At 69.6% G+C, this 223926-nt stretch carries 214 protein-coding genes, 2 tRNA genes, 3 pseudogenes and 1 riboswitch (1 of these 220 only partly in view); of the genes and pseudogenes, 113 read left to right on the forward strand and 106 right to left on the reverse strand.

Translation table 11 applies throughout. The features are described from left to right. Positions 1–208: 208 nt before the first annotated feature. On the reverse strand, positions 209–1165 hold the full coding sequence (locus tag QO010_RS13220; RefSeq protein WP_307349838.1) for an XdhC family protein: 957 nt from the start codon (positions 1163–1165) through the stop codon (positions 209–211). A gap of 100 nt (positions 1166–1265) precedes the next feature. Between QO010_RS13220 and QO010_RS13225 the strand changes: the two genes are divergently transcribed. Genes QO010_RS13225 through QO010_RS13235 form a run of 3 tightly spaced genes read left to right on the forward strand, consistent with a single transcriptional unit; the run spans position 1266 to position 3952 of the window. Next, positions 1266–2324, forward strand: a complete 1059-nt coding sequence (locus QO010_RS13225) for a PLP-dependent aminotransferase family protein (RefSeq protein ID WP_307349840.1) — start codon at positions 1266–1268, stop codon at positions 2322–2324. Further along, positions 2321–3196, forward strand: a complete 876-nt coding sequence (locus QO010_RS13230; RefSeq protein WP_307349841.1) for a bifunctional regulator KidO — start codon at positions 2321–2323, stop codon at positions 3194–3196. Before QO010_RS13225 ends, QO010_RS13230 begins: the two co-directional genes overlap by 4 nt. A gap of 36 nt (positions 3197–3232) precedes the next feature. Further along, positions 3233–3952 (forward strand): cytidylyltransferase domain-containing protein, encoded by a 720-nt coding sequence (locus QO010_RS13235; protein ID WP_307349843.1) that lies wholly within the window; start codon positions 3233–3235, stop codon positions 3950–3952. Positions 3953–4277: 325 nt separating this feature from the next. Here the strand turns inward: QO010_RS13235 and QO010_RS13240 are convergent, their stop codons facing one another. After that, complete coding sequence (locus tag QO010_RS13240; protein ID WP_307349845.1) at positions 4278–4655, reverse strand: DUF6768 family protein; 378 nt, start codon at positions 4653–4655, stop codon at positions 4278–4280. Between the two features lie 2 nt (positions 4656–4657). After that, complete coding sequence (locus QO010_RS13245; RefSeq protein WP_307349847.1) at positions 4658–5194, reverse strand: RNA polymerase sigma factor; 537 nt, start codon at positions 5192–5194, stop codon at positions 4658–4660. 134 nt (positions 5195–5328) lie between these two features. Here QO010_RS13245 and QO010_RS13250 point away from each other — a divergent pair, with 134 nt between their 5' ends. Together QO010_RS13250 and QO010_RS13255 are read left to right on the forward strand one after the other, a co-directional pair. Continuing rightward, positions 5329–6288: a calcium/sodium antiporter gene (locus tag QO010_RS13250; RefSeq protein ID WP_307349848.1), complete on the forward strand. Its 960-nt coding sequence runs from the start codon at positions 5329–5331 to the stop codon at positions 6286–6288. A 105-nt stretch (positions 6289–6393) separates the two neighbouring features. Next, positions 6394–7338, forward strand: coding sequence for a TraB/GumN family protein (locus QO010_RS13255; protein ID WP_307349849.1), 945 nt, complete (start codon positions 6394–6396; stop codon positions 7336–7338). A gap of 13 nt (positions 7339–7351) precedes the next feature. On the opposite strand, the gene QO010_RS13260 is transcribed toward QO010_RS13255, so the two are convergent. After that, positions 7352–9163 carry a TonB-dependent receptor plug domain-containing protein gene (locus QO010_RS13260; protein WP_307349850.1) on the reverse strand — a complete coding sequence of 604 codons (1812 nt, stop codon included), beginning with the start codon at positions 9161–9163 and terminating at the stop codon, positions 7352–7354. A gap of 144 nt (positions 9164–9307) precedes the next feature. Further along, a riboswitch (cobalamin riboswitch) is annotated at positions 9308–9510 on the reverse strand. 100 nt (positions 9511–9610) lie between these two features. Here QO010_RS13260 and QO010_RS13265 point away from each other — a divergent pair. After that, on the forward strand, positions 9611–10429 hold the full coding sequence (locus QO010_RS13265) for a hypothetical protein (protein ID WP_307349851.1): 819 nt from the start codon (positions 9611–9613) through the stop codon (positions 10427–10429). Between the two features lie 3 nt (positions 10430–10432). On the opposite strand, the gene ald is transcribed toward QO010_RS13265, so the two are convergent. Next, on the reverse strand, positions 10433–11545 hold the full coding sequence (gene ald, locus QO010_RS13270) for an alanine dehydrogenase (RefSeq protein ID WP_307349853.1): 1113 nt from the start codon (positions 11543–11545) through the stop codon (positions 10433–10435). A 185-nt stretch (positions 11546–11730) separates the two neighbouring features. Here ald and QO010_RS13275 point away from each other — a divergent pair, with 185 nt between their 5' ends. Next, positions 11731–16851 (forward strand): alpha-2-macroglobulin family protein, encoded by a 5121-nt coding sequence (locus tag QO010_RS13275; protein ID WP_307349855.1) that lies wholly within the window; start codon positions 11731–11733, stop codon positions 16849–16851. Positions 16852–17085: 234 nt separating this feature from the next. Beyond that, complete coding sequence (pbpC, locus tag QO010_RS13285) at positions 17086–19128, forward strand: penicillin-binding protein 1C (RefSeq protein ID WP_307349857.1); 2043 nt, start codon at positions 17086–17088, stop codon at positions 19126–19128. 235 nt (positions 19129–19363) lie between these two features. On the opposite strand, the gene QO010_RS13290 is transcribed toward pbpC, so the two are convergent. The 3 genes from QO010_RS13290 to QO010_RS13300 are packed head-to-tail and all read right to left on the reverse strand — an operon-like array spanning position 19364 to position 21260. Continuing rightward, positions 19364–19981 (reverse strand): carbonic anhydrase, encoded by a 618-nt coding sequence (locus QO010_RS13290; RefSeq protein WP_307349858.1) that lies wholly within the window; start codon positions 19979–19981, stop codon positions 19364–19366. After that, positions 19981–20613 (reverse strand): maleylacetoacetate isomerase, encoded by a 633-nt coding sequence (gene maiA / locus QO010_RS13295; RefSeq protein ID WP_307349859.1) that lies wholly within the window; start codon positions 20611–20613, stop codon positions 19981–19983. Before maiA ends, QO010_RS13290 begins: the two co-directional genes overlap by 1 nt. After that, positions 20613–21260 (reverse strand): fumarylacetoacetate hydrolase family protein, encoded by a 648-nt coding sequence (locus QO010_RS13300; protein WP_307349861.1) that lies wholly within the window; start codon positions 21258–21260, stop codon positions 20613–20615. The genes maiA and QO010_RS13300 overlap by 1 nt, the downstream gene beginning before the upstream one ends. Before the next feature lie 145 nt (positions 21261–21405). Between QO010_RS13300 and QO010_RS13305 the strand changes: the two genes are divergently transcribed. Next, positions 21406–22284, forward strand: a complete 879-nt coding sequence (locus QO010_RS13305) for an ABC transporter ATP-binding protein (RefSeq protein WP_307349863.1) — start codon at positions 21406–21408, stop codon at positions 22282–22284. Between the two features lie 11 nt (positions 22285–22295). Continuing rightward, on the forward strand, positions 22296–25943 hold the full coding sequence (locus QO010_RS13310) for a M1 family aminopeptidase (RefSeq protein ID WP_307349865.1): 3648 nt from the start codon (positions 22296–22298) through the stop codon (positions 25941–25943). Between the two features lie 45 nt (positions 25944–25988). Here the strand turns inward: QO010_RS13310 and QO010_RS13315 are convergent, their stop codons facing one another. Continuing rightward, a complete protein-coding gene (locus tag QO010_RS13315; protein ID WP_307349867.1) occupies positions 25989–26552 on the reverse strand; it encodes a DUF4142 domain-containing protein in 564 nt (187 codons plus the stop codon). 78 nt (positions 26553–26630) lie between these two features. On the opposite strand from QO010_RS13315, the gene QO010_RS13320 reads away from it, so the two are divergent. After that, a complete protein-coding gene (locus QO010_RS13320) occupies positions 26631–27848 on the forward strand; it encodes a CaiB/BaiF CoA transferase family protein (RefSeq protein ID WP_307349869.1) in 1218 nt (405 codons plus the stop codon). A 240-nt stretch (positions 27849–28088) separates the two neighbouring features. Here QO010_RS13320 and QO010_RS13325 read toward each other — a convergent pair whose 3' ends face one another. Then, entirely contained in the window at positions 28089–30011 is a 1923-nt protein-coding gene (locus QO010_RS13325; protein ID WP_307349870.1) for an HWE histidine kinase domain-containing protein, read from the reverse strand. A 186-nt stretch (positions 30012–30197) separates the two neighbouring features. On the opposite strand from QO010_RS13325, the gene QO010_RS13330 reads away from it, so the two are divergent. The 4 genes from QO010_RS13330 (at position 30198) to QO010_RS13345 (ending at position 32066) form a co-directional block, all read left to right on the forward strand. Further along, the gene (locus tag QO010_RS13330) at positions 30198–30536 is read left to right on the forward strand and encodes a hypothetical protein (RefSeq protein ID WP_307349871.1); all 339 of its coding nucleotides are present in this window, start codon (positions 30198–30200) and stop codon (positions 30534–30536) included. A 24-nt stretch (positions 30537–30560) separates the two neighbouring features. Continuing rightward, on the forward strand, positions 30561–30956 hold the full coding sequence (locus QO010_RS13335) for a hypothetical protein (RefSeq protein WP_307349874.1): 396 nt from the start codon (positions 30561–30563) through the stop codon (positions 30954–30956). Between the two features lie 243 nt (positions 30957–31199). Beyond that, complete coding sequence (locus tag QO010_RS13340) at positions 31200–31859, forward strand: superoxide dismutase (protein WP_307349876.1); 660 nt, start codon at positions 31200–31202, stop codon at positions 31857–31859. A gap of 36 nt (positions 31860–31895) precedes the next feature. Then, positions 31896–32066: a DUF1328 domain-containing protein gene (locus QO010_RS13345; protein WP_307349877.1), complete on the forward strand. Its 171-nt coding sequence runs from the start codon at positions 31896–31898 to the stop codon at positions 32064–32066. Between the two features lie 64 nt (positions 32067–32130). Here the strand turns inward: QO010_RS13345 and QO010_RS13350 are convergent, their stop codons facing one another. The 3 genes from QO010_RS13350 to QO010_RS13360 are packed head-to-tail and all read right to left on the reverse strand — an operon-like array spanning position 32131 to position 34239. Further along, positions 32131–32934: a metallophosphoesterase family protein gene (locus QO010_RS13350; RefSeq protein WP_307349879.1), complete on the reverse strand. Its 804-nt coding sequence runs from the start codon at positions 32932–32934 to the stop codon at positions 32131–32133. Next, positions 32931–33902 (reverse strand): diacylglycerol/lipid kinase family protein, encoded by a 972-nt coding sequence (locus QO010_RS13355; RefSeq protein WP_307349881.1) that lies wholly within the window; start codon positions 33900–33902, stop codon positions 32931–32933. Before QO010_RS13355 ends, QO010_RS13350 begins: the two co-directional genes overlap by 4 nt. Positions 33903–33909: 7 nt before the next feature. After that, positions 33910–34239 (reverse strand): hypothetical protein, encoded by a 330-nt coding sequence (locus QO010_RS13360; RefSeq protein ID WP_307349883.1) that lies wholly within the window; start codon positions 34237–34239, stop codon positions 33910–33912. A gap of 177 nt (positions 34240–34416) precedes the next feature. Between QO010_RS13360 and QO010_RS13365 the strand changes: the two genes are divergently transcribed. Further along, positions 34417–34884: an OmpA family protein gene (locus QO010_RS13365; RefSeq protein ID WP_307349885.1), complete on the forward strand. Its 468-nt coding sequence runs from the start codon at positions 34417–34419 to the stop codon at positions 34882–34884. 356 nt (positions 34885–35240) lie between these two features. On the opposite strand, the gene phyR is transcribed toward QO010_RS13365, so the two are convergent. Beyond that, positions 35241–36038 (reverse strand): anti-anti sigma factor/receiver protein PhyR, encoded by a 798-nt coding sequence (gene phyR, locus QO010_RS13370; RefSeq protein ID WP_307349886.1) that lies wholly within the window; start codon positions 36036–36038, stop codon positions 35241–35243. A gap of 235 nt (positions 36039–36273) precedes the next feature. Here phyR and nepR point away from each other — a divergent pair, with 235 nt between their 5' ends. Genes nepR through QO010_RS13390 form a run of 4 tightly spaced genes read left to right on the forward strand, consistent with a single transcriptional unit; the run spans position 36274 to position 39003 of the window. Further along, complete coding sequence (gene nepR, locus QO010_RS13375; protein ID WP_307350388.1) at positions 36274–36459, forward strand: anti-sigma T factor NepR; 186 nt, start codon at positions 36274–36276, stop codon at positions 36457–36459. Between the two features lie 3 nt (positions 36460–36462). After that, the gene (locus tag QO010_RS13380) at positions 36463–37095 is read left to right on the forward strand and encodes a sigma-70 family RNA polymerase sigma factor (protein WP_307349888.1); all 633 of its coding nucleotides are present in this window, start codon (positions 36463–36465) and stop codon (positions 37093–37095) included. After that, a complete protein-coding gene (gene phyK / locus QO010_RS13385; RefSeq protein WP_307349889.1) occupies positions 37092–38810 on the forward strand; it encodes a sensor histidine kinase PhyK in 1719 nt (572 codons plus the stop codon). Before QO010_RS13380 ends, phyK begins: the two co-directional genes overlap by 4 nt. 52 nt (positions 38811–38862) lie before the next feature. Then, a complete protein-coding gene (locus QO010_RS13390; protein WP_307349890.1) occupies positions 38863–39003 on the forward strand; it encodes an entericidin A/B family lipoprotein in 141 nt (46 codons plus the stop codon). A 290-nt stretch (positions 39004–39293) separates the two neighbouring features. Here the strand turns inward: QO010_RS13390 and QO010_RS13395 are convergent, their stop codons facing one another. From QO010_RS13395 to chpT, 5 genes are all read right to left on the reverse strand, one after another. After that, complete coding sequence (locus tag QO010_RS13395) at positions 39294–40589, reverse strand: cytochrome P450 (protein ID WP_307349892.1); 1296 nt, start codon at positions 40587–40589, stop codon at positions 39294–39296. Positions 40590–40644: 55 nt separating this feature from the next. Further along, complete coding sequence (locus QO010_RS13400) at positions 40645–41421, reverse strand: hypothetical protein (protein ID WP_307349894.1); 777 nt, start codon at positions 41419–41421, stop codon at positions 40645–40647. 1 nt (position 41422) lies between these two features. Continuing rightward, complete coding sequence (locus tag QO010_RS13405; protein WP_307349896.1) at positions 41423–42283, reverse strand: CheR family methyltransferase; 861 nt, start codon at positions 42281–42283, stop codon at positions 41423–41425. Then, complete coding sequence (locus QO010_RS13410) at positions 42280–42645, reverse strand: response regulator (RefSeq protein ID WP_307349897.1); 366 nt, start codon at positions 42643–42645, stop codon at positions 42280–42282. The genes QO010_RS13405 and QO010_RS13410 overlap by 4 nt, the downstream gene beginning before the upstream one ends. Before the next feature lie 324 nt (positions 42646–42969). Beyond that, positions 42970–43662: a histidine phosphotransferase ChpT gene (gene chpT, locus QO010_RS13415; RefSeq protein WP_307349899.1), complete on the reverse strand. Its 693-nt coding sequence runs from the start codon at positions 43660–43662 to the stop codon at positions 42970–42972. Positions 43663–43728: 66 nt separating this feature from the next. Here chpT and QO010_RS13420 point away from each other — a divergent pair, with 66 nt between their 5' ends. Together QO010_RS13420 and cysQ are read left to right on the forward strand one after the other, a co-directional pair. Beyond that, positions 43729–43911, forward strand: coding sequence for a DUF3553 domain-containing protein (locus tag QO010_RS13420; RefSeq protein ID WP_307349901.1), 183 nt, complete (start codon positions 43729–43731; stop codon positions 43909–43911). Positions 43912–43914: 3 nt separating this feature from the next. Continuing rightward, positions 43915–44682, forward strand: a complete 768-nt coding sequence (gene cysQ / locus QO010_RS13425; protein ID WP_307349903.1) for a 3'(2'),5'-bisphosphate nucleotidase CysQ — start codon at positions 43915–43917, stop codon at positions 44680–44682. Between the two features lie 170 nt (positions 44683–44852). Here cysQ and QO010_RS13430 read toward each other — a convergent pair whose 3' ends face one another. Together QO010_RS13430 and dapB are read right to left on the reverse strand one after the other, a co-directional pair. Further along, entirely contained in the window at positions 44853–46301 is a 1449-nt protein-coding gene (locus tag QO010_RS13430) for an amidase family protein (RefSeq protein WP_307349905.1), read from the reverse strand. Then, complete coding sequence (dapB, locus tag QO010_RS13435) at positions 46301–47077, reverse strand: 4-hydroxy-tetrahydrodipicolinate reductase (protein ID WP_307349906.1); 777 nt, start codon at positions 47075–47077, stop codon at positions 46301–46303. Before dapB ends, QO010_RS13430 begins: the two co-directional genes overlap by 1 nt. Positions 47078–47228: 151 nt before the next feature. On the opposite strand from dapB, the gene QO010_RS13440 reads away from it, so the two are divergent. Next, entirely contained in the window at positions 47229–49517 is a 2289-nt protein-coding gene (locus QO010_RS13440) for an NADP-dependent malic enzyme (protein ID WP_307349907.1), read from the forward strand. Between the two features lie 126 nt (positions 49518–49643). Further along, positions 49644–50954 carry an Hsp70 family protein gene (locus QO010_RS13445; protein ID WP_307349909.1) on the forward strand — a complete coding sequence of 437 codons (1311 nt, stop codon included), beginning with the start codon at positions 49644–49646 and terminating at the stop codon, positions 50952–50954. Between the two features lie 182 nt (positions 50955–51136). On the opposite strand, the gene QO010_RS13450 is transcribed toward QO010_RS13445, so the two are convergent. Further along, positions 51137–53302, reverse strand: a complete 2166-nt coding sequence (locus QO010_RS13450; RefSeq protein ID WP_307349910.1) for a xanthine dehydrogenase family protein molybdopterin-binding subunit — start codon at positions 53300–53302, stop codon at positions 51137–51139. Between the two features lie 11 nt (positions 53303–53313). Next, entirely contained in the window at positions 53314–53781 is a 468-nt protein-coding gene (locus QO010_RS13455) for a (2Fe-2S)-binding protein (RefSeq protein ID WP_307349911.1), read from the reverse strand. A 153-nt stretch (positions 53782–53934) separates the two neighbouring features. Here QO010_RS13455 and QO010_RS13460 point away from each other — a divergent pair, with 153 nt between their 5' ends. Genes QO010_RS13460 through modB form a run of 3 tightly spaced genes read left to right on the forward strand, consistent with a single transcriptional unit; the run spans position 53935 to position 55855 of the window. After that, entirely contained in the window at positions 53935–54282 is a 348-nt protein-coding gene (locus QO010_RS13460; protein ID WP_307349912.1) for a c-type cytochrome, read from the forward strand. Between the two features lie 5 nt (positions 54283–54287). After that, positions 54288–55181, forward strand: a complete 894-nt coding sequence (locus QO010_RS13465; RefSeq protein WP_307349914.1) for an NAD(P)-dependent oxidoreductase — start codon at positions 54288–54290, stop codon at positions 55179–55181. After that, positions 55178–55855 (forward strand): molybdate ABC transporter permease subunit, encoded by a 678-nt coding sequence (gene modB / locus QO010_RS13470; RefSeq protein WP_307349915.1) that lies wholly within the window; start codon positions 55178–55180, stop codon positions 55853–55855. The genes QO010_RS13465 and modB overlap by 4 nt, the downstream gene beginning before the upstream one ends. Positions 55856–56024: 169 nt before the next feature. On the opposite strand, the gene QO010_RS13475 is transcribed toward modB, so the two are convergent. The 8 genes from QO010_RS13475 to ccmA form a co-directional block, all read right to left on the reverse strand. Next, on the reverse strand, positions 56025–57656 hold the full coding sequence (locus QO010_RS13475) for an MFS transporter (RefSeq protein WP_307349916.1): 1632 nt from the start codon (positions 57654–57656) through the stop codon (positions 56025–56027). A 252-nt stretch (positions 57657–57908) separates the two neighbouring features. Continuing rightward, a complete protein-coding gene (locus tag QO010_RS13480) occupies positions 57909–58181 on the reverse strand; it encodes a hypothetical protein (protein ID WP_307349918.1) in 273 nt (90 codons plus the stop codon). A 35-nt stretch (positions 58182–58216) separates the two neighbouring features. Further along, positions 58217–58738, reverse strand: a complete 522-nt coding sequence (locus tag QO010_RS13485) for a DsbE family thiol:disulfide interchange protein (protein WP_307349919.1) — start codon at positions 58736–58738, stop codon at positions 58217–58219. Next, entirely contained in the window at positions 58735–58899 is a 165-nt protein-coding gene (gene ccmD, locus QO010_RS13490; RefSeq protein ID WP_307349922.1) for a heme exporter protein CcmD, read from the reverse strand. The genes QO010_RS13485 and ccmD overlap by 4 nt, the downstream gene beginning before the upstream one ends. Before the next feature lies 1 nt (position 58900). Beyond that, positions 58901–59614: a heme ABC transporter permease CcmC gene (gene ccmC / locus QO010_RS13495; protein ID WP_307349924.1), complete on the reverse strand. Its 714-nt coding sequence runs from the start codon at positions 59612–59614 to the stop codon at positions 58901–58903. Between the two features lie 69 nt (positions 59615–59683). Next, entirely contained in the window at positions 59684–60253 is a 570-nt protein-coding gene (locus tag QO010_RS13500) for a Spy/CpxP family protein refolding chaperone (RefSeq protein ID WP_307349926.1), read from the reverse strand. A gap of 128 nt (positions 60254–60381) precedes the next feature. After that, a complete protein-coding gene (gene ccmB / locus QO010_RS13505) occupies positions 60382–61032 on the reverse strand; it encodes a heme exporter protein CcmB (RefSeq protein ID WP_307349928.1) in 651 nt (216 codons plus the stop codon). After that, positions 61029–61631 (reverse strand): heme ABC exporter ATP-binding protein CcmA, encoded by a 603-nt coding sequence (gene ccmA / locus QO010_RS13510; protein WP_307349930.1) that lies wholly within the window; start codon positions 61629–61631, stop codon positions 61029–61031. Before ccmA ends, ccmB begins: the two co-directional genes overlap by 4 nt. 186 nt (positions 61632–61817) lie before the next feature. Here ccmA and acnA point away from each other — a divergent pair, with 186 nt between their 5' ends. Beyond that, the gene (gene acnA / locus QO010_RS13515; RefSeq protein ID WP_307349931.1) at positions 61818–64517 is read left to right on the forward strand and encodes an aconitate hydratase AcnA; all 2700 of its coding nucleotides are present in this window, start codon (positions 61818–61820) and stop codon (positions 64515–64517) included. 67 nt (positions 64518–64584) lie between these two features. Then, the gene (locus tag QO010_RS13520) at positions 64585–65301 is read left to right on the forward strand and encodes a DUF1223 domain-containing protein (protein WP_307349933.1); all 717 of its coding nucleotides are present in this window, start codon (positions 64585–64587) and stop codon (positions 65299–65301) included. Between the two features lie 3 nt (positions 65302–65304). On the opposite strand, the gene QO010_RS13525 is transcribed toward QO010_RS13520, so the two are convergent. From QO010_RS13525 to QO010_RS13545, 5 genes are all read right to left on the reverse strand, one after another. Further along, a complete protein-coding gene (locus tag QO010_RS13525) occupies positions 65305–65691 on the reverse strand; it encodes an endonuclease domain-containing protein (protein ID WP_307349934.1) in 387 nt (128 codons plus the stop codon). A 218-nt stretch (positions 65692–65909) separates the two neighbouring features. Next, positions 65910–67115, reverse strand: a complete 1206-nt coding sequence (locus tag QO010_RS13530) for a glycosyltransferase family 4 protein (protein ID WP_307349935.1) — start codon at positions 67113–67115, stop codon at positions 65910–65912. Continuing rightward, positions 67112–69085, reverse strand: coding sequence for an asparagine synthase (glutamine-hydrolyzing) (gene asnB, locus QO010_RS13535; RefSeq protein ID WP_307349936.1), 1974 nt, complete (start codon positions 69083–69085; stop codon positions 67112–67114). The genes QO010_RS13530 and asnB overlap by 4 nt, the downstream gene beginning before the upstream one ends. Positions 69086–69100: 15 nt before the next feature. Further along, positions 69101–70129: a glycosyltransferase family 4 protein gene (locus tag QO010_RS13540; RefSeq protein ID WP_307349938.1), complete on the reverse strand. Its 1029-nt coding sequence runs from the start codon at positions 70127–70129 to the stop codon at positions 69101–69103. Positions 70130–70140: 11 nt separating this feature from the next. Continuing rightward, entirely contained in the window at positions 70141–71010 is an 870-nt protein-coding gene (locus QO010_RS13545; protein WP_307349940.1) for a class I SAM-dependent methyltransferase, read from the reverse strand. 107 nt (positions 71011–71117) lie between these two features. Between QO010_RS13545 and QO010_RS13550 the strand changes: the two genes are divergently transcribed. From QO010_RS13550 to QO010_RS13580, 7 genes are all read left to right on the forward strand, one after another. Continuing rightward, a complete protein-coding gene (locus QO010_RS13550; RefSeq protein ID WP_307349942.1) occupies positions 71118–71738 on the forward strand; it encodes a nuclear transport factor 2 family protein in 621 nt (206 codons plus the stop codon). Continuing rightward, on the forward strand, positions 71735–73099 hold the full coding sequence (locus QO010_RS13555) for an oligosaccharide flippase family protein (protein ID WP_307349943.1): 1365 nt from the start codon (positions 71735–71737) through the stop codon (positions 73097–73099). Before QO010_RS13550 ends, QO010_RS13555 begins: the two co-directional genes overlap by 4 nt. 234 nt (positions 73100–73333) lie before the next feature. After that, positions 73334–73777, forward strand: a complete 444-nt coding sequence (locus tag QO010_RS13560; protein ID WP_307349945.1) for a hypothetical protein — start codon at positions 73334–73336, stop codon at positions 73775–73777. A 192-nt stretch (positions 73778–73969) separates the two neighbouring features. Continuing rightward, positions 73970–75214: an O-antigen ligase family protein gene (locus QO010_RS13565; protein ID WP_307349946.1), complete on the forward strand. Its 1245-nt coding sequence runs from the start codon at positions 73970–73972 to the stop codon at positions 75212–75214. A gap of 7 nt (positions 75215–75221) precedes the next feature. After that, positions 75222–76496: a nucleotide sugar dehydrogenase gene (locus QO010_RS13570; protein ID WP_307349947.1), complete on the forward strand. Its 1275-nt coding sequence runs from the start codon at positions 75222–75224 to the stop codon at positions 76494–76496. A gap of 11 nt (positions 76497–76507) precedes the next feature. Beyond that, positions 76508–77518 carry an NAD-dependent epimerase gene (locus QO010_RS13575; protein ID WP_307349950.1) on the forward strand — a complete coding sequence of 337 codons (1011 nt, stop codon included), beginning with the start codon at positions 76508–76510 and terminating at the stop codon, positions 77516–77518. 158 nt (positions 77519–77676) lie between these two features. Further along, a complete protein-coding gene (locus QO010_RS13580) occupies positions 77677–78879 on the forward strand; it encodes a serine hydrolase (RefSeq protein WP_307349952.1) in 1203 nt (400 codons plus the stop codon). Here QO010_RS13580 and QO010_RS13585 read toward each other — a convergent pair. The 5 genes from QO010_RS13585 to QO010_RS13605 form a co-directional block, all read right to left on the reverse strand. Beyond that, the gene (locus QO010_RS13585; protein ID WP_307349954.1) at positions 78876–79616 is read right to left on the reverse strand and encodes an OmpA family protein; all 741 of its coding nucleotides are present in this window, start codon (positions 79614–79616) and stop codon (positions 78876–78878) included. The two genes, QO010_RS13580 and QO010_RS13585, sit on opposite strands and share 4 nt — an antisense overlap. Positions 79617–79680: 64 nt before the next feature. Then, positions 79681–80955: a dicarboxylate/amino acid:cation symporter gene (locus QO010_RS13590; RefSeq protein WP_307349956.1), complete on the reverse strand. Its 1275-nt coding sequence runs from the start codon at positions 80953–80955 to the stop codon at positions 79681–79683. Between the two features lie 290 nt (positions 80956–81245). Beyond that, positions 81246–82220, reverse strand: a complete 975-nt coding sequence (locus QO010_RS13595) for a protein-L-isoaspartate O-methyltransferase family protein (RefSeq protein ID WP_307349957.1) — start codon at positions 82218–82220, stop codon at positions 81246–81248. Then, on the reverse strand, positions 82217–84679 hold the full coding sequence (locus tag QO010_RS13600) for a hypothetical protein (RefSeq protein WP_307349959.1): 2463 nt from the start codon (positions 84677–84679) through the stop codon (positions 82217–82219). Before QO010_RS13600 ends, QO010_RS13595 begins: the two co-directional genes overlap by 4 nt. Continuing rightward, positions 84676–85536, reverse strand: a complete 861-nt coding sequence (locus QO010_RS13605; protein ID WP_307349960.1) for an alpha/beta fold hydrolase — start codon at positions 85534–85536, stop codon at positions 84676–84678. Before QO010_RS13605 ends, QO010_RS13600 begins: the two co-directional genes overlap by 4 nt. A 310-nt stretch (positions 85537–85846) precedes the next feature. On the opposite strand from QO010_RS13605, the gene QO010_RS13610 reads away from it, so the two are divergent. Then, positions 85847–86914, forward strand: coding sequence for a beta-N-acetylglucosaminidase domain-containing protein (locus tag QO010_RS13610; protein WP_307349963.1), 1068 nt, complete (start codon positions 85847–85849; stop codon positions 86912–86914). 230 nt (positions 86915–87144) lie between these two features. On the opposite strand, the gene QO010_RS13615 is transcribed toward QO010_RS13610, so the two are convergent. Then, entirely contained in the window at positions 87145–87618 is a 474-nt protein-coding gene (locus QO010_RS13615) for a VOC family protein (RefSeq protein ID WP_307349965.1), read from the reverse strand. 107 nt (positions 87619–87725) lie between these two features. Between QO010_RS13615 and QO010_RS13620 the strand changes: the two genes are divergently transcribed. Then, complete coding sequence (locus QO010_RS13620) at positions 87726–88211, forward strand: hypothetical protein (RefSeq protein WP_307349967.1); 486 nt, start codon at positions 87726–87728, stop codon at positions 88209–88211. Here QO010_RS13620 and QO010_RS13625 read toward each other — a convergent pair. Beyond that, a complete protein-coding gene (locus QO010_RS13625; protein WP_307349968.1) occupies positions 88208–89812 on the reverse strand; it encodes an acyl-CoA synthetase in 1605 nt (534 codons plus the stop codon). The two genes, QO010_RS13620 and QO010_RS13625, sit on opposite strands and share 4 nt — an antisense overlap. A 191-nt stretch (positions 89813–90003) precedes the next feature. Here QO010_RS13625 and QO010_RS13630 point away from each other — a divergent pair, with 191 nt between their 5' ends. Together QO010_RS13630 and QO010_RS13635 are read left to right on the forward strand one after the other, a co-directional pair. Beyond that, entirely contained in the window at positions 90004–91932 is a 1929-nt protein-coding gene (locus tag QO010_RS13630) for an esterase/lipase family protein (protein ID WP_307349969.1), read from the forward strand. Positions 91933–92001: 69 nt separating this feature from the next. Beyond that, positions 92002–92442 (forward strand): ester cyclase, encoded by a 441-nt coding sequence (locus tag QO010_RS13635; protein WP_307349971.1) that lies wholly within the window; start codon positions 92002–92004, stop codon positions 92440–92442. 38 nt (positions 92443–92480) lie between these two features. On the opposite strand, the gene QO010_RS13640 is transcribed toward QO010_RS13635, so the two are convergent. Both QO010_RS13640 and QO010_RS13645 read right to left on the reverse strand, forming a co-directional pair. Next, positions 92481–92717 carry a hypothetical protein gene (locus QO010_RS13640; protein WP_307349972.1) on the reverse strand — a complete coding sequence of 79 codons (237 nt, stop codon included), beginning with the start codon at positions 92715–92717 and terminating at the stop codon, positions 92481–92483. Positions 92718–92795: 78 nt separating this feature from the next. Further along, positions 92796–93467 carry a glutathione S-transferase family protein gene (locus tag QO010_RS13645; protein WP_307349973.1) on the reverse strand — a complete coding sequence of 224 codons (672 nt, stop codon included), beginning with the start codon at positions 93465–93467 and terminating at the stop codon, positions 92796–92798. 133 nt (positions 93468–93600) lie between these two features. Between QO010_RS13645 and QO010_RS13650 the strand changes: the two genes are divergently transcribed. Then, positions 93601–94491 carry a LysR family transcriptional regulator gene (locus QO010_RS13650; RefSeq protein WP_307349974.1) on the forward strand — a complete coding sequence of 297 codons (891 nt, stop codon included), beginning with the start codon at positions 93601–93603 and terminating at the stop codon, positions 94489–94491. Here the strand turns inward: QO010_RS13650 and QO010_RS13655 are convergent. Both QO010_RS13655 and QO010_RS13660 read right to left on the reverse strand, forming a co-directional pair. Beyond that, positions 94439–95230 carry a hypothetical protein gene (locus tag QO010_RS13655; RefSeq protein ID WP_307349976.1) on the reverse strand — a complete coding sequence of 264 codons (792 nt, stop codon included), beginning with the start codon at positions 95228–95230 and terminating at the stop codon, positions 94439–94441. The two genes, QO010_RS13650 and QO010_RS13655, sit on opposite strands and share 53 nt — an antisense overlap. After that, positions 95227–95547 carry a hypothetical protein gene (locus QO010_RS13660; RefSeq protein ID WP_307349978.1) on the reverse strand — a complete coding sequence of 107 codons (321 nt, stop codon included), beginning with the start codon at positions 95545–95547 and terminating at the stop codon, positions 95227–95229. The genes QO010_RS13655 and QO010_RS13660 overlap by 4 nt, the downstream gene beginning before the upstream one ends. 320 nt (positions 95548–95867) lie before the next feature. On the opposite strand from QO010_RS13660, the gene QO010_RS13665 reads away from it, so the two are divergent. Continuing rightward, the gene (locus QO010_RS13665; protein WP_307349979.1) at positions 95868–96794 is read left to right on the forward strand and encodes a sulfotransferase domain-containing protein; all 927 of its coding nucleotides are present in this window, start codon (positions 95868–95870) and stop codon (positions 96792–96794) included. 41 nt (positions 96795–96835) lie between these two features. Here QO010_RS13665 and xth read toward each other — a convergent pair whose 3' ends face one another. Genes xth through QO010_RS13680 form a run of 3 tightly spaced genes read right to left on the reverse strand, consistent with a single transcriptional unit; the run spans position 96836 to position 100817 of the window. Beyond that, positions 96836–97609, reverse strand: a complete 774-nt coding sequence (xth, locus tag QO010_RS13670) for an exodeoxyribonuclease III (protein ID WP_307349981.1) — start codon at positions 97607–97609, stop codon at positions 96836–96838. A gap of 21 nt (positions 97610–97630) precedes the next feature. Continuing rightward, positions 97631–98551, reverse strand: a complete 921-nt coding sequence (locus QO010_RS13675) for a phosphoribosylaminoimidazolesuccinocarboxamide synthase (protein WP_307349983.1) — start codon at positions 98549–98551, stop codon at positions 97631–97633. Between the two features lie 4 nt (positions 98552–98555). Next, positions 98556–100817, reverse strand: coding sequence for a glycoside hydrolase family 3 N-terminal domain-containing protein (locus tag QO010_RS13680; protein ID WP_307349985.1), 2262 nt, complete (start codon positions 100815–100817; stop codon positions 98556–98558). A gap of 133 nt (positions 100818–100950) precedes the next feature. Between QO010_RS13680 and QO010_RS13685 the strand changes: the two genes are divergently transcribed. Beyond that, a complete protein-coding gene (locus QO010_RS13685; RefSeq protein WP_307349987.1) occupies positions 100951–101841 on the forward strand; it encodes a haloalkane dehalogenase in 891 nt (296 codons plus the stop codon). A 12-nt stretch (positions 101842–101853) separates the two neighbouring features. Next, the gene (locus tag QO010_RS13690) at positions 101854–102261 is read left to right on the forward strand and encodes a DUF1330 domain-containing protein (RefSeq protein WP_307349989.1); all 408 of its coding nucleotides are present in this window, start codon (positions 101854–101856) and stop codon (positions 102259–102261) included. Between the two features lie 53 nt (positions 102262–102314). Here QO010_RS13690 and QO010_RS13695 read toward each other — a convergent pair whose 3' ends face one another. After that, entirely contained in the window at positions 102315–103001 is a 687-nt protein-coding gene (locus tag QO010_RS13695; protein ID WP_307349990.1) for a nitroreductase, read from the reverse strand. Between the two features lie 242 nt (positions 103002–103243). Continuing rightward, positions 103244–104905 (reverse strand): sulfatase-like hydrolase/transferase, encoded by a 1662-nt coding sequence (locus QO010_RS13700; RefSeq protein WP_307349992.1) that lies wholly within the window; start codon positions 104903–104905, stop codon positions 103244–103246. Between the two features lie 70 nt (positions 104906–104975). Between QO010_RS13700 and QO010_RS13705 the strand changes: the two genes are divergently transcribed. From QO010_RS13705 to QO010_RS13730, 6 genes are all read left to right on the forward strand, one after another. Next, positions 104976–105356, forward strand: a complete 381-nt coding sequence (locus QO010_RS13705) for a hypothetical protein (protein ID WP_307349994.1) — start codon at positions 104976–104978, stop codon at positions 105354–105356. A 93-nt stretch (positions 105357–105449) separates the two neighbouring features. Next, on the forward strand, positions 105450–105875 hold the full coding sequence (locus QO010_RS13710) for a hypothetical protein (protein ID WP_307349996.1): 426 nt from the start codon (positions 105450–105452) through the stop codon (positions 105873–105875). Between the two features lies 1 nt (position 105876). Continuing rightward, entirely contained in the window at positions 105877–106596 is a 720-nt protein-coding gene (locus QO010_RS13715) for a hypothetical protein (RefSeq protein ID WP_307349998.1), read from the forward strand. Then, complete coding sequence (locus QO010_RS13720) at positions 106593–107129, forward strand: hypothetical protein (RefSeq protein ID WP_307350000.1); 537 nt, start codon at positions 106593–106595, stop codon at positions 107127–107129. The genes QO010_RS13715 and QO010_RS13720 overlap by 4 nt, the downstream gene beginning before the upstream one ends. Positions 107130–107153: 24 nt before the next feature. Next, the gene (locus QO010_RS13725) at positions 107154–107915 is read left to right on the forward strand and encodes a hypothetical protein (protein WP_307350002.1); all 762 of its coding nucleotides are present in this window, start codon (positions 107154–107156) and stop codon (positions 107913–107915) included. Next, a complete protein-coding gene (locus tag QO010_RS13730) occupies positions 107912–108466 on the forward strand; it encodes a hypothetical protein (RefSeq protein ID WP_307350003.1) in 555 nt (184 codons plus the stop codon). The genes QO010_RS13725 and QO010_RS13730 overlap by 4 nt, the downstream gene beginning before the upstream one ends. Here the strand turns inward: QO010_RS13730 and QO010_RS13735 are convergent. Continuing rightward, a complete protein-coding gene (locus QO010_RS13735; protein ID WP_307350005.1) occupies positions 108435–109853 on the reverse strand; it encodes a sulfatase-like hydrolase/transferase in 1419 nt (472 codons plus the stop codon). The two genes, QO010_RS13730 and QO010_RS13735, sit on opposite strands and share 32 nt — an antisense overlap. A 62-nt stretch (positions 109854–109915) precedes the next feature. Here QO010_RS13735 and QO010_RS13740 point away from each other — a divergent pair, with 62 nt between their 5' ends. The 7 genes from QO010_RS13740 to QO010_RS13770 all read left to right on the forward strand — a co-directional run bounded on the left by QO010_RS13740 (position 109916) and on the right by QO010_RS13770 (position 117904). Continuing rightward, positions 109916–110893, forward strand: coding sequence for an NAD(P)H-dependent flavin oxidoreductase (locus QO010_RS13740; RefSeq protein ID WP_307350006.1), 978 nt, complete (start codon positions 109916–109918; stop codon positions 110891–110893). 3 nt (positions 110894–110896) lie between these two features. Further along, the gene (locus QO010_RS13745) at positions 110897–111142 is read left to right on the forward strand and encodes a hypothetical protein (RefSeq protein ID WP_307350008.1); all 246 of its coding nucleotides are present in this window, start codon (positions 110897–110899) and stop codon (positions 111140–111142) included. Positions 111143–111155: 13 nt separating this feature from the next. Then, entirely contained in the window at positions 111156–112634 is a 1479-nt protein-coding gene (locus QO010_RS13750; RefSeq protein WP_307350010.1) for an FAD-linked oxidase C-terminal domain-containing protein, read from the forward strand. Positions 112635–112636: 2 nt separating this feature from the next. Beyond that, positions 112637–113707 carry an FAD-binding protein gene (locus QO010_RS13755; protein WP_307350012.1) on the forward strand — a complete coding sequence of 357 codons (1071 nt, stop codon included), beginning with the start codon at positions 112637–112639 and terminating at the stop codon, positions 113705–113707. Positions 113708–113709: 2 nt separating this feature from the next. Beyond that, positions 113710–114978: a glycolate oxidase subunit GlcF gene (glcF, locus tag QO010_RS13760; RefSeq protein ID WP_307350014.1), complete on the forward strand. Its 1269-nt coding sequence runs from the start codon at positions 113710–113712 to the stop codon at positions 114976–114978. A gap of 326 nt (positions 114979–115304) precedes the next feature. Continuing rightward, on the forward strand, positions 115305–117395 hold the full coding sequence (locus QO010_RS13765; RefSeq protein WP_307350016.1) for a malate synthase G: 2091 nt from the start codon (positions 115305–115307) through the stop codon (positions 117393–117395). A gap of 8 nt (positions 117396–117403) precedes the next feature. Further along, on the forward strand, positions 117404–117904 hold the full coding sequence (locus QO010_RS13770; RefSeq protein WP_307350019.1) for a hypothetical protein: 501 nt from the start codon (positions 117404–117406) through the stop codon (positions 117902–117904). A gap of 216 nt (positions 117905–118120) precedes the next feature. Here QO010_RS13770 and QO010_RS13775 read toward each other — a convergent pair whose 3' ends face one another. Together QO010_RS13775 and QO010_RS13780 are read right to left on the reverse strand one after the other, a co-directional pair. Next, positions 118121–118612 (reverse strand): glycine zipper 2TM domain-containing protein, encoded by a 492-nt coding sequence (locus QO010_RS13775; protein WP_307350021.1) that lies wholly within the window; start codon positions 118610–118612, stop codon positions 118121–118123. 177 nt (positions 118613–118789) lie between these two features. Further along, entirely contained in the window at positions 118790–119344 is a 555-nt protein-coding gene (locus tag QO010_RS13780) for a glycine zipper 2TM domain-containing protein (protein WP_307350023.1), read from the reverse strand. 176 nt (positions 119345–119520) lie between these two features. Here QO010_RS13780 and QO010_RS13785 point away from each other — a divergent pair, with 176 nt between their 5' ends. After that, a complete protein-coding gene (locus tag QO010_RS13785) occupies positions 119521–120648 on the forward strand; it encodes a zinc-binding dehydrogenase (protein WP_307350025.1) in 1128 nt (375 codons plus the stop codon). Positions 120649–120885: 237 nt separating this feature from the next. On the opposite strand, the gene QO010_RS13790 is transcribed toward QO010_RS13785, so the two are convergent. Then, a complete protein-coding gene (locus QO010_RS13790) occupies positions 120886–121494 on the reverse strand; it encodes a hypothetical protein (RefSeq protein ID WP_307350027.1) in 609 nt (202 codons plus the stop codon). Positions 121495–121564: 70 nt separating this feature from the next. Between QO010_RS13790 and QO010_RS13795 the strand changes: the two genes are divergently transcribed. Continuing rightward, a complete protein-coding gene (locus QO010_RS13795) occupies positions 121565–122389 on the forward strand; it encodes a dienelactone hydrolase family protein (protein ID WP_307350029.1) in 825 nt (274 codons plus the stop codon). Between the two features lie 400 nt (positions 122390–122789). On the opposite strand, the gene QO010_RS13800 is transcribed toward QO010_RS13795, so the two are convergent. From QO010_RS13800 to QO010_RS13815, 4 genes are all read right to left on the reverse strand, one after another. Then, positions 122790–123920 carry a glycoside hydrolase family 172 protein gene (locus QO010_RS13800; RefSeq protein WP_307350031.1) on the reverse strand — a complete coding sequence of 377 codons (1131 nt, stop codon included), beginning with the start codon at positions 123918–123920 and terminating at the stop codon, positions 122790–122792. Between the two features lie 258 nt (positions 123921–124178). Next, complete coding sequence (locus QO010_RS13805; RefSeq protein WP_307350032.1) at positions 124179–124538, reverse strand: MmcQ/YjbR family DNA-binding protein; 360 nt, start codon at positions 124536–124538, stop codon at positions 124179–124181. Further along, positions 124519–124932, reverse strand: coding sequence for a styrene oxide isomerase (locus QO010_RS13810; protein WP_307350034.1), 414 nt, complete (start codon positions 124930–124932; stop codon positions 124519–124521). Before QO010_RS13810 ends, QO010_RS13805 begins: the two co-directional genes overlap by 20 nt. Before the next feature lie 30 nt (positions 124933–124962). Beyond that, on the reverse strand, positions 124963–125829 hold the full coding sequence (locus QO010_RS13815; RefSeq protein ID WP_307350035.1) for a hypothetical protein: 867 nt from the start codon (positions 125827–125829) through the stop codon (positions 124963–124965). A gap of 124 nt (positions 125830–125953) precedes the next feature. Between QO010_RS13815 and QO010_RS23995 the strand changes: the two are divergent. The 4 genes and pseudogenes from QO010_RS23995 to QO010_RS24010 form a co-directional block, all read left to right on the forward strand. Then, positions 125954–126448: pseudogene (locus QO010_RS23995) on the forward strand (calcium-binding protein); the annotation flags it as partial. A 132-nt stretch (positions 126449–126580) separates the two neighbouring features. Continuing rightward, positions 126581–126685: pseudogene (locus QO010_RS24000) on the forward strand (calcium-binding protein); the annotation flags it as partial. A gap of 3 nt (positions 126686–126688) precedes the next feature. Continuing rightward, a pseudogene (locus QO010_RS24005) lies at positions 126689–127555 on the forward strand (calcium-binding protein); the annotation flags it as partial. Next, on the forward strand, positions 127547–127921 hold the full coding sequence (locus QO010_RS24010) for a M10 family metallopeptidase C-terminal domain-containing protein (RefSeq protein WP_370873761.1): 375 nt from the start codon (positions 127547–127549) through the stop codon (positions 127919–127921). The pseudogene QO010_RS24005 and the gene QO010_RS24010, both read left to right, overlap by 9 nt. 31 nt (positions 127922–127952) lie before the next feature. Here QO010_RS24010 and QO010_RS13825 read toward each other — a convergent pair whose 3' ends face one another. The 7 genes from QO010_RS13825 to QO010_RS13855 all read right to left on the reverse strand — a co-directional run bounded on the left by QO010_RS13825 (position 127953) and on the right by QO010_RS13855 (position 135167). Further along, positions 127953–128966 (reverse strand): LLM class flavin-dependent oxidoreductase, encoded by a 1014-nt coding sequence (locus tag QO010_RS13825; RefSeq protein WP_307350039.1) that lies wholly within the window; start codon positions 128964–128966, stop codon positions 127953–127955. Continuing rightward, a complete protein-coding gene (locus QO010_RS13830) occupies positions 128963–129886 on the reverse strand; it encodes an ATP-grasp domain-containing protein (protein WP_307350042.1) in 924 nt (307 codons plus the stop codon). Before QO010_RS13830 ends, QO010_RS13825 begins: the two co-directional genes overlap by 4 nt. 222 nt (positions 129887–130108) lie before the next feature. Next, entirely contained in the window at positions 130109–130525 is a 417-nt protein-coding gene (locus QO010_RS13835; RefSeq protein WP_307350043.1) for an EVE domain-containing protein, read from the reverse strand. A 49-nt stretch (positions 130526–130574) separates the two neighbouring features. Then, on the reverse strand, positions 130575–131639 hold the full coding sequence (locus QO010_RS13840) for a hypothetical protein (RefSeq protein ID WP_307350045.1): 1065 nt from the start codon (positions 131637–131639) through the stop codon (positions 130575–130577). A 12-nt stretch (positions 131640–131651) separates the two neighbouring features. Beyond that, entirely contained in the window at positions 131652–133421 is a 1770-nt protein-coding gene (locus QO010_RS13845; protein ID WP_307350048.1) for a hypothetical protein, read from the reverse strand. Beyond that, positions 133418–134440 (reverse strand): ferritin-like domain-containing protein, encoded by a 1023-nt coding sequence (locus QO010_RS13850; RefSeq protein ID WP_307350049.1) that lies wholly within the window; start codon positions 134438–134440, stop codon positions 133418–133420. The genes QO010_RS13845 and QO010_RS13850 overlap by 4 nt, the downstream gene beginning before the upstream one ends. A gap of 73 nt (positions 134441–134513) precedes the next feature. Then, positions 134514–135167, reverse strand: a complete 654-nt coding sequence (locus tag QO010_RS13855; protein WP_307350050.1) for a hypothetical protein — start codon at positions 135165–135167, stop codon at positions 134514–134516. 107 nt (positions 135168–135274) lie between these two features. On the opposite strand from QO010_RS13855, the gene QO010_RS13860 reads away from it, so the two are divergent. Continuing rightward, on the forward strand, positions 135275–136069 hold the full coding sequence (locus QO010_RS13860) for a methyltransferase domain-containing protein (RefSeq protein ID WP_307350051.1): 795 nt from the start codon (positions 135275–135277) through the stop codon (positions 136067–136069). A 2-nt stretch (positions 136070–136071) separates the two neighbouring features. Here the strand turns inward: QO010_RS13860 and QO010_RS13865 are convergent, their stop codons facing one another. Further along, a complete protein-coding gene (locus QO010_RS13865; protein ID WP_307350052.1) occupies positions 136072–136536 on the reverse strand; it encodes a hypothetical protein in 465 nt (154 codons plus the stop codon). A 276-nt stretch (positions 136537–136812) separates the two neighbouring features. Continuing rightward, positions 136813–137430: a glutathione S-transferase family protein gene (locus tag QO010_RS13870; protein ID WP_307350053.1), complete on the reverse strand. Its 618-nt coding sequence runs from the start codon at positions 137428–137430 to the stop codon at positions 136813–136815. A 147-nt stretch (positions 137431–137577) separates the two neighbouring features. Between QO010_RS13870 and QO010_RS13875 the strand changes: the two genes are divergently transcribed. Further along, positions 137578–139191 (forward strand): flavin-containing monooxygenase, encoded by a 1614-nt coding sequence (locus QO010_RS13875; RefSeq protein ID WP_307350054.1) that lies wholly within the window; start codon positions 137578–137580, stop codon positions 139189–139191. Positions 139192–139202: 11 nt separating this feature from the next. After that, positions 139203–140462, forward strand: a complete 1260-nt coding sequence (locus QO010_RS13880; protein WP_307350055.1) for an acyl-CoA dehydrogenase family protein — start codon at positions 139203–139205, stop codon at positions 140460–140462. Positions 140463–140628: 166 nt separating this feature from the next. Here QO010_RS13880 and QO010_RS13885 read toward each other — a convergent pair whose 3' ends face one another. The 4 genes from QO010_RS13885 to QO010_RS13900 form a co-directional block, all read right to left on the reverse strand. Continuing rightward, positions 140629–141501 (reverse strand): SDR family NAD(P)-dependent oxidoreductase, encoded by an 873-nt coding sequence (locus QO010_RS13885; protein ID WP_307350056.1) that lies wholly within the window; start codon positions 141499–141501, stop codon positions 140629–140631. An 85-nt stretch (positions 141502–141586) separates the two neighbouring features. After that, positions 141587–142678, reverse strand: coding sequence for an NADH:flavin oxidoreductase (locus tag QO010_RS13890; RefSeq protein ID WP_307350057.1), 1092 nt, complete (start codon positions 142676–142678; stop codon positions 141587–141589). Continuing rightward, the gene (locus QO010_RS13895; protein ID WP_307350058.1) at positions 142675–143868 is read right to left on the reverse strand and encodes an acyl-CoA dehydrogenase family protein; all 1194 of its coding nucleotides are present in this window, start codon (positions 143866–143868) and stop codon (positions 142675–142677) included. The genes QO010_RS13890 and QO010_RS13895 overlap by 4 nt, the downstream gene beginning before the upstream one ends. A gap of 12 nt (positions 143869–143880) precedes the next feature. Beyond that, a complete protein-coding gene (locus tag QO010_RS13900; RefSeq protein WP_307350059.1) occupies positions 143881–144972 on the reverse strand; it encodes an acyl-CoA dehydrogenase family protein in 1092 nt (363 codons plus the stop codon). Positions 144973–145104: 132 nt separating this feature from the next. Here QO010_RS13900 and QO010_RS13905 point away from each other — a divergent pair, with 132 nt between their 5' ends. Then, positions 145105–146352: a cytochrome P450 gene (locus QO010_RS13905; RefSeq protein WP_307350060.1), complete on the forward strand. Its 1248-nt coding sequence runs from the start codon at positions 145105–145107 to the stop codon at positions 146350–146352. 153 nt (positions 146353–146505) lie between these two features. Here the strand turns inward: QO010_RS13905 and msrA are convergent, their stop codons facing one another. Continuing rightward, positions 146506–147021: a peptide-methionine (S)-S-oxide reductase MsrA gene (gene msrA, locus QO010_RS13910; protein WP_307350062.1), complete on the reverse strand. Its 516-nt coding sequence runs from the start codon at positions 147019–147021 to the stop codon at positions 146506–146508. A 123-nt stretch (positions 147022–147144) separates the two neighbouring features. Between msrA and QO010_RS13915 the strand changes: the two genes are divergently transcribed. Together QO010_RS13915 and QO010_RS13920 are read left to right on the forward strand one after the other, a co-directional pair. Further along, positions 147145–148371 carry an acyl-CoA dehydrogenase family protein gene (locus QO010_RS13915; RefSeq protein ID WP_307350063.1) on the forward strand — a complete coding sequence of 409 codons (1227 nt, stop codon included), beginning with the start codon at positions 147145–147147 and terminating at the stop codon, positions 148369–148371. Further along, positions 148368–149207 carry an alpha/beta fold hydrolase gene (locus QO010_RS13920; protein WP_307350065.1) on the forward strand — a complete coding sequence of 280 codons (840 nt, stop codon included), beginning with the start codon at positions 148368–148370 and terminating at the stop codon, positions 149205–149207. The genes QO010_RS13915 and QO010_RS13920 overlap by 4 nt, the downstream gene beginning before the upstream one ends. Here the strand turns inward: QO010_RS13920 and QO010_RS13925 are convergent. Next, on the reverse strand, positions 149172–150542 hold the full coding sequence (locus tag QO010_RS13925) for an MFS transporter (RefSeq protein ID WP_307350067.1): 1371 nt from the start codon (positions 150540–150542) through the stop codon (positions 149172–149174). The genes QO010_RS13920 and QO010_RS13925 overlap by 36 nt on opposite strands. A gap of 55 nt (positions 150543–150597) precedes the next feature. Next, positions 150598–152406, reverse strand: coding sequence for a flavin-containing monooxygenase (locus QO010_RS13930; protein ID WP_307350069.1), 1809 nt, complete (start codon positions 152404–152406; stop codon positions 150598–150600). A gap of 179 nt (positions 152407–152585) precedes the next feature. On the opposite strand from QO010_RS13930, the gene QO010_RS13935 reads away from it, so the two are divergent. The 5 genes from QO010_RS13935 to QO010_RS13955 all read left to right on the forward strand — a co-directional run bounded on the left by QO010_RS13935 (position 152586) and on the right by QO010_RS13955 (position 159974). Continuing rightward, positions 152586–153818 (forward strand): AAA family ATPase, encoded by a 1233-nt coding sequence (locus tag QO010_RS13935; RefSeq protein ID WP_307350070.1) that lies wholly within the window; start codon positions 152586–152588, stop codon positions 153816–153818. After that, on the forward strand, positions 153818–154237 hold the full coding sequence (locus tag QO010_RS13940) for a hypothetical protein (RefSeq protein WP_307350071.1): 420 nt from the start codon (positions 153818–153820) through the stop codon (positions 154235–154237). The genes QO010_RS13935 and QO010_RS13940 overlap by 1 nt, the downstream gene beginning before the upstream one ends. Beyond that, positions 154234–156207 carry a hypothetical protein gene (locus QO010_RS13945; RefSeq protein ID WP_307350072.1) on the forward strand — a complete coding sequence of 658 codons (1974 nt, stop codon included), beginning with the start codon at positions 154234–154236 and terminating at the stop codon, positions 156205–156207. Before QO010_RS13940 ends, QO010_RS13945 begins: the two co-directional genes overlap by 4 nt. Beyond that, the gene (locus QO010_RS13950) at positions 156200–159130 is read left to right on the forward strand and encodes a hypothetical protein (RefSeq protein WP_307350073.1); all 2931 of its coding nucleotides are present in this window, start codon (positions 156200–156202) and stop codon (positions 159128–159130) included. The genes QO010_RS13945 and QO010_RS13950 overlap by 8 nt, the downstream gene beginning before the upstream one ends. A gap of 67 nt (positions 159131–159197) precedes the next feature. Continuing rightward, complete coding sequence (locus tag QO010_RS13955) at positions 159198–159974, forward strand: SDR family NAD(P)-dependent oxidoreductase (protein WP_307350075.1); 777 nt, start codon at positions 159198–159200, stop codon at positions 159972–159974. A gap of 11 nt (positions 159975–159985) precedes the next feature. On the opposite strand, the gene QO010_RS13960 is transcribed toward QO010_RS13955, so the two are convergent. Next, complete coding sequence (locus tag QO010_RS13960) at positions 159986–160711, reverse strand: hypothetical protein (RefSeq protein WP_307350077.1); 726 nt, start codon at positions 160709–160711, stop codon at positions 159986–159988. Between the two features lie 56 nt (positions 160712–160767). Then, positions 160768–161544 carry an SDR family oxidoreductase gene (locus tag QO010_RS13965; protein WP_307350078.1) on the reverse strand — a complete coding sequence of 259 codons (777 nt, stop codon included), beginning with the start codon at positions 161542–161544 and terminating at the stop codon, positions 160768–160770. Positions 161545–161605: 61 nt separating this feature from the next. Here QO010_RS13965 and QO010_RS13970 point away from each other — a divergent pair, with 61 nt between their 5' ends. Both QO010_RS13970 and QO010_RS13975 read left to right on the forward strand, forming a co-directional pair. Next, positions 161606–162823 carry a TIGR03862 family flavoprotein gene (locus QO010_RS13970; RefSeq protein ID WP_307350079.1) on the forward strand — a complete coding sequence of 406 codons (1218 nt, stop codon included), beginning with the start codon at positions 161606–161608 and terminating at the stop codon, positions 162821–162823. Beyond that, a complete protein-coding gene (locus tag QO010_RS13975; RefSeq protein ID WP_307350081.1) occupies positions 162820–163191 on the forward strand; it encodes a DUF1304 domain-containing protein in 372 nt (123 codons plus the stop codon). The genes QO010_RS13970 and QO010_RS13975 overlap by 4 nt, the downstream gene beginning before the upstream one ends. A 4-nt stretch (positions 163192–163195) precedes the next feature. Here QO010_RS13975 and QO010_RS13980 read toward each other — a convergent pair whose 3' ends face one another. Together QO010_RS13980 and QO010_RS13985 are read right to left on the reverse strand one after the other, a co-directional pair. Next, positions 163196–163984 carry a class I SAM-dependent methyltransferase gene (locus tag QO010_RS13980; RefSeq protein WP_307350083.1) on the reverse strand — a complete coding sequence of 263 codons (789 nt, stop codon included), beginning with the start codon at positions 163982–163984 and terminating at the stop codon, positions 163196–163198. After that, on the reverse strand, positions 163981–164784 hold the full coding sequence (locus QO010_RS13985; protein WP_307350085.1) for a hypothetical protein: 804 nt from the start codon (positions 164782–164784) through the stop codon (positions 163981–163983). Before QO010_RS13985 ends, QO010_RS13980 begins: the two co-directional genes overlap by 4 nt. Before the next feature lie 194 nt (positions 164785–164978). Between QO010_RS13985 and QO010_RS13990 the strand changes: the two genes are divergently transcribed. Both QO010_RS13990 and QO010_RS13995 read left to right on the forward strand, forming a co-directional pair. Beyond that, positions 164979–165209 carry a hypothetical protein gene (locus tag QO010_RS13990; protein WP_307350087.1) on the forward strand — a complete coding sequence of 77 codons (231 nt, stop codon included), beginning with the start codon at positions 164979–164981 and terminating at the stop codon, positions 165207–165209. A gap of 23 nt (positions 165210–165232) precedes the next feature. Further along, on the forward strand, positions 165233–165931 hold the full coding sequence (locus QO010_RS13995) for a DUF2306 domain-containing protein (protein ID WP_307350088.1): 699 nt from the start codon (positions 165233–165235) through the stop codon (positions 165929–165931). 43 nt (positions 165932–165974) lie between these two features. Here QO010_RS13995 and QO010_RS14000 read toward each other — a convergent pair whose 3' ends face one another. Together QO010_RS14000 and QO010_RS14005 are read right to left on the reverse strand one after the other, a co-directional pair. Continuing rightward, the gene (locus QO010_RS14000) at positions 165975–168029 is read right to left on the reverse strand and encodes an alkaline phosphatase D family protein (RefSeq protein WP_307350090.1); all 2055 of its coding nucleotides are present in this window, start codon (positions 168027–168029) and stop codon (positions 165975–165977) included. A 200-nt stretch (positions 168030–168229) separates the two neighbouring features. Then, positions 168230–168319, reverse strand: a tRNA-Ser gene (locus QO010_RS14005). A 191-nt stretch (positions 168320–168510) separates the two neighbouring features. Here QO010_RS14005 and QO010_RS14010 point away from each other — a divergent pair. Beyond that, positions 168511–169497 (forward strand): hypothetical protein, encoded by a 987-nt coding sequence (locus tag QO010_RS14010; protein ID WP_307350092.1) that lies wholly within the window; start codon positions 168511–168513, stop codon positions 169495–169497. On the opposite strand, the gene QO010_RS14015 is transcribed toward QO010_RS14010, so the two are convergent. From QO010_RS14015 to QO010_RS14025, 3 genes are all read right to left on the reverse strand, one after another. Continuing rightward, on the reverse strand, positions 169494–169913 hold the full coding sequence (locus QO010_RS14015) for a PaaI family thioesterase (protein WP_307350094.1): 420 nt from the start codon (positions 169911–169913) through the stop codon (positions 169494–169496). The genes QO010_RS14010 and QO010_RS14015 overlap by 4 nt on opposite strands. A gap of 8 nt (positions 169914–169921) precedes the next feature. Continuing rightward, a complete protein-coding gene (locus QO010_RS14020) occupies positions 169922–170707 on the reverse strand; it encodes a crotonase/enoyl-CoA hydratase family protein (RefSeq protein ID WP_307350096.1) in 786 nt (261 codons plus the stop codon). Positions 170708–170788: 81 nt separating this feature from the next. Further along, positions 170789–172102 carry a dicarboxylate/amino acid:cation symporter gene (locus tag QO010_RS14025; protein ID WP_307350098.1) on the reverse strand — a complete coding sequence of 438 codons (1314 nt, stop codon included), beginning with the start codon at positions 172100–172102 and terminating at the stop codon, positions 170789–170791. A gap of 71 nt (positions 172103–172173) precedes the next feature. On the opposite strand from QO010_RS14025, the gene QO010_RS14030 reads away from it, so the two are divergent. Both QO010_RS14030 and QO010_RS14035 read left to right on the forward strand, forming a co-directional pair. Beyond that, a complete protein-coding gene (locus QO010_RS14030) occupies positions 172174–172581 on the forward strand; it encodes a hypothetical protein (RefSeq protein ID WP_307350100.1) in 408 nt (135 codons plus the stop codon). A gap of 63 nt (positions 172582–172644) precedes the next feature. Further along, positions 172645–174102, forward strand: a complete 1458-nt coding sequence (locus tag QO010_RS14035; RefSeq protein WP_307350102.1) for an AMP nucleosidase — start codon at positions 172645–172647, stop codon at positions 174100–174102. 352 nt (positions 174103–174454) lie between these two features. Here the strand turns inward: QO010_RS14035 and QO010_RS14040 are convergent, their stop codons facing one another. Next, a complete protein-coding gene (locus tag QO010_RS14040) occupies positions 174455–175348 on the reverse strand; it encodes an N-formylglutamate amidohydrolase (RefSeq protein ID WP_307350104.1) in 894 nt (297 codons plus the stop codon). 102 nt (positions 175349–175450) lie between these two features. Between QO010_RS14040 and QO010_RS14045 the strand changes: the two genes are divergently transcribed. The 6 genes from QO010_RS14045 (at position 175451) to QO010_RS14070 (ending at position 180594) form a co-directional block, all read left to right on the forward strand. Then, positions 175451–175807, forward strand: coding sequence for a response regulator (locus QO010_RS14045; RefSeq protein ID WP_307350106.1), 357 nt, complete (start codon positions 175451–175453; stop codon positions 175805–175807). A 247-nt stretch (positions 175808–176054) separates the two neighbouring features. Continuing rightward, positions 176055–176129 (forward strand) — tRNA-Val (locus tag QO010_RS14050). A 208-nt stretch (positions 176130–176337) separates the two neighbouring features. Next, positions 176338–177009, forward strand: coding sequence for a TolB family protein (locus QO010_RS14055; RefSeq protein WP_307350108.1), 672 nt, complete (start codon positions 176338–176340; stop codon positions 177007–177009). 90 nt (positions 177010–177099) lie between these two features. After that, positions 177100–177531 carry a hypothetical protein gene (locus QO010_RS14060; RefSeq protein ID WP_307350110.1) on the forward strand — a complete coding sequence of 144 codons (432 nt, stop codon included), beginning with the start codon at positions 177100–177102 and terminating at the stop codon, positions 177529–177531. A 193-nt stretch (positions 177532–177724) separates the two neighbouring features. Next, positions 177725–178954 carry a spinster family MFS transporter gene (locus QO010_RS14065; protein ID WP_307350390.1) on the forward strand — a complete coding sequence of 410 codons (1230 nt, stop codon included), beginning with the start codon at positions 177725–177727 and terminating at the stop codon, positions 178952–178954. Next, positions 178951–180594, forward strand: coding sequence for a carboxylesterase/lipase family protein (locus QO010_RS14070; protein WP_307350112.1), 1644 nt, complete (start codon positions 178951–178953; stop codon positions 180592–180594). The genes QO010_RS14065 and QO010_RS14070 overlap by 4 nt, the downstream gene beginning before the upstream one ends. Positions 180595–180736: 142 nt before the next feature. Here QO010_RS14070 and QO010_RS14075 read toward each other — a convergent pair whose 3' ends face one another. The 4 genes from QO010_RS14075 to QO010_RS14090 all read right to left on the reverse strand — a co-directional run bounded on the left by QO010_RS14075 (position 180737) and on the right by QO010_RS14090 (position 186452). Next, positions 180737–181405: a TetR/AcrR family transcriptional regulator gene (locus QO010_RS14075; RefSeq protein WP_307350114.1), complete on the reverse strand. Its 669-nt coding sequence runs from the start codon at positions 181403–181405 to the stop codon at positions 180737–180739. A gap of 2 nt (positions 181406–181407) precedes the next feature. Continuing rightward, positions 181408–182988, reverse strand: coding sequence for an AMP-binding protein (locus QO010_RS14080; protein WP_307350116.1), 1581 nt, complete (start codon positions 182986–182988; stop codon positions 181408–181410). An 86-nt stretch (positions 182989–183074) separates the two neighbouring features. Then, a complete protein-coding gene (locus QO010_RS14085; RefSeq protein ID WP_307350117.1) occupies positions 183075–185225 on the reverse strand; it encodes a TonB-dependent receptor in 2151 nt (716 codons plus the stop codon). Between the two features lie 123 nt (positions 185226–185348). After that, on the reverse strand, positions 185349–186452 hold the full coding sequence (locus QO010_RS14090; RefSeq protein WP_307350118.1) for a DJ-1/PfpI family protein: 1104 nt from the start codon (positions 186450–186452) through the stop codon (positions 185349–185351). A 277-nt stretch (positions 186453–186729) separates the two neighbouring features. On the opposite strand from QO010_RS14090, the gene QO010_RS14095 reads away from it, so the two are divergent. After that, positions 186730–187725, forward strand: a complete 996-nt coding sequence (locus tag QO010_RS14095; protein ID WP_307350119.1) for a GlxA family transcriptional regulator — start codon at positions 186730–186732, stop codon at positions 187723–187725. On the opposite strand, the gene QO010_RS14100 is transcribed toward QO010_RS14095, so the two are convergent. The 7 genes from QO010_RS14100 to motA form a co-directional block, all read right to left on the reverse strand. After that, positions 187680–188213, reverse strand: coding sequence for a winged helix-turn-helix transcriptional regulator (locus QO010_RS14100; RefSeq protein WP_307350121.1), 534 nt, complete (start codon positions 188211–188213; stop codon positions 187680–187682). The two genes, QO010_RS14095 and QO010_RS14100, sit on opposite strands and share 46 nt — an antisense overlap. Positions 188214–188505: 292 nt before the next feature. Beyond that, the gene (locus QO010_RS14105; protein WP_307350123.1) at positions 188506–188925 is read right to left on the reverse strand and encodes a hypothetical protein; all 420 of its coding nucleotides are present in this window, start codon (positions 188923–188925) and stop codon (positions 188506–188508) included. A 163-nt stretch (positions 188926–189088) separates the two neighbouring features. Next, positions 189089–189487 (reverse strand): DUF6491 family protein, encoded by a 399-nt coding sequence (locus QO010_RS14110; RefSeq protein ID WP_307350125.1) that lies wholly within the window; start codon positions 189485–189487, stop codon positions 189089–189091. Positions 189488–189529: 42 nt separating this feature from the next. Then, positions 189530–191320: a bifunctional tRNA (5-methylaminomethyl-2-thiouridine)(34)-methyltransferase MnmC2/FAD-dependent 5-carboxymethylaminomethyl-2-thiouridine(34) oxidoreductase MnmC1 gene (gene mnmC / locus QO010_RS14115; RefSeq protein ID WP_307350392.1), complete on the reverse strand. Its 1791-nt coding sequence runs from the start codon at positions 191318–191320 to the stop codon at positions 189530–189532. Positions 191321–191388: 68 nt separating this feature from the next. After that, positions 191389–191688 carry a hypothetical protein gene (locus QO010_RS14120; RefSeq protein ID WP_307350127.1) on the reverse strand — a complete coding sequence of 100 codons (300 nt, stop codon included), beginning with the start codon at positions 191686–191688 and terminating at the stop codon, positions 191389–191391. 121 nt (positions 191689–191809) lie between these two features. Then, positions 191810–192064, reverse strand: coding sequence for a hypothetical protein (locus tag QO010_RS14125; protein WP_307350128.1), 255 nt, complete (start codon positions 192062–192064; stop codon positions 191810–191812). Between the two features lie 153 nt (positions 192065–192217). Continuing rightward, positions 192218–193087 (reverse strand): flagellar motor stator protein MotA, encoded by an 870-nt coding sequence (motA, locus tag QO010_RS14130; protein WP_307350130.1) that lies wholly within the window; start codon positions 193085–193087, stop codon positions 192218–192220. Positions 193088–193181: 94 nt separating this feature from the next. On the opposite strand from motA, the gene QO010_RS14135 reads away from it, so the two are divergent. After that, positions 193182–194522: an MFS transporter gene (locus QO010_RS14135; RefSeq protein WP_307350132.1), complete on the forward strand. Its 1341-nt coding sequence runs from the start codon at positions 193182–193184 to the stop codon at positions 194520–194522. 254 nt (positions 194523–194776) lie between these two features. Here QO010_RS14135 and QO010_RS14140 read toward each other — a convergent pair whose 3' ends face one another. Beyond that, positions 194777–196087, reverse strand: a complete 1311-nt coding sequence (locus tag QO010_RS14140; protein WP_307350134.1) for a lytic murein transglycosylase — start codon at positions 196085–196087, stop codon at positions 194777–194779. A 161-nt stretch (positions 196088–196248) separates the two neighbouring features. Between QO010_RS14140 and QO010_RS14145 the strand changes: the two genes are divergently transcribed. Further along, on the forward strand, positions 196249–196626 hold the full coding sequence (locus tag QO010_RS14145) for a hypothetical protein (protein WP_307350136.1): 378 nt from the start codon (positions 196249–196251) through the stop codon (positions 196624–196626). A gap of 27 nt (positions 196627–196653) precedes the next feature. Here the strand turns inward: QO010_RS14145 and QO010_RS14150 are convergent, their stop codons facing one another. Both QO010_RS14150 and QO010_RS14155 read right to left on the reverse strand, forming a co-directional pair. Next, a complete protein-coding gene (locus QO010_RS14150) occupies positions 196654–196839 on the reverse strand; it encodes a hypothetical protein (RefSeq protein WP_307350137.1) in 186 nt (61 codons plus the stop codon). Between the two features lie 103 nt (positions 196840–196942). Continuing rightward, the gene (locus tag QO010_RS14155; protein ID WP_307350138.1) at positions 196943–197698 is read right to left on the reverse strand and encodes a Crp/Fnr family transcriptional regulator; all 756 of its coding nucleotides are present in this window, start codon (positions 197696–197698) and stop codon (positions 196943–196945) included. Positions 197699–197896: 198 nt separating this feature from the next. On the opposite strand from QO010_RS14155, the gene ykgO reads away from it, so the two are divergent. The 4 genes from ykgO (at position 197897) to QO010_RS14175 (ending at position 199270) form a co-directional block, all read left to right on the forward strand. After that, complete coding sequence (ykgO, locus tag QO010_RS14160) at positions 197897–198022, forward strand: type B 50S ribosomal protein L36 (protein WP_166572887.1); 126 nt, start codon at positions 197897–197899, stop codon at positions 198020–198022. Positions 198023–198068: 46 nt separating this feature from the next. Then, complete coding sequence (locus tag QO010_RS14165; protein ID WP_307350395.1) at positions 198069–198635, forward strand: HAD-IA family hydrolase; 567 nt, start codon at positions 198069–198071, stop codon at positions 198633–198635. 66 nt (positions 198636–198701) lie between these two features. Continuing rightward, complete coding sequence (gene gapR / locus QO010_RS14170) at positions 198702–198968, forward strand: nucleoid-associated protein GapR (RefSeq protein WP_307350142.1); 267 nt, start codon at positions 198702–198704, stop codon at positions 198966–198968. Beyond that, positions 198965–199270, forward strand: a complete 306-nt coding sequence (locus QO010_RS14175) for a hypothetical protein (protein ID WP_307350144.1) — start codon at positions 198965–198967, stop codon at positions 199268–199270. Before gapR ends, QO010_RS14175 begins: the two co-directional genes overlap by 4 nt. A 285-nt stretch (positions 199271–199555) precedes the next feature. On the opposite strand, the gene QO010_RS14180 is transcribed toward QO010_RS14175, so the two are convergent. Both QO010_RS14180 and QO010_RS14185 read right to left on the reverse strand, forming a co-directional pair. Continuing rightward, a complete protein-coding gene (locus QO010_RS14180) occupies positions 199556–201025 on the reverse strand; it encodes a sigma-54-dependent transcriptional regulator (RefSeq protein WP_307350146.1) in 1470 nt (489 codons plus the stop codon). A gap of 104 nt (positions 201026–201129) precedes the next feature. Further along, on the reverse strand, positions 201130–202971 hold the full coding sequence (locus QO010_RS14185) for an ATP-binding protein (protein WP_307350147.1): 1842 nt from the start codon (positions 202969–202971) through the stop codon (positions 201130–201132). A 138-nt stretch (positions 202972–203109) separates the two neighbouring features. On the opposite strand from QO010_RS14185, the gene QO010_RS14190 reads away from it, so the two are divergent. From QO010_RS14190 to QO010_RS14200, 3 genes are all read left to right on the forward strand, one after another. Beyond that, positions 203110–204066, forward strand: coding sequence for an alpha/beta hydrolase (locus QO010_RS14190; RefSeq protein ID WP_307350149.1), 957 nt, complete (start codon positions 203110–203112; stop codon positions 204064–204066). A 37-nt stretch (positions 204067–204103) separates the two neighbouring features. Next, complete coding sequence (locus QO010_RS14195) at positions 204104–205903, forward strand: M3 family oligoendopeptidase (protein ID WP_307350151.1); 1800 nt, start codon at positions 204104–204106, stop codon at positions 205901–205903. Between the two features lie 157 nt (positions 205904–206060). Beyond that, the gene (locus tag QO010_RS14200; protein WP_307350154.1) at positions 206061–207044 is read left to right on the forward strand and encodes an alpha/beta fold hydrolase; all 984 of its coding nucleotides are present in this window, start codon (positions 206061–206063) and stop codon (positions 207042–207044) included. Between the two features lie 206 nt (positions 207045–207250). Here the strand turns inward: QO010_RS14200 and QO010_RS14205 are convergent, their stop codons facing one another. After that, positions 207251–207874, reverse strand: a complete 624-nt coding sequence (locus QO010_RS14205; RefSeq protein WP_307350156.1) for a LuxR C-terminal-related transcriptional regulator — start codon at positions 207872–207874, stop codon at positions 207251–207253. A 108-nt stretch (positions 207875–207982) separates the two neighbouring features. Between QO010_RS14205 and QO010_RS14210 the strand changes: the two genes are divergently transcribed. From QO010_RS14210 to QO010_RS14265, 12 genes are all read left to right on the forward strand, one after another. After that, entirely contained in the window at positions 207983–208213 is a 231-nt protein-coding gene (locus tag QO010_RS14210; protein ID WP_307350158.1) for an aa3-type cytochrome c oxidase subunit IV, read from the forward strand. Positions 208214–208343: 130 nt separating this feature from the next. Continuing rightward, positions 208344–209477 carry a Re/Si-specific NAD(P)(+) transhydrogenase subunit alpha gene (locus QO010_RS14215; RefSeq protein ID WP_307350159.1) on the forward strand — a complete coding sequence of 378 codons (1134 nt, stop codon included), beginning with the start codon at positions 208344–208346 and terminating at the stop codon, positions 209475–209477. A 21-nt stretch (positions 209478–209498) separates the two neighbouring features. Then, positions 209499–209831: a proton-translocating transhydrogenase family protein gene (locus QO010_RS14220; RefSeq protein WP_307350160.1), complete on the forward strand. Its 333-nt coding sequence runs from the start codon at positions 209499–209501 to the stop codon at positions 209829–209831. Between the two features lie 12 nt (positions 209832–209843). Further along, positions 209844–210170, forward strand: a complete 327-nt coding sequence (locus tag QO010_RS14225; protein ID WP_307350162.1) for a hypothetical protein — start codon at positions 209844–209846, stop codon at positions 210168–210170. Further along, positions 210167–210682, forward strand: a complete 516-nt coding sequence (locus QO010_RS14230) for a hypothetical protein (RefSeq protein WP_307350164.1) — start codon at positions 210167–210169, stop codon at positions 210680–210682. Before QO010_RS14225 ends, QO010_RS14230 begins: the two co-directional genes overlap by 4 nt. After that, positions 210679–212094 carry an NAD(P)(+) transhydrogenase (Re/Si-specific) subunit beta gene (locus QO010_RS14235; protein WP_307350166.1) on the forward strand — a complete coding sequence of 472 codons (1416 nt, stop codon included), beginning with the start codon at positions 210679–210681 and terminating at the stop codon, positions 212092–212094. Before QO010_RS14230 ends, QO010_RS14235 begins: the two co-directional genes overlap by 4 nt. Continuing rightward, positions 212094–212528, forward strand: a complete 435-nt coding sequence (locus QO010_RS14240) for a hypothetical protein (protein ID WP_307350168.1) — start codon at positions 212094–212096, stop codon at positions 212526–212528. The genes QO010_RS14235 and QO010_RS14240 overlap by 1 nt, the downstream gene beginning before the upstream one ends. Before the next feature lie 86 nt (positions 212529–212614). Further along, on the forward strand, positions 212615–213424 hold the full coding sequence (locus QO010_RS14245; RefSeq protein WP_307350170.1) for an alpha/beta hydrolase: 810 nt from the start codon (positions 212615–212617) through the stop codon (positions 213422–213424). Positions 213425–213628: 204 nt separating this feature from the next. Continuing rightward, on the forward strand, positions 213629–214822 hold the full coding sequence (locus QO010_RS14250) for an acyltransferase family protein (protein WP_307350172.1): 1194 nt from the start codon (positions 213629–213631) through the stop codon (positions 214820–214822). Then, the gene (locus tag QO010_RS14255; protein ID WP_307350174.1) at positions 214819–215454 is read left to right on the forward strand and encodes a DUF998 domain-containing protein; all 636 of its coding nucleotides are present in this window, start codon (positions 214819–214821) and stop codon (positions 215452–215454) included. Before QO010_RS14250 ends, QO010_RS14255 begins: the two co-directional genes overlap by 4 nt. Before the next feature lie 367 nt (positions 215455–215821). Continuing rightward, a complete protein-coding gene (mdoH, locus tag QO010_RS14260) occupies positions 215822–217786 on the forward strand; it encodes a glucans biosynthesis glucosyltransferase MdoH (protein WP_307350177.1) in 1965 nt (654 codons plus the stop codon). Positions 217787–217949: 163 nt separating this feature from the next. After that, complete coding sequence (locus tag QO010_RS14265; protein ID WP_307350179.1) at positions 217950–218882, forward strand: M23 family metallopeptidase; 933 nt, start codon at positions 217950–217952, stop codon at positions 218880–218882. Here QO010_RS14265 and QO010_RS14270 read toward each other — a convergent pair. Continuing rightward, on the reverse strand, positions 218789–219193 hold the full coding sequence (locus QO010_RS14270; RefSeq protein WP_307350181.1) for a hypothetical protein: 405 nt from the start codon (positions 219191–219193) through the stop codon (positions 218789–218791). The two genes, QO010_RS14265 and QO010_RS14270, sit on opposite strands and share 94 nt — an antisense overlap. A gap of 52 nt (positions 219194–219245) precedes the next feature. Between QO010_RS14270 and QO010_RS14275 the strand changes: the two genes are divergently transcribed. Genes QO010_RS14275 through QO010_RS14285 form a run of 3 tightly spaced genes read left to right on the forward strand, consistent with a single transcriptional unit; the run spans position 219246 to position 222410 of the window. Next, complete coding sequence (locus tag QO010_RS14275) at positions 219246–220190, forward strand: alpha/beta hydrolase (protein WP_307350182.1); 945 nt, start codon at positions 219246–219248, stop codon at positions 220188–220190. Between the two features lie 31 nt (positions 220191–220221). Beyond that, positions 220222–221139 carry an ABC transporter ATP-binding protein gene (locus QO010_RS14280; RefSeq protein WP_307350184.1) on the forward strand — a complete coding sequence of 306 codons (918 nt, stop codon included), beginning with the start codon at positions 220222–220224 and terminating at the stop codon, positions 221137–221139. Further along, positions 221136–222410, forward strand: a complete 1275-nt coding sequence (locus tag QO010_RS14285) for an ABC transporter permease (RefSeq protein ID WP_307350186.1) — start codon at positions 221136–221138, stop codon at positions 222408–222410. The genes QO010_RS14280 and QO010_RS14285 overlap by 4 nt, the downstream gene beginning before the upstream one ends. Positions 222411–222656: 246 nt before the next feature. On the opposite strand, the gene rpsU is transcribed toward QO010_RS14285, so the two are convergent. Further along, positions 222657–222899: a 30S ribosomal protein S21 gene (rpsU, locus tag QO010_RS14290; RefSeq protein WP_307350397.1), complete on the reverse strand. Its 243-nt coding sequence runs from the start codon at positions 222897–222899 to the stop codon at positions 222657–222659. A gap of 166 nt (positions 222900–223065) precedes the next feature. Here rpsU and QO010_RS14295 point away from each other — a divergent pair, with 166 nt between their 5' ends. After that, complete coding sequence (locus QO010_RS14295; protein ID WP_307350188.1) at positions 223066–223716, forward strand: COQ9 family protein; 651 nt, start codon at positions 223066–223068, stop codon at positions 223714–223716. Positions 223717–223894: 178 nt separating this feature from the next. Here QO010_RS14295 and QO010_RS14300 read toward each other — a convergent pair whose 3' ends face one another. Continuing rightward, positions 223895–223926: the final stretch of a hypothetical protein gene (locus tag QO010_RS14300; protein WP_307350190.1), read on the reverse strand. Its footprint extends 289 nt past the window's final position; 32 of the gene's 321 nt are visible here — the last part of the coding sequence; the start codon falls outside the window, past its right edge — the gene reads right to left on this strand; it ends in the stop codon at positions 223895–223897.

The raw sequence follows: 223926 nt of genomic DNA on the forward strand, positions 1-223926 counted from the left end.
GACCCAGCCCGCTTGCGGTCTCTTCGACCAGGGACCCAACGGCCTACGCCCGCCAACATCAGGCATCAGCCCAACACCATCTGCAATACACAGGGACCCAGGTGTTTTTCGTAGCGGACCTTCAGCCGCCCAGACCTGCCAGAATCGCCCTCAACAGCAAAAAGCCTGGGTCCCCGCTTTCGCGGGGATGAGCGGATTGAATAGGGACCTAGGCCTTTTCGAACTGGGCATGCCGCATCGCCACCACCTCGCCGATCGTGGCCACCGCCACCTCCCAGGGGGCCTTGCCGCCCAGGTCGAGGCCGATGGGGGCCCGCAGCTTTTCCAGCGCCCGCTCACTGATGCCGGCCGCGCGCAGCCGGGCCAGCCGCTCCGGTAGCCGGCGGCGCGCGCCCAACAGGCCGACATAGGGCGCCGGCGAGGGCAGGGCGGCCAGCAGGGCGGCGTGGTCGTTTTCCAGGTCGTGGCCGGCGATGGCGACGGCGCTCCAGGGATCGAGGGCGGTCAGGGCCTGGCCAGGTTCGGCGCGGCTGTAGGCCAGGCCCGGGATGGGCGGCGGGGTCTCGGGACCCAGCGGGCGGATCAGGGTGGTCTCGAACCCGGCCTGGACGCCCAGCGCGGCGATGGCCAGCGCGGTGGGATCGCCGCCGACCACGGCCAGCCGCCAGACCGGGTCGTGGCGGCGGGTCAGGGCGCCGGGCCAGGGCTTGGGCGCATCGCCGGCCGGGACGCAGAGGCGCTGCAGGCCGTCGGTGATCCAGACGGCGGGGCGGCGCTCTTCCTGCAGGGTGAACAGCATGGCGGCGGCGGGATCGTCGGGGGCGATGCGTTCGACCAGGATCTCGATGCGGGCCCCGCACAGCAGGCGGATGTCCGGCCAGGGGCTGCCCTCGCCATAGACCAGCCGCCGGGGCGCGCCGTCGGCCAGGACGGCCCGGGCGTGCAGGGCCACATCGCCCTCGACACAGCCGCCGGACATGAAGCCGGAAACCGTTCCGTCGGCGGCGAACACCATCTGGGTCCCCACCGGCCGGGGTCCGCCGTCGCCGAGCGCGGCGACGGTGGCCAGGACGGCGGCTCGGCCGCCCGCCAGCGCGGCGCGCAGGGCGGGTCGCTGATCGTCGCTGAGGCCATACATCGGCCAGTCGGGCAGGGGGGCGTCCATGCCGCCAACATTAACCTCAGCGAAACGGCTCTGATACCGCTTCCTTAAGTATCTGCGGCGCATGGTTGCTGGGACTTAACCCTAACGCCAAGGCCTCGTCATGGGGACGCCCGCCTTCATCGTCGAAAAGCCCCCGGCCCGCCGGCCGGTGCGGGTCCGCGCCCAGGGCTGCCGGCTGTGGGACAGCGAAGGGACGATCCGCATCGACTTCGACATGGCCGGCGGCGCGGTGCTGCTGGGCCATGCCCATCCCCGCGTTGAGGCCGCTGTCGCCAAGGCCGAGGTCCGCGAGGATCGCGTCGCCGGCGGGCTGAAAACCCTGATCCCCTGCGCCGAGGCGGTCCGCTTCTGCGCCGAAGAATCCCAGGCCCTGCCGGCCGCGCTGGACGGCGCCCGCAAGGCCACCGGCCGCCGCCGGGTGGCGGTCTGGCGCGCCGATGGCCCGTTCGGCGGCGTCGACGACCTGGCCGCCCTGGTGGTCGATCCGCTGGGGGCCGATCCGGCCGATCTCGCCTGCGCCCGCCGCACCGCCGACGCCGCCGGGGCGGTGCTGGTGTTCGACGAGGGCGCCTCCTCCTTCCGGGTCGATGCGCGCGGGGCCCAGGGCCTCAGCGGCGTGACCCCCGATCTCTGCGTGTTCGGCGCCGCCATCGCCAATGGCCGGCCGCTGGGCGCCATCGCCGGCCGGGCCGACCTGGTCCGGGCCCTGGACGCCGACGACCTGCCGGAGCCCCAGGCCGCCTCGCTGGCCGCCGCCGCCGCCACGCTGGACATCCTGGCCGCCCATCCCGCCGCGCCGCACCTGCGGGTGCTGGGGGCCGAGCTGCAGGCCGAGGTCGCCGCCCTGACCGAGCGGGCCGGGGCCGGGCGGCTGTTCGCCGTCGCCGGCGACCCCAGCCTGCCCACCCCCCTCTTCGCCGCCCCTGAACTCGAAGGCCTGTGGCTGCGCGAGATGGCCCAGCGTGGCCTGGTGGTGGTCGGAGCCCACGCCCTCAGCGCCGCCCATGACGAGCCCGAAATGGCCCGGCTGATCGACGCCTACGCCGCCCTGATCCCGGCCATGGCCGCCAAGGGCCTGCTCGAGGCGCTGCTGCGCCGCCCCGTTCCCAGCTTCCCCCGCGAGTTTTCCGCGGGCCCCCGTCCAGAAGGACAAGCATGACATCCCAGCTTAGCAAACTCGGCCTGGGCTCGGCCCAGTTCGGCCTCGACGGCAGCGCCAGCCCGCGCTCGCGTCCGCCGGAGGTCGAGGCGCGTGATATCCTGAGCCTCGCCGCCCGCGCCAATCTGGGCGTGCTGGACACCTCCGGCGTCTATGGCCGGGCCGAATCCCTGCTGGGCGACCTGCTGCCCCGGCCCGTGCCGTTCCGCGTCACCCTGGCCACCGCCCGCTGCGACCGCGGCCCCGACTTCATCGAGGCCGAGGCCCGGGCCAGCCTTAAGCGCCTGGCCATCGAGCGCGCCGACGCCATCATCGTCCCCTCGGCCGGCGACCTGCTGGGCCCGCACGGCCAGGGCCTGTGGACCCGCCTGCTGCAGATGAAGGACGCCGGCCTCTTCGCCCGCATCGGCGTGGCCGTGCATGCCTCGGATGACCCGGTGGGCGTCGCCAAACGTTTCAAGCCGGACCTGGTCCAGGCCCCCGGCTCGCTGCTCGACCAGCGGCTGCTGGCCGACGGCACCCTGGCGCGGCTGGCCGGCATGGGAGTCGAGGTGCAGCTGCGCTCGATCTTCCTCAATGGCCTGCTGTTCCTGCCGCCCGACCGCATTCCCGCGCCGCTGAAGGGCGCCTCGGGCCGGCTGTCGAAGGTCCGCCGGATGATCGCCGAGGGCCGCAGCGATCCGCTGCAGGCCGCGCTCGGTTTCGCCCTTTCGCGCCCCGAGGCCAGCGCCGTGCTGGTGGGCGTGACCTCCGCCGCCGAGCTGAACGCGGTGATCGCCGCCGCCGCCAGCCCGCCCCCTGACCTGGACTGGGATGACATGGCCATCGACGACCCGGTGGCCCTGGACCCCCATCGCTGGGCCGCCGCCTAAGGCCGAACGACCTGCCGCTCAGAAGGAGCGCCGACCATGACCGAGCAAGTTATCTGCATCATTCAGGCCCGCCTGGCCTCCCGCAAGCTGCCGGGCAAGCCGCTGGCCTCGCTGCGTGGTCAGCCGATGATCTGGCGCCAGCTGGAGCGGCTGCGCGCCGCCCGCTCGCTGGGCCGCATCGTGGTGGCCACCAGCCTGGAAGCCTCGGACGATCCGCTGGCCAGCTGGCTGGTCTCGCGCGGCCAGCCGGTGTTCCGGGGCGCCCCGACCGACCTGCTGGGCCGCTTCGCCCGCTGCGCCGCCGCCGCCGGGCCGGTCAGCCATATCGTGCGGATCAAGGGCAACGCGCCCTTCGTCGATCCGGGCCTGGTCGACCGCGCCGTCTGGCTGGCCCGGGACAGCGGCGCCGACTATGTCGCCAACCGCGAGCCGGCCAGCTTCCCCATCGGCCTGGAGGTCGAGGTGGTCACCGCCGCCGCCCTCAACGCCGCCGCCGAGGCCCCGCGCGACCCCATGGCCCGCACCTCGCCCACCGCCTTCATCCGTAGCCACCCCGACCAGTTCAGCTGGAAGAGCTTCGAGGCGGTGCGCGACCACTCGCGCCTGAACTGGCGGGTGAAGACCCACGCCGACCTGGCCTTCGCCCGCAGCGTCTACAACGCCCTGCACCCGGTCGATCCGCTGTTCGGCATGAACGACGTGCTCGACCTGATCGGCGGCCGCCAGGATCTGGCGCGGTTCAACGCGGCGGCCTGAGCACAACTCCCTCTCCATAAAGGGCAGGGCTATCGCATATGGAAGCGATGCCAGATCGCTCCTTTTTGAATCCTCCCCCGGAGGGGGAGGGGGACCATGCGAAGCATGGTGGAGGGGGTCCGATGCTACATCCAGGCGTCAGGATACGGCGCAGCCGATAAGGCGAGGATTTGCGGGCAGAAGTGGTTGTAGCTTCAACCCCCTCCACCACGCCTTCGGCGCGGTCCCCCTCCCCCTCCGGGTGAGGATTTGAAGAAAGCGGCCCATGCCGCGATTTCATATGCGATAGCCCTGCCATAAAGGGGAGGGAGTTCAAGCGCTAACCTCACCCCGGCAGGCGCGCCGCCAGCCGGGCCACCTGCAGTTCCAGCCGCTTGATCTCGCGGACGGTGACGTTGCGGTGCATCTCCATCCAGAACCACAGCTTGGTCATGCCCAGGCCCGACCAGGCCAGGACCACGACTCCCCCCCAGAGCAGCATCTGGCGGGGGTCGGGCGTCTGGGCGAACCGCCAGGCGGCATAGGCCCCGCCGGCGAACATCGCCACCCCGGCGACGCCGCCGACCAGGTTGAGCCAGCGGAACGGCCCGCCCAGGGCGCCGAACACCTGGGCCAGCAGCGGCTGCTCGCCGGCGAAGCTGTCCAGGGCCCGCTTGTCGTCGGCCGAGAGGGCCTGACGGATGGCGTCATCGATATCGGACATGACTAAGCTCCTTCCAATACTAGCTTGAGAGATTGCCTGGCGTGATGCAGGCGGGACTTGACCGTGCCGAGGGGGACCCCCGCCACGGCCGCGACCTCTTCAAGGCTGAGGTCCTCGCCGTAGAACAGACTGGCCACCAGCCGCTGGTCCGCCGGCAGGCGGGCCAGGGCGGCGGCGAAATCGAGCTTCAGGTCGCTGCCTGACGGCGCGGCCGGTGGCGGCTGGGCCGCGAGGCCGGCGGCCAGCCTGCGGCCGCGCGCGGCCTTGCGGATGTGGTCGACGCACTTGCGGGTGGCGATGGCGTAGAGCCAGGCCGGAAAGCGCGCCGGATCGTCGAGCCGGCCAAGACCCCGCAGGGCGCTGATCCAGGCGTCCTGGACCACGTCGGCCGCGGCGTCGGGGCTGTTCAGCGTGCGGCTGGCATGCCGCAGCAGCCGTGGCGTCCAGCGGCCGACCAGCTGGCCCATCGCCGCGCGAGAGCCGGCGCGGCATTGCAGCACCAGATACTCATCGAGCACATGCTCCAGGTCGCGGTTCATCGCCCCACCCATCGGGTTTCAGACCGATAGTCGCCCCAGCGGCGGAAAAGGTTCGCGGAAATCGACAGGCCGCCGGTTTTGGTTGGCCGGGGGGTCCGGCGGGCGCATGAAGGGGCGGCTGGAGCGCGAAGACGATGGCGTGGTTGGGGGAGCCCTGGCTGCTGGTCGGCCTGGGATTTGGGCTGCTGATCTTCGGGGGCGAGGCCCTGGTGCGCGGGGCGGTGACCACCGCCCGGGGGCTTGGCGTGTCCTCGCTGCTGATCGGCCTGACCATTGTCGGGTTCGGCACCTCCACGCCCGAGCTGCTGACCAGCGTCACCGCCGCCCTGGCCGGATCGCCCGGCCTGGCGGTCGGCAATATCGTCGGCTCCAACATCGCCAACCTGCTGCTGGTGGTCGGGTTGGCGGCGCTGCTGCGGCCGATGGCGGTGGAGCCCCGGGGCTTCCTGCGCGACGGCCTGGTCCTGCTGGCGGTGACCGGCGCGGCCATCGTCTTCCTGCTGCGGGGCCATATCGACGGGCGGATCGGACTCTGGTTCCTGGGCGCCCTGGCCCTCTATGTGCTGGTCAGCTTCCTGCAGGAGCGGGGCCGCGCCGCCCAGTCCGACACCGCCCCCATGCCGGTGCGTCGGGGGTCCATCCCCAGGGCCCTGCTGCTGACCCTGGTCGGCATCGCCATCACCGTGCTGGGCGCCAAGCTGCTGGTCGACGGGGCCCTGGTGCTGGCCCGGCAGGCCGGCGTCTCGGAGACCCTGCTGGGCCTGACCCTGGTGGCGGTCGGCACTTCTCTGCCGGAACTGGTGACCACGGTGCTGGCGGCGGTCCGCCGGCAGTCCGAGGTGGCGCTGGGCAACGCCATGGGGTCCAACATCTATAATGTCCTGGGCATACTGGGCGTCACCGCCCTGGTCCGGCCCATCGACGCCCCGGCCGATCTGGGCTGGGTCGACCTGGGCGTCATGGCCGCTTCGGCGCTGCTGCTGGTGCTGACGGGTCTCAACCGAGGGCGTCTGGGGCGGCTGTTCGGCCTCTTCATGCTGGCCGGCTACGGGGGCTACATCGCCTGGCTGGCCTGGCGAGCCGGAGCCTTCTGAAACGGACGTCCCGCCCGACCTGGCGGGGCGCCAATCGGTCAAGGTTTTGACATTCCGCCGCTCCAGCCTAGCTAGACTAGTCGTCCAGCCGGGGAGCCTTGGCGCATGAAATTCCTGCGATCCGCGGTCGTCGCCGCCTGTCTTTTCCTGACCCTTGGCGCGGCCGCCCCGCCTGTGGAGGACCCGGAGGGGACTCTGGTCGAGGCGCTGGTCGTCGCGCCGCGAACGCCCGGGCCGGCTTGGTGGAAGGTCAGTGACGGCGATACGACCGTCTGGATCCTGGCCATGCCCGAGGGCGGGCTGCCGCCGGGGGTCGCGTGGGATCAGTCGGTGGTCGCGCGGCGGCTCAAGGGCGCCAACAGCCTGATCCAGGGCGCCTCGATGACCGCCGGGGTCCGCGATATCCCCGCCCTGCTCAAGCTGCGGGGCCAACTCCGGTCAAAGACCCCGCTCGAGGCCAGCCTGCCGCCCGCCCTGCGCGACCGCTTCGTCGCCGACCGGACCCGGCTGGGCAAGCCGGCCAAGCGCTACGCTGAATGGAGCCCGCTGGCGGCGGGGCTGATGCTGATGGGCGACAGCCGGGCCAAGGGCCGCTGGGGCCATCCCGACAACGATGTCCGCCGCCTGGCGAAGAAGGCCAAGGTCCCGCTTCGCAGCGGCGCCCGCTATGACGCCGTGCCCTTCCTGCGCAAGGCCCTGGCCGGCCTGACGCCCGCCATCCAGCAGCAATGCCTCGAGAGCGCTCTGGACGACATCGACGACGCAGGCCGGGTGCGTCCGGCCGCCCAGGGCTGGGCCCGGGGCGATGTGCGGTCCGCCCTGAGCGGACCCCGAGCCTTCGAGCGCTGCGTGCTGCTGCTGTCCGGCGGCGGCGACATCTGGCGGCGCGCCTCACGGGACCAGACGCAGGACATCGCCGAGGCCCTGAAGAAGCCCGGCCATTCGGTGGCCCTGGTCGGCCTGCGCCGGCTGCTGGCCCAGGACGGCGTGCTGGCGCAGCTGCGGGCGCGGGGCTTGACCGTCACGGGACCGGGCGACGCGGCCCCGTGACGGCCCGGCGCGACTAGCGCTTCAGGCGGACGCCCACATAGACGGCCCGGCCGGTTTCGCCGTAGCCCAGCGATTCCGAATAGGTCTCGTCGGTCAGGTTCTCGATGCGGCCGGTGATCTCGACCTGGTCATTGAGCTTCCAGCCGGCCGAGAGGTCGGCGACCGTGAAGCCGTCGCGCGTCGCCGGGCTGAAGGTCGAGGGGTCGGAATCGGCCTGCTCGCCCTCGGCCCGCACGGTCAGAGCGCCGCTGAGCCGATCGCCCGTCCACCACAGCGCCACCGAGCCTGACTGGGCCGGAACCCGCAGCAGTTCCGCTCCCGTGGCGCGGTCGACCGCGTCGGTGAACGCATAGGCGACCTTGATGCTCAGCTGGTCGGTGACCTCGGCCTCCGCCTCGGCCTCGACCCCGGTGGTCAGGGTGCGGTCGATGTTCACGTAGCGGCCGACACCATAGCTGATCTGGTCCTTGACCTCGAGCCGGTAGCCGGTGACCCGCACGAAATAGCGATCGTCGGCCGAGCGCCAGTGCAGCGAGGCGTCCCAGCCCTGGGCGGTCTCGGGCTTGAGGCCGGTCGAGGGGCCGGCCGGGAAGCAGAAGTCGCAGACCGTCTGGCTGATGGTCGGGGTCTTGAAGCCCTGGCCGAACGAGGCGGCGGCGGTGAAGCCGGCCGGCAGTCTGGCCGTGGCGCCGATGCGGGCGGTGGCCTTGCCCGAGAATTTGTCGGGGTCGTCATAGCGCAGGCTGGCGGTGACGCTGACCGCGTCGACGGGGCTGAACCGGGCCATGGCGAAGACCGAGGTCGCCCCCAGGTCCGAGGTCGCGCCGGTGCTGATCGAGGCCTCGGTATCGTCGCGCTCGATCCCCAGCAGGAAGGCGAAGGGATCGCTGGCCCCGCCGCGCCCGCCCGTCCAGCGCCAGGTGGCGCGCCGGGCGTCGTAGCTGGAGGGGAAGGCCGAGATGCTGTCGCGGGTCAGGTCGTAGAGCGAGACGCTGAGCGACTGGTCCAGCCCCAGGAACTGGTCGGCGCGGACGCGGGCGAAGCCGGTCCAGGAGCGGTTTTTGGAGCGGTCGGTGGTGTCGCCGAAGGTGAAGAAGGCGTCGTAGCCGTCAACGTCGGCGTCGGCTTCATTGTAGCGCACCTGGCCGTCGAGCCGGACGGTGTCGGTCAGGTCGATGCGGGCCCTGACGCCTGCGGTCCAGCTTTTGAAGCCGTCGTCCTCGGTCCCGTTGGCGGCCTTGGAGACGCCGTCGGTGCGGTAGGCCGAGACCGAGGCGCTGATGGCGCTGGCGGCATTGACCTGGCCAATGGCGGCCGAGCCGTGGACCGTGCTGTAGGAACCGCCTTCCAGGCTGGCGCGCAGGCCGTCCAGGTCGCGGGTGGTGAAGCTGACCACCCCGCCGATGGCGTCCGAGCCCCAGATGGAACCCTGCGGGCCGGACAGGATCTCGACCTGGCTGACATCGTCCAGGTCGAGGCTGGAGAAGTCGTAACCGCCGTTGGGGCTGGAGGCGTCGTTCTGGACGACCCCGTCGATCAGCACCAGGGTCTTGTCCGAGGCGGCGCCCCGCAGCTTGACGCTGGTGAACCCGCCGAACCCGCCGTTGCGGCTGAGCGACAGGCCGGGGACGGTGGTCAGGATGTCGGCGGCGAACACCGCCTGGCGGCGGTCGATCTCGTCCCGGGTGATCACCCGGGCGTCGGGGGTCTGGTCCAGGGTGGACGGCAGGCGTTCGGCGGTGACGATGACTTCGCTGACGTCGGTGTCGGCGAAGGCGGCGGCGGGCGCCAGGACAAGGGCGGTGGTCAATAGCAGGCGCTTCATGGCGCAGGCTCCAGTAAAGGGCCCGCGCGGCGCCGCGAGGCTGGGGTTCAAAGCGACATGACCCTGGCGCGCCGGCCAGGGTGTCGCTTCGACGAAAGGCAACAGATACGCCCCTCTCGCGCCGATGGCCTGAACCCGGACCCCGGTCGAACGACGTCGGCGGCAGGTCTCCTGGCTCACGGGTCAACAGACAGCGCTCTCGCCTTCCCGGATCGCTCCAGTGGCGCCGCCCCAAGGTGGAGCGGAACGAGCGCGGCCCTCGCCGCTGACAGTTGCGGGCACAGCCGGGGTTTCACACCCCGTTCCCTCTTGGCCCCTCAAAGGGGACCGCCTGGGCGGAGTTATGATGCGTCGCAGCATCGACGGCAAGGCCCGACGCCGGTGCGGCAATTTCCCCGATGCATCCGCCGGCGGTTTGCGCCAAGAAGGGCGTCGGGGGGAGTGTCTATGTCGGAAAATCCGGAAAATCAGACCTGGGAGGGCGCGCGGCATCTCCACACGCCCCGGCGCAAACCCAAGCGCAATGGCCCTGTCCTCAGCGGTGTCGTGCTCGCCTTCATAGCGCTGGGCGTCGTGCGCTGTGCGCTGCAGAGCAGTATGGAGATTCGGTCCTCATCCCCGCCCGAACGCATCTCGGAGACGTTCGATAAGGACATGACCACCCAGGCCCTGGCGCCCTGGCGTGACGAGATACTGCGGGATTTCCCGCCCCTCTACGTCGAGATGCGGCGAACCTTCATCATGCGTATCCAGTCCGGCGACGCCAGGCCCGAGGCGATGCGGGCGGCGATCAAGACGGCCAGCGACTTCGGCCGGGCGCATATCGGTGCTGTCCCTCAGGCCTCGGAGAGGGCGCTCGCAGCGCTGGTCGCGCAGAATGCGGCGTCGATGAAGACCTTCGGCTCGGCCGGCGAGGAGGCCTGCGCCCACTTCGTGGTGACCGGCGGCGCCAAGGGCAGCGCGACCGACCTGCTGCTGGCTGTGACCCGGCGCAATGCGGCCATGTTTCACGCTATCCACGATGGTGAAACCGCGCCGGTCAAGCGGGCGGCGCTGACCGCCAGCGAACTGGCGACCTTCCGGTCGGCGCTGGCCAGCCGGGGACTGGCCCCGAACCTGATCCAAACGGTGTTCGAGGGCGGGCTGGAGCAGCTGTCGGCCGCCGACCAGTGCAAGACCGGGACGGTGGCCTACGGTGTGCTGGCCGGCATGCCCGCCGCGACGGCAGCGAAAATCACCGCGGCGCTCACCGCCAGCGGCGGCTAGAGATCAGCCCCACACCCCGTAAGGATCGATGCTCGGCTTGCCCAGCGCCTCGGCCACGGCCGGGTGGGTCAGCTGGCCCTTGAGGACGTTCAGCCCCTTGGCCAGGTGCGGGTCGCGCTTGAGGGCGTCCAGGCCGTGGTCGGCGAGGGCCAGGCCGAAGGGCAGGGTGGCGTTGCCAAGCGCGTCGGAGCTGGTGCGCGGGGCGGCGCCGGGCATGTTGGCCACGCAGTAGTGGACGACCCCATCGACCGTGTAGGTCGGCTCGGCGTGGGTGGTGGGGTGGCTGGTCTCGAAACAGCCGCCCTGGTCGATGGAGACGTCGACCAGCACGCTGCCGGGCTTCATGCGCGACAGGTGCTCGCGCTTGACCAGCTTGGGGGCGGCGGCGCCGGCGGTCAGCACCGCGCCGATGACCACGTCGGCCTTGAGGATCTCGTCCTCGATGGCGTCCAGGGTCGAATAGCGGGTCAGCACCCGGCCCATGAAGATGTCGTCCAGCTCGCGCATGCGGGGCAGCGAGCGTTCGAGGACGACGACCTCGGCGTTGAGGCCCATGGCCATGCGGGCGGCGTTCATGCCGACCACCCCGCCGCCCAGCACGGCCACGCGGGCGGGCATCACGCCCGGCACGCCGCAGAGCAGCAGGCCCATGCCGCCATTGTGCTTGAGCAGGGTCTCGGCGGCCGAGAAGACGGCGATGCGGCCGGCCACTTCGCTCATCGGGGCCAGCAGCGGCAGGCCGCCCTTGGCGTCGGTGACAGTCTCATAGGCGATGGCGGCGCAGCCGCTCTTCAGCAGGCCTTCGGTCTGGGCAGGGTCGGGGGCCAGGTGCAGGTAGGTGAACAGGATGTGGCGCTCGGTGAGGCGCTCCCACTCGACCTTCTGGGGTTCCTTGACCTTCACGATCATCTCGGCGCCGGCGAAAACCGCGTCCGCGTCGGGGGCGATCTGGGCCCCGGCCTTGCGGTAGGCCTCGTCGGCATAGCCCGCGCCCTGGCCGGCGCCCGCCTGTACCAGCACATTATGGCCACGGGCCACATATTCCCGCACGGCGGTGGGGGTCAGGCCGACCCGATGTTCGCCCGGCTTGATCTCGGAAGGAACCCCGACGCGCATGACCGTTCTCCAATTGGCTTGGTTGGCGGCGCAAGTGACCCCGAAATGCCGCTGGGTCAAGCACGATATTGCGCGAACCGCACCACCCGTTCTGGGGATGCTCCGCACATGCGCGCCGATTGACCAGCCCCCAGGGTTAAGATCACATCGTTCCCTGGACGATCACCCCCGGTGGAGACTTTTTCATGGCCCCGAGCGACGAAACCCCGCCGCCTGAGTCTCCCAACGAACCCGAAGCCCCGCTGTCGATGGAGGCCAAGCCGGCCGCCAGCTGGCGCGACCGGATTCCCGCCTGGGTTCCCAGGAACGCCGAGTTCCTCAAGGCGCCGGGCGTGGCCCTGGCCATCGGGGCGCTGGTCGTAGGGTTCGGCGGCGGCTTCGTTACCGCCAAGGGGCTGGGCATGATCGGCTCGGGCTCGGCGGCCTTGAGCAACGGCCAGACGCCGGGCGCCTCGATCTGGTCGATGTTCGGCAAGCCGCGCTCGGCCAGCGCCCCGCGCCGGGGCATCCCGCGGCCGGAAGGCTTCAAGGTCTGGCAGACCCGGCTGGATACGTCCAGGGCCGCGCCGCTCGCCTGTATCCAGATGAGCAAGCCGCTCGATCCGACCAAGTCCTATGCCGACTATGTGCTGGTTTCGCCCGACCTCGGCGGCCAGCCGGCCGTCAGTGTCAGGAACGACGAACTGTGCCTGGGCGGGCTGGGGCTGGTGGACCGCCGGGTGACTCTGCTGAAGGGCCTGCCGGGGGCCGGCGGGCTGACCCTGGCCGAGAACGCCGATGTCGACTTCACCTTTGGCGAAAAGCCCCCGTACGTCGGCTTCGCCGGCGACGGCGTCATCCTGCCCCGCGACGAGGCCGATGGCGTCGGCCTGGAAACCGTCAATGTCAGCCGGCTGAACATCGAGGTCTGGCGCGTCTCGGACCGCAACCTGGTCCGCAAGTCGATCAGCGCCCCGGAAGCCACCGGCGAGGGCGAATGGCCCAGCGACTATGGCGACGACAGCCCCGACAGCGAGGGCGTCATCGTCTGGAAGGGCCAGATCGCGGTCAAGGGCGGCGCGGGCGGCGAGCGGGTCACCACCGTCTTCCCGCTGGGCGCGGTGCTCAAGGAGATGAAGCCGGGCGGCTATGTGATCAAGGCGCGCGACGCCTCCAATTCCAAGGACCCCAACGCCAAGGACGATGACGAGGACGAAAGCGGCGAGGGCACCCAACCGGCTCAGGCCCGCCGCTGGATCATGTTCACCGACATGGCCCTGATCGGCTACAACGGCGCCGACGCCATGGACGTGGTCGTCCGCTCGCTGAAGAGCGCCAAGACCCTGGGCGGCCTGCGCGTCGCCCTGGTCGCCGCCAATGGCGAGGACATCGCCACCGCCACCACCGACGGCTCTGGCCGGGTGCGTTTCCTGCACCCGCTCATGGAGGGCGAGGGGGCGATGAAGCCCAAGATGGTCATGGCCTATGGACCCCAGGGCGACCTGGCGGTGCTGGACCTGGACCGCTCGCCCGTCGACCTCAGCAACCAGGGCGTCGGCGGCCGCAATGGGCCGGAAGGCGACGACGCCACGACCGCCGGCCGCATCCCGGGCAGCGAGATCGACGGCTTCATGTATGCCGACCGCGGCATCTATCGCCCCGGCGAGACGGTCCACCTGGCCGCCCTGGTCCGCGACCTGCAGTCCAAGGCGATCAAGGACCGCAAGGGCGAGATCATCGTGCGCCGGCCCTCCGGCGTGGAGTTCAAGCGCTACGCCTTCACCGGCGCCCCCGACGGGGCCCTGACCTACGACATCGTCCTGCCCAAGAGCGCCCCGCGCGGGCGCTGGACCGCGACCCTGCAGATCGAAGGCCTGGACCAGGCGTCGGGCGACATGTCGTTCTCGGTCGAGGACTTTGCCCCGCAACGGCTGGCGGTCGACACCGACGGCGGCAAGGCGCCGGTGGCGGCGGGCGAGACCCGGCCGGTCAAGGTGACCGCCCGCTTCCTCTATGGCGCGGCGGGCGCGGGCCTGCAGACCCAGGGCGAGGCCCGGCTGTCGGCCGACCCCAACCCCTTCCCGGCCTACAAGGACTATGAGTGGGGCAACCAGAAGGACGGCTTCGACGAGAAGATGCTGGACCTGGGCTCGACCGTCACCGACGGGGCGGGCGTGGCGCTGCTCAATGTCTCCTCCGAGGAGGCGGGCGACACCGCCATCCCGCTGAAGGCGGTCATCACCGCCTCGGTGTTCGAGCCGGGCGGCCGGCCGGTGCGCGAGAGCGTCTTCCTGAAGGTCCGCACCAAGCCGACCTATCTGGGGGTCAAGATCGAGCAGGGCGAGGGCGACACCCCGCCGGTGGCGATCGACGTCATCGCCGTCAACGGTCAGGGCGCGCGCATCGCCGCCGGGGCGACCTACAGCCTGATCGCCGAGAACTGGGACTATGACTGGTTCCAGCAGGACGGCCGCTGGCAGTGGCGGCGGACCAGCCGCGACGTGGTCGTCCAGAAGGGCGCCCTGGCCATCGGGGCCGGCAAGAGCGCCCGCATCACCCGCCGCCTGGGCTGGGGCGACTATCGGCTCGAGGTCGAGACGCCGGACGGGGCCAAGACCCTGATCCGCTTCGCCGCCGGCTGGGGCGCGCCCGCCAAGGACGCCGAGGCCCCCGACATGGTGCGGGTCAGCGCCGGAACCGGGACCCACGCCCAGGGCGACACCATCGATATCGCGGTGAAAGCCCCCTATGGCGGCGAGGCCCAGGTGGCCGTGGCCACCGACCGGCTGGTCGAGTTCAAGACCTTCACCGTTCCCGCCGGCGGCGGCACGGTGAAGCTGAAGACCTCGCCGGCCTGGGGCGGCGGCGCCTATGTGATGGTCTCGGTCATCCAGCCGCGCGACCCGGTAGCGACGCCCAAGCCGCGCCGGGCGCTCGGCCTGATCTATGTGCCGCTGGATCCGAAGGGCCGTAAGCTGACGGTCGATATCGGCACGCCCGCCAAACAGGACGCCAAGGCGCTGGTCGAGGTGCCGATCAAGGTCAATGGCCTCGGCGTGGGCCAGTCGGCGCGGGTCACCGTGGCGGCGGTCGACGAGGGGATTCTGCGGCTGACCAAGCAGGACAGCCCCGATCCGGCCAAATGGTATTTCGGCAAGCGGGCCCTGACCGTCGACTATCGCGACGACTACGGCCGCCTGCTCGACCCCAACCTCGGGGCCCCCGGCGCCGTCAATTTCGGCGGCGACCAGCTGGGCGGCGAGGGGCTGACGGTGGTGCCGATCAAGTCGGTCGCCCTGTGGTCGGGCGTCGTCAAGACCGGCCTCGATGGCCGGGCCAGGGTCAAGCTGCCGGCCGCCGACTTCAATGGCGAGCTGCGGATCATGGCCGTGGCCTGGACCGACGAGGCCGTCGGCTCGGGCTCCAAGGCGATGACCGTCCGCGAGGACGTGGTGGCGGACCTGAACCTGCCGCGCTTCCTCTCGCCCGGCGACAAGCCGGTGGCGACGCTGGAACTGCATAACGTCGACGGCAAGGCCGGCGGCTACACGGTCGAGACCCGCTCGTCGGGCGGGGTGGTGATGGCGCTGAAGAAGCTGTTCACCCTGGCGCTGGGCCAGCGGATCGCCGAGCACATCCCCTTCCTGGCGCCCAACCGCACCGGGATCGGCAGCGTCGGCTTCACGGTCAACGGGCCTGGCTTCACCACGGCCAAGGACTATCCGATCCAGACCCGGCTGGGCTGGGGCGCCCTGGTGCGCACCACCACCGCCTTCCAGCAGCCCGGCGAGGCCTGGACCCCCAGTCCCGACCTGCTGTCGGGCCTGGCGGCGGGCGACGTGTCGCTGCAGGTCAGCTACTCGCCGTTCAAGGGCTTCGACCCGGCGCCCATCGCCCTGGCCCTGTCGCGTTATCCCTATGGCTGCACGGAACAGACGGTCTCGGCCGCCTATCCGCTGCTCTATGCCGACCAGCTGGCGACGCCCGATCCGAAGAAGCGCGCCGCTTCGAAGGGCCTGAACGACGCGGTCGGGCGGCTGCTGGACCGTCAGTCGGCGGACGGGGCCTTCGGGCTCTGGCGGGTCGGCGACGGCGAGGCGGACGGGTGGCTCGGCGCCTACGCCACCGACTTCCTCTGGGAGGCCAAGCAGCAGGGGGCGGCAGTGCCGGACTCGGCCATGAACAAGGCCCTGGACGCCATGCGCCAGATCAGCCGGCCGGAAGGCTGGGCCTCGGTCTCCTACCGCCTGAGCTATCCCGACTGGTGGGGCCGCAACGCCGACGAAAGCAAGGCGGCGACCGAACGGATGCGCTCACGCGCTTCGGCCTACGCCCTCTATGTGCTGGCCAAGTCCGGCCGGGGCGATCTGGCCCGCCTGCGCTGGTGGCATGACGTGCAGATGAAGAAGGACAACTCGCCGATCGCCAGGGCCCAGGTGGCCGCGGGGCTGGCGATGATGGGCGACCGCAGCCGGGCCCGCTCGGCCCTCCAGGCGGCGGTGACGTCGATGGGCCATCGCGACGAGGCTGACTGGTACCAGAGCCCGCTCAGGGACCTGGCGGCGGTCATCGCCTACAGCTACGAGGCCGGCGAAACCGGCATCGGCCGCAGCCTGCAGGGGCGGCTCGAAGGGGTGGTGAAAGACCCCGACGCGCTGAACACGCAGGAACAGGCCCGCCTGCTCCAGGCCGCCTTCCGCATGCTGAAGGCCGCCGGCCCGATCCAGGTCTCGGCGACCGGCGCCTTCCCGCAGCAGGCCGCCGTCGGCGCGCCGCGCTGGCTGGTGGGCAAGCTGGCCGATGCGAGGTTCGTCAACAACGGACGCGGCGGTCTCTGGCGGACGGTGACGGTGCGGGGCACGCCGCTCTATGCGCCGGACGCTTCGGCCAGCGGGGTCTCGGTGTCCAAGCAGCTGTTCACCTTCACTGGTGGATCGGTCGATCCCTCGGCGATCCGGCAGGGCGATCGGGTGATCATCCGCATCTCCGGCCGCTCGGAACAGGGGCGGACCATCCCGATGGTCATCGACGACGCCCTGCCGGCCGGGTTCGAGATCGAGACGGTGCTCAGCTCCGACGACACCGTGAACGGACCGTTCAAGTTCCTGGGCGAGCTGAGCGGCGCCGACGTGGCCGAGGCCAGGGACGACCGCTTCATCGCGGCCATGGACCTGGGCGGCAACCAGTCCTTCGCCATGGCCTATGTGGCGCGGGCGGTGACCCCGGGCGACTTCTTCTTCCCGGCCCCGGAGGTGCGCGACATGTATAAGCCGACGGTGAATGGGCGCGGGACGTCGGGACGACTGGTGATCGCGGCGGGAGGATGACAGCGGCGAAGCGTTCCTTCTCCCCTTGCGGGAGAAGGTGGCCTCCGAAGAAGGTCGGATGAGGGGTCGCACCCACCTGTCGGATTAGCGGTGAAGGATCGCGGCGGTTACCGCCGTGCGACCCCTCATCCGTCGACTTCGTCGACACCTTCTCCCGCAAGGGGAGAAGGAAACGCTTCGCGGCCCCTTCGATGTGCACAGCAGTAGTCCTCGGTCCGAGGATTTGAGAACCTGATGACCTCCTCCCCCGAACGCCGCATCGTCCTGACCCTCATCGCCATCCTGGCGATCGAGACGGCGCTGGTCGCCCTGGACGCCGTCTTTCCGCCGGACCTCGGCCGGGCGCACCGGTCCTCCCCCGTCGCGCTGGATCGGCGGGGGGCGTGGCTGCGGGCCTTGCCGGTGGAGAACGGCCGCTGGCGGATCCGGGCCGACCTGGAGCGCACCGATCCCAGCTTCCTGCGGCGGGTGGTGCGGACCGAGGACTCGAGATTCTACGACCATCCGGGGGTCGATCCGGTCGCCGTGGTCCGGGCCGTGGGGTCGGCCATCGCCCATGGCCGGGTGACGTCCGGCGCCTCGACCCTCAGCATGCAGACGGCCCGCCTCTTGGAGCCGCACCCGCGCTCGCTGTTCGGCAAGCTGGGCGAAATGGTCCGCGCCATTCAGATCGAGGCCCGCTATTCCAAGCACGACATCCTGGCCCTCTATCTGACCCTGGCCCCCTACGGCGGCAATCTGGAGGGGGTGCGGGCCGCCAGCCTCTCCTATTTCGGCCATGAGCCCGAGAGCCTGACCATCGGCGAGCAGGCCCTGCTGATCGCCCTGCCCCAGGCCCCGGAAGGCCGCCGCCCCGACCGCCGCCCCGCCGCCGCCAGGACCGCGCGCGACATCGTCCTGGCGCGGATGGCCCGGGCCGGGCTGATCACCAGCCAGGAGGCGGCGGAGGCTCAGACCGAGCGGCTGCCGCTGCGCCAGCCCTTCCCGTCCATGGCCTGGCATGTCGCCGGCCAGCTGGCCCGGGCGGCGCCCGACCGCCAGGCCAGCGTGGTCTCGACCCTGGACGCAGGCCTGCAGGCGCGGCTGGAGCCGCTGGCGGCGGCCTATGCCAAGGCGCAGGGGGCTGAGGCGACGGCCTCCATCCTGGTGGTGCAGATCAATGGCCGCGCCGTGCGGGCCGCGGTCGGCTCGGGCGGGCTGGACCGGCCGGGGGGCTGGATCGACATGACCACCGCCCTGCGCTCGCCGGGCTCGTCCCTGAAGCCCTTCATCTACGCCTTCGCCTTCGACGACGGGGTGGCGGCGCCCGACACCCGCATCCAGGACGTCGCCACCCGCTTCTCCGACTACCAGCCCGAGAATTTCGACCGGGTCTTCCACGGCCAGGTCACGGCGCGCGAGGCCCTCTCCTATTCGCTCAACGTGCCAGCGGTGGCGATGATGGAGCGGATCGGCCCGGCCAGCTTCCTGGCCCGGCTGGAGAGCGCGGACGTGCGGCTGGTCACCCCGAAGAAGGGCCTGACCGACCCGGGCCTGGCCATCGCCCTGGGCGGCGAGGGCATCACCCTGCGCGACCTCGCCCTGCTCTACGCGGCGCTCGGCGACGGCGGCATCGCCAAGCCCCTGGCCTGGACCGAGGAAGACGCGGCCAGCCGCCGCCGCTGGCCGGGGACCCGGCTGGTGCGGGCGGAGTCGGCCAAGATGGTGCTGGACATCCTGCGCGATGCGCCGGGGCCCAAGGGCCGGGTTCCGGCGGCCCTGACCCGCGGCGGGCCGGGCCTGGCCTTCAAGACCGGCACCTCCTACGGCTTCCGCGACGCGGTGGCGGCGGGGGTGGTGGGCGACTATGTGATCATCTGCTGGACCGGCCGGGCCGACGGCGGGGCGCGGGGCGGGCTGACCGGGCGCGAGGCGGCCCTGCCGATGCTGTTCGACGTCGCCGACATGCTGGCCGCCCCGTCCTCCAACGCCCCCCAGGTCCGGCCCAGGGGCGCCCCCCAGGCCCTGCAGAAGCTGGAACGCCCCGACGCCGGCCCCCGGATGATCTTCCCGCCGGACAAGGCAACCATCCAGGTCGACGGGTTTGGGCCGAAGTCACGGGGCCTGGCCCTGTCGGCCAGGGGCGAGGCGCTGACCTGGTATGTCGAGGGGGCGCCGCTGGACCGCGACCCGGTCAGCGGCCAAGTGATCTGGCGTCCGGCCGCGGCGGGCTTCTATCGGCTCAAGGTCATTGATGGGGCCGGGCGCGAGGCGGTCGCGCGGGTGAGGGTGAAGTGAACTATTCCGCTCCCGGCGGGAGCGGACGATCGCGCCAGAGCGCGATCCGGTGAGGGTTTCAAAGGCCGTGCGGCGACAGGCGGTGGCTGGCTTAGTCAGGTGTGCCAGGCGCCCGAGCGAGGCGGCGGCAGCTCACATCCTGTCGCCGCACGGCCTTTGAAACCCTCACCTGGCCGGCCACGGGCGCGCTGCAGGCGCGCCTCGGGCGGGCCGTCCGCCCCCGCCGGGGGCGGAGTTAGAACGGCAGACCCGCCACTTCTTCCGGCGAACCCACCGTGACGTTCAGGTCGTTCACCAGCCCGTTGGAGATCGAATAGACCCAGCCATGGACATGGATCGTCTGGCCCCGCGCCCAGGCGTCCTGCACGAAGATGTCGGAGGCGACGTTGCGCACCTGGCGCACGACGTTCAGCTCGACCAGCCGGTCCCATTTGGCCCGGTCGCCGTCGATGGCGTCCAGCTCCTCGCGGTGCTGTTCGTGGACCTCGCGGATCGGGTGCAGCCAGTGGTCGACCAGGCCCCGGCGCTGGCCGTCGACCGCCGCCCGCACCCCGCCGCAGCCGTAATGGCCCACGACCATGATGTGCTTGACCTGGATGACGTCGACCGCGAACTGCAGCACGCTCAGATAGTTGGCGTCCTGCGGCGGGGCCAGGTTGGCGACGTTGCGGTGGACGAAGAGCTCGCCCGGGTCGAGATCGACGATCTCGTTGGCCGGAACCCGGCTGTCGGAGCAGCCGATCCACAGATATTCCGGGCTCTGCTGGTTTTCCAGCCGCTTGAAGAAGTCGGGATCGACCTTGGTCTTGCGGGCGGACCAGGCGCGGTTGTTGGCCTTCAGGTCTTCAAGCATCAATCGGCGTCCGGCTGGCGGCTGGGATGGGCGGCGGCGAAGGCGTGGTGTTGGGCGGCGTTTGCCCCGATGGCTCTAATGCGCGGATAGGCCGTCAGGTCCACCGAGAAGCGCTCGGCCGAATAGATCTGGGGGATCAGGCAGCAGTCGGCCAGAGTGGGCGCCGCGCCGAAGCACCAGCCCTGGTCGCCGACCAGGTCCTCCAGCGCCGTGAAGCCCTCGCCGATCCAGCGGGCGATCCAGGCCGAGACGGCGGCCTCGTCGGCCCCCAGGTCTTTGCGCAGGCTGGTGAGGATGCGCAGGTTGTTGAGCGGATGGATGTCGCAGGCGACCAGCGCCGCCATGGCCCTGACCCGCGCGCGGTCCAGCGGATCGACGGGCAGCAGCGGCGGGGTGGGGTGGGCTTCCTCCAGCCATTCCAGGATGGCCGGGCTCTGGGTGATCACCGCGCCGTCGACCTCCAGGGCCGGGACCAGGCCCTGCGGATTGAGGGCCCGATAGGCCTCGGATTTCTGCACGCCGGCCCGCAGGTCGATGGGCGACTGGTCGTAGCCCAGGCCCTTGAGGCCGAGCGCGATGCGGACCCGGTAGGCGGCGCCGGAGCGCCAGTAGCCGTGCAGGTTTATGTGCATCAGACCACCGTGAACGACAGCGCGCCGACGCCCGCCACCGAGCCTTCCACATGGTCGCCGCGCACGATGGCGGCGACACCCTCAGGCGTGCCGGTGAAGATCAGGTCGCCGGGGGCCAGGGTCCAGAGGCGGCGGGCCTGTTCGACGATCTCAGGGACCGACCAGATCATGTCGCCGATGCTGGCCGACTGGCGAACGGCGCCGTTGACGCGAATCTCGATGGCCGCTTCCGGATCGACATCGCCCGGCCGGATCGCCGAGATCGGGGCGCTGTGGTCGAAGGCCTTGCCGGCTTCCCAGGGCTGGCCCTTGTCCTTGGCGGCGTTCTGCAGGTCGCGGCGGGTCAGGTCGACGCCGACGGCGTAGCCGAACACTTTGCCGCCTTCGCCGATGGCTGCGACCAGCTCGATCTCGTGGTGCAAGTTGGCGGTGGCCGAGGGGTAGGGAACATCGACGCCCGGCAGGACCAGGGCGTCGGCCGGCTTGGCGAAGAAGAAGGGCGGATCGCGGTCGTCGCCGCCCATCTCGCGGCGGTGGGCGGCGTAGTTGCGGCCCACGCAGAGAATACGGCGCACCGGGAAGAGCTTGTCCGAGCCCAGTACGGGGACGGCGGCCTGGGGCGCGGGGGGGAAGGCGTATTGGCTCATGGGCCGTCTGCTACTCCCCGCCCGGCAAATGACCAATCCCGGATGCGCCGCCGCCTGAACTTTCTTTCACTTGCCCATCCGGGCGTCGGAGGCCATGAGAGGGGCGGGGTAGGGCATTGTAGCGGACGCGGGGGCGGAACGAGCGATGTTGATCATCGAGAATCTGACGCATGTCTACGGCAACGGCGTACGGGCCCTGGACGACATAAACCTGACCGTGCCCAAGGGCATGTACGGCCTGCTGGGCCCCAACGGGGCCGGCAAGTCGACCCTGATGCGGACGATCGCCACCCTGCAGTCGCCCACCGCCGGCCATGTCCGGTTCGGCGACATCGACGTGCTGAAAGACCCCGAAACGCTGCGCCGCACCCTGGGCTACCTGCCGCAGGACTTCGGCGTCTATCCGCGGGTCTCGGCCTACGACATGCTGGACCACATGGCGGTGCTCAAGGGGCTGTCGAACAGCCGCGAGCGCAAGGAGACCGTCGAGGCCCTGCTCAACCAGACCAATCTCTGGAACGTGCGCAAGAAGGCCCTGGCCGGGTTTTCGGGCGGCATGCGCCAGCGGTTCGGCATCGCCCAGGCCCTGATCGGCGATCCCTCGCTGATCATCGTCGACGAACCCACCGCGGGCCTGGACCCCGAGGAGCGTAACCGCTTCCTCAACCTGCTGGCCGAGATCGGCGAGAACGTGGTGGTGATCCTGTCGACCCACATCGTCGAGGACGTCTCGGACCTCTGCCCGGCCATGGCCATCATCTGCGACGGCCGCATCGTCAAGCAGGGCGCCCCGACCGAACTGGTCGCGGCGCTGAAGGGCCGGGTTTGGATCAAGACCATCGACAAGACCGAGCTCGAGGCGGTCCGCAAGCGCCACCAGGTCATCTCCACCCGCCTGTTCGCCGGCCGCACCGTGGTGCATGTGCTCAGCGACAATGACCCGGGCGAGGGCTTTACGCTCGCCCCCGGCGGCCTGGAGGACGTCTACTTCTCCGCGCTCTCCGACACCCGTCGCGCGGCCTGAGGCGCACGCCCATGTTCGGCAAGGTCGCGGCCTTCGAATTCCGCTATCAGATCAAGAACCCGGTGTTCTGGGTCTCGGCGGGCGTCTTCTTCCTGCTCACCTTCGGATCGGTGGTCATCGACCAGATCCGCATCGGCGGCGGCGGCAATATCCATAAGAACGCGCCGTTCGCCATCGCCCAGACCCATCTGATCTGGACGATCTTCTACATGTTCGTCTCGACGGCCTTCGTCTCCAACGTCATCGTCCGCGATGACGAGACGGGCTTTGGCGGCATCCTGCGCTCCACCCGGGTCAAGCGGTTCGACTATCTCTACGGCCGGTTCGCGGGGGCCTTCGCCGCCGCCATGCTGGCCTATCTGGCGGTGCCGCTGGCCATGGTCATCGGCAGCTTCATGCCCTGGGTCGACAAGGAGGTGCTGGGACCGCTGACCCTGCAGCCCTTCCTGTTCAGCTATTTCGTCCTGGCCCTGCCCAACATCCTGCTGACCTCGGCCCTGTTCTTCGCCCTGGCCACCGTCACCCGCTCGATGATGTGGACCTATGTCGGGGTGATCGGCTTCCTGGTGGTCTGGACCACCGCCAACATCATGCTCGACAAGCCCGAGCTGGAGAAGCTGGTGGCCCTGTGGGAGCCCCTGGGCTTCGGGGCTTTCGGGCTGATCACCAAATACTGGACCGCGACCGAGCGTAACGCCCTGGTCCCAGCCGTCGAGGGGCTGCTCCTCTATAATCGGCTGTTCACCCTGGCCCTGTCGGCGGCGGCGCTGGCCCTGCCCATGCTGTTCTTCCACTTCACCCCGGGACAGCTCAAGGGCAAGCGGGCCCGCCAGGCCCGGATCGCCGCCGCCGCCGCGCCGGTCGGCCCGCCGCCGGAGGGCGCCGGCGTCCATCACAAACCCAGCTTCGGCCTTGCGACCGCCTGGGCCCAGCTGCGCGTCCGCACCCGCCTGGACATGGGCCAGGTGTTCGGCAGCCCGGCCTATCTGGTCCTTTTAGGCCTGGGCCTCTTCAACTCGGTCGGGGCCCTGTGGGGCGTCACCGACGACACCGGCTATGGCGGCCAGATCTATCCGGTCACCCGCGCCCTGATCCCGGCCCTGATGGGCTCGTTCTCCCTGATCCCGATGATCATCGCCATCTACTATGCCGGTGAACTGGTCTGGCGCGAGCGGGACAAGAAGACCCACGAGATCATCGACGCCACGCCGGTCCCGGACTGGGCCTTCGTGGCCCCCAAGACCCTGGCCATCTCGCTGGTGCTGATCTCGACCCTGCTGATCAGCGTCGTGGCCGGCGTCGCCATCCAGGCCCTCAAGGGCTTCGATACTTTCGAGCTCAACAAGTGGCTGGTCTGGTATGTGCTGCCCCAGGCTGTGGACTGGGTCCTGGTGGCCGTGCTGGCCGTGTTCATCCAGGCGATCAGCCCGCACAAGTTCGTCGGCTGGGGGCTGATGGTCCTCTACCTGATCACCAGCATTACCTTCGGCAACCTGGGTTTCGACCACATCCTCTACAACTATGGCGCCACCCCCAATGACGGCGGGCCCGGCGGCATGCCGATGTCCGACATCAATGGCCTGGGCCGGTTCTGGATCGGCGCCTGGGTGGCGCGGGCCTACTGGTCGGCGTTCGCCATCGTGCTGCTGGTGCTGTCCTACGGCCTGTGGCGGCGCGGGACCGAGATGCGGCTGTGGCCGCGCCTGCGGCGCCTGCCGCGCCGGCTGACCGGCAAGGCCGGGGTGCTGTTCGCCATCGCGGTGATCGGCGCGGCCGGCCTGGGCTGCTTCATCTATGTGAACACCAACGTCTGGAACCAGTACCGCACGGCCCTCGACGACGACAAATGGCAGGCGGACTTCGAGAAGGTGCTGCTGGTCCAGCGCCACTACGACAAGGTCCCGCAGCCCAAGATCCTGTCCATGAAGCTCGAGGTCGACCTGCGCCCGCATGAGCCGCGGCTGACCACCTCGGGGACCTATGTGCTGGTCAACACCACCAATGCGCCTCTGCGCGAGGTGCATGTGCTGTTCGACCGCGACCTGAAGGTCAACGGCCTCTCCATCGAGGGGGCGCGGCCCAAGGGGAACGACCCGGAGCTGGCGCGGTTCAACTACCGCATCTTCACCTTCGACCAGCCGATGCAGCCGGGCGAGCAGCGCAAGATGAGCTTCCTCACCGAGCGCTCGCAGCGGGGCTTCAAGAACCGCGGCAACGAGATGCGGGTCGTCGACAACGGCACCTTCGTCGATTCCGGCGAGTTCACCCCGCAGCTGGGCGTCTGGCCGGGCGGCGGCCTGCAGGACCGGGCCAAGCGGCGCAAATACGGTCTCAATCCGGACCTGCCGGTGACGCCTCTGGGCGATGTCCCCTCACGCCAGTTCAACTACCTGCGGCACGACGCCGACTTCATGACCTCGGACATCACCATCAGCACCGAGGCCGACCAGACCCCCATCGCGCCTGGCAAGCGGGTCTCGGACAAGGTGGTCGGCGGCCGGCGCGTCGCGCGGTTCGTGACCCAGGCGCCGGTCCTGCCCTTCTTCGCCATCCAGTCGGCCCGCTACAAGGTCTCGCGCGAGATATGGAAGGGCGTGGAGCTGGAGGTCTATTACGACCCCGCCCACCCGTACAATGTCGAGCGGATGAAGACGGCGATGAAGACCGCCCTCGACTATTACGGGACCCATTTCAGCCCCTACCAGTACGACTACATGCGGTTCATCGAGTTCCCGGGCTATGCCAGCTTCGCCCAGGCCTTCCCCGGCTCGATGCCGTGGTCCGAGAATCTGTTCTTCGTCGCCGACTACCGCGACCCCGAGAAGATCGACATGGTCACCTATGTCGGCTCGCACGAAATCGGCCACCAGTGGTGGGCCTATCAGGTGATCGGCGCCGACCAGCAGGGCATGACCCTGCTCTCCGAAACCATGGCCCAGTACTCGGCCCTGCGGGTGATGAAGAGGCTCTATGGCGAGGACCAGATCCGCAAGTTCCTCAAATACGAGCTGAACAGCTACCTGCGGGCGCGCGGCGGCCAGCCTCTGGAAGAGAAGCCCCTGAACAGGGTCCAGGGCAGCCAGGGCTATATCCACTACCGCAAGGGCTCGCTGGTCATGTACCGGCTGGCCGAGGAGATCGGCGAGGACAGGGTCAACCACGCCCTCAGCCTGTTCCTGCAGCAGCACGCCTTCAAAGGCGCGCCCTATCCGATCTCGTCCGACCTCATCGCCCTGTTCCGGGCCGAGGTTCCGGGCGACAAGGCCAAGCAGGACCTGATCACCGACCTGTTCGAGAAGATCGTGCTCTACGACGTCAAGGTGGTGTCCAGCACGGCCAAGGCGCGCAAGGACGGCCGCTTCGACGTCTCCATCGTCGTCGACGCCAGGAAGCTGGAGGCCGACGGCAAGGGCAAGGAAACCGCCCGGACCATGGACGAGATGGTGGATGTGGGGGTCTTCACCGCCCAGCCCGGCCAGAAGGACTTCAAGAAGACCAGCGTGCTGAAGCTGGAGCGCCGGCCGATCCGCACCGGACGCCAGACCCTCACCTTCACGGTCGACAAGCGGCCTACCTATGTGGGGGTGGATCCCTACAACATCCTCATCGACCGCAACTCGGACGACAACGTCGCCAAGGCGGGGGTGAACGCCGGGTAATGAGAAAAAGCTCCCTCCCCTTTATGGGGAGGGAGTTATCCGCGCCTACTTCAACGCGTCCTTGATGGCCTTGGCCTTGTCCAGGTGGGTCTGGACGACCGGGCCGGTCTTCAGAGCGAAGTCCTTGATCGCCTGGACCGTGCCGTCCTGGCCGTAGCGGCCCATCAGGTCCAGGGCGGCCTGGTGGCCGTCGACCTGGGCGTCCATGAACTTCTTGTCGAAGTCCTTGGCGTCGGCCTTCTGCAGGTCGGCGACGGCGTCCGCCTTGTCCTGCGGCAGGGCCTCGGGCAGGGGGATGGTCAGGCCGGAGGCGGCGATGGCGGCCTTCAGGTCGGCGGTCGAGGCGGTGTGGGCGTCGATCATCATCTGGGCGAAGGCCTTGACCTCCTTGTTGGTGGAGCGTTCGAGGGCGACCTTGCTGGCCGCGATCTCGAACATGTCGCTGATCGCCGCCTTGGTGGCGAAGTCGGGCGCCGCGGCCTCGTTGGCCGGGGTCGGCACGGTGGCGGCGGGATTGGCGTCGGGGGTGGCGGTTTCAGGCTTCTTGCTGCAGGCGGCGGCCGACAGGGCCAGCACCGCGCAGCCCGCGATGAGGAGCTTGCGGGTCATTTGTCTCTCCATGATTGACAGCCGGGCGGGTGGGTCCCAAGCCACGGCGATGTGGACACAAAACCTCACGGGGGCGTGATGAGTTCCGGGAACTCCGAGAAAAACCACGGCCCGCTCAAGGACCTGACGGTCATCGAGATGGGCTCGCTGATCGCCGGGCCGTTCTGCGGCCAGATCCTGGGCGACTTCGGCGCCACGGTGATCAAGATCGAGGACCCCAAGGCGGGCGACCCGATGCGGCAGTGGGGCCGCAGCCTGCCCCAGGGCCTCTCGCCCTGGTGGCCGGTGATCGGGCGCAACAAGCTGTCGGTGACCCTGGACCTGCGCACCCCCGAGGGCCAGGACATCGCCCGTCGGCTGATCGGCGGGGCCGACGTGCTGGTCGAGAACTTCCGGCCGGGCGCCATGGAGAAATGGGGCCTGGGCTACGAGGCGCTGTCGAAACTCAATCCCGGCCTGGTCATGGCCCGGGTCTCCGGCTTCGGCCAGACCGGCCCCTACGCCCAGCGGGCCGGCTACGCCCTGATCGGCGAGGCCATGGGCGGCCTGCGCCACATCACCGGCGAACCTGACCGGCCGCCGGCCCGGGCCGGCATCTCCATCGGCGACAGCCTGGCGGGTCTGCATGCGGCGCTGGGGACGATGATGGCCCTGCATTCCCGTCACAACACCGGCCGGGGCCAGGTGGTCGACGCGGCCATCTATGAGAGCGTGCTGTCGGTGATGGAGAACCTGATCACCGAATACGGCCTGACGGGCTATGTCCGCGAGCGGTCCGGGGCCATCCTGCCCGGCATCGCCCCGTCCAACGCCTATCCGACCCTGAGCGGCGACCGGGTGGTGATCGGGGCCAACCAGGAGACCCTCTGGCGGCGGCTGACCGTGGCCATGGGCCGCCCCGAACTGGCGCAGGACCCGCGCTTTTCCGGCCATGCGGCGCGGGGCGCCAACCAGATCGAGCTGGACGAGATCATCTCGGCCTGGACCGGGACGCTGACGGTGGAGCAGTTGCTGGCGGCCATGGACGAGCACGGCATCGCCGCGGGCCGGGTCTACCGCGCCCCCGACATGCTGGACGACCCGCAGTTCGTGGCCCGCGAGGCCATCGTCGAGCGGCCGCATCCGGTGTTCGGCTCGGTGAAGATGCAGAATGCGTTCCCGAAGCTGTCGGAGACGCCGGGGGCGGTGCGGTGGCCGGGTCCGACGCTGGGGGAGCATACGGATGCGGTGTTGGCGGAGCGGGCCGGCGTGAGTGAGGACCAGTTGAAGGACCTGCGGGCGCGCGGGATCGTCTGACCTACTCCGCTCCCGGCGGGAGCGGACGATCGCGCCAGAGCGCGATCCGGTGAGGGTTTCCCAAGCCGTGCGCTTTAACTGGGGATTGGCTCTCGGCCTGCGGGCTTGGCGCCTAACACGCAGGCCAACGACTTCCGGCACACGCCCGCGCACGGCTTTTGAAACCCTCACCGGGCCGGGCCACGGGCGCGCTCGCAGCGCGCCTCGGGCGGCCGTCCGCTCCCGCCGGGAGCGGAGTGGCTACTTCCGGATCGCTTCCGCCAGCGCCCGCACGATCTGGTGCACGTTGTAGGGTTTGCGGACGATCGGGACGTCGAACCCTTCCGGGGCGCCCTTTTCGCCGTAGCCGGTGGCGAACACGAACGGCACGCCCTTGAGCCGCAGGGCTTCGGCCACCGGCACCACCGACTTGCCGTTGAGGTTGGCGTCCAGGACGGCGGCGTCGAGGGGTTGGTCCAGCATGGCCATGGCTTCCTCGACCTCGGCGGCGCTGCCGACGATGATCGCGCCGGCCTCTTCCAGGCCCGCCTCCAGCTCCAGGGCCAACAGCACCGCGTCCTCGACGATGAGGATCTTCAGGCCGACGACCCCGCCCTGCATCGGCCCCTCGCCGGAGGAAGCGCCGGCGGCGGGCGGGGGCGGGGCTTCGGCGATCATCGGCTGGTCGGCGGGCAGGGTCATGGCCTGGGCGTCTGCGATCAGCCGGGCGCGCACGCCGCTGGTGCGGTACTGCACGCTGGCCTCGCCGCCCAGTTCGCGGCCGGTGACCTGGTCGAGCAGGATCGAGCCGAAGCCCCGGCGGGTGGGCGGATCGACCGGCGGGCCGCCGGTCTCGGTCCAGTCGAGGACGAAGCCCCCCTCGGGCCGCTCGCGCCAGACGACATGCACCCGGCCGGCGTCGACCGACAGGGCCCCGTATTTCACCGCGTTGGTGGCCAGTTCATGCAGGGCCAGACTCAGGGCGTTGGCCGCCCGGGGGGCCAGGAACAGCTCAGGCCCTTCCCAGCTGGCCTGGCCGGGGGCCAGACCGCCCAGCTCGGCGGCGGCGACATGCGCCAGGCCCGCGCCCCGCCAGCGGGTGGCGGTCAGCAGCTCATGGGCCGAGGCCATGGCCTTCAGCCGGCCGGCGAAGGTGGCCAGGAAGGCCTCGGTCGAGGTGGTCTTGCGGGCCGACTGGGCGGCCAGGGACTGCACGGCGGCCAGCACGTTCTTGACCCGGTGGTCCAGCTCGGCCAGCAAGGTCTCGCGCTGCTCCTCGTCGACCTTGCGCTCGGTGATGTCCTGGACGACCCCGATGACCTTGGCCGGCACGCCCTCGGCGGTGCGGACCAGCACCCCGGCCCCCTGCATCCAGCGGGTGCGGCGATCGTCCGGCCGGACCATTCGGTATTCGACCATGTAGCGGCCGTCGCCGCGCAGGCCCCTGTCGACCTCGGTGCGCAGCCGGTCGGCGTCGTCGGGATGCACGTAGCGGAAGCTGACATTGCCGCCTTCGCCGGCCGCGGACCTGCCCTCCACCCCGGTCAGGGCCTTCATCTTTTCGCTGATGAACACATGATCGGCGGCGATGTCCCATTCGAACTCGCCCAGGCCCGCCGCGTCGAGGGCCAGGTCGACCCGCTGCTGGTCCAGCTGGCGCTGGCGGTCGGCGGCCAGCTTCTCGCCGTCGCGGACCAGTTCCTCGACGGCCAGGGCGGCGAGATCGGCCAGGGCATGGCGCTGGGCTTCGCTGCAGGGCGGATGGGCCACCGGGTCGCCGACCACCAGCAGGCCGATCGCCGCGCCGTCCGGCAACACCAGCGGCGCGCAGGCATAGAAGCGCACGTCCACGGCCGGCAGCTGGGCCAGGGGGGCGGCGAACATCGGATCGCGGGTGATGTCCTGGCTGATCGTCACCTCGGCGGCGCCGATCATCAGGTCGGCCAGGCTGCCCGCCCGGGGATACTCCACAGCCGGGATTCCGACCCGGGCCTTGTGCCAGAGTCGGTCCTCCTCGACCAGCACCACGGCGGCGCGCGGGGCGTTGAACAGGGCGGCGGCGGTGCGGGCGATGCGGTCGAAACGGGGATCGGCCGGGCTGTCGACGGCGCCCAGCGCCCGCAGGCTGCGCAGCCGCGCGGCCTCGTCCAGGATTGATGCGCGATTGGCCTGACCGTCATCCATGACGGGAACATAGCGCCTGTCAGGCGAGCACTCCATGCGCCAATCGCGAAACGGTGTTCACGGAGTGGCGCCTTCGACACTTACGCGGTAAAGGCATGGAACCGGCTGCGCTTGCTCGCGTTGACGGGGCGAGCCTAAGCCGCATCGCTCCCGTCGGGGGAGTGACGGAGTCCCCTGGAGATTGCCATGTCCGCCACTGACGCCGCAGGTGAAGCCGCCAAGACCGGCAAATCCCTGAAGAACGCCGCCGATCACGCCGAGCGCAGCTTCGCCGAAGCCGCCGAAAGCGCCAAGGCCAGCCTGGCCGCCGCCGCCGCCCGCACCGAGGCGGCCGTGCGCGAAAGCCTGGAAGCCCTGCGCACCCATTCCCGCACCTATACCGACCAGGCCGGCCAACAGCTGGACGTCGCCCAGAAGTATGTGGTCGAGCGGGTCAAGGAACGGCCGATGACCGCCACCCTGGCCGGGGTGGGCGTGGGCCTGCTGCTGGGCCTGCTGCTGGCCAGCCGCAGCAATCATCGCTGATCATTACCCTTTGATCTTCGCCCCTTGATCTTCGAGCGAACCCTGATGGCCGTGGCGGCCGCGGCCGCCATCGCAGCCGCGGCGGCCGTCAGCGTCGTCGCGGCTTTCTTTGCGCTCTACGCCCTGGTCCTGCCCTATGTCGGGCCGGCCGGGGCGGCGGCCGTGGTCGCGGGGGCAGCCGCCCTGGTGGTGATCCTGGGCGCCCTCTTCCTGGCCCGCAAGGCCGAGGGGCCGCGCCGCAAGGCCGCGCCGCCCCCGGAAGCCAGCCTGGTCGAGAAGATCATCCTGGTCGCCAGAGCCCATCCGATCCTGTCGGTCGGGGCGGCGGTGGCGGCCGGGGTCTACGGCCTGAAGAATCCGGAACTGGTGGCCGCCGTCATGCGCGCCTTCATGGATAAGCCCGAGCCTCCCAAGCACTAGACTGGACCGGCTTTGGTCGTTCGCATCTTCAGATCACCCTTCAATCGTCATGGCCGGGCTTGTCCCGGCCACCCATGAGCACCGGAGCTGACGGTTGGCCGCCGGTCTGTCCGTGCGAGGCTTGACGCGCCGTGTTCATGGGTGGCCGGCACTTCGGCCGGCCATGACGACGTTGGAAGTGGAGGGCCACGGGATCGCCCTCTGCCGCTTCGCGTTCTCCTCCTTTCCAGTGAGGAGTCGCTTATGTTCCGCCTGCCAGACCTGCCCTACGCCTATGACGCCCTCAGTCCGGTGATTTCCGCCCGGACGATGCAGCTGCATCACGATAAGCACCACGCCACGTACGTGAAGACGGTCAACAGCCTGCTGGACGAGGGGGACGAGCATCCCGCCAGTCTCGAGGAGGTGGTGCGGGCCGCCCATGTCGATGCCGACACCGCCAAGCTCTACAACAATGCCGGCCAGGCCTGGAACCACGCCCTGTTCTGGGTGGCGATGAGCCCCGAGCCGACCCGTTGCGACGGCGACCTGGCCAGCGCCATCAACGAGAAGTTCGGCGGCCTGGCCCAGCTGGGCGAGGCCTTCGTCAAGCAGGGAGCCGAGCATTTCGGTTCCGGTTGGGCCTGGCTGCTGGTGCGAGGCGGCGAGCTGGTGGTGACCACGACCCACGACGCCGACGGTCCGCTGACGCTGAGCAACACCACGCCGCTGCTGGTCTGCGACCTCTGGGAACACGCCTACTATCTCGACCACCAGAACGACCGGAAGGCCTTCCTGACCGCCTGGTTCAGGAGCCTGCCGGACTGGGACTTCGCCGCCCGCCAGTGGTCGGCGGCGCATGGCGAGGGCGAGGCCTGGGCCTATCCGGCCCCGGACAAGCAGCAGGGAACCCGGGCCGCCTAGCTGCGTTAAGTGACTGACACGCAAGGAGAAACGGCAATGCTCTACTGGGCTCTTGTCTTCCTGGTCGTCGCGCTCATTGCCGGCGTCCTGGGGTTCACCACCATCGCCGGCGCCTCGATCGCCATCGCCAAGGTGCTGTTCCTGGTCTTCCTGGTCCTGTTCGTGGTCTCGCTGATCATGGGCCTGGGTCGACGCGGCTCGGTCTAGCCGCCTCAAAATCCCCTCAGACTGGCCCCGCCGCGTGCGGGGCCTTTTCTTTGGCTCCGCCCACCTAGGGGTGAGGAGTGGCCCCGCGCCGGGTGAGATGCCAGGTTCGCCAGGCCTCGTAGTGCGAGCCGGTCCAGGCCAGGCCCTTGATGGTAAAGCCGTCCTCGTCGATCTCGATCCGGTTGAAACCGGCCGGGACCTTGCGCTCGCGCATCGACAGGGTCGAGGCCCCCACCGCATAGGTCTTGCCGTCGCCATAGGGATAGGCCAGCGCGAAGGGCGCATGGATATGGCCGGTCAGCACCAGGTCGACCCCGGCCTCGCTGAGCGCCCTGGCCGTCCGGGCCCCGCCCCAGACCCGGCCCGTCATCGGTCCGCCCAGCATCTCGACCAGCGGGTGGTGGCAGGCCAGGATCCTGGCCGCCCCGGCCGGGGCCTTGGCGAGGGCCGCCAGGCTGGAGCGGGTCTGCTCGCGCGAGACCTGGCCCTTGGACCAGTTCAGGCGGGGCTGGAAGCCGCGGGCGCTGTTGAGGGTGCGCACCGCCAGGCCCGGCTGGACCAGCAGGCCGCCGGGCAAGCCTCGGCCGAAATGACGGCGATAGCGGGCCCAGGGGGCGAAGAAGCGTTTGACCGGGTCGAAATAGGGAGTGTCGTGATTGCCCGGCATGACCAGCACCGGGCGATGCAGGCTGTCGACCCAGGCGCGGGCGGCGGCGAATTCGCTCTCGTCGCCCTGGCGGGTGATGTCGCCGGTGATGACCACCAGATCGGGCTTGCAGTCGGCGATCCACTCGCGCGCGCCCGCGACGGCGGCGGTGTTCTCGCCGCCGAAATGGATGTCGGAAAGATGGGCCAGAACCTGGGTCATACGGGCAGGGTCGATTCGGGAACGGTTCGGGGAGTCGGGACGGTAACGCGCAGGTCGCCCGGCGCGCAGACCGGCTCGTCGACGGGGACCAGGGCCCGGAAGGCCAGCGGGATGAACCGCACCTCCGCGACGCTGCCGACATGCACGGTCTCGCCGTCCAGGATGGCCGGAATGGCGCCCTTGGCCCAGACCCGCACCCGCCGGGCCAGATCGGTGCGGACATTGCGGTCGGCCCGCCAGTCGCCCAGGGCGGCGTGCAGGCCCAGCGCGATCAGGTCGGCGGCGTTCTTGGGGTTGAGGGCGGCGATCTCCAGGGCCGGCTCCTGTTCGTCCAGAACCCGCGAGATCAGCGGGCAGATGATGCTGAGCGCCTCGACCTTGCGCGGCATGCCGCCCTCCAGGGCATAGCGCAGCCGGCCCAGAAAGGCCGCGCCGACCGCCACCTTGGCCCGCTTGAGGGCCTGGCGCATCTGGCCGTGCCGGACGGCTTCGCGGGCCCGGCCCAGCAGGGCCGGCGCGCCCAGCATGGCGGCGCAGTAGAAGGGATGGCCGTCGATCTCGCCGCCCGACACCTCGTGGACGGCGCCCTGGCGCAGGGCGTCGATGAGGGCGTCCTGCCAGGTCCGCTGGCCATAGAGGGCCCTGGGCAGCATGTTCATGGTGCCGCCCGGGAGTGCCGCCAGCAGCGGCCCGTCGGGTCCGGCCATCGCCGCGGCCGCCCGGGCGGTGCCGTCGCCGGCCAGGATGACCAGCAGATCGGGCTTACGGCCCAGGGCTTGCGCGATGCAGGTCTCCAGATCGCCCTCGGGCGAATGGATGCGGTGCTCAAGCCCGAACGATTCCAGGATGACCGAGAGTTCCTCCGGCGAGGTCGGCCCGGTGCTGCCCGAGGCGGTGTTGACCACCGCCTCGACGCGCCTGACGAGACAGGACGGCCTTAGAGAAGATGTCTGGACCCCCCCGCTCATGGAGCCCTTAACCGCCCGCGCCGACGGAGGCCTGGCCGGATTGGGCCGAACCGTCGGTGGCGTCACGCAGGGCCTCGCCGGCCTGCTGGGCGGCCTTGGAGACCTGCTGGTCGACCACCGCCCCGCCATTCTGGAACGAGCCTTCCAGGGCGGCCAGGGCCAGGACCGCGCCGCCGACCAGGGCGGCCGAGCCGACGGTCAGGGCCAGCAGGGGTGAACGCCGATGCCGGGCGCGCTCGTCGCGGCGGCCGCGGTCATAGGCGGCGCGAACCTCCGCCGGGGTGGGGGCGGTATGGTGGTGATCCTTGGCGGCGTCCGTCTTGGGCCAGAAGCGCATGACAGTCCCTTTCGTCTCTCTTGGACGATTCAACGGGGCGGCCTCTACGGAGTTCCATTCAACGGAACTTGGCAACGGAACCTGGGCGGTTCATGCTCGTTCACCCCTTGCCGCACGCCTGTGTACGGCGAACACTGGTCTGGCGCTATCGGGGCGCGGCCGGATGAGGGGACGATCATGACGATGGGTGGCGCGTCTAAGGCCTTTGGCCTGCTGGCTTTGGCCTCGCTTGGCCTTACCTCGCTTGGCTTGGGAGCCTGCAACACCGTGCATCTGCCGCTGGGCCCCAAGCCTGCCGGGGTGGCCAATGTCTGCGAGGATTTCACGGTCTCGATCTATTTCGACCAAGGCGCCTATCGCCTGACCCGCGAGGGCAAGGCCGTGCTGGACAGCGCCGCCAGCCGGGCCAGGGGCTGCACCGTGGGAACCGTGCAGGTGATCGGCCTGGCCGACGCCGTCGGCGCTCCGGACGCCAACCAGCAGCTCTCCGAACGCCGCGCCGCCTCGGTGACCCAGGCCCTGAACCGCCAGGGCTTCAAGGACGTCCAGGTCACCGCCGCCGGCGAGTCCGGCGCCCAGACCATGAACGGCGCCGACCGGCCGCTGCGGCGGCGGGCGGATGTCGTGGTGCATTTGAAGAAGTAGCGCTTGAAGCTCCCTTCCTCCTCGATGGAGGAAGGGTTGGGGATGGTGGTGGTGGCAGTGCGTTTCTGGAAGCACGCGGGGAGGCGTGGTCGCCCCCTGAGCCAGTCGCCCAAACACCGAGCGCACACCACCAACCCTGCCCTTCCTCCATCGAGGAGGAAGGGTTCCAGACAACGAAAAAGGCCGGCCCTGACGGGACCGGCCTTTTCCAGAACAACCCCTGGGGAAAGGGTGCGGAGACGGCAGGCTGACTGTGGTCAGCCTCAAGTCGGGGGGGGCGTCGCCGTCTCCGCAATCGATAAACGCGCCTGCGGAGAATTTCGTTCCTGTGACGCGAACTTTTTTTCGAACTTTTTTTAAGCCGCCGCCGCCTTCTGCCGGCGGGGGTGGAAGAACAAGGCCTGGCCGATCGCCGCCTTCACGGTTTCCGGCTGGAAGGGCTTGGTGATCAGGAAGGTCGGCTCGGGCCGCTCGCCGGTCAGCAGGCGCTCGGGGAAGGCGGTGATGAAGATCACCGGGGTGTCGTAGCGGGCCAGGATGTCCTTGACCGCGTCGATGCCCGACGAGCCGTCGGCCAGCTGGATGTCGGCCAGCACCAGGCCCGGGGCCTTGTTGGCGATGGCGTCGAGGGCCTCGGCCCGGGTGGCGGCGATGTCGACCACGTTGTGGCCCAGTTCGCGGACCAGCGCCTCGATGTCGGCGGCGATGACCGGCTCGTCCTCGATGATCAGCACATCGGTGGCCAGTTCGGCGTCGATCTCGGCCTGGGCGAGAGAAATGAGCCGTTCGACCTCGGCGAAGTCACAGCCCAGGATCTGAGCGGCCTCGGTCGGCGTAAAGCCTTCGAGCGCCGTCAGCAGAAAGGCCTGTCGCGAGCGGGGGGCGATCCTCATCAGGCGTTGCGAAGGATCGCTGTTGGTGTCGCCCTCGTCGCGGTTCTCGAGCCGGGCCCCGGTGGAGCCCCAGATGGCGTGGAACACATGATAGAGCGCAACCCGGGGAGAAAGCTGGCTGGGCAGGGTCGCCTCGCCGGCCGCCAGGGCTTCGAGCGCGATGCGCACATATTGGTCGCCGGTATTCTGGGCTCCCGTGAGGGCGCGGGCGTAGCGGCGGATATAGGGCAGATGCGGACCTAACCGCTCGACAAGGCTCATATACCCCTCCCTCTTAATCGGGTCTCGCAAAACACATCGCATCCGGGCAGGCGAGACCGCCCGCTCCGGGCGGCGCCCCCGCAGTCTGGAAACGCCGCTTTCACAATAGGGTTCCCTCCGCACACCCGAGAATGCAAGATAAACCATCTCCCCATGGAACCGGGGAACTTTGCCGGCGTTGAGCATGTCTGGAAAACGACCTGAAGGGGGGCGGCCTTCCGTGCGCGCCGACGACATGATCAATCCCGGACCCAATGACCAACGTCGCCGCGGCAACGATCCGCTGGATGAAGCCCGCCTGCGCCAGCGCGCCATCGGCGTGAAGCTGCGCCAGATGTTCGACGAGGTGGTCAACGAGCCCGTCCCCGACGATTTCCTCTCCATCCTGCGCCGCGCCGATGGCGAGAAGGGTGAGGGCTGACCCATGGCGTCGACCAAGCCAAACGTGTCGGCGGACCAGGCGTCCCCGGCCGAAGAGCTTACGGGCGCCGCCCGGGACAATGTGTTCCAGCGCGAGCTGGTCAAGCTGATCCCGCACCTGCGCGCCTTCGCCCGCACCCTGACCGGCGACGCCACCCAGGCCGACGACCTGGCCCAGGACGCCCTGATCAAGGCCTGGGACGCTCGTCTCAGCTATCAGATCGGCACCAATATGAAGGCCTGGACCTTCATGATCCTGCGCAACCAGTTCTACTCGGACAAGCGCCGGTCCTGGCGCCAGTCACAGCTGGACCAGGAGGCGGCCGAACGCACCCTGGTGGCCGTGGACGATCCCGCCGCCCCCATCGCGCTGGACGAACTGCGCCTGGCGCTGGGCATGCTGCCGCCCGAACAGCGGGAAGCCCTGATCCTGGTCGGGGCCGGCGGCTTCGCCTACGAGGAGGCGGCGGACATCTGCAACTGCGCGGTCGGCACGGTGAAGAGCCGGGTCAGCCGGGCCCGCAAGGCTCTGCAAGGCATCCTGGACGACGGCGCCTACGACCGTGACGGCAGCGCCGCGGGCGAGGCCATGGGCTCGATCCTGGCCGATGCGGAGAGGCTGAGCGCCCCGAGGTGAAGTCGCTCAGACGGCCGCGCTGGGGGCCCGCGACCACCATCCGCGTCCGTCTGGGTCTGGCCCTGGCCCTGGCGCTGCTGCCCGTCCTCGTGCTGGGGGCGGCGCAGTCGGTGCTGTCGTTCAATCACGAGACCCAGGAAGCCAAGAGCGCCCTGCAGGCGGCCGCCCAGCGCAGCGCCGCCACCACCAAGGCCAGGATGGAGTCCGCCGGTGTGCTGCTGGAGACCCTGTCGCCAGGCTCGGTGGGGCTGAACTGCGCCCACCTGCTGCACGATATTTCCCAGCGGCTGCCGGGCTACGCCAACCTGATCCGCTTCGACGCCAACGGCCGGGTGGTCTGCGCGGCCGAGAGCGTGCCGGCCGATCCGCAGCGCCGCAACCGGCCCTGGTTCGCCCGCCTGCCCAGCGAGGCCAGCATGACCCTGGTCAGCCGGCCGGGGATCGCCTACGCCCGCGAGCCGGCCATCCTGGCCGCCGTGCGCTCTACCCGTCCGGACGGCTCGTTCGACGGGGCCCTGGCGGCGGTGATCCCGCTGACCAGCCTGCGGCCCGAACTGGACGATCCCGGCCTGCCGGCCGACGCCGAGGTGGCCATCGCCGACCGCGCCGGCCAGGTGCTGAGCGCCACCCGGCTCAAGGCCTTCCCCAACCTGCCCGCCGCCTGGACCGAGAAGGCGCTGAAGAGCAACGGCGTCATGGCCTACGCCCGCGACCGCGAAGGGCGCATGCGGGTCTTCTCCATCGCCCCGCTGGTGGGCGATGAGCTGTTCGTCGTGTTGTCGGCCCCCAGCCAGGGCCTGATCTCCTGGGCGCAGTTGAACCCGCTGTCGGGGGTGGTGTTCCCGCTGCTGGCCTTCCTGCTGGCCCTGGTGACGGTGATGCTGGTGACCGAGCAGGCGGTGATCCGCTGGATCGCCTATCTGCAGCGGGTGGCGGCCATCTATGCCCGCGGCCGCTTCACCGTCCGCCCGCTGGCCGCCGAGCGCGCCCCGCCGGAAATCCGCGACCTGGCCGAGACCCTCGACGCCATGGCCGCCACCATCGTCGCCCGCGACAGCTCGCTGCATGACAGCCTGGCCCACAAGGACAGCCTGATGCGCGAGATCCATCACCGGGTGAAGAACAACCTGCAGGTCATCTCCTCGCTGCTCAGCATGCAGGAGCGCTCGCTGAGCGACCCGGCCGCCCGCCAGGCGATGAGCGACACCCGCCAGCGGATCACCGCGCTGGCCCTCATCTATCGCGCCCTCTACCAGGGCCCGGACCTCAAGCGCGTCGACCTGGGCCCGTTCCTCGAGGAGCTGACCGCCCAACTGCTGGTCGGCGAGATGGCTCCGCACCCGACCATCGCCACCGAGATGCACGCCGACCCGCTGATCATCGACCCGGACAAGCTGGCGCCCCTGGCCCTGTTCTCGGTCGAGGCCATCACCAACGCCCAGAAGCATGGCCTGTCGGCCCGGGGCGGGCTGCTCAGGGTCGAGTTCTGCGTGATGGGGCCCGAGGCCGAGCTGATCATCAGCGACGATGGCGGGACCAGCCGCGGGGCGCAGGCCACACCGGCCGAGGCGGTCGAGCGCAAGGGGGTGGGCCGCACCCTGATGACCGCCTTTGCCCGCCAGCTACGCGGCCGGGTGGTGGTCGAGGCCAACGACTTCGGCGGCCTGACCGCCCGCCTGACCTTCCCGACCCCGGAAGCCGGAACCGACCTGTGAGGCTGGCGTTGTTATGACGCCGCGGCTCTGCCGCCTCTAGGAGTCATAAACCATGCGCAAGCTGATCCTGCTGGCCATCGTCGCCGCTGGCCTCGCCACCACCGCCTGCAACACCGTCAAGGGTGCGGGCCAAGACGTCCAAGCCGCCGGCGCCGCCGTCAGCGACACCGCCGAAGACGCCAAGCCGAAGTAGGGCTGGCCGTCAGATCCGAACGAAGGGGCCCTGCGCAAGCGGGGCCTTTCTCGTATTCCGCCCCCGGCGGGGGCGGACGACCGCGCCAGAGCGCGGTCCGGTGGGGGTTTCCCAAGCCGTGCGGTGGTCAGACGTGACTGACTGAAGCCTGTAAGCCAGGCGCCAACACAAGGGCGGGTGAGACCCCGCCCTTGTCGCCGCACGGCTTCCGAAACCCTCACCTGGCTGCCCACGGGCGCGCTGCATGCGCGCCTCGGGGCGGCCGTCCGCCCCCGCCGGGGGCGGAGTGCTCAACTCATCTCGTACTTGATCGGCAGCGTCTTGGGCCCGCTGACGAAGTTCGCCTGGCTCATCCTCGGCTCGCCGGCCAGTTCCAGGCTCTTCAGCCGGGGCAGCAGTTCCTCGAACAGGATGCGCATCTCCATCTTGGCCAGGTGCTGGCCCAGGCACACATGCGCCCCATAGCCGAAAGCCAGGTGCTTGCCGCTGGTGCGGTCGGCGCGGAAGGCGTCGGGGTCTTCGAACACCTCTTCGTCGCGGTTGCCCGACGGATAGGCCAGCCACAGCCAGTCGCCCTTGGCGATCTTGCGGCCGCCGATCTCGGTGTCCTCGGTGGCAGAGCGCATGAAGTGCTTGACCGGGGTGGTCCAGCGGATGGCCTCGTCGACCAGCCCGGGGATCAGGCTCGGGTCGGCCTTGACCTTGGCGAACTGGTCGGGGTTCTGGGCCAGGCCCCAGATGGCGCCCGCCGTCGAGGATGAGGTGGTGTCGTGGCCGGCGGTGGCGACGATGACATAGTAGCTCATCGCCTCGAAGTCGTTGATCGGCTCGCCGTCCAGCTTGCCGTTGGCGATGACGCTGGCCAGGTCGCCCTGCGGCTCAGCCTTGCGCGCGTCGGTGATGCCTTTGAAATACATGAAGAAGTCGGCGATCACCCCCTGCATCTGGGCCATGGCGTCCTTGTTGTCCATCATCTCCTGGCGGCCGCGGTTCAGCTCCGGATCCTGGGCCCCGAACAGCTCCTGGGTCAGGCGCAGCATGCGCGGCTCGTCCTCGGGCGGCACCCCCAGGATCTCCATGATCACCCGCAGCGGATAGTAGAGGGCGATCTCGTTGACGAAGTCGCACTGGCCGCCCAGTTCCGCCATGCGGTCGACGTGCTGGCGGGCGATCTCGCGGATGCGGTCCTCCAGCTTGCGGATGTTCTGGGGCAGGAACCAGGCCTGGGTCATCACGCGATATTTCGGGTGATCGGGGGCGTCCATCTGCACCAGGGTGCGCACCAGGTGCGGGCTGCCGCCGGTCATCTGGCGGACCAGCCGGTCGCCTTCCAGGGTGGTGAAGGTGGTGGCCTGGTCGCCGGAGTGGAACAGGTCGTTCTGCCGGCTGATCTCCAGGATGTCGGCGTGCCGGGTGACGATCCAGAACGGCTTGACCCCTTCCAGCTCGGCCCTGCCCAGCGGATTGTTGGCCCGCAGCCATTTGAAGGCGTCATAGACGCTGTTGTCGGCATAGGCCTTGGGATCGACGGCTTTGATGGCGATCTCGTCGGGGATGCGTTCGGGCGCGAGCGTGGCGGTGGTCATGGCTGGGTCTCCCTGACCCGAACCATGCCGCCATGACGTGGGGGAAGAAAAGACCTTAGGCCGGCTTCCGCGCCCGCTCATAAAGCTCCAGGTCGCGGGCGTAGAGCCGGTCGACCAGCCGCCGCTCGGCCGCGCTGATGTCGAGCTGCTCGACCTGGCCGGTGGTGTTGCTGCGGCCGAAGACCAGCGGCTTGCCGACCCGTTCGGAAACCCGTCTGGCGAAAGCCTCGCTCTCTTCCAGCACGCCCCAGTCCCACAGGCTGGCGGCCAGGTGCGCCTCCAGATCGGCGCCGGGGGTCCAGCCGACATAGGCGCTGGCGAGGTCGGCGAAGGCCTGGGGGTGTTGCAGCTGGTAGCTGAGGAAGCCCTCGAAATCGAAGCGGCCGGCGATCTTGGCGGCGATGTGGGAGTCGAACCGCTGCCAGGGCCTGCGCCTGAGATAGCCGGCCCGGGCGTAGTTGTAGTCGCTGCGGGCCCGCTCGCCCGGTTCGCGCAGCAGAGTGACGAACCGCACGGGTCTGGAAAGGCCGTCGCGCATGGTGGCGTAGTCGGCATGGCCGCCGATCAGCAGATCGCCGGGCCGGGCGGCGGCCTCGATCTTCGCCAGGGCGGCCGGCAGGCTGGCGGTCCCATAGCGCTTCATCAGGTTCTGAGTCTGCGAGCGGCGCAGGCGAAAGGCCTGCCAGCGGCTGATCAGCGCCTCGCGCCGCATCGTATCGGGGACATAGTGCTGAGGGCGATCCGCGAAGGCCTCGGCGGCCAGGCGGCTCAGCGACTTGCTGCCGCTCTTGGGCACCCGGACGACGAGGACAAGGGGCTCTTCAGCCCCCATTTCAGGCGGCGACCTTGAAGGCCGGGTTGCGGGCGTAGAGGCCGGGCCGGCCGGGGATGGCCTTGAAGGCCTGGGTGCTGTCGATGGCCGCTTCGTTCACGCCCAGCCACAGGAAGCCGTCCTCGGGCAGCAGGGCCGCCAGGCCCTCCAGCACGGTCTTGCGGGCCGCCTGGTCCAGGCCGCTGATCACGTTGCGGCAGAAGATGATGTCGAACCGGCCCGAACCGCCCAGGTCCGTGAGCAGGTTGACCCGCCGCCAGCGGATCTTCTGGCGGATGCGTGGCGAGATGCGCCAGTTCTGGTCGTCGACCTGCTCGAAATGGCGCAGCAGCTGGCGGATCGGCAGGCCGCGCTGCACCTCGAACTGAGTGTAGAGGCCGCTCTGGGCCTTCTCAAGGCAGCGTTCGGAGAGGTCCGAGCCATAGACCTCGACCGTGCTGCCGGGGGTCAGGCCCTGGATGTCGTCGGCGGCCATGGCCAGGCTGTAGGCCTCCTGGCCGGTCGCGCAGCCGGCGCTCCAGACCCGCAGGGGGCCGGGGCCGCGCAGGCGGGAAAGGGCCGGCAGCACCTCGTCGCGGAACTGCCTGAAGGGGATGCGGTCGCGGTAGAAGGCGGTGTCGTTGAAGGTCAGGGCCTCGACCACCGCCCAGATCAGCCGCTCCTCGCGCATGGCGCGCAGGGCCAGGACCATGTCGGCGATGGCCCCGAAGTTCTCGCGGCGGGCCAGCGGCGCCAGGCGGCTGTCGATCAGATAGGTCTTGGCCGGGTCGATCTTCAGGCCCGCCCGCACCTTGGCCAGGGCGGCCAGCAGCTCATAGTCCTGCGGGGTCATGCCGGCCCCGGTCATGCCAGGCCCGCTCATATCAGCCCGACCTCGGCGAACTTGTCGGCGATGATGTCGCCGTCGAAGGGCTTCATGATGTATTCGCTCGCCCCGGCCTCCAGGGCCTCGCGGATGCGCTCGACATTGTTCTCGACGCTGCAGAACACCACCTTGGGGCCCTCGCCGCCCGGCTCGCGGCGCAGCTGGCGCAGGAACTCTATTCCCGTCATCACCGGCATGTTCCAGTCGAGCAGTATGGCGTCGGGCATGGCCGCGCGGCACCAGGCCAGCGCCTCCATCCCGTCGGAAGCCTCGGCGATGTCGAAGCCGATCTCCTCCAGGATGCGGCGGGCCACCTTGCGGATCACCCGGCTGTCATCGACCACCAGACAGGACTTCAAGGCGCGGGGGTTCCTTGCCGATCATTACCAAGGGGTTCATTTGGCCGTGCGTTGGTTAAGGACCGATGATGAGTCGGATGGTTTTCTACTCCGCCCCCGGCGGGGGCGGACGACCTCGCCAGAGCGAGGTCCGGTGAGGGTTTCCAAGGCCGTGCGGCGACAGACCGTGGCTGGCCTCAGCCTATACGCCAGGCGCCCGAGCGAAGCGGCAGCAATTCACATCTTGCCGCCGCATGGCTTTTGAAACCCTCACCTGGCCGGCCACGGGCGCGCTCGCTGCGCGCCTCGGGCGGGCCGTCCGCCCCCGCCGGGGGCGGAGCGCTTTCACCCCACCGGCGCCCAGGCCGCCAGGGTGACGGTCTCCTCGCCCGATTCCGCCGCCACCTGGCCGCCGGCCGCCTTGGCGATCAGGTGCAGGTAGTAGGCCTGCACCCAGTGGCCGCCCATGGCCTCGCCCCTGGGGCCGCCGGCGATGCCGGAGAGGACTTCCGGCCGCAGCCGGGCCCGGGGACCCTTGGAGTCGATGGAGATGGCGTAGCGGCCCTCGGCCTCGACCACCCGGATGCGGGTCGTCCCGCCGGTGGGCAGGGCCTCGCCGCCGATCTGGGCCAGGTTGAGGAGGATGCGGGCGGCCGGCTTGTTCAGGCCCGCCGGCTCGACCTGCCAGTCCAGTTCGGCCCGCATATGGGCGAAGAGGCCGCGGGTCAGTTTTTCCAGATCGCGGACATCGAAGGTGTCGGCCGCCGCCGAGGCCCCGAAGGCGATGCGGTTGAATTGCAAGAGGTCGGTCAGCTTGGCCGCGCTCTGGGCGATCAGGCGCATGGCGTCTTCGCGCATGTCCTGGGTGGTCGGATCGTCGATCAGGTCCAGGCCCGAGACGATGGCGCTGGCCGGGCTCATGAAGTCATGACAGAGCCGCGCCGACAGCATGGCGCCCAGCTCGACGGCGGTGGGCGGAGCGGGCGGAGCCGGTTGCTGGGGTTCCGATGGATCGAAGGCGGCGGCGGCTTGGGTCATGGCTGCGGAATCTGCCCTGATTTGAAGCGTTGGCAAACGCAAAGCGGGCTCGTAACAAGCTTCTGTATGGACCCCTTCATCGAGCCCGGCGCGCTGGTGCGCCATCCGGATCGCGAGGACTGGGGTCTGGGTCAGGTCCAGTCGGTCATCGGCCGGCGGGTGACCGTGGATTTCGAACATGCCGGCAAGCAGGCGCTCGACACGACGATCGTGCGGCTGGTCTTCGTCGGCGACGAATCGGAGAGCTGAGGCATGGATTTCAAGACCGTCGGCGCAGTCCTGGCCGATATCGTCGAGGAGGCCGGCCGGGTCGTCCTGCCCTTCTGGCGCTCCGACCTGGCGGTGACCCACAAGGCCGACGCCAGCCCGGTGACCGAGGCCGACCGGGCCGGCGAGGTGCTGATCTTCCAGCGGCTGGGCGAGCTGTTCCCCGGCATCCCGATCATCGCCGAGGAGGACGCCAGCGAGTTCGGCACCCCCGAATCCATCGGCCCGGCCTTCTTCCTGGTCGACCCGGTCGACGGCACCAAGGCCTTCGTGCGCGGCGATCCCAGCTTCACGGTCAATATCGGCCTCATCCAGGACCGCCGCCCGGTCGCCGGCGCCGTCTGCGCCCCGGCCAGCGGCGAGACCTGGTACACCGGCCCGGAGGGCTGCATGAAGCGGCGGATGGGCGAGGTCGAGGCGCATCGGGTGCAGGTGCGGGCCTGGCCGCCGGGAGCGGCGGTGGCCCTGATCAGCCACACCATGAAGGAAGAGACCCTCGCCAAGCTGAAGACCGAGTACGGCTTCGACCTGACCAGCGCCATGGACAGTTCGGTCAAGCTCTGCCGCATCGCCGAGGGCGCCGCCGACATCTATCCGCGCCATGGGCCCACCAGCGAATGGGACGTGGCGGCGGCCCAGGCGGTGCTGGAAGCGGCCGGCGGGTCGATGAAGACGCCGGAGGGGGAGCCGTTCCTGTACGGCAAGGCCGATCAGGCGTTCAAGAACGGCTGGTTCGTGGCGCGAGGGGGCTGAGCTTCTTGAACCCTTCCTCCTCGATGGAGGAAGGGCAGGGTTGGTGGTGCGCGCTCGGTGTTAGGGGAAGCGTGAGGGGTGGCGACCACGCCTCCCCGCGTTCTTCCGGAAGCGCACTGCCACCACCACCATCCCCGCCCTTCCTCCATCGAGGAGGAAGGGAGAAGAAATCAAATGGCCAACGCCGGCGGCGCCACAAACCCCCGGATATTCTCGTCGCAGGCCTGGGCCACGGCCAGGGTGCGGGCGTCCCCGCCGCGTGGCCCGATGATCTGCACCCCCACCGGCAACCCATGCCCCGTCAGCCCCGCGGGGACCGCCGTGGCCGGCAGGCCCAGCACCGTGGCCAGGCTGATCCACTGCAGCATGCTGGGATAGGGAATCGTCTTGCCGTTGGCGATCAGGGTGCGGCGGCCGAAGGGGCGGTGGTCGTGGGGGAAGGGGGGCACGGGGGCGATGGGGGCGACGATGACGTCGACGCCGTGGAAGACCTCGGCCATGGCGGCGGCGGACCGCATGCGGATCTCGTCCTTGGCCAGCCATTCGGCGTGGCTGGCGGTCATGCCCAGGGTCGAGGCGGCCCAGGACATCGGCCCCGCGCCCATCGACCGCGCCAGTTTGGCGGGACCGCGCATCAGCGCCATCGAGCGGCGCGCCCCGGGCGGCAGGCCGGCGCCGACCACCGACATCAACAGCAGCAGGTAGGCGTCGAACAGCGCCTCCATGCCGATGAAGCGGCTGATCGGCCTCACCTGGGCGCCCTGTTCGGCCAGCTGCTGGCCATAGGCCTCGACCACGGTGCAGACATCGTTGTCGAGCGAGAAGCCCGGCTCCTCCAGCCAGAGGCCGACGCGCAAACCTTTGAGGTCGGCCGGCGGGGCCTTGGCCGCGAAGGGGCCGTCCTCCAGAACCGAGAACAGCAGCCGCAGGTCGCGGCCCGAGCGGGCCATCGGGCCCATGACGCCCAGGTCGGTGTCCAGGAACGAGCCGGGGGCGGGCGGCACATGGCCCTTCTGCGGGAGGAGGCCCCAGGTCGGCTTGTGGCTGAAGACGCCGCAGAAGCTGGCCGGGGTGCGCAGGGACCCGCCGATGTCCGAGCCGATCTCCAGCGCGGTGATTCCCGCCGCCAGGGCCGCCGCCGCCCCGCCGGACGAGCCGCCGGGCCCCCGGTCGAGGTCCCAGGGATTGTTGGTCGTGCCGTAGAGGTCGTTGTAGGTCTGCCAGTCGCCGGCCATCACCGGCAGGTTGGTCTTGCCCCAGATCACCGCCCCGGCCCTGCGGGCCCGGGCGACGACGGTGGCCTCGGGGGCCATGCGGCCGAGCAGGGCCTTCAGCCCCGAGGAGGCGGGCATGCCGACCACGTCGAAGCTGTCCTTGACGGTCATCGGCAGGCCGGCCAGCAGGCCCACGGGCTCGCCGCGCGTCCGCAGGTCATCGACGGCCCGCGCCGATTCCAGGGCCCGCTCGACATCGGTGGCGACCACGGCGTTGAGGCGGGGATTGAGCTCGTCCTTGGCCGCCAGGGCGATCTTGAGCAGTTCGACGGCGCTGATCCGCCGGCTCTGCAAGGCCTGGAGCTGGGCGGTGGCGTCCAGGGCGGTGAGGTCGGTCAGCGGCATCAGCGATCCTTCATGCCCAACACATCCTGCATGTCGTAGAGGCCTGGCCCCTTGTCCGCGACCCACAGGGCGGCGGCCACGGCGCCCCGGGCGAACAGGCCCCGGTCGAGGGCGGTGTGGGTCAGGGTCAGGGTCTCGGACTCCCCGGCGAACATCACGCTGTGCTCGCCGATGACCCCGCCGCCGCGCAGCACCGCGAACCCGATATCGCCGGGCCGCCGGGCGCCGGTGATGCCGTCCCGGCCGCGCTGCGCCACCTTTTCCAGATCGACGCTGCGGCCGTCGGCGGCGGCCTGGCCCAGCATCAGGGCGGTGCCCGAGGGGGCGTCGACCTTGCGCTGATGGTGGGTCTCCAGGATCTCGATGTCCCAATCCAGGGCCGGCAGGGCGGCGGCGGCCTGGCGGACCAGACCCATCAGCAGGTTCACCCCCAGCGAATAGTTGCCCGACCGCACGATGGCGATCCGCTCGGCCGCCGTGGCGATCCGCCGGATCTGGTCGGGCGACAGGCCCGTCGAGCCGATGACCAGGGCCGGCCCGCCGCGCCCCGCCGCCTTCTCCGCCAGGGCGACGGAGGCCTCCGGCGTGGTGAAGTCCAGGATGACCTGGGCCGCCGCCAGGGCGCCCGCCAGGTCGGTCAGCCCCTCGCCTTCGACGCCGGGGCGGTCGAAGCGAGCGGCCAGATGGGCGCGGGGGTCGTCCTCGACCACCTGGGCCAGCGCCCGGCCCATGCGGCCCAGGGCCCCGGCCACGGCGATGTTCACCTGCTCGCTCACGCTCTGCTCCATTCCACCCGTCGCGGGGACCATCCCACACGGCGCCCGCCAGTCCAAGGTTGTCCCGGCGGGTTCGCCTCGTTAGGGTGCGCGCCTTCCTGATTTCCTGTGGCGCGCCGTCGAGCGGCGCCCGAACGCGTCTGAAAGCCCCATGGACGAGAGCGAAAAACGCACCTTCACCGACGAAGAGGCGCTGGCCTTCCACCAGTTCCCCAAGCCCGGCAAGATCGCCGTGACGGCCACAAAGCCGATGGCGACCCAGCGCGACCTCAGCCTGGCCTATTCGCCGGGCGTCGCCGTGCCGGTGCTCAAGATCGCCGAGGATCCCGACCTCGCCTACGAATACACCTCCAAGGGCAACCTGGTGGCGGTGATCACCAACGGCACGGCCATTCTCGGCCTGGGCAACCTCGGCGCCCTGGCCTCTAAGCCGGTGATGGAAGGCAAGTGCGTGCTGTTCAAGCGCTTCGCCGACGTCGACGCCATCGACATCGAGATCTCCACCCGCGACCCCGATGAGATCATCACCGTGGTCAAGAACATCGGCGTGACCTTCGGCGGCATCAATCTGGAGGACATCAAGTCCCCCGAATGCTTCCGCATCGAGACCGAGCTGCAGGAGCTGCTCGACATCCCGGTCTTCCATGACGACCAGCACGGCACGGCCATCATCTCGGCCGCCGGCCTGATCAACGCCTGCGAGATCACCGGGCGGAAGATCGAGGACATCAAGGTGGTGCTGAACGGCCCCGGAGCGGCCGGCATCGCCACCCTGGAACTGATCAAGGCCATGGGCGTGCATCCGGCCAATGTCCTGGCCGTGGACTCCAAGGGCGTGCTCTACCAGGGCCGCACCAACGACATGAACCAGTGGAAGTCGGCCCACACCGTCGACACCGACAAGCGCACCCTCACCGAGGCCCTGGTCGGGGCGGACGTCTTCATCGGCACCTCGGTCAAGGGCGCGATGACCCAGGCCATGGTGGCCACCATGGCGCCCAAGCCGATCATCTTCGCCATGGCCAATCCCGATCCGGAGATCACTCCGGAAGAGGTGCTGGCGGTGCGGCCCGACGCCATCGTCGCCACCGGCCGCTCGGACTACGACAACCAGGTCAACAACGTCCTGGGCTTTCCCTACATCTTCCGGGGCGCCCTCGATGTGCGGGCCCGGCAGGTGAATATGGAGATGAAGATCGCCTGCGCCCGGGCCCTGGCCCAGCTGGCGCGCGAGGATGTGCCTGACGAGGTGGCCGCCGCCTATCATGGCCGGCAGCTGAAGTTCGGCCCGCAATACATCATCCCCACGCCGTTCGACCCCCGGCTGATCTGGTACATCCCGCCGTTCGTGGCCCAGGCGGCCATGGACACCGGCGTGGCCCGGCGGCCGATCGAGGACATGGACGCCTATCGCCGCAGCCTCGCCCAGCGGCTCGATCCGACCGCGGCCTTCCTGCAGAAGATTTCCGGCTCGGTGCTCAGCGCCCCGCACAAGCGCATCGTCTTCGCCGAGGGCGAGGAGCTGTCGGTGATCCGCGCCGCCTACGCCTTCAAGACCCAGGGGCTGGGCCATCCCATCCTGGTCGGCCGCGAGGAGCTGGTGCACGAGAACATGCGGCTGGCTGGCCTGGACCCGGCCGAGGTCGATCTCGAGATCATCAACGCCCGGCTGTCGGACCGTAATCCCGACTATGTCGACCACCTCTATCAGCGGCTGCAGCGCGAGGGCTTCCTCAAGCGCGACGTCCAGCGGCTGATCAACCAGGACCGCAACAGCTTCGCCGCCTCGATGGTGGCGCTGGGCGACGCCGACGGCATGGTCACCGGCGTCACCCGCAGCTTCGACCAGGTGCTGGAGGAGGTGCTGCACGTCATCGATCCGTCCCCGGACGGCCGGGTGATGGGCATGTCGATCCTGCTGACCAAGGGCCGCACCCTGTTCATCGCCGACACCAACGTCACCGAGATGCCGGAGGCCGAGGAACTGGTCGAGATCGCCTGCGAGGCGGCCCGGGCGGTGGAGCTGCTGGGCTTCAAGCCGCGGGTGGCCTTCATGAGCTATTCGACCTTCGGCAACCCCATGGGCCTGCGCTCGGAAAAGGTCCGCGAGGCGGTGGCCATGCTGGACCAGATGGAAGGGGTGGATTTCGAATATGAGGGCGAAATGCCGCCCGAACTGGCCCTGGAAGCCGATGCGCGGGCCAATTTCCCGTTCATTCGCCTGACGGGCGAGGCCAATATCCTGATCATGCCGGCCATCCATTCGGCCTCGATCTCCACCAAGCTGGTGGCGACCCTGGGCGGGGCGACGGTGATCGGGCCGATCCTGCTGGGGCTCTCCAAGTCGGTGCAGATCTGCCCGCTGGCCGCCTCGACCTCGACCATCCTGAACATGGCGATGATGGCGGCCTACGACCGGCCGCTCGCCGAAGCGGAATAAGGGGAAGGATGCGGGTTATGGCCTCATGATCGTGACGATGTTCGAGATTTCCATCTAGCGACGCGCCCGCCCTTTCGGGGTGAGGCGGCGTCGCCTCTTCCCCGATTTTCTGAAAGGGCCCCCGCCATGCCGCCTTCGCGCGCGCCGGCCATCGGCATAGACTTTGGCACCACCAACACCGTCATCTCCCTGGCCGACGGCCAGGGCGGCAGCCACCTGGCCGTCTTCCCCACCGACGGCGGCGACATTGCCGCCTTCCGCTCGGCGCTGAGCTTCCACGCCCCGATCAACGACCCGTCGGGCCGCATCGTCGAGGCCGGGCCCTGGGCCATCGAGGCCTATCTGGAGGAGCCGCTGGAGACGCGGTTCATCCAGTCGTTCAAGTCCTACGCCGCCAGCCCCCTCTTCACCGACACCGAGATCCTGCGCCGGCGGTTCACCTTCGAGGACCTGCTGTCGGCCTTCCTGATCAAGGTCCGCGACCATGGCGGGCCCGAACTGCAGGACCTGCCGGACCGCGCCATCGTCGGCCGGCCGGTCAACTTCGCCGGCCTGCGCCCCGACCCCGAACTGGCCATCCGGCGCTACGAGACCGCCTTCGGGCGGTTGGGGTTCAAGGACATCCGCTACGCCTACGAACCCGTGGCGGCGGCCTTCTTCTTCGCCCGCCAGCTCAAGGCCGACGCCACCGTGCTGGTCGCCGACTTCGGCGGCGGCACCAGCGACTTTTCGCTCGTGCGATTCGAGCAGCTGGGCGGCGGCAGGGTGAAGTCCACGGGCCTGGCCAACAGCGGCGTGGGGGTGGCGGGCGACGCCTTCGACTACCGGATCATCGACAACCTGGTCTCGCCGCGCCTGGGCAAGGGCGGCCGCTACAAGGCCTTCGACAACCTGCCCCCGATCCCCAACCGCTACTTCACCGCCTTCGCGAGATGGGAGCAGCTGGCCCTGCTGCAGGCCAGCCGCGACATGAAGGACATCCGTGGCCTGATGAAGTCGGCGTTGCAGCCGGAGAAGATCGCCTGGCTGGTCGAGCTGCTGGACGACAACCACGGCTACCGGCTCTACCAGGCGGTCTCGCGGCTGAAGGAGGCCTTGTCGCGGGACGAGGTCGGGCGGTTCAGCTTCGTGGCGGGGACGATCCGCATCGAACAGGACGTGCCGCGGAGCGCGTTCGAGGGGTGGATCGCGCCGGAGCTGACGGCGATGGAAAACGCCGTCAACGAGGCTCTGGAACGGGCGGGCCTGAGCGAAGACCAGGTCGACCGGGTGTTCCTGACCGGCGGCTCGTCCTTCGTCCCGGCGGTGCGCAACATCTTCGCTCGGCGGTTCGGGGCGGAGAAGCTGGAGAGCGGGGATGAGCTGGTGTCGATCGCGTCAGGGCTGGCGCTGATCGGGGACGAGGCGGACCTGGATCCGTGGTGCCGCAAAGCCTGAATCCTCACCCGGAGGGGGAGGGGGACCATGCGGAGCATGGTGGAGGGGGTTTACGCTGCCGCTGCTGTTCAGAATGCAGCGGCATCGATACGGGTAAGCTCTTCAAGCGTGGTCGGCGGCGGCAACCCCCTCCACCACGCCTTCGGCGCGGTCCCCTTCCCCCTCCGGGTGAGGATTCCGCGTCAGCCCTTCACGAACGGCAGGCTCGTCGTCGCCGGCCGGCCCATCGCGAACAACGCGTTGGCCACAGCCGGCGCGATGACCGGCGTCCCAGGTTCCCCGATACCGCTCGGGGGGCCCGTCAACGGCAGGATGTGGGTTTCCACCGTCGGCGCCTCGTTCATCCGCAACACGCGGTAGGTGTCGAAATTGCCTTGGTCGACCACCCCGTCGGTCATGGTGACCTTGCCGTAGAGGGCGGCGGAGAGGCCGTAGCAGATGCCGCCTTCCATCTGGGCGGCGATCTGGTCGGGCGCCACGGCCGTGCCGCAGTCGACGCCGGCGACCACGCGGCCGACCCGGGGCTCGTCGCCCTCCATCTTCACCTCGGCGATCTGGGCGACGACGGTGCCGAAGCTCTCATGCACCGCCACGCCGCGGGTGTAGCCCGGCGTCGTAGTCGGTCCGGCCTTGTCGACCGCCAGCTGCAGGGCGGCGAGGTGACGCGCGCCGTCCTTGCCGGCCTTTTTGTAGAGCGCCTGGCGGTAAGCCACCGGGTCCTGGCCGGCCCGCTTGGCCAGCTGGTCGATGGTGTGCTCCATGACGAAGGCGGTGTGGGTCGCGCCGACCGAGCGCCACCACAGCACCGGCACCCCGGCGTCGGGGAAGGCCACCTTGGCGTCGACGACGGGGGTGGCCTTCAGGTAGGGCGAGCCCATCGCGCCCTCGACGGCGGTCTGGTCCACGCCCTTGGGGGCCATGGGCGAGCCCTTCATGATCGACTGGGTGACCACGCGGTGGGTCCAGCTGGCCGGATAGCCTTCCTTGTCCAGCACGATCTTGACGGTGTGCAGCACCATGGGCCGGTAGAGGCCGGCCCGCATGTCGTCCTCGCGGGTCCAGACCAGCTTCACGGGATTACCCTTGCCGGCCTTCTTGGCGATGTGGACGCATTCGGTGACGAAGTCGGACTGGAAGTTGCCGCGCCGGCCGAACGAGCCGCCGGCGAACAGGGTCTCGATCTGGATCGAGCCGGGCAGGGCGCCGACGATCTTGGCCGTGTTGAGCTGGTCCATGGTCGGGATCTGGGAGGCGACGGTCAGCTTGGTCTTGCCGCCCTTGATCTGGGCCACGCAGTTCATCGGTTCCATGCAGGCATGGGCGAGGTAGGGGAATTCGTAGCTGGTCTCGAAAATCTCGCCCTCGGGGGCCTTGCCGGTCCCGTGGACGTCGAAGGCCTCCCACTTGATCTTGTCGCCGCCCTTGCCGGCCGCGATCTCGCGGTATTCCTTCAGCATGGCCTCGGTGCCGCGCTTCTCGGCCTTGGACTCGTCCCACTCGACCTTCAGGGCGTCGCGGCCCAGCTTGGCGGCCCAGGTGGACTTGGCCACCACCGCCACGCCGGTGGGGATTTCCACCACATCGACCACCCCGGCCACTTTGCGGGCGGCGCTGTCGTCGAAGCTCTTGACCTTGGCCCCAAAGCGCGGGGCGTGGGCGACCATGGCGATCAGCATGCCCGGCGCCTGGACGTCCTGGGTAAAGCGGGCGGCGCCGGTCGACTTGGCGGCGCTGTCCTTGCGGCGGATGCGGTCGGTTCCGATCAGGGTGAAGGTCTTGGGGGCCTTCAGGGTGGGCTTTTCCGGCGGCTCGATCTTGCTGGCCGCCTCAAGCAGTTCGCCAAAGCCGGCGGTCTTGCCGCTCTTGTGGGTCAGGACGCTGTCCTTGACGGCGATCTCGCCGGCCGGGACGCCCCATTTGGCCGCCGCCGCCTGCACGAACATCGCCCGGGTCGCGGCGCCGACATTGCGCAGCTGCATCCAGCTGTTCGCAAGCGCGGAAGAGCCGCCCGTGCCCTGCACGCCCATGCCGAGGTTGGCGTAGACCTTGGCGTTGGCCGCGGCCTGCTCGATGACGACCTTGTTCCAGTCGGCGTCCAGCTCCTCGGCGACCATCGCCGCCAGGCCAGTATGGCTGCCCTGGCCGAACTCGATATGCTTGGAGACGACGGTGACCGCCCCGTCCTTGGCGATCTTGAGGAAGGGCCCGAAGGGGCCGAAGTCTTTCGGGGCGCCGATGCTGAGCATATCGCCCATCGAGCAGCCGCCGACCAGCAGCGAGCCGCCGACCACCGCGGCGCCGATGACGACTTCGCGGCGGGTCGTCTTAGGATTCACATGCGCGTTCATGATGCTTCCCCTCAGGCCTGAGCCGGCGCGGCGGGCATGGTCGCGGCGTCCTTGATGGCGGCGCGGATCCGCTGATAGGTCCCGCAGCGGCAGATGTTGCCGCTCATCGCCGCGTCGATGTCGGCGTCGCTGGGGTGCTTGTTGCCGTTCAGCAGGGCCACGGCGCTCATGATCTGGCCCGACTGGCAGTAGCCGCACTGCGGGACGTCGGCCTTGACCCAGGCCTGCTGCACCGGGTGATTGCCGCCCAGCCCCTCGATGGTGGTGATCTTGTTGGCGGCGACCGCGCTGACCGGGGTGACGCAGGAGCGGGTCGGCTGGCCGTCGACATGCACCGTGCAGGCCCCGCACTGGGCCATGCCGCAGCCGAACTTGGTCCCGGTCATGCCCAGCTCGTCGCGCAGCACCCACAGCAGGGGCGTGTCGTCGGCGGCCTGGACGGTGACGGACTTGCCGTTCACGTTGAGTGTGGTGGGCATTTGCTGCTCTTCCCCAAAAGAGTTCGCTATTTGCGCGCAAAGACGAGCCAAGCCCCGCGCCAGGCCCTATCTTAACGCCGTTAAGGCGTTTCTGCGCCAGTGAAAAAATCTGGGGGCCGGGCTAGCCTGTCCCTCTCAGCTGGAGACACCGCCATGCGCCTGGTCCTCATCGCCGCCCTCGCGGCCGTCGCGTTCCCCGCCTTCGCGCAGGATGGCGCGGCCCTCTACAACGCCCAGTGCAAGGCCTGCCACAGCGTCACCGAAGCCAGCGGCCCGGCCGGCCCCTCGCTGAAGGGCGTGGTCGGCCGCAAGATCGCCGGCGCGCCCGGCTACGCCTATTCCGCCGGCCTGAAGGCCAAGACCGGCGTCTGGGGCGACGCCAATCTCGACAGCTTCCTGACCAACCCGGCCGGCTTCGCCCCGGGCGGCAAGATGTTCGTCAAGGTCGCCAAGCCCGGCGATCGGGCGGCGCTGATCGCCTATCTGAAGACGGTGAAGTAGCTCAGTTGGACGCTTTCCCCGCCTTTTTCCCACTCGCCGGCCGCAAGGTCGTCATCGCCGGAACCGGCGAGGCGGCTGACGCCAAGGCGCGGCTGTTCGACGGCTCGCCGGCGGTGCTGGTGCGGGCCGAGGGGACCGACGCCTTCCTGATCGGGACCTATGCCGGGGCGCTGCTGGCCTTCATCGCCGGAGACGACCTCTTCGTGCAGTCGGCGGCCAGCGCGGCGCGCGGGGCGCGGGCCCTGGTCAATGTCGTCGACCGGCCGGACCTGTCGGACTTCCACACCCCGGCCCTGGTCGACCGGGGCGAGGTGGTGGCGGCCATCGGCACCAATGGTTCGGCCCCCATGCTGGCCAGCCTGCTGCGCAACGATATCGAGGCCCGCATCCCCGAGGGGACCGGCCGGGTGGCGGCCTTGATGCGCATCCACCAGGCGGCGGTGCGCGCGGTCCTGCCCGACCAGGCCGACCGCCGCAATTTCCTGCGCGAGCAGCTCAGCGGCCCCGCCGCCCAGAAGGCCCTGGACGGCGACATGGAGGGGGCCGGCGCCCTGCTGCTGGAGGCGCTGAAGACCCGCGACGGCCCGCGCGGCCGGGTGGTCTATGTGGCCGGGCGCGGTCCCTCGGACCTGCTCACCCTGCGCGCCGCCCGCATCCTTTCCGAGGCCGACCTGGTCATTCCCGACCCCGACGCCGACCCGGCCATCCTGGCGCTCGCCCGCCGCGACGCCGGCCGGCTGGCGCCCAGCGAGGGCGGGGCCGAGCAGATGACCGCGCTCGCCAAGGCCGGCCGGCTGGTGGTGCGGATCATCACCCGCTCGCCGTCCGCCGCCGACCTGGCCGCCCTGACCCGCGCCGGCGTGACGGTCGATGTCATGCTGGCCGCCCCGACAACGTGAGCCTGCTGACACCCGACGACTGGACGGCCGTGGCCCTGTCGCTGCGGGTAGCCTCGGTCGCCACCCTCGCCAGCCTGCCGGTCGCCTTCGGGGTCGCCCTGGCCCTGGCCCGGGGCCGCTTCCCCGGCCGCTCCCTGCTCGACGCCCTGGCCCATATGCCGCTGGTGCTGCCGCCGGTGGCGACGGGGTTCGCCCTGCTGGTGCTGTTCGGCAAGCAGGGGGTGCTGGGCCAGGGGCTGGCCAAGATCGGCATCGTCTTCGCCTTCGACTGGACCGGCGCGGCCCTGGCCGCCGCCATCATGGCCTTCCCTCTGATGGTGCGGCCGATCCGGCTCTCCATCGAGGCCATCGACGCCGATGTGGACGAGGCGGCCCGCACCCTGGGGGCCGGACCTTTGCTGCGGCTGTTGCGGATCACCATCCCGCTGGCCATGCCCGGCCTGATCGCGGCCCTGGTGCTGGGTTTCGCCAAGGCGCTGGGCGAGTTCGGGGCCACCATCACCTTCGTGGCGGCCATCCCCGGCGAGACCCTGACCCTGCCGGCCGACATCTACCAGGCGGTGCAGACCCCAGGCGCCGAGCCCCGGACCTGGGTCCTCTGCGCCCTGTCGGCGGCGATTGCGCTGGGGGCTGTGTGGGCGTCGAACACGCTGACGCCGCGGACGAAGCTGTAATTCCTCGCCCCTTGGGCGAGGGGGACCACGAAGTGGTGGAGTGGGCTCTGGGGAGCACACGGAGCTTCAAGCACGCCCACTCAGACAGTGCTCAATCCTGACGCTCCGTGTGCGCCTCGGCCCACTCCGTCGGCTTCGCCGCCACCTCGCCCAACGGGCGAGAAATGCCCTAATCGATCGGCCGCCCCCGTGTCTCCGGCAGGAAGAACAGGCAGACGATCACGCTGATCCCGGTGAACACCGCCGAGTACCAAAGCCCCGAATAGATGTTCCCCGTCGCCACCACGATGGCGAAGGCAGTCACCGGCACGAAGCCGCCGATCCAGCCCGTGCCGATGTGATAGGGCAGCGACATGGCCGTGTAGCGCACCCGGGTCGGGAAGATCTCCACCAGGGTGGCCGCCATCGGGCCGTAGAGGGCGGTGGCCCCGACCACGAAGATCATCAGCACCCCGAACAGGCCCCAGAAGTTCAGCTGGGCCGGGTCGGCCTTGGCCGGATAGCCGGCGGCGGCCAGGGCGGCCTTGAGGTCCTTCTCGACCCCGGCCTTGACCGCCTTGGCCTCGGGGGCGGAGAGACCCACGGCGCTCTTGGAGGCCACCACGGCCGAACCGATATGCACCTGCGTCGCCGAGCCGGCGGGACCGGCCTGGTTGTCATAGGAGACCCCGGCGTTGGAGAGCACGTTCTTGGCGATGTCGCAGTCGGTGAGGAACTTGGCCTTGCCGATCAGGTCGAACTGGAACGAGCATTGGGCGGGGTCGGCGACCACCACCACCTGGTTGCGCTGCTGGGCGGCGACCAAGGCCGGGTTGGCCAGGCTGGCCATGGCGTGGAAGACCGGGAAGAAGGCGACCAGCGACAGGGTCATGCCGCACCACATCACCCATTTGCGGCCCACCCGGTCGCTCAGCCAGGCGAAAAACACATAGAGCGGGGCGCTGGCGATGGTGATGGCCATGATCAGCAGGTTGGAAGTGGCCGGGTCGACCTTGAGGAACTTCTCCATGAACACCTGGGTGTAGAAGAAGGCGGTGTACCAGGCCGCGCCCTGGGCGCTCATGAAGGCGAACAGCACCAGCAGAACCAGCTTGAGGTTCTTCCACTGGCCGAAGGATTCCCTGTAGGGCGCCTTGGTCTGCTCGCCGGCGTCCTTGAGCTTCTGGAAGGCCGGGCTCTCGGAGAGCTTGAGCCGCATGAAGATCGAGATGCCGACCAGGATGGCCGACAGCAGGAAGGGCAGGCGCCAGCCGAAGTCGGTGAAGTCGGTTTCGCCCATCGCCTTGCGGGTGACGAAGATCACCGCCAGGGCGCCGACCAGGCCGAACGCCGCCGAGGTCTGGATCCAGCCGGTGTATTCCGCCCGCTTCTTCACCGGGGCATGCTCGGCGACATAGATGGCCGCCCCGCCGTATTCGCCGCCCAGCGCCGTGCCCTGGATGATGCGCATCAGGATCAGCAGGATGGGGGCGATGGGCCCGGCCTGGGCGTAGGTGGGCAGAAGGCCGATGGCGAAGGTGGCGCCGCCCATCAGGGTCACGGTCAGCAGGAAGGCCCCCTTGCGCCCGACCCGGTCGCCGATATGGCCGAAGATCAGCGCCCCGATCGGCCGGAAGAAGAAGCCCGCCCCGAACAGGGCCAGCGCGGCCAGCAGGCCGGCGGTCTCGTTCAGCGAGGCGAAGAAGTTCTTGGCGATGACCCCGGCCAGGGTCCCGAAGACGAAGAAGTCATACCACTCGAACGCCGTGCCGGCCGACGAGGCCGTAATCACGGTGCGCATCGACACGCCCTTGTCCGACATTTGCGTTTCGTCCCCCGAAAGCTTTCGCCAAGGTCTAGGGGGGGATGGGCTTGTGGGCAATCCCCGGGTGCAACGGACTCTTTCTGGAACCCTTCCTCCTCGATGGAGGAAGGGCAGGGTTGGTGGTGCGCGCTCGGTGTTTGGGCGACTGGCTCAGGGTGGCGACCACGCCTCCCCGAGTGCTTCCGGAAACGCACTGCCACCACCACCATCCCCGCCCTTCCTCCATCGAGGAGGAAGGGAGAAGAGGAGTTAGACCTTGATATCGAGGATCGAACCGGGCCGACGATAGCGGATTGGTTCGCCAGGATCAGGCGCCGGATTGGCAGCCGGCTGCGGCGCGGGCATAGCGGCGCGGACGGGCGCGATTGGAGCCGCCTGAACAGCCGGAGTCTGCACGGCGGCGGCGGGTGCGGCGGTCGGCGCGGCCCGGCCCATGGCGGCGTCGAAGAAGGCCCGTTGCGCGGCGGTGCGCGCCGGGGCGGCGGTCGGGGGCGTCAGGGAGGGGCGAACGGGCGTGACCACGCCCCGACCGTTCCGCGACTATGGTTAGCGAAAGGTTAACGGTCCGACGCTGAAAGCTTGCGGACGAGCCGGTCGGCGCTCTCGACGGTCAGGGGTTCGGAGATCTTGTCGCGGATGATCCCGTCCCGGCCGATCAGGAAGGTTTCGGGAACGCCGGTGACCCCGAACTCCAGCCCGGCGCGGCCGTCGCGGTCGACCAGGGTCTGGGCATAGGGGTTGCCGACCTCGGCCAGGAAGGCGCGGCTGGCGTCGGGCTCGTCCTTGTAGGCGACGCCGATCACCGTGACCCCCTCGGTCTTGAGGCCCATCAGCACCTGGGCCTCCTGCCGGCAGGGGACGCACCAGGAGGCGTAGAAGTTGACCAGCACCGGCCCCTTCAGCCCGCCCAGGGCGACCGGGGCGCCGCCCTCCAGCGGGACCAGGGTCACGGCCGGGACCGGATGGCCGACCAGGGCCCGGGGCCGCACCTGCGGGTCGCGGTGTAGGCTGTAGACGGCGAAGACCCCGGCCAGCAGGGCCAGGACGATCAGCGGGGTGAAGGCGAAGAAGCGTTTCACGGCCGGTTTCCCAGGGTCTGGGTTTCCAGGGCGTCGACCCGCCGCTTCCATTTGCGGGCTCTGAGCAGGCTGTCGGCGATCATGCCGGCGAAGGCCAGGGCGGTGATTCCGAACGCCCACCAGATGTAGACGCCATACTCGCCGGTGTGGAGGTCGGGCATCTCAGGCCTCCGCCGCGCGCAGGGCCAGCAGGGAGGCGCGCCGCCGGTAGAGCTCGGCCCGGATCCGCACCAGCCAGAGCGAGCCGAAGGCGGCGGTGTAGCCCAGGGCCATCAGGGCCAGCGGGGCCAGGTAGTGGCTCGAGCCGGTGTTCTTCATGAAGCTGGAGGAGCCCTCGTGCAGGGTGTTCCACCACACCACCGAGTAGTGGATGATCGGCAGGTTGATGGCCCCGACCAGGGCCAGGATGGCGGCGGCGCGGCCGGCCTTGGTCTCGTCGTCGATGGCCGAGCGCAGGGCGATATAGGCCAGCCACAGCAGCAGCAGCACCAGCATCGAGGTCAGCCGCGCATCCCACACCCACCAGGTCCCCCACATCGGCTGGCCCCAGAGCGCGCCGGTGATCAGGGCGAGCGCCGTGAAGGTCGCGCCCAGCGGCGCGCAGGCCTTGGCGGCGGCGTCGGCCAGGGCGTGGCGGAAGACCAGGGAAAGGAAGCTGGCGACGGCCAGGCAGACATAGGAGAACAGGGCCAGCCAGGCGGCCGGCACATGGATGAACATCATCCTGACCGTCGCGCCCTGCTGGTAGTCGTCGGGGGCCGAGAAGGTCAGCCACAGGCCGCTGGCCAGCAGCAAAAAGGCCGTCGCCCCGATCAGGGGGGCGGCGACCTTGGAAAAGGCCATGAACCTTTGCGGATTGGCCAGGAAGGCGAACATGCCCGCCGTCTAGTCTGTCGCTGGACGGCGGGCAAGTCAGTGGGACTACGGAGCCCTTACTCGCCCATTCTACTCGCCAGGGGGCGGCGGGGGCGGACCCATGCCGCCGTCGTCGCTGTGCGGGCCGCGGCGCATGATCATCCGCATGCCGCCGCCGCCCATCATGCCGCCCATCATCTCGTCATGCAGGGCGTCGAAGGCCTTCTGCTGGGCGGGGCTGAGCTGGGCGTAGAAGGCCTTCACGGCCGCCACATGCTTTTCCATCATCGCCTGGTGCTTGGCCATCATGGTCAGCATCATGTCCAGCCGCTGGGGCGTGGTCATCGGGCCGTCCATCTTGGGCATGTCGCCCATGTCCTTGGGGTGCTCCATGGACTTCAGGAAGGCCTGCAGGGCGCCTTCCTGATCGGGCCGCAGCTGCAGCACGTCGCGCAGGTGCTGGGCGTGCTTGGCGGGATCCATCTTCTCGCCCATTCCGCCCATCGGGCCGCCCATCATGCCGCCGCCGGGACCGCCCATGATCACCACCTTGCGCTCGACCTTGGGCGGCGGCGTGTCGGCCGCCTGGGCCGCGCCGGCCAGGGTGAGGATGAGGGCGGCGCTGGCCAGCAGGCCAAGGCGGGTTGGGTTGAAGGTCATCTTTGGGTCTCTCCCCGAATTGCTGATACCGGCGACCCTGACCGCGCCATGTAGCCGGCGAATGTCAGGCGAACGCCGTTTTGTTGCAGGCTTGTAGCACCTTGCCGGGGCGGACGGCTTGATCCGGGTCAATCCAGCGCGTTGCGCACCGCCGCCGCCATGGCCAGCGGCGAGAGGGCCACCGCCGCCGCCGTCCAGGCCGCCAGCAGCAGCAGCCCGGCCCCGCCACCGGCGGTCAGGGCCCCGCCGCCGAAGATCACCGGCGGGGCGAAGAGCGGCAGGACGATGACGGCGATCAACAGGCCGCCGCGCCGGCTGCCCAGGGCCAGGGCCGCGCCCATGCCGCCGGCGAAGGCGAAGGCCAGGGCCCCCAGGGCGGCGCAGAGGGCGATCAGCGGGGCCAGGGCGGTCGGGGCGCCGAGGGCCAGGGCGGCGATGGGGGCGGCCAGGGCCAGGGGCAGGCCGATGGCGATCCACTGGGCCAGGCATTTGACGGCGCAGACCAGCTCCAGCGGGACCGGGCCCAGGCTGAGCAGGTCCAGGGCGCCGTCCTCGAAGTCGCGCTCGAACAGCCGCTCCAGCGACAGCAGGGCCGCCAGGGCCAGGGCCAGCCAGGCCATGCCCGGCGCGACCGAGGCCAGCCGCTCCGGCTCGGGCCCCACCGCCAGGGGCAGCATCGTGGTGACGCCGGCATAGAAGGCCAGCGCCGGCAGCGGTCCGCCGCCCCGGCCCCAGGACAGGGAAAGCTCACGGCCGAACAGGGCGGTGAGCGGGCTCATGCGCCGACCTCGGCGCCGCGGGCCGGCAGGGGCAGGGGGTCGTGTACGGCGGCGAGGATCATCCCGCCGCCGGCCAGATGCTGCTCCATCAGGACGCCGAACCGCCGCCTCTGCTCGGCGTCGAGGGGGGCCATGGGCTCGTCCAGCAGCCAGAGCGGCCGGGGCGCGGCGACCAGCCGGGCCAGGGCCAGGCGGCGGCGCTGGCCGGCCGAGAGGCGGCGCACTTCCAGGTCCTTCAGCCGGACGATGTCGAGGGTTTCCAGGGCGGCGGCGGCGGCCGCGTCGGTTCCGCCGGTCCAGCGGGTCTGGAACAGCAGTTCCTCCCAGACCGTGCGGCCGGTCTTCAGCCCGTCCAGGTGGCCGACCAGGTGCAGGCCCCTGGCCCGCGCCTCCTCGGCCTCGACCTCGCCGAATCGAACCTCGCCCGCCGCCGGGCGCAGCAGCCCGGCCACGGCGCGGAGCAGGCTGGTCTTGCCCGAGCCATTGCGGCCCGTCAGCGCCACGGCCTCGCCGGCCTTCATCTCCAGCGAAAACTGCGAAAACAGCGTCCGATCGCCGCGCTGGATCGACAGGTTGTGGATCGCCAGGGCGGTGATCATGCGCCGGCGCTCCGAAACCCACGCCGCGTGCATGGACGTTGGCCCCGACCGGGAGTATGCAGCGCGCGCCGATCCCTCGCATGGCTTGGGAAAGAGCCGCGACGGGGGAAGACGCTGTGAGTCCCCCCTGCGCGCGGTCCCGGAAGTGGTTTTCGGGCGGCTAAGGACAGGAAAGGATCTCCAAACATGGCGTCTATCGACAGCCTTCAGACCCGCCGCACGCTCGTGGTGGGCCGGACGAAATATGTCTACTACAGCCTCAAGCAGGCCGAACAGGCCGGGCTGGCCGGAATCGCCCGCCTGCCGGTGTCGATGAAGGTGCTGCTGGAGAACCTGCTGCGCAACGAAGATGGCGTGGGCACCAGCGAAGTTGACTTGAAGGCCGTCGCCGCCTGGGTCGAGAACCGCGGCTCCGTCCAGCACGAAATCAGCTTCCGCCCCGCCCGCGTGCTGATGCAGGACTTCACCGGCGTGCCGGCCGTCGTCGACCTGGCCGCCATGCGCGACGCCATGACGGCGCTGGGCGGCGACCCCGAAAAGATCAATCCGCTCAACCCCGTCGACCTGGTCATCGACCACTCGGTGATGGTCGACCATTTCGGCACGCCCAAGAGCTTCGGCGACAACGTCGCCCGCGAGTATGAGCGCAACATCGAGCGCTACCGCTTCCTGCGCTGGGGCTCCTCCGCCTTCAACAATTTCCGCGTCGTGCCCCCCGGCACCGGCATCTGCCACCAGGTGAACCTGGAATACCTGGCCCAGACCGTCTGGACCGCGGCCGACGCCGGCCATCCCGAGCATGACGTCGCCTATCCCGACACCGTGGTCGGCACCGACTCGCACACCACCATGGTCAACGGCCTGTCGGTCCTGGGCTGGGGCGTGGGCGGCATCGAGGCCGAGGCCGCCATGCTGGGCCAGGCCATCCCGATGCTCATTCCCGAGGTCATCGGCTTCCGCCTGACCGGCTCGATGCCGGAAGGCGCGACCGCCACCGACCTGGTGCTGACCGTCACCCAGATGCTGCGCAAGAAGGGCGTGGTCGGCAAGTTCGTCGAGTTCTTCGGCGCCGGCCTGGCGAACCTGACCATCGAGGACCAGGCGACCATCGCCAACATGGCCCCGGAATATGGCGCCACCTGCGGCTTCTTCCCGATCAGCCAGTCGACCATCGACTATCTCAAGGCCACCGGCCGCGAGACCGCCCGGGTCAACCTGGTCGAGGCCTACGCCAAGGAACAGGGCCTGTGGCACGATCCGGAAGGCGAAGAGCCGGTCTTCTCCGACGTGCTGGAACTCGATCTGGCCTCGGTGCTGCCCTCGCTGGCCGGCCCCAAGCGTCCCCAGGACCGGGTGCTGCTGACCGACGCCGCCGCCGCCTTCGAGGAAGCCCTGGCTGGTGACTTCGGCAAGAAGGAAAGCGCCGACGTCCGCGTGCCCGTCCAGGGCGAGAAGTTCGATGTCGGCCATGGCGACGTGGTCATCGCCGCCATCACCTCCTGCACCAACACCTCCAACCCCTCGGTGCTGATCGCCGCCGGCCTGCTGGCCAAGAACGCGGTCGCCAAGGGGCTCAAGGTCAAGCCGTGGGTGAAGACCTCGCTGGCCCCCGGCAGCCAGGTGGTCACCGACTATCTGATCAAGGCCGGCCTGCAGAAGTCGCTGGACGCGCTGGGCTTCAACCTGGTCGGCTATGGCTGCACCACCTGCATCGGCAATTCCGGCCCGCTGCCGGACGCCATCAGCGCCGCGGTCAACGAGGGCGACCTGGTCGCCTGCTCGGTTCTCTCCGGGAATCGGAACTTCGAAGGCCGGGTCAACCAGGACGTCCGCGCCAACTACCTGGCCAGCCCGCCGCTGGTGGTGGCCTATGCCCTGGCCGGCTCGATGCGCATCGACCTGGCGACCCAGCCGCTGGGCCAGGACAAGAAGGGCAAGGATGTCTTCCTGAAGGACATCTGGCCGACCAACGCCGACATCGCCGCCCTGCAGAAGAAGTCGGTGACCAGCGCCATGTTCGCCGCCCGCTATGGCGACGTCTTCGCCGGCGACGCCAACTGGCAGGCCATCGAGATCAAGGGCGGCAAGACCTACGCCTGGGACATGGGTTCGACCTATGTGCAGAACCCGCCCTACTTCCAGGGCATGACCATGACCCCCGACCCGGTGACCGACATCATCGAGGCGCGGATCCTGGGCGTGTTCGGCGACTCGATCACCACCGACCACATCAGCCCGGCCGGCTCGATCAAGAAGACCTCACCGGCCGGTGAATACCTGCTGGAACGCCAGGTCCGCTTCGAGGACTTCAACGGCTATGGCAGCCGCCGGGGCAACCACGAAGTGATGATGCGCGGCACCTTCGCCAACATCCGCATCCGCAACCGCATTACCCCCGACATCGAGGGCGGGGTGACCAAGCACTTCCCCTCGGGCGAGGTCATGTCGATCTACGACGCGGCCATGCGCTACCAGGCCGAGGGCCGTCCGGCCGTCGTCTTCGCGGGCAAGGAATACGGCACCGGTTCGTCGCGCGACTGGGCGGCCAAGGGCGCCAAGCTGCTGGGCGTCCGCGCGGTGATCGCCGAGACCTTCGAGCGTATCCACCGCTCCAACCTGGTGGGCATGGGGGTCCTCCCCCTGCAGTTCACCTCGGAAGGCTGGCAGCGCCTGGGCCTGACCGGGGAGGAGATCGTCTCGATCCGCGGTCTGCAGGACCTCTCGCCCCGCAAGCAGCTGATCGTCGAGCTCTACCGCCCGACCGACGGCCGCATCGCCCGCTTCCCGGTCCGCTGCCGGATCGATACCCCTACCGAGCTGGAGTATTTCAAGAACGGCGGCGTCCTGAACTACGTCCTGCGCAACCTCGCCAAGACGGAAGCCTGAGCATGAGCGGCGCGGTTCACGGCCTCGTGAAACGCGCCGCGCTCTCTCTTCCGGTTAATTGCCGGCGATGAAATCCGCGTTTGCTGCTTTTTTGGTCTGGGCCTTCGCGGCCGCGCTGGCTTCGCCGGTCGCGGCCGCGCCCGCTAAACCGCCTGTCCTGGTCGAACTGTTCACCGCCCAGGGCTGTTCGTCCTGCAATGACGCCGGCGAGCATTTCAACGATCTGGCCCAGTCGCCGGGCGTTCTGGCCCTGACCTTTTCGGTCGACTACTGGGACTATCTGGGCTGGGAAGACAGCTTCGCCCGGCCCGAATTCGTCGAGCGCCAGCGGGCCTATGTCCGGGGCTTCGGCCTGCGCGAGGTCTATACCCCGCAGGTGGTGGTCGGCGGCCGCAGTCAGGTTTCCGGCGTCAGGGCCGCCAAGGTCGACGCCCTGGTCGCCCAGGCCGCCAAGACCCCGATCGATCCGCCCGACATGCTGTTCATGGCCGGCGGCCGCGTCGCCGTCGGTTCCGGCCGCGTCCCGCGTGGCGGGGCCGATGTCTGGCTGATCCGCTACGATCCCCGGCTGCTCGAGGTCCAGGTCCGCCGCGGCGACAACAAGGGCCGCACACTCACCGAGCGCAACGTCGTGCGCGAACTGGTCAAGCTGGGCGCCTGGAAGGGCCGCCCGACCGCCTACAAGCTCCCGGCGGCCAAGACCGACGGGCTGGTGACGGTGGTGGTGGTGCAGGCGCCGCGCGGGGGGCGGGTGCTGGGCCTGTTGCAGGATATGGGGCGGTAGGGGTTACCTGATCCACCAGGTGACGCGAGGTTCGCTTCGAGGCGGTCCTGCTTCCAGCGCGATGAGTTCGGCGACCGCAGCGGCATTTTCGAGCACATGATCGGCGGGAAACCGCAAGACCCGGATGCCGCGCTCTGCCAGCCAGGCGTCGCGGGCTCGGTCGTGCTCGATCTGCGCCGCGTAGGTGTGCTGCTGTCCATCGATTTCGACGGCAAGCCTCAGCTCGGCGCAGAAGAAGTCCAGGATGTAGCTTCCGACTGGGTGCTGGCGGCGGAACTTCAGGCCTCCGGTTTTCCGCCCCTTGAGAAGTTCCCACAGCAGACCTTCCGGCAGCGACAGATTTCGCCGGAGATGTTGTGCGAATTTCAGGGTCCGAGGGCGAGCTTTCATCCAGGAACATTTAGAGAACAAATGGTCGGTCCTGGCAACAAATTCCTCGCCCCTTGGGCGAGGTGGCGGCGAAGCCGACGGAGTGGGCCGTGGAACACACGGTGTGTCCGGATTGAGCACTGTCGGAGTGGGCGTGCCTGAAACGCCGTGTGCTCCCAAGAGCCCACTCCACCACTTCGTGGTCCCCCTCGCCCAAGGGGCGAGGAATTTAGGAAGGCCTACCCCAGCAGCGACCGATAGACCTCCATCGTCCGCTCGATGACGATCTTCTCGTCGAACTGGGCCAGGGCCTTTTGGCGCGCCGCCGCGCCCAGCCGCGCCCGCAGCGCCGGGTCGTCGTCCAGCCTGGCGAACGCCTCGGCCAGGGGCCGCCATTCACGGACCGGGACCAGCAGGCCGTCGACGCCGTCGGTGACCACCTCGCGGCAGCCCGGGACATCGGTGGTGACCAGGGGCAGGGCGCAGGCGGCGGCCTCGATCAGGGTCTTGGGCAGGCCCTCGCGGTAGCTGGGCAGGGCGACCACATCGACCTCGGCCAGCAGGCCCGGCATGTCGTCGACATGGCCCAGCCAGGTCACCACCCCCTCGTCGAACCAGGACTTCAGGGTCTCGATCGGCACGGCGGTGGGATTGCCGGGGTCCGGTTCGCCGGCCAGCAGGAATTCGATGTTGCGGCCCTCGGCCTTCAGCGCGCGGGCGGCCTCGACGAATTCGGCCAGGCCCTTGTCCCACAGCATGCGGGCGGCCAGCAGGATGCGCAGCGCCTCGCCCTTTTCGCGCTTGCGGGGGCTGACCTTGAAGCGCGAGCAGTCGACGCCGGAACCCGGGATGATGTGGGTGCGGCCGGCGCTGACCAGGCCCGAGCCCACGAAGGCGGCGTGGTCGTCCGGGTTCTGCACGATCAGCCGGGTGTGGGCGTCGTCGAAGGTCAGCCTGGCCATGGTGCGGACGATGGGGCGCAGGGCCCGGGCCTGCATCTGGCCGCTCATGAACACATAGCCCAGGCCCGCGACGGCGTTGACCCGCTTCACTCCGGCCAGGCCCCCGGCCAGGGCGCCATAGACGGCCGGCTTGATGGTGAAGCCGTGGATGATGTCGGCCTTTTCCCGCCGCAGCAGCCGGGTCAGATGCCAGATCAGCCCGGCCTCGGCCAGGGGATTGATGCTGCGCCGGTTCATCGGCAGGGCCCGCCAGTCGAACCCAGCCTCGATCAGTTTGGGGCCATAGGCGCCGTCGGGCGAGATCAGGATCAGCGGATGGCCGGCCTCACGCAGATGGCGGGCCAGGGACTGGCGGAAATTGTAGAGATACCAGTCGGTGTTGGCGAACAGCACGATCTTGGCGGGCGGTGTCGTGACCGGCCTGGGGGTGGGCCGCACGCGGGCCGGCCTGGCGGTTCTGACGGGCGAGGCGAGCGAACTCATGCCGCGCCCCGCTGTTCGTCGAGCCAGGCCTGGGCCATCAGCAGCACCCACAGGCGGGTGTCCCAGTTGCGCCGGCCGCTCTGGTGCTCGTCCCAGCAGCGGCGCGCGGCGGCCGGGTCGAACAGGCCCTGGTCCTTCAGCCGGCTGGGGGCCAGCAGCGCCTCGCCCCAGTCCTTCAGCTCGCCGCGCAGCCAGCGGCCGATCGGCAGGGCGAACCCCTGCTTGGGCCGGTCGATCAGGGCCCTGGGGACATAGCGGTCCAGCACCTTGCGCAGCACCTGCTTGCCGCGCCCGCCACCGATCTTCATCGACATGGGCAGCGACCAGGCGAAGGCGAACACGTCGCGGTCCAGGAAGGGCGCCCGGGCCTCCAGGCTGACCCCCATGGCGGCGCGGTCGACCTTGGCCAGGATGTCGTCGGGCAGGTAGTAGCGGGTGTCCAGATACATGGCCCGCTCGGCGAAGCTGGTCATCGCCGCCGGGACCGGATGGTCGCCCGGCAGGCTGAGGCCCTGGGCGCGATCCACCAGCACTTGGCCCGGATCGTCCCACAGCGACAGCAGGCCCTGGTGATAGGCGTCCTGGTCGGCGGCCGACAGCACCCCGGCCAGCTTGTGGATCTTCTCGCCGGCCCGGCCGCCGCTGAGTTCGGCCGGCAGCACCGCCGAGAGCGCGCCCGCCGCACGGTTCCAGCCGTCGGGCGAGACCGCCTGCAGGGCCGCCGCCGCGCCGGCCCGGAGCGAGCGGGGAACTCCGCCGGCCCGTTTCCAGACTTCCGCGCCGTGGAAATAGCGGTTGTAGCCGCCGAAGATCTCGTCGCCGGCGTCGCCGCTGAGGGCGACGGTCACCTGGCTGCGGGCCAGGCCGCTGACCAGGAAGGTCGGGATCTGCGAGGCGTCGGCGAAGGGCTCGTCATAGAGGCTGGGCAGGCGCGGGGCGACCGCCAGGGCGTCGGCGGCGGTGACATAGAGCTCGGTGTGGTCGGTCCCCAGATGGGCGGCCACCGCCTTGGCGGCCGCGGCCTCGTCATAGCCGGCCTCGTCGAAGCCCAGGGTGAAGGTCTTGACCGGCCCGGCCGCCTGGCCGTGGGCCTGCATCATCGCCACCACGGTCGAGGAATCGACGCCGCCCGACAGCATGGCGCCCAGCGGCACGTCGGCGATCATCCGGCTCTTCACCGTCCTGGCCAGCAGGGCGTCCAGGGCCTCCACGGCGTCCGATTCGCTGCCGCGCCACGGGTCGGCCATGGCTTGGCTGGCCGCCTCGCCGGCGTCCCAATAGGTGACGATCCTGGGCGCGGACCCGGGCGGGTCGTCCGGCCCGAACGAGGTCCAGGTTCCCGGCGGCAGCTTGGAAATCCCCCGCCAGATCGAACGGGGATGGGGCACGAAGCCGTAGCGGACGAAGCTGGCCAGGGCCTCGCGGTCGATCTCGCCCGGGCAGCCCGGGACGGTGCGCAGGGCTTTCAGTTCCGAGCCGAACACCAGGGCCTTGCCGGCCCAGCCGTAATAGAGCGGCTTTTCGCCAAACCGGTCGCGGGCCAGATAGAGCCGGCGGGCCTGGCGGTCCCACAGGGCGATGGCGAACTGGCCCTCGATGCGGGCCAGGGTGTCGGCCAGGCCCCAGCGGTCGATGGCCTCCAGCATGGTCTCGGTGTCGGAATGGCCGCGCCAGTTGGGAACAGGCCCGCTGGCCTCCAGCTCGGCCCGCACATCCAGGTAGTTATAGATCTCGCCGTTGTAGTTGATCACGAACCGGCCGCTGGCGCTTTGCATCGGCTGCAGCCCGGCCTCGGAGGTGTCGATCACCGCCAGCCGGCGCTGGCCGAACACCAGGCCCGCGGCGCTGTCGGCCCAGATTCCCTGGCTGTCGGGACCCCGGTGCGTCAGGACGTCGCACATGCGTCCGGCGGCAGCCTGGGATGCCAGCCTGGGTTGAGAAGCCGAATAGAGTCCGGCGATGCCGCACATGGCGTCTAGGCGTTCCTACCGACGAATCCCCCGCGCCAACGCTTCGGCGGCGGCCATGAAGTCTTGATCATATAGCCGGGTCGCGGTCCAGCGGTTGATCGCCGCAGCACTCGCGCGGCTGAAGAGTCCAGGATCGCTCAGCATGCGCCCGATATCCCCGGCCGTCTGAGCCTCGTCCTGGAAGATCACGCCGGTTTCCAGCGGCCGGCAGTATTCGGCCATCTGCCCGACCGGGGTGACCACGGGGACCAGGCCCAGCTGCATGGCCTCGATCACCGACATGGCCGCGCCCTCCTGGTCGCTGAGCTGCAGGAAGAAGTCGGCCTGGGCGGCGCGTTCGGCGATGGCGTCGAAGCCCAGCGGGCCGGCGAACTCGATCCGGTCGGCCATGCCCAGCGTCCTGGCCAGGGCTTCCAGTTCGCCCTGGCTGCCGGCGTCGGGCCCGATCAGGGTCAGGCGGGCGTCCGTCCGGTTGGCGGCGATGCGGGCGAAGAGGCGGATGGCCCGGTCGATCCGCTTCAGCGGCGTCAGCCGGCCCCAGTAGATGAAGGCCGGGCGCGGCTCGGCGCGAACCGGGGGGTCCGGCCGGTGCCGGACGAAAGAGATGATCCGGCCCTTGAGCAGGCCGGCCTCGCCCAGCCGTCCCTTCAGAGATTCCGGGCTGTCGGCCCAGACCTGGTCGACCAGCCGGGCGGCCAGGGCGGTCAGCCAGCGGTCGGCCAGATGCACCGGCCGGTCGGAATGCAGGAACAGCACCGTCCGGATCCCCGGCGCGGTCAGCCGGGTCATGATCAGGGCCGGGATCGACTTCCACAGCGAGAAGACCGCCACATCCGCCTTCAGCCGCCGGGCCAGGGCGCTGGCCGAAGCGCCGCGCAGGTAGTGGACATTGGCGGGCAGGTCGCCGGGCGGGCCGTCGGTCAGGGAGGCGACCTGAAGAGCCTCGCCGACCCGCGCGGCGGCGGTGCGGGCGGCGATCTCGACCCCGCCCAGCCCGTCCTCGGGAATGACATGCAGGACGCAGACCGTCAGGGGGGGTGGCATTGGGGGGGCCATCAGGTCTTGCGGCCGACGGCGCACCAGAAGGGCCGGCCTTCGGAAAACACCACATCCCTGAGGCCGGCGGCGGTCATCATCGCGGCGATCTGGGCCCGCGTGAACCGCTGCTCCAGCCGGGTGCCGAAGCGGTCCAGAGCGTCGGTGCGCATGGAATAGAAGCTGTTGTGGCGGTAGTCGGCCAGCGGCAGGTCCTCGACCGCGGCGCCCAGCTTTTCGAGCAGCCAGGCGATGCGGGCCAGCGGCCAGTAGACGGCCCCGGCGATGACCTGGCAGGCGGCGAACTTCAGGGGTCGGGGCAGGACGGCCACGGCGCGCCGCACGCCATCCGAGATCCGCCAGATCAGCCGGTACCAGCGCGGCTTATTGTCGAGCGTATAGTAGAGATAGACCAGGAAGGGCGCGCCGGGCTTGAGCTTGGCCACGCAGCTGGCGATGCCGGCGGCGGTGTCGGGAACATGGTGCAGGACCCCCAGGCTGTAGCCGAAATCCATCGAGCCGTCGGCCAGCGGGATGGCGTCCACCCCGGCATTGTGAAACCGCGCATTGGCCTGGCCGGCCAGGTTGCGGCGGGCGACGATCAGGGCGGAGGCGGCCGGGTCGATGCAGTGCAGGGTCCCGACCCGCTTTGCGACCAGGCTGGCCCAGCGGCCGCTGCCGCAGCCCAGGTCGAAGCCCTCGGCGTCGGCCGGCAGGTCCTTCCAGGGGAAGATCGCGAAATAGCGCCTGAAGATCGTGGTCTTTTCCGCGACGGACAGCGCCGACTGGTCGAACCGGCGCCACTCGGCCCCGAAGTCGTCCACCACCCCCCTATCAAGGTTGGGGGTGTCGAGGTTATCGCCCAACTTTTGGGAGTCCTGGACGATCATGCGGGGTCCTTGCGGCCGGACCCGCAGAGATGCATGAGCGGCCGGACAAGCTCAAGGCCGTATCCACCGCGGCGGCGCGCCGCTAGCATCCGGCCTGGAGGCCGCGCTTGACCCTGCAGACGATGATCGACCGCGCGGCGGTCGCCGACCTGGTCCAGACCGAGCGGGCCGCCCGCGACCAGGGCCAGTGGGACCGCATGGCCGCCTGCTTCCATCCCGACAGCCGGGTCAGCCTCTCCTGGATCGAGACCACCGGCCCCGCCTTCGTCGAGGCCTCGCGGGCCGCCTTCGCCGCCGGCGTGCGCCACCTGCACCAGATGTCGCCGACCCTGGTCAGCCTGAACGGCGACCGCGCCCTGGCCGAGACCGGCTGCGTCATCCTGCTGCCCGGCGCCGTCGGCGGCGTGGGGGTGACCGTCACCTGCCAGGCCCGGCTGTTCGCCCGGGCTGAACGCCGCGAAGACGGGGTCTGGCGCCTCGCCGGCCTGCGCCCGCACTATTTCCGCGACAGCCTCGCCGCCGATCAGCCCGGCCAGGCGCCCGTCCTCGATGAGGCCCGGCTGGCCGGCTATCGCCAGAGCTACCGCTTCCTCTCCTATCTCCTGGAGGAGACCGGCAAGACCCCGCGCCCCGATCTGGCCGGCGCGGACCGGCCGGACCTGGCCGAGGCGGCGGCGGCGGAGGAAGCGGCCTGGCTGGCGTCGCCGCATGGCGCGCGCGGCGGATGAGCGAGCGGCGCGCCATTCTGCGCGGGGCGAGCGTCTCGCTGGTCCTGCAGGTGGCCGGCCTGGGCCTGGGCTATCTGGGGACGGCCGTGCTGGTGCGGGCGATGAGGCCGGCTGAGTTCGGCGTCTACGGCTTCATGCTGTCCTTGGTGACGGTGCTGGTGTTGCCGGCCCAGTTCGGGGTGCCGACCCTGGTGATCCGCGAAACCGCCGCCGGCCGGCAAACCGGCGACTACGCCGCCGCCAAGGGCCTGCTCCTCCGCTCCAACCAGTTCGCCCTGGCCGCCGGCCTGTTGCTGGGGCTGGGGACACTGGCGCTCGCCGCCTTCCTGCCGATGCTGCGGCCCAACCTGCCGGTGCTGATCCTGGCGCTGGCGACCTTGCCGCTTCTGGCCCTGACCGCGATCCGGGGCGCAGCCCTGCGAGGGCTGGGCCAGGTCATCGCCGGCCAGTGGCCGGACGTCGCCCTCAAGCCGGCCCTGGTCCTGGTGTTCGTCGCCCTCGCCACGCCGGCGGCCGTGCCCAAGCTGACGGCCCTCTGCCTGCTGTTCGGCGTCGTCCTGCCGCCGGCGGCCATGAGCTCGACCCTGGCCATGGCCCTGAACCTGATCGCCACGGCCATCGCCTTCCTGGTCGGTCTCGTCCTGCTCTGGCGCGCCATGCCGGATGAACTCCGCCGGGCGAGCCCCCGATTCGACAGCCGCCGCTGGATCGCCAGCGCCATCCCGCTGGGCGTGGGCGGCGGCATCGCGGTGCTCAACGTGCAGATCGCCGTGCTGCTGATGGGCGCCCTGAGCCGGCCGCCAGAGGAGATCGGCATCTATCGGGTGGTCGCCCAGACGGCGATGCTGGCGGCGCTGGGCTACACGGCGGTGATCGCCACCCTGAGCCCCCGCTTCGCCGCCGCCCAGGTCGCCGGCGACCGGGCCGGCCTGCAGCGGGCCGCCAGCCTGGGCGCGGTGCTGTCCACAGCGGTCTGCCTGCCCTTCGCGCTGTTCTTCCTGGCCTTCGGCGGACCCTTCCTGGGCCTGGTCTTCCGGCCCGAGGCGGCGGTCGGCGGGCCGACCCTGGCGGTGCTGGGACTGGCCCATCTGTTCAACGCCGCCATGGGCTGCTCGGCGGCGATGCTCAACATGAGTGGCCATGAGCGCGACTTCACGATCAGTTGCGCGGTCGGCCTGGTTCTCCAGACGGTGCTGGCCCTGGCGCTGATTCCCGCCTTCGGCCTGATGGGAGCCGCCATCGCCTCGGCGGTCGGGGTGGTCGCGCCCAACCTCCTGCTCTGGCGATATGCCCACTTGCGGCTGGGCGTCGAGTCGGCCATCTGGGGGTGGGGTCGAAAAATATCCGGCCCCCCTTTATAAGTGCGACGGATTGTCAACTTTTGTGCGTTGGTCTGTCACAAGCGCCGAATATTTGGCGTTGTGGAACGAATCCACGCTGGAGCAGTTGATCGAGTGTTGCAGACGGGCCCCGCAGCTGGAATGAATTGACCCGAGCAGGGTGATCACCGGTTGCGATTGAGGGTCTCCTGGGTTAAAGGCAATGGAGCCTGTGGCGCAACGTCGCACTGGGCGTGTAATTTTGAGGGGTAGATCATGATCCGCCGTATCGCCGTGGCCGCCACCATCGGCCTCCTGCTCTCGAGCCAGGCAATGGCCGGTGAAGTCCGGTTGGCCGGGGTTCAAGGCTCGGTGCTTGTCAACCAAAACGGCCGCTTCGTGCCGGTGACGGCCTCGACCAAGCTCAAGGCCGGCGACCGCGTGATGGCCATGGATGGCAGCGCCAGCGTCACCTATGCCGACGGCTGCAAGGTTTCCGTGGGCTCCCGCTCGATGGCGACGGTCGGCGCCGCGTCTCCCTGCGCCAGCGGGTCCTCCGGCGTCGTCCGCGCCGCGGCGGCCGATGGCTACGACGACAACAAGAAGGGTTACATCTGGGACGACTCGACGGGCCTGTGGCTCTGGGTCGGCTTCGGTGTGGTGACCGTTGCTGTGGTCGGCAGCGCGCTCAGCGACGACGAAACGCCCTCCAGCCCGTGAGTTCTGCGACAGCCGCTCTGGTTTCCGGGGCGGCTGATCCTGCAACACGACAGGCGATGAATCAGGACCGTGGCGGAACCCCAGACTAGCGGCCTTTCCGCGCGACTGTTTCCTCTGTTCACATCTCTCTTCCTGCTGGTGGCGCTGCTCCTGGGCGGCGCCACTCGGCGTGAGGTGATAACCTCTGACATCGTGGCGCTCGCCGCCCTGCCGCTGCTGGCCTTCTCGGTCTGGCGCGTGCGCGGCCAGCCCATCCCCGAACTCTGGCGCGGCCCGCTCTGGCTGGTCGGCGGCCTGATCGCCGTGGGGCTGCTGCAGCTCCTGTCCCTGCCGCCGGCCCTGTGGACCCTGCTGCCGGGCCGGGGCACCATCGCCGCCGACCTGGTCGCGGCCGGGCTGACCCCGGGCTGGGCGCCGCTCTCCCTCAGCCCCCAGGCCACCCAGCACAGCCTGATCGCCCTGCTGCCCGGCATCGCCATGTTCGTGGCCGCCCTGCAGCTGTCGGCCCAAGACCGCGCCCGGCTGCTGTGGCTGCTGCTGCTGGTGGGTCTGGCCAGCGTCCTGGTCGGGGTCGTCCAGGTCGTCCAGGGCGAGCATAGCCCGCTGCGCTTCTATGAGGTGACCAACCCCAACCCGGCGGTCGGCTTCTTCGCCAATCGCAACCACATGGCCTCGCTGCTGGTCGCCCTGATGGCCGTGGCCGCGGCCCTGGCGGTCGATGCGGCGGTGACCCGGCCGCTGCCGCGCTGGCGGCTGGGCGGGGCCCTGGCCATACTGCTGGTCCTGCTGGTCGGCGACAGCCTCACCCAGTCGCGCTCCGGCCTGCTGCTGCTGGCGCCGCTCGCGGTCGGGGTGGCGGGCATGGCCTGGCGGGCGGGGCTGCACCGCAAGCTGAGCCGCACCACCCTCATCGCCGTCGGGCTGATCGCCGCCACCCTGCTGGCCCTGGCCTTCGTGGTGTTCAACGGCGCGGCCGAACGGCTGACCGGCGGCTTCTCGGACGAGCTGCGCTTCAAGGCCGTCGGGGTGATCCTGCGGGCCATGGGCGACTACATGCCCTTCGGCTCGGGCTTTGGGACCTTCGTGCCGGTCTACAAGATGTTCGAGACCCCGGCGGTCATGCAGAACACCTATGTCAACCACGCCCATGACGACTGGCTGGAAGTCATTCTCGAGGGCGGCATCCCCGTCGTCGCCCTGCTGGTCGGCTTTCTGATCTGGTGGGGCCGTTCGGGACTGGCCCTCTGGCGCAAGGCCGGCGGGCGCGACACCCTGACCCGCGGCGCCTGGCTGGTGACGCTGGTCTTGCTCGCCCACGCTTTTCTCGACTACCCCCTTCGCTCGCCGGCCATCATGTGCGTCTTCGCGCTGGCCTGCGCCATGCTGGTTCCGTCGCCCCCGACAGGGATGACGGATCCGACCTTAGCCAGGAACTGAAAGCCGTATGCTGACGCCGAAGGATGCCCGCATCTGTGTGGTGGGCCTGGGCTATGTCGGCCTGCCCCTGGCGGTGGCCTTCGCCGGCGCCTACGACACGGTCGGCTACGACCTGGACGCCGGCCGGATCGACGAACTGAAGCGCGGCCATGACCGCACCCTGGAGGTCGACGCCGCCGAGCTGGCCGCGGCCGTCCGCCTCAAGCTCAGCGCCACGCCGGCCGACCTGGCCGATCGCAATGTCTATGTGGTCACCGTCCCCACCCCCATCGACGCCAACCGCGAGCCTGACCTGGGGGCCATCTCCTCGGCCAGCCGGGCCATCGGGGCCTGGCTCAAGGCCGGCGACGTGGTGGTCTACGAATCGACCGTCTATCCGGGCTGCACCGAAGAGGTCTGCGTGCCGATTCTGGAGCAGGTCTCGGGCCTGACCTTCAACCGCGACTTCTTCTGCGGCTACAGCCCCGAGCGGGCCAATCCGGGCGACCGCCAGCATCGCCTGACCACCATCATGAAAGTGACCAGCGGCTCGACCCCGGAGGCGGCCGCCTTCGTCGACAGCCTCTACGCCGCCATCGTCCCGGCCGGCACCCACCTGGCCAGCTCCATCCGGGTGGCCGAGGCCGCCAAGGTCATCGAGAACACCCAGCGCGACCTCAACATCGCCCTGATCAACGAGGTGGCGATGATCTGCAACCGCCTGGGCATCGACACCCAGGAGGTGCTGGAGGCAGCCGGCACCAAGTGGAACTTCCTGCCCTTCCGGCCCGGCCTGGTCGGCGGCCACTGCATCGGGGTCGATCCCTACTACCTGACCCACAAGGCCCAGGCGATCGGCCACAATCCCGAGGTCATCCTGGCCGGGCGGCGGATCAATGACGGCATGGGCGGCTATGTCGCCGGCCAGGTCCGCGACCTGGCGGCCGGGGCGGGCATCGGGCCGGGGGCGCGGGTGCTGATCCTGGGCCTGGCCTTCAAGGAGAACTGCCCGGATCTGCGCAACACCCGGGTGGTCGACGTGGTCGGCGAGCTGGGCCGGATGGGTTTCGAGGTCGACCTGCACGACCCCTGGGTCGACGCGGCCGAGGCCCGGCACGAATACGGCGTCGAGCTGGTCGCCGAGCCTCACCTGGGCGCCTATGATATCGTCATCCTGGCCGTGGCGCACCGCCGCTTCCTGGATCTGGGCGCGGCTGGCGTTCGCGCCTTCGGGCGGCCTGGCGCGGTGGTCTATGACGTCAAGTCGGCCCTGCCGCGTGACGGCGTCGACGGTCGGCTGTAGAAGACCCAGCCATGAAAGTGATGGTCACCGGCGCGGCCGGCTTTATCGGCTCGGCGACGACCCTGCGCCTGCTGGCGCGGGGCGATGAGGTGGTCGGGATCGACAACCTCAACGACTACTACGATCCCGAGCTGAAGCGCGCCCGCCTGGCGCGGCAGATCGATCACCCGAACTACACCCACCTGACCGTCGACCTGGCCGACCGGGCCGGCATCGAGGCCGCCTTCGCCGAGCATAAACCCCAGCGGGTCATCAACCTGGCCGCCCAGGCCGGCGTCCGCTACGCGGCGATCAACCCGCACGCCTATGTGTCCAGCAACGTCACCGGCTTCCTGCACATCATCGAGGGCTGCCGGCACAACGGGGTCGAGCACCTGGTCTTTGCCTCGACCAGCAGCGTCTACGGGGCCAACACCACCATGCCCTTCACGGTGCATGAGAGCGCCGAGCACCCCCTGACCCTCTATGCGGCCACCAAGAAGGCCAACGAGATGATGGCGCACAGCTACGCCCACCTCTACGGCCTGCCCTGCACGGGCCTGAGGTTCTTCACGGTCTATGGCCCCTGGGGCCGGCCGGACATGGCGCTTTTCCTGTTCACCAAGGCCATACTGGCCGGCGAGCCGATCAAGGTGTTCAACCACGGCAAACACAAGCGCAGCTTCACCTATGTCGACGACATCGTCGAAGGGGTGATCCGGGTGCTGGATACGCCGCCGGCGCCGAACCCCGACTGGAACGCGGCCCAGCCCGACCCGGCCACCAGCTCGGCCCCCTATCGTCTCTTCAACATCGGCGCCGAGCAGCAGGTCGAACTGCTGCGCTATATCGAGGTGCTGGAGGACTGCCTGGGCAGGAAGGCGATCATGGAGATGCTGCCCCTGCAGCCCGGCGACGTCCCCGACACCGAGGCCGACGTCACCGACCTGGCCCAGGCGGTGGGCTACAAGCCCCAGGTCAGCGTCGAGCAGGGCGTCGCCGCCTTCGTCGACTGGTACCGGGGCTATAACGGCGTACTTTAGAGGCGCCGGAAGACCCGGCCATCGGCCCGCCGCAAAGCGGGCTTTTCTGTCGCAGGCGAAGCAGTCTAACGCTTCGGTCCTGTTCAGACCCTTTTCACCATCCGCCGGTAACCTTGATCGCTTCAGGCGCAAAAGGCCCGGGAGCAGTAACAGTGCCCTTGAGAGTATTGCAGACCGCGTCCGATCTGGTGGGAACCCTGGCCCTGGTCTCGGGCCTTGGGCTCGAGCATGTCAGCCACAAGGCCGGCGGCCCCTGGCAGATCTCGCGCATCGCCCTGCTGGTCGCCGCCATCCCGGCCATCGGCGCCATGGCCGCCCATGAGGCCACCTCATCGGCCAAGGCCACGCCGATCGCGGTCGCCGCCGCGCCGGCCAATGTCGCGCCCGCCTATCGCCTCAAGCCGGTGGTCGACGCCCCCGGCGCCCCCGCCGCCCTGCAGGCGCGGCTGGCCGAAATAGTCGAGGCCTACGGCGAGCCGGTCGGCATCGCCGTCTCCGACGTCTCGGCCGGCTGGGTGGCCCAGGTCAACGGCGACCAGCCCTTCCCGCAGCAGAGCGTTTCCAAGACCTGGGTGGCCATCGCGGTGATGGACGCGGTCGACGCCGGCCGGGTGCGGCTCGAAGACACCGTCATGCTGACCGAGGCCGACCGCAGCGTCTTCTTCCAGCCGGTCAGCGCCAACATCACGCCCGAGGGCTATCCCATCAAGATCAAGGACCTGCTGCGGCGGGCCCTGGTCACCAGCGACAACGCCGCCAACGACAAGCTGATGCGACTGGTCGGCGGGGCGGACGCCGTGCGCGAGGTCATCGAGCGCAAGGGGCTGGAGGGCATCACCGTCGGGGCCGAGGAGCGGCATCTGCAGGCCCGCATCGCCGGCATGGTCTGGAAGGACAGCTACGGCGACGGCTCCTTCAACCAGGTCCGCGCCCGCCTCAAGCCCGAGATCCGCGACATCGCCATGGCGGCCTATCTCAACAACCCGCTGGATGGCGCCACGCCCGTCGGCATCGTGCGGGCCCTCAGCGGCCTCAAGCTCGGCCAACTGCTGTCGCCGGCCTCCAGCCAGGTCATCCTCGAGGACATGGCCGACGCCCGCACCGGCCCACGCCGCCTGCGCGGCGGCCTGCCGGCCGGCTGGCATATCGCCCACAAGACCGGGACCGGCCAGGACTGGCGCGGGGCCAGCGTCGGCATCAACGACATCGCCCTGATCACCGCCCCCGACGGCCACGTCTATTCGGTGGCGGTGATGATCCGCCGCACGCGCCAGCCGGTGCCCTCGCGCCTGGAGATGATGCAGTCGGTCACCCGGGCGGTGGTCAACACCTGGGCGACCGCCAAGACCCGGTCCGCCTAGCCCTCCACCGCCCGCAGCACGATCTCGACCCGCCGGTTGGCGGCGCGGCCTTCGATGGTGGCGTTGCTGGCGATCGGCTCGCGCTCGCCCTCGCCGATGACGTTCATCCGCACCGGCATGGCCTGGCCGCGGGCCAGATAGTCGGCCACCGCGTCGGCCCGCCGCTCGGACAGCACCTGGTTGTAGGCGTCCGAGCCGATCGAATCGGTGTGGCCGCTGATATCGACGAAGGTGGCCGGATAGTCGTTCAGGATCCGCACCACCGCGTTCAGCACCGGCACGAAGCGCGGCCGGATGCCGGCCTTGTTGAAGGCGAAGGTCACGTCGCCCGGCATCTCCAGGATGATGGCCTGGCCCTCGCGGCGGATGTTGACGCCCGTGCCGACCAGTTCGCCCTGCAGCACCTCGTACTGGCGGTCCATGTAGATCTCGGTCTGGCCAACCGGCACGGGCGTGACCCCGGCGGCGACGATGGCCCGCTGGCGGCGCACGTCGACCGTCGCCGGGACGCTGACCGGAGCGGTGACGCGAGGGACCCGCACACGCGGCGTACGGACGCTGGGCGCATAGACCTGGCCGCCGACCGTGCCGGAGACGCCGCCGGTGACCGGCCCGGTGATCCCGCCCGTCACCCCGCCGACCACCCCGCCGCCGCCCAGGATCTGGGCCTGGCCGAGGCTGGCGCAGAAGAGGCCGCCGATCAGGGCGGTAGTGGAGAGAATGCTGCTGCGACGCATGACGCTGGTTCCTTCGAGAATGCCCTCGAAGGAACCAACGACTCACGGGCGGGGAATCATCCTCTCAGTCGAGGGCGGCTTCTTCGTGCGGAGAAGCGTCGATATCCTCGCGGTCCGCCAGCAGCACCGTCACCCCCAGGTCGCCGGTGACGTTGCCGACGGTGCGGAAGATGTCGGGCAGCACCTCGACGGCCAGGAAGATGCCCAGCAGCTCGACCGGCACGCCCAGCGCCAGGCAGATCGGGCCGACACTGGCCATGAAGCTGACCTGGCCGGGCAGGCCGACCGAGCCCACCGCCACGGCCAGGGCCACCAGGGCGGCGGCGGCCATCTGGCCGAGGCTCGGATGGACGCCGTAGAGATTGATCAGGAAGAACACCACGGCCAGGTTGGCCACCGGGCTGGTCAGCCGGAAGATGGCCACCGCCAGGGGCAGGATCAGATCGGCCACCCGCTTGGAGACGCCCAGCGGCCCGCGCGCCTGGTCCAGCATGGCCGGCAGGCAGGCCAGCGAGGACTGGGTCGAGACCGCCAGGGCCTGGACCGGGGCGACGGCGGCGATGAAGCGGCCCAGCATGTAGGGCTTGAAGACCGCGATCAGGACGTAGGGGACCAGGGTGATGCCCAGCTGCACCAGGATCACCACGGCCACATAGTGGAAGATGGTCGTGGCCGCCGCGACCCCGGCCTCCAGGCCGACGCCGAGCGACAGGCCGAACACCCCGATCGGGGCCGCCAGCAGCACCCAGTGGACGATGACGACCATGGCCTCGCCCATGGCCTGGAAGAGGTTGAACAACGGGCCGCGCGAGTCCGGTTTCAGCCGGGTGATGGCGAAGCCCAGGAAGCCGGCGAAGATCACCAGCGGCAGGATGGCGTCCTCGGCCGCGGCCTTGATCGGATTGCCGGGCGAGATCGAGGCCAGGAACTGGGTGATGTCGGCTCCGGCCACCTGGCCCACGGGGGCGGCGGTCGGCAGGGACGCCTTGAGCGCCGCGAAGCTGTCCGGATTGACCGGCCACAGGGCCATGATCCCGCTGGTGGCGGCCATGCTGTAGACCGCCCCGGCCAGGATCAGCACCGTGAACAGCACCACGGCCCGGAAGGCCAGCCGGCCGGTGGCCGCCGCGTCGGACATACCCGCCACCCCGGTGACCAGCAGCGAGAAGACCAGCGGCACGATGGTCATCTTCAGGGCGTTCAGCCACAGCCCGCCGATCGCCTTGCCGACCAGGGCCGCCTCGGTCAGCGCCGGATTGCCGAGGTATTTGACCCAGGCCCCCAGGGCCAGGCCCAGCGCCAGGGCGGCCAGCACGCGGCTGGTCGGGGATCGGAACATGGGGCGGCCTCGCTGCGGTTGCGCGGTCACCCTAGCAACTCCTTCTCAGGAGGGTAGGGCTGTCGAACATGAAGCGGTGAGGCTCTGCTCTCTCCTCACCCGTAGGGGGAGGTGTCGCGGAGCGACGGAGGGGGGAGCGCCACCCGCACATCCTCTTCAGGCACGCCCCCAACCCTGGCTCAGTCAGTCCGGAATCGAAGTGCCGCGTGACGGCCCCCCTCCGGCCCTCCGGGCCACCTCCCCCTACGGGTGAGGAGAGAGCAGAGCAAACCGGCTGCTGTTTGCGAAACCTACGCCGTCGGCGGCGGATTCTTCTGCATCGCCCCGGTCATCGGGATGAAGAACACCCCCACGTCCCGGCGGCTGTGGACCTTGCCCTCGGCGTCCTTGGTGTAGACGTAGAGCACCTGGCCGCGCCGGAAGGGCTGGCCGATGGGGATCAGCAGGCGGCCGCCGGGCTTGAGCTGGCGGAACAGTTCCGGCGGGGCGTACTGGGCCACGCAGGTGACGATGATGATGTCGAAGCCTTCCTTGACCTCCGGCCAGCCGAAATAGCCGTCGCCGACCCGGCCCTGGATGTTGTCATAGCCCAGCGGCTTCCAGATCTGGTCCACCGCCCGGCCGATCGGCTCGATGATCTCGATGGAATAGCTCTGGCTGGCCATGCGCGAGAGCAGCGAGCTCTGGAAGCCGCTGCCGGTGCCGATCTCCAGGGTGGTCTCGCCGGGCTTGGGGGCGGCCAGCTGGGTCATGTAGGCCTGGCCCAGATAGTCGCTGAGCACCGAGCCGAAACCCAGCGGCCAGGGCTTGGCGTTGGCCTCGTAGGCCAGGGCGGCCTGCGACTGCTTCTGGGCGTAGGCGTAGTGATAATATTCGCGTGGAATGGCCTGGAAGGCCGCCATCACCCCCGGGTCGGCCGCGCCGAAATGGGCGGTCAGGTAGCGCTCGATGGTGGCCAGGGCGGCCGGCTTGCGGGCCTGGATGGCGTCGAACACCGCCTGGCTGATCTGAGTGGGCCGGCCCGAGGCGGCCATGGCGGCCTCGAAGGCGTCCTTGGTCCAGTTCGGGTTGGGGGTGAAGGCCGGAGCGGGCGCGCCGGGAGTCGGAGCCGCTGCAGGAGCCGTGGCCGGCGCCTTGCCGGCCGCCGAGACCACGTCCTTGGACGCCGCCTGTTGCTGTCCGCCCGTCAGCCGGTCGCAGGCCGCCAGTCCCCCAGCCGCCGCCAGAGCGCCGCCGGTCGCGACGAGTCCGCGTCGGGTAATCATGCCGCCATCCTCTCAACTGGATCTTCGTTCCGCGCCCGGGCCGTCCGCTTCAGCGCGGGCAGGGCCAGGGCGGCGATGAGGTAGAGCCCGGCCGCCCCGATCAGCAGCCAGGAGAAGCCCGCCTCGCGGGCGATGAGGTTGGCCAGGGGCGTGGCGACCACGCTGAAGGCTCCGTTCAGTCCCCAGGCCCAGGGCAGGGCCGGGCTGTCGCCGACCCGGCTCAGGCCCATGGGGAAGGGCAGGCCCAGGGCCAGCGAGGGCGGGGCCGCGACCAGCAGCACCAGCAGGGCGCGGGTGGCGAAGGGCAGGTCCAGGCTGTCCATGAGCAGGGTCTGGCCGAACCGCCAGGCCGCGAAGCACCAGGCCGCGACCAGCACGGCCGCCAGGACCGTGGCCAGCTTGGGCCAGCGGGTCAGCATCCCGGCGATCATGCTGCCCAGGCCCGAGAAGATCAGCATGCCGGTCAGCACCAGGGCGAAGGCGCTGGTGCGGTCGTTGAGGAAGAAGCTGGCCTTCTCGATCAGGAAGATCTCGATGAACAGGAAGCCCAGGCCCAGGGCCGGAAAATAGACGACGGGCCAGACCCGGCCGGTCCCCTTTTCGGGGCGAACCTGGCGTGGGGCGAACAGCGGGACGGCCAGCACCAGCAGGGCGATCAGGATGGCCTGGGCCAGCACGGCCAGGTTCACCAGGGCGCCGATCTCGGCCTGGGGCAGAATCTCGATCCGGCGGATCAGGGTGTCGACATGGTCCAGCTTCAGCACCGCATGGAAGGCCGGGCGGTCCAGGGTGACGGGGCTGAGGTTGAAGGCGGAACCGCTGGGCACGGCCTCGCCGCGCAGCACGGCGGCCGCCTCGTCGGCGATGGCGTCGTCGGGGCCCTGGCTGACGATCTCGCCGCTATCGAAGCTGACCTGGGGCAGGTCGTTGTAGAGGCTGGAGCGCAGGGCCACGACATCGATGCCGGGATAGTAGCTCATGTCGAAGCTGCGCTGGTCGCAGAAGGTCTTCAGCGCCGCCAGCCGCGCCGGATCCCAGGGCGACTTCGACAGCAGGATCCGCACGCTCCAGGCCGAGCGGTAGACCACCACATGGGCGGAAGGATCGGCGGCGCCGGACTGTTTCAGCCCCTCGCGCACCGTGGCCAGCATGCGCAGGGCGTAGACCGGGAAGTCGCGGATCGAGATCGGGATGGAGACGATGCCGTCTTCCTTCAGGGCGCGAAGGTCGGCGGCGATGGTCTCGGCGGCGAAGGCGGTCTCGTTGGCGGGCCCCGCGTCCATGAAGTCGGGGGCGATGTCGATGATGTCGTAGCGGCCGGTGCGGGCGGCGGCGACCGGGCCGATGTTGAGGATCGACACCCGCTCGTCGGGAGCCAGGCGGCTGGCCCGGTCCAGGCCATCGATCATGGCCCGGCGGATCACCGGCTCGGGCTCGACCACATCGACATGGGCGGCCCCCAGGGCCAGGGCCTCGGCGGCGCGGTAGCCGCCCGAGGCGCCGATCAGCAGGCCCCGGGCATTGGGCTTCATCAGCCAGGGCGCGGCCGACATGGCGGCGGGGGCGTAGCGGGCGTCGAGGTCCCCGGGCCTGGCGATGGCCGAGATGCGGTTGCCGTCGCGATAGAGGCCGAAGGTCTTGGGCGGCCCGGCCAGGCCCATCAGGCCGGCGTTGTTGGAAACATCGGTGTCGACCCGCTCGGTGAAGTCATCCAGCAGCTGGTAGTAGCCGCGCGGCGACCTGACCGTATCCAGCACCTGGGCGCCCGGGGTCTGGCTGGGGGCGTAGACGGCCTTGAACTGGTTGACCACAGGGGGGTTGCCGAAGGTCAGCCAGGACTCGCCGACCAGGATCGCCGCCAGGGCCAGGAGGATGCCCAGCCAGCGCTTCTCACCGCTCTGGAACACCGCCGCCAGGGCCAGGAGGGCGATCAGGATGGGGACGAGGTAGTAGGGATGGACCAGGAACATCAGGCCCAGCGCCAGGGCCGCCCCCGCCCCGGCCCCCAGCAGGTCGTAGCCATACACTCGCCCAATCTGACTGGCGTTCATCACGAAGGTCAGGGAGATGTAGAGGCCGGTCAGGAAATAGAAGGGCAGCAGCCAGGCGTAGTAGAGGGCGATGTTGCCCAGCTGCGGGAGCCAGGTGGCGGGGTTCTGCAGCTCCAGCGGATTGAACGGGTTCTGGGTGGTCAGGTAGTAGCCGCCCGCCGCCGCCAGGGTCATCAGGGCCGGCAGGATGGCTCTCAAGGTCGGGCCGATCCGGGCCAGCGGGTCGCGCAGCAGCGCCATGACCACGCCGCTCAGGGCGAACCCGACCATGACGATGGAGATGACCCAGTAGCCATACTCCGACCATTTCGCGACGGCGAAATAGCGGGTGAGGGCGCTCTCGAAGCCGACGGCCCCGGCCGAGACCAGGAAGAGGGGGATGAGGCTGTTGCGGGCTTCACGCTTCATGGCCAGACCTTCCGGCCGATGAAGTCGGTCAGCACGGCGTTGAACCGCTGCGGCTCGTCGACGAAGAGGGCGTGGCCGGCGGTCTCGAACAGCACGCTCTCGGCGTCGGCGTGGCGGGCCAGCAGGTTGGCCGCCTGGCCCTGCCAGCGGGGACGGATCACGTAGAGGACCGGCTTTTTGGTCGAATAGACCGCGTCGCGCCAGTAGCTGCGCGGCTTGGCGTAGGCGAGCAGGGCGCGGGCCTGGGGTTCGGGCAGCTGCAGCGAGGCGCGGGTCAGGCGCTCGAGATAGTCGGGGCTCTGCTGGCGGTGGAACATGCCCTTCACGAAGGCCGCCCGGGCCTCTTCGCGCGGCGGCTTGGGCGCCTTGGGGCGCGGGCGGGGCGGGCCGGGGATGGGCGGCGGGTTCTCGCCGATGCTGTTGTCGACCAGAACCAGCCCGGCGATCCGCGCATCGCCGCACTGGGCGACATAGGAGAGGGCGTCCAGCACGCCCAGCGACCAGCCGACCAGCAGCACGGGCTGGCCGCCCTGGGTTTCGATCAGGTCCTCGAGGTCGCGGCCGCGGCGGTCGGGTTCATAGCCGGCGGCGGCGATCTGCGACTGCCCCTGGCCGCGGGGGTCGAAGGCGATGACGTGGTAGCGGGCTGACAGGGCGTCGATCTGCGGCTGCCAGATCCAGGCCGGCATGGTCCAGCCGGGGACGAAGACGATGGTGTTGGCGGTCGCCGGGCCGGCTTCCAGATAGTGCAGGCGGGTCCCGTCGCTGGCGGTGAAGAACCGGCTTTGGGCCGCATCGGCCGCGCTGGCCAGCAGACAGCCGAACACGAGAGCGGCGACAGCCAGCCCCGCGGTCACGCGCGCTCTCAACTCGGCCACGGCCCCCATGTCCCCATTTGATCGACTGCGTGGCCGACCGTCGATATTTTTCACCTCAGAGAGGGCTTAACCATGGCGCTTTTCGCGGGGTCGCGACTTTTGGGCGCGCCGGACGCCTCCGCACCATCCTCCTTTTCCCGAAATCCCTGGCGAAGGCCAGGGCCCAAGCGTGAGTGGCGGATGTGGCGCGGCGCCTAGTCCTGCTCAGGCCGTATGGGCCCTGGCTTTCGCCAGGGACATCGGGTGTGGGGGGCTATGAGCGGCGATCTATCCAGGTTCTACTCGGCTCATGACACCACCCCTCGGCATCATCGAAGGCTACTACGGCCGCCCCTGGTCCTGGGCCGACCGCGTCAAGGTAGTCGATACCCTCGCCCCCGCCGGCTACCGATTCTACCTTTACGCCCCCAAGGCCGACCCCTATCTGCGCCGCCGCTGGGCCGAGCCGCATCCGGACGCCGAGGCCGAAAGCATCGCCGCCTTCGCCCGCCATTGCGCCGGGGCAGGGGTCGCTTTCGGGGTGGGTTTGAGCCCCTACGAGATCTACCGCGACTTCGACACGGCGGCCCAGCAGGCCCTGGCCGCCAAGCTGGCCCATCTCGACAGCCTCGGCGTCGTCGAGCTGGCCATCCTGTTCGACGACATGCGCGGCGACACCCCGGACCTCGCCGCCTCGCAGGTTCGCATCCTGCACTGGATCGCCGAGCGCACCGCCGCCCGCCGGCTGACCCTCTGCCCGACCTATTACAGCGACGATCCGGTGCTCGACCGGTTCTTTGGCACCCGGCCCGAGCGCTATCTGGAAACCCTGGGCCAGACCCTCGACCCCGCCATCGCCATCTTCTGGACGGGCGAGGAGGTCTGTTCCCGTGAACTGGCCCCCGGCCATCTCGACCGCGTCGCGCAGCAGCTCAGCCGTCCGCCGCTGCTGTGGGACAACTGGCCGGTCAATGACGGGCCGCGCATGAGCCGCCACCTGCATCTGCGCGCCTTCACCGGCCGGCCCGCCGCCAACGCCGGCCGGATCAGCGGCCACGCCGTCAACCCGGCCCTGCAGCCGACCCTGTCGCTGATCCCCGCCCTGACCCTGGCCGACGCCTACGCGCAAGGAGCGGCCTACGGCTACACCCACGCCTGGAGGAGGGCCGCCGAGGCCGTCGCCGGCCCGGCCCTGGCCGACCTGCTGCAACGCCACATCCTCGCCTTCCAGGACGGCGGCCTCGACACGCTCGACGCCGAGGCCCGGGCGAAGCTGCGTGCGCAGTATGCCGCCTTCGACCATCCGGCGGCGGCCGAGGTGGTCGCCTGGCTGGACGAGGGCTACCGCATCACGCGGGAGGAGATGGAGGGGCAGTAGCCAACTCCTCACCCGTAGGGGAGGACGACCGCGCCAGAGCGCGGTCCGGTGGGGGTCTTCGGGCAAGAGCGCGGTATTGGCTTGTGACGCTCGGGCGCTTTGCAATCCGCCCTGTCGAAGCCGGTCAGTCCCAGCCCCTGCCCGAACACCCCCACCTGGCCGGCCACGGGCGCGCTGCAGGCGCGCCTCGGGCGGGCCGTCCGCCCCCTCCGGAGGCGGAGTTGTGGCGCCTAGCCCTCCGCCGCCGCTTCCAAATCGGCCACGTCCAGCTTCACCATCTGCATCATCGCCGCCATGACCCGCCGCCGGCGCGCGGGGTCGGGGTCCTGGTGCAGTTCCATTAAACGCCTGGGCACGATCTGCCAGGAGACGCCGTAGCGGTCCTTCAACCAGCCGCATTGCGATTCCTTGCCGCCGCCGGCCTGCAGGGCGTCCCAGTAGCGGTCGACCTGGCCCTGGCCGTCGCACTCGACGACGAAGCTCACCGCCTCGGTCTGGGGGAATTCCGGCCCGCCGTTCAGGCCCGAGACCTTGCGGCCGTCCAACTCGAACTCGACCAGCAGGACCGAACCGGCCTTGCCCGGGGCGTTTTCGTCATAGTGCAGGGTGGTGAGGATTTTCGAGTTGGGGAAGACTGAGCAGTAGAACTGCGCGGCCTCCAGCGCCTGGGTGTCGAACCACAGGCAGGTATGGATTTGCGGCATGGTTGGCTCCTTATCTGCCCCTAGGGACGCATCGGCGTCCGGCAATCCGACACGGCGCTGCAACATCGCCTCTGGTTCGAACGCGCACCGATCTTCATAGTGGCGGCATGAAACGGCTTTTCGCTCTTTTCGCCGCCCTGTTGCTGTTCCCCGCCATGGCCGCCGCCGCGCCGGCCGGCGGTCCGCCGGAGGATACGGTCTTCGTGTTCATGAGCACCATGACCGGCGCCCTGCCGGCGCAGGGCTATGTCGAACTGCCCAAGACGGCCCCGGTCGATAGCCGCATCACCCTGTGGACGGCCACCGTGGCCCGCGCCGACGATTCGGTCGCCGGACACAAGGGCTTCCTGATGCTGTTCCAGATGACCTTCGACTGCCGCACGCGGATGCACCGTTGGGAGGGCGGGATCGTCCTGGACGCCGCCGACGCCATTATTGGGCGGAAAGGCCCCGACGACTGGGAGACGATCGAACCCAAGAGCGTCAATGAGTTGGCCCTGAAGACCGCCTGCGGGGAAAGCGACCCGCCGGACGAGCTCTATGTGGGCGTCCCCGCCGTTCGCGCCGACGCCGCCAGCCGCAGCTTCGACTAGACCCCCGCCTCCGCCGCCGCCCTGGCCGCCGGATAGTCGGCCTTGCCGTTAGCCGCCCGCAGCGACACGTCCGTCGCCACGACCCGCTTGGGGGTCTTGTAGCCGGCCAGGCTGGCGCGGACATGGGCCTTCAGCCCCGGCTCGTCCAGGTCATGCCCTTCGGTCAACCGCACCACGCCGGTCACCGCCTGGCCCCACTTCTCGTCGGGCAGGCCGACCACCAGGGCGTCCTCGACCGAGGGGTGGGTCTTCAGGGCCTCCTCGACCTCTTCGGGGAAGACCTTTTCGCCGGCGGTGTTGATGCAGGCGCTGCCCCGGCCCAGCAGGGTCAGGCTGCCGTCGGTCTCGACCAGGCACCAGTCGCCGGGGATGGAGTAGCGCACCCCATCGATGACCCGGAAGGTGCGGTCGCTCTTGGCCTGGTCTTTGTAGTAGCCGATGGGGTTGGGCGGGCCGATGGCGACGATGCCGGCGACGCCCGAGCCGGGCAGGACCGGCTGGTCGTTCTCGTCGAAGACGCGGCAGCGCTCGCCCAGCATGAACTTGGCGGTCTGCACCTCCAGGCCCTTGGCCATCACCGAGGTCCCCATGCCCAGGGCCTCGGACGAGGAGAAGCCGTCGCTCAGCATGGCGCCCGGCATATGCTCGAGCATGCCGCGCTTGACCTCGACGCTCCACATCACCCCCGAGGAGATGATGGCGACGATGGAGGAGACGTCCCAGCGGCCGGGATGGGCGTCCAGGGCCTGCAGGATCGGCTTGCCGAAGCTGTCGCCGACGATGACCAGGGTGGCGGGCCTGTGGGCGTCTATGGCGTCCAGCAGCTCCTCGGCGTCGAAGGCCGCGCCGGGCAGGGTGACTACGCAGCCGCCGGAGAACATCGCCCCCATGCTGGTCAAGAGGCCCGTGCCGTGCATCAGCGGCGGGGCCGGCAGCAGCCGCCCGCCCGGCCCCATGGCGCGGATCGCCGCGTCCAGCTGGGCATGGTCTTCCGGCACGGGTCCGAGCTTGCGGGCCGCCTGCAGGGTGATCTCGCGCAGGTCCTGGTGGGCCCAGATCACCCCCTTGGGCATGCCGGTGGTGCCGCCGGTATAGATGAAGAACTCGTCCTCGCCCGACCGCTCGATGCCCAGCGGCCCGCCGTTACCCTCGCGGGCCAATGTGTCGAAGGCTTCGGCGAAGGGGGCGACCGGCGCCCCGGGCTCGCCGACCTCGACCCAGGTCTTCACCCCCGGCAGGCGCGCGCGGATCGCCTCGACGGCGGGGCGGAACTCCGCTGAATAGACCACCGTCTGGGCGTCGGCGTTGTCGAAGATGTACCAGACCTCCTCGGGCGTGTAGCGGTAGTTGACGTTGACATGGGTCAGCCGCGCCTTGAACGCCGCCGCGAGCGCAATCAGGTATTCCGGGGCGTTGCGCATATAGATGGCCAGCTTGTCGCCGGGCTTGGAGCCGCGCGCGATCAGGGCGCGGGCCAGGCTGTTGCTCATCGCGTCGGACTCGCCCCAGCTGATGACGCGGTCGCCATGGATGAAGGCCGGGGCGTCCGGCGGCACGGCGGCGGCCACGGTGTCGAGTATGTCGCCGAAATTCCAGTCCATGCGCGGCTCCCGGGCGGACGCCGCTTGAGCGGCTTGTCGTTGCCGACAAGGTCCGACGGCGCACGAACACAGGCAAGGGGTCGCGGCCGCCCGGCATGCGGAAAATTGGAGGCTTCAATTCTATCGTTCCGCGAGATCAGGCGCCGATTCCAGCATATATGGAGAGCCGCCCAAATCCCGAGGAGGCGCCCATGGACCCGTTGCTCACCGAAATCGCCCACACCGAAGCAGACCGCATCGCGGCGGCCATCGCCGCCCTCAGCCCGGCGGATGCGCCGTCCGGCATCGTCTACAACCCGCTGCTCCACACCCTGGACGACCCGAAATTCGGCCGGCGCGAGCCGCTGGACCTGGGGCTGGACGAGCTGTTCCAGGTGCTGTTCGAACTTCGGCTCTGCACCCGTCACGGCGCGCCGCCGCCCGAGACCGACGCCCTGCGCGCCGCTGCCGCCGACGCGGTGCGGGCGGGTGAGGTTCCGGTCATGCTGGTCGACTGCGACTTTCAGGCGGTCAGCGCCGCGGCGATCAAGCGATTCCTGGCCGGGGCCCGCCGCGAGGGGACCCTCGACCTTGCCGACATCGACCCGGCCCGCGTGCTGGAGACCCGCCGCGTGACCTTCGGCCGGCCCCTGGTCGGCCTGGTCCCGGACGGGGCCGAGGTGGTGTTCAGCTTCGATCCGGCCTGGCGGTTCAGCAACACCGGGGCGGCGCTCTCGGACCTGATCTTCGACCCCGGCGACGGCCAGGGGCCGCGGCCCGTCGGGCCGGACGGGCGGCTGGCGGCGGCCTACGACCAGCCGGGCGAGAAGACCCTGACCCTGACCTGCCGCCATGCGGGCGGGGAAGCGGTCACCCGCTCGACCCTGACCGTCAAGGCGGTGGGCCTGCCGCCCCCCAGCGAGCCCCCCATCCCGATCGAGGGGACCTGGGGCGAGACCCGGGTCAAGGGAACGATGAAGGTCTACCTGGCCCCGGGCCGCACGGCGATCAAGCGGCCGCTGTTCATGTGGACGGGCTTCGACACCGGAACCACCCAGCTCGGCGGGGCCGGGCCGATGGCCTTCTGGGACGCCCGGGCCGAGGACTTCCTGGCCGACGATCCGATCGGCGACCTGCTGGAGGAGTGCCGCAAGGCCGGCTGGGACATCGTCATCGTCGAGTTCGGCAATTCGCGGGCTCCGATCCAGGCCAATGCCGACATGGTCGCCAACGGCATCCGGCTGATCAACCGCCGCCCCGGCAAGGACCAGCCCGGCGTCATCGTCACCGGCTCGATGGGCGGCCTGGTCGCCCGCTACGCCCTGCTGGTTCTGGAGGCCGAGGAGCCCGGCCCCAACATCGCCAAGGCCCTGTTCCTGGACAGTCCGTTCATGGGGGCGGTGGTGCCCATGGCGGTGCAGTACGCGCTGGACTTCCTGGCCGACAAGATCGAGGAGGCCCGCCGCCGGCGCGACGAGGTGCTGGATTCCCCCGGCGCGCGCCAGATGCTGCGCCAGAAATACCGCTCCGGCTGGGGCGACCAGCGCGAACCGCTGCCCGACAAGGCCTTCAACGACCTGCAGCAGGAGTTCCGGCTGCTGGGCGGCTGGCCCAAGCAGACCGAGCTCTATGCCGCCGTCAACGGCGATGGCGAGGGCAAGGGCCAGATGAAGGACGACGGCAAGACCGAGCTCAAGGCCCAGGACCTGATGTTGAGTTGCGAGCGGCGCAGTGGCCCCGAATGGAAGGCCAGCGCCGTCCTGCGGGCCGCGCCCAACTTCCCCACCTGGAAGGACGACGGCTTCGAGATCCTGTGGATTTCGCGGGTGGGCAAGCTGAATTGGCGGGCGGTGACCAGCCGCACCCTGCCCTGGGACACCTGCCCGGGCGGCTCCTACGGCTTCGTCAAGGCCTTCGCCGACGGAGGCTGGACCAGCAAGGACCTGCAGGCCGGGACCACCTGTTTCGTCCCCACCCTCAGCGCCCTGGCCGTGCGCATCATCGACGACCTCTACATGAAGGCCCCGCCGGCCAAGGACACCCCGTTCAAGGCCATCCTGACCTCCAGCGGCAACACCGCCCACGCCAGCCTGACCCCGGCCATCACCGCCTGGTTCAGGCAGCTGCTGGGCGCGCCCTAGGGACGGGGCGTTCGGCCTTGTGAAACGCGGCCCGGTCGCTACCCTTCCGGTCAGCCAAGGGGAGCGACCGTGACCGCCGAAGACACTCTGAACGCCGCCCGTATCCAGGTCGTGCGCGACCACATGCATCTCGAGGTCGTCCACGACTGGGACGCGGTGATCGCCACCTTCGCCCACCCCCGCTACGAGATGCACGGCGGCGGCCAGGTCTTCGACGGCGAGGCTGCCGTCCGCGCCTACTTCGCCGCCAGCCGCACCCCCTTCCCCGACCAGGGCAACGAGGTCATCGCCATCGCCGCGACGGGCGACACGGTGCTGGTGGAGTTCTGGCTGACGGGCACGCACCTGGGGCCGTTGCGGCTGGCCGACCGGACGGTGGAGCCGACGGGGAAGGCCTTCAAGGTGCGGATGGCGGCGACGTTCGAGTTCGAGCCGGGGACGGACAGGATCGTGTGCGAACGGCCGTATTTCGATCAAGGGGCGGTGGTTAGGGCGTTGGGGTTGGCGTGACGGTTCCTGGCGATGCGTTGACTTGGGCCGGCGGAAGGTCAGCGCGGGAAGCCGCAGCGGGAGAGCCAGGGGGTGGGCCGGTCGCCGGCCTGGCGACCGGGCAGGACGGGGCAGGCGATCATCAGGGTGCGGGCGATCTCGGGCCGGGGCTGGGGGGCGGCCAGGGCGAGGGTCTGGGGCAGGGCGGCGGCCAGCGGCGCGCCGATCCCGGCGAGCATCGCCAGGACGAACACCGCCAGCCCGCGCCGCGGGCGCGGCATGGGGTTGCAGGTCATCTCAAAGTCTCATGGGCTAGAGGTGGCGCCTTGCCGGTCTAACGGCGCGGCGGGCCGGTTGGATCAATGTCCGGATCGCTATCCGGCCTGACGGGCATGGTCGCGCAGGGCGGCCTTCAGGCTCTCGAAGGCGGCGTAGGTCGGGGTCCAGGCGGGGAGGGCCCGCATCGTCGCCATCCAGCGGGCGACGTTGGGATAGGGCCGCAGATCGTAGTCGACCAGGTCCATCAGGCTGACATAGGCCGCGCCCAGGCAGTCGGCGATGCTCAGCTCGGCGCCGCAGACGAAGGGCGCGTCGCCGATCAGGTCGCGGTCGAGAATCTCGAACAGCCGGGCCGTCTGGCCGCGCGCCCGGTGTTCCACCATGGCCTGGGCCTCGGGATTGTCGAGGCGGAACAGGGGCGAGAGGGCCGGATAGGCCAGGCCGTAGTTGGCGCTGTGGGAAAAGCCGGTGTTGAACCAGTCCATCCGCTCGTTGATCCGGGCCCGCTGGCGGCGGTCGGCCGGATAGGCGGGCGAGCCGGCGGCGTCGGCCAGGTATTTCAGGATCGCCGAGCATTCGGTCAGCACGAAATCGCCGTCCTCCAGGACCGGGACCTTGCCGCCCGGGTTGAGGGCCTGGAAGGCCGGGGCCAGCTGTTCGCCGGCCAGCAGGTTGACATGGACCAGCTCGATCTCGAGGCCGGCATGGGCCACGAACAGGGTCACCGCCCGGCTGGTGGTCGAGATGGGATCGTAGTGGAGGCGCATGGCAGGTCCGGAAGGGTTATGTCGTCGTTGAAGCGCCTCATACGACCTCCAGCCGCATGGCTTCAAACCCCATTCCTGCCGTTTCGTTCGTCAGTTATGCATAGCTAAGGACCGCGACGGCGGAGGGCTATGCATGTTTGAATGGAGCGATCTTCGCTATCTGCTGGCGGTCGGCCGGACCGGCTCGACCCTGGCGGCCGCCCAGATCACCGGGGCCAGCCAGTCCACCGTCGCCCGGCGGATCAGCGCCCTGGAGACGGCGCTGGGGCTCAAGCTGTTCGACCGCCTGCAGAACGGCAGCCGCCTGACCGACCAGGGCCAGGCCCTGATGACCCAGGCCGAGGCGGTCGAGGCGGCCATCCTCGGGCTGGAGGAGATGGCCCGGCAGGCCCATCGCCGGCTGTCGGGCGTCATCCGCTTCACCATGGCCCCGGAGGGCGCCGATCCGGTCATCACCGGGCCGCTGTCGGAATTCATGCGCCGGCATCCCGACGTGCGTATCGAGATGCTGGCCACCGAGACCTACCTGGACATCGCCGCCGGCGAGGCGGACGTGGCCCTGCGCTCGGGCGCGCCGCCGACCGATCCCCGGCTGATCGTGCGCAAGGTCGACGAGCTGGCCTGGGCCATCTACGGCAGCGCCGACTACATCGCCCGCCACGGCGCGCCAGCGCGGCCGCAGGACCTGGCCGGGCATCTGGTGGTCGGGGCCGAGGGACGGCTGGATCAGCTGCCGCAGATGCGCTGGCTGGCCGGGCAGGCCGACCGCTATGCCTGCCGGGTCAGCACCATGAGCAGCATGATCGGCATGGCGCGGGCCGGGGCGGGCCTGGCCCTGCTGCCCGAGATGAACGCCGACCCGCATCCCGAACTGGTCCGCTGCCTGCCCAACGCCGCGCCGGCGACGCAGGTGTGGCTGGTGACCCGCCAGGACGTGCGTCAGGCGCCCCATGTGCGGGCGCTGATCGACTTCATCTACGAGACTGTACGGGCGCCGCCGCGTCGATCTGTTGCTGCTGGATAGGCGGACCCTGCTGAACAGGCGGCCCCTGCTGGATCGGCCGCTGCGGCGCAAGCTGTTGCTGGACAGGCCGCTGCGGGCCGGGCTCGGCCGGCGGCGTCGCCCCCGGGGCCAGCCAGGCCTCGAAGACCAGCGGCTTGACCCGGCCGGAATTCTCGAAGCGGCGGATATAGACCGGCGTCATCGGCCCGGCCCCGCAGGAGCCCAGAATCCTGGCCAGGGCGGCGGCCCGGGCGGCCTCGGCCTTGTGATAGTAGCGGATCTCCGAGCGGCGGGGCCCGGCGTTGGGCAGCATCTCATAGTTGGGAACGCGGTAGCCCGCCCTGGCCAGCACCGCCCCGCAGCTGCGGTAGAGCGGGACCTGGTCGTCGCTGCGCAGCTGGAAGAAGACCCGCGCCACCCCGGCCGGCGGGGCGGCGGCCTGGCCGGTGTCGATGGCCTGCTGGGCCCGGGGGACATCGCCGGCCTGCAGGGCGGTCGCCGCCTTGGCCAGGGAATCCTGGCTCGTCGCCAGCTCGCTCTGCAGGGTGGACTTGGTCCTGGTGAGGGCGTCGATGTCGGCCTTGAGCCGGGCCTTCTGGGCTTCCAGCCTGCGGGTCTCGGTCTGCAGGCTGTAGACGCCCCAGGCGCTGGCCCCGATGGCCCCGAACATCAGCGCCCCGCCCAGCAGGGTGACGGCGCCGGTCAGCCGCGAGCGACGCCCCAGCGCCTCGGCATGCGCCGCCAGGTCGACCGCGCTCATGGCTTGGGCTCCATCTCGCCGACCAGGATGCGGATCGCCTGGTCCCACATTCTCAGGAGGCGGCTCAGCGAATAGGTGATCAGTCCGGCCGAGCCGAAGATGCCGGCCAGCACGCCGATGTTCTGGTTCTCGCGCCGCGACAGCATGATCGCCACGCAGACCAGCAGGATGATCACCGATATGACCGTGCTGGCCAGATAGGCCAGCCGCTCGAACTGGAAGAGCTTGACCAGCCGCTCGACGATCTTCAGCCGGTCGTCCAGCTCCAAATTGCTGGGCCGCTCGTCGGGCTCGTCAGGATGCTTGTCGTCGCTCACCGGTCCCCCTTCCCCTGGTCTCGCCAGCCGGCAGGGCATTTTTCGCGCGAGAGGAGTATCCGCATCGCGGCGGGGTGGAGTCAACGTTTGGGCTGCTCAGGCGGCCGGAACATTACAGTTCTGTAGGATTAAGCCTCTGTAATTTAACAACTTGTCACTTTCCCCGCTCGCGTGACGCCGGTATCTCGCCGCCTCCCCACCGCGCACGTCAAAACTGTTCCTTGGGGGTTGGGGCCGCGGCGGGTGTGTTTTTCGCCGCGGGGATCATCCGGTCCTCCGCGTCCCGCGTATCCGTCAACAGCAAGAAAGGGGAGCGTCGTATGAACGCCCATGCCACCGGCTTTGCCCCGGTTTCGACCATCCAGTGGCCCGTGAAGACCCGGGACATCCACAACCACCATATGAACTCGGCCATCTGGGACGACTTCGCCTTCCGCGACGACGACGTCATCGTCGCCACCTACGGCAAGTCGGGCACCACCTGGACCCAGCAGATCGTCGGCCAGCTGATCTTCGCCGGCGACCCCAACGTCGAGGTCGGGGCCATCTCGCCCTGGCTCGACCTGCGCATCATGCCGCCGGACATCCTGGACCGGCTCGAGGCCCAGACCCACCGCCGCATCGTCAAGACCCACCTGCCGGTCGACGCCCTGACCTTCAGCCCCAAGGCCAAATATCTCTACATCGGCCGCGACGGGCGGGACGTGCTGTTTTCCCTCTACAACCACCACGCCAGCGCCAATCAGATGTTCTACGACCTGCTGAACGGCACGCCCGGCCTGGTCGGCGAGCCGATCGAGCGGCCCGATCCCGACATCAACCGCTACTTCCGCCATTGGGTGGCCAATGACGGCAAGCCGTTCTGGCCGTTCTACGAGAACATCCGCTCCTGGTGGGCGATCCGCGACCTGCCCAACGTCAAGCTGGTCCACTTCGCCGACCTCAAGGCCGACCTGGAGGGCCAGATGCGGGCCATCGCCGACTTCCTGGAGTGCGAGATTCCGCAGGACCGCTGGCCGGCCGTGATCGAGCACTGCCAGTTCGACTGGATGAAGGCCAACGCCCCCAAGGTCGCCCCCCTGGGCGGCGCCATCTTCAACGGCGGCGCGGCCGACTTCATCCACAAGGGCGTCAACGGCCGCTGGAAGGACGTGCTGACGGCGCAGGAGTCGGCGGACTACGAGGCGCGGGCCTTGGCCGAGCTGGGCGAGGACTGCGCCCGCTGGCTGGCGACCGGCCGGATGTAACCTCTGGCGGGGGGCTGGCCCAGGCCGGTCCCCGCCCTTTTTCAATCCGCCAGCTCGATCCAGGTCGGCGCGTGGTCGCTGGCCTTCTCCCAGCCCCGCACATGGCGGTCCACCTCGGCGGCCTTCAGGGCCGGCGCCAGGCTGGGGCTCAGCAGCAGGTGGTCGATGCGCAGGCCCGCGTCGCGGGCGTAGGCGTTCCGGAAATAATCCCAGAAGGTGTAGAGGCGCTCGCCCGGATGCAGCTGGCGCAGGCTGTCGGTCCAGCCCTGGGCGACCAGGGCGGCATAGGCGTCGCGCACCTCGGGACGGAACAGGGCGTCGGTCAGCCAGCGCTCTGGCTTGTAGACGTCCAGCTCGGTGGGCATGACGTTGTAGTCGCCGGCCAGCACCGCCGGCACGCCCATCTCCAGCAGCTGCGCCGCATAGGCGTGGAGGCGAGCGAACCAGGCCAGCTTGTAGTCGAACTTCGGCCCTGGCGCGGGATTGCCGTTGGGCAGGTAGAGGCAGCCGATCACCAGCCCGTTCACCGCCGCCTCGATGTAGCGGCTCTGGTCGTCGGCGAGACCATCCGGCAGACCTCGGCGGGTCTCCAGGGGCTTGCCGCCGCGGGCCAGGATGGCGACGCCGTTCCAGCTCTTCTGGCCGTGCCAGATGGTGCCGTAGCCGGCCTTGGCGATGGCGTCCTCGGGGAACTTCTCCTGCGGGGCCTTGAGCTCCTGCAGGCAGACGACATCCGGGCGCGTCTCCTCCAGCCAGCGCAGCAGGACGGGCAGGCGGCCGTTGACGCCGTTGACGTTGAAGGTGGCGATTCTCATCCCTGCTTCAGCGCGGGGAGGCTAGGCCAGTTCCGCGCCCGTCAGCCGGCGATAAAGCTCCAGATACCGCGCCGAGGTCGCCGCCACGACCTCGGCCGGCAGGGGCGGGGGCGGGGCTTCGCCGTTCCAGCGGCCGGCGGCCCGCTCGGCTTCCAGGTAATCGCGCAGCGGCTGCTTGTCGAAGCTGGGCGGGACCTCGCCGACCGACCAGCCGTCGGCGGGCCAGAAGCGGGAGCTGTCGGGGGTCATCACCTCGTCGATCAGCAGCACCTTGCCCGAGGCGTCGCGGCCGAACTCGAACTTGGTGTCGGCGATGGTGAGGCCCCGCTCGGCCGCCGCCGCCTGGCCGGCGGCGTAGATGGTCCGGCTCAGCCGCTCCAGCTCGGCGGCCAGGTCCGCGCCGATCCGCTGCGCCATCCGGGCCGGGGAGATGTTCTCGTCATGGCCGGTCTCGGCCTTGGTGGCAGGGCTGAACACCGCCGGCGCCAGCTTCTGGCTCTGTTTGAGGCCGGGTGGCAGCGGCTCGCCCGCCAGGGTCCCGGCCTGGCGGTATTCCTTCCAGGCCGAGCCGGAGAGATAGCCGCGCACCACGCATTCGATGGGGATCACCTCGACCCGCCGGCACAGCATGGCCCGGCCGACCAGGGCGCCGCGATGGTCGGCCAGGTGGGGGACGGCGGCGACGATCTCGTCCACGTCAGCGCTGATCATGTGATGATCGACCACCCCGTCCAGCCGCCGGAACCACCAGGCGGAGAGCTGGGTCAGCACCGCGCCCTTGCGGGGCACGGGCTCGGCCATGACCACGTCGAAGGCGCTGACCCGGTCGCTGGCCACCAGCAGCAGCCGATCCTCGCCGACTGCGTAAACTTCCCGCACCTTGCCCCGCGCCAGCAGCGGCAGGGGCAGATCGCTCTGGACCAGCAGTTCCACGTCCGACATCTCCCTACTGACCGACCAGGGTGAACACCGCCGCCTCGCCCGTCACCGCCGAGCCGCATACCCAGACCTCGAACTCACCGGGCTCGGCGACCGGGACAAGGTCTTCGCCGATGAACTCCAGTTCTCGCCGGGCCAGGACGAAGCTGACCACCCGGCTCTCGCCGGGCTTGAGCCGGACCTTCTGGAAGCCCTTCAGTTCGCGCACCGGCCGGGTCAGGCTGGCGACCTTGTCGTGGATGTAGAGCTGCACGACCTCCTCGGCCTCGCGCTTGCCGGCGTTGGTGACCTTGGCGCTGACCCGGATCGTCCCGTCCCAGGCCAGGGTCGGTTCGCTCACCGCCGGCTTGTCATAGCGGATGTCGCCATAGGTCAGGCCGTGGCCGAAGGCGAACAGGGCGGTATTGGCCGTCTCGCGGTAGCGGGCCTTGTATTCCGACGGCTTGCCGATGACCTCCGGCCGGCCGGTGCCGCGGTGGCTGTAGTAGAAGGGTTCCTGGCCGCTCTCGAATGGGAAGCTGACCGGCAGGCGCCCGCTGGGGCCGGCGGCGCCGAACAGGATGTCGGCCACGGCGTTGCCGGTCTCGGTCCCCAGGAACCAGGTCGCCAGGATGGCCCGGGCATTGCGGGCCGCGCCGCTGAGCGCCAGGGCCCGGCCGCTGCGCAGCATCACCACCATGGGTTTCCCGGTCGCCGCCATGGCCTCGACCAGGGCCTGCTGGTCGGGGGGCAGGACGATGGCGGTGCGGGACTGGGCCTCGCCGGACATGGCATTGCCCTCGCCGACGGCCAGCAGGATCACCTCGGCGGCGCGGGCGGCGGCCAGGGCCTGGTCGAGGCCGCCGGCGATGGGCGACTCGATATCGCAGCCCTTCACGACGGTCAGCTCGCCGGGATTGGTGAGTTGGCTGCCGATGCCTGCCGCCAGACTGACTCCCAGCCGCCGGTCGGCGAAGGGCGCCCAGGGGCCGTTGAGGTTGGCCACATCGTCGGCGAAGGGCCCGACCAGGGCGATGCGGGTCGTGCGGGCCAGCGGCAGCAGGTTGCCGTCGTTCTTCAGCAGCACGATGGATTTGCGGCCGGCCTCGCGACTCAGGGCCCGGGCGGTCGGGGTCAGGGAGCGGGTCGCCTCCTTCTCGGCGTCCAACGAGCGGAACGGGTCGTCGAAGAGGCCCAGCGCCTTCTTGACGAAAAGAACGCGGCGCACCGACTCATCCACCGCGCTCATCGGCACGGAGCCGTCGGCGACCAGGCCCGGCAGGTGCTTGATGTAGAGGCCGCTGGCCATGCTCATATCGACCCCGGCCAGCAGGGCCAGGCGCGCGGCGTCGCGGTCGTCCCTGGCGTAGCCGTGGGCGACCAGTTCCAGGTCCGACTCGTAGTCGCTGACCACGAAGCCCTTGAACCCCCACTGCCGGCGCAGCACGTCGGTCAGCAGGCGGCGGCTGGCGCTGGCCGGCACGCCGTTGATGTCGTTGAAGCCGCTCATGGTCGACAGGGCGCCGGCCAGGAACGCTTGTCTGAAAGGCGGCAGATAGACCTCGTAGAGGGTCTGGTCCGACAGCTCGACGCTGTTGTAGTCCATGCCGGCCCCGACCGCCCCGTAGGCGGCCATGTGTTTGGGACAGGCCAGCAGGCTGTCTGGATCGCGCAGGTCCCTGCCCTGGAAGCCCCGGACCCGCGCCTCGGCGAAGAGGCGGCCCAGCAGCACGTCCTCGCCCGCCCCCTCGGCGGCCCGGCCCCAGCGCTGGTCGCGGGCGATGTCGACCATCGGGGCGAAGGTCCAGTGCAGGCCGAACGCCGTCGCCTCGAGGGCCGCGGCCCGGGCGGTGCGCTGGGCCAGGTCCGGCTCGAAGCTGGCCGCTTCGCCCAGGCCAATGGGGAAGACGGTGTGGAAGCCATGGATGACGTCGGCGCCGAAGATGAGCGGGATCTTCAGCCGCGATTCCTCGGTGGCCACCTTCTGCAGCCGCCGGCCGGCCGCCACGCCCGCCCCGTTGAACAGCCCGCCCAGCCGCCCGGCCCGAATCTCGGCCTCGGCCTTCTGGCCGTTGGTCTCGCGGTAGTCGGGATTGACCCTGGCGAAGGTCTCGGGGAGCCGCAGCAGGTCGCCCATCAGGGTCAGCTGGCCGGCCTTCTCCTCGACCGTCATCTGGCCGATCAGGCCCTCGATCATCGAATCGCTATCCGCCATCGCCCGGCCTCCCCAGGCCAGCATGGCCAGCATCATCGCCCCGCCCATCATCTCACGTCGGGTGGCGGCGGGCATGTGGGACTCCAAAGGGACAGGGACGGAACTTGCCGTGTGGGTCTGCGACCCGCAAGACCGCTCGCCTCGCTTGACCCGTCGTCGTGATAATGGCACGCACATTGCCAATAGATCGCGACCTGAAAGGCCCGGCATGGACGTCCTGCGCACACCCGATGACCGCTTCGAGAACCTGCTCGACTGGCCGTATGCGCCCCACTACCTGACCATCACCGACGCCGACGGCACGGACCTGCGGATCCACTATGTCGACGAAGGCCCCCGCGACGGGGCGGTCGTGCTGCTGATGCATGGCGAGCCCAGCTGGGCCTATCTCTACCGCCACATCATCAGGTCGCTGGTCGCCGACGGCCGGCGGGTGATCGCCCCGGACCTCATCGGCTTTGGCCGCTCCGACAAGCCGGCCAGCCGCACCGACTATACCTACGAGCGCCATGTCGCCTGGATGAGCGACTGGCTGCTGCAGCTGGGCCTCACCGACATCACCCTGTTCTGCCAGGACTGGGGCGGGCTGATCGGCCTCAGACTGGTCGCCGCCTTCCCCGAGCGCTTCGCCGCGGTGGTCGCCGGCAATACCGGCCTGCCGACGGGGGCGGGCCTGACCGACGGCTTCAAGGCCTGGCTGGAATTCAGCCAGTCGGTCCCGCAGATGCCCATCGGCATGCTGCTGAACGGCGGTTCGGGCCGCGACTTGCTCCCCGAAGAAATCGCCGCCTACGACGCCCCCTTCCCGGACGAGACCTACAAGGAGGGCGCGCGGCAGTTCCCGACCCTGGTGCCGATCACCCCCGAGCACGGCTCGGTGGCCGAGAACCTGGCCGCCTGGAAGGTGCTGGAGACCTTCAACAAGCCCTTCGTCACCGCCTTCAGCGACGGCGACCCGGTCAGCAAGGGCGGCGAGCGGATCTTCCAGGAGCGCATCCCCGGCGCCCGGGGCCAGAGCCATGTCACCCTGTCGGGGGGCCACTTCCTGCAGGAAGACAGCCCTGTGGCCATCGCTGCGCTCATCGACAACCTGCTCTAGGGATTTTCGCACATGAAGGTCGTCAACCACGTCTTCCCGCCCCAGGACCAGGCCATGGCCTTCTTCGGCGCGGCCGAGGACGGCCCGTTCGTCATGGTCAACCTGCTGCGCTTCAAGGACCGCGCCGAGTACGAGGACGGCGACCGGGGCCTCACCGGGCGCGAAGCCTATCGGATCTACGGTGACGCGGTGTCGAAGCTGGTCGAGGGTCTGGGCGGCAGGATCTGGTTCAGCGGCGACGTCACCGGGCTCCTTCTGGGCGAGGTCGAGGACCTCTGGGACATGGTGGCGATGGCGGAGTATCCGTCGCTGGCGGCGTTCCGGGGCATGGCCATGTCGGCTGAGATGCACGCCATCGAGCACCACCGCATGGCGGGGCTGGCGGGGCAGTTGAACATCAAGACCAAGCCGAGGGAGTAGGGACTAGGGATTAGGGATTGGCGCGCTAACCCCTGGTCCCTCGCCCCTAACCCCTACTCGTCGAACCCCACGAACACCACCGCCTCGTCCACCGACTTGCGCCGCGACACCACCGCATTGGCCGGGAAGCTGTCCTCGGGCCAGCCCATGGCCACGCAGATCATGATCACCTGGTCCCCGGGGATGCCGGCATGCTCGCGCACCACCGGCGACTGCATGATGCCCTGGCTGTTGATCACGCAGCCCAGGCCGCGCGACCAGGCGGCGTTGACCAGGGCGTTGGTCACCGCCCCGCAGTCGAACGGGCCGATGTCGCCGCCATGGATCGAGCGGTCAAAGGTCACCACGATGGAGACCGGGGCGTCGAACTGGCGAAAGCCGCGCATCACCCAGTCCAGACGCTTTTCCTTGTTGTCGCGCTCGATGCCCATGGCCCCGAACAGCTGCTTGGCGATCTCGATCTGCCGCTCGCGGTGAACGCCGGCGTATTCGCCATGGCTGCGGAACTCGCGGGAGTGAGGCACCCCGGCCAGGTTGCGCTCGGTGTTGCCGGCCCGGATGCGGTCCAGCACCTCGCCGGCCACGACATAGAAGTTCCAGGGCTGGGTGTTCAGCGACGAGGGCGCCCGCATGGCCAGCTCGACGACCTCGCGGATCAGCGCCTTGGGCACGGGGTCGGGTTTGTAGCCCCGGATGCTGCGGCGGCCGAGGACGACGTCGTCGAAGGTGGGGGCGGTCATGGCGGGGTCTCGCAGTCAGGGGCGCAGAACGCTCTAACGTCCTGTCGCGGCGTCAGCCAACCCCACCACCGTCATTCCAGGCCTTGTGCCTGGAATCCCGCCGTCCGCCGCACGTGAGAGTGGCCGTGGAGCGTCACCGGCCCAGCGTCACCACCGCCTTTGCAGCGAGCGGAAGGCGGGATCCTGGGCACAGGGCCCAGGATGACGTGAGAGGGGTGGAGCGGACGGCGCTCAAATCCCGATCAGTTGTTCCAATAGATATACTCATCGCCCGGCTTGTCCGGCACGCCCAGCGGGTGGTCGATGGGGATCGGGCCCTGCAGCAGCGAGGGCCAGCTGGACTTGGCCATCTGGGCGTCCTGGCGCTTCAGCTCGGCCATCAGCTCGGCGACCTTGGCGGGATTGGCGGCGGCCAGGTTGACCTTCTCGGTGGGGTCTTTGCTGAGGTCGAACAGCCAGACCTTGTTGGGGTCGGGCAGGACCTGCAGCTTCCAGTCGCCGACCCGGATCATCTTGTAGGCCCCCGAGCGCCAGAACAGCGCCTGGTGCGGCCGGTCCTTGCTGAGGCCGGTCAGGTAGGGGATCAGGTTGACCCCGTCGATGACCCGGTCGGCCGGGACCTTGGCCCCGGCGGCGCCGGCGGCGGTGGCGAAGATGTCGACATGGCCGGCCGGATAGGCATAGCGCTCGCCCGCCTTCAGCACCGCCGGCCAGCGCAGGAAGAAGGGCACATGCACGCCGCCCTCGAAGAAGCTGGCCTTCCAGCCGCGATAGGGCCGGTTGATGTCGGGCAGGCCGATATAGTTGGCCCCGCCGTTGTCGCTGGTGAAGATCACCAGGGTGTTGTCGTCCAGGCCCTGGGCCTTCAGCTCGGCCATCACCCGGCCGATGTTGCGGTCCAGGTTGCGGATCATGGCCGCATAGACCCGCAGGCGGTGGTCCTTGATCTGGGGCAGGGCGTCGTAGTCGGCTTTGGTCGCCTGCAGCGGCGTGTGGATGCCGTTATAGGCCAGGTACATGAAGAACGGCCGGTTCCGGTTGGCGCCGATGGCCTTGATCGCCTCATTGGTCAGGTAGTCGGTCATGTAGGCGTTGGGCTTGAAGCGCGGCCCGCCGTTGTACTGGACCATGTAGGGCAGGTTGGCCCACAGGAACTTGTCGATCGGGTCGAAGTCCTGCTTGGAGTTCTCCACGTTCGGGTCGTTCTCGGGCAGGTACATCGAGGCGCCGGCGATGAAGCCCAGGCTCTCGTCGAAGCCCTGGTCCTCGGGCCGCGTGCCCTTCTTGCCGCCCAGGTGCCACTTGCCGAAATGCAGGGTGTGATAGCCCTGGGCCTTGAGCATCTCGGCGATGGTCACTTCGTTCGAGGGCACGGCCTCGTCATCGACGTTCTTGGGGTTGTCCTTGACCAGTTCGCGGTTGAAGCGCGGCGGGTGGGTCGAGCCGGGGGTCTTGAAGGTGCCGACCAGCCGCGAGAAGCCGACCGGGGTGGGGGTGAACTCGAAGCCGAACCGCTGCGGATAGCGGCCGGTCATGATCGCCGCGCGCGAGGGGGCGCAGGTGGCGTTGCCGGCGTAGCCGTTCTCCAGATTCACGCCCTGGCGGCCGATGGCGTCGATGTTGGGGGTCGGGACCGCGCCATTGGCCACGCCGCCGCCGTTGAAGGTGATGTCGTTGAAGCCCATGTCGTCGACCAGGATGAAGACGATGTTGGGCGGCCGCTTGCCGGGGGGCTGGGCGGCCGTCGCCGGGCCCTGCTGCCAGGTCACCGGCATGTTCTCGGCGATGTGGGGCTGGGTCCATTTGCCGACCTTCAGGACAATCCAGGCCCGGTTGAGATAGGCCACGCCGGCCAGCACCACCAATGTGGCGAGCACAATCCCCGCCCCCCGCAGGATTTTCATGGCCGCATCCTCCCTGTCGACGGCGGCGACAATATATTGACATTCATCGTGCCGCTAGATGTCATGCGGCATGCGGTTCATTCCCGTCATCGTGCTCGCCCTCATGGGGCTGATCAATCTGGGGCGCGGCGCCATCCACGCCTTCGCGCCCGACGGCGGCGCCCATTCCATCGCCGGGCTCGAGGCGACGCCGACCGTGCTGTCGCTGTTCGCGACCCTGGGCCTGAGCCAGATGGCCAAGGGCGTGTTCGAGTTGGCCGTGGCGGCCCGCTGGCGCAGCCTTGTGCCGCTGTTCCTGGCCATGCAGGCGGTCGACACGGCCCTGGCCATGGCCAACCTCTACCTCTGGCGGCCGCTGCCGGTCACGGTTCCGGGCCAGCCGTTCAACCTGGCCCTGCTGGTCGTGCAGCTTATCGCCCTGGCCATCGCCCTGCGGCGGCCGGCGAAGTAGGGCTTCTCCTGACACGCGCGCCCGGCTGACTTGCGGCCCGACATGTGGTTTCCTCACCGATCACTGATCGACCAAAGTCCGTGGGGGATTTGAATGCAGATTATCGCCGCCATCGTGGCCGCCGGCCTGGCCATCAGCGCTTCCATCGCGCCCGCCCCGGAGGGGACCGTCAAGCATCCGGACGCCAAGACCAAGCCCAGCTCGAGCTCCTCTTCGGGCTCGTCGTCCGGCTCGTCCGGCGGCGGGCCGGGCTCGACCGGCGACGTCCGGCTCAATGACGACGTCTCCAAGAAGAACGCCGACGTCGACAAGCGCAACGCCGAGGCGGCGGCCGACTACGCCCGCAAGCAGGCCGAGTACAACAAGCAGCAGGAGGCCTACCAGCAGGCCCAGCGCGACTACCAGACGCGCCTGGCCCAACAGAAGGCCGCCGCCCAGAAATACGAAGCCGACAAGGCCGCCTGGGCCGCCAAGGTCGCCGCCTGCAAGGCCGGCGATGTCAGCCAGTGCGGAAGCTAGCGTGAGGACCGGGGCCGGCCTGATCGCCGCACTGGCCCTCACCGGGCTGGTCGCGGCCGGTCCGGCGCTGGCCCAGACCCGCGGCAGCCAGACCCAGCCCAAACCGACGACGGCCGCCCCGCCCCCCAGCCAGCCCAGTTCGACCCCGACCCGCACGGCGCCGACCACCATGCCGGTCGATCCGGGCAGCCTCAGCGGCATGCCGGCCGGCTCGCCGGCCCGGACCGGGCCCGACTATGGCCCTGGCGGGACGACCACCACCCGGCCCCGCCGCAGCACGGCTCCCCCGCCGGAGGCCCCGCCCGCCGACGACATTCCCTATGTCGATCCCCCCGCCGCGCCGGGCTACGAATCGGCGACCGACGCCCCCATGAAGACCGCCGGCGGCCGTGCGCCGCCAACCGCGCCGTCCAGTCCGGCGACGCCGGCTGCGCCGTCCAGCGCGGCCGCCTCGGCTTCAGCGCCCGACGGCGACGCCACCGTCTCCGAAGTCATCATCACGAACACGCCGCAACCGCCAAGCCCGCCGGAACCGGCGCCGGCGCCGCCAACCCCGCCCTCGGACAACCAGACCCTGTGGATCGCCCTGGTCGGCCTGGCCGTCATGCTGGCCGCCGCCGCTCTGGGGCTGAAGCACCTGCTGACCCCACGCCTCAGCTTCCGGGTCCGGATGGACAACGGCGTGCAGTCGGCGCCCAGCCGCAAGGACGCCCTCGCATGAGCGTCGCCCCCATCACCCTGCGGTCGTTCTTCCCGGACGGACGGACCAAGGACGTCTTCAAGCCGGTCATCGCGGCGGCCGGGGAGGCCGCCAAGGACCATCTGCCCAAGGCCGGCAAGTCGGCCTTCATCGCGGTGATGGGTTCGGCCCTGGACCAGATGCTGTCCCTGCCGCTGGCCGGCGTGCTGGCCAGCCCCTGGACCACCATCGCCGAGGTCACGGTCGCGCTGAAGGAGACGGCGCACGATCCGGAATCGACCGCCCTGGTCAGCCTGTTCAACCACGGCCTGACCTCCGCCCACCGGCCCAAGATCGACCTCATCTATGGCGGCAAGGCGCTGATGGCCATGGAGATGGGCCTGGACCTGACCATGGACCTCATCGGCGTCGCCCTGGAGGTCAAGGGCGGTAGGCTGCATGGGGTCAAGGCGGGGCACTGCCAGGGCATCGGCCTCTTTACGGCCTTCAACACCCCGCTGCTCAAGCACGATGGCCGCACCCTGCCCCTGGCTGGACGGGTCCGCTTCAAGTAGCTTTGCGCCATGCGGGCGCCTCTGTTGATTGCTGTTTTGTGCCTGGGCCTGGCCGCCGGCCCCGTCCTGGCCCAGACGCGCCAGACTCCGCCGCCCCCCGAGTCTTCGAGCGGCGTCGACGCCGGCCAGATCGCCGGCAGCCTGTTGCAGCTGGCGCTGAAGAAGGCCGAGGAGAAGCGCAAGCGCGACGCGGCGCGCAAGGCCGCCGCTGAAAAGGCGGCCGCCGACAAGGCTGCGGCTGACAAGGCCGCCGCCGACGCCCAGCCCGCTGCGGCGCCGGCGCCCAAGCCGGCCGATCAGGCCACGGCCCGCCCGCCCAACGTCACCGCCACGCCGGCGGTCAAGGCCGCTCGCGCCGCCAACGCCAAGGCCGCCGCGCGCAAGGCCGCCGCGCGTAAGCCCAGGCCATCCGTCCGCCCATCGGAGCCAAAACCGCCGCCGCCCGTGCCGCCCCCGGCCGCCGTTGCGCCAAAGCCGCCGCCGCCCACACTCCCTCCGCCGGCCCCACCAACCGCCGTCCTGCCGCCGCCGCCGGCGCCGCCACCCCAGGGCCTTCCACCCGCCGGCTGGTTTGGGCTGGGCCTGCTGGCCCTCGCCCTCGCCGCGGCGGCGACCGCCCTGGCTCGCCGCCTGCTGTTCGTCCCGCCCACGCCGGGCGCTGTGGCGTTTCCCGATCCCGGCGAGCAATCCGTCCCGGCCTTTGCCCGCGCCGGCCCGGCCGTCACCCTCCTGGTGGGGCATGGCGCCGCCGAGCCGCTTATCGACTACCCGGAGACCGCCGGATGACCGCCACGCTCAAGACCTTCTTCTGCCCCGACCCGGCCGCGCCCCTGGCCGGCCAGGCCGGGTTCGAGGCGGTGTTCGAGCAGGCCAGCCAGGTCAGCGGCCTGCCCAAGGCCGCCGCGCCGGGCCTGGCCAGCGCCTTCGCCACGGCGCTGGAGGACGTCTTCGCCCTGCCGCTGGGCCCGCTGCTGGAAGCGGCCTGGGGCAAGCTGGCCGCGCTGGAGGACGCCCGAACCTCGACCCTGGCCGACCCGAGCCTTTCGGCCCTGGCGCCGCTGCTCGACCATAAGATCACCTCGACCCATCGGCCGCATGTCGACCTGCGCTATGGCGGCAAGACCCTGGGCAAGGTCGAACTGGTCCTGGACCTGGCGCTTCAGCTCAAGGGAATCGAACTGGAGTTCCGGCGGGGCCGGGTGTCGGCCCTGCGCGGCGGGACCTGCCAGGGCAGCGGGACCCTGAGCCTGGGCGGCAAGACGCTGTTCAAGCGCCAGTCCAAGCCGTTTCCCCTGACCGGCCAGGTCAGTTTCGGCGAAGCGGCCAGCGCCCCCTAGGCCCGTTCTGCACCAGAAAGCCGGAGAGGGTGCGGTCGGCATGCCGGGCCCGCCAGCTCAGCATGTCCTGGGCCAGGGCCAGCACCGCCGCCGGATCGGTCAGCGGGGTGCGCCAGGTCGGGTCGGCGGCCAGGTCGAAGGCCAGCCAGCTTCCATCGGCGAAATGCACATAGGCGGCGGTCTCGGTGCGCAGGACCGCGAGGTTCATCTGCTCCAGCCGGGGATCGTCCGGATCGGCCCGGCCGATCAGCGGGAAGCGCCAGTCGAACTCCCAGTGGGCGGCCTCGCGCCAGGTCTCCGCGGTTCCGGTCAGCCAGGGGGTCAGGGCCTGGCCGTCGGCCCAGGCCTCGACGCCCATGACCTGCGCCAGGGTCGGCAGCACGTCGACATTCTCGGTGAAGGCCTCGACGACCTGGCCGTGGCGGCCGGGATGGCGCGGGTCGCGGACCAGGCCCAGGACGTGATGGCTCTCCTCGAACCAGCCGGCCTTCTGGATCAGGCCGTGGTCGCCCAGCTGCTCGCCATGGTCGGCGGTGACCAGGATGAAGGTGTCGTCCCACTGGCCCGCCGCCTCCAGCGCCGCCCAGACCCGGCCGAGCTGCGCATCGACCTCGCTGATCATGCCGTAGTATTGCGCCCGCATCGTCGCCGGATCGGCCGGGAGCTTCAGGGCCCGGTTGCTGAGCAGCAGGTCGTGCAGCGGGTGGCGCTGGTCGGCCGGGGCGATGGCCTCGCCGACATCGGCCGGATCGTACAGGGTCGCGTAGCAGCCGGCGGCGTTGTAGGGCGGGTGCGGCCGCAGGTGGCTGAGATGGGCGAACCAGGGCCCGGTCTGCGCCCCCATCCAGTCCAGCAGCCGGTCGGTCAGGAAGGCGGCCATGCTGTGCTCGGCCGGCCGGTCGGATTCCCCGATCAGAACCTCCATCGGATCATCGCCGACGACGTGACCCAGCTCGCGCAGCCAGGCCAGCCAGGCGTTGGGCTTGTCCATCGGCAGGTGGCAGGTGGGCGCGAACCCCGGCAGCACGCCTTCATAGCTCTGCAGGCGCGGATCGTCCGGGCCGGTGGTCTCGCGCGGATCGACCGCCTGGTCGGTGTAGCCGAACAGGGTGGGCTCATAGCCGGCCCGCCGCGCCGCCCAGGCGATGTTGTCCAGCCGCGCATCCAGCGGCGCGCCATTGGCCACCACCCGGTGGTTCATCTGGTAGAGGCCCGTATAGAGACTGGCCCGGCCCGGCCCACAGGGGGTGGACTGACTATAGTGGCGGGCCAGCCTGACCCCCTCCCGCGCCAGCCGGTCCAGATGGGGCGTCCTGACCAGCGGATGGCCCGCGCATCCCAGGCAGTCGGCGCGGAACTGGTCGAGGGTGATCAGCAGGATGTTCATGCCGCCTATGGTCAAGCGGCGCGCCGATGCTATCAAGCTCTCAAAGCAAGCGAGGGGCGGCCATGAAGACGCGCATCACCGAACTGTTCGGCATCAAGCACCCGATCATCCAGGGCGGGATGCATTTCGTGGGCTTCGCCGAACTGGCGGCGGCTGTGTCGAACGCCGGCGGGCTGGGCCTGATCACCGGCCTCACCCAGCGCACCCCCGAAGATCTCTCCAGGGAGATCGCCCGCTGCCGCGAGATGACCGACAAGCCGTTCGGGGTGAACCTGACCTTCCTGCCCTCGGTCAACCCGCCCGACTATCCGGGCTATGTGAAGTCGATCATCGACGGCGGGGTCAAGATCGTCGAGACGGCCGGCAACAACCCGGTCAAGTGGCTGCCCGCCCTCAAGGAGGCCGGGATCAAGGTCATCCACAAATGCACCTCGGTCCGCCACAGCCTCAAGGCCGAATCGATCGGCTGCGACGCGGTCAGCGTCGACGGCTTCGAGTGCGGCGGCCATCCGGGCGAGGACGATGTCGGCAACTGGGTCCTGCTGCCCCGGGCGGCGGAAGAGCTGAAGATCCCCTTCGTGGCCTCGGGCGGCGTCGGCGTCGCTTCGCAGCTGGTCGCCGCGCTCGCCATGGGCGCCGACGGCATCAACATGGGCACCCGCTTCATCGCGACGAAAGAGGCGCCGGTCCACGAGAACGTCAAACAGGCCATCGTCGCGGCCTCGGAACTGGACACCCGCCTGGTCATGCGCCCGCTGCGCAACACCGAGCGGGTGCTGGTCAATGCCGGGGTAGAGCGGCTGCTGGAGAAGGAAAAGGCCCTGGGCGCGGCGATCAAGTTCGAGGACATCATCCCCGAAGTCGCCGGCGTCTACCCCAAGATCATGCTGGAAGGGGTGATGGACGCCGGGGCCTGGTCCTGCGGCATGGTCGCCGGGCTGATCCACGACATTCCGACCTGCCAGGAGTTGATCGACCGGATCATGAGCGAGGCGCAGACCATCATCCGCAAGCGCCTGGAAGGCATGCTGGCTGCCTGATCGATGACAGAAGAACTGCCGCGCAAGCGCCCGCTCCTGAGCCTGAAGAACCCGCCCAAGCCGAAGGTGAAGCCCACGCTTCGCTGGAAGTGCAAGCCATGCGGCGGCATCGTCGTGCTGACCGGCAAGGAGACCGAGCCCGAGGTCATCCGCTGCCCGGCCTGCAACGCCCGCCTGGGCAAGGCCGGCCAGTTCCTCAGCGATCCGCCCGATGTGGACCATATCCGGGCCCGCAAGTTCACCGAATAAGATGACCCTGTGCATGCCGCCCCCGGACCAGGCGGTGATCGCCCGTCGCGCAGCCATCGCGGCGGCGTTGCGGGCCATCGTTCCGGACGGCGTCATCGACGAGCCGACGGTGCTCAAGGCCTATGAGTCGGACGGCCTGACCGCCTATCGCCAGCCGCCGATGCTGGCGGTGCTCCCCGAGACAACGGCCCAGGTCGCGGCCATCCTGCGCTACTGCCAGGCCGAGGGGGTCAAGGTCGTGCCGCGCGGCTCGGGCACCTCGCTGTCGGGCGGGGCGTTGCCGCTGGCCGATGCGGTGCTGCTGGGGATGGCGAAGTTCAACCGCGTGCTGGAGGTCGACTATGACGACCGCTTCGCCGTGGTGCAGCCCGGGGTCACCAACCTGGCCGTGACCCAGGCGGTCGAGGCGGCCGGCTTCTACTACGCCCCCGACCCCTCCAGCCAGATCGCCTGCTCGATCGGCGGCAATGTCGCCGAGAACAGCGGCGGGGTGCACTGCCTGAAATACGGCCTGACCACCAACAATGTGCTGGGGGTCGAGCTGGTGATGATGGACGGCGAAATCGTCCGGCTAGGCTCCCGCCATCTCGATCCGGCCGGCCTGGATCTGCTGGGCCTGGTCGTCGGCTCCGAAGGCCTGCTCGGCGTCGTGACCGAAGTCACCGTCCGTATCCTGCCCAAGCCGCAGACGGCCAAGGCGCTGCTGCTGGGCTTCAGCACGGTCGAGGGCGCCGGGGCCTGCGTGGCCGGCGTGATCGCGGCCGGCATCATTCCGGCCGGCATGGAGATGATGGACCGCCCGGCCATCCATGCCGCCGAGGCCTTCGTGCGGGTCGGCTACCCGCTGGACGTCGACGCCCTGCTGATCGTCGAACTCGATGGCCCGGCCGCCGAATGCGACCACCTCGCCGCCGAGGTCGAGGCCATCGCCACGGCCAACGGCGCCGTCTCCTGCCGCGTCTCGACCAGCGAGGCCGAGCGGCTGGCCTTCTGGGCCGGGCGCAAGGCGGCCTTCCCGGCGGTCAGCCGTATCGCCCCGGACTATTACTGCATGGACGGCACCATCCCCCGGCGGCGGCTGCCCGACGTGCTGACCCGTATCAGCGAACTGGCCGTGCAGCATGAGCTGGGGGTCGCCAATGTCTTCCACGCGGGCGACGGCAACCTGCACCCCCTGATCCTCTACGACGCCAACCAGCCGGGCCAGCTCGAGCGGGCCGAGGCGTTCGGCGAGGACATTCTGCGGCTCTGCGTCGAGGTCGGCGGGGTGCTGACCGGCGAGCACGGGGTGGGGGTCGAAAAGCGCGACCTGATGCCCCTGATGTTCAACGAGACCGACCTCGCCCACCAGCAGCGGGTCAAATGCGCCTTCGACCCGGACCTGTTGCTCAATCCCGGCAAGGTCTTCCCGACCCTGCACCGCTGCGCGGAACTGGGCCGCATGCATGTCCACGGCGGCGCGACCCGCTTTCCCGACATTCCCCGGTTCTGAAGGTGCATACGCCCAACAGCGTCCAAGACCTCTGCGACCTGTTCCGCGCGGGCGGGACGTTCGAAATCCGCGGCGGCGGCAGCAAGGCCGAGATCGGCGCGCCGCGCGAGGCGCAACTGGTCAGCACGGCGGGGTTGGCGGGGGTCATCGACTACGACCCGGCCGAACTGGTGCTGACCGTGGGGGCGGGGACGCCGCTGGCCGAGATCCAGGCCCTGGTCGCCTCCGAGAACCAGATGCTGGCCTTCGATCCCTTCGACCACGGCCCACTGTTCGGCCGCCCGGCCGGCGCGGCGACCATCGGCGGAGTCATCGCGGCCGGCGTCTCTGGATCGCAACGGCTGGCCCTGGGCGCCGCCCGCGACCACCTGCTGGGGTTCGAGGCCGTCTCCGGCCGCGGCGAGCGGTTCATCGGCGGCGCCAGGGTGGTCAAGAACGTCACCGGCTACGACCTGCCCAAGGTCATGGCCGGCAGCTGGGGGCGGCTGGGCGTCATGACCCAGCTGACCCTCAAGATCCTGCCCGCCCCCCGGGTTCGCGCCACCATGCTGGTCGAGGGCCTCGACGTCGCGGCCGCCGTCGCCGCCATGACCGCCGCCCTGCGCGCGCCGCTGGAAGTCGCCGCCGCCGCCCATCTGCCGGGGATCGGGACAGGCCTGCGCCTGCAGGGCTTCGGCCCCTCGGTCGACGCCCGCGCCGCCCAGCTCCCCGGCCACCGGCTCAGCGAGACTGAGGGCGACGCTTTCTGGCAAGCCGCCCTGCCGCCCGCCGATGATCGCCCACTGTGGCGCGTGCATTGTCAGCCCAGCGCCGCCCTCGCCATCGTCGCGGCCCTGCCGGACCTCGAGACCCGGCTCGACTGGGGTGGCGGGCTGATCTGGCTGGCCGGGGAGGGCGATGTCCGCGCCGTGGCGGCGATGTATGGCGGCCAGGCCATGCTGGTCCGGGCGCCGGAAGCCATGCGGGCGGCCATACCCTGCGAGCACCCGCAGCCAGCCGGCGTCGCCGCCCTGTCGGTCCGGGTCCGCCGCGCCTTCGATCCGGCGGGGATTTTCGAGACTGGGCGGTTCTAGCGATGCGCACGAACTTCACCCCCGCCCAGCTGGCCGACCCGGCCACCGCCGTCGCCGAGGCCGCCATCCGCAAGTGCGTCCATTGCGGCTTCTGCCTAGCCACCTGCCCGACCTATGTGCTGCTCGGCGATGAGCTCGATAGCCCGCGCGGCCGCATCTACCTGATGCAGGACATGCTGGAGAACGAACGGGTCCCGACCCCAGAGGTGGTCAAGCACATCGACCGCTGCCTCTCCTGTCTTTCCTGTACGACGACCTGTCCGTCCGGCGTGGACTACCAGCACCTAGTCGACCACGCCCGCGCCTATGTCGAGCAGCGCTACAGGCGCCCGTGGATCGACCGGCTGATCCGGCGCGCGCTGGCGGCGGTCCTGCCCCATCCCGGCCGGCTGCGTCTGGCCCTGGCCTTGGCGCGGCTGGTCAAGCCTCTGGCCCCCCTGACCAAGGCGGTCCCGCCCGTCGCCGCCATGCTGGAGATGGCCCCGGATCGCGCCAGGCCGGCGCCCTCCAGCGCCAACGCCACCGTCCCCGGCGCCAAGGGCCGGGTCGCCCTGCTGCAGGGCTGCGCCGAGCCGGTGCTGGGTCCGCAGATCCGCGAGGCGACGGTGCGGCTGCTCAACCGCGCCGGCTATGACGTCATCTTCGCGACCGGCGAGGTCTGCTGCGGGGGCCTCGCCCACCACATGGGCCGCGACAGCCTGGACGCCGCCCGCGCCAACGTCGCCGCCTGGACCCGCGAGATCGAAGGCCAGGGCCTGGCCGCCATCCTCACCGCCACCTCGGGCTGCGGGGTCACCCTGAAGGACTACGGCTTCATGCTGCGCGGCGAGCCTGAGTGGGCCGCCAAGGCCGCCCGGGTCTCGGGCCTCGCCCAGGACATCAGCGAGTTCCTGGCCGGCATCGACCTGCCGCCCGCCCAGCCCAAGGGCCTGACTGTCGCCTGGCATGCCGCCTGTTCGCTGCAGCACGGCCAGAAGATCACGACCCTGCCGATCCGCCTGCTGGAGGCCGCCGGCTTCACCGTCCGCACCCCGGCGAACGCCCACCTCTGCTGCGGCTCGGCCGGGACCTACAACATCCTGCAGCCGGCCATCGCCGGCCAGCTGGGCGAGCGCAAGGCCGCCAGCCTCGACTCCCTCGCCGCCGACGTCATCGCCACCGGCAACTTCGGCTGCTCGTTGCAGATCGGCCGGCGGGCGGGGACGCCGGTCGTGCATCTGGTCGAACTTCTGGATTGGGCGAGCGGCGGGCCGAGGCCGGCGAATCTCTAAATCCTCCCCCGGAGGGGGAGGGGGACCATGCGGAGCATGGTGGAGGGGGTTTGAGCCTGCATCCAGGTGTCAGGAGAGAACGCGGCGGATCGGCTGAGCTCAGCGCCCACGCGTGGATGTAGGGGTTGACCCCCTCCACCACCCTTCGGGCGGTCCCCCTCCCCCTCCGGGGGAGGATTGGCGGAGCGGCGGCCGTTCGCGCCAAATTCTTCCCAGGATGAGCGGGTGTTGCGAGACATTCGGGATTTTTTGCCCCATCCCGGCTTTCCGCTAAGGCCGCGAGCCGATACATGGACCGCCGCACGAACCCACTGAGAACGCCACGCATGACTTCGATGATCGACAAGGCTGGCCTGAAGGTCGCCGATACGCTCGTCAACTTTATCGAGGACCGCGCCCTGCCGGGGACCGGCATCGCGCCTGACGCTTTTTGGTCCGGCGTGGCCGACATCTTCGCCCGCTTCACCCCCGAGAACCGCGCCCTGCTGGCCAAACGCGACGACCTCCAGGCCAGGATCGACGCCTGGCATCAGGCCAACAGCTTCGACCTCGCCGCCTACCAGGCCTTCCTGCGCCAGATCGGCTACCTGGAAGCCGAGCCCGCCCCCTTCAAGATCGGCTCCACCAAGGTCGACCCGGAAGTCGCCACGCTGGCCGGCCCGCAGCTGGTCGTGCCCTCGCTCAACGCCCGCTTCGTGCTCAACGCCGCCAACGCCCGCTGGGGCAGCCTGTATGACGCCCTCTACGGGACCGACGCCATTCCGGGCGAGGCCGCGGGCAAGGGCTATGACCCCGTGCGGGGTTCTCAAGTCATCGCCTGGGCCAAGGCCTTCCTCGACCGCGCCGTCCCGCTCTCCGGCCAGACCTGGGACCAGGTCACCGACGCTCGGGCCGCCACCCTGGGCCACCCGGCCTTCGTCGGCACGGCCGGCGACAATATCCTGCTGCGCCACAACGGCCTGCATATCGAGCTGGTCATCGACCGCGGCCATTCCATCGGCAAAGACGATCCGGCCGGCCTCGCCGATGTGGTGCTGGAATCGGCCCTGACCACCATCGTCGACCTGGAGGACTCCGTCGCCGCCGTCGATGCGGACGACAAGGTCGAGGCCTATTCGAACTGGCTGGGCCTGATGCGCGGCGAGTTGACCGCCTCGGTGGACAAGGGCGGCAAGAGCTTCGTCCGTGACCTGAACGGCGACCGCACTTACGTCGGCGCCGACGGCCGGCCCTTGACCCTGCGCGGCCGCAGCCTGCTGTTCGTGCGCAATGTCGGCCACCTGATGACCAACCCGGCGGTGCGCCTGTCGGACGGCTCGGAGGCGCCGGAGGGCATCCTAGACGCCATCGTCACCAGCCTCTGCTCGCTGCACGATCTCAAGGGTCTGGGCCGGTTCCGCAATAGCCCGGCCGGCTCGATCTACATCGTCAAACCCAAGATGCACGGCCCCGCCGAGGCCGACCTGACCAACCGCCTGTGCGCCGCCGTCGAGGCGCTGCTGGGCCTGGCGCCCAACACCATCAAGATCGGACTGATGGACGAGGAGCGCCGCACCTCGGCCAACCTGGCGGCCTGCATCGCCGCCCTGAAGGACCGCATCGTCTTCATCAACACCGGCTTCCTGGACCGCACGGGCGACGAGATTCACACCTCGATGCGGGCCGGGGCGATGATCCCCAAGGCCCAGATGAAGACCCAGCCCTGGATCGCCGCCTATGAGGACCGCAACGTCCAGATCGCCCTGGCCGCCGGCTTCTCAGGCAAGGCGCAGATCGGCAAGGGCATGTGGGCCGCCCCCGACCGCATGGCCGACATGCTGGACCAGAAGATCGGCCACCCGAAGACCGGGGCCAGCACCGCCTGGGTGCCCTCGCCGACGGCGGCCACCCTGCACGCCACCCACTATCATTCGGTCGATGTCCATGCCCGCCAGGCCGAGCGGATGGCCGAGCCGGTGACGGGCCTGGACCCCTTGCTGACACTGCCCCTGGCCGGCGCCCATAACTGGACCCCCAAGGAGGTCGCCGACGAGCTGGACAACAACGCCCAGGGCATTCTGGGCTATGTGGTGCGCTGGATCGACCAGGGCGTCGGCTGCTCCAAGGTGCCCGACATCCACGACATCGGCCTGATGGAAGACCGCGCGACCCTGCGCATCTCCAGCCAGCACATCGCCAACTGGCTGCTGCACGGGGTCTGCACCCCGGCCGAGGTCGAGGCCGCCATGACCCGCATGGCCGCCAAGGTCGACGCCCAGAACGCCGGCGATCCGCTCTACACGCCGATGAGCGGGCGGGAGGCCGACAGCCTGGCCTTCCAGGCGGCGCGGGCGCTGGTGTTCGAGGGCGTGGCCCAGCCGAACGGCTATACCGAGCCGCTGCTGCACCGCTTCCGGGCGGAGGCCAAGGCGCGCTAACTAGGCGCATGTCGGAGATCCACAAGTTCACCCTGGCCTATGACGCCGCCGAGGACCGCCTGGCCTTCGACGCCGAGGACAGCGGCGGCGAGACCACCCGCCTGTGGCTGACCGAGCGCCTCTGCCGCAACCTGGCGCCGGCCCTGATCAAGCTGCTGACCGAGAAGGGCGCGGCCAAGGCGACGGGGGCGGTCGCGGAATCGACGGTGCAGTCCTGGGCCCAGGTCGCGGCCATGCAGGGGTTCGGGGGAACGCCGGCGGTGAAGCTGAAGGCGCAGGCCCCCAGCGGCCTGGTCAGCGCCGTCCACGTCACCCCCACGAACGGCCGCTTCCTGGTGAAGTTCGACTTCGCCGGCCAGTCCCGCAGCATCAATTTCGACGAACCCGCCCTGCGCCAGACCCTGGCCCTGATGCAGCGCCTCTATCGCCAGGCCGGCTGGCCCGCCGAGATCTGGCCCGACTGGATCGCCGACCCCGCCGTTGATGCGGCCTCTGGCACGGTCAACTAAGAACCCTTCCTCCTCGATGGAGGAAGGGCAGGGTTGGTGGTGCGCGCTCGGTGTTTGGGCGACTGGCTCAGGGTGGCGACCACGCCTCCCCGAGTGCTTCCGGAAACGCACTGCCACCACCACCATCCCCGCCCTTCCTCCATCGAGGAGGAAGGGAGAAGAAAGCAAAAGGCCCCCGCCCGTGAGGGCGGAGGCCTTCGGCAATCATGGCGCTGGCTAGTAGCCGCGACGATCGTAGTTGTAGGTGTCGTAATAGGTCCCGTAGCCGTACTGCTGCTGGTAGTAGGCCCGGTTGTAGCGGCGGTCGTAGCGGTGCCACTGGCCGCGGGCGTCATAGAAGCCGTCGCGGTAGTAGTAGGCCTGACCATAGGTCCGGTAGCCCTGACGGTTGTCGTAATAGCCCTGGCGCAGGCACTCGTCGGAGTTCTTGGCCGAGCTGCGGCCGATCTGCGAGCCGACCACGCCGCCGGCCACCGCGCCGACCGCCGAGCCCTCGGTGCGGGCGCCGCGCCCGCTGACCTGCGAGCCCAGGACCGCCCCGGCCAGGGCGCCGATGATGGCCCCGTTGGTCGAGCCCTTCTTCTTCTTCACCTGGCAATCGCTGCGGTAGCCGGGGTCGCCATAGGGCTGGGCGTAGGACGCCAGCGGGGCGGCCATCGCGCCGGCCGCGACGGTGGCCGCCAGGACCGCGGTAAAGGTGCGTTTCATGACCGAAGTCTCCGTATCTGCGGGGGCCGGTCGGGCCCTCGTTCCGTAGCCCCATGCGATAACAACGCGTCAGGGTCCGGTTTTGAGCCATCACGGCCGGTTTCAGGTCATGTCGCGGACAAGCAAAAGGCCCCCGCCGGGGAGAGCGGGGGCCTTCGGGCTTGCGGTGCTTAGGGCTTACCAGCCGCGGCCGCCGCCGTAGTTGTAGGTGTCGTAGTAGGCGCCCTGGCCGTACTGCCGTTGATAGTAGTTGCGGCCGTAGCGGCGGTCGTAGCGGTGCCACTGGCCGCGCTGGTCGTAGAAGCCGTCGCGGTAGTAGTAGACCTGACCGTAGCTGCGGTAGCCCTGGCGGTTGTCGTAATAGCCCTGGCGCAGGCACTCGTCGGAGTTCTTGGCCGAGCTGCGGCCGATCTGCGAGCCGATGACCGCACCGGCGACGGCGCCGACGGCCGAGCCTTCCGAGCGGGCCCCGCGGCCGCTGACCTGCGAGCCGACGACGGCGCCCAGCAGGCCGCCGATCACCGCGCCGCCGGTCGAGCCCTGGCGCTTCTGGACCTGGCAGGGGTTGCGGTAGCCGTTGTCGTAGCCGTTGCCCTGATAGCCATTGTCGTAGCCATTGCCTTGGTAGCCGTAGCCACCGCCGCCATAGGGCTGGGCCGAGGCGATCATCGGGGCGGCGAAGGCGCTGGCCGCGACGGTGGCGGCCAGGATCGCGGTTGCAGTGCGCTTCATGACTTTGGTCTCCCGTGGGGCGGACCACCGGGCCCGCTTTCGATGACCCCATAAGACACCCCCCGCCCTGAACCGGTTTTGAACCGCGACGGTCAGGTGTTGTTCATCTGGATTTTCCTGGCCAAAGCCCCATCTGCACCTCACACAGTCACAGACAAAACCTGGGAGAGACGGGAATGGGCGATCACACCACGGGCCTGCAGCTGCGGTCCTTGCTGAAGTCGAGCGGCGAACTGGAACTGTCCCTGGTGGAGGTTCCCACCCCCACCCCGGGACCGGACGAGATCCTGGTCCGGGTCGAGGGCACGCCCATCAACCCCTCGGACCTTGGCCTGCTGCTCGGCGCCGCCGACATGTCGACCGCCAAGGCCGCCGATGGCAAGGTGACCGCCCAGGTCCCCGCCCCGTTCATGAAGATGATGGCCGCCCGGCTCGACGAATCCATGCCGGTCGGCAACGAGGGCGCCGGCACGGTGATCGCCGCCGGCGACAGCCCCGCCGCCCAGGCCCTGATCGGCCGCAAGGTCGCCATCCTGGGCGGCGCCATGTATTCGCAATACCGCGTCGTGAAGGCCGCCGACGCCCTGCCGCTGCCGGCGGACGCCAGCGCCGCCGACGGGGCCAGCTGCTTCGTCAACCCGCTGACCGCGCTCAGCATGGTCGAGGTCATGCGGCTGGAGGGCCACAAGGCCCTGGTCCACACCGCCGCGGCCAGCAACCTGGGCCAGATGCTCAACAAGATCTGCCTCAAGGACGGCGTGCCGCTGGTCAACATCGTGCGCAGCGCCGAGCAGGCGAAGATCCTCAAGGACATCGGCGCCAAATACGTCGTCGACTCGACCTCGCCCAACTTCATCGCCGAACTGACCGACGCCCTGGCCGAGACCGGCGCGACGCTCGCCTTCGACGCCATCGGCGGCGGCAAGCTGGCCGGCCAGATCCTGGCCGCCATGGAGGCAGCCATCAACCGCACGGCCACCGTCTACAGCCGCTATGGCAGCGCCGTGCACAAGCAGGTCTACATCTATGGCGGCCTCAACACCGGCCCCACCGAGTTCAACCGCGCCTTCGGCATGATGTGGGGCATCGGCGGCTGGCTGCTGACGCCCTTCCTGATGAAGCTGGGCCCGGAAGGCATCCAGCGCCTGCGCCAGCGGGTGGTCGACGAGCTGAAGACCACCTTCGCCAGCCACTACACCGCCGAAATCTCCCTGGCCGAGGCCCTGCAGCTGGACGTCATCGCCCGCTACAACGCCAAGACCACCGGCGAGAAATACCTGATCAACCCGGCGAAGGGGCTGTAACCCAGCCCCCAACAGCCGCTCATCCCCGCGAACGCGGGGACCCAGGCTTTTTTGTTGCGGCCCGGGGCAGTGTCTCGGGCCGCGAGATTTTCACCACGAACAACACGAACAACACGAACAGGCGGAGCAACCCCGCGCTCTGACCCGAAGGGTCGTTCGAGAGATCGCGGCCTTCGGCCAGCTGGCCATAATCGGCTCGGCCCCGCTCGTGTTGTTCGTGTTGTTCGTGGCGAATTCTTACTTTCGGCCACCCCGACCCTCGTCCACATCGCACACCATCATCGGCAGTTCGCGGTTGAGGATGCCGCCGTGCGACTTGGCCAGGGCTTCCAGCTGGTCGATCGCGTCGCTGACCCGGCCGGCGAAGACGCCGCATGGGTTGCTGACGACGCCGCCCCGCCGCCCGCCGATGGCGGCGTCGAAGCTGGCCGGGGCGCCGTCGGTGCAGATCATCGGCTCCACACCCGGGAAGTCGGGAAAGCCCGCCGCCTGCACGGCGTCCTCGAACGACCCGACGTCCGCCGCGCTCAGCTGGACGGGCGCCGGCACAGAGCCGTCGAGCACGGCGCTGCCGTCCGGCGCCACCAGCAGCTGCAGCCAGCCGGACGAGCGGCCGGCGACCCGCACCGGCAGCCAGAAATAGCTGTAGGCCCGCGAGCCGTCTTCGGTATGGGCCGCAGCCGCCTCATAGCGCGCCAGGGCCGCCTTCTCGGCCGCCTGGCGGACAGGGTCGGGCGGGATCTGCCGGCAATTGATCAGGGGAATGCCGCCCCTGAGCGTCGGCGCGCAGCCGCTCAGCAGCGCCAGGAAACCGGCGGCGGCCAGGCGGGCCGGGATATTCGACATGGGCGGCTCTCCCCTAAGCCCGCGAGCATGCCATCATGCGCGGGAGGATTCACCCCCGCAGAGACCGCCCATGGACGAGTTCGACCGTGCCAACTCCGACCGCACCACGGTCAAGACCTCGTTCGTCGCCCTCAGCGTGGCGCACGGCGGCAAGGCCTGGGCCACGGCCGGCGAACTGCGCGAGCCGCTGGAGGGTGCGACCGGAGGCGCGGTGGTCATCGTCCACGGCTCCAGCGGCGTCGACAGCCGGGGCGCGACCTATGCCGGCGCCCTGAACGCCGCGGGCCTCGCCACCCTGGAGATCGACCTCTGGGCCGCCCGCGGCGTCACCAGCCCGGCCGGGCGACCCAGAGCCGTCACCGACACCCTCCCCGACGCCTTCGCCGCCCTGGCCTTCCTGGCCGCCCGGCCGGGGATCGACCCGCAGCGGATCGGCATCGTGGGCTTTTCCTGGGGCGGGGTGGTCTCGATGCTGACCGCCACCGTGGCCGCCAACGAGACCTACGGACCCCCCGGGCTGCGCTTTGCCGCCCACGCCCCACTCTACCCGGTCTGCTGGGTCTACAACCGCGTCCCCGGCTTCGAGTTCACCGACCTGACCGGCGCCCCGGTCCTGATCCAGGCCGGCGGGATGGACCTCTACGACGACCCCGACAGCGCCGAACACCTGGTTGCGGCCCTCCCCGAAGCGGCCCGGGCGGTGGTCCGCCAGATAACCTACCCCACCGCCGGCCACGCCTGGGACCGCCGCGAGCCGGACATCGTCATCGACGACCCGACGGCCCACAAGGGCGCGGGCGGGGAGGTGCCGTTTCGGTATGATGCGGGGGTGACGCGGGAGTCGGTGGGGGCGGTGGTGAGCTTCTTGGCGAGCAGAGATATGGGCCACGGCTAGCTCCCAGCTGGAGATCGCTATGAGAATTTCCCAGCAAATTCATGCTCTGAAGTAGAACATCCACCGAACATCCCCGTCCTATTTCCGCCTGTGGCAACTCGGGTCGGGAAGGGGGGTGGGGTTTCGGTCATGCTCCAAATGCCTCTTCGGCGGAGTGATTCGGGCCACGGATGACGGTCCGTGGCCCACTCACTGCTCTTTCTTCCCGGAGCTAGAGGCTGGCAGGCCCGAATGGGCGCCTTTGAGGACTACCGCCGAGTCCTCATTGAGGCCCGAATGCAGTCCGTCTTCCGAAGAGCGTGCTCACCCTAGCGCTCAGTGTGGCGTTCTGTCAGCCGTGTTCGGCGGCTCTTGGTGGGTCGTCCACAAAATACAGCGCGCTGGACGCTGCGTGCCGGCCTCACACCACCTCCAACTCATCCCTCTCCCCCAACCCCGGAAACCCCGCCGTCGGCAGCGTCTGGTACCAGAACGCCACCGACGCCAGGTCGTCCTGCAGCGGCAGGTAGCGCCGGTCCTTGTCCGTCCGCCAGCCCAGCGCCTGGATGGTCACCCGCAGGTCGGTCTCGAACCGCACCGGGTCCATGATGTGCCAGCGGTACATCCCGAACCGCTGCTGGGAGCGATAGACGCCGTCGGGCCGCAGCACCTGGGGCAGGCCGCTGTAGGGGGTGTTGAACTCGACGTAGCGGTTCGGCTCGCCGAACCGGCGGCCCTCCAGGACGCCGGGGTCGAAGTCGAAGGCGCCGCCGAAATAGTCTTCCGTGCCGGTGCCGCAGATGGTCGGGAACTCGCCGTCGCCGTCGAGGTGGAACTTGATCTCGCCCTCGCCCCACCAGCCGCTGTTGTTGACCCCCCAGGCCATGTAGGTCCCGACATAGTGGCCCTGGCCCTTCACCCCATCCAGGATCGTGTAGACCGCCTTGTAGGGCAGCGGGTTGGTGCGTCGGAACTGGGCGTGGAAATAGGCGCAGTCCTCGGGGACCTCGGTCAGCGTGTAGTTGATCTGGAAATAGACGATGGCCGCCTCGTCGCCGCGGTTTTCCAGGGTCAGCAGGGCGCGGCTGCGGAAGGGCATCTCCCAATAGCAGTTGAAGCCCCGGGTCGGGTTGGCGCAGACGGCCAGTGAGACGACCGGGGCAAACTTCTCCCAGCCGTTGGCGAAGAAGTCGCCGACCGGGGTCTCGACGCTGGGCTGGTCCTGGCCGTCCCAGCGGGCGCGCAGGATGAGGGTGCGCAAGGGCGGGCCCATCATGGTCATCCAGATCGACTGGATGGCGCCCTGGCCGGCGATATCGGCCAGGGTCGCCGTGTCGCCGGGCTTGAGGACGATATAGGGCGAGACCTTCCAGCCCTGGCCCAGGCCCCCTTCACCGAGCCCCCGGGCGGCGTTGGCGGCCGGCCCGTCGGTGGACATGCCGCCCTTGCCCTTCTCGCCGGTGGGGTTCTCGGGGCTGATCGAGCGGGACCTGGCGTTGGAGAGCCGCGGCAGGACGCCCAGGCTCATGCCCAGGCCGTTGAAGGGCGTCATGGTCTCGCTCCCCTGTGTTTTGGGGAGGTTAGGGGTGGGGACGGCGTGTGTCATCCCGGCGGATTGCGAGGCGGACAGGCCGCTAAGGATTCAACCACGAACAACACGAACAACACGAACGGAGCCAGGCCTTTGGCAGGCTGCTGACGGCTTGGCCGTGCTTATCGACGCCGAAGGCGTCCTTCCGAACATCACCGTCAGAGCTGGCTAGGCTCCGTTCGTGTTGTTCGTGTTGTTCGTGGTCAATTCTTTCTTCGATCAGCGCAGCAACCGCCGGGGCGCCGCCAGTTTCCAGCTGGTCCGCAGCCGCGCCTCGACATGCGGCCAGTCGGGGTCGGCCAGGCTCATGGCGATCCAGCCCGCCCCGCCGATATAGGCCGGCCAGGAGAAGAGGTCGGGGTCGGCCTCCAGCAGCATTTCCTGCTCGTCGCGGCCGGTGGTCTTCAGGCAGACGACCGTGCGGCCATCGCCATGATGGTTGTGGCGGAAATAGGCGAACATCTTGCCGGCGACGCGAAAGGCCGGGATGCCGTGCGAGACGATCTCGTCCGTTTCGGGCAGCGCCAGGGCCAGGGCGCGCAGGCGGGTCAGTACCGTGTCAGGGTCGGGGCTGAGCATCCCCCGAGGATAGCCGATGACGCAGCACCGTCCACAGCACCAGGGCGGTGGCCAGGGTGACGCCCAGCGAGCAGATCGCCTCGATACCCAGCACGGCAGGCTTGAGACCGGCCAGGTCGGGCGAGACCTGAGCCTGGGCGGCGAGGGTGATGCCGATCTGCAGCAACCAGAACGACGCCCAGGTCAGGTGGGCCAGCCAGCCGGCCATTCTCCCGAGCGGCAGCTTGGGCCAGAACAGGGCCAGGACCAGCACGAAGGTCCCGGTCTGCACCGCGTTCAGATGGGCCGAGAGCATGCCATGGTGCGGGGCGTAGGCCGGGACGATGAAGCCCAGGATCAGGCCGAAGAAGAACAGGGTCAGCCCGCCAAGGGCGAGGGGGCGGTTGAAGGCCATGCGGCGTCTCCGAGAATTACCGACTGACGGTCAGTAATTGTCTTCGGCGGGCCTGTCACGGAGAAAATCGCCCACGGCCGCCAGGGCCACGCGGGCGCAGGCGGCGGTGAAGGCGAAGTTGGCGGCCTGGAAGCGGTCGAGGGCCTCGTGCAGCGCCGGCAGCACGACGAGGCCCTGCAGGCCTTCACCGTCGCGGGCGATCAGGCCGCGGGCCTGCGCGTCGGCCAGGATGGCCAGGACATGGGGGCGGGAGACGCCGAAGCGGCGGGCCAGCCCGGACACGCTGTGACCCTCCGCCCCGGCCAGGGCCAGCTCGGCCAGCACGGCCAGGCCGCTGTTGCGGTCCAGGGCCGCCGTCAGTTCCGGCACGACGTCGGAAAACCGGAAGCCGGCCAGGTAGCGGCGGGTGACCTCGGCCACGAAGGCGGCCAGTACCGCGCGCTGCGCCAGCCGGCCGGGCAGGGGCGCCAGGTCCGGCTCGAGGGCCGCGACGGCGGCGATCTGGTCGGCCCACATGGTCCGCATCGCCTCGACCAGCCGGGGCGTGGCGACCATGCGCTGCAGCCGGCGGTCGGCGGGGGTGGGGGCCGGGGCCAGGTAGCCGGCCCAGCGGGTCAGGGCGATCATCGCCGAAGCCCGGGTCGCGCTGCCCAGCCCCGTGCTGACGAAGATGGCCTTCAGCCGCCCGACCGTGAGGCCCGAGGTCGGGTCGGCGGGGTCGGCCGACAGGTCCAGGTGCAGGGCGGCGGCCAGCATGATCAGCCGGCCGCGATCGCTGAGCAGCCGCAGCAGCAGGCGGTTGGCGTCGAACAGGGCGACCAGGCTGGCCAGGGCCGCGTCGCGGGCGGCGGGAAATCCGGGCCGGGCCCGCCAGGCGTCCAGCTCCTCAGGGTCCATGGCGGCGATCCGCGCTGTTTTCTACAGGGGCGCCGGGGCGCCGGGGACGGTCCGGCGCTTTTTCTACAGTTCCGCGGCGGGCTCCCGCCAAGGCCAATGCCCCACTCATTCTGGGGAGGATAGCATGGCCGATTTTCCTGGCACGCCCGACAACGACGTCCTGACCGGCGGGGCGGATGACGACACCCTGACCGGGGCCGAGGGCGACGACGTCCTGGACGGCGGGGCCGGGGCCGACGTCATGGAGGGCGGCGATGGCGGCGACCTCTATATCGTCGACGATCCCGGCGACGTGGTCATCGAGTTCGGCTTCGGCGGGACCGACCTGATCCTGACCAGCCTGAACAGTTACGACCTGGGCGTGCTGTTCGACATCGAGGCCCTGACCTTCACGGGGACCGGCGACTTTGTCGGCACGGGCAACTTCATCGACAACGTCATCACCGGCGGGGCGGGAAACGACGTCCTGGACGGGGCCGACGCCAACGACACGCTGAACGGCGACGACGGGGCCGACCGGCTGATCGGCGGCTCTGGCGACGACATCGTCAACGGCGGCAATGGCGACGACTATCTGGTCAGCGGATCGGGGATGGACGTCTATGACGGCGGGGACGGCGTCGACACCATCAGCTTCGAGTTCGGGCAGTTCGCGGCAAATGTCGATCTGGCCGGCCACAGCATCCTCAACGACGCCGAAGGCAACCTTTACGAGACCGTCCTCAATGTCGAGAACGTGGTCGGCTCGGAAATGGCCGACATCCTCCGCGGCGACGCCGGCGCCAACCGCTTGGTGGGCCTGGGCGGCCAGGACATGCTGCGCGGGGCGGGCGGCGACGACGTCCTGATCGGCGGTGACGGCGGCGATGTCCTGGACGGCGGGGCCAATGGCGACTGGCTGGACGGCGGGGTCGGGGCCGATTTCATGTCGGGCGGCAGCGGCGACGACACCTTCATCGTCGATGACGCCGGCGACAGGACGAACGAAAGCAGCGGCAACGGCGTCGACCTGGTCATCGCCTCGGTCAGCTGGACCCTGGGCGGCAACCTGGAGAACCTGATCCTCGACGGCGCCGGCGACATCGACGGAACCGGCAACGGCGGGGCCAATGTGATCACCGGCAACGGCGGCGCCAACCAGATTGACGGCGGCGACGGCGACGACCTGATCAAGGCCGGGGCCGGGACCGACCTGGTCCTGGGCGGCGTCGGCGCCGACCAGTTGCTGGGCCAGGACGGCGACGACAGCCTGGACGGCGGCGGCGACAACGACCGGCTGGATGGCGGCGAGGGCGACGACTATCTGGTCGGCGGGTCCGGCGCCGACCTCCTGGACGGCGGGGCCGGCGTCGATTCGATGGACGGCGGCGTCGGCGCCGACCAGCTGAACGGCGGCGACGGCAACGACTTCCTCAACGGCGGCGACGGCAATGACGTGCTGACCGGCGGGCTGGGCGTCGACGCCATGGCCGGCGCTCTGGGCGACGATGTCTACTATGTCGACGACGCGGGCGACGTCACGCTCGAGTTTTCCGGCCAGGGAACCGACATGGTTCGCGCCACGGTCAGCTGGACCCTGGCCGCCGACACGGAGAACCTGGTGCTCGAGGGCGGGGTCGACATCGACGGGACCGGTAACGGCGCGGCGAACGCCCTTACCGGCAACGGCGGCGCCAACAGGCTCAATGGCGGGGCCGGTGACGATCTTCTCAAGGGAATGAACGGCGACGACACCCTGATCGGTGGGACCGGGGCGGACATCCTGGTCGGCGGCGCTGGCGCGGATACCTTCGTGGTCACGGCCGCCTCGATCCATGCCAGCGGGCCGATCGAGACCGACACCGTCAACGACCTGATCGCCGCCCAGGGCGACCGGCTGGACCTTTCGGCCATCGACGCGGACGTCTCGACCGCCGGCGACGACGCCTTCCATCTGGTGGGAAACTTCACCCACCACGCCGGCGAGATGACGCTCAGTTTCGCCGGCGGGGTCACCGTCCTGGGACTGGACGTCGATGGCGATGGCAGGGCTGACTACCGCATGACCATCGCCGGCAATGTCACCGGAGACAGTGGGGGTTGGCTGCTCTAGCCATACTCCTGCCCCTGCGGGTGAGGAGTAGCTAGCCGGCGATCACCTGTTCGGCGAACCGCTCCATCTCCTCATACTGCGGGCTCATCTGCAGCAACAGCAGATCGACCCCGGCCTCCTCATAGGCGGCGATCCGGTCCCGGATTTGCGCGGGCGTGCCGACCAGGTTCGGGCGCAGGCCGCGGTTGGAGACCGAGTATTCTTGGCGCTTCATCTCCCGCTCGAGCTGGGTGCCGGAGAGCCATTGGTCGAAGTTGGAGAAGCCCGGGGCGTTGGGGTCGAGGGTCGTGATCCGCTCGACCTCGGCCTGGGCCTCTGCCTCGGTGTCGCGGACGATGGCGTAGGCGGCCATGCCGAAGGTCATCGGCGGGCCGCCGGCGGCTTCGCGGCGCTGGCGCATATCGGCGATCTTTTCGGTGACGGCCTCCACCGGGTCGCCGTGCATCACATAGGCGTCGCACTGCCTGGCGATCATGGTCTTGGCGGCGTCGGACTCGCCGCCGGCATAGATAACCGGCTTGCGGACCGGCTTGGGCTCGCAGATGGCGTTGTCGAGCTGGTAGCGCTCGCCCTGGAAGCTGAACGGGGTCTGGCGCCACAGGCCGTCGACCACGTCCAGCCATTCGCGGGTGCGGCCGTAGCGGTCGTCATGCTGGTCGAACTGCAGGCCATAGCTGGTCGCCTCCTCGGCCCACCAGCTGGAGACGACGTTCAGCGCCAGCCGGCCATTGGAGATGCGGTCGATATTGGCGGCCTGCTTGGCCAGCAGGGCCGGGTGGTGGAAGTTGGGGCGGACGGCGACCATCAGCTCCAGGGTTTCGGTGACGGCGGCCAGGGCGGCGGCGGTGGACCAGGCGTCCAGGGCCGGCTGGTCGGTCCCCTTGATGTCGTTGAGGTTCAGCTCGGCGACCAGGGTCAGGTCATAGCCGATCTGCTCGGCCCGCTGGCAGAGGCGTTTGGTGTAGTCCCAGCTCGCCTCCATCTGCTCGTCGGCGATGTTGCGCAGCCAGCCGCCGAAGACCGGGGTCCAGAAACCGTACCTCACGCCGCGATCCTCCGTTGACTGACGATCTCGCCCTTGAGGAATTCGACCAGGTTGTCGTGGGGGTCGTAGCCCAGCACCTCCAGCGGTTTGGCCACGAAGTTGGAGAGGGCGTTGAGGTCGTAGAAGCGCGGGACTCCGTCGCGCTCGTCGACCATGTATTCGATGCCCCCGACATCCAGCCCGCTCATCGCCGCCACCCGCTCGACGGCGGCGGTGATTTCCGGGGGCGGGGTGAAGGCGCTGATGGTGATGGAGGGCTTGTCGACCATGCAGACATCGGCCGGGCAGAGATCGAAGGTCGAGCCGGCCCCGTCCAGGGCCAGGGCGTAGAGCAGCCGGCCGGCCAGCACCTCGCAGCGGATCACCCGGGCGTCGCGGGCCGGGACATAGTCCTGCACCAGCAGCACCCCGTCGACGCCCATCGGGACGCTGTCGTCGGCGATGGCGGCGGCCAGTTCCTCGGCGCTGTCGTAACGCACGACGCCGGAGCCGGAGCCGCCCACATTGACCTTGACGATGACCGGGTAGCCGATCTCGCCGGCGAGCCGCAGGGCGTCCTCGCGGCGATGGGCGGCCCGGGTGGTGGGGATGGCCAGGCCCGCGGCGTGGAAGAGGCTGAGCTGGCGGGCCTTGTTGGTGTCGTAGGCCAGCACGCCGGGGCCGTTGATCACCCGCGCGCCCAGGGACTGCCAGTGGCCGAGCGCGGCCATGGAGTAGAAGAGGGCGTGCTCCTCCTGGCGCAGGAAGGAGGACATGGCCAGGCGGTTGAGGATCACAGGGGCGGGCGGCGTGGGGTCGGCCGGGTCGAAGACGTGATCCTGGATGGGGATGGCGACATAGTCGACGCCGTGGCGGTCCAGCGCCGCGAACAGGGGCGCGAACCACTGGGGATGCTCGTAGAAGACGGCGAGATCGGCCATGCGGCGGGTTCCTGGGAGGAGGCGATGTCGCTTCTAACCAATCCTCCCCCGGAGGGGGAGGGGGACCATGCGGAGCATGGTGGAGGGGGTCAGACGCTGCATCCAGGCGTCAGGATAGCGCGCAGCCGACAAGCCGCATCCTTACGGGCAGACGTGATTGTAGCGGCAACCCCCTCCACCACGCCTTCGGCGCGGTCCCCCTCCCCCTCCGGGTGAGGATTCCTAAGTGTCGCTTATCCCCAGAATGATCTTCCACTGGTCGTCGGTGATTGGGGTCACCGAGAGGCGGAAGAGCCGGAACATGACCATGTCGGCGAGTTTCGGCTCAGCCTTCATCTGGGCCAGCGTGACCGGCTGTTTCAGCGGCTTCACCGGCGCCACCTCGACCGCCACGAAGCGGCCGGCGGGGTCGGACGGGTCAAGAAAGGCTTCCTTCGACACCTTGGCGATCCCCACCACCGCCAGGTCCTTCTGGGAATGGTAGAAGAAGCACTCGTCCCCGACCTTCATGGCCTTGAGATAGAGGGCCGCCTGGTTGTTGCGCACCCCGTCCCAGACCGTGCCGCCGTCGCGCTGCAGGTCGGCGAAGCTGTAGACGGTCGGCTCGGACTTGATCAGCCAGTGCTGCGGCGCGGTCATCGAAGAATCTCCGGAAGAGACCCGACGATAGCCGCGCCGAGCCCTGTCGTCACTTCGCCGCGGGCTGGGGCCGGCCGATGCTGCCCCAGGTCGGGACGCGGGCCGAGCCGCCGGGCGCGTCGCCCAGCAGCGCCTTGTTGGCGCTGGCCGGCGGGTCGAACAGCTGGCAGGGCGGCAGGGCCTTGGGATCCAGGCCCGAGACCTTGGCCCAGGTGGTGGCTGGGTCCGGCTTGATCATGGCGAAGTCGGTATAGTTCTGGCTGACGATCGGGGCGTTGGGCAGCGGGGCCTGGGGCAGTTTCGGCACGCCCGAGAAGTAGAAGGACGAGGGGTGGCGGTAGGACCCCACGGTCTTGTCGACCCGGTCCTGCTTGGGCTCGGTGTTGAAGGCGTAGCCGAACAGGATGCCGCCCTTGTCGGTCTGGTCGGGGGCCGCGCCGGTCTGCATGATCTTGCCGTCCTGGCCGACCCAGAAGCTGTAGCCCTGGACGGTGAAGTTCAGCTGCTGGGAATCCCCGACCGCGTAGGGCAGGTGCTTGATGAAATCCAGCTCCGGCGGATGGTTGTTGGGCGAGAACAGGCAGACCGGCGGCATCCAGCTGGGCCGGTCGTCATAGGTGACGAAGAAGGCGATCTTGCCCAGCGAGATGAACGAGCAGCTGTAGTTGTTGGGGATGGGGAAGATGGGCAGGCAGAACTTGTCGTAATGCTCCTCCATCGCCCCCTTTTCGGCCACCCCTCCGACCGTGCCGGTCCAGGTGGAGTCGTAATAGCTGGTCCCCCAGGAGGTCTGGTAGTCGACGCCCTCCTTCAGGGTCGCCGGCGGCTTGCCGGCATAGGGGGGCAGGTTGGTCTGCCAGTTGTTGAACACCCGGTACATGGCCCAGGTCGCGGTCCAGTAGGGCGGATATTTGGGGTTGGTCGGCTGGCCGGCCGTGCGGTCGTAGACGCAGGTCGGGTATTGGCAGTCGTCGGCATGGGCGTCGCTGTGCACGCCGTAGGTGGCGTAGACGTCCGGCGGGGTCGGCGCCGGGGGTGGTTTGGGCTTGCAGGCCGCGACCGCGAGGGCCGCCAGGGCGACCAGGACCAGGCTGAACTGAAGCTTGCGGGTCATGACTGACTCCTTCTAGCGGCGCATGGCGCGGCTGAGCTCGAGATTGCTGGGTTTGTGCGGGGCGGCGGCTTTCAGGGTCTTCTTGCCGCCGTCGAGGAAGGCATAGAGAAGCGTGCGCGAGCCCTTGCTGAGGTCGCGGGTCACCGGCATGTAGCGGAAGGCTTCGAAGTAGCCGGGGTCGGTCAGCTTCCTGATCAGCGGGCCATAGGATTTGACCTGGGCCTCGCTGCCCAGGTCCAGCCAGTTGTCCATGCAGGGGGCCATGGCCTGCCAGTTGGACAGCACGAACTCATGCACATTGGCCCAGGTCGGGGCCATGGCGGCGATATTGTCGTCGGCCGGCAGGGTGCGGACATAGAGATAGGTCGTGGTCTGAGGATCGATGCCGCCGGGCGGCGGCGTCGGGTCCGGGCCGGTGAGCAGCACATAGCCCTCGACCTGGCCCTGCACGCCGGTGAGCGGGAACGCAGCCAGGCCGCTGGGGTCGGTGGTCACAGAACCCATCACCGGGGTGGAAGGATTGACCGGGACCATGGTCACCTCGATCCCGCCGCCGGCCGGCAGGCCGCGGTCGTAGACCTGGACCTGGACCTGGGTGTTGTCGCCCTCGTCGATGTAGAGGTTGGGGGTCAGGGGGTAGGCCCGGATCGCCGCTTCAGCCAGGTAGACGGTCCCGTCGGCGCCGCGCAGCTGGATGTCGTTGTCGGCGGCGGCCTGGGCGGCGTCGGCGTCGAGCGGCAGCACGACGATCCCGGAGGATTTGTCGTAGGCGTCCTTGTCGTAGTCGGCGTAGGCGAAGGTCCCCAGCTGGGCCAGGACGGTGGTCCCGTCGGCGGCGACGGCCACGGCGGTGAGGGGGCCCAGGTCCTGCTTGGTCAGGTCGACGCCGGTCTCGCTGATGCTGTTGGCCAGGTCCAGGGTCAGGCTGGTGGGGGTCAGACGCGCCGAGGCGGTCCCGATGCTGGGGCCCTTGGGATTCTCGGCGTTGAGCAGGGTCCGGTCGCCCGGTTCGTTGGCCGGCTCGCCCTGGCGCCAGAGGCCCAGCACCCCGACCACGTCGCTTCGGGCGGGGTTGGGCTGGAAGCCGCCGAGCTTCAGCTTGTCGGCCAGTTCCTGGGCCAGCTTCGGGTTCTGGGTGACGTCGGCGCTGTCGAAATAGAGGGTGCGATAGCTGTTCCAGCGCAGGGTCAGGCCGATGACGGTCGGGTCTTCCGCCATGGCCTGGGCCAGGGCCTGTAGGGCCGGGGAATCGTGTGGATAGAGCTTGAGCCCATCGGCCGTGGCGAACGAGGTCTGCCAGACGACCGAGGCGACGCCGGCCTTGTAGCGGTAGGTCAGGTTCCGTCCGAAATTGATCTGCCGGCTGGTCACCCGCTGCGAGCGCGGCGCCTTGACCTGACAGCCCCCGGCGATGCCGAAGCTCATGGCGTCGAAGAACAGCTGCGAGGTGAAGACCCCGTACGGCTCGGCGTCGACCAGCATGCCCAGCAGGCTGACCGGCGCCCCGATCAGCGGATCGTCCGTGCTGACCCCATTGCCGACATCCACCCCGCTGACGCAGGTGCTGAAGAAGGCCGAGCGGTGGGTGCCGTCGGGGTTCCAGTTGACCGAGGAGGCGACATTGGCGATGGCCGCCGCCCGATAGGCCTTCACCGTCTCGGCGACGTTGAACACCGTCGTGGCGTTGGCCTCGTCATAGGCCGGGGCCAGGTTGTTGGTGACGATGGGGTCCCAGCTCATCGTCCCCTTGAAGAGGACGCGCGGCGTTTCGAGGACGCTCATTTCCAGGCTCCGGGTTTATAGACGAAGCTGGGCCCCGCGACCTTCTTCGGATCGGCCAGCGGGGTGGTGAAGGCGACATGGGCGGCCATGCGCAGGTCGAACATCGCCCGCACCGCCAGGCCCAGATGCCCCTCGTGACCGGTCACCGCCAGCTGCAGTTCACGGACCATCCGGCTGAAGGCGGCGTCGCAGGCCTTCTGGGCGGCCCGGGCGGCGGGCGGGTCGTGGCTGAAGTCGTGGCTGGCCGGGTCGATGATGGCCGGATAGACCGCCTTCCAGTCCACCCCCAGGGTCCCCGTCCAGGCATAGCCCTTGGGATTGGGGTCCTTGGTCAGCACCTGGTTCCGGAACACCTCCTCGAACCGGTAGAAGTGGGCGACCTCCTGCTGGAAATCGAGCGGGCTGTTGCTGGCCCCCTCGCCCTCGGAAATGATCTGCTCGATGGCCTTGTGGGCGTCTGGATAGCCGTTCACGTCGAACAGCTGGCCCATGAAATACTGGTTGTCGTCGATCTGGTTGCGGCCGGCATGCCAGTCCGAGGCGGGCAGGGTGGCGAGGTAGGCGTCCAGGCGGGTGTAGAACTCGCCGATGGTCACGGTCTCGCTCTTGCCGGCCTTGAGCATCGGCTTGTCGGGGAAGTCGATCGGGCCGTCCATCGGCTCCTCGATGGCCATGCCCTGGGCCATGGCTTCCTTGGAGAAGGGATAGAGGCGGATCTTCAGCGGCTTGCCGCCCGGCGGGCCGATGTCGCCGGGCAGCGGCCCCGGATACTTGGGCGGCTTGAGCGCCGGCTCGCCGCCGATGGCGTTGAGGATGTTACAGGCCAGGCACATGTGGATCATCTCCTGCATGGCCACCGACTTGATGCGCTCAGCGGCCTGCAGGTTCTGGCCCGGCGGAATGGAATAGAGGGCGTAGAGGTAGGGCGGCAGGGTGCCGAACTCCACGCCAATGGCGGTCTGCAGCTGCTTGCGCGCCTCGGCGAGGCTGGCGATCGGCTTGCTTTGCAGACGGATCATGGCGGTCCCCGGCACTCTCACGAATGCCGGGGACGATACACGCGTTACGGGAATATGGAAGCGGTTGCCGCCCCTAATTGGGTGCCGTGGACGGACCCCTGTCGACCAGCCAGGCGACCGCCGTCGCCAGCCCGTAGACAAGGATGACCAGGGCCCCGGTCGCCAGCGGATCCGGATTGAAGGGCGTGGACGAGGCGACCATCTGCAGGGCGGTCAGGAAGGCCAGGAAGCCGATCACCGGCCAGGCCTTGGACCCGGCGTCCTTGCGGGCGGCGATCAGAGCCCCGCCGGCGATGCCGACCAGGCCCAGCTCCAGCGCCATTTCGGGGAGGGGGTAGTTCCAGAAGCCGAACCCCAGCTTGGCCTGGCCCGCCCAGACCTCCAGGTCGGGCCGGTGGACCAGCAGGTCGAGCAGCCAGTGGGAAAACACCGCCAGCCCGACGAAGACGGCGGCGCGCCAGGGCAGCTTGAGGGCGACCCGTGTGAGAAGCAGCGCCCCTGCCGACCAGGCCAGGGCTCCGGCCAGGCTGTGGGTGTAGGGCATGAAATAGAGGTCCAGCGGGCTGCCGGGCAGGGCCGGGTCGATCCGCACCTTCTCGACCCCGGCGGCGACCAGCCCGCCCCAGCCGATGTCGAGCAGCTGCACGGCGGCGACATAGGTCCAAAGTTTCGCGCGGGGTTCGGCGGTCTTGGCGGCGAGGGCGGCGGCGTAATGTCCGACAAACATGGCTATGGCTCCGGTGCGGCGACGATGGCTTGATGTGCCTCAGGCCCGGGGCGCCGGGAATTGCCGAAGTCCGGCTAACGGCTATGCGTTTTTGAAGGGGAGCGGGGATGGCCAGCTACATCATCGCCGGGGGCCTGGACGGCCGCGAGCGGCTGCGGCTGCTGTCGCGGGTCATGCGGCCCTCGACCCTGGCCCTGCTCGAGCGGGCCGGCGCCCAGCCGGGCATGCGCTGCCTGGAGGTGGCCTGCGGCGGCGGCGACGTGGCCTTCGACCTGGCCCGGATGGTCGGGCCGGACGGATCGGTGGTCGGCACGGACATCGATCCGGTCAAGCTGGACATCGCCCGGACGGAGGCGGCCGCCCAGGGGCTGGTCAATGTCGAGTTCCGCCAGGCCGACATTCTGCGCGACCCGGTCGAGGCCGGGTTCGACCTCGTCCATGTCCGTTTCCTGCTGACCCACCTGACCGACCCGTCGGCGGCTCTGGAGCGGATGCGGGCGGCCTTGAACCCCGGCGGTGTCCTGGTGGTCGAGGACGTCGATTTCGACGGCCATTTCAGCTTTCCCGACAGCCCGGCCTTTCGCCGCTATGTCGAGCTCTACAGCCAGACCCTCGCGCGGCGCGGCGGCGACGCCTTCATCGGCCGCCGGCTGCCGGCCCTGCTGACACAGGCGGGATTTGGGGCCGTGGACGTCTCCATCGCCCAGCCGGCCGGGATCGACGGCGAGGTCAAGCTGGTGGCGCCGATCACCATGGAGCTCACCGCCCAGTCGGTGCTGGACGAGGGCCTGGCGACCGAGGCCGAACTGAAGGCCATCGTCGCCGAACTCTACGAAACCGCCCGCACGCCGGGGACGCTGCTCAGCCTGCCGCGCGTGGTCGGGGTCTGGGCGGTCTGGTAGCGCTACTCCGCCGTCACCGCGCCGCCGGCGACATTGACCCGCACCCTGGCCACGCCCCGGTTCAGGGTCGAGCCGTCGCCGCCGGGCGGGAAGACCCGGTAGTTGAAGCTGAGCAGCAGGCCGCGCGCCGGGTCGTAGCTGCTCTTCAGCGACTTGAAGTCGATGCCGGCAAAGCCATTGTCGCCCTCGGCGCTGACCAGCCGGCAGGTCATGCCGCCGCCGGGCTCATCCTGGTTGAAGAACAGCACCAGCAAGTGGGCGCTGCAGCAGGCCGGCTCGCCGCCGGTGTCCAGATAGGCCACCCGCACCTGGCCCTGGTAGAAGGTCTTGCTGCTGGTCTCCCAGGGCTCGACGATGTTGTAGGCCGCCTCGGTCCTGCCGTCGCAGTCACGGACGGTGACGGCCAGGGCCGGCGTGGCGGCGGCGAGGAGGCCAACGGCGGCGGCGGCGGCGAGATATCTGGACATGGCGCTTCCCCTATGTCTGGCCAGTCTGCCGTTTCCTGGCCGTCAGCGAAAGCCAGGACAGACGCAACCGGCTCTGCGCTTTCCTCGCCCATTGGGCGAGGTGGCCCGGAGGGCCGGAGTGGGCTCTATCGGCCCGCACATCGTTTCAGGATCGAGCACTGCGGCGGTGGGTTTGCTTTCAATGATGTGCGGGCTGACAGAGCCCACTCCACCACTTCGTGGTCCCCCTCGCCCAATGGGCGAGGAAAGCGCAGAGCACCGTCCGACGCCGAACCCTCAAGCCGCCGCGCTGGGCCGGGCCTTGACCCGTTCGAACCAGGCTTTCACCCAGCCGGCCTCGTCGGGGATGGGCTGGGCAACCTGGGCGCCGAAGGCCAGGAAGCAGAACAGCAGGATGTCGGCCAGGCTGAAGCGGTCGCCGCAGACGAACTGGCGGCCGGCCAGCTGGCCGTCGAGCCAGAGGATGCGGTCCTTGGCTATGGCCTTCAGCTCGGCGGCGCCCTCGGCCCCGACCAGCTTCATGCGGCTCTCGAAGAGGCGCCGGCCTTCCGAGGCGCGGAAGCCGTTGGCCATGGGCTCGCAGATGTTCAGGTCGATGCGGCGGGTCCACATGCGGGTCTCGGCCCGCTCCTCCGGGGTCGCGCCGATCAGGGCCGGGGTCGGGTGCTTTTCCTCGAGATATTCGCAGATGACGGTGATCTCGGTGATGGTCTGGCCGCCGTCCAGCTCCAGCGCCGGGGTCTGGCCGGCCGGGTTGACGGCCTGGTTGTAGGGCGGCCGGCGGTTCTCGCCGCCCATCAGGTCGACCTCGACGATGGGCAGGGAAAGGCCCTTCTCGGCGGCGAACATGCGCACCATGTGCGGGTTGGGACCCATCGAGCTGTAGAGTTTCACGGCGCGCTCCCTTTGCTTTCGTTGCCGCGACTTGAAGGGGGCGGCGGGCGGGCGTCAAGTCGGACCCAACGTCAACCTTGCCTCACGGCGCCATTGGCCTAGGCTAGGATTCAAACAAGTGTTGGGCAAGTGTTGGGTGAGGAATCGATGCTGGACGTGGTCATCGTCGGGGCCGGGTTTTCGGGCCTCTACCTGCTGCACAGGATGCGCGGGCTGGGGCTGACGGCGCGGGTGTTCGAGGCCGGGGACGGGGTCGGCGGCACCTGGTACTGGAACCGCTATCCGGGCGCGCGGGTCGATATCGAGAGCCAGGAATACAGCTACAGCTTCGACGAGGCCCTGCAGGACGAGTGGCAATGGACCGAGCGCTACGCCGCCCAGCCGGAGCTGCTGCGCTATCTCAACCACGTGGCCGACCGCTTCGACCTGCGCCGCGACATCAGCCTGGAGACGCGGGTGGTTTCGGCCCTCTACGACGAGGCGACCTCGCGCTGGAAGGTTGCGACCGAGAACCAAAAGACTGGGGGCGAGACGGTGGAGGCGCGGTTCTGCGTGATGGCCACCGGCTGCCTCTCCTCGCCCAACGAGCCGAAATTTCCGGGCGCCGACAGCTTCCAGGGCCCCAGCTACCACACCGGCCGCTGGCCGCATGAAGGCGTCGATTTCACCGGCAAGCGGGTGGCGGTGATCGGCACCGGCTCCTCGGCCATCCAGTCGATCACCGAGATCGCCAAGAGCGTCGGCGAACTCATCGTTTTCCAGCGCACGCCCAACTACAGCGTCCCGGCCCACAACGCCCCGGTCGATCCGGCCGTGGTGGAATACTGGCGCGAGAACCGGGCCGAGCTGCGCCAGAAGGCCAGGCTGTCGGGCATCGGCATCGTCGCCCTCGAGCCGACCGAGCGGCTGGCCCTGGAGACCGACGAGGCCGAGCGGCGGGCGGTCTATGAGGCCTGCTGGGCCAAGGGCGGCTTCGCCATCGGCGCGGCCTTCGCCGACCAGGGGGTGGATCTGGCGGCCAACAGCCTGGCCGCCGGCTTCGTGGCCGACAAGATCCGGGCCATCGTCAAGGACCCCGAGACCGCCGAGAAGCTGGTCCCCAAGAGCTATCCGTTCGGGACCAAGCGGCTCTGCGTCGACACCGGCTATTACGAGGTGTTCAACCAGGACAATGTCAGCCTGGTCGATATCTCCAGCGATCCCATCGAGACCATCACCCCGACCGGCCTGCGGCTCGCTTCGGGCGCGGCCTACAGCTTCGACGCCCTGGTCTACGCCATCGGCTTCGACGCCATGACCGGGGCGCTGAACAGGATCGACATCCGCGGCAAGGGCGGGGCGGCGCTGAAGGACAAGTGGGAACATGGCCCCCGCACCTATCTGGGCCTGATGGTGGCGGGCTTTCCCAACCTCTTCCTGGTCACCGGCCCGGGCAGCCCCTCGGTGCTCAGCAACATGGTGGTCTCCATCGAGCAGCACGTCGACTGGATCGCCGACTGCATCACCCATCTGAACGGCCGCCAGCTGACCACCATCGAGGCCACGCCCGAGGCCGAGGACGCCTGGGTGGCGCATGTCAACGAGGTGGCGGATGCGACCCTCTATCCCCAGGCCAACAGCTGGTATCTGGGGGCCAACGTGCCCGGCAAGCCCAGGGTCTTCATGCCCTATGTCGGCGGGGTCGGGCCCTATCGCGAGTATTGCGACGACGTCGTCGCCAACGACTACCGGGGCTTTGCCCTCTCCTCTTCCGCCCGCTGAAAGGCAACGCCATGAACCAGATCGTCGATATCCGCCCCGACGCCGAAGCCGAGCTGAACAACTTGGCCATGTCCAGGTCGGCCGAACCGCTGATGGAGGCGGTCAAGCGCCACATCGCCGAAAACGTCGAGCCGATCACGGAGGAATTCTTCCGGCGGGGCGAGGGCCGGGCCGACCGCTGGAGCTGGGGGCCGGGCCAGCTGGAGCTGCTGCAGACCGCCAAGGACAAGGCCAAGGCCTCCGGCCTGTGGAACTTCTTCCTGCCGGACTCCGAGATCGGCCGTGGACTGACGAACCTCGACTACGCCTATATCGCCGTGGAGCTGGGCAAGAGCCCGCTGGCCTCCGAAAGCCTCAACTGCTCGGCCCCCGACACCGGCAACATGGAGGTGCTGGACCGGGTCGGCACGCCCGAACAGAAGGAGCGGTGGCTGAGGCCGCTGCTGAACGGCGAGATCCGTTCCTGCTATGCGATGACCGAGCCGGGCGTCGCCTCGTCCGACGCCAAGAACATCGCCACCCGCGCCGAGCTGGTCGGGGACGAGTGGGTGATCAACGGCGAGAAATACTACATCTCCGGGGCCGGCGACCCGCGCTGCAAGATCATGATCTGCATGGTCAAGACGTCCCCCGACGCCCCCGCCCAGTTCCAGCAGTCGCAGATCCTGGTCCCCATGGACACGCCCGGGGTCAACATCCTGGGCCCCATGCACGTCTTCGGCCACGACCACGCCCCGCGCGGCCACATGCATATCAAGCTCGACAACGTCCGGGTGCCCAAGGAGAACATCCTGCTGGGCGAGGGCCGCGGCTTCGAGATCAGCCAGGTCCGCCTGGGACCGGGGCGCATCCACCACTGCATGCGCTCGATCGGCAAGGCCGAGAAGGCCCTGGACCTGATGGTCAAGCGCGCCACCACCCGCGTCGCCTTCGGCAAGCCGCTGATCCAGCTGGGCAAGAACCTGGAGCTGGTTTCCCGGGCCCGGATCGAGATCGAGGCCATGCGGCTGATGGTGCTCAAGGCCGCCAAGGCCATGGACGTGCTGGGCAACCGCGAGGCCCGGGTCTGGGTCAGCATGGTCAAGGCCATGGTCCCGGAAAAGGTCTGCGAGATCATCGACCAGGCCATCCAGATCCATGGCGCGACGGGAATCTCGGAATGGACCCCGCTGGCCGAGCTCTACACCGACGTGCGGCATCTGCGGTTCGCGGATGGGCCCGACGAGGTGCACCATATGGTGGTGGGCCGGGCGGAGTTGGCCAACCACTGAGCCTAGAACCCTTCCTCCTCGATGGAGGAAGGGCAGGGTTGGTGGCGCGCGCTCGGAGTTTAGGTGATGGGCTCAGGGAGGCGTGGTCGCCACCCCGCGTCTTTCCGGAAACGCATTGCCACCACCACCATCCCCAACCCTTCCTCCATCGAGGAGGAAGGGAGCCTTATTGCCCCGTCCCCATCCCGCCGACCGGGAACACCGGCTCCTCCAGCCCCTGCAGGGCCGGGCTGGCGTCGGCCTGGTCGAAGCCCTTCATGATCCGGCCGAAGCGGTCTTGCACGGCCGCCCGCATGCCGGGGTGGGTGAAGATGTAGAGCTCGTTCGCCTGGATGGCCTCCAGCACCCGGCGCCCGACCCGGGCCGGGTCGATGCCGCCCTGGACGAACTCCGAGGCGACCAGATTGTCCGAGGCCTCGGCCCCGCCGAACCGGTCCGGCCGGTTGCGGCGCGAGCGGTCGATCTGGGTCTTCACGAAGCCGGGGCAGAGGACGCCGACCCCGATGTTCTCGGCCGCCAGCTGGGCGTTCCAGCCCTCCGACAGGGCGACCACGGCGTATTTGCTGGCGCAGTAGGGCTCCATGCCCGGCGGCGAGATCAGACCGGCCATCGAGGCGGTGTTGACGATATAGCCGCCTTCGCCATGGGCGCGGATGTGGGGCAGGAAGGCTTCGGTCCCGTAGATCACCCCCATCAGGTTGACCTCCAGCGTCCAGTCCCAGTCGGCGGCCGGGACCTGGCCGATCGGGCCGCCCGCGCCGACGCCGGCGTTGTTGCAGACCACATGCACCTTGCCGAACTGGGCGATGGTTTCCTCGGCGGCCTTTTCCACCGCATCGCGGACGCTGACGTCGCACAGCACGCCGGCGGCGCGGATCTGGCGTTCCTCCAGATGCGCCACGGCGGCGTTCAGGGCCATCGACTCGATATCGGCCAGCATGACCGACATGCCCGCCGCCCCGAAGGCCTCGGCCATGGCCAGGCCGATGCCGCTGGCCCCGCCGGTGATGAAGGCGGTCTTGCCGCTGACGTCGCGCATGGTTGTCCTCCCGTTTTCACCCTCTGTAGCGTGGCGGGGTGGGATGCGCGAGCCTAGGTTTACGCTGATCACACAGCGAGGTGGGTCAGGCGGTGGCGGCTTCCTCGACGGCCACGAAACCCGGCCAGGTGGACATGTAGGTGATGAAGGCCGGGCCCAGGCCCTCGGCGGCCAGGTGCTCGCGCGTCACCGGCAGGGGCGTGGGACCGAAGGCCGGATCGGCCGCGACCCGGCGCGGGAAGTCGTGATTGACGATGGCCGCCCGGCCGATCAGCACATAGTCGGCGCCGGCGCTCAGGGTCTCAGCGACCTTGGCGGCGCTGGTGATCTTGCCGGCCACGCCCAGGCGCACACCATGGCGGTCCAGCTCGGTGAACCAGGACATCAGGGTCCGGCCTTTGAAGTCTTCCTCGACCGGCTCCTTGCCGACGTCCCACAGCGACATGTCGAGATAGTCGATGCCGCCCTCGGCCATCAGCTGGCCGGCCAGGTCGCGGATCTCGGCGAGCTTGAGCCCGAACCGCTCAGGCGACAGCCGCAGGCCCAGCTGGAAGTCGGGCCGGCAGCGGGCGCGGACGCCGGCGATGATCTCGCGGATGACCCGGGCGCGGTTTTCCAGGGAGCCGCCATAGCGGTCCTCGCGGCGGTTGACCTCGGCCGACAGGAACTGGGCCAGGATGTAGCCGTGCGCCCCGTGGATCTCGACCCCGTCGAACCCCGCCGTCTGGGCCCGCACGGCGGCGGCCACGAAGGACTCGACCAGCGCCTCGACCTCGCCGGTCGTCAGGGCCCGCGCCCCGGTCTCCGCATCGTCCGACGGGCAGACCGGCTGGCCGACCAGGTCCTTGGGCGAGCGGTTGCCGGCGTGGTGCATCTGCAGGGCCGCGACGCTGCCGGCCGCCTTGATGGCGGCAGCCAGGCGGGTCAGGCCTTCGAGGTGGTCGTCGGAGAAGACGCCCAGCTGGCCGGGAAAGCCCTGGCCGACGGCCTGGACATGGGCCGCGCAGGTCATGGTCAGGCCAAAGCCGCCTTCCGCCGGCTTGGTCAGCCAGCGGAACTCGTCGTCCGACAGCCGGCCGTCCGGATGGCTCTGCAGGTTGGTCAGCGGGGCCAGCATGAAGCGGTTCTTCATGGCCGGACCCCTCTTGAAGGTCAGGGGCGTGAAGGGGTCGGTCACGTCAGCTCCTCCGAGGAGTAGCCCAGGATTTCGCGGGCGATGATCAGCCGCTGGATCTGGCCGGTGCCCTCGTAGATGTCGCTGATGCGGCCATCGCGCAGGAACTTCTCGACCAGGTGGTCATGGCTGACCGACATGCCGCCCAGCACGTCCATGGCCGCCTGCGGGATGGTGCGGCAGACCTCGCCGCCCTTGGCCTTGCAGACCGAGCTTTCCAGGTTGTTGGGCTGCTTGACGTCGCTGAGCCAGGCCGCGTGCAGCACAGTCAGGGCCGCGGCCTCGGTGTCGGCCTCCATCTCGATCAGCTTCTGCTCGACCGCCGAGCGGTTGCGGAAGCTCTTTCCCCAATCGACCTCGACCCCTTCCTTGGCCATCTCGGCCTTGGCGAACTCCAGCGCCCCCTTGGCCTTGGCGACGCCGCCGCTGGCCACGGCCGGGCGGGTCATGTTGAAGGTCTTCATCACCCCCTTGTAGCCGGCCGAGCCGCCGTCCTTGGGCACGGTCTCGTCGCCGCCCAGCAGGGCGTCGCGCGGCACACGGCAGTCGACGAAGGCGTAGGCGGCGGTGTCCGACGCCCGGATGCCCAGCTTCTTCTCCTGGCGCACCAGCTTGAAGCCGGGGGCGTCCTTGAGCACCAGAAAGGACTTGATCCCCGCCCGGCCGGCCGACTTGTCGATGGTCGCCCAGACGATGGCCCCGTCGGCCTTGACCCCGTCGGTGACGAAGATCTTGTCGCCGTTGATCACCCATTCGTCGCCGTCCAGGCGGGCGGTGGTCTGGATGGCCTTGGTGTCGGAGCCGACGCCGGGCTCGGTGATCGACATGGCCAGGAACAGGTTGCCCCATTTGGCCTTCTGTTCCGGCGTGCCGGCCGACTGCAGGGCGGCGTTGCCGAGGCCCGACGCCCGGCCCTGCGGCATGGCCAGCCCCAGGCCCCGCACCACGCCGCTGGTCGAGCCGCGGGCGATGCTGACGGCCATCATCAGGGTCATCATCGGGGTGTCGCCCGGCTCGCGCTGACCGAACAGCGGGAAGACCTCCTCGAAGCCGCGCTCGCCTTCCAGACGGTCGGGCGGGGTCTCATGCTCGTGGTCCTCGTAGTAGCGGGTGTGACGGGTCGTGGATTCACCAACCTCGACGACCTTGTCGAGGATCTGCTGGTCGATGGCGGAGAAGCGGAAGTCAGCCATGATCGTCTCTCCTCAGACCGAGACCGGACCGTCGAGGACGGTCAGGGTGCGGGCGTTGCGCAGCCACATCTCCAGCGGCAGCTCGCGGATGAAGCCGTGGCCGCCGAAGATCTGCAGGGCGTCGTCGGCGATCTTCACGGCCTTGCGGCGGACGTAGTCCTGGGCCAGCACGCTGGCCTTGGCCGCGCCCGGATCGTCGTGCTCGAGCAGGCTGGCGGCCTTCCAGACCATCCAGCGCATCGCCTCGCACTCGATATGCATGTCGGCCAGCATGAAGGCGATCGACTGCTTCTTGCCGATCGGTTCGCCGAACGCCACCCGCTCCTTGGCGTAGGGGATGGCGAAGTCCGTGGCCTGGCGCGACACGCCCACGGCCAGGGCGGCGGCGCCGACCCGGGCCTGGTTGACCAGCTTCTGGGCGTCGACCGCTACCTTGGCCGAGCCGGGCAGTTCGACGTCGGCTAGGGTGACCCTGGCCTGGGGCAGGGGCTTGAGACCCATGCTGCCGCTCTCGGCGGACACGGTCAGGCCGGCCGCCTCGCGCGGGACGATGAAGGCGGCGGTTTCGCCGGTGTCGACATCGCGGGCCATGACCAGGAAGACCTCGGCCCGATCGCCCAGCGGCACGAGGCGCTTCTCGCCGGAGACCACCCAGCCGTTGCCGCTGCGCAGGGCGGTGGTCCGCTCGGATTCGGCGGCGAACCCGAACTGGCTCTCCTGCAGGGCGAGACTCGCCGCCACTGGCACAGAGCCCGCAAAGCGCGGCAGATACTCCGCCTTCTGCTCCTCGCTGCCGAAATCGATCAGCGCCCCCACGAACTGGCCCGGCGCCATGATCGCCGCCCCCTGGCTGGCGCAGCCGCCGCCCAGGGCCTCCAGCGCCACGGCGTTGGTGATCGAGGACCGCGCCATGCCGCCGCCGCCATAGGCCTCCGGAATGGCCGCGGCGATCAGGCCGAAGTCCCAGCCCTGCCGGATGATGTCGTCCGGCACGACGCCGGCCTCGTCGATGGCCCGCGCGCCCGGCGCCAGCACATCCCGTGCGAAGCCCTGCAGGCTGTCGCGGATCATGGTCTGCTCTTCGTCGAGCGCAAATGAGATCATGGGGCCTCCCGTTCCCTCAGCCATCGCAGAGCGACCGCGCGGAAATCAAGCCCGAAGCGCAAAGTTATTGCCCGAAGGCCCGCCTTGGCGTTTGCTGGCGGGCAAAGATGACCTCGAGGAAGGAGGCGACCGATGGCTGATGGCGCGATGAAGCCGGCTGGGGAGGCCTGGACGACGCCGCTGGAGGATCTCCACCCCGGCGACCCCGACCTCTTCCTCAACGACGCCCACTGGCCCTATTTCGAGCGGCTGCGCGCCGAGGCCCCCATCCACTGGTGCAAGGACAGCGAGTTCGGGCCCTACTGGTCGGTGACCCGCTACAACGACATCATGGCCATCGACACCAACCACCAGGTGTTCAGCTCCGAGGCGGCCCTGGGCGGCATCACCATCCGCGACGCCCCGCCGGACCTGCGGCGGCCCAGCTTCATCGCCATGGACCCGCCGCGCCACGACGTGCAGCGCAAGACGGTCAGCCCCATCGTCTCGCCGGCCAACCTGCACCAGATGGAGCCGATCATCCGCGGGCGGGTGCAGACCATCCTGGATGGCCTGCCGATCGGCGAGACCTTCGACTGGGTGGACCGGGTGTCGATCGAGCTGACCACCCAGATGCTGGCGACGCTGTTCGATTTCCCGTTCGAGGAGCGGCGCCGGCTGACCCGCTGGTCGGATGTCGCCACCTCGCTGCCCATGCCCGGCGGCATCGTCGAGACCGAGGAGGAACGCCAGGCCGAGCTGCTGGAATGCCTGGCCTGTTTCACCGGGCTGTGGAACCAGCGGGTGAACGCCCCGCCGGCCGGCGACCTGGTCTCGATGATGGCCCATGGCGAGGCCACCCGCGACATGAGCCCTGACGAATATCTGGGCAACATCATCCTCTTGATCGTCGGCGGCAACGACACCACCCGCAACTCGATCTCGGGCGGCGTGCTGGCGCTGAACCGCTTCCCGGAGGAATACGCCAAGCTGCGGGCCAACCCGGACCTGATCACCTCCATGGTGCCCGAGATCATCCGCTGGCAGACCCCGCTGGCCCATATGCGCCGCACCGCGCTGGAGGACTACGAGATCGGCGGCCAGACCATCAAGAAGGGCGACAAGGTCGTCATGTGGTACGTCTCGGGCAACCGCGACGGCGAAATGATCGACAACCCCGACGCCTTCATCATCGACCGCGAACGGCCCCGGCAGCACCTGTCGTTCGGGTTCGGCATCCACCGCTGCGTGGGAAACCGCCTGGCCGAGCTGCAGCTGAAGATCGTCTGGGAAGAGATTCTCAAGCGCTGGAGTTTCGTCGAGGTGATGGGCGAACCCAGGCGGGTCAGGTCCAGCTTCGTGAAGGGGTATGAGACCTTGCCGGTGCGGATAACGGTGTAAGGGTAAAACTCCCTCCCCTTTATGGGGAGGGACAGGCGTCGAAGACGCCAGGGTGGGGCACGGCGGTTCAGGCGAATCGCCCGGCGTGGGTTCCCCACCCGGGTCGCTGACGCGACCGTCCCTCCCCATAAAGGGGAGGGAGTTAGAACCGAGCTAGCTCGCCTTCGCCCGCACCGGCAGCTTCCAGCCCGGCCGCACGAAGTGGCAGGTGTAGCCGTTGGGGATGCGTTCCAGGTAGTCCTGGTGCTCGGGCTCGGCCTCCCAGAAGGGGCCGGCCGGGGTGACTTCGGTCACCGCCTTGCCGGGCCAGAGGCCCGAGGCGTCGACGTCGGCGATGGTGTCTTCGGCGACGCGCTTCTGCTCGTCGCTCAGATAGAAGATGGCCGAGCGGTAGCTGGTGCCGATGTCGTTGCCCTGGCGGTTCTTCGTCGACGGGTCGTGGATCTGGAAGAAGAATTCCAGGATGTCGCGGTAGGAGATGACGGCCGGATCGAAGACGATCTCCACCGCCTCGGCGTGCGTGCCGTGGTTGCGGTAGGTGGCGTTGAGGACGTCGCCGCCCGAATAGCCGACCCGGGTCTTGATCACGCCGGGCATCTTGCGGATCAGGTCCTGCACGCCCCAGAAGCAGCCGCCGGCGAGGATGGCGGTTTCGGTGGTTGCGGCCATGACGGTCTCCTTGGGGTTGGTCGGGTGCAAGATAGGCGCTCGGTGGCGATCTTCCAGCCCTAAGCTCTGGCCTTCCCCAACGCCAAGCGGCCAGACTGGTTCGAAATCTGTCTGGAGGCCCGCATGAACATCGACTGGAGCGCCGAGGACATCGCCTTCCGGGAGGAGGTCCGCGCCTTCCTGGCGCAGAGCCTGACCGACGAGCTGCGCAAGGCCGGCTCCAGCCTGACCAGCGTCTATGCCGACTACCGCATCGGCATGGCCTGGCAGCGCATCCTCAACAAGCGGGGCTGGGCGGCGCCGGCCTGGCCGGTGGAATTCGGCGGCTGCGGCTGGTCGGTCAGCCAGCGCTATATCTTCGCCACCGAGCTGGCGGCGGCCGGGGCGCCGCCGACCTCGCCGATGGGGATCGGCATGTGCGGGCCGGTGCTGATCGGGCATGGGACCAAGGAGCAGCAGGACTACTTCCTGCCCCGCATGCTCAACGGCGACGACTTCTGGTGCCAGGGCTATTCCGAGCCGCAGTCGGGCTCGGACCTGGCCACCCTGCAGATGAGTGCGGTCGAGGACGGCGAGGACTTCATCTGCACCGGCCACAAGCTGTGGACGACCCATGCCCATGAGGCCAACTGGATCTTCTGCCTGGTCCGAACGGCCCGCGAGGAGATCCCGCAGAAGGGCATCACCTTCCTGCTGATCGACATGACCAGCCCGGGCGTGGAGGTCACCCCCATCGTCTCGCTGTCGGGCGAGCACATCCAGAACCACGTCTTCTTCACCGACGTGCGCGTGCCCAGGAAGAATGCCGTCGGCCCCATCGGCCAGGGCTGGACCGTGGCCAAGCACCTGATGCAGTTCGAGCGCGGCGGCGGGGTGGCCAGCCCGGGCATGAAGGCGCGGCTGGCCAAGGCGGCGCGCATCCTCAACGCCCAGTTCCCCGACCGCTCGGACGGCGAGGGCATCGCCCTGCGCCGGCAGCTGGCCGAGGCGGCTGTGCAGGTCGAGGCGCTGGAGGCCATCGAGTTTCGGGTGATGTCGGCCCTGTCGGTCGGCAGCGCGCCAGGGCCGGAATCCTCCATCCTCAAGACCGTCGGCACCGAGCTCAGCCAGCGGCTGACCGAGATCGCCCTGACGGCGGCCGGCGCCTATGCCGGGGTCTACCAGCCGCACATGGTCTCGCCGGGCGGCCCGACCCCAGGGTTCACGCCGCCGCCGCAGAAGGACGGGGTCGGACCCGAGTACAGCTGGACGGTGGCGGCCAAATATCTCAACGACCGGGCCGGCTCGATCTATGCCGGGACCAATGAGATCCAGCGCAACATCATGGCCAAGGCGGTGCTGGGGCTGTGAGCAGGCATCATTTCATCGGCAAGGACGGCCTCACCCTGGCGGCCGACCATCACGGGCCGGCGGACGGAGCGCCGGTGCTGCTGCTGCACGGCGGCGGCCAGACCCGGCATGCCTGGGGCGCGACGGCGCGGATGCTGGCGGAGCGCGGCTATCACGCCATCGCCATGGACCTGCGCGGCCATGGCGACAGCGGCTGGTCGCCCGAGGGTGACTATGGCCTGATGACCTTCGGGGCGGACGTCAGCGCCGCTATCGAGAGCATCGGCCGGCCGGTCGTGCTGGTCGGCGCCTCGCTCGGCGGCATGGCCTCGCTGCTGGCCTCGGCCAAGGCCGCGCCGGGCCAGGTGCGCGCGCTGATCCTGGTCGATATCACCCCGGTCCCACGTCCGTCGGGCGCCGACGGCATCCGGGGCTTCATGAGCGCCAGCCCAAACGGCTTCGCCGACCTGGACGAGGTCGCCGACGCCGTGGCGGCCTACCTGCCCCACCGCCGCCGGCCCAGCGATCCGCGCGGCCTGATGAAGAACCTGCGCGAGCGTGACGGGCGGCTCTACTGGCACTGGGACCCGGCCTTCATCGAGGGCACGTTCCAGGATCGCAGCCTGACCACCAACGCCATGGCCGAGGGGGCGCGGGCCATTACGGCGCCGACCCTGCTGGTGCGCGGCGAGAACAGTGAACTGGTGGGACCGGAGGACGTCGTCGCCTTCCGCCAGATCATGCCCCATGCCGAGATCATCACCGTCCCCGGCGCGCGGCACATGGTGGCCGGCGACCAGAACACCGAGTTCGGGGCGGCCCTACTGGACTATGTCCAGCGCATCGCCCCGGCCTGAATCCTTCAGCTCCAGCTGGCGGCGGATCTCGTCATGGGCGGCCTGGTCCAGCCTGTGGCCGCGCAGCACCGCCGCGCCGATCAGGGCCAGGACGGCGGGGGCCAGGGCGAAGGTCAGGGAGAGGGCCAGCAGCGCCTGGCCGTTGTTGGCCGCGCCCAGCCTGGCCTCGAAGCCGAAGTCCTTCAGCAGGTTGGCGGCCAGGAAGACGGCGGCGGCCGAGCCGATCTTCACCGTGCCGCTGAGCAGGCCGAACAAGAGGCCACTGCGGTCGACGCCGCTGGCCAGCCGCTCCTCGTCGGCGATATCGGCCATCATGGCCCGCAGCAGGATATTGGCGGCCGCGAAGGGCACGCCGGCCAGGGTCATGGTGATCACGCCCCAGATCAGCCCGTGCGGGGCGATCAGCACCGAGCCCTGGGCGACGGCATAGGCGACAGCGGCGATGGCCAGGGCGTTGTGCTTGCCGATCCTCTGCCCCAACCGGCTCCACAGCGGCGCCCCCGCCAGGCCGCCGGCGAAATAGAGCAGCAGCAAGAGGCCCGCGGCCGAGCGGTCATAGCCGCGCATCGCCTCGAAATAGAAGAAGAACAGGGTGCCGCCGATCACCGGCCCGGTCTGCAGCAGGATGTCGACCGCCAGCAACCGCAGCACCGAGGGCCGCCGGATCAGGGCCAGATACTGCCGCAGCCGGGGCGGCTGATGATGGGGCGGGGCGGCCGGCTCGCGGACCGTCAGCAGGGCCAGCAGAACGGCCAGCGGCAGGCTGATCAGCACGAACCAGCCCATGGCCCGGATGCCAGAGGCATAGTCCAGCCCGAAGCCGAACTTCATCATCGGCGGCATGGCCAGCACGATCAGCATGCCCAGCACCACGAAGCCCTGCCACCAGCCGAACACCCGCGCCCGCTGGCTGTAGTCCGGGGCCAGCCGCGCCGCCCAGGTGACATGGGCCATGGTGGCCATGGACTGGCCCAGATAGCCCATGACCAGCCAGGTCAGGATGTAGGCGCCGTCGATGCCCGGCCGGGCCATGAACAGCATCCAGATGGCCAAAACGGCGATGGGCAGGCCGCCGACCAGCCAGGGCCGGAAGCGGCCGAATCGGGTGTTGGTCTTGTCGATCAAAAAGCCCAGGGCCGGGTCCAGCCAGAGATCGAACAACCGCACCATCGCGAAGGCGAAGCCGATGGCGCGCAGATCGACCCCCAGGTCCTTGGCGTAGTAGTTGGGCAGATAGACCGTCACCGGCATCAGCATGGCCGCCACCGGGATACAGGGCGCGGCGAAGGCGGCCAGACGCCAGGTCGAGAGCGGAGCGGTCTTGTCCTGGGGCAATGTCGCGTCCTTTGCGGATCTGGTTGCAGGAGACCACAGGCCGGCCGGCTTGTGACTAGCTAAACGTCAGGCCCTCGAACGTCCCTGAGTTCCGCCAGCTGTCGAGATAGCGGAAATAGGCCGTGGCCCCGGCCGGATACCCCACCGCCAGTTTCGCCGCCGGCCCGGGCTCCTGGCCCTCGTTGTTGTAGTAGCCGGGGGTGCAGTCGGGCGAGCCCAGCATGCGGCCGGGGCCGCCGAGCAGCAGCTCGACCCAGGCGTCCTGGGCCTGCCGGGTGACGTCCACCCGCTTGAAGCCGCCGTCCTGCGCGTGGCGAATGATGCGGGCGATGGTCGCCCCCGCCTCTGTCAGGTTGTGCGGCACGTTGGAGATCAGGTTGGCGCCCTGGGTCGGCTGGACGAAGAAGGCGTTGGGGAAGCCGTGGACGTGGATGCCGTGCTTGGTCTTCATGCCCTCGGCCCAGGCCTGCGAGAGCTTGAGGCCATCCACGCCGGTCAAGTCGAAGCCGGCCCGGCGGGTGAAGTCGGTGCCCACCTCGAAGCCCGAGGCGTAGATGATGCAGTCGACCTCGTATTCCACGCCGGCGACCACGAAGCCCTTCTCGGTGATCCGCTCCACGCCCTTGCCGTCGGTGTCGACCAGCCTGGCGTTGGGGTTGTTGAAGGCCTGCAGATAGGCGTCGTGGAAGCAGGGCCGCTTGCAGAGCTGGCGGTACCAGGCCTTGAGCTTCTGGGCGGTTTCGCGGTCGGCGACGATGGCATCCACCCGGGCGCGGATCTCCTCCATCTTCTCGAAGTCGCTGTCCTCATAGGCCGCCAGCATATTGCGCGGAGTCATCTCCTCGCGGGGCAGCTGCATGATCTTGGCGCGGATGCGGCGCGACAGGTCCGTCCAGCCGTCCATGACCCAGTCTTCCTCGGCCGCGCCGCCGGCCTGGTTGGCGGTGAAGTTCTCCAGCCAGCGCTTCTGCCAGCCGGGGGTGGCGATGGAGGCGAACCAGTCCGGATCGATCGGCTGGTTGGCCCGCACGTCGATGGAGCTGGGGGTGCGCTGGACGACGTAGAGCTGGCCGCAGACGCGGGCCAGATGGGGCACGGCCTGCACCGAGGTCGCCCCGGTGCCGATGATGGCCACCCGCTTGTCGGCGAGCCTGGTCATCAAGCCGCCCCTGGGGTCGCCGCCGGTATAGTCATAGTCCCAGCGGCTGGTGTGGAAGCTGTGGCCCTTGAAGGTCTCGATGCCGGCAATGCCCGGCAGCTTGGGCACGTGCAGCGGTCCGGTGCCCAGGCCGATGTAGCTGGCGGTGAAGCTGTCGCCGCGGTTGGTGGTTATGCGCCAGCGGTTCTGCTCGTCCTCCCAGACCAGCGACTCCACCTCGGTGTGGAAGAGGGCGTTGTCGTAGAGGCCGTACTGGCGGCCGATCCGCTGGCACTGCTCCAGGATTTCCGGGGCGTGGGCGTATTTCTCGGTCGGGCGGTGGCCGGTCTCTTCCAGCAGCGGCATGTAGATCATCGAGGCGGTGTCGCACTGGGCGCCCGGATAGCGGTTCCAGTACCAGGTGCCGCCGAAGTCGCCGCCCTTCTCGACGATGCGGACGTCGGTGATGCCCGCCTCGACCAGCCGCGCCCCGGTCACCAGCCCGGCGAACCCGCCGCCGACGAAGGCGAACGTGACATGGTCGGTCTTCGGCTCGCGCTCGACGCGGGGGGTGTAGGGGTCCTCCAGATAATGGGCCAGGGTCCCGGCCACCCGCAGATACTGGTCGTTGCCGTCGGGCCGCAGCCGCTTGTCCCGCTCGGCGATGTATTTGGCCAGCAGCGCCTTCTTGTCGATCGGCGGGCGGGTGGCGGCGTCGGTGGTCATCGGCGGGCTTTCGAAAACAGGGTATGCAACGGTCCTATCGGCGCCCCAACGGAATTCAAGCGGAATGTCCCGCGACCTGACGGCCCACCCGGCTTGAAAACCCCCGCCCGGCGTATCACAAGGCGAGGCCGGCGCGTCCCGAGGGGGGATCAGTAACGCGTCGCCGGCCCGGAGCCCCCATGTCCGCCCCGCTCCCTGTCCGCTCGTCCGGCGACCACGCCGTCGCCATCGCCCAGGTCAACGCCCATCTCGACGCGCTCAGCGCCCGGTTCGTCTCGCGCCGCGCCCTGCTGGAACTGGTCATGCTGGGCCTGATCGCCCGCGAGCATGTGCTGCTGATCGGCCCGCCGGGCACCGGCAAGTCGGCCGTGGTCCACGCCATCGCCGGAGCGCTGGAGGCCCGGGCCTTCGAATATCTGATCGGCCGGTTCACCGAGCCCTCGGAGCTGTTCGGGGCGCTGGACCTCAACGCCCTGCGCGAGGGCCAGGTGCGGCCGGTGACCGCCGGCATGCTGCCCGAGGCCGATGTCGCCTTCCTGGACGAGATCTTCCTGGGCTCGACCGCCATCCTCAACACCCTCTTGAAGATCCTCAACGAGCGGACCTATCGGCGCGGCCAGTTCAGCGTGATGACGCCGCTGATCTCCTGCATCGCCGCCTCCAACGCCATGCCCGAGGACCCGCTGCTGGCGGCCTTCGCCGACCGCTTCCTGATGACCATGTTCGTCGAGCCGGTGGGCGACCACGAGCTGACCGAGCTGATGCGCACCGGCTGGCGCCAGACCGCCGAGCCCGCCGAACCGATCCCGCCGCTGGGCCGGGGCGTGGTCGCCGAGCTGCACGAGGCGGCCCTGGCCATCGACCTGACCCCGATCCACGAGGCCTACGCCCATGTGGTGCGCAAGGTGCGGCTGGTCGGGGTGACCCTGACCGACCGCAAGATCGTCAAGGGCCAGACCCTGATCGCCGCCGCCGCCCTGCTGCGCGGCGCGACCGCCGCCGGGCCCGAGGACCTGTGGCCGGTCACCTATCTGGTGCAGTCCCGGGCCCAGCAGGACGAGGTCCGCGAGGTGCTGGCCGTTGAGCTGAAGCAGAGCCGCAACCCGGTGCTGACCAACAGCGTCGCCCGGGCGACCTATGGCCCGACCGCCCATGCCGCCCACCTGACCGAGCAGGCCAGCCTGCTCTTGGAATCGCGGCCGGCGCTGGCCACCGACAGCCTCTATGAGAGCTGGCTGGTGCGGGTCGAGACCATGCTGACCCGCATCGACGCGGCCTTCGACGCCAACACCATTCCCCAGCACCTGCGGGCGGTGCGGGCGAGCCTGGAGGGCCTGCTCGAGGCCCATTCGAGCGGCCGGGTCCCGGACCTGACCGCCCCGGCCACGGTGGAAGACGACGAGGCGGACTGATGCGCTGGGTCCGCACCGATCCGGTCCAGACGGTCGGCGCTGTTCTGGTGCGGGGCCCCGGCGCGGTGGAGGGCCTGAACCGGGCCATGGCCGGCAAGCCCGCCGCCCTGCGGTCGCTGCCGTTCGCCCGTGGCGAAGACTGGGCGGCGCTGTTCGCCCGGCCGGATGGCGAGAACGAGCCGGTCCTGCCCCGGCTCGCGGGAGCCGTTCCCCTCTATGAAGCCTTGCCGGGCTGGTGGCTGCCGGTCGGCTGGGCCCTGGCGGCGCCGGACCATGTCCAGCCCGTTCTCTGGCAGGCGATCGGCGAGCACTACGGCCTGGCCCCACCCGCCATCGTTGTCCCTCGAGAGGAAGGCGATGAGGCCGACCTCTATCTCGTCCGCCATCTGGCGCCGTTCGCGCGCGAGGCGGCAGCATGAGCGATGCCCAGGAAGCGCCCGCCGCCCCGCCCAAGCTGCCGGCCGCCTATGCCCCCTTCCTGCCGGTGCTGGAACAGCTGTCGGAGCCAATGCTGCGCATCCTGCAGGGCCAGCTGGCCCAGTTCGAGCGCATGGCCCGCATCCTGGAAGCGCCCGACCTGGCGGAACATGGCGATTTCGAGGGCTATGGCGGCCTCAGCCAGCGCGGCGACCTGGGTCAGATCGTCCAGAGCGAACTGCTGCTACGCACCGAGGAGCCGCTGGAATTCCTGCGCCGGCTGGCCGAATCCGAGACCCTCTATCACGAGAAGCGCTACGCCGATCCGGGCGTGCGGCCGGCCTATCGGGTGATGATCTCCATCGGGCCCGGGTCCCTGGGCCATGGCCGGATGGTGGCGCTGGCGGCGCTGTTCTTCCTGGCCCGCATCGCCCACGGCCGCAAAGCCCAGCTGCACTGGTGCTTCCTGCCCCGGCCGGAAGGGGTGGTCTGGTTCGACGCCCTGACCCCCGAAACCGTGCGGCGGCTGCTGCGGGCGGCCAGCTTCCGGGAGATGAGCCTCGACGACGTCGAGGCCGCCACGGCCCTGTGGTCGGACCTGGCCAAGGGCAGGGCCAAGGCCGGCCGCAGGCTGGACCCGGTGGACTGGACCGTCGGCGCCCGCCGGGAGGGCGCGGCTGCGTCCGTCGCGGGCGGCGCGCTATCCTTCCGGCTCGGGCCGCCGTCGCCCGATGGGCCGCGCGCCGCCGAGGTGGCGCTGCGCCAGGGCGGTCGGGAGCGCTCCCGGGCCAGCGTGAGCTTTCCGGACGACCGGGTCTGCGTCTCGGCCCTGAACGATCCCTTCCGGCCGCTGGCCCCCAGCCAGGTTGCGGGCCTGCCGGCGCTGCGGCGCGAACTGGTCGGTTGGGAGCCCCGCTATTTCACCACCCCCGAGCGACGGTTGGCGATCGTCCGGCTCGATGACGGCCTGCTGATCCTGCGGTTTGGAGACAAGCTAACCCTGGCGGGCTGCTGGTTCGCCGCCCTGCCGCCCGACGCGGTGCTGGCGGGGGTCCGGGTGAACTATTCGATGCTCACGCTGCTGACCCGCAGCCGGCGGTCGGGGAGCGACCGGATGGCCCTGGGGCGGTTCCTGCTGGACTCCGACCGCCGGTTTCCCCCGATCGTCCGCTCGCAGGCGGTGGCCACCGAGCATCTGTTCGCCAAGCAGAGCCCCTACGCCATCCCGCCGATCTTCGAGACCCCCGAGATCCGCTTCTACTCGACCTCCGGCCACGCCTTCGAGCTGGGCCCCTACCGGTCGGACCACGATCTGGGGTTCGGACCCCTCTACAAGGCCCCCCAGATCGTCGGGGTGTCGGGCCTCTATCACATCGTTCGGGACGACGCGGGCGGGGGCGCCCTGCTGCGAGTGCTGAAACCCGGTAGCGGCCTGGTCGACAGTTTCCGCGAGGGGGTCGATCCGGTGGCGCTGAGCCGCCTCTACGGCCTCACCTATTCCCGGTCGGACCGCAGCCTGGCCTACAGCCTGGCGCCGAACCGCTGGACGCTGCCGGCCTCGCTGGGTCCGCGGCCGGGCGTCGTCGAAGAGCGGGCGCTGGACCTGACGGTCACCCGGGACGAGAACCTCCTGTCGGCCAGGCCCCATCGCGGCGGCCTCGCCGTTCGCGTCTGGTCGGACCTCCGGGCGGGCGGCGCCGGCGTGGTGCGCAGCTTCCGCCGCGAGGCCGACGGCGAGATCGTCCAGAAGCAGCCCAATGTGAAGCTGGGCGACGATGCGGCCCATATCGTCAAGCTGGAGCTCGGCGAGGAAGGCATCCTGGCCCTGACGGTCACCGCCGAGGGGACGCCGGCCGAACTGCTGATCCTGCGGCACAACAAGCGGACCGGCCGCACGGGGACCACGCGCTTCGACCTGCCCGCGCTGCGCGACACGGCCAAGGAAATCGATGTGAGCGCCCTGGATGGCTAGGCGCAGCCACGCCATACGCCGGAGCGGCGAGGGCGCCGGGCGGGACTTTCCCGCCAGCCCCACCCTGCCCAGGGACCTGCCCTGGGACGGCGCGGCCATGGTCCTGGCGCCCGGCGCGCCGGGCCCCGATCTGCGGCCGCTGCGCGAGGCGCTGTGGGGCGTCTGGCGCGGGCCGCTGGAGCCGGGCGGGCCCGATGTGCTGGTGGCGGTGTTCCAGGCGCCGACCGCGATCGAGGGCGTGCTGCCGGCCTCCGCCCTGCCGCTGACCGGCTCGCCGACGGGCGTGCTCAGCAGTTTCCGGCGGCGGCCGGACGAGGCGCTCGACCCCGCGCCGCCGGCCTCGCGGGAGGCCCTGCGCCGGCTCGAACTGTGGTGGGCCGGCCGGCTGAGGGGCGTGGCGCTCGACGGCCTGGTCCGTCAGCCGCTGGCGGGGCTGTGGGATATGCCGCGCCTGACCCTGCATGCCGCCCGCTCGCCCACGGCGGTGCCGGCAACGGCGCGGGCCGAGCGGCCCAAGGTCTCCGGCGAAGACCTCGCACCGATCTCCCATGCCGCTATTCCGGTGGTGAAGAACGCGCCGGATACCCTGGGCGACATCGAGGCCCGCCTGCGGGACCTGGAAGAGCGGACCAAGCTGTCCTCCATCTTCCGCCAGGCGATGGACCGGCTGCAGGGCAGGGGGCCGGGCCGGTCGGCGAACGGCGAGGGCGAGCCGGGCGTTCTGCAGAACCTGATGGGCTGGATCCGCTGGCACTCGCCGCTGGGCAACAGGCTCAAGGGCCGGATCGGCGAGCGGATGCGTCAGGTCGAGCGGCTGTTCGCCGCCGGCGATATCGACCTGGCGCTCAAGCTGGCCATTGCGCTGGGGGGCGATGCGGCCCGCCGCAGCAAGGTCTATCCCAACAGCCTGCCGGAGATGCGGGCCGGCCTGGACTTCAGGGTCGATGGCGGGCGGTTCTTCGCGCCGCTGCTGGACGGCGTGGGCATGATTTCCCTGCACAGCCGCTATCTCGCCATCGCCGAGCGGCTGGAGAAGGAGGGCGACCACCGCCGGGCGGCCTATATCCATTCCCAGCTGCTCGATGACCATCGCAAGGCGGTGATGGTGCTGGAGGCCGGCGGCCTGTTCGCCGAGGCGGCCAAGCTGGCCCTGGACAGCCGCATGCCGCCGGTGATGACCATCCGGCTGCTCTACAAGGCCGGGCAGACCGACGCCGCCCTGGCCCTGGCCCGGCGCACCGGCTGCTTCGACGAGCTGGCCGAGGACAGCCGGGGCAAGGACGCCCGCTTCCATATCCTGGTTATCGAGGCCTGGACCGACGTGCTGCTGGCGACGGGCCAGCCGCTGCGCGCCCTGCAGGTCACCGACGCCCTGACCTCGGTGTCGGGCATCGCCGCCGTGCTGACAGCGGCTCGCGCCCGTTGGCTGGCGGAAGCGCTGCGGCTCGATGGCGAAGGCGGGTTCCAGGCCGAGCTGGCCGCCCGGGCCTTGCTGGCCGCCAGCTGGACCAGGGCCGACATCTCGCCCCAGGGGCTGGAAGCCTTCCCCCACATGCCCCGGATCGAGGGCGAGGGCCCGTTCCCCGCCGTGCTGGCCTGGCTGCAGACGGTCCTGCGGAGCGAGACGCCCGACGCCGGCGGCGAACTCGTCAACCTGCTCCAGGCCCTGACGCGCCTGGGCCGGCCGGACCATCCCGAGCAGGCCGCCTTCTGGCGGGGACCGGCGGCCCTGCTGGTGGAGGCCCTGGTGCTGGGCGGGTTCGCCATGGCCTCCGACAGGCTGGGCCGGCGCGAGCTGCTGATGCTCAAGCATCTGCTGGACCGGGCCCGCCTTCCCGTGCTGGCGACCGAACTGGGCAAGCTGATGAAATTCGAGGTGCAGCTGCCCCCCACCAAGGGCGGCTGGCGCCTGCCGCCCCCGGCCGCGATCCGTCCAGCGGTTCGCCGCGCCTGCCTGATGGGCAATGGCGAGATGCTGGTCTGGCGCCAGAGCAACCTGCTGCAGCTGCTGGACCGGCATGGCGGGCTGCTGTGGCAGCAGGCCGTCAGCGAGGTCACCGCCCTGGTGGCGATCGGGACCGGCCCCCACGCCCTGGTCATTCAGCGGCAGGAGGACGGGACCAGCCTGCTGACCCGCCTGGCCACCCATGAGCGCCGCTTCCACACCATCGGCCGGGTCCGGCTGTTCGCCCATCACGACGTCACCTCCGAGGGCCAGTGGCTGGTGCAGATCGGCGGCGATATCGGCGGGCTGGACCTGGCCCGGTTGTGCGCGCCTGAGCCGGCCATCGAGTTCCTGTGGTCCTGCGCCCTCACCGAGCGCCTGCGGGCGGCGGCCTTCGCCCACCAGAGCGACGGTTTCGCCTGGATCACCCTGGACGTCAGTCCCGAGCGGGCCGGCCTGTTGGAGGCCTGGCAGCTGCGCCATTCGGGCGAGATGACCGCCAGCCTCTGCCTGCCCCCCGCGCCTGGAACGCGCGGCGAACCGCCGCCTCAGGACTGGTTCTGGACGCCGCCCAACCTGCTGCGCGCCACCCGGCGCGACCACCTCAGCATGCCCGTCATGCCCTGGAGCGATGTGCTGGAGCGACAGGCGCTGGTCCAGGCCAGGGAGCGGGTGGCGGCGGAGATCGCCGGGCGGGACGTCTTCCAGTCCTGCGACTTCGGCCGGCCCTTCGTCAGCGCCGCGCCGCCGGCCGGCCCCGGCGAACCGGCCTCGACCACCCTCGAGCATACCCATGCCAATGCGCCGCGCTTCACCTTCGAGCACGACCCTGAGGCAAATCTCGTCTGCCTGGCGCGCGGGATTCGGCCCGCCAAGGAGTCGGACGGCTCCGGGGAGGCGCGGCTGTCGCTCTGGGCCGACGAGGCCGGGGGGCTGCTGGTGCTGGACCTGGCGACCTTCAATGTGACGGCCCTTTAGCGGGCCGAGCCGCTCTTGCCTTCCCTACGGTCCTCCCGGCTTGATGCCGGAAAATCCGGAGGAAGCCATGTCTCTCGCCAAGCTCAGCCGATCGGTGCGCGGCCTCACCGTCCTGGTCACCGGGGCCGGCAGCGGCATGGGGGCGGCGACCGCCCGGGTGTTCGCCGCCGAGGGGGCCAATGTCGCGGTCACCGACTATGACGCCGGGTCGGCCGACGCAGTGGCAGCGGAGATCACAGCGGCGGGCGGGTCGGCCCAGGCCTGGAAGCTGGACGTCGCCGATCCTGACGAGATCAAGGCCGTGGTCGAGGCCATCGCCGCCCGGTTCGGCGGGCTGGACAGCGTGATCAACAATGCCGGCATCTCGGCCTTCTCGCCGATCGACTCCGACAATTACGAAGCCGTCTGGGACCGGGCGGTTTCGGTGCTGCTGACCGCCCACCACCGGGTCATCCGAGCGGCCCTGCCGCACCTGCGCAAGTCGAAGGCCCCGCGCATCGTCAACATCGCCTCGACCGAAGCCCTGGGCGCCACCCCGATGGACAGCCCCTATTGCGCGGCCAAGGCCGGGGTCACGGGCCTGACCCGCGCCCTGGCGGTGGAACTGGGCCGCGAGGGGATCACCGTCAACTGCATCTGCCCGGGCCCCATCGCCACGGCGATGACCAGCTCGATCAGCGACGAGCACAAGCAGATCTTCGCCAAGCGCCGCACGGCCATGCACCGCTACGGCGACCCGGAGGAGGTGGCCCAGGTGACCTTGAGCCTCTGCCTGCCGGCCTCGTCCTACATCACCGGGGTGACCATTCCGGTGGACGGCGGCCTGATGGCCAGGAACGCCTAGAAGTCCAACGCCTAGGTCCCGCTCCGCTTGAACGTGACCTCGCAGTCAGCGGGCAGGGCCGGGCCGCGCGGCTGGCCAAAGCTCAGGCCCTTCGTCCGCAGCTCGTTGCCGTTCACCGTGACCGTCCCGCTCAGCGTGGCGTCCTTCGGCACGTGGTTGCCACCCGTCGGCTTGAGGGAGATCGCGCCGGTCGCGGGATCGAAGCTGTAGTCGCCCCAATAGTCGACATAGGACTCGAAGGGCTGCCAGGTGGCCTTGAACTCGCCGCGGGCGTTGAAGATCAGCTCGTTCAGCGCCACGGCGCCGGCCGGCGCTCCGCCCGGGCAACTCAGGCCGCTCTGGCGCCAGTTGCCGGCGACCAGATGCTTGGCCATGTCGATGACGAACAGCTTGCCCTCGACCTTGCGCGGGCCCTGGGTGGTGCGGATCGTGCCGGTGACGGTCAGCTCGGTTCCGTCCGGGGTCCCCGGCACGATGGTCAGCTTGTCGTCCTTGATGCGGCCATAGCGCCTGTCGACGCTCCAGCGGACCTTGCAGTCCTCCGGCAGGGGGTCGCCTGGATTGTAGGAGCGCGGATCCAGCACCGGCATCAGGCCCTGCACCCGGGTGGTGGGCATGTCGGCGACGCCGGGCCACAGGGCGATGACGGCCTTCGGATCGATCTCACAGGCCCGGGCGGCCGGGGCCAGGGCGGCCATCGCCAGGGCCGCGCCCAGGGCCAGAACCATACGCTTCATGAAGTTCCCCTCAGCAAAGCGCCTATGATGCTGTGGGCCGGGCGTCGGCTCAAGTCTCAGACCAGCGAGGTCGTCGCCCCGCCGTCCAGCACCAGGCTCTGGCCGGTGATGTAGCCGGCCTGGGCGCCGCAGAGCAGCAGGCAGGCCTGGGCCAGTTCCTCGGGCCGCCCGTAACGACCGGCCGGGATGCGCATCTTGCGGGCCGAGCTCAGCATCTCGGCCTCGGCGTCGGCGCCATTGGCGCCGAACCGCGCCATGGCCGCCTCGGTGGCGAACATGCCCGGCAGCAGGGTGTTCAGGGTCACATTGCTGGCCGCGAACCGCTTGCTGGCGGCGTGGACATAGTTGAGCAGGGCCGAGCGCGGCGCCCCCGACAGGACACGCCTGTCCCAAGGCGCCTTGCCGCTGACCGTGCCGATATTGACGATCCGCCCAAACCCCCGCGCCTCCATCCCCGGCAGCACCGCGCTCATCAGGGCGATGGGGCCCAGGAAGGTGGCGCTCAGGGCTTCCAGCCACTGGGCCTCGGCGATGGTGGTGAGGTCGTCGACATAAGCCGGCGGCGAGCAGCTGATCACCAGGATGTCGGGGTCGGGACAGGCGGCCAGCAGCCGCGCGCGGCCCTCTGGGGTGGAATGATCGGCGGCCACCGGCGTGACCGAAACGCCGGCCTCACTGGCAACCTCGGCGGCGAACGCCCGCAGCCGCGCCTCGCCCCGCGCCGAGACCACCAGATTGACCCCTTCGGCCGCGAGAAGTCGCGCGCTGGCCCCGCCCAGCCCGGCGCTGCCGCCGGCGACCAGGGCGGTGCGGCCCTTGATGCCCAGATCCATGCTGGTCCCTCCGTATCCGCCTTCGTGTCGCATCTGGCGCCGTCAGGGTCTAGGAAGACGCATGATCCGTCACACCGTCCATATCGTGGGAGCCGGACCCGCCGGACTGATGGCCGCCGAGCGGCTTGCGGCGGCCGGGCTGGCGGTCACGGTGCACGAGGCCATGCCCTCGCCTTCGCGCAAGCTGCTGATGGCTGGACGAGGTGGGCTGAACCTGACCCACAGCGAGCCGATGGAGGGGTTTCTCAGCCGCTATGGCGCGGCCGCCCCCGTCGTCGCGCCCTGGCTGAAGGCCTTCTCGCCGACCGACCTGATCGGCTGGGCCGAAGGGCTGGGGCAGGCGACCTTTATCGGCTCGTCGGGTCGCGTGTTTCCCCGGGCGATGAAGGCCTCGCCACTGCTGCGGGCCTGGCTGGCGCGGCTGGCGGCGGCGGGGGTCGAGCTGCGGACGCGATCCCGCTGGGTCGGCTTTGACGGCGACGGTCTGAAGTTCGAAACGCCGGACGGTCCCCGCACCGAGCATCCCGACGCCGTGATCCTGGCCCTGGGCGGGGCGAGCTGGCCGCGGCTGGGCTCGGACGGGGCCTGGGGGCCGTGGCTGGCGGCCAGGGGCGTGACGGTCTCGCCGTTCCAGCCCTCGAACGGCGGCTTCGACGTGGCCTGGTCGCCGGTCTTCGCCGAACGCTTCGCCGGCCAGCCGCTGAAACCCGTCGCCCTCAGCCACGGCAAGGAAGCGGTGCGCGGCGAGGCCATGCTGACCGGCTATGGCGTCGAGGGCGGGGCGGTCTATGCCCTGTCGGCCGGCCTGCGCGAGGCCATTGCCCGGGACGGGACCGCGACCCTGACCGTGGATCTGCGCCCCGACCTCTCCATCGACGCCCTGGCAAACCGGCTGACCAAGGCGCGGGGCAAGGACAGCGTCACCAACTGGCTGCGCAAGACCGCCGGCCTCTCGCCCGCCGCCATCGGCCTGCTGCGGGAAATCCCCGGCGAGCTGCCGGCCGGAACCGAGAAGCTGGCCCGCCGCATCAAGGCCGTCCGCCTGACCCTGACCGGCGTCCAGGGGCTGGCCCGCGCCATCTCCTCGGCCGGCGGCGTGGCGCTCGATCAGGTCGACGGGCGCCTGATGCTGAAGGCCCTGCCGGGCGTCTTCGCGGCCGGCGAGATGCTGGACTGGGAGGCGCCGACGGGCGGCTACCTGCTGCAGGCCTCGATGGCCTCGGGGGCGGTGGCGGCGGCCGGGGTCATCGACTGGCTGCGCGAGAGGAGTGGATCATGAAGTTCATCGCCAACCTGATGGTCGCCCTGGTGGCGCTCGAGCATGTGGCCTTCCTGATCCTGGAGATGTTCCTGTGGAAGGGGCCGATCGGCCAGCGCATCTTCGGCACCACCCCGGAATTCGCGGCCCAGGCCGCGCCGCTGGCGGCCAACCAGGCGCTCTATAACGGCTTCCTGGCGGTGGGCCTGGCCTGGGCCCTGGTGGCGCGGCGCTTCGACCTGAAGGTCTTCTTCCTCAGCTGCGTGGTCGTGGCCGGGACCTATGGCGGGCTGACCGTCAAGCCGACGATCCTCTACAGCCAGGCCGCTCCGGCGGCCCTGGCCCTGCTGCTGGTGCTGCTGACGTCCAGGTCGAAGCCGGCGAGCTAGCCGTCTACCCCATCGGCGACTTTCGCCCCGAGATCACCTCCACCGGCCCGAGTGAGCGCCGGGTGTTGAGCGGCCAGGGTACGCCCAGCGTGGCGACCAGGGACTCGCGGCGAACGCCCGCCACCGGGAGGACCGCCGCCAGCCCGGCCGGCTCGCCATAGTCGGCGGCATCCCCGAAGCGGTCGACGAACACGAAGGCGCCGCCCGGCCGCAGCACCCGTAGCGCCTCGCTCACTGCCAGCAGTGGACCGCGCATCTTCACACCGCGCGGCGCTTTCACCTCGTGGAAGCACATCACCGAAACGACCGCGTCGAAGCTGGCGTCGGGAAACACCAGGCGCGCGGCGTCCATCCGCTGGAACGCCGCCTTGAGGCCCAGCCGCGACAGCCGCGCCTCGCAGGCGGCCTGGGCGTAGTCCCAACTTCCGCTCCAGTAGTCGACGCCGGTCGCCGCCACGGCCGGGGCGTGGTCGAGCAGGGCGACCAGCAGGCTGGCGTCGCCGCAGCCGATGTCGAGGGCGGCGGCTCTTGAATCCGGAGCCAGCCCGAGACGCGAAACGACCAGCTCATGGATGCGCCGCTCCCAGCCGCCGCCGCGCCCGGGCGAGAGCTGGCGGCGGATGCGCAGCATCACGAAGGCCGCCCAGCCGGCGCCCAGCGCGGGGACGAGCAGCAAGAGCGCGAGGAGCGACCAGCGACTGCCGACGGCGGCGGCCGCCGCAAAGGCCAGCGCCAGGCCGGCGACGAAGCGGATGCGCCGGCTGGGAATCCAGTTCGAGGTCCGAGCGGTCATCGCGCCTCCAGGCCCCAGAGGGCGGTCAACGGGCCGGCCATCGAGGCGAGGTGCGCGCGCCAGGCGGCGTTGAGGCCGTCCCGGGGATAGTCCGGGCCACAGAGGTCGAGCGGAAACGGCGGCTCGTCGCGCACGACGATGCGGTACCAGACGGGGGCGGCCTGGACGCAGCGCCAGGCCGCCTCCTCCGCCCCGATGCCCGGCTCGGTCAGATAGGCGATGAGCTGGCCGTGGAACTGGCGAAGGACCGCCGCGCGCTCGGGGAGGCCCCAGAGCCCGGACAGCCGGTCACGGGCGCCGGCGTCGACCTCGTCGGTGTGGAAGACCACGACGGAACCGGCAAGGCCGGCCCGCTGGAGCGCCAGGCCCAGACGGTCGTCCGTCGTCCGCGCGCCGACCCAGATCGAGCGCTGGAAGGGACGGAACCCCACCCGGACCAGCAGCTCGCGCAGGCGGGGCAGATCGTCGACCTCGCCCTCCAGAACCACACAGAGGGTGTAGCCGTGGGTCCGGGTCCGCAGCGCCCTGGCCGCCGCCGCCTCCTCGAGACTGAGCGGCCCCAGCCGGTAGCGGCGGTCGGCGATCTCCAGGGAGCCGGCCGCGCAGGCGCGGCTCAGGGCGGTGCGCAGCGCCCCGTAGCGAACGCCGCAACGTTGGGCGAACTGCCGGATCGTCGCCAGCCGAGGGGCCGGCGCCGCGCTCAGGTCGGGATGGACCGACTGCAGCACCGGCATGGCGTGGGCGGCCTCCTGCGCGGTGAGGCGCCAGTCCGGAGTCGATGAAGTTACATCTTTTGTCATGATAACTGAAATATATGTAACACAGGCGTCGGCCGTCAAGCCAAGGCGCGCGCGGACCGCACCCCCGAACATCCCGACTTTGGCCGCTGGGGTCATGTCTTTGGCTTCCCGCGTCATGTCGGGCAGCCCGGGAGGGGGATAGGTTTCCATCGTGGCCGGCAGGTTGCCGGCCGGACCTGGTTGGAGGGGGACGGTTGAACCCGGTATCGACGGCCCGCATCGTGGGCTTGACCTACCTCATCATCATACTGGCGGCGCCGTTTTCGGAATTTGCCGTGCGGGACAGCAGGCCGGGTTTGGTGGCGGAAGTCGGACTGGCCCTGTGGCTGCTCGTCCGCGCCGTCAACCCCGACCGGTGGCGGGCGCGGGCCGCCGCCTCGTCCCTCGCTTCACCTCAACCTGTGCTGACCGACAGTCCGTCCTGACCGGTCAACGGAGTTTTGCGCCCATGTCCGCTCTGCTCACAGTCCACATCGCCGCCGGGACGCTCAGTGTGCTCTCGGGGGCCGGGGCGCTGACGTTCCGCAAGGGCGGCGCGGCGCATCGGATGGCGGGATCGGTCTTCGCCGGGGCGATGACGGTGATGGCCGTCACCGCCGCGGCGCTCGGCAAGGATGTCGGCAATGTGGTCGCCGGCGGCCTGACCATCTACATGATCGGCACCGGCTGGATGGCGGTGCGCCGCAAGGAAAACCGGAGCGGTCTGTTCGAGATCGCCGCCTTCCTCGCCGCCGCCCTTTTCGCCCTGGCCAGCGCGGCCGGGGCGGTGGCGCGGCTCACCGGCGCCCGGGAGTCGGAGAACCCCTTCATCGTGGTCGCCAGCCTGATCATCAGCGCGGCGCTGGCGGGCGCGGCGGCCGGCGACCTGAGCGTGGTTCTGCGGCGCGGGCTGGCGGGCCCCCAGCGGATCGCGCGGCACCTGTGGCGGATGTGTTTTGGCCTGGTCATCGCCGTGGGCTCGTTCGCCGCCCAGGGCGCCGACGCGCTCCCCCCGGTCGTGCCCGGGCCGGCCCTGCTGCTGGGGTCGCTGGGCCTGGTGCTGATCGTGATGGCCTACTGGCTCGTGCGGGTGCTGTTCACGAACTGGCGCAGGCCCTCGCCGCCGACGCCCCGCCCGGGCCCCGGCTCGCTCGAGGCGACTCCGTGAGATTTCAGGAGGCGGTTCGCGGCGCTTGACCGGGCGCCGGTCCTCAGATGGCGAGGCCCGGATCGCCTTCGAGAATTTCCTGCCTGAGCAGAGGAGGCTCTCCCGGCTTCCAGAGCGAAACGCGGTGCGCCACGCGATAGATCAGCGGCCCGCCATCGTCTGTTTCGCTGCGCTCGAGCGGGCGAGGGATGCAGACGAATTCGGCCTCGAGCTCATGCGGCGAGGCCCGCACCATCGTGTAGCCGTGGCCGCCGTGATCGACGAACCTGAGATGTGGCGCCAGCTCCGGGTTTCGCGCCGCGCGAGCCTTGGCCGGGTCTCCGGTTTCCTTCAGGACGAACGAGGACCGCACGCCGTGCATCAGCGTCATGTCGTAGGTGCTCTGCATCGAGCCGTCCGGCTTGTCATAGATGTAGAGGGGCCGCAGGGGCCGGTCCTTGGGCAGGGTCAGCTCGTAGACCTCGGCCGCGCCCTGGGCCGAGATCGAGCCCGTGATGAATTCGACGCCCACCGGATCGAACGCGCGGGGCGGCAGGGTCTTGCTGGGATAGCCGGCCCAGAAGGAATGTCTGTCGCCGGCCACGATCGCCAATCCGGTGATCCCCTCGGCCCGGACCATGTCGAAGATCTCGCCGTGCTCGACGCCATAGGCCCCGTTGATCACGCCATAGCCCGCCCCCTTAGGCCAGCGGTCCGCGAAGGCCGCCGGCAGGTTCTGGGGATCGGTGCGCCCGGTGAGGGTGCCGAACGAATGGCCCCAGATCTTCCAGGGCGCCTTGGCCGCCCGCAGCCGGTCCTTGAACCAGGCCATCTGCTCCAGGCCCAGATAGGCCTCCGGCGGCGCCTTTGTATGCGGATTGGGAAATTCGAGACCGTCCCCGACGCGGATGACAGCGGGAGGATTGCCACCGTTATAGGCCTGGGCCTGATCCAGGACCTCCAGCATGTGTTCGGGGATGGCGTTGAACTTGATCTCCGGAAGCCCGCTGTAGTCGCCGCCCGGCGATCCGAACGACCGGTTGTCCGTCAGGATCATGTCGATGTTCTTGCCGTATCGGAACGCCCGCTGAATCTGCAGCGCCTTGATCGCGGCCAGATTGTTGGGTTCCTGCCCGACGCCGCGCGCATCCAGGTCCGTCAGCGGCTTGTTCTCCACCGAGGGCGGGACGAACACGTCCCCGCTGCCGGCCTTGCGGACCCGAGCCGGTTGGTACTCGTACCAGGCCTGGCTCGCCGCGACCTTGAGCGTCTGCGCCGGACGGACCTTGCCGCCCACGATCTGCTGGCTCTGAAAGGACTGCCAGCTGAATTCGTGATTGTCCCAGACCGGAACGAACGGCCACTGGGCCCGGGCGTCCTGCAGATCCGGGTCGAGCAGGTAGCCGCGATAGGCGGTGCGATAGTCGTCCAGATCCGTCGGGATGTGGAAGGCGCCGACCTTTTCGCCGTGCGGGTAGCGCACGATGTCGCGCAGGCGCCGGCCCCGCTCGACGCCGCCCGGCCGTTCCTCGGGATACCAGACCAGCTCGTAGAAGAAGTCGCCCAGGTGCAGGACGAAGCCCAGCTGTTCGGCGCGCGGTCGGCGGGCGTCCTCGTAGAGCATGCGCCGGTAGGCGTTGCAGGCGCCCTGGGTGACGTCCTGGCAGCTGACGAAGACGAACCTGGCCGGCCGGTCGTCATCGTCCGCCGGCGCGGTCAGGGTGCGGCCGACCCGGCTGGCGTTCCCGGCCTCGTCGATGAAGCGATACCAGTATTCCCGCCCGGGCTTCAGGCCCGCCGCCAGGAAGCGGCAGGTCCAGTCCGTCGCCGCGGTGACCGCGACATCGCCGCGGGCGACCAGCTTCCCAAACTTCGGATCGCTGGCGACCTCGACCGTCAGCCGGTGCGAGGCGACCCCGGCGTCGGGGGCTCGCCGCGTCCACAGGATCACGCTGTCCGGACGGGGATCGCCCGAGGCGACGCCCTGCGGAAAGAGGTCGCGGCGCTCGCCGCGCGCGACAGGCCTGGCCTGGGCGGAGGCGCCTCCGAACGCCAGCGCCGCCCCCAGCGCCGCCGCCTGGGCGGCGAAGGCTCGCCGCGACAGCCCAAGCTTGTCCATGGTCCACCCCTCCCGAAATGACGCCTTCCACCCGGCCGTCGCTCCATCGTTCCCGGCCAGCGCGCGGGAAGAACGGAAGGTTCACGGACGACTTTCGTCCCGCGGCCGCAAGTTAACTTTCGTTCAGGCGGGTGGCGTCGGATTCCGGAGAAGGCCGTCGGTCTGCGAGCGACCTGGGTCCTGATCTCAAGGACGACCGGTGGCGGAGAGGGTGGGATTCGAACCCACGGTACCCTTCCAGGCACGCCGCATTTCGAGTGCGGTACATTCGACCACTCTGCCACCTCTCCATACCGGTGTGGGGAGCCCGCGAAGGCCCCCTAGAGCGAAGGCGCGGAACCTAGCGACGCGGCCCCGATAGCGCAAGGGGCGGATTCGTCGCTTAAATCTGGGCTCAAATCTGCGATTGAACGGACTCGCCGTTCCGACCCTGGCGTGTTCAAATCGCCGTCTTCACGGAGGGGCGACGAGGGAGGCGGCGATGAAGGAGCGGTGCGCCGAGGCGCGGATGCTGGCGGCGGATTCCGACCTGGTGATGGCCGCCGAGTCCGGCGCGGTCTCGGCCGAAATCCTGAAGGTGATCCGGGCGGGATTCGAGAGCCCCCGGCCCGGCGAGCAGATCGCCGCGGCGGTGGAGCTTCGGGCCGAGACGGCCAGGACTTTCGGGGCCGAGCGGCTGGCGCCCCTGGTCGCCCATCTCAAGGAAAGACTGACGGCCCTGGAGGGGCCCGCCGCGGCGGCGCTCGGCGAGGCAGGGGGCGGCGAGGCAGGGGGCGGCGAGGCGGGGGGCGGCGAGGACGCGGGCGGCGACAAGGCGGCGCTGCTGGGCCAGGCGCTCAGCCTGCTGGAGCGGCTGAAGCTCAGCTATGGCTTCATCAGCGAGCGGGACGCCATCGTCGATCGCATCCGCCGGGGCTGCCTGCTCATCCTGGGCGGGATGTTCCTGGCCCTGACCGCCGTGGCCGGAATCTGGGCCCTGCTGGGGCGTGGGTCCGTCAGCGCCGACGGCCTGCTGCTGGTCAACTCGCTGCTCAACTACTTCATGCTGATGGCGGTGGCCGCGGCCGGGGCCGTGGTCTCGATCATGCAGCGGACCGGCGTCCAGGGCAGCCTGGGCGCGGGCGGCCGCGACCCGGTCGCCCAGATCAGCGCCCTGCGGCAGGGGATCAGCGGCGTGCTGGTCGCCGGCCTGGTCGGGCCGACCCTGGCGGTGCTGCTGGTGCCGCTGTTCGCCAGCGGCGCCTTCAAGGTCGAGGCCATCACCCCCGACTTCGTCGACGGTTGCACGGCGGGAGGCGGGCCGATGGCCAATTTCAAGCTGATCGACCACTGCCTGAGCCTCAAGAGCGGCTTCGACGCCGCCCGCCTGGTGGTCTGGGCCTTCCTGGCCGGTTTCGCCGAGCGGCTGGTGCCGGACGTGCTGGACCGGGTCGTGGGGGCGGCCCGCGGCCGGTCCGAGAGCGCCTAGGCTTTCGGCCAGAGGATCATCTGGGTGCAGCGGAACAGGGCGATGACCTTGCCCGTCTCCTCGTGGCGCACCTCGGCGTCCCAGACCTGGGTGGTGCGGCCGCCATGGACCAGCCAGGCCCGGCAGGTCACCACCCCCTCGCGGGCGGTGCCCAGGAAGTTGGACTTCAGCTCCAGCGTCGTGAACCCGGTCGCGCCTTGCGGCCGCGAGACCACGCAACCGTAGCCGCAGGCGCTGTCGGCCAGGGCGATGACACTGGCGGCGTGCAGGAAGCCGTTGGGGGCCATGTGGCGCTGAGTGACGGTGAAGCGTCCGCGCGCCTCGCCCCGGGCGACCAGCTCCCACTCGATGTCGAGCTCGCCGGGCAGATGACCCTTCTGGCGCTCGGTGAAGTCGGCGGCGAAATTCTCGGACATGCTGTCGCTCATTTGAACGAGCCGCCCCGGCCCTGGCCGGCGGTGAAGCGGCTGGCGCCCTCGACGCTGGAGCCGGTGCGCAGGGTCTCCAGGCCCAGCACGATCTCGCGGGCGGTGGCGGCGTCCCAGTCCAGGCTCCACTGCTCCATGGCCGAGCGGCGGTCGTTGCGCAGGCAGAGCTGGGGGAAGGCGGCGATCTGCTCGGCCAGCTCCAGGGCCGCCGTCAGCGCCTGGCCGTCAGGGACGACGCGGTTGGCCAGGCCCATGGTCTGGGCTTCGGCCGCCCCAACCGCTCGGCCGGTGAGGATCATGTCCATGGCTCGCGAAGCCCCGATCAGCCGGGGCAGGCGGATGGTGCCCAGGTCGATCAGCGGCACCCCGAACCGGCGGCAGAAGACGCCGAAGGTGGCGCTCTCGGCGGCGACCCGCAGGTCGCACCACAGCGACAGCTCCAGTCCGCCGGCCACCGCGAAGCCCTCGACGGCGGCGATCACCGGCTTGGAGAGGGTCATGCGGGTCGGACCCATCGGCCCGAAGTCGCCGGTCTGCTCGACCCGGTTGCCACTTCCAGAGGCGATGGCCTTCAGGTCCGCCCCGGCGCAGAAGTTGCCGCCGGCCCCGGTGAGGATGGCGACGCTCAGGGCCTCGTCGGCCTCAAACTGCTGGAAGGCGTCATAGAGGCCGCGGGCTGTGGGGCCATCGACGGCGTTACGGCGCTCGGGCCGCTCGATGGTGACGATGGCCGTGGCGCCCTCGGTGCGCCAGGAGACGGTGGGTCCAAAATCATTCGCCATGAATCCCTCCATTGGATGCTTTACGGCACGATGCGACGGCCGACGCAGCGGAAGGCAAGTGGGTTTCTTTTCAGAACCCGATCAGGCTGCGTCAGGCGTAGGCGGAGATTCCGGTTCCGGCTTCCTGTCGACCCGGAAGCCCTCCCAGCGCGACACCACCGCGGCGGCCACCGAGTTGCCCACCACGTTGGTCGCCGAGCGGCCCATGTCCAGCAGGTGATCGACGGCCAGCACCAGGGCGATCCAGGCTTCGTCCATGCCGAAATAGGTGAGGGTGGCCATGATCACGACGAGGGAGGCGCGGGGCACGCCCGCCATGCCTTTCGAGGTGACCATCAACAGCAGCAGCATGCTGATCTGCTGAGGGACGGTCAGGACGATGCCGTGGGCGTGGGCGATGAACAGCGTGGCGAAGGTGCAGTACATCATCGAGCCGTCGAGATTGAAGCTGTAGCCCAGCGGCAGGACGAAACTGACCACCTTGCGGGGCAGGCCGAACTTTTCCAGCGCGGCCAGGGTGCGCGGATAGGCGGCCTCGGAACTGGCGGTGGAGAAGGCCAGCAGGGTGGGTTGGCTGATCGCCCCGATCAGGCCCAGCGCCCGCCCGCCCAGGGCCAGCAGAGCGACCAGGAACAACAGGCCCCACAGCACCCCCAACGACAGGTAGAAGCCGCCGACGAACTCCGCATAGATCCGGATGATATCGATCCCCTCCTTGGCGATGGAGGCGGCCAGGGCGGCGAAGATAGCGAGCGGCGCCAGGTTCATCACATAGCCGGTGACCTTGAGCATGATGGCCAGGCCCTGCTCGACCAGGGCCATCACGGCCGGGGCCCTGTCGTCCAGCGAGGCGACCGCCGTGCCGACGAACAGGGAGAAGACCACGATCTGCAGGATGGCGTTCTTGGCCATGGCGTCGAAGATCGAACTGGGGACCAGATGGACGATGAAGTCCTGGATCGTGAAGGCCGACATATCGACGGGCTTGGCCTTGGCGCCCAGCTCGGTGGCCAGCTTCAGGTCGCCGCCCGGCTGCAGCAGGTGGAACATCAGCAGGCCCACAGTCAGCGAGACGATCGAGGCCAGGATGAACCAGCTGATCGACTTGATGCCGACCCCGCGGATCGCGGCGGCGTCCTCCATATGGGCGATGCCGGCCACCAGGGTGGTGAACACCAGGGGCGCGATGATCATCTTGATCAAGGTCAGGAAGAGATCGGTGATCAGCTTGAAACTGTCGATGGCCAGGGCCAGCCGCGCCTTGTGCGCCGCGGCGACCGCCGGGGCCAATTGCGCCTCGTGCGCCGCGTTGCCCCAATATTCGTGGCAGGCCAGGCCCACGGCGACGCCCAGCACCATGGCCAGGACGATAAAGACGGTGAACAGGCGATTCATGCGGCCCCCGCAAAGGTCAGGGGCGCATCTTTGCCCTTCCCCGGCGCAAACGGGAAGGGCAGTCTGAGCTCATGACCGGAGACCATGACGCCGTCGCCGCCCAGCTGGCCGCCCTGATGCGCCGCCACGCGGTTGGCATGATCGAAACCAAGGGCGGCGAGACCAGCCTGGAGATGGTCGCGCCGCACCCCAACCCCCTGCATCCCAAGCAGCCGATGTGGTTTGGCGGGGTGCGGTCGGGCAAGGCCTATGCCAGCTATCACCTGATGCCGCTCTACACCCATCCGGCCCTGCTGGAGCGGCTGTCGCCGGAGCTGAAGAAGCGGATGCAGGGCAAGTCCTGCCTGAACTTCAAGGCGGCGGATGAAGGGTTGTTCGAGGAACTGGCGGCGATCACCCAAGAGGGGGCGCGGCTGTACGCCGAGCCTCTGACCTACAGTGAGGGGGCGGTGAGCACGGCGCGGGGCCGGGACAAGTAAACTGTCACCGAAATTGAAAGCGGCGCCACTGGAACCGTTACAAGCTCGCCGCTATAAGCCCGCATGCAAAATGAAAGCGAAAAACAAGCTGTCGCCATCGTCGAGCGACTTGAAGCCGAATACCAGACCTCCGTCGCCGCGCTGCGCAGCGACCTCAAGGCCTTCCTGAAAACCGGCAAAGCCCCCGACCCCGCCGTCCGCGACGCCGGGGCCTACACCTATCCCGAGCTGCGGCTGACCTGGACCGGCGAGAGCGGTTATCCGCGCATCTCCCGGGCCTATGCGCGCTTGGCCGAGCCGGGGGTCTATACGACCACGGTCACCCGCCCGTCGGTGTTCCACAACTATCTGGTCGAGCAGCTGTCGCTGCTGATCGCCGACTTCAAGGTCACCGTCGAGGTCGGCCGCTCGGAGCAGGAAATCCCCTTCCCCTATGTGCTGGACGGCGGCGACCTGGACCTGGCCGACGCGGCCGCCAGCGACATCGCTCGCCACTTCCCGACCACGGAGCTCGCCTTCATCGGCGACGAGGTGGCCGACGGCGAGTGGGATGCGGGCCTGGGGTTCGATAGGCCGCTGGCCCTGTTCGACGGCCTGCGCTCGGACTTCTCCCTGGCGCGGCTCAAGCACTACACCGGCGCCCCGGCCGAGCACGTCCAGCAATACATCCTGTTCACCAACTACCACCGCTATGTCGACGAGTTCGTCCGCTGGGCCTGCGAGCGGCTGAAGGACGAGAAGACGTCCTATACGGCGCTCAGCTGCAGCGGCGCGGTCCTGGTCACCAAGGATACCCCCGACCCGGAAGCGGCCGTCGCCAACGGCCCCTGGCGGCGCCATCAGATGCCGGCCTATCACCTGATGGCCGAGAACGGGCAGGGGATCACCCTGGTCAACATCGGGGTCGGGCCCTCCAACGCCAAGACCATCACCGACCACCTGGCGGTGCTGCGACCCCAGGCCTGGCTGATGATCGGCCACTGCGGCGGCCTGCGCGGCAGCCAGACCATCGGCGACTATGTCCTGGCCCACGCCTATCTGCGCGACGACCATGTGCTGGACCAGATCCTGCCGACCGACATCCCGATCCCCTCCATCGCCGAGGTGCAGCGGGCCCTCTACGACGCGGCCAAGCAGGTCAGCGGCGAGAGCGGGGAGATGCTCAAGCGCCGGCTGCGCACGGGCACGGTGGTGACCACCGACGACCGCAACTGGGAGCTCCGCTACACCTCCAGCGCCCTGCGCTTCAACCAGAGCCGGGCGGTTGGCATCGACATGGAAAGCGCCACCATCGCCGCTCAGGGCTACCGCTTCCGGGTGCCGTACGGGACGCTGCTCTGCGTGTCGGACAAGCCGCTGCACGGCGAGATCAAGCTGCCGGGCCAGGCCAACGCCTTCTATGAGCGGGCTATCGGCCAGCACCTGCAGATCGGCATCGCCACGGTGGACCTGCTGCGGCTCGAAGGGCCCGGCCTGCACAGCCGCAAGCTGCGGGCCTTCGACGAGCCGCCTTTCCGGTAAAGTCGGGACAACCGCAAGCGGCTGTTTTTATTCATCATGTCGTGAATTGAAGCAGCAGCCGCCCGATTTTTGTGCGCCGCACCATTGCCGTTAGGGCAGGTCCTGCCCGAGGAAACCGTTGTCTGGGGCCGAACTCGCCAACTATTTTGCTGCACCGCACACTTTTCTCTTGAAGCGTTGTGCGCCGCACCCTACATTCAGGGGGTGAGGCTGGCTTTGCCGCCTCTGCCCTTCCTGGGCGTTTCCTCCCTAATGAACTGCGGCGTCTTCGGGCGCCGCTTTTTTTTGGCCAATCCTCCCCCTCCGGGGGAGGCCGGCCCAAGGGGCCGGAGGGGGCTACATCCACGGGCTCTTACTTCAGCCGCTTCCACTCCGCGGCCAACACCCCCGTCACCCGCTCGATATCGGCCTTCAGCTTCGCCAGCCCCTCCGTCGGCTCCAGCGTCGCCTCGTCCAGATAGAGGGCCCGGTTGATCTCGATCTGCAGGGCGTGGGTCTTGCGGGCCGGGCGGCCGTAGTGCTCGGTGGTGTAGCCGCCGGCATAGGGGCTGTTGCGGGCGCAGCGATAGCCCATGGCTTCGAGTTCGCGCTCGACCATCGTCGTCAGGACCGGGGCGCAGGCCGCGCCGAAGCGGTCGCCCAGCACGATGTCGCAGCCCCGGCCGTGGCGCGTGGTCACCACCCCGCTTCCGGCCGCCGCCGGCATGGAGTGCCAGTCGATCAGGATGGCCAGGCCATGCGCCGCCCGCGCCTCGGCCAACAGCCGGGCCAGGGCGTCGTGATAGGGCCGGTGGACGCTGTCGACCCGCTCCCGCGCCTCGGCGAAGGTCAGCTTGCGGGCATAGATCTCGCGGCCTTCGGAGACCACCTTGGCGATGCTGCCCAGTCCCGCCGCCACCCGGGCGGTGCGGCCCTTGGCGAAGTCGGGCAGCTCGTCCTCGAACATGCCCTGGTCCAGCTCCCAGGGCTCGCGGTTGACGTCGATCCAGGCCCGGGCCAGCCGGGCGGTGATCAGGGTCGCGCCCTGGGCCGGCGCGCCCTCGACCAGCCGGTCGACCAGGGCGTCCTCGGAACGGCGGATCGCGGCGGCGTCCAGCATCGAGGCGGCCATCATCTCAGCCGGATAGATGCTGCCGGAATGGGGCGAGGCGAACACCAGGGGCGAAGACGGCGCCTCCGGGCCCGGCCGCGCGATGGCGAAGGGCGGTTCGGCAACCAGGGCGCCAGGGGGCTGGATGGCGTTCATCGCGCTTATCATCCGGGTGCCCGACGCTCCGGTCAAAGCCTTTCACCGCACCTTTACACCTCGCCGTTAAGGATGCCGTCCGAGATCAACGAAGAGGCTCCCATGCCCCGCATCCTGCTGGCCGAAGACGACGACTCGCTGCGCGGCTTCCTGGCCCGGGCCCTGGAAAGGGCCGGCTATGAGGTCAAGGCCTGCGCCGACGGCGAGGAGGCGGCCGCCTGCCTCGACGAGGACTGGGACCTGCTGCTCACCGACATCGTCATGCCCGGCATGGACGGCATCGAGGTGGCCCGCCACGCCGCCGCCCGCCACCCCGGCCTGCGCATCATGTTCATCACCGGTTTCGCGGCCGTGGCCCTGACCGCCCCCGACCTGGCGCCGGCCGGCTCCAAGGTGCTGTCCAAGCCCGTGCACCTGCGCGAGATCGTCACCGAGGTCGAACGGATGATGGCGGCCTAGGGCCCGAGCTCACTCGGCTCGAGAGCGTAACTTTCCATCCGCTCATCCCCGCGAAAGCGGGGACCCAGGTGTTTTTCGTAGCTGACTTTCAGCCGCCCGGACCTGTCAGAACCGCCCTCAACAGCAAAAAGCCTGGGTCCCCGCTTTCGCGGGGATGAGCGGTATTAAGTATGGGCCCTGGGGCGCAGCGCACGGGCCGCTTGCGCCCGCCGCCGCTCATGGGTATATCGCCCCCTCCCGCCGGAACGGACGCGTAGCTCAGTGGGAGAGCACCTCGTTGACATCGAGGGGGTCGCTGGTTCAATCCCAGCCGTGTCCACCATCCTGCTTCGCTCTTTCGGAGCTTCGCAGGATTGATCCCGGGGTCTGCATTCGAAGCAGGATGATCTCCGAAGCCTTGGCGAAGGCGGACGACTCCACCTTTCCGCTGCGCCACCGCTCCCCCTATCCGGGGGATGGCGGGATGGGCCGAGCTGAAGCATACAGGTTCAGAGCCCGATCAAGTTCCACCATACGCCGGTATTCCTGACATGACCCTCACCCGCCGCGCCGGCCTGGGACTGATCCTGGCGGGGGCGCTGTCTGGCGGGGGGCCGGCCTTTGCCGCCGGCGCGAAACTGTCTGAGCGGGACGGCGACATCTGGATCTCCGATGGCGCCGGTGAGCGGCGGTTGACTCGCAACGGAGCCAATCGCGATCCGGCTCTGTCGCCGGATGGTCGGCTGGTCGCCTACGTCCATGACGATCAGAAGACCGCGGACGACTTTGGCTATCCGAAGTCGTCCCTGTGGCTCTGCGACCTGACGACGGGCGCAACCCGCCGCGCCGCCGCGCCGCAGGCCAGCGACCAGGTCGGCCAGGACTTCACCGGCATCGGCTCGCCGGTCTTCTCGCTGGGCGGCGGCTTCGTCTATGTGATGGCCAACGCCTGGGTGACCTCGGCGGCGATCCATCAGGTCAACCTCAAGACCGGCGCCCATCGCTATGTCATCGACGGCAACAGCGTGGCGGTGATCCGCACCGGGCCCTATCGCGGGTTCCTGCTGGTGAACCGGCACCGATATCGCGCCAACGGGGGCGGGGCCTACGATCCGACCTTCGTGGTCCGGCCCGACGCCAAGGTCGCCTTCGCCATCCCCGGCAGCGAGGACAGGGACGCGGCGGTCGGGGCCTGGCTCAAGCGTCACGGCGGGACCGTCTGACAGGCGCCGGCCCCTTTTCTGGGGACGCGGCGCGAAGCCGTCCCCGGCACCCTGCCGGGCAGACGTCCAACGCGACCGCAAGGAAACGCCATGCCCGCCCTAGCCATCGCCCTGCTTCTGGCCACCGCTCCGGCCCAGCCGCCTCAGACCTGGAAGGGCGTTCTTTGCGCCCACGATCCAGGACGCAATGCCCTAGTCGGCTCGGACATCTATTACAGCTACGGCGCCGCCAAGGTTTGGATCGTCGGCAGGGAAACCCTGATCCCCGTCGACCTGACCAAACTCGTCGAGGCGAAAGGAAAGCCCTTCTACACGGGCAATGACACGGTCGTTTTGAACGGCAGGACCTACCGGAAGTTCGGCCTGCCCAGGGTCCTGAAGGCCCAGGAGCTCGAGGCGAAGCCCGAGGGTTTCAAGGACGGCGTTCCCTTCTATCGGGCGGGCGGCGGCGATGAACAGGTCCTCTATGCCCTCAGCCAGGCCGTGGGCTGCGAGTTCCAGCCCTACGCCCTGACCCGTTGAGCGGACGCCGCCCGCGCCGCCCGGCAAGATATTCACGCTCGGCATAGTGAGTGTTGACGCGACCCACAGATCGACGGCATGCTCCTCACCAATCGACGTTCAAAGTCGAAGGGGGAAGCGCGTGGAGTCGAAGACCGTCACGGGTGAGCTGTCGCCAGCGCCGACCAGCCTCAAGGCCTGGTTCGTGCTGGGCATGCTGTGCCTGGTCTATGTGCTGAACTTCCTCGACCGGCAGCTGCTGTCGATCCTGGCCAAGCCGATCCAGGACAGCCTGGGGGTGACCGACGGCCAGCTGGGGCTGATCGGGGGGCTCTATTTCGCGCTGTTCTACTGCCTGATCTCCATTCCCGTCGGCTGGCTGGCCGACCGCACCAACCGGGTCCGGGTGCTGGCCTTCGCCTGCGCCCTGTGGAGCGCCGCCACGGTCGCCTGTGGGATGGCGGCCAGCTATCCGCAGCTGGTGGCGGCGCGGATGGCGGTGGGGGTCGGGGAGGCGGGGGGCGTGCCGCCCTCCTACGCCATCATCTCCGACTACTTCCCGCCCGGCCGCAGAGGGACGGCGCTGGGGCTGTTCAACCTGGGCCCGCCGATCGGCCAGGCGCTGGGCGTGGCGTTCGGGGCCTCCATCGCCGCCGCCTTCAGCTGGCGGCTGGCCTTCATCTCGCTGGGCGCGGTGGGGGTCTTCACGGCGCTCGCGGTGCTGCTGTTCGTGCGCGAGCCCAGGCGGGGCGGGCTGGACCGGGTCCAGGCCCCGGCGGACCCCAGGGTCGACGGCTTCTGGCCGACCGTGCGGATGTTCTTCTCCCACCCGGCCCTGGCCCTGGCGGCGGCGGGCGGCGGAGTGACCCAGATCGTCACCTATGGGGCCGGCAACTTCACCACCCTGCTGCTGATCCGCGAAAAGGGCATGACCCTGCAGGACATCGCGCTCTGGTACGCCCTGGTGGTGGCGGTCGGCATGGGCGGCGGCATCTTCGTCTCGGGACGGGCGATCGACTATTTCACCAGGCGCTCCAAGGCCGCCTATGCCTGGCTGCCGGCCCTGACCCTGACCCTGGCCGTGCCCTTCTTCATCGCCTTCGTCTGGGCCCCGACCTGGCCCCTGGCCCTGGCCCTGCTGCTGGGCCCCACCTTCCTCAACTACTTCTACCTCTCCTCGGCCGTGGCCCTGGTGCAGGAGGAGGTCGCCCCGCGCCAGCGGGTGCTGTCGGGGGCGCTGCTGCTGCTGGTCATGAACCTGACAGGCATGGGCATTGGCCCGACCCTGGTGGGGGCGGTCAGCGACTGGCTGCGGCCGACCCACCCCGAGCACAGTCTTCAAGTGGCCTTCTATGGCCTCTTGCCCTTCTACGCCCTCGCCATCGGCCTTTTCCTGTGGCTGGCCCGGGTGCTGCGCCGCGAACAAGCTGGAGCCGCCGCATGATCCGTCCCCTGCTCGCCGCCGTTCTGCTGACCCTCACCTGCGCCGCGCCGGCCTGGGCGGCGGACAATCCCCTCGTCGAGGCGCCGGCCGGCAGGCTGGAAGGCCGGATGAGCGGCGAGGTCCGGGCCTTCAAGGGCATCCCCTACGCCGCCGCGCCGGTCGGCGACCTGCGCTGGGCGCCGCCCAGGCCCGCGGCCCATTGGGACGGCTTGCGCCAGGCCGACGATTTCGGTCCCGCCTGTCCGCAGTTCAGGGCCCCGCCCGGCGGCATCTACTGGGCCCCGCCGCCGCCGATGAGCGAGGACTGCCTGTCGCTGAACGTCTGGGCGCCCGCCAAGGCCGGCCCAAAGGACAGCAAGGGGGCGCCGGTCATCGTCTGGATCCATGGCGGCTCTTTCGCCGGCGGCTCGAGCCGCGAGACCCTCTATGAGGGCACGAAGATGGCCGGCCGCGGGGTGGTGGTCGTCTCGATCAACTATCGCCTGGGCGTGCTGGGCTTCCTGGCCCATCCGGAGCTGTCGGCCGAGTCGCCGGACGGGCTGTCGGGCAACTGGGGCCTGCTCGACCAGGTGGAGGCCCTGCGCTGGGTCCAGCGCAACATCGCCGCCTTCGGGGGCGATCCGGGCAATGTCACCATCGCCGGGGAATCGGCCGGCGGCCTGTCGGTGGCCTATCTGATGGCCATGCCCTCGGCCCGGGGCCTGTTCGCCAAGGCCATCCTCCAGAGCGCCTACACCACCTCGGCGCCCGAACTGAAGCAGGCCAGCAACGGCACGCCCTCGGCCGAGGCGTCGGGCCAGGCCCTGGCCGCCAGGCTGGGGGCGGCTGACGTCGCGAGCCTTCGGGCCATCGACGCCGACAAGCTGATCGCCAAGTCCGCCTTCGCCTACTTCCCCTTCCCGACCGTCGACGGCAAACTGATCCCGCGCCAGCTGGTCGACACGTTCGACCGCGGCGAGCAGGCGCCCGTGCCGCTGATCGCCGGCTTCAACAGCGGCGAGATCCGCTCGCTGATGATCCTGGCCCCCAAGACCCCGCTGACCGCCGGGGCCTACGAGAAGACCATCCGCGACAACTACGGCGACCTGGCCGACAGCTTCCTGGGGCTCTACCCCAGCCGCGACATGGGCGAGAGCATTCTGGCGACCACCCGGGACGGCCTCTACGGCTGGACGGCCTGGCGGCTGGCGGCCAAGCAGACGGCGGCGGGCCAGAGCGCCTATCTCTACATCTTCGACCACAGCTATCCGGCCGCCGACAGCGCCGGGTTGCACGCCTTCCACGGCGCCGAGCTGCCCTACATGTTCGGCAACATCAATCGCGCCGGTCCCTACTGGCCGGCCATTCCCCAGACCCCGGGCGAGCGGGCCATGGCCGACGCCATGGTCGACTACTGGGTCAGCTTCGCCACGACCGGCCGGCCCAAGGCCAGGGGCGCCCCCGACTGGCCGGCCTTTGGCAGGCCGGGCTACTTCATGGCCTTCCAGGACGTCCCCAAGGTCTCGGCCGACCTGCTGCCGGGCGTGTTCGCCCTGCATGAAAGCGTGGTCTGCCGCCGGCGCGCGGCGGGGACCCAGCCATGGGTGTGGAACCTGGGCCTGGCTGCGGGGGTCATTCCACCCAAGGCCGAGGGCTGCTGAACGGCAACCCACACCCGCTCATCCCCGCGAAAGCGGGGACCCAGGTGTTTTTGGTTGCAGCTTTTCAACCGCCCAGACCTGCCGGGATTGCTCTCAACAACGAAAAAGCCTGGGTCCCCGCTTTCGCGGGGATGAGCGGATTTTATGGCTGTTTCAGCGCCAAAAACCCCGCCGCCATAAAGCGCGCGATCCGCTGCTTCACCGCCGTGAAGTCGTCGGAGTGGCAGATGCCGCCCGACAGGCGGTCGATGCGGCCGGTGCGGGCCAGGGTGTTCATCAGGGCCCCGGTCACGAAGTGATAGCCCCAGAAGATGTCCTCGTCGGTGTAGTCGGGCAGGGCCTTCTTGAGGATGCCGACCAGCTTGAGCACCACCGGATCGAAATAGTCGTCCAGCATCTTGGCCCCTTCGGGCGTGTTGCTCATCCGGGCGCAGAAGGCGGCCCAGTTCATCCACTGCTCGCCACCGGCCATGTAGAGGTCCAGGTCGGTGTCCAGGAAGGCGTGCAGGGCGCCCTCGACGGTGGGATGGCCGCCGGCCTCGGCCTCGTAGCGGTCCAGGGCCTCCATGCGCCGCTGGCTGCTGACCACGGCGCGCCGGGCGTAGGCGGCCTCGAACAGGGCGGCCTTGTCGTCGAAATAGTAGTGCAGCAGGGTGGTATGGACCCCAACCCTCTGGGCGACGTCGCGCAGGGTGACGCCGTTCATCCCGTGTTTGGAGAACAGGAACTCGGCGGCGTCGAGGATCTGCTCCAGCGTCTCCGCCCGCTGTTCGGCCTTGGTGCGGCGCGTTCGTGTAGCGGCTTCCGACATGGTCAGCGCGTGACTCCCTGGGTAACCATCTCCCCGCTGACGTAGTCGGCACGGAGCCGGTTTTTGTCAATCTTTCCCGTGGCCGCCAGCGGCATTGCCGCCAGTTGCACCACCTGATCGGGCAGCCACCAGTCGGCGACCTTGCCCCGCAGGCTGTCGACCAGCGCCCGGGCGTCGATCGACTGGCCCGGGCAGGGCTCGACGATCAGCACCGGCCGCTCGCCCCATTTGGGATCCTCGCGGGCGATCACCGCCACCTGGCCGACCGTGGGATGCGCCCCGACGATGGCCTCGATCTCGGCCGGGTTGATCCATTCGCCGCCCGACTTGATCAGGTCCTTGGAGCGGCCACAGAGGGTCAGGGCGCCGGTCTCGTCGATGCTGGCCAGGTCCCCGGTATCGAACCAGCCCTCGGCGTCCAGGGCGTCCGCCGCGGCCTTGAAATAGCGGTCGACGACGCTGTGGCCGCGCACCTTCAGATGGCCAACCACGCCGCGTTGCTCGGGAAGGGGGGTGTTGTCGGCGTCGGTCAGCCGCAGGTCCAGGCCCATGGGCGGGCGGCCCGAAGCGCGGCTGGAGGCGCCGAACGGAGCGATGGTCCCCAGCGGCGACAGCTCGGTCATGCCCCAGCTGGTCTGCACCTGCACGCCCAGCCGATCCTCCATGCGGCGGATCAGGGCGTCGGGACAGGCCGAGCCGCCGATCAGGATACGCTTGAGCGCCGGCAGCTCGCCGCCGGTGGCGTCGAGATGGTCCAGCACCCCCAGCCAGACGGTCTGCACCCCGGCGGCCATGGTGACGCCCTCCTCGGCCATCAGCCGGGCCAGGCTGGCGCCATCGGCGTTGCGGCCGGGCAGGACCAGCTTGGCCCCCACCGCCGGGGCGGCGAAGGGCAGGCCCCAGCCGTTGGCGTGGAACATCGGCACGGCGACCAGCAGGCTGTCGGCGCCGGTCAGGCCCATGGCGTCGGCCTGCAGGGCGCGCAGGGTGTGCAGATAGTTGGAGCGGTGGGTGTAGAGGACGCCCTTGGGGCTGCCGGTGGTGCCCGAGGTGTAGCAGAGGCCTGCCGGCGTCTCCTCGGGAAAGCCGCCCCAGACGGCCGGAGCGCCGTGCGAGGCCAGCAGGGCCTCGTAGGCCCAGATCTGCGGGCCGTCGAGATAGAGGCTGTCGGGCGCTCCGCCGTCCATCAGGATGACATGCTCGAGGCCCGGGCAGAGCGGAACCAGTTCGGCCAGCAGCGGGCCCAGGGTCGAGGCGACGGCCAGGACCCGGTCCTCGGCCTCGTTGACCATGGCCGCCAGATGGGCGGCGGTCAGGCGTGGGTTGAGGGTGTGGCAGACCAGCCCCGCCCCCATGGCCGCGTAGTAGGTTTCGAGATGGTGCTGGGTGTTCCAGGCCAGGGTGGCGATGCGGTCGCCGAACTTCAGGCCCAGGGCCGCCAGGGCGCCGGACATCCGGTTGGCCCGTTCTCGCAGTCCCGCATAGCCGATGGCGCCAGAGTCAGCGGTGACGATCTGCCGATCCCCCGACCACTTGGCGGCATGGTCGAGGAATTTGTCTACCGTGAGGGCGTAGGACTGCATGGACCGGCGGGAACTCTTTGAAACGAAAGAAACCGGCCGCCGCCGGAGGGGAGGGGCGGCGGCCGGCGAGGGTCGTCGGAGGAACCTTAGAAAGCCTTCATGACCCGGATGCCGAACTGGCGCGGCGGACCGGCGAAGCGCAGGCCGGAATTGATGGCTCCGATATAGTGCTGGTCGGTCAGGTTGGTCGCATAGAGGGTGGTGATGACATCCCCATGCGTCCAGGCGAACTGGGCGTTGAAGATGTTGCGCTGCTCGATCCGGTCACCGCGGGCGCGGTTCTCGAACAGGGTCGCCCACTGCGGCGAGACATAGCCATAGTTCAGGCGCGGGATCAGGCGATCGCCGTTGTCCAGGGTGAACCGGTACTGGATCCCGATGTTGGCGGTGACTTCCGGCGCATAGGTCTGGTCGCGTCCATCCAGGTTGAAGCAGCCGGGGCCGACCGGACCGGTCTCCGGATCGCAGGCCACGACGCCGGGAATGCGCGGGTCATGGGCGTAGAACTTGCCCAGTTCGCTCTTCATCCAGGCCCCGCCCGCGTCGATGGACAGGTCGCCGAACACCGCCTCGGCCTGGAACTCGACCCCATACATCCTGGTCGGGTTGGGGTTGTTCAGCTCGAAGCCGAAGGTCGGGAAGGCCGGGTAGCCGATGATGACCTGGAAGCCCTTGTAGTCGTTGTAGAAGGCGTCGATCTGGGTGCGCAGCTGGCCGCCGAAGAAGCCGGCCTTCCAGCCCACCTCGTACTCCGTCACCTTCTCGGGACCGAACGGCGCGGGCAGGCCCAGGCCCACCGGCACGTTCAGGCCGCCGGGCTTATAGCCGGTGGCGACAAAGGCGTAGACGAAGTGGTGCGGGTTGATGGTCCAGTTCAGCGCGACCTTGCCCGAGGTGTTGTTGGACTTGGCCGACTGCTCCTGGGTGATGGGCAGGCCGTACTGCAGCACATGCACATGGTTGGTGGTGGTGGTGCGGGAGTAGCGGGCGCCGACCTGCAGTTCCAGGCTGTCGGTCAGCTTGAAGCCGACCTGGCCGAACACGGCGGTGTTCTGCTTGGGGTTGGTCCCGTACAGCGTGTACTGGGTGAAGATGCTGCCGGGCGGAATGCCGATGAAGAACTGGCCCGGCGGGAACTTGGCCTCGTCCGCCTGGAAGTAGGCGCCGGCCACCCATTTCACCCGCCCGGTGTCGGGCGAGATCAGGTTGAGTTCCTGCGAGTAGGTCTCTTCCTGCACATAGTCGTAGAAGGTGTTGAAGCCGGTGCTGCGGCCGTCGAGGTCGGCCTTGTAGGCGGTGTTGCCGTACTGATAGCCGCTGACCGATCGGAAGGTGATCCCGTTGTCGAAGACGTAGTCGGCGCGCAGGGCCGAGCGCACGAAGCGGTCCCGGGCGAACATCGGGGCGTTGGCGGTGATCTTGAACGGATCGTTGGGCGACAGCACCGGGTCGGACGGATAGCCGCCGTAGTTGAGATAGTTGTAGTCGGTCTTGAAATTGACCGTCAGCTTGTCGGTCGGCTTCCAGACCAGGGTCAGGCGGGCGTTGTAGAAGCGCAGGCCCTCGTTGCCGGTGGCGGTGGCCGGGCCGGTGATGTCGTAGAAGCTGTCGCGCTGCTCGGCGTTGAAGGCGATGCGGGCGGCGAAGGTGTCGCCCAGCGGGATGCTGACCGCGCCCTGGGCGGCGATATCGGCATAGTTGCCCAGCTGGCCGGCGATGTAGCCGCTGGTCGAGCCGCCGACGACCGGGTTGTTGGTGTTGACGAACACCGCCCCGCCGGTGGCGTTCTGGCCGACGAAGGTGCCTTGCGGGCCGCGCAGCACCTCGACGCTGGCGACGTCATAGTAGGGCTCGCCGGTGAAATAGCCCGGGAAGGTGGCGATGTTGTCGCGGTAGGTGATGACGCCGGTCAGGGTCTGGCTGTTGTGTTCGGACTTGCCGATGCCGCGGATGTTGAAGTCGATGCCCTGGCCGAAATTGTTGATCACGGCGGCGGGGACGACGAACTGCAGCTGGTCGACCGAGGTGATCCCCTTTTCTTCCAGCTTGGCGCCGGTGATCACCGTCGCGGCGATCGGGGTCTGCTGCAGGTTGGTGCTGCGGCGCTCGGCGGTGACCACCACCTCGTCGACCTGGGTGTCGTCCTTGGGCGGCGGGGGCGTGGTCTGGGCCATGGCGGCCCCGCTCCAGCCCAGCGCCAGCACTGACGCGCTCAGCAGAAATGCGCGGATCTTCATGGTGTCTCCCCCTGCCTGAATGGCTCGCGCTCTTCGGCGCGTGATGGGAAAGCTGAGGGATATTCGCTGAGCTGTCAATACTGGCTATCACGAGAGTGAATATCTTTGAGAACGGTGTTCGGCCTATTTCGGTCGGTCATATTCCAGGCCCAGCCAGGCCAGCCGCACGCTGTCTTGGCCATAGCGTACGTCCATGGCGGCCAGGGCCGCGTCGAGCTGCGAGGCGGAAGGGCGCGGGCTGATCGGCAGGCGGTAGCGGCCGGCCTTGGGCTCGGCGTCGGGCAGCAGGGTCAGGCCGTTCAGCGAGCGCACCGGGGTCAGGCCCGGGCGGGTGGAGAGCACCTTGGTGCGGTAGCTGCGCTGCCAGCTGTCGGCCCACAGGGCCAGGCCGATCTCGTCGGTCCCGTCGGCGATGGGCGCCTCGACCGTCTCGTGACGCCAGAAGGCCAGCAGGGCGACGATGCCGTACAGATAGTCGCTGCGAGTGATCTGAAAATCGTCCGTCTGGTGCGCCGGGCTCCAGTCGCTGACTCCAAGCCGGGCGGCCAGGCCGGCGGCGGCGGCGTGTCCGCCCAGGGCCTCGACCAGGGCCAGGGAGGCGGGGATCGAGGCGGTGACGCCGGTGGTGGAGATGATCGGCCCGTCCTGGACATAGCGGCGGTCGCGCACCCAGGTCGTGGCGGGATAGGCCTTCTCCAGCTTCTTGATCGCCGCCCAATGGGTGGTGGCCCGGCGGCCGTCGAGCAGCCCGGCGGCGGCCAGGACCCGGGCGCCTTCGCAGATCGAGACGATGACGGCGCCGCGCCTGGCCTGGGCGGCGACCCAGGCGGTCAGCACCGGATCCTTGGGGACCATCTGGGCGGGGACGATGACGATGTCGGCGCCGGCCGGCTCGGCGGCGTCGAACTGCGCGATGGTCTGGTCGGCCTGGATACGCAGGGCCATGTGCAGCTCGACCGGGCCCGGCTGGGTCGAGAGGCTGCGCACCTCAGCCAATCCCGAGGCCTTGAGCACGCCGTAGGGGATGATGAAGTCGGTGGTCTCGGCCCCGGCATTGCCGGCGACGACGACGACCAGCGGCTGGGCGCGGCCGGTCTTGGGCCTGGGCAGGACGAGACGGCCCTCAGCGGGGGCGACCACCGCGACCGGCGGGGCGGCCTGGGCGGCCGAAAAGTCGGTCCCCAGCACCAGGGCCAGGATCGAGATGAGGACGAGATGGGTGCGCATGGGCGTCTTTCCTTGAGAAGGCGAGCGGCCGCGGCCGGATCGGTCGCGGCCGTCCCGGCGGCTAGTCGGCTTGGACCGGCGCGGCGCAGTTGCAGTCGTCGCCGCACTGGCAGTCGGCGCCGCAGGCGCAGGCTTGGCAGGCGCAGGGCTCGCACAGGCAGGGGTCGCAGGGGCAGGGCATGAGGGTCTCTCCTTTGAAAGCCGCGGCTTGCGGCAGAGCTGACCCTAGGCGTCGAATTGTCTGGCGGAAATGTCATAGATATCGCAGATTGCGCCAATGACTCAGCCAGCCCCCCTCCTTCGCCGCATCGCCCTCGTCGGCTATCCAGGCGCCCAGTCCCTGGACCTGGTCGGGCCGATGGAGGTGTTCTCCATGGCCAGCGACCGGCGTGGCGGGGGCTATGAAGTGATCCTGGCCTCACCCGCCGGCGGCGACATCGTCTGCAATTCCGGGTTGGTCCTTGGCGGCTCGACGGCCCTGGCCGACCTGCCGCGGGACCTCGACACCATCCTGTTCGCCGGCGGCGACGAACCCGGCCTGCGGGCCATGCAGAACACCGACGTCATCGACTGGCTGCGGGACCGGGCCCGCCTCACCCGGCGGATGGGCAGCGTCTGTTCGGGGGCCTTCGCCCTGGCCGCCGCCGGCCTGCTGGACGGGCGAAGGGCTACCACCCACTGGGATTCCTGCGCCCAGATGCGAGCCTTCCGCCCGCAGGTGAGGCTGGAGCCGGACGCCATCTTCGTGGCCGACCCGCCCTTCTACACCTCGGCGGGGATCACCGCCGGCATCGACCTCTGCCTGTCGCTGGTCGAGGACGACCATGGACCGGACCTGGCCCTGGCCGTGGCCCGCAACCTGGTGCTGTTCATGCGCCGGCCCGGCGGTCAGACCCAGTACAGCGCCGGGCTGGACGTCCAGGCCACCGCCACGCCGCGCCTGCGCCGGCTGCTGACCGAGGTCATCGCCGACCCCACCGGCGACCTTAGCCTGCCGGCCCTGGCCGACCGCGCCGGGATGAGCGAGCGCACCTTCTCACGGGTCTTCCACAAGGAAACCGGCCGCACCCCGGCCGCCTTCGTCGAGCTGGCCCGGGTCGACCGGGCCAAGGCGCTGCTGGAAACCTCGGACTGGACCCTGGCCCGGGTGGCCGAGCGCGCGGGTTTCGGCAGCCTGGATGGCCTGCACCGCGCCTTCCAGAAGCGGCTGGGGATCACCCCGGGCGACTACCGCGACAGGTTTGGGGCGCGGCCTGCGCACACCGCCTCATAGGCCGCCTGCAGCTGGGCGGCGACCGACGGCCCGGGCGGTGACAGCCGGTGACCCGGCCCCAGGTGAGCGTCGCGCAGTTCGTCCATGAAGGCGTCCCACATGGACTGGCCGCCCTCCTCCAGCAGCTGGGCGCGGATGCTCAGCTCCTCGCTGACCTTCAGGTGCCGCCGGCCCCAGGCGCCCATCTGGGCCAGGATGGGGACCAGCTGGATGGCCTTTTCGGTCAGGCTGTAGATGGCCTTCTGCTTGTGGCTGGGATCGTCGGCCCGGGTGATCAGGCCCTTGTCCAGCAGCCGCTTGAGCCGGTCGGCCAGGATGTTGGAGGCGATGCCCTCCTCGGACCGGGACAGCAGCTCACGGAAGTGGCGGCGGTTGCCGAACATCAGGTCGCGAATGACCAGCAGGCTCCAGCGATCGCCCAGCACCTCCAGCGTCAGGTTGATCGGGCAACCCGACCGTTGGCCGTCGTCTGAATTAGGTCCCGACAAAACTGGGGTCTCCGCGCTAACCAGTTGCATTCTCGCACCGGTCCGGCGGCGCGGCAACGGCGGCTGGAGCGTTTCCCAGAGATTCTGAATCGAGGCGCTCTAGCCCCTTCCCGGGATTCCTGGCGAAGGCCAGGATCCAAGCAGGGCTGGCCACCCGGTCCGCGCCTTTTCAGGACCCTCCGCTTGGACCCTGGCCTTCGCCAGGGAAACCGGGGATGGGATTATGTGCGGAGCCGCCAGCCCAATAAAGGGTAAGGATCAGGGTTCCTGGCCCATCGCAGATGGAACGGCTCTAATCCTGGCGGTGATGCTCGCCGACCATCACCGCCAGGGGCACGCCCAGCAGGCTCAGGCGCACCCTTTTCAGCGCCGTGCGGGGGCTGAGCATCGAAAAGCGGGTGGCGTAGCCGCCGCGCAGCAGCCGCCCCTTGGCGGTCAGCGGCCGGCGGAAGTCGAGCAGGTAGTCGCCGCCCTCGTGGCGGCCGACGATGCCGGCCCCGGCCCGGGCTTCGGAGGCGACATAGCGGCCGTCCATGCCGCGGATCATCACCCAGCGCCAGATATCGGCGGCGCCGGTCTCCCATTCGAAGGTCTCGGTGACATGCAGGGCGCTGTAGGTGGCTTCGAGGTGGCCTTCGGTGACCACGCGGGCGCGCCGCGCCGCGCCGCCCATCAGCGGCCGGGCTTCGGCCCAGCCTTCGGTGCGACCCAAGAAAAAGCTCTCAGGCCGGAAGACCAGCGGCGCTAGGTTCGTCTCTCCGTCCAACTTCGCCTCGTCCCCCCGAACGCCGAAAGAACGACGTTCTCCAATAAGCTACTCCAGCGCGCGGGCCAGGGTCAGCGGACCTAATGTCGCGCCCCATGATTAAGGGGGGTTAGGGAATATCCCGCTTGGGCAGGGCGGCGATCTCTTCCGGCGTCAGCCGGGTCACCTTGGTCACCGGGCAGCGCATCGGGCCGATCGGCGAATGGGCGATGATGGTCGCGTCCAGCCCGTCGCAGATGCTGGAGCCGCCGCCCCGGGCTTCGAGCCCGATGGTGAAGTTGGTGTCGAGGTCGTGACAGGGGCCGAACAGGTCCAGCCGATAGATCTGATTGGCGCCGACCTTGACCAGCACGGACTCGTCGCCAGCCTGTCGCCAGCTGTTGACCTGGTCTACGAAGAAGCAGGAACGGGTCGGTTTCGCGGCGGCCGGCGAAGCGCCGGCGGCGCCCAGTCCGGCAGTCCCGGCCAGGGCGGTGACCGCCAGGGTAATGAACAGGGTCTTGGTCATGACAGCCTCCGTTTAGCTCCGTCCCAACGTGGATATAGCGGCTCAAGTTGCCTGGATTGAGGCGCCCGCAGCAAACCGCTCCGGCTCGACCAGCCGGGCCAGGTCGCGGGGCAGGGGCGAGGGGGCGCCCGCCAATCGCGCCGCCAAATGCTCGGCCAGCAGGGGGGCCAGGCAAAAGCCGCGCGAGCCCAGGCCGCTGAGGACAAAGAGGCCGTCGTCTCCAACCGCGCCGGCCAGGGGCAGGTGGTCCGTCGTCGTGGCCCGGATGGAGGCCCGCGACGACAGCGGCCGGCCGGCCAGGCTCGCCGCCAGGGCCGGCAGTCCCTTGGCCAGGGTGGCCAGGTTGCGGCTGTCGTCCTCATTCGCGGGGTCACGGTCCTCGCGGTCGCGGTCATGGGTGGCGCCGAACAGCAGGCCGGCGCGGGTCGGGATGGCGTAGCCGCCGAAGGCGACGGCGGGGGTCTCGTGGGCGCCTTCGGCCCAGCTCGCCTGCCCGCGCACCGGCCGCAGGCTGAGATCGGGCGCCAGGCGGGCGCTGTCCGTCCCGGCCGCCAGAATCACCGCGTCCGCCAGGGCGATCTCGCCGCCGGCCGCGTCCAGCAGCCGCCAGCCCGCCGCCGTCCGCTCCAGCCGCTCGACCCGCGCCTGCACCGGTTCGGCCGCTCCGGCCAGGGCCGGCAGCAGGACCGCCGGCTCGACCACCCTGGCCTGGGCCATCGCCAGGGCCGGACCGGCCGGTTCGCCCAGCCGCGCGCTGGCGGCCGCCGCGTCCAGCAGGGCCAACTCGTCCGGCGCGAAGAGATCGCTGGCGGCGATCTTCGCGAAGCGGCCGGGATCGCGCTCGCCCACGGCAAGCTGCAGGGCCCCCCGGGCGAGGACAGCGTCGGGGATGGCGTCGTACAGGTCCACGGCGTGGCGAAAGGCCTGGGCGAACAGGGCGGCGACCGGTCCCAGCCCCGCATCCAGCCTCGGCGTCACCAGGGCGGCGGGGTTGCCCGAGGCGCCCGCGCCGATCCCGGCCTCATCGACCAGCAGGACCCGCACGCCCCGCCGGGTCAGCGCGGCCGCCAGGCAGCAGCCGGCGATCCCGGCCCCGATGACCGCCACGCTGGCGGGCGCGTCCACGATCACAGCCTCTCCCGGCAGGCGGGCCTCCAGCCGTTCGCGCTTGCGGCCAAAGCCCGGCTGCTTGTCGACCGCGAATCCGGCCTGGGTCAGGCCGCGCCGCACGGCGCCGGCCACGGTGAAGGTGGCGGCCCGGGCGCCCGGGGCCGAGCGGGCGGCGACCCGGTCCAGCACCTCCTGGCGCCACATGTCCGGGTTGGCGGCGGGGGCGAAGCCGTCGAGCAGCCAGGCGTCGGCCGCGCCGTCCCAGGCTTCCAGCGCCGCGCCGACCTCCAGGATGGCCAGGTCCAGGCTGGCGCGGAAGGCGGGCAGTTCCAGGCGGTGGAAGCCCCGGGCGCCGCTGGGCCAGGCGTCGGTCAGCGCCTGCGCCGCCTCGGCGATCTCGGGCCAGCGGCCAAGGGCGCGGCGGGCGTCGGCCGCCGACATCGGATGGGCTTCGACGCTGAACAGGGCCAGGCGCGCGTCCGGGGCGCTGGTCTGTTTCCACAGGGTCAGCAGGGCGGCGATGTTCAGGCCCGAGCCGAAGCCCAACTCGCCGACGGTGAAACGCCGCCGCCCCGCCCAGGCGTCGGGCAGCCCGCAGCCGGCCAGGAAGACGGCCCGTGATTCGGCCAGGCCGTCCTGGCTGGAGAAATAGACGTCGTCATAGAGCCGCGACCGGGGCAGGCCGTCTTCGGTCCATTCGACAGGGGAGGAGGGGTCATGAATCACTCTGCCTCCATAGCAAAAGGGCCGCCCTTGCGAGCGGCCCTTCGCGTCGATCTCGGCTGAGGCGCCTACTTCTTCTCGGCCGGCATGGTCGGGGGCGGGGCGGCCGGGGAGGTGTCGCCGGCGGCGGCGGCCTCATCGACCGTGCTGGGGGCCGCTTCGGGCGTGGTCGCGCCAGCGGCGGGCGGGGCGGTGGCGGTGGAGGCGTCGGCGGCGGCCGTGGCGGCGGCCTTGTCGGCGGCCTCGGTCGAGGCGGCGGGCGCGTCGGCCGGGGTGGCGGCGGGCGCGTCGGCGGCCGGCTTGTTACAGGCGGTGAGGCCCAGGGCCGACAGGGTGGCGGCGGCGAGGGCGAGCTGGCGGAGGGTCATGGCCGGAATTCCTGGGGCTGCTAAGGGGTGGGTTACGAAGGCCTATTATCGGGCGAGCCGCTGTAAACGAAAAGGGCCGCCCTCGCGGACGGCCCTTCCGTAAAGCGTTGCCGCGAAAAGCTTACTTCTTTTCGGGCTCAGCGGCCGGAGCAGCGGCGGCGGCGGCGGCCGGAGCAGCGTCGGCGGCAGCGGCCGGAGCGGCGTCAGCAGCGGCGGCCGGAGCGGCGTCGGCGGCGGCGGCCGGAGCGGCGTCGGCGGCGGCGGCCGGAGCGGCGTCAGCAGCGGCGGCGTCGGGGGTCTTTTCGGCGGGCTTGCCGCAAGCGGCGACGGACAGAGCGGCGACAGCGGCGCCGGCGATCAGAACTTTGCGAAGCATTTCCTGGTCCCCTTTGAGGAGTTGTTTTAGCGCCCTTTGAGGAACGCAGGAGGGACTATGCCCTGCTTGGCGCGCGGTGCAAGCCATAACCTCACGCCTGCGTGATCACTTTTTTACCCGCCCGACGGGCGCCAGGCCCCCGTCCAAGGGAAATTATCCCTCGGCCGGAATGTTGGCGAGGGCCTCTTCCAGTTCCAGGAAGCTGGGTTGCGAGGTCGAGGGCACGCTGCCGCGACCGATCTCGACCGAGATCTGGGCGGCGTTGCCGTGCAGGTGGGCGACCAGCACCGACTGGATGATTCGGTAGAAGCTGCCCTCGGTGTTGACCACGTCCATCAGCCGGGCCGACAGCGGGCCGACGATGCCGTAGGCCAGGAACACCCCCAGGAAGGTGCCGACCAGCGCCCCGCCGATCATTTCGCCCAGGATTTCCGGCGGCTCGGTGATGGCCCCCATGGTCTTGATCACCCCCAGCACGGCGGCGACGATGCCCAGGGCCGGCAGGGCGTCGGCCAGCGACTGCAGCGCCATCCCCGGGGCCAGGCCCTCGTGATGGTGCTTCTCCAGCTGCTTTTCCATGGCGTCCTCGACCTGGTGGGGGTCTTCCAGGTTCATGGTCATCATCCGCAGGGTGTCGCAGATGAAATCGACCGCGAAGTGGTCCTTGAGGATGCGGGGATAGCGCGAGAAGATCGTGCTCTCCTGCGGCTTCTCGATATGGCTTTCCAGGGCGATGACGCCCTTGGACTTCATGGTCTTGGTCAGCAGGAACAGCAGCGAGAGCAGGTCGCGATAGTCGCCGGTCTTCCATTTGGGCCCGGCGAACGCCTTGCCGAAGCCGCCGCCCACCCCCTTGATGGTGCTGACCGAGTTGGAAATCAGGAAGGCGGCGGCGCCGGCGCCGCCGATGGCCATCATCTCATGCGGCAGGGCATGCATGATGACGTTGAGGTTGCCGCCCGAAATGATGTAGCTGCCGAACACCAAGCCGAACAGCATCACGAGGCCGATGATCTGGAACATGGGTTGCGGCGTCCGGTCAGGCGAAGGAAGAGATCGCCGGCCAGAATCGGGGTTAATGCTTAATGGCCGGTGAGCAGGACGCCCAGAAACGCCGATGACAGCTGCTGATTCTTCCGAACCCCGCCTGCCGCCCAGATCCTTCGCGATTCTGTTCTCGGTTTCGGTGATCGTGGCCATCGGCAACACCGGCATGCAGTCGGTGCTGCCCGCCATCGGCCGCCAGATCGGCATCCGCGACTATCTGGTGGCGGCGATCTTTTCGCTGTCGGCCCTGCTCTGGGCGATCATGAGCCCGATCTGGGCGCGGCAGTCGGATCTGCGCGGCCGCAAGCCGCTGATCATGCTGGGCTTGGCGGGCTTCATGCTCTCGATGACCCTGTGCGGCCTGGTGGTCAGCGCCGGTCTGCGCCATTGGGCGACCCCGCTGGTGATCTTCTTCATGTTCCTGTTCGCCCGGGCGACCTTCGGGCTGATCGGCTCGGCCTCCAACCCGGCCACCCAGGCCTATGTGGCCGAGCGCACCAGCCGGGCCGAACGCACCCAGCAGATGGCGGGCCTGGCCGGCGCCTTTGGCCTGGGCACCATCGTGGGGCCGGCCATCGCGCCGCTCTTCGTGCTGCCCGCCCTCGTCGTGGGCGGGGTCATGCTTTTTCCGGCCGTCACCCTGGCCGGGCCAATGTTCGCCTTCGCCCTGATCGCCGGGGCCATGCTGTTCGTGGTCTACCGTTTCCTGCCCGAGAGCGAAGGACCCAAGCGCGACGGCCGCCCGTTCTCCCAGGCCGGCCGCTCGTCCGCCTCGCTGTGGAAGGATCCGCGGCTGGTCCCCTTCCTGATCTATGGCTTCCTGGTCGCCACCTGCCAGACCGCCCAGGGCCAGACCCTGGGCTTCATGATCATCGACAAGCTGCACGTCACCCCCGTCCAGGCCCAGGGCTTCACCGCCGTGGCCATGATGGCCGGAGCGGTGGCCGGGCTGCTGGCCCAGTGGGGCCTGATCCGCATGTTCCAGATGAGCCCCAGGACCCTGATGATCTGGGGCGTGGCCCTGGCGGCCCTGGGCAATCTGATGACCGCCTTCGCCCCCAACTACTGGACGGTGGTGATCGCCTACGCCCTCTCGAGCCTCGGCTACGGCTTCGCCCGGCCCGGCTTCACGGCCGGCGCCTCGCTGACCGTCCAGATGAGCGAACAGGCCCAGGCGGCCGGGGCCATCGCCATGGTCAATGGCCTGAACGTCATTCTCGCCCCCCTGTTCGTCATGCTCTACGAGGCGCTGCACCCGGCGCCCTTCCTGCTCAACGCCGCCATGCTGGTGGGCATGTTCGCCTACGCCATGACCAACACCATCCTGCGCAAGGCGGGCGAGGCGGGCAACGCCGACGAGGAAGCCACCACGGCGGCGTTGGAGCGGGTGGACGAGGGTGGGGTCGGCTAGCTCCGCCCCCTACGTGGGTGGCGCACAGGAAAAACCGTGGCTCTGCTCTCTCCTCACCCATAGGGGGAGGTGGCCCGGAGGGCCGGAGGGGGGCCTGTCACGCCGCACTTCGTTTCCGGACTTGGCGGGGCAGAAGTTGGGGGCTTGCCTGACAGGAAGTGCCGGTGTCGCTCCCCCCTCCGTCGCTCCGCGACACCTCCCCCTACGGGTGAGGAGAGAGCAGAGCCGCACACCTTCTTTGCGATAATTCTGACCTACTGAACCGGCGGCGCCGCCAACCCGCTGGCCTCCAACGCCAGCCGCCCGACGATCTCCTTGGTCAGATAACCGTCGGCGATCAGGCCTCGCGCCTTCTGCCAGGCGCGGACCGCCACGCGGGTCTTGGGGCCGATCTGGCCGTCGACGCCGCCCGGATCGTAGCCCAGCGCCGCCAGGGAGTTCTGGGCCAGGGTGCGGTCGGCCAGGCTCAGCGGGACTTCGTAGGGCCAGGGCCTGACCAGTGGCCCCTCGCCGCCGAACCGGTCGGCCAGCAGGCCCACCGCCAGGGCGTAGGCGGTGGAGTTGTTGTATTTGCGGATGGCGAAATGGTTGGGGAAGACCAGGAAGGCCGGCCCGGCCGCCCCTGACGGCAGGATCAGCCCGGCCTTGGCCCCGGCGTCGGCGACGGACCAGGGCAGGCCGTCGGCCCGGGTGGCGCCCTGGCTCGCCCACCAGTCCGGCGTCTCCTTGGGACCTTCCGACAGGCCGTAGTCGAAACCCGGAACCAGGGTGACTTCCCGCGCCCAGGACTGGCCGCGAACCCAGCCAGCCCGGCTCATATAGCTGAAGGTCGAGGCGATGGCGTCGGGGGTCGAGCCCCAGATGTCGCGCTTGCCGTCGCCATCGCCGTCCAGGGCCGTGGAGAGATAGACCGATGGCAGGAACTGGGTCTGGCCCATGGCCCCGGCCCAGCTGCCTTTAAGCTGGGCGCGGCTCGCTTCGCCGGAGGCGATGATCTTCAGGCAGGCGATCAGCTCGCCCTCGGCCCAGTCGCGGCGGCGCCCGCCATACGCAAGCGTCGCGAAGGAGCGGACGGCGTCATAGTCGCCCTGGATCTTGCCGAACCCCGATTCCACCGCCCAGATCGACAGGATGACCGTGCGCGGCACGCCGTGCTGCTGCTCGAGCCGGCCCAGATAGGGCAGCTGGTCGCGGAAGCCCTGGCCCTGGGCGATCCGCCCGTCGGTGACCACGCCCTTCACATAGTCGCCGATCGGCTTGGAGAACTCCGGCTGGCTGACATCGTGGGACGAGACCGACGGATCGGGGGTCAGGCCCGAGAGCTCGCGGACGATCACCCCGTCGGGGATGCCGGCCTTGAGCGCCCGGACCGTGAAGCCCGAACGCCAGGCGTCGAAATTCGGATCGCCCGAGGGAGCTATGTCGAGCGGCTGCACGGGCGGCGGCGCGGGCGGCGCATCGGGCGAGCCCGTGGCCGTCCCGATCACCTGCAGCGGCAGGGTCTTGTCCAGAGCCGGATCGGCGCAGCCGGCCAGGGTCAGGGCGATAAACAGGCGTCGATCCATGGCGTCCAAGCTAGCTGAGGGGTCTGTCCCCTACTCAATCAATTCCGCGACATTCCGCCGGCCCCTGCGATTTTCGTGCCGGGAGGCCCCCTTTTTTGACCTTTGCGGAACAGGGTTCGGGGGGGAAGCTGGGATATCATCCAATCCTTGGGGGTTTTTCGATGAAAGCGCTTCCCGTTCTCGCCGCCGCCGTCCTGCTGGCCAGCGTCGCCGCGCCCGCCCTGGCCGCCGGCTGCGCCGATCCCTCGGCCGAGTTCAATCTCTCCGGCACCACCTGGACCGGCTATGTCCGCTGGGACGATGGCGAGACCCACACCCTCAAGCTCAAGCTGCGCGCCGATTGCGTGGCCGAGTACAGCTATGACGGCAACACCTACACCAACGGCAGATGGGTGCAGCGCGGCTCGCTGATCGAGTGGGACACCAACGACCACTACGCCGTCTATCTGGGCGAGGCGTCCGCGGCCAGCATTGGCGGGGTGATCTACAACAGGGCCCACGACCACGGCAGCTGGGTGTTCATGCCCGGCGGCCGGTAGATCACGAGCCGGTGGTCCGTCGGCCGGTCAATCGACCTGGTGCGGACGCTGCAGCAGCCAGGCGATGATCGGCCGGCCTTCCGAATCTCCACCCAGGCCGCGCCAGGAGGCCGCCATTCTCAGCCAGGAGGCGCGCATGGCCTCGTCCGGGCTGGCGGCGGCCGAGGCTTCGCACATCTCCGCTTTTTCGTAGCAGGCGCTGGCGGTCATCATGAAGGCAGCCTGCGCCAACCCTGCCGGCCCCGCCCTCACACAGGTTATGAGCTGTGGCAATTCGACCTAACCTGGATCAGTCCGCCCGTGACGGACGGGAAGCCTAGACCAGGCTGGAAGCACGAGCGCCGACCTCCGTCAGCTCGTGGACGCGGTCCAGGTGCAGATATTCGCCGTTGAACTGGGCGACCTTCTTCAGGCCCGCCGGATCGAGGACCCTGATGGTCTTGCCGTTGGAGGCGATCAGCCCCTCGGCCCGCAGTTTCTGCAGGGTGCGGTTGGCGTGGACGGGCGTCAGCCCCGTCGCATCGGCCAGATCGACCTGGGTGATCGGGAAGTCATAGGTGTCGTCCGCCGCCAGCCCCACCATGCGATAGCGGACCAGCATCTCGTAGAGCATGTGGGCGATCCGCTCCTTGGCCTTGCGCCGGCCGTGGTCGATGATCCGTTCGCGCAGCACCCCCAGGTCGGTCATGGTGCCCCACCACAGCGCCTCGCCCAGCCGGCTGTTCTCGCGCAGCATGTCCTTCATGGCCTGGCCGGAAACCAGCGCCGCGACGGTGGGGGTCATCGCCGCCACCCCGTGATCCATGACCTTGAGCACGAAGATCTCGGCGTCGCACAGGTCGCCCGGGATCAGGAAGGCCATGATCTGGCGGCTGCCGTCGCGCAGGATTTTGTAGCGGCAGGCCATGCCCGACAGCACCACATGGCAGTCGGGCGAATGGGCGCCGTCGGCGATGATGTCGTCGCGCGGCGCATAGGTCACCTGCCGGGTTGTCAGCTCATCCAGCCGCAGCCGCTCCTGCGCCGAAAAGGCGGTGAACATCTCCATCTTCATCGTCCAGGGATTGGACATGGCGCCTCCGGGCCTGTGGCGGCCGCCCTATCAACGCGCCGGGGAGGGTATCGACCCATGAAACCTGAGTGGGACCAGCGCCCGACTCCAATTGACTTTGCGGGGGCCGGCCCCTATACCGCCGCGCTCTGGAACAACCGGGTCTTTCCGGCGCCTTTTCTTTCGCGCCCGAGCAAGCCCGCCTGACGGTAGACGGTGATGAAAGTCAGAAGCTCGCTGAAGTCGCTCAAGTCGCGCCACCGCGACTGCAAGCTCGTCCGTCGCAAGGGCGTGCTGTACGTGATCAACAAGACCGACCCGCGCTTCAAGGCCAAGCAGGGCTAAGCGAGTGACGTCGCCCGTCGGCGTCCTCTGGGATGTCGGCAACGTCATGGTCCGTTGGGACCCCCGGACGCTCTATTCCAAGATCTTCCCGGAACCGGCCGCTCGCGACCGGTTCCTTTCGTCTGTCTGCACCCTCGCCTGGCACGCCGAGACCGACCGGGGCGTGCCGGCGGAAGACAACACCGCGGCGCTGATCGCCCGCCATCCCCAGCATGAGGCCGAAATCCGCGCCTGGTGGGAGCGCTGGGACGAGATGTTCTCCGGCGCCATCGCGGAAACGGAAAGCGCCATGCACGCCCTGGCCGAGCGCGGCGTGCCGCAGTTCGCCCTGACCAACATGGCCGGCCCGGTCTGGCCGATGATCCCGCCGATGGTCCCGGCCTGTCGTCACCTGAAGGCGGTGGTGGTCTCGGGCGACGAGGGGCTGATCAAGCCGGACGCGGCCATCTACCACTTGGCCTGCGAGCGGGCCGGTCTTCGTCCCGAGCAGCTGCTGTTCGTCGACGACAGCCTCGCCAACATCAACGCGGCGGCCGAGCTGGGCTTTCATGTCCACAGGTTTGAAGACCCCGCGGCGTTACGGCCGGCCCTTGAGGCTCACGGGCTGTTGTGAGTCGCCGGCCGGGTCGCTAGTTTCCGCGACCTTTCGCCTTTCCCGACTCATGCGAGTGTATTCCCCATGGCCGACGACGCCTCCAACGTAGATGTCCTGAACGCCACGGCCCAGGCCCAGCTGAAGAGCGTCGTCGAGCGCATCGAGCGCCTCGAAGAGGACAAGGCCGCGGTCATGGCCGACCTCAAGGAGGTCTATGCCGAGGCCAAGGGCAACGGCTACGACGTCAAGATCCTTCGCAAGGTCGTCCGCCTGCGCAAGCAGGACAAGGCCAAGCGCCAGGAGGAAGAGGCCCTGATCGACCTCTACCTGTCCGCCGTCGGGGGTCTGTGAAGCGAAAGCCTCCAGACTTCAAGGCGCAGGCCAAGCGGTCGGCGCTGAACGCCCTCAAACGCGCCCGCCGCACCGCCGACAAGGCGGGGATCGAACTCTCCGACTGGGAGGGCGAGTTCCTGACCTCGGTCGAGGAGCGCATCAAGACCTATGGCCGCGCCTTCGGCGACCCTGAGAAGGGCGGCGCCGGGGAGGCGTTCTCGGTGCTTCAGACGGTGAAGTTGAAAGAGATCAGCGCCAAGGCCAAGGGCGAGAAACGGCAGTTTGGGCGGAAGGGGTTCAAGCGAGCGAAGAAAACTTAGAGATAGAATTGGCTATACAGGACTTGGTCTCCCCCAAATCCGCTCATTCCCGCGAAAGCGGGAACCCAGGTTTTTTCGTAGCTGACCTTCAGCTACCCAGACCTTCTGGAATCGCTCTCAACAGCAAAAAAGCCTGGGTCCCCGCTTTCGCGGGGATGAGCGGTATTGATGGTAGGCTCTAGGCGGGTCTCGCGGTCATCCGCAACGTCGCCAGTTTCATCCGCGCCATCAGCGACTTCAGCCGATGATCGCGGTCCTGGGGCCTCACGGTCTGGAAGCGGCGCATCAGCCGGCCTCCTTCACGAACTCTTCCAGCCCCGACTCGCGGACCTTGCGGTAGAGGGTCGAGCGCCCAATCCCGAGCCGCCGGGCGACCTCGCTCATGTGGCCGGCATAGATTTCGATGGCCAGTTGGATCAGGTCGCGCTCGATGTCCTCGAGTTTGCGCAGGTGGCCGCGCGCGTCGAGAATCTGCACCGGGGCGTCCTTGGGCATCTCGGCGATCAGCTGCTCGGCCGACGGCAGCAAGGGCGGCATCTTGAACGGTTCAGGCGCGCCGACCGCTTCCGGCGGCGGGGCCATGACCCCGCTGATGGCCGGGAAGTCGTGCGGCTGCAGGTAGGGGGCGTCGGCCAGGACGATGGCGCGATAGACGGCGTTCTCCAGCTGGCGGACGTTGCCGGGCCAGTCGAAGGCGGTCAGGAAGGCCAGGGTCTCAGGCGCGGCGCCGGCCACCCGCTTGCCCTCTTCGATGTTGAAGCGGCGCACGAAGGCCTCGACCAGCAGCGGGATGTCCTCGCGCCGCTCGCGCAGGGCGGGGGCCTCGATGGGGAAGACGTTGAGGCGGTAGAACAGGTCCTCGCGGAACACCCCTTCCTTCACCGCCACCGACAGGTCGCGGTTGGTGGCGCTGACGATGCGGACATCGACCTTGACCGAGCGCTTGGAGCCGACCGGGTCGATCTCGCTCTCCTGCAGGGCCCGCAGCAGCTTGACCTGCACGTCGAGCGGCAGTTCGCCGACCTCGTCGAGGAACAGGGTGCCGCCGTTGGCCTCCTGGAACTTGCCCAGGTGCTTGTCGGAGGCGCCGGTGAAGCTGCCCTTCTCGTGGCCGAACAGGATGCTCTCGACCAGGTTGGCTGGGATGGCGCCGCAGTTGACCGCCACGAAGGGCTTGCCGGCCCGCTCGCTGCTGCCATGCACCGCCCGGGCGATGACTTCCTTGCCCACGCCGCTTTCGCCGGTGATCAGGATGGGGATGGAGGACCTGGCCGCCCGCTCGCCCATGCGCTTGACCATGGTCATGACGGGGGAGTTACCGATCAGGTCCTCGAAGGTGGTGCGGCCGCCGGCATGCTTCTTCAGCCGGTCGACCTCGGTCCGCATGTCGCCCATGGAAAGGGCGTTGCGCAGCGAGACGGTGATCCGCTCGGGGCTGGCCGGCTTGACCATGAAGTCCTGGGCCCCGGCCTGCATGGCCTTGACCACGGTGTCGACCCCGCCCGAGGCGGTCAGCACGATCACCGGCTGGGCGAAGCCCCGCGAGCGCAGCTCCTTGAGCGTATCCTGACCCGACAGGCCCGGCATCTGCAGGTCCAGCAGGATGACGTCGGCGGCCCCGCCGGTGGTCAGCCGCTGGATCGCCGCGTCGCCGCTTTCGGCCTGGGCGACGGCGAATCCGTCGCGCTCCAGCACCGCCTGGATCAGTCGTCGTTGTGTCGGATCGTCATCGACGACCAGGACCGTCTTGGTCATTGTTAGGCCACCCACCATCACCGGCCACATCCATCATGGGGTGCGGCTCCGTTGATCCAGATTGATACAGGAGCGAGGTAAAGGTCGGGTTTCGGAGACCTGAGTCAGGCGTTAACGGCGAAAGCCGTTTGCGCTGCGCACGGCGCCATGACGGCGGCGATCTCGGCCACCAGAGCCTGCACCTGGATCGGCTTGCTGACCTGGCCGGAGAAACCCAGGGCCAGGTAGCCGTCCTTGTCATGCGACAGCACGTCGGCGCTGACCGCCACCGCGGGGGTAGCCCGGTTGGGGCCGGGCTGGCCGCGCAGGCGGGCGATGGCCTCGATGCCGCTCATGCCGGGCATCTGGATATCCATCAGCACCAGGTCGAAGGCCCGTTCGGCGGCAAGCGCCAGGGCCTCTGGACCGCTGACGGCGCGGGTCACCTGGTGGCCGAGCGCGCCCAGCACCTGCTCCAGCACCATCAGGTTCACGGCGTTGTCGTCGACGGCCAGGATCGAGAGGGCCTCGGTGGGGCCGGCGTCCAGCTCGGCGGCCTGGGCGCAGCCTTCACTCTCGGGCTCGGCGATGCGCAGCGGCAGCAGGATGTGGAAGGCGGCGCCCTGGCCCAGCTCGCTCTCGGCCCAAAGGCGTCCGCCCATCACCTCGGTCAGCTGGCGCGAGATGGCCAGGCCCAGGCCCGCCCCGCCGAACTGGCGGGCGACGGACTCGTCGGCCTGCGAGAAGCGTTCGAAGAGGTGGGGCAGCACGGCCGGGTCGATGCCGATGCCGCTGTCGCGCACCGTGAAGCGCAGATGCTCGTGCTCGGCGCTGATCGAGAGGGCGACGCCGCCCTCGGGTGTGAACTTCACGGCGTTGCCGATCAGGTTGAACAGCACCTGCCGCACCCGGCGGCCATCCATCAGCACCCGCGCCGGCAGGTCGGGGCTGAGATTCAGGTCCAGGGTCAGGCCCTTCTGCTGGGCGGTCGGGCGCCACAGGCCGATCAGTTCGTCGGCGAAGGCGGTCAGGTCCTGGGGCAGGGCCTCGACCTCCATCTTGCCGGCGTCGATCTTGGAGATGTCGAGGATGTCGTTGAGGATCGACATCAGGAATTCGCCGCTGTGGATCAGGGTCTCGACCTGGGCCCGCTGCTCGCCATCCATGTTCGAGCGCTTGAGCAGCTGGGCCATGCCCAGCACCCCGTTCATCGGGGTGCGGATCTCGTGGCTCATGGTGGCCAGGAAGTTGGCCTTGGCCTGGCCGGCCCGGCGGGCCGCCTCGCGGGCCTCCTCGGCCTCGGCCCGCTCGGCCCGCAGCCGCTCGATCAGGCGGTTGTTGCGGTCGCGCACGGCGGTCCATTCGCCCAGGATGCGGAGCACGCCGCCCGACATCATCAGCAGCATGCCGCCCAGCATCAGGGTGGCGAGCAGCAGGGCCGTCGCGATGAGCGGCGGGAAACGCACGGCGATGACCACGGCCAGGCCCGCCAGGACTGGCGCGGCCGACATCAGAAACAGCCGGGGCGAGAGGCTGCCCTGGGCTACCGAGACGCAGAGCAGCAGGCAGGCCATAAGCCCCAGGAAGACCAGATCCGCCGGCGATCCGCCCAGCAGCGCGGCGGCGACGGGGGCCCAGCAGGCGGCGGCCGCCCGCGCCGCGACGATCCAGTAGATCCGGCGCAGGTTGAAGGTGTCGTCCTCGATCGCGGCGGTGCGGCTCCAGCGGCGGTAGCAGCCCTGGACGAACCAGTCGCCGGCCATGTTGCCCAGGCAGGAGGCCAGGCCGATCAGCGGGTGACCCAGCAGGGCCAGCACCAGGCCGAACGGCAGGGTTATCGCGAACAGCAGCGGCAGGGGCGCCTGCAGGCCGGCCAGCAGGATCTGGGGCATGTTCAGGGTCGGCAGGGCGCCGTCGTTGTCGTCGACGACCGCGGCGCCCATCACATTGCCCTCGTAGGCCGGCATCGCGCTTCCAAATCCCCTCAAACGGCTCCGGTCGAACGTTACAATCCGACCGGTTAAAGACGCCTGACCACCCGGTAAAAGGATGGTTTTTCCAGCGGCTTGGTCTAATGATACCGGTGTCAGGAATTGGGAGGCTTCATGCTGACGCGCCGCCTGTTTGGCCAGACCGCCGCCCTGCTGGCCGGCTCGGCCGCCCTGCCTGCCCTCGCCGCCGACGTTCCGGAGATCCTGCCGATCTGGCCCGGCGATCCGCCCGGCGGCGAGGCCGTGACGGTCCAGGAACAGGTGGTCGAGCGGGCCAAGGACCCGGCCGCCCTGCGCGACCGCTATGTCCAGCATGTCCGCCGCCCGACCCTGACCGTCTTCAGGCCGGCCAGGCCCAACGGGACCAGTCTGCTGATGGCCCCCGGCGGCGGCTACAAATGGGTGGTGATGGACAAGGAGGGCTACGAGACCGCCGCCCGCTTCGCCCTGGCCGGGATCACCGTCTATGTCATGACCTACCGCCTGCCCGCCGACGGCTGGGCGGCCGGCCCGGCGACCCCGCTGCAGGATGTCCAGCGCGCCATGCGCCTGGTGCGTCATCTGGCGCCCGGGCGCGGCCTCGACCCCGCCAGGGTGGCGATCATGGGCTTTTCGGCCGGCGGTCATGTCGCCGGCTGCGGGACGCTGATGTTCGACCGGCCGGCCTATCGGCCGATCGACGCCGTCGACGCGGTCTCGGCCCGGCCGGACCTGGCGCTGCTCTGCTATCCCGTGGCCAGCATGGACCCCGCCATCGCCCACGCCGGCTCGCGCAAGGAACTACTGGGCGAGGCTCCGACGGCGGCGGCGCAGACCGCCTGGTCGCTCGAGGACCAGGTCCGCCCCGACGCCCCGCCGGTCTTCCTGCTGCACGCCCTGGACGACGCCAGCGTCCCACCGGCCAACGCCCTACGCCTGATGGAGGCCCTGCGCGCCGCCAGGATACCGGTCGAGGCGCACCTGTTCGAGGAGGGCGGCCACGGGTTCGGGCTGCGCTTCACGACCGGCAAGCCGGTGGCGGCCTGGCCGGACCTGGCGCTGGGCTGGATGAAGCGCAAAGCCTTCATCTGACTTCCGCAGCCGGGCGGGCGGGCGTAAAGCCGGGGCCATGAACGCCCCTGTAAAGCCGCCCGCTTCCGAAGCCCTGCCGCAATGGCGGTTGGACGACCTCTACGCCAGCCGCGAAGACCCGCGCATCGAGCTGGACCTGGCCGCCGCCAAAAGGGTCAATGACGAACTGGTCGCGCTCAAGGGCCGCTTCGTCGAATCCCGCGCCGACGCCAAGGCGCTGGGCGAACTGCTGGATAAGGGCGTCGATCTCTACGAGAAGGCGGTGAACCATCTCTGGAGCGTCGGCGCCTATGCGTCCCTGGCCAGCTCCACGGCCAAGGACGACAGCGCCTGGGCCAAGTTCGAGGGTGATCTGCGGGCCCGCTCGGCCGCCATCGGGGCCGAGAGCCTGTTCTTCACCCTGGAGCTCAATGAGCTGGAGGACGCCGAGATCGAGGCGGCCTACAAAGCCCATCCGCCCGCCGCCCGCTGGCGGCCGTGGATGCGGCGGGTGCGGCTGTCGCGGCCGCATGAGCTTTCCCACGACCTGGAGCACCTGCTGGTCGACCGCTCGCCGGCGGTGGCCAACTGGACCCGGCTCTATGACGAGACCCTGGCCCGGCTGGAGGCCCGCGTCGGCCGCGAACGGCTGACCCTGCCCGAGACCCTCAACCGGATGAGCGATCCGGACGCTGGGCGCCGCCGCGACGCCGCCAGCGGGCTTTCCAAGGCCCTGGAGGAGCGCACCCCGACGCTCGCCCTCTGCTACAACACCCTGGCCTTCGAAAAACAGGTCGAGGACCGCTGGCGGAAATACGCCAGCCCCGCCCATGCCCGCCACCTCTCCAACGAGGTCGACGGCGAGGCGGTCGACGCCATGGTCGAGGCCGTGGTCGAGCGCTACGCCGCCACCAGCCACCGCTACTATGCCCTGAAGGCCAGGGTCATGGGCCGCAAGACCCTGGACCACTGGGATCGCAACGCCCCGCTCGAAACCGTCCAGCCCCGCCAGTACGGCTGGGACGAGGCCCGCGCCATCGTGCTCGACAGCTTCGAGGCCCTGGCCCCCAGATTCGCCGACACCGCCCGCGGCTTCTTCACCCGCCCCTGGATCGACGCCGCGCCCCGGGCCGGCAAGCAGTCGGGGGCCTACAGCCACCCGGTCACCGCCGACCGCCACCCCTATGTCTTCCTCAACTATATGGGCGAGCGGCGCGACGTGCTGACCCTGGCCCATGAGCTGGGCCACGCCGTCCACCAGACGATGTGCCAGCCCCTGGGCACCCTGCTGGCCGACACGCCCCTGACCCTCGCCGAAACCGCCTCGATCTTCGGCGAGGGCCTGGTGTTCGAGCGCCTGCTGGCCGAGGCGTCAAAGGCCGAACGGCGCGGCCTGCTCGCCGGCAAGATCGAGGATGGCCTCAACACCGTGGTCCGCCAGATCGCCTTCCACCAGTTCGAGACCCGCTTCCACGCCGCCCGCGTCGAGGGCGAGCTGGGGCCCGACGAGATCGGCGGCCTCTGGCTGCAGGCGATGGGCGAGAGCCTGGGCCCGGCCATCCGCATGAACCCCGGCTACGAGCACTATTGGGGCTATGTCAGCCACTTCGTGCACTCGCCCTTCTATGTCTACGCCTACGCCTTCGGCGACCTTCTGGTCCGCGCCCTGATGGAAAAGCGCCGCGCCGACCCGGCCGGGTTCACGCCCCTCTACGAGGACCTGCTGAGCGCCGGCGGAACCCGAACCTATGTCGAAGCCCTGGCCCCCTTCGGCCTGGACCCGCGCGAGAAGAGCTTCTGGGCGGCGGGGGTGGATCAGCTGGAGCGGCTGGTGGACGAGTTCGACGCGCTGGTGTGAGGGACTGGAGGTTAGGGGCTAGGGATTAGAAGAACGGGCGCACTCCCTAGCCCCTAGCCCCTAGCCCCTAACCCCTAACCCCTAGCCCCTAGCCCCTAGCCCCTAGCCCCTAGCCCCTAGCCACAAATTCAAACGCCTGTTAGTCGCTGTCCCACCCATGGCAGACTCCGACCGCAAGCCCCATCGTTTCGCCGACCCCGCCGGCCTGCCGCCCGAGATCGGCGCGCCGCTGGCCCGGTTCAACGGCGACAGGCCACCCGCCCCGCACTGGTTCGACAAGGCCCTGGCCAACCGGCCCGAGCGGTCGATGATCGAGGTCGAGGGCTGCCCGATCGAACTGCTGACCTGGGGCGAGGTCGGCAAGCCCGGCCTCTTGTTCCTGCACGGCAATGCCGCCCATGCCGACTGGTGGAGCTTCATCGCCCCCTTCTTCGCCGATGACTATCGGGTGGCGGCCATGTCCTGGTCGGGGATGGGCGCCTCGGGCTGGCGGCCGCACTATACCGGTGAGCTGTTCGCCGCCGAGGCGTTGGGGGCGGCTGAAGCGGCCGGCCTCTATGTCGAGGGCCACAAACCCATCGTCATCGCCCACAGCTTCGGCGGTTTCGCCACCCGGGTGATGGCGGCCCAGCATCCCGACCGCCTGCGCGCGGCGGTCTATGTCGACAGCCCCATCCGCCCGCCCGAGAGCGAATGGCGCGGCCCGCCGACCCGCAGCCGGCCCAACAAGGTCTACGCCACCCATGCCGAGGCCCTGGCCCGCTTCCGCCTGGCCCCGCCGCAGGGCTGCGAGAACCTCTACATCGCCGACTTCATCGCCCGGCATTCCCTGCACGAGGTGGAGGGCGGCTGGACCTGGAAGTTCGACCCGGCCATGTGGGAGCGGTTCGACCGCGAGAGCATGGGCGATTCCCACGCCGCCTTCGGCGCGGCCCGGGTGCCGGTGGCGGCCCTCTGGGGCGGCCGCTCCAACCTGATCCCGTCCGAGGTCGAGGACTACATGCGCCGCATGGCCCCGCCCGGCACGCCGATGATCCCCATCCCCGACTCGGACCACCACGTGATGATCGACCAGCCGTTGGCCCTGGTGGCGGCGCTGCGGGCGCTGCTGGAGACGTGGCCGATTACTCCTCACCCGTAGGGGGAGGACGACCGCGCCAGAGCGCGGTCAGGAGGGGGTCTTCGGGCAAGGGTTCGGTCTTTACCTGAAGCTCTCGGGCGTTTTGCAATCCGTCCTGCCGAAGCCGGACGATCCCAGCCCCTGCGCGAAGACCCCCACCTGGCCGGGCCTCGCACGCGCTCGCAGCGCGTGTCGGGCGGCCGTCCGCCCCCTACGTGGGCGGAGTTTTACCCCCCCTTCACCTGCGCCATGATCGCCAACGTCCGGCCTTCGTTGTCGTTGAAGAAGGCCATCCACTCCTCGGTCCCGTCGGCATGGGTGTGGATGATGTGCGGGGCGTTGGTGAAGACCACGCCCCGGCCGGTAAGCTGGGCATGGGCCGCCCGCACGTCCTCGACCCGGAAATACAGGACCGACTCGGCCGGTCCGCCATCGCCCTGCGACAGCATCAGCCGCACCCCGCCGCAGTCGTAGAAGGCCAAGTTGCCGAAGGTATAGAGGTGGGGCAGGCCCAGCACCTCGCCGTACCACTGCCGGGCGGCGGCGATGTCGGCGACGCTGCGGGCGATCTGACCGATCGGGCCCAGGGGCTGGTTCATGGTCTGCGTCTTTCCTGCTAGCGGGCTGTCGCGGCGCACGCCGTCCCAGAGGCGCAGTTCGGCCCGGCTGGAAAAGCCGAGTTTCTGCAGCGCGTTGGCGACATGGAACTTGACCGCGTCGAGGCTGACGCCCTGGCGGCGGGCGATCATCGGATTGCTCATCCCGTGGCGCACGGCCTCGACCACCCGCCATTCGGCCGGGGTCAGGATATCGAGATGGGCGGGCCGTCCGCGCGGCCTTGAGCGGGTCATGCGAGGAACCCTAGTCCCTAGACGGGCGATTTTCCCTCCCCCGCCGCGCTTGAGATGCGCCTCGGCTCGTTGTAAGCGGGCGCAACACCTTTTGGCGGACGAGACCCTATGGCTTCCGAATACCACCGCGGCGACCAGGACATTTCCGAGCAGGAAGCCACCTATGTGGCGTTCGGCAACTTCACCAAGTGGGGCTGCCTGTTCATCGCGGTCGCCCTGGTGATGACCACCATCTGGTTCTGCACCGACCTGGGCTTCTTCGGCGGCGCGGTCCCGGGCGTGATCCTGCTGGCGCTGGGCATCGTCTTCTTCCGCGGCAAGCCGGCCGGCAGCCACTAGGCCCCGCGAAATTGCTGCATTGCGGCAATAATCTTTCGCGGCGCAATATCGCCGGGCTCGACAACAGGCAAGATCATCCCCTAAACAGGGCCCCAAGGCCGCGCTGAGAGTCGGCGTTTGGGGAGCTTGCATGGCTGTTATCGCTGTCGCCAGGGAACGCCGCGCTGGCGAAACCCGCGTCGCCGCCACGGCCGATACCGTCAAGAAACTGATCGCCCAGGGCTTCGAGGTCGTGGTCGAGGCGGGAGCGGGCCTCACCGCCTCGGTGACCGACGCCGACTATGAGGCGGCCGGGGCCAAACTCGAGAAGACCGCCAAGGCGGCGATCGGCAAGGCCGACATCCTGTTCTGCGTGCGCGGGCCGGAAGCGGCCGAGATCGCGGCGCTGAAGCCCGGCGCCATCGTGGTCGGCACGCTCAACCCCCACCAGGACAAGGCGACGCTGGAAGCCCTGGCCAAGGCCAAGGTTTCGGCCTTCGCCATGGAGTTCGTGCCGCGCATCACCCGGGCCCAGGTGATGGACGTGCTCTCCAGCCAGGCCAACCTGGCCGGCTACCGCGCCGTAATCGAGGCCGCCGAGACCTTCGGCAAGGCCCTGCCGATGATGATGACCGCCGCCGGCACCGTCGCCGCCGCCAAGGTCTTCGTCATGGGGGTGGGTGTCGCCGGCCTGCAGGCCATCGCCACGGCCCGCCGGCTGGGCGCGGTGGTCACCGCCACCGACGTGCGGCCCGCCACCAAGGAGCAGGTCGAGAGCCTGGGGGCCAAGTTCCTGGCCGTCGAGGACGAGGAGTTCAAGAACGCCCAGACCGCCGGCGGTTACGCCAAGGAGATGAGCCCCGAATACCAGGCCAAGCAGGCTGAGCTGGTCAGCGGCCACATCGCCAAGCAGGACATCGTCATCACCACCGCCCTGATCCCCGGCCGGCCCGCGCCCCGCCTGGTCAGCGCCGCCCAGGTCGCCTCGATGAAACCCGGCTCGGTGCTGATCGACCTGGCCGTCGAGCAGGGCGGCAATGTCGAGGGCGCCAGGCTGAGCGAGATCGTCGAGACCGGCGGGGTCAAGATCGTCGGCTACGCCAACCTGCCCGGCCGCATCGCCACCGACGCCAGCGCCCTCTATTCGCGCAACCTGATGGCCTTCGCGGGCCTCTTCCTCACCAAGGAGGGCGCCTTCGCCCCCGACTTCGAGGAAGAAATCCTCAAGGCCGCGCTGGTGACCAAGGACGGCGCCGTCGTCCACCCGGCGCTCCTCAACAAATAAGATCGCAAGGACCTGACCGTCATGGACGCCTCCGTCGTCGATCCCACCATCTTCCGCCTGGCCATCTTCGTGCTGGCCATCTTCGTCGGCTACTATGTGGTCTGGAGCGTCACCCCGGCCCTGCACACCCCGCTGATGGCCGTGACCAACGCCATCTCCTCGGTGATCATCGTCGGCGCCCTGCTCGCCGCCGCCTCCAAGGGTGTCGGGCTGGCCGGCGGGCCGGAAGCCGGCAGTGTCTGGATATCCAAGGGCGCCGGCGCGGTCGCCGCGGGCCTGGCGGCGGTCAACATCTTCGGCGGCTTCCTGGTCACCCAGCGGATGCTGGGGATGTACAAGAAGAAGGCCAAGTAGGCCGCGCCCCTGATGAACAGCCCACTGGCCATCCAGCTCCTGGGGTATGCCTGCGGAATCGGCGGTCTCGCCGGAACCGGCGCCTACATCTGGGTGGTGCTCAAGCGCCGCCGCTGGCTGAACAGCGCCGGACTGCTGCTGACCTCGCTGGGCCTGATGCAGCTCTCGCTGCTGGTGCGCCAGAACTCCAATCTTTCCGGCCTGATCCAGGGCGGCCTGGCCGTGGCCCTGATCCTGGCGGCGGTGATCGTGCAATGGATCGCCGCCGTCCGCGCCCGCACGCCCTGGGACGGGGCCGACCGGCGGGCCGGTGATTCCTCACCGGAGGGGACGCCATGAACCTGGAAGACCTCAAGGGCGTGGCCGCCATCGGCGGGGGAGCCGTGGCCGTTCTGCTGATCGGCTACCTGTTGCTCCGGGTCAGCCGGCATATCGAGGGCGGGTCCGTCTCGGTTTTCTGGGTGCTGGTCGCCAACAGCCTCGCCCTGGCCGGGCTGGGCGCCAGCCTGGTGTTGCTGTGGCGGGACCATCTGCCCCTCGTGCAGCTCAATCCGCTCGCACAGATGAGTATGCTGTTCACGAGCGTGGGCTTGGACGCCGCGCGAAAAGTCTCCCCCGGCCCGTGGCGGCGGATCGCCCGGATCCTGAGCGGCCTGGCGTTCGCGCTCTACCTGGCGCTTTGCGTCCTTGTTCTGCCCCAGATCGTCAGCGCCGCCCAGGGCGCTTCGCTCTGGCTGCTGACCGTGCTGGCGGTGATCGTCATCGTGACCGCCATCCAGTGGGCCGAGCACCGCAAGGCCAAGTCCACTTCCAAAGACACCCCGCCTCCGGCGATGGAACCCACCGCATGAACGCCAACTTCGCCGCCATCGCCTATATCGTCTCGGGCGTGCTGTTCATCCTGGCCCTGCGCGGTCTTTCCAGCCCGGAGACCAGCCGGCGGGGCAATCTGAACGGCATGGTGGGCATGGCCATCGCCGTGGCGGTGACCCTGGGCACGCTGTGGTCCAGCGGCAATCTCGACCTGGTGACGGTGCTGATGATCGGCGGCGGCGTCGCCATCGGGGGCGGCATCGGGGCGGTGGTGGCCCGGCGGGTGGCCATGACCCAGATGCCGCAGCTGGTCGCCCTGTTCCACAGCCTGGTCGGCATGGCCGCCTGCCTGGTGGCCGTGGCCGCCATCTACACACCGGCCGGCTTCGGCATCGCCGAGGGCGACCGCATCCACCTGCAGTCGCTGATCGAGCTGTCGATCGGCCTGGCCATCGGGGCGGTGACCTTCACCGGCTCGGTGATCGCCTTCGCCAAGCTGAACGGCAACATGTCCGGCGCCCCGATCCTGCTGCCGGCCCGCCACCTGCTCAACCTGGCCATCGCTGCCGGCATCGTCGCCCTGGTGATCATGCTGGTGATCAGCGGCGGGACCGCCATCTGGGCCTTCTGGGGCATCTTCGCCCTCTCCCTGCTGATTGGCGTCACCCTGATCATCCCCATCGGCGGGGCCGACATGCCCGTCGTGGTCTCGATGCTGAACAGCTATAGCGGCTGGGCGGCGGCGGCGCTGGGCTTCACCCTGCAGAACGTCACCCTGATCATCACCGGCGCCCTGGTCGGCAGCTCGGGCGCCATCCTCAGCTACATCATGTGCAAGGGGATGAACCGTAGCTTCATCTCGGTGATCCTGGGGGGCTTCGGCGGCGAGGACGCGGCCGCCGGAGCCGGCGGCAAGGTCGAGACCCGGCCCGTCAAGCAGGGCAGCGCGGACGATGCGGCCTTCATCATGAAGAACGCCAGCAAGGTGATCATCGTCCCCGGCTACGGCATGGCGGTCTCCCAGGCCCAGCACGCCCTGCGCGAGATGGCCGACAAGCTGAAGGAGGAGGGGGTCGAGGTGAAATACGCCATCCACCCCGTCGCCGGCCGCATGCCCGGCCACATGAACGTGCTGCTGGCCGAGGCCAACGTCCCCTATGACGAGGTCTTCGAACTGGAGGACATCAACGCCGAGTTCCCGGCCTGTGACGTGGCCTTCGTCATCGGCGCCAACGACGTCACCAACCCCGCCGCCAAGACCGACCCGACCAGCGCCATCTACGGCATGCCGATCCTCGACGTGGAGAAGGCCCGCACCATCCTCTTCGTCAAGCGCGGCATGGCCTCGGGCTATGCCGGGGTCGAGAACGAGCTCTTCTTCCGCGACAACACCATGATGCTGTTCGGCGACGCCAAGAAGATGGTCGAGGGGATCATCAAGGGGCTCTGATGGGGCCAAGGCCGCCGCGTCCGCCCCGGGCCGCCGTCCGCCGCCGGCCGGACGAACGGCCGGTCTTTGTCCGCTTTGTCTGTTTCGAACTGGTCGAGGGGCAACGCTCGCGGCTGGGCCTGTTCCAGGCCATTCGGACGGCGCGCGAGAGCGATCATGCCAGCGGCTGGGCCCTGGCCGAGGTCGAGGACGCCATTACCTGGTTCAACGAGAACCTGGAGGCGCCCAAGCATTTCTCCCGCAAAGGCGGGCAGTCGGCCCTGTCGTGGTTCAAGCCGGCCGCCGAGGAACATATCCGCCGCATGCACGGACTGAAGGCGGCCCTGGAGGACTGCGGCATCCATGTCGAGGTTTTGACGACCCGAGAACCCGGCTTCGTGCTCTACGAGGATGAACACCAAATCGCCGCCGAGCCGCTGCACAATCGTTTCTGACCGGCGACGTGCTAGCCTCGCCGTCGTTCACGGGGGAGGGTGCTTTGCGGAAGGCTTTGGTGCGTTTGGCGGCGGTTGCCTTGGGCGTGGCCCTGACGATGTACCTCGCCCTGGTCGCGGTCATGTATGTCGACCAGCGCAAATACCTCTACCAGCCCGACCCGACCTTCATCGCTCCGCCGGCCGATGGGCCGCCAATCCAGGTCATCCACCTGACAGCGGCGGACGGAACCAGGCTGGTCGCCTGGTACCTGCCGCCCGAGGGCGACAAACCCGTCCTCCTGTTTTTCAACGGCAACGGCCAGGGCCTCGCCCACCAGAAGTGGCGCTGGAAGCGGTTCGCCGAGGCCGGGGTCGGCTTCTTCGCGGTGGGCTATCGGGGCTATGCGGGCTCGGAGGGCCACCCCAGCGAGCATGGCCTGATCGAGGACTCCAACGCCGCCTACGACTGGGTGGCGGCCCGCTATCCGGCCGGCAAGATCGTCATCCAGGGCTACAGCCTGGGCTCGGGCCTGGCCGTGCGGCTGGCGGCCCAGCGGCCGGCCCGGGCGCTGATCCTGGAGGCCCCCTATACCTCCACCACCGACGTGGCCGCCATCCGCTTTCCCTGGCTGCCGGTGCGGCTGTTGATGAAGGACCGCTTCCAGTCCACCGACTGGATCGGCAAGGTCCATATCCCGGTGCTGATCGTCCACGGTACGCGCGACAGCGTCATCCCGTTCCGATTCGGCCAGCAGCTTTACGCCATGGCGAGCCAGCCCAAGCGGTTCGAGGCGATGCGGGGTTCGGACCACAGCACCCTGGTCCGCGACGGGCTCTATCGCCACGTCTGGGCCTTCCTGAGTGTCGCCGACCCAGAAAAGACCCCGGCCCGCGTGAGCGGACCGGGGCTCTGAAGTCGGGCAAGGCGGACCAGGAAATCCTCCGCGTTACTGTCACCGATCCTGAGGCATTTCCGGGAGCGAAACAGCCCCTACCGCGTTGCGGCATAAGGTCCGGGGAGCGTTGCCCAAAGATCATGCAGGCCGTCTTCAAAGTCATTGTCAGTGGCCTGCCGGATGGACAGATGCGCTGCGGCGCGTCATAGGGCTCACGTGTCCGTGACCGTTTCCCCTTCCGCGCGCCGCGCCGATCTCGACTGGATCCGCGTGGGGGCCTTTGGCCTGCTGATCCTCTACCATGTGGCCCTGGTCTATGCGCCCTGGGACTGGCACGTCCATTCGCGCCACTACCTGGAATGGCTGCGGGACGGCGCCCTGGTCACCAATCCCTGGCGGCTGACCCTGCTGTTCCTGGTCTCGGGCGCGGCCCTGCGGCTGATGTCCCGCCGCCTGACTCCCGGCGCCGTGCTCAAGGCCCGCATCGCCCGGCTGGCCCCGCCCTTCCTGTTCGGGGTGCTGGTGCTGGTGCCGCCCCAGGCCTGGATCGAGGCCATGGCCAAGGGCAGCTGGCATCAGGGGCTGGGCGCCTGGTGGCTCAACCAGTTCAGCCCCGCCAACCTCGAGACCCTGCCGCTGAACCATCTGTGGTTCGTGCTCTACATCGCCGTCTACAGCCTGGCGGCCATCGCCCTGCTGGCCCAGCCCGCCGCGCTGGCCAGGCTGGAAAAGGCGTTGGCCTGGGCCACCTCCGGCTGGCGGCTGCTGGTCCTGCCGATCGTCTATCTGGGCCTGGTTCGCCAGTTCCTGTTCTGGCGCTGGGGCCTGACCAACCACCTGACCAGCGACTGGTACAACCATGCCATCTCGCTGGCCGCCTTCCTGGCTGGTTTCGCCCTGGTCGGCCAGGACGGCTTCTGGCGCAGCCTCGAGCGGCAGCGCTGGGTCGCGCTGAGCCTGGCCCTCATCGCCCTGCCGCTATTGATGGCGCTGGAAGTCCATCCTGGCGGCATGGCCTTCGACGGCTCGGTCAAGGCCGGGATGTTCGCGCTCGACCAGTGGGCGACCATCGCCGCCATCCTTGGCTTTGGCAGCAGGCATCTGCGCCGGGCCGACAGCCCCATCCTGCGCTATTTGAACCAGGCCATCTTTCCCTGCTACCTGATCCACCAGACCCTGCTGGTCGCCGCCGGCTACCTGCTGCTGCGCATCGGTCTGCCCCTGTGGATCGAGGCCCCGGCCCTGGTGGCCATCACCCTGGGCGGCAGCCTGGCGGTCTATGAACTGGTGCGGCGGGTCGATCCCATCCGGCCGATCTGGGGCCTCAAGCCGCTCAAGGCGCGAGGGGCTGTCTCGCGGATGCCCGCCCCCGCATCGACTCCGGCCCCCGCCGAACGGTCCGCCGAGGCGGCATGACCCCGCGTTTCCGGCGGCGGCGGCTGATGCTGGCGGTCGGCATGGCCGCGCCGGTCGTCGCCTTTATCGCCGTCGTCCTGGCGACGCTCAGCTGGCCCGACTACGACCAGTCCCGGCAGTATCTGAGCGAACTGGGCGGCCTGCACGCCCCCGCGCCCTGGCTGTTCAACAGCATGGTGGTGTTCGCCGGCGTCTCGGCCGCCGTGGCGGGGGTCGGGTTCGCCCTCGCTCTCCTGGCCCTGGACGGCTCGCGCTGGGCCGCCGGGGTGACCGCCGCCGCCTTCATCCTGGCGGGCGTTGGCATGGTGGTCGCGGGCCTCATTCCCTGGCCCGACCCGCGCCACCGGCTGGTCAATCTGGGCCTTTTCATCATGTTCGCCCCGCTCTGCCTGATCTGGGGCCTGGCGCGGGTGCGCGAAATGAGGCGTCTGCGGTGGTTTCTTGCCCTGGTTTTCATCGCCATGGCGGTTCTGACCGTCCTGACCCGCCACCTGGTCTTCAAGGGTCTGGTGAACGACTTCAACGTCGGCTGGTGGGAACGCGGATTCGCCCTGGTGCTGATCGGCTGGACCGGCGTCGCCGCCTGGGCGCTGGAGCGGCGGCTCGTGGCATTGAGTCGCGGCCAAGCCTGAGCGCCTCCCCTACGGCGGGAATTGTTCTCCAAAATCTGGCCATATTCTGCTCTCAGTTTCGTGATGACTGCGTGAAGACGAGGCAAACGGGCGTTTTCTGATGACCGGAGCGCGAAAAATGCGGCGCCTGCGAGCCGGCCGGCCTTTGCTGGAAGAAATCCCTGGAGATTCGGTAGTTTCAGTTGCAATTTCCCGGGAAATCCGGCCTAAGACGGGGCGTTTTTCACATCGCCGTGTTCGCAACCGCGAGATCACGGGCCGAGGGAAAGCGTCCTTGATAACCGCGAAGTTGATCACGAACCGATCACGGCCCCTCTCGGGCCGCCGGTTCGAGACCTTGAGTTAGGGATTGGCGCCAATGCACGGAATGAGTGGCCTGGAGGTCCGGCACGGAACCCAGCCCTTTGTGACGCCGCAAACGGTCAGCCGCACCCTGCTGCCGGGCGAATCCCCGCTGGCCATGCCGCGCCAATCCTTCACCACCAGGCGCGCCGTGGGCCGCACGCCGGCCACCTCGCCCAAAAACGTCGGCCTGCGCCGCCTGACCCTGCTGGCCGCCACCCTCTGCCTGGCCACGCTTGCTGGTTGGGCCCCCTTCGCCATCTACGCCAAGAAGGGCTTCACCGGCGCCGAGATCGCCGCGCTTGGCCTGTTCGCCATCCTGATCACCTCGATCGCCTGCTGGTTCTCCAGCGCCTTCCTCGGCTTCTGCGTGCGGCTGGCCCGCGGCGACCGCGACGAGCTGAACTTCCCGGCCCAGGCCCCCCGGCCGACCACCCGCACCGCCCTGTTGATGCCGGTCTACAACGAGGACCCCAGGGGCGTCTTCGAGCGGCTGGCCCGCATCGAGGCCGACCTGACCGCCCACGGCGCCGAGCAGGCCTTCGACATCTTCGTGCTCAGCGACACCACCAAGGACCCCATCGCCCTGGAGGAATGGAGCTCCTTCCTGGCCTTCCGCGCCCGCTCGTCCTGCCGCGCCTATTACCGCCGCCGGGCCGAGAACCATGAGCGCAAGGCCGGCAATGTCGCCGAATGGGTGCAGCGTTTCGGCGGCGCCTATGAGTCGATGATCATCTTCGACGCCGACAGCGTCATGACCGCCGACACCCTGCTGCAGCTGGTCGGCGCCATGGAGCGCAATCCCCAGGCGGGCCTGATCCAGACCACCCCGGCCATCATCGAGGGCGACAGCCTGTTCGCCCGGGCCTCGCAGTTCGGCGTGCGCCTCTATGGCCGCGTCGCCGCCACGGGCCTGGCCTGGTGGTCGGGCTCGGAGGCCAGCTACTGGGGCCACAACGCCATCCTGCGCGTCCGCGCCTTCGCCGAATGCGCCGGCCTGCCCATCCTGAAAGGACCCCGTCCGTTCGGCGGCCACGTCATGAGCCATGACGTCATCGAGGCCTCGCTGATGCGGCGCGGCGGCTGGGGCGTGCATGTGACGGCGGCCCTGGGCGGCAGCTTCGAGCAGACCCCGCCGAGCCTCGCCGAATTCATGGCCCGCGACCGGCGCTGGTGCCAGGGCAACCTGCAGCACATCCCGCTGATCTTCGCCCCCGGCCTGCACCCGGTCAGCCGCCTGCAGCTGTTCTTCGGCGTGCTGGCCTATCTGGCCTCGCCGCTGTGGCTGGCCTCGCTGGTGGTCGGCATGGGCATCCAGCTCTACGCCACCCTGGGCGTCAGGGCCCTGCCGACCTGGCAGACGATGCACGCCCACCATCCGATGACGGCCATGGTGTTCATCTCCATGGTCTCCATGGTCCTCTTGATGGGCCCCAAGATGCTGGGCGCCGCCCTGGTGCTGGCGAACAAGCAGGAGCGCGCGCTGTTCGGCGGCGGCCGGATGGTGCTCAAGGGCGCCCTGCTGGAAATGGCCCTCTCGGCGACCATCGCCCCGATCATGATGGTCGCCCATACCCGCATCATCTTCGAGGCCCTGTCGGGTCGCGACTCCGGCTGGTCGACCAGCGCCCGCGACAGCCACGACATCTCCTGGCGCGACGCGGCCATGGCGCACCGCTGGGAGCTGGTGGTCGGGGTGGTCTTCGCCGCCTGCCTCTGCCTGCGCCCGGACCTGATCGCCTGGTTCACCCCCATCGTGCTGCCGTTGCTGCTCTCGACCCCGATCTCGGTCTTCGTGTCGCGCTCGGCCCCCGGCATTCGCGCGCGCAACGCCGGCTACATGCTGACCCCCGAAGAGCGCGGCGTCGTCGCCCTGCCGCCGCTGCCCACCGTCGAAGACAACCTGGTCCCCTTCGTGCGGGTTGCCGCCGAAGAGCCGGTCCCCAGTTCCCCCGAACCCGCCGAACTGCGTCAAGCCATCGCGGTCTGACCGCGTCGCCCTTGTTTGGCCCCAAACGGCGGGCATCTGCCCGCCGTCCATACCCATCCTGTTGATGCCCGGCCGTCCAACCTCGGCGGCCCCGCGACTTGGCTCAACGGATCAGCACGAGGTTGATGTGAAAATCAGTCAGACGACCGCGCCCATACCGGGCGTGCGCGCCCTTGCTCCCGTGATTATCGGCCTGGTCAGCGCCGCTCTCGGCATGGGCGGCGCCTGGGCCGTCGGGGCCACCACCCGGCACGAGCAGCACTATTCGGCCAGCATCCAGCCCGCCGTCGTCGCCAAGGCGAATGCCGCCGATCCGCACGCCGCCCCGGCCCTGCGCGCGCCCGTCACCCTGCTGGCCTTCATCGACCCCATCGCCGGTTGCGGCATCAACTCGCCGTTCGGCATGCGCAAGATGCCCTGGGAAGAGGGCGGCCGGCTGCATGAAGGCGTCGACATCGCCGCCCCGGCCGGTTCGCTGGTGCGGGCCACCCTCGACGGGGTGGTCGGCCGCACCGGGACCAGCGGCAGCTATGGCCGCTTCGTGGAGATCGTCCATGCCAACGGCCTGACCTCCTTCTACGCCCACCTGGGCCGGCTCGGCGCCCTGAAGACCGGCGAGGCCGTCAAGTCGGGCCAGACCGTCGGCTATGCCGGCAGCACCGGCCGCTCGACCGGCTCGCACCTGCATTTCGAGATCCGCCTGAATGGCAAGCCGCTCAACCCGGCCCTGTTCATTGGCCAGACCTTCGCCAGCGCCAAGACCCTGCCGCTGACCGCCGCCGCCCGTATTCCGACCCGGGTGCGTCTGGCCCAGGTGTCCCGCTGGCCGGCCGGCGTCGCCGCCCCGGCCGCGCCGCGCCAGAGTGTCGCCAGTTCCGCCGCGTCCGGCCAGGACGTCAGGACGATCCGCGGCGGCCGCATGCGCATGGTCCTGACCCCGGTCGCCGACCTGGATCTGCCGGTCCGCGAACCGCCCAAAGCGCCGGCGGCCGATCCGTCCGGCTACCGGCCGGGCGACCTGCCTCTCAGCCGGCCCACCCCGAAGGCGGCGGCGCCCATCAAGACCAGCCCGATCAACACCACCCACACGGGGTAGTGCAGGGCCAGGCCCCGCCAGGCCACCAGCAGCCCGACCGGCGCGGCGGCCATCCAGCCGCTCGACGGCTCGCCCTCGCCCATGGTCAGGGCCACGAAGGCCGCGGCGGCGGCGGCGATGATCCAGGCCAGGACCAGCGCCACGAACACCCCGGCCGTCAGGGTGCCGGCCAGCTGGCGGATCTGCTCGGCGTCGGCCAGGTTCACCCCCGGCGGCGGCGGGAAGATGTAGAGCAGCAGCATGCGGGCGATCAGCAGGGCGACCAGCCCCGCCAGCGCGCCCCACAGCACCTCGATCCCCGGTCGCCGCATTCTTGAAACCTTCCCACCTGTTCCCGGCCGCACCGTCGTCTAAGTTGGCGCTATGCTCAAGCTTGCCCTGCGCATTCCCGCCGGACTGTTGCTGGCCGTCCTGCTCCTGATTGCGCTGGGAGGCGCCATGGCCGCCGTCAGTTCGAACGCACCAAGAGGCCGGATGGTCGATATCGGCGGCCGGTCTCTGCACCTGGTCTGCGTCGGCCCGAAATCCGATCACCCCACCGTCTGGTTCGAATCCGGGGCGTTCGGCATCGCCGCCGACTGGGCCGAGGTGCAGCGGCGGCTGGCCGATAAGGGCCAACGTTCCTGCGCCTATGACCGCGCCGGGCTGGGCAGTTCCGATCCGGGGCCAGCGCCTCGCGATAGCCGCGCCATCGCCGCCGACCTGGAAAAGCTGATCGCGCGTTCGGGCGAGGAAGGGCCTTTCATCTTCGTCGGCCATTCGATGGCCGGCCTGCATGTCCGCCTCTACGCCGTCACCCATCCGGCCCAGGTGGCCGGCATCGTGCTGGTCGACGCCACCACCGCCGAGGCCTCAGACAACGCGACCCTGCGGATGTTCGTCGAGCGGTTCGGCCAGATCTCGCGCCTGGCCAGCTCGGCCGCCTCCATCGGCCTCCTGAAGCCCCTCGCCCCGCTGCTGGGCGACGGCATCGGCCTGCCCCCCGACGCGGTCCGGGCCAAGCAGGCGGCGTTCGGTTCCGGGCCGTCCAACCGCGCGGCGGCGGACGAGGTCACGCTATGGCTCACCGACGCCGCCCAGGCGCGCGAGGCCGGAAATTACGACCCGACCTGGCCGGTCGCCGTGGTCACCGCCGGCCCGGTCGGCAATCGCGCGGCGTGGAAATCGGCCCAGGCCGCGCCGGCGAGAGCATCCCGTTATCCCTATGCCGTCAATGTCGATCAGGCCGGTCACGCCAGCCTGCTGGGCCGGCGGTTCGGCCAGGCCATCGTCGACGCCATCCTTCATGTGCGCGACGCCGCCGGTTAGGTTGAAGACGTCGATTGATTCGGGAGGTCGCTTGGACGCCGCTCTGCAACTCGACGGGGTGACCAAGCGCTACGGCGCCTTCACCGCCGTCGACGATCTCAGCTTCGCCGCCCGGCGCGGCAAGATTCTGGGTTTCCTCGGCCCCAATGGCGCCGGCAAGACCTCGACCCTGCGCATGGTCCTGGGCCTGGCCGCCCCGACCGCCGGCAGGATCAATGTCCTGGGCGCCGCCGACGGCCGGGCCGTGCGCGAGCGGATCGGCTTCCTGCCCGAGGAGCGCGGCCTCTACCGCCGCATGACCCCGGTCGACGCCATCGTCTTCCTGGCCGGGCTCAAGGGCGTGCCCACGGGCGAGGCCCGCCGCCGGGCCATGACCCTGCTGGAGGCCCAGGGCCTGGGCGACGCCGCCAAACGCCAGATCCGCCACCTCTCCAAGGGCATGGCCCAGAAGGTCCAGCTGATCAGCGCCATCGCTCACGAACCCGAGCTGGTCATCCTCGACGAGCCGTTCAGCGGCCTCGACCCCGTCAACCAGCAGGCGCTGGAAGGCGTCATCCGGGGCCTGGCCCAGCGCGGGGCCACGGTGGTCTTCTCCACCCACGTCATGCAGCACGCCGAGCGGCTCTGCGACCACGTCGTCCTGCTGGCCAAGGGCCGCAAGGTGTTCGACGGCGACATCGAGGCCGCCAAGGCCCACGCCCCCCGCGCCCTGGTGCTGGAAGGCGCCCTGGACGAGGCGATGGTGGCGGCCCTGCCCGGCGTGGCCCACACCCATGCCGAACCCCTGGAGGCCGGCCAGCGGGTCACCGCCGCCCTGGCCCCCGGCGCCAACGGCCAGGCGGCGCTGAAGGCCGCCTTCGCCCAGGGCCTGGACATCGTCCGCTTCGAGCTCAAGGAGCCCAGCCTGCATGAGGCCTTCATCGTGCTGACCGGCGGAGACGAGGCATGAACCGGCTGCTGCGCATCGCCCGCCGCGAATACGTCGCCTATGTCCGCACCGTCGGCTTCTGGCTGTCGATGATCATGATGCCGCTGGGCTTCGGCGTGGCCTCGACCCTGCCAGCCATGATGGCCCACAACACGCCGGTGCCAGCCCTGGCGGTAATCGACCTGACCGGCGGCGGCTATGAAGCGGTCATCGCCGCCGATCTGGCCAAATCCAAGGGTAAGCCACCCGCCCAGCTGGTCCCTCTCCCCATCGCTGCGCCCGCCGACCCGGCCCAGGCCGCCAAGCTGCTTCGGCCCTGGCTGACCGGTGACCGCCTGCTGCCCGGCAAGCGCAAGCTCGAGGGCGTGGCCATCCTGCACGGCTCCGGCGAGGCGGTGGCCGTCGACCTCTGGAAGGCCAATGTGCTGAACCGCGACCTGGATCGGGCCGTGCGGGGCGCGGTCACCGATGAGCTGCGCCGCAAGCGTCTGGCCGCCGCCGGGGTCGACGCCGCGACGCTGCGGGCCGCCGATGCGCTGGAACCGAAAATGACCGCCTATTCCGCCAAGGCCTCGGGCAAGGTCGCCCTGCGCGACCGCCTGCCCGGCATCGTCGGCTTCGGCTGCGCCATGCTGCTGTGGTCGGTGATCATGACCGGGGCCGGCATCCTGCTGAACAGCGTCATCGAGGAGAAGTCGAGCCGGGTGCTCGAGGTGCTGCTCGCGTCCGCTTCCGTGCCCGAGATCATGTTCGGCAAGATCCTGGGCGTCGCCGGGGTGACCTTCACGGTGATGGGAGTCTGGCTCAGCGTGGCGGCGACCCTGCTCGTCTCGCTGGCGCCCAATATCGCCGCCGATGTCGGGGCGGTGCTGGCCGGCCATGGCCTGGTCTTCTATTTCGCCTTCTACCTGGTCGGCGGCTATCTGATGTACGCCGCCATCTTCACCGCCGTGGGCGCCTTCTGCGAGACCACCCGCGAGGCCCAGACCCTGCTGGGCCCGGTGATGCTGATCCTGATCATCCCCATCGTCTTCCTGACCCAGGCCATCCAGCACCCCGATTCGCCGGTCCTGGCGGCCCTGTCCTGGATCCCGCCCTTCACGCCGTTCCTGATGACCGCGCGGGTGGCCAGCGAGCCGCCCTGGTGGGAGATCGCGGGCACGGGGCTGCTGATGGCGGCCACCGTCGCGCTGGTGGTGTGGATCGCCGGCCGGGCGTTCCGGGCCGGGGCGCTGTCGACGGAGAAGGTGGACTTCAAGGGGCTGGTGGCGCGGCTGAGAAGGGCAGATTGAATCTTGTTTCTCCCTTCCTCCTCGATGGAGGAAGGGCGGGGATGGTGGTGGTGGCAGTGCGTTTCCGGAAGCACGCGGGGAGGCGACCACGCCACCCTGAGTTCATCCCCTAACGCCGAGCGCACACCACCAACCCTGCCCTTCCTCCATCGAGGAGGAAGGGTTCCAGATCGCGAACCACCGCCCATGCGAAAAGGCCGCCCTGTTGCCAGGGCGGCCCTTCAAATCTTCAGCCGAAGCTAGACCCTATGCCCCGCGGGGCGCGGGCTTCTTCGGGGCGGCGATCAGGCCTTCGCGCTGCAGGCGCTTGCGGGCCAGCTTGCGGGCGCGGCGAACGGCTTCGGCCTTTTGACGGGCGCGCTTCTCGGAGGGCTTTTCGTAGTGCACGTGCCGCTTCATCTCGCGGAACGAGCCTTCGCGCTGCATCTTCTTCTTCAGCGCCTTCAGCGCCTGGTCGACATTGTTGTCGCGGACGAAAATCTGAACCAGGGGTCTCTCTCCATCGGCTGCCCGCCGCGTCCCTTTGCGCCGGGCGGTCGAAAACAAATTGGCTTGGCCTGAAAGCGAGCTTCCACACCGAGCGGCGGCTGATAGCAGAGGGCGCTGGCCTTGTCTATCGGCGACGGGCGCGAAAGGGCGGTATAGACTGAAGGTCATGGCCGACACGACGATAGATGACGACTCCTGGGCGCAGGCCACCGAGCAGCGCATCCTGGACGAAGCCCTGCCGCTGGTCCCCAACCTGGGCTGGAGCCGCATGACCCTGGCCGCCGCCGGGAGGGCGGCGGGCCTGAGCGAGCCGGAAGTCGACCTGCTGCTGCCCAACGGGCCCCAGGACCTGGCCGCCCTGCTGTCGCGCCGCCATGACGCCGCCGCCCTGGCCAGCCTGCCCGACGCCGGCGGCCTGAAGATCCGCGAGCGCATCCGCATCGGCGTCATCGCCCGCCTCGACGCCGCCGCCGCCGACCGCGAGGCGGTGCGCCGCTGGGCCGGCTTTCTGGCCCTGCCGATGAACCTCACCCTGGCCGGCCGGCTGATCTGGGAGACCGCCGACGGCCTCTGGCGCTGGGCCGGCGACACCGCCACCGACGAGAACCACTACAGCAAGCGGGCCATCCTGGCCGGGGTGCTGCTCTCGAGCCTCGCCGTCGACCTGGCCTCGGGGCGCGAGGCGGCCCTGGCCAATCTCGACGCCCGCATCGAGAACGTCATGGCCTTCGAGAAGTGGAAGGCGGGCCTCAAGCCGGCCGATTTCGCCAAGGATGTCGCCGGGGCGCTGGCCCGGATCCGCTTCGGCCGGGCCTGATTCCTCCCACCTAAATTCCGTCATGGCCGGGCTTGTCCCGGCCACCCATAGACTCGGCGCGTCAAGGCGCTCTCGGACAGGACCGCCGCCAACCCCAATTGCCCGTGTCTATGGGTCGCCGGGACAAGCCCGGCGATGACGGTTGAAGGGTGGTTTGAAATTTGAATGTCGGCCGGGCCTAGAAGTCGGCCAGCAGCTTCCAGACCAGCC

Origin of the sequence: Caulobacter ginsengisoli, assembly GCF_030814835.1 — a bacterium.
In the GTDB taxonomy this organism is placed as follows: domain Bacteria; phylum Pseudomonadota; class Alphaproteobacteria; order Caulobacterales; family Caulobacteraceae; genus Caulobacter; species Caulobacter ginsengisoli.

Excerpts from the sequence above, each read along its gene's own strand:
- QO010_RS14120 (WP_307350127.1), bottom strand. The coding sequence starts at position 191,688 with ATGACCCTCCGCCAGCTCGCCCTCGCCGCCGCCACCCTGTCGGCCCTG.
- QO010_RS14220 (WP_307350160.1), top strand. The coding sequence starts at position 209,499 with ATGGACGCCTCCGTCGTCGATCCCACCATCTTCCGCCTGGCCATCTTC.
- QO010_RS14095 (WP_307350119.1), top strand. The coding sequence starts at position 186,730 with ATGACTCAGCCAGCCCCCCTCCTTCGCCGCATCGCCCTCGTCGGCTAT.
- QO010_RS13795 (WP_307350029.1), top strand. The coding sequence starts at position 121,565 with ATGGACGAGTTCGACCGTGCCAACTCCGACCGCACCACGGTCAAGACC.
- QO010_RS13440 (WP_307349907.1), top strand. The coding sequence starts at position 47,229 with ATGGACGAGAGCGAAAAACGCACCTTCACCGACGAAGAGGCGCTGGCC.
- QO010_RS14085 (WP_307350117.1), bottom strand. The coding sequence starts at position 185,225 with ATGAAGATCCGCGCATTTCTGCTGAGCGCGTCAGTGCTGGCGCTGGGC.
- QO010_RS13915 (WP_307350063.1), top strand. The coding sequence starts at position 147,145 with ATGAACATCGACTGGAGCGCCGAGGACATCGCCTTCCGGGAGGAGGTC.
- QO010_RS13935 (WP_307350070.1), top strand. The coding sequence starts at position 152,586 with ATGTCCGCCCCGCTCCCTGTCCGCTCGTCCGGCGACCACGCCGTCGCC.
- QO010_RS13840 (WP_307350045.1), bottom strand. The coding sequence starts at position 131,639 with ATGACCCGCAAGCTTCAGTTCAGCCTGGTCCTGGTCGCCCTGGCGGCC.
- QO010_RS14190 (WP_307350149.1), top strand. The coding sequence starts at position 203,110 with ATGCTGACGCGCCGCCTGTTTGGCCAGACCGCCGCCCTGCTGGCCGGC.
- QO010_RS14080 (WP_307350116.1), bottom strand. The coding sequence starts at position 182,988 with ATGCAGTCCTACGCCCTCACGGTAGACAAATTCCTCGACCATGCCGCC.
- QO010_RS13560 (WP_307349945.1), top strand. The coding sequence starts at position 73,334 with ATGATCCGCCGTATCGCCGTGGCCGCCACCATCGGCCTCCTGCTCTCG.
- QO010_RS13855 (WP_307350050.1), bottom strand. The coding sequence starts at position 135,167 with ATGTTTGTCGGACATTACGCCGCCGCCCTCGCCGCCAAGACCGCCGAA.
- QO010_RS13980 (WP_307350083.1), bottom strand. The coding sequence starts at position 163,984 with ATGACCGCTCGGACCTCGAACTGGATTCCCAGCCGGCGCATCCGCTTC.
- QO010_RS14195 (WP_307350151.1), top strand. The coding sequence starts at position 204,104 with ATGAACGCCCCTGTAAAGCCGCCCGCTTCCGAAGCCCTGCCGCAATGG.
- QO010_RS13610 (WP_307349963.1), top strand. The coding sequence starts at position 85,847 with ATGACACCACCCCTCGGCATCATCGAAGGCTACTACGGCCGCCCCTGG.
- QO010_RS13710 (WP_307349996.1), top strand. The coding sequence starts at position 105,450 with ATGCAGATTATCGCCGCCATCGTGGCCGCCGGCCTGGCCATCAGCGCT.
- QO010_RS13900 (WP_307350059.1), bottom strand. The coding sequence starts at position 144,972 with ATGATCTCATTTGCGCTCGACGAAGAGCAGACCATGATCCGCGACAGC.
- QO010_RS13355 (WP_307349881.1), bottom strand. The coding sequence starts at position 33,902 with ATGAGCGGGGGGGTCCAGACATCTTCTCTAAGGCCGTCCTGTCTCGTC.
- QO010_RS13330 (WP_307349871.1), top strand. The coding sequence starts at position 30,198 with ATGTCCGCCACTGACGCCGCAGGTGAAGCCGCCAAGACCGGCAAATCC.
- QO010_RS13720 (WP_307350000.1), top strand. The coding sequence starts at position 106,593 with ATGAGCGTCGCCCCCATCACCCTGCGGTCGTTCTTCCCGGACGGACGG.
- QO010_RS13765 (WP_307350016.1), top strand. The coding sequence starts at position 115,305 with ATGACTTCGATGATCGACAAGGCTGGCCTGAAGGTCGCCGATACGCTC.
- QO010_RS13595 (WP_307349957.1), bottom strand. The coding sequence starts at position 82,220 with ATGATTACCCGACGCGGACTCGTCGCGACCGGCGGCGCTCTGGCGGCG.
- QO010_RS13785 (WP_307350025.1), top strand. The coding sequence starts at position 119,521 with ATGGGCGATCACACCACGGGCCTGCAGCTGCGGTCCTTGCTGAAGTCG.
- ald (WP_307349853.1), bottom strand. The coding sequence starts at position 11,545 with ATGCGCGTCGGGGTTCCTTCCGAGATCAAGCCGGGCGAACATCGGGTC.
- QO010_RS13780 (WP_307350023.1), bottom strand. The coding sequence starts at position 119,344 with ATGAAGCGCACTGCAACCGCGATCCTGGCCGCCACCGTCGCGGCCAGC.
- QO010_RS14225 (WP_307350162.1), top strand. The coding sequence starts at position 209,844 with ATGAACAGCCCACTGGCCATCCAGCTCCTGGGGTATGCCTGCGGAATC.
- QO010_RS13815 (WP_307350035.1), bottom strand. The coding sequence starts at position 125,829 with ATGGACCCTGAGGAGCTGGACGCCTGGCGGGCCCGGCCCGGATTTCCC.
- QO010_RS13875 (WP_307350054.1), top strand. The coding sequence starts at position 137,578 with ATGCTGGACGTGGTCATCGTCGGGGCCGGGTTTTCGGGCCTCTACCTG.
- QO010_RS13960 (WP_307350077.1), bottom strand. The coding sequence starts at position 160,711 with ATGAAGCGTATGGTTCTGGCCCTGGGCGCGGCCCTGGCGATGGCCGCC.
- QO010_RS13325 (WP_307349870.1), bottom strand. The coding sequence starts at position 30,011 with ATGGATGACGGTCAGGCCAATCGCGCATCAATCCTGGACGAGGCCGCG.
- QO010_RS13275 (WP_307349855.1), top strand. The coding sequence starts at position 11,731 with ATGGCCCCGAGCGACGAAACCCCGCCGCCTGAGTCTCCCAACGAACCC.
- ccmA (WP_307349930.1), bottom strand. The coding sequence starts at position 61,631 with ATGATCACCGCCCTGGCGATCCACAACCTGTCGATCCAGCGCGGCGAT.
- QO010_RS13250 (WP_307349848.1), top strand. The coding sequence starts at position 5,329 with ATGGCGTGGTTGGGGGAGCCCTGGCTGCTGGTCGGCCTGGGATTTGGG.
- QO010_RS14055 (WP_307350108.1), top strand. The coding sequence starts at position 176,338 with ATGACCCTCACCCGCCGCGCCGGCCTGGGACTGATCCTGGCGGGGGCG.
- QO010_RS14030 (WP_307350100.1), top strand. The coding sequence starts at position 172,174 with ATGACCGGAGACCATGACGCCGTCGCCGCCCAGCTGGCCGCCCTGATG.
- QO010_RS14215 (WP_307350159.1), top strand. The coding sequence starts at position 208,344 with ATGGCTGTTATCGCTGTCGCCAGGGAACGCCGCGCTGGCGAAACCCGC.
- QO010_RS14275 (WP_307350182.1), top strand. The coding sequence starts at position 219,246 with ATGCTCAAGCTTGCCCTGCGCATTCCCGCCGGACTGTTGCTGGCCGTC.
- QO010_RS13645 (WP_307349973.1), bottom strand. The coding sequence starts at position 93,467 with ATGCGCCTCCACTACGATCCCATCTCGACCACCAGCCGGGCGGTGACC.
- QO010_RS13750 (WP_307350010.1), top strand. The coding sequence starts at position 111,156 with ATGCCGCCCCCGGACCAGGCGGTGATCGCCCGTCGCGCAGCCATCGCG.
- QO010_RS13810 (WP_307350034.1), bottom strand. The coding sequence starts at position 124,932 with ATGGCCTTCAACCGCCCCCTCGCCCTTGGCGGGCTGACCCTGTTCTTC.
- QO010_RS13690 (WP_307349989.1), top strand. The coding sequence starts at position 101,854 with ATGAAGGTCGTCAACCACGTCTTCCCGCCCCAGGACCAGGCCATGGCC.
- QO010_RS13965 (WP_307350078.1), bottom strand. The coding sequence starts at position 161,544 with ATGGATCTGGGCATCAAGGGCCGCACCGCCCTGGTCGCCGGCGGCAGC.
- QO010_RS14010 (WP_307350092.1), top strand. The coding sequence starts at position 168,511 with ATGAAGGAGCGGTGCGCCGAGGCGCGGATGCTGGCGGCGGATTCCGAC.
- QO010_RS13380 (WP_307349888.1), top strand. The coding sequence starts at position 36,463 with ATGGCGTCGACCAAGCCAAACGTGTCGGCGGACCAGGCGTCCCCGGCC.
- msrA (WP_307350062.1), bottom strand. The coding sequence starts at position 147,021 with ATGGCCGCAACCACCGAAACCGCCATCCTCGCCGGCGGCTGCTTCTGG.
- QO010_RS13620 (WP_307349967.1), top strand. The coding sequence starts at position 87,726 with ATGAAACGGCTTTTCGCTCTTTTCGCCGCCCTGTTGCTGTTCCCCGCC.
- QO010_RS13475 (WP_307349916.1), bottom strand. The coding sequence starts at position 57,656 with ATGTCGGACAAGGGCGTGTCGATGCGCACCGTGATTACGGCCTCGTCG.
- QO010_RS13540 (WP_307349938.1), bottom strand. The coding sequence starts at position 70,129 with ATGCCACCCCCCCTGACGGTCTGCGTCCTGCATGTCATTCCCGAGGAC.
- chpT (WP_307349899.1), bottom strand. The coding sequence starts at position 43,662 with ATGACCCAAGCCGCCGCCGCCTTCGATCCATCGGAACCCCAGCAACCG.
- QO010_RS13340 (WP_307349876.1), top strand. The coding sequence starts at position 31,200 with ATGTTCCGCCTGCCAGACCTGCCCTACGCCTATGACGCCCTCAGTCCG.
- QO010_RS13945 (WP_307350072.1), top strand. The coding sequence starts at position 154,234 with ATGAGCGATGCCCAGGAAGCGCCCGCCGCCCCGCCCAAGCTGCCGGCC.
- QO010_RS14240 (WP_307350168.1), top strand. The coding sequence starts at position 212,094 with ATGGGGCCAAGGCCGCCGCGTCCGCCCCGGGCCGCCGTCCGCCGCCGG.
- QO010_RS13665 (WP_307349979.1), top strand. The coding sequence starts at position 95,868 with ATGAACGCCCATGCCACCGGCTTTGCCCCGGTTTCGACCATCCAGTGG.
- QO010_RS14285 (WP_307350186.1), top strand. The coding sequence starts at position 221,136 with ATGAACCGGCTGCTGCGCATCGCCCGCCGCGAATACGTCGCCTATGTC.
- QO010_RS13255 (WP_307349849.1), top strand. The coding sequence starts at position 6,394 with ATGAAATTCCTGCGATCCGCGGTCGTCGCCGCCTGTCTTTTCCTGACC.
- QO010_RS13350 (WP_307349879.1), bottom strand. The coding sequence starts at position 32,934 with ATGACCCAGGTTCTGGCCCATCTTTCCGACATCCATTTCGGCGGCGAG.
- QO010_RS13650 (WP_307349974.1), top strand. The coding sequence starts at position 93,601 with ATGTTTGAATGGAGCGATCTTCGCTATCTGCTGGCGGTCGGCCGGACC.
- QO010_RS13770 (WP_307350019.1), top strand. The coding sequence starts at position 117,404 with ATGTCGGAGATCCACAAGTTCACCCTGGCCTATGACGCCGCCGAGGAC.
- QO010_RS13320 (WP_307349869.1), top strand. The coding sequence starts at position 26,631 with ATGAGTTCCGGGAACTCCGAGAAAAACCACGGCCCGCTCAAGGACCTG.
- QO010_RS14015 (WP_307350094.1), bottom strand. The coding sequence starts at position 169,913 with ATGTCCGAGAATTTCGCCGCCGACTTCACCGAGCGCCAGAAGGGTCAT.
- QO010_RS13450 (WP_307349910.1), bottom strand. The coding sequence starts at position 53,302 with ATGAACGCGCATGTGAATCCTAAGACGACCCGCCGCGAAGTCGTCATC.
- QO010_RS13740 (WP_307350006.1), top strand. The coding sequence starts at position 109,916 with ATGAAGACGCGCATCACCGAACTGTTCGGCATCAAGCACCCGATCATC.
- QO010_RS14020 (WP_307350096.1), bottom strand. The coding sequence starts at position 170,707 with ATGGCGAATGATTTTGGACCCACCGTCTCCTGGCGCACCGAGGGCGCC.
- QO010_RS13225 (WP_307349840.1), top strand. The coding sequence starts at position 1,266 with ATGGGGACGCCCGCCTTCATCGTCGAAAAGCCCCCGGCCCGCCGGCCG.
- QO010_RS13680 (WP_307349985.1), bottom strand. The coding sequence starts at position 100,817 with ATGCCCGCCGCCACCCGACGTGAGATGATGGGCGGGGCGATGATGCTG.
- QO010_RS13300 (WP_307349861.1), bottom strand. The coding sequence starts at position 21,260 with ATGAGCCAATACGCCTTCCCCCCCGCGCCCCAGGCCGCCGTCCCCGTA.
- QO010_RS13850 (WP_307350049.1), bottom strand. The coding sequence starts at position 134,440 with ATGATCCGTCTGCAAAGCAAGCCGATCGCCAGCCTCGCCGAGGCGCGC.
- QO010_RS14045 (WP_307350106.1), top strand. The coding sequence starts at position 175,451 with ATGCCCCGCATCCTGCTGGCCGAAGACGACGACTCGCTGCGCGGCTTC.
- gapR (WP_307350142.1), top strand. The coding sequence starts at position 198,702 with ATGGCCGACGACGCCTCCAACGTAGATGTCCTGAACGCCACGGCCCAG.
- QO010_RS14070 (WP_307350112.1), top strand. The coding sequence starts at position 178,951 with ATGATCCGTCCCCTGCTCGCCGCCGTTCTGCTGACCCTCACCTGCGCC.
- QO010_RS13955 (WP_307350075.1), top strand. The coding sequence starts at position 159,198 with ATGTCTCTCGCCAAGCTCAGCCGATCGGTGCGCGGCCTCACCGTCCTG.
- QO010_RS13640 (WP_307349972.1), bottom strand. The coding sequence starts at position 92,717 with ATGACCTGCAACCCCATGCCGCGCCCGCGGCGCGGGCTGGCGGTGTTC.
- QO010_RS13975 (WP_307350081.1), top strand. The coding sequence starts at position 162,820 with ATGAAGTTCATCGCCAACCTGATGGTCGCCCTGGTGGCGCTCGAGCAT.
- QO010_RS13705 (WP_307349994.1), top strand. The coding sequence starts at position 104,976 with ATGCGGTTCATTCCCGTCATCGTGCTCGCCCTCATGGGGCTGATCAAT.
- QO010_RS14180 (WP_307350146.1), bottom strand. The coding sequence starts at position 201,025 with ATGACCAAGACGGTCCTGGTCGTCGATGACGATCCGACACAACGACGA.
- QO010_RS13365 (WP_307349885.1), top strand. The coding sequence starts at position 34,417 with ATGACGATGGGTGGCGCGTCTAAGGCCTTTGGCCTGCTGGCTTTGGCC.
- QO010_RS13235 (WP_307349843.1), top strand. The coding sequence starts at position 3,233 with ATGACCGAGCAAGTTATCTGCATCATTCAGGCCCGCCTGGCCTCCCGC.
- QO010_RS14165 (WP_307350395.1), top strand. The coding sequence starts at position 198,069 with ATGGTCCGTTGGGACCCCCGGACGCTCTATTCCAAGATCTTCCCGGAA.
- QO010_RS13830 (WP_307350042.1), bottom strand. The coding sequence starts at position 129,886 with ATGGCCGATCTCGCCGTCTTCTACGAGCATCCCCAGTGGTTCGCGCCC.
- QO010_RS14135 (WP_307350132.1), top strand. The coding sequence starts at position 193,182 with ATGACAGCTGCTGATTCTTCCGAACCCCGCCTGCCGCCCAGATCCTTC.
- QO010_RS13265 (WP_307349851.1), top strand. The coding sequence starts at position 9,611 with ATGTCGGAAAATCCGGAAAATCAGACCTGGGAGGGCGCGCGGCATCTC.
- QO010_RS14150 (WP_307350137.1), bottom strand. The coding sequence starts at position 196,839 with ATGATGACCGCCAGCGCCTGCTACGAAAAAGCGGAGATGTGCGAAGCC.
- QO010_RS14155 (WP_307350138.1), bottom strand. The coding sequence starts at position 197,698 with ATGTCCAATCCCTGGACGATGAAGATGGAGATGTTCACCGCCTTTTCG.
- QO010_RS14090 (WP_307350118.1), bottom strand. The coding sequence starts at position 186,452 with ATGCGCACCCATCTCGTCCTCATCTCGATCCTGGCCCTGGTGCTGGGG.
- QO010_RS13970 (WP_307350079.1), top strand. The coding sequence starts at position 161,606 with ATGATCCGTCACACCGTCCATATCGTGGGAGCCGGACCCGCCGGACTG.
- QO010_RS14210 (WP_307350158.1), top strand. The coding sequence starts at position 207,983 with ATGGCTTCCGAATACCACCGCGGCGACCAGGACATTTCCGAGCAGGAA.
- QO010_RS13315 (WP_307349867.1), bottom strand. The coding sequence starts at position 26,552 with ATGACCCGCAAGCTCCTCATCGCGGGCTGCGCGGTGCTGGCCCTGTCG.
- QO010_RS13530 (WP_307349935.1), bottom strand. The coding sequence starts at position 67,115 with ATGAGTTCGCTCGCCTCGCCCGTCAGAACCGCCAGGCCGGCCCGCGTG.
- xth (WP_307349981.1), bottom strand. The coding sequence starts at position 97,609 with ATGAGAATCGCCACCTTCAACGTCAACGGCGTCAACGGCCGCCTGCCC.
- QO010_RS13500 (WP_307349926.1), bottom strand. The coding sequence starts at position 60,253 with ATGACCTTCAACCCAACCCGCCTTGGCCTGCTGGCCAGCGCCGCCCTC.
- nepR (WP_307350388.1), top strand. The coding sequence starts at position 36,274 with ATGATCAATCCCGGACCCAATGACCAACGTCGCCGCGGCAACGATCCG.
- QO010_RS14140 (WP_307350134.1), bottom strand. The coding sequence starts at position 196,087 with ATGGATCGACGCCTGTTTATCGCCCTGACCCTGGCCGGCTGCGCCGAT.
- QO010_RS13930 (WP_307350069.1), bottom strand. The coding sequence starts at position 152,406 with ATGACCACCGACGCCGCCACCCGCCCGCCGATCGACAAGAAGGCGCTG.
- QO010_RS13460 (WP_307349912.1), top strand. The coding sequence starts at position 53,935 with ATGCGCCTGGTCCTCATCGCCGCCCTCGCGGCCGTCGCGTTCCCCGCC.
- QO010_RS13615 (WP_307349965.1), bottom strand. The coding sequence starts at position 87,618 with ATGCCGCAAATCCATACCTGCCTGTGGTTCGACACCCAGGCGCTGGAG.
- QO010_RS13590 (WP_307349956.1), bottom strand. The coding sequence starts at position 80,955 with ATGTTCCGATCCCCGACCAGCCGCGTGCTGGCCGCCCTGGCGCTGGGC.
- QO010_RS14110 (WP_307350125.1), bottom strand. The coding sequence starts at position 189,487 with ATGACCAAGACCCTGTTCATTACCCTGGCGGTCACCGCCCTGGCCGGG.
- QO010_RS13545 (WP_307349940.1), bottom strand. The coding sequence starts at position 71,010 with ATGATCGTCCAGGACTCCCAAAAGTTGGGCGATAACCTCGACACCCCC.
- phyR (WP_307349886.1), bottom strand. The coding sequence starts at position 36,038 with ATGAGCCTTGTCGAGCGGTTAGGTCCGCATCTGCCCTATATCCGCCGC.
- QO010_RS14230 (WP_307350164.1), top strand. The coding sequence starts at position 210,167 with ATGAACCTGGAAGACCTCAAGGGCGTGGCCGCCATCGGCGGGGGAGCC.
- QO010_RS13940 (WP_307350071.1), top strand. The coding sequence starts at position 153,818 with ATGCGCTGGGTCCGCACCGATCCGGTCCAGACGGTCGGCGCTGTTCTG.
- pbpC (WP_307349857.1), top strand. The coding sequence starts at position 17,086 with ATGACCTCCTCCCCCGAACGCCGCATCGTCCTGACCCTCATCGCCATC.
- mdoH (WP_307350177.1), top strand. The coding sequence starts at position 215,822 with ATGAGTGGCCTGGAGGTCCGGCACGGAACCCAGCCCTTTGTGACGCCG.
- QO010_RS13905 (WP_307350060.1), top strand. The coding sequence starts at position 145,105 with ATGGCTGATGGCGCGATGAAGCCGGCTGGGGAGGCCTGGACGACGCCG.
- ccmB (WP_307349928.1), bottom strand. The coding sequence starts at position 61,032 with ATGAGCCCGCTCACCGCCCTGTTCGGCCGTGAGCTTTCCCTGTCCTGG.
- QO010_RS13630 (WP_307349969.1), top strand. The coding sequence starts at position 90,004 with ATGGACCCGTTGCTCACCGAAATCGCCCACACCGAAGCAGACCGCATC.
- QO010_RS13555 (WP_307349943.1), top strand. The coding sequence starts at position 71,735 with ATGAGCGAGCGGCGCGCCATTCTGCGCGGGGCGAGCGTCTCGCTGGTC.
- QO010_RS13310 (WP_307349865.1), top strand. The coding sequence starts at position 22,296 with ATGTTCGGCAAGGTCGCGGCCTTCGAATTCCGCTATCAGATCAAGAAC.
- QO010_RS14060 (WP_307350110.1), top strand. The coding sequence starts at position 177,100 with ATGCCCGCCCTAGCCATCGCCCTGCTTCTGGCCACCGCTCCGGCCCAG.
- QO010_RS13985 (WP_307350085.1), bottom strand. The coding sequence starts at position 164,784 with ATGACAAAAGATGTAACTTCATCGACTCCGGACTGGCGCCTCACCGCG.
- ccmD (WP_307349922.1), bottom strand. The coding sequence starts at position 58,899 with ATGCCCGACCTCCACACCGGCGAGTATGGCGTCTACATCTGGTGGGCG.
- QO010_RS14075 (WP_307350114.1), bottom strand. The coding sequence starts at position 181,405 with ATGTCGGAAGCCGCTACACGAACGCGCCGCACCAAGGCCGAACAGCGG.
- ykgO (WP_166572887.1), top strand. The coding sequence starts at position 197,897 with ATGAAAGTCAGAAGCTCGCTGAAGTCGCTCAAGTCGCGCCACCGCGAC.
- asnB (WP_307349936.1), bottom strand. The coding sequence starts at position 69,085 with ATGTGCGGCATCGCCGGACTCTATTCGGCTTCTCAACCCAGGCTGGCA.
- QO010_RS13655 (WP_307349976.1), bottom strand. The coding sequence starts at position 95,230 with ATGAGCGCGGTCGACCTGGCGGCGCATGCCGAGGCGCTGGGGCGTCGC.
- QO010_RS13685 (WP_307349987.1), top strand. The coding sequence starts at position 100,951 with ATGGACGTCCTGCGCACACCCGATGACCGCTTCGAGAACCTGCTCGAC.
- glcF (WP_307350014.1), top strand. The coding sequence starts at position 113,710 with ATGCGCACGAACTTCACCCCCGCCCAGCTGGCCGACCCGGCCACCGCC.
- QO010_RS13950 (WP_307350073.1), top strand. The coding sequence starts at position 156,200 with ATGGCTAGGCGCAGCCACGCCATACGCCGGAGCGGCGAGGGCGCCGGG.
- QO010_RS13290 (WP_307349858.1), bottom strand. The coding sequence starts at position 19,981 with ATGCTTGAAGACCTGAAGGCCAACAACCGCGCCTGGTCCGCCCGCAAG.
- QO010_RS13405 (WP_307349896.1), bottom strand. The coding sequence starts at position 42,283 with ATGAGCGGGCCTGGCATGACCGGGGCCGGCATGACCCCGCAGGACTAT.
- QO010_RS13585 (WP_307349954.1), bottom strand. The coding sequence starts at position 79,616 with ATGCGTCGCAGCAGCATTCTCTCCACTACCGCCCTGATCGGCGGCCTC.
- QO010_RS13775 (WP_307350021.1), bottom strand. The coding sequence starts at position 118,612 with ATGAAACGCACCTTTACCGCGGTCCTGGCGGCCACCGTCGCGGCCGGC.
- QO010_RS13845 (WP_307350048.1), bottom strand. The coding sequence starts at position 133,421 with ATGAGCGTCCTCGAAACGCCGCGCGTCCTCTTCAAGGGGACGATGAGC.
- QO010_RS13345 (WP_307349877.1), top strand. The coding sequence starts at position 31,896 with ATGCTCTACTGGGCTCTTGTCTTCCTGGTCGTCGCGCTCATTGCCGGC.
- QO010_RS13885 (WP_307350056.1), bottom strand. The coding sequence starts at position 141,501 with ATGCGCGACGTCAGCGGCAAGACCGCCTTCATCACCGGCGGGGCCAGC.
- QO010_RS13625 (WP_307349968.1), bottom strand. The coding sequence starts at position 89,812 with ATGGACTGGAATTTCGGCGACATACTCGACACCGTGGCCGCCGCCGTG.
- QO010_RS13730 (WP_307350003.1), top strand. The coding sequence starts at position 107,912 with ATGACCGCCACGCTCAAGACCTTCTTCTGCCCCGACCCGGCCGCGCCC.
- QO010_RS13455 (WP_307349911.1), bottom strand. The coding sequence starts at position 53,781 with ATGCCCACCACACTCAACGTGAACGGCAAGTCCGTCACCGTCCAGGCC.
- QO010_RS13305 (WP_307349863.1), top strand. The coding sequence starts at position 21,406 with ATGTTGATCATCGAGAATCTGACGCATGTCTACGGCAACGGCGTACGG.
- QO010_RS13735 (WP_307350005.1), bottom strand. The coding sequence starts at position 109,853 with ATGAACATCCTGCTGATCACCCTCGACCAGTTCCGCGCCGACTGCCTG.
- QO010_RS13575 (WP_307349950.1), top strand. The coding sequence starts at position 76,508 with ATGAAAGTGATGGTCACCGGCGCGGCCGGCTTTATCGGCTCGGCGACG.
- QO010_RS14065 (WP_307350390.1), top strand. The coding sequence starts at position 177,725 with ATGCTGTGCCTGGTCTATGTGCTGAACTTCCTCGACCGGCAGCTGCTG.
- QO010_RS14295 (WP_307350188.1), top strand. The coding sequence starts at position 223,066 with ATGGCCGACACGACGATAGATGACGACTCCTGGGCGCAGGCCACCGAG.
- motA (WP_307350130.1), bottom strand. The coding sequence starts at position 193,087 with ATGTTCCAGATCATCGGCCTCGTGATGCTGTTCGGCTTGGTGTTCGGC.
- QO010_RS14145 (WP_307350136.1), top strand. The coding sequence starts at position 196,249 with ATGAAAGCGCTTCCCGTTCTCGCCGCCGCCGTCCTGCTGGCCAGCGTC.
- QO010_RS13260 (WP_307349850.1), bottom strand. The coding sequence starts at position 9,163 with ATGAAGCGCCTGCTATTGACCACCGCCCTTGTCCTGGCGCCCGCCGCC.
- QO010_RS14035 (WP_307350102.1), top strand. The coding sequence starts at position 172,645 with ATGCAAAATGAAAGCGAAAAACAAGCTGTCGCCATCGTCGAGCGACTT.
- QO010_RS14185 (WP_307350147.1), bottom strand. The coding sequence starts at position 202,971 with ATGCCGGCCTACGAGGGCAATGTGATGGGCGCCGCGGTCGTCGACGAC.
- QO010_RS13865 (WP_307350052.1), bottom strand. The coding sequence starts at position 136,536 with ATGTCCAGATATCTCGCCGCCGCCGCCGCCGTTGGCCTCCTCGCCGCC.
- QO010_RS14000 (WP_307350090.1), bottom strand. The coding sequence starts at position 168,029 with ATGGACAAGCTTGGGCTGTCGCGGCGAGCCTTCGCCGCCCAGGCGGCG.
- QO010_RS13420 (WP_307349901.1), top strand. The coding sequence starts at position 43,729 with ATGGACCCCTTCATCGAGCCCGGCGCGCTGGTGCGCCATCCGGATCGC.
- QO010_RS13895 (WP_307350058.1), bottom strand. The coding sequence starts at position 143,868 with ATGGCTGACTTCCGCTTCTCCGCCATCGACCAGCAGATCCTCGACAAG.
- QO010_RS14255 (WP_307350174.1), top strand. The coding sequence starts at position 214,819 with ATGACCCCGCGTTTCCGGCGGCGGCGGCTGATGCTGGCGGTCGGCATG.
- QO010_RS13570 (WP_307349947.1), top strand. The coding sequence starts at position 75,222 with ATGCTGACGCCGAAGGATGCCCGCATCTGTGTGGTGGGCCTGGGCTAT.
- QO010_RS13600 (WP_307349959.1), bottom strand. The coding sequence starts at position 84,679 with ATGAAGCGTGAAGCCCGCAACAGCCTCATCCCCCTCTTCCTGGTCTCG.
- QO010_RS14235 (WP_307350166.1), top strand. The coding sequence starts at position 210,679 with ATGAACGCCAACTTCGCCGCCATCGCCTATATCGTCTCGGGCGTGCTG.
- QO010_RS13525 (WP_307349934.1), bottom strand. The coding sequence starts at position 65,691 with ATGAAAGCTCGCCCTCGGACCCTGAAATTCGCACAACATCTCCGGCGA.
- QO010_RS13400 (WP_307349894.1), bottom strand. The coding sequence starts at position 41,421 with ATGGGGGCTGAAGAGCCCCTTGTCCTCGTCGTCCGGGTGCCCAAGAGC.
- QO010_RS14040 (WP_307350104.1), bottom strand. The coding sequence starts at position 175,348 with ATGAACGCCATCCAGCCCCCTGGCGCCCTGGTTGCCGAACCGCCCTTC.
- QO010_RS13835 (WP_307350043.1), bottom strand. The coding sequence starts at position 130,525 with ATGACCGCGCCGCAGCACTGGCTGATCAAGTCCGAGCCGACCGTCTAC.
- QO010_RS13430 (WP_307349905.1), bottom strand. The coding sequence starts at position 46,301 with ATGCCGCTGACCGACCTCACCGCCCTGGACGCCACCGCCCAGCTCCAG.
- QO010_RS13790 (WP_307350027.1), bottom strand. The coding sequence starts at position 121,494 with ATGTCGAATATCCCGGCCCGCCTGGCCGCCGCCGGTTTCCTGGCGCTG.
- QO010_RS13860 (WP_307350051.1), top strand. The coding sequence starts at position 135,275 with ATGGCCAGCTACATCATCGCCGGGGGCCTGGACGGCCGCGAGCGGCTG.
- QO010_RS13700 (WP_307349992.1), bottom strand. The coding sequence starts at position 104,905 with ATGAAAATCCTGCGGGGGGCGGGGATTGTGCTCGCCACATTGGTGGTG.
- ccmC (WP_307349924.1), bottom strand. The coding sequence starts at position 59,614 with ATGTTCGCCTTCCTGGCCAATCCGCAAAGGTTCATGGCCTTTTCCAAG.
- QO010_RS13520 (WP_307349933.1), top strand. The coding sequence starts at position 64,585 with ATGAAATCCGCGTTTGCTGCTTTTTTGGTCTGGGCCTTCGCGGCCGCG.
- QO010_RS13445 (WP_307349909.1), top strand. The coding sequence starts at position 49,644 with ATGCCGCCTTCGCGCGCGCCGGCCATCGGCATAGACTTTGGCACCACC.
- maiA (WP_307349859.1), bottom strand. The coding sequence starts at position 20,613 with ATGCACATAAACCTGCACGGCTACTGGCGCTCCGGCGCCGCCTACCGG.
- QO010_RS13995 (WP_307350088.1), top strand. The coding sequence starts at position 165,233 with ATGTCCGCTCTGCTCACAGTCCACATCGCCGCCGGGACGCTCAGTGTG.
- QO010_RS13360 (WP_307349883.1), bottom strand. The coding sequence starts at position 34,239 with ATGCGCTTCTGGCCCAAGACGGACGCCGCCAAGGATCACCACCATACC.
- QO010_RS13880 (WP_307350055.1), top strand. The coding sequence starts at position 139,203 with ATGAACCAGATCGTCGATATCCGCCCCGACGCCGAAGCCGAGCTGAAC.
- QO010_RS14270 (WP_307350181.1), bottom strand. The coding sequence starts at position 219,193 with ATGCGGCGACCGGGGATCGAGGTGCTGTGGGGCGCGCTGGCGGGGCTG.
- QO010_RS24010 (WP_370873761.1), top strand. The coding sequence starts at position 127,547 with ATGAACGGCGACGACACCCTGATCGGTGGGACCGGGGCGGACATCCTG.
- QO010_RS14025 (WP_307350098.1), bottom strand. The coding sequence starts at position 172,102 with ATGAATCGCCTGTTCACCGTCTTTATCGTCCTGGCCATGGTGCTGGGC.
- acnA (WP_307349931.1), top strand. The coding sequence starts at position 61,818 with ATGGCGTCTATCGACAGCCTTCAGACCCGCCGCACGCTCGTGGTGGGC.
- QO010_RS13395 (WP_307349892.1), bottom strand. The coding sequence starts at position 40,589 with ATGACCACCGCCACGCTCGCGCCCGAACGCATCCCCGACGAGATCGCC.
- QO010_RS13240 (WP_307349845.1), bottom strand. The coding sequence starts at position 4,655 with ATGTCCGATATCGATGACGCCATCCGTCAGGCCCTCTCGGCCGACGAC.
- QO010_RS13805 (WP_307350032.1), bottom strand. The coding sequence starts at position 124,538 with ATGCTCAGCCCCGACCCTGACACGGTACTGACCCGCCTGCGCGCCCTG.
- QO010_RS13245 (WP_307349847.1), bottom strand. The coding sequence starts at position 5,194 with ATGAACCGCGACCTGGAGCATGTGCTCGATGAGTATCTGGTGCTGCAA.
- QO010_RS13230 (WP_307349841.1), top strand. The coding sequence starts at position 2,321 with ATGACATCCCAGCTTAGCAAACTCGGCCTGGGCTCGGCCCAGTTCGGC.
- QO010_RS14125 (WP_307350128.1), bottom strand. The coding sequence starts at position 192,064 with ATGCTTCGCAAAGTTCTGATCGCCGGCGCCGCTGTCGCCGCTCTGTCC.
- QO010_RS13695 (WP_307349990.1), bottom strand. The coding sequence starts at position 103,001 with ATGACCGCCCCCACCTTCGACGACGTCGTCCTCGGCCGCCGCAGCATC.
- QO010_RS13675 (WP_307349983.1), bottom strand. The coding sequence starts at position 98,551 with ATGTCGGACGTGGAACTGCTGGTCCAGAGCGATCTGCCCCTGCCGCTG.
- QO010_RS14200 (WP_307350154.1), top strand. The coding sequence starts at position 206,061 with ATGGCAGACTCCGACCGCAAGCCCCATCGTTTCGCCGACCCCGCCGGC.
- QO010_RS13800 (WP_307350031.1), bottom strand. The coding sequence starts at position 123,920 with ATGACGCCCTTCAACGGCCTGGGCATGAGCCTGGGCGTCCTGCCGCGG.
- QO010_RS13745 (WP_307350008.1), top strand. The coding sequence starts at position 110,897 with ATGACAGAAGAACTGCCGCGCAAGCGCCCGCTCCTGAGCCTGAAGAAC.
- cysQ (WP_307349903.1), top strand. The coding sequence starts at position 43,915 with ATGGATTTCAAGACCGTCGGCGCAGTCCTGGCCGATATCGTCGAGGAG.
- QO010_RS14205 (WP_307350156.1), bottom strand. The coding sequence starts at position 207,874 with ATGACCCGCTCAAGGCCGCGCGGACGGCCCGCCCATCTCGATATCCTG.
- QO010_RS13220 (WP_307349838.1), bottom strand. The coding sequence starts at position 1,165 with ATGGACGCCCCCCTGCCCGACTGGCCGATGTATGGCCTCAGCGACGAT.
- QO010_RS13390 (WP_307349890.1), top strand. The coding sequence starts at position 38,863 with ATGCGCAAGCTGATCCTGCTGGCCATCGTCGCCGCTGGCCTCGCCACC.